This is a genomic window from Gordonia phosphorivorans (genome assembly GCF_042432625.1).
GTDB lineage: Bacteria > Actinomycetota > Actinomycetes > Mycobacteriales > Mycobacteriaceae > Gordonia > Gordonia phosphorivorans.
Genome location: NZ_JBHLWV010000011.1, coordinates 1 through 220,576, shown reverse-complemented (window position 1 = coordinate 220,576; position 220,576 = coordinate 1). Strand labels below are relative to the sequence as shown.

Genomic DNA, 220,576 nt, shown 5'->3' with positions numbered 1-220,576 from the left:
CATGGACGCGCAAGCCCAAATCGCATAGCGTTCACAACGACTCGTTGATCAGAACGCGTGACTCTACGCCCGATCCGAAGTCCACCACCCCAAGGGGCACTATCGCGCCGCCCGGCCGTCGCCGTTGCTGGGAGTACCGTGAAGCTGTGACTGGGATCGCTGCCAAGGCGCTGCGGACACGATGGTTCGTGCGTGCGCCGATTCCGCTGTTTCGGGCCGGGCTGGGGTTCCTGTTCGGCGGCAGACTCCTGCTGCTCCAGCACACCGGCCGGACATCGGGGGAGCCGCGATACGTCGCGCTGGAGAAGGTCGACCGGCCGGCCAAGAATCGGATCATCATCGCTTCGGGCTTCGGAGAGAAGTCCCAGTGGTACCGAAATCTGCAGGCTGATCCGCGATGCCGGGTGTGGATCGGGTTCACCCGACATCGTCCCGCGACCGCGCGGACGCTCTCACCCGCGGAATCCACGGACGTGCTGGAGCGCTACCGGCGTGCGCACCCGAAGGCCTACGCCGAGCTTTCGGGTGTCATCGAGGACGCCACGCAACGGCGCATCGACGACATCCCGTACGTCGAATTGACTCTGGACCGCTGAGGGCGGCTGGAACTCGCCCGGGGTCTGCTGGTCGTAGGACGATCGCGCGCTATGTCGCGACGCGTGTTTCGTGTCGCCGGAGCTGCAGCACGGCGACACGAAGGATGGGTCGCGACACTGGAATGGGGACGATGGTGTGGGGTGAAGATGCAGAAAACCCGCTGCGCGGGCAGCGGGTTTTCGTTGCTCCCCCAATTGGACTCGAACCAATAACCTGCCGATTAACAGTCGGCTGCTCTGCCAATTGAGCTATGGGGGAATGCTCTGTCCGGGCCGAGGAGAACCTCTTTCCGAACCGAGAACAGACTTTATCCCATCGGCCGGGTAGTAACAAAGCGGCAGGTCAGGGGATCTTCTCGGTCCAGATGTCGGTGCCGTCCAGGTGCGCGATGAGTCGCGCGGCGCCGTCGGTGAACTGCATCTGGATCGCGGCTGCGGCGGCCTGCGGGTCGCGCGCCCGGTAGGCCTCGATCAGGCGGCGGTGGCTCTCCAGGGCTGCCGCGCCCCAATCGGGGTCGGCCGCATACATCTGATGCGGGGTGTACCGCGTGGCCGACCGCAGGAACCACGCCAGCTTGCTGCTGGCGCTGATCCGGTTGTGGGACCGGTGGAAATCGAACTCCGCGTCCGCGATGGCCGCCGCGTCACCGGCCTCGACGGCGTCGCGGAGGCGTTCGTTGGCGGCGACGAGGACCTGCAGGTCCTCGTCGCCGATCATGCCAGCGGTACGACGCGCGATCTTGCCCGCGGCCTCGCCCTGCAGCCAGAAGATGTCCTCGACGTCGGTGCGCGACAACTCGGCCACCACGTAGCCGCGATGCGGCGCGCTGTCGACCATGCCCTCGCCGCGCAGCATCAGCAGCGCCTCGCGCACCGGGGTGACGCTGACGCCGAGCTCCACCGCGGTCTCGTCCATCCGGATCGGCGCGCCGGGCAGCAGCTCGGCGGTCATGATCTTGTGTCGCAGGAGGGACGCGACCTCCTCGGACAGCTGCGGTCGGCGCCGCAGCCCGAGGGCGGGGGAGTTAGAGGCCATAGGTCTTTCCGATGATGTCGCGCTGGATCTCGTTGGTGCCGCCGAAGACGGTGGAGATGATCGCGCCGCGCATCAGTCGCTCGGCGTCGAACTCCTTGGCATAACCGTAGCCGCCCATCATCTGCATGCCGTCGATCGTCATGGCCTTAGAGACCTCGGTGGCCTTGAGCTTCACCATCGACGCCTCGCGCGGCATCATCTTGGCCGGGTCGGCGTCGGCGGCCTGGGCGACGGCGTAGACCAACTCCTTGGTGGCGGCGATCTCGGTGGCGTGGTCGGCCATGCGATGGCGCAGCGCCTGGAAGCTGCCGATGGGGCGGCCGAACTGCTTGCGCTCCTTGATGAAGGTGAGCGTGTCGTCGAAGGACCGTTCGGCCAGGCCGAGCTGCATCGCGGCCAGGATCAGGCGTTCGGTGTTGAGGCCGGCCATCAACTGCGTCCAGCCGTTGCCCACCTGCCCGACGACGGCCTCGTCGGGCACGAAGCAATCGGTGAAGTACAGGTCGTTCACCTCGCGGCCGCCGAGGGTGTCGATCTGGTTGATCTTCAGTCCTTCGGTGCCCGCCGGCACATGGAACTGGGTGAGGCCCTCGTGCTTGCCCCCGGAGCTGTCGGTGCGCGCGATCAGCAGGATCGACTTGGCGAAGTGCGCATTGGAGCACCAGGTCTTCTGGCCGTTGATCTTCCAGCCGCCGTCCACCTTCTCGGCCCGGCAGGTGAGGGCGCCGACGTCGGAGCCGGCCTCCGGCTCGGACATGGAGATCGACAGCGAATCGCCGGCGACGACCCCCGCCAGCACCTCGCGCTTGAGGGCATCGTCGGCGAACTTCTCGTACGCGGCGGCGGTGATCAGCGTGGGGCCGATGCCGCCGATGGGGGCCTGTCCGCGCACGGCCTCCTCCAAGAAGATGCACAGCTCCACGTTGCCTGCGCCGGCGCCGCCGAACTCCTCGGCGACGTTGATCCCGGCCCAGCCGAGGTCGGCCATCTTGCGGTACAGCTCCTGCGAGTGGTTCTCGTCGCCGTTGTTGGTCCACCGGTTGCGCTGCTCGCGAGTGCCGGTCTCGCGCTTGCAGAAGTCGGCGACCGACTTGGCGAAGTCGGACTGTTCCGGGGTGAAGACGACCATGAGGGCTCCTGAGTGAGTCGGTGATGTCCTACAACATATATTTGATATTCAAACGTGCCGCAAGGGTTTCCCCGATCCGGGCCCGGCGGCCGCTAGATTGGTCGCCATGCCCTCGAGTTCCGACGAAGCCGACGCCGCCGCTCCCGACGAGACGGCCGCGGGGCCGGACGACGCGTCGCGCTCATCGGGCGCGTTGACCGCGGAAGAGCGTGAAGATCTCCTCGCCGAGAACCGGCGCGCACGCGAGGCGTTGGCCGCCGATGCCGCCCGCACGCCGGGCAAGGTGGTCGAGAAGCCAGCGCGGTCCGGCGGGCCGTCCCTGGTGGTGGCCCTCGTCGGAATGATCACGGTGCTGCTCGTGGCGGTGGGGGTGCTCAGCTACTTCGTCGCGACCGACGACGAGGCCAGCCTCGGGCCCGACGCGGGGATCGGAGCGCAGGCGCTCGCCGACGCGCGGACGTATGCGGCCCTGGTGGTGACGTACGCACCGGGCGACTTCGCCGACCTGGATCGACGGATCCGTGAGATCTCCACGCCGGGGTTCGCCGACGACTACATCAAGTCCTCGCAGGAGGCGCGCCGCGGCACCGACGAGGCCAAGGCCACCTCCGTGGGCACCGCGGTGGCTTCGGGCCTGGAGTCGATCAACGACGCCGAGGCCGTGGTGCTGGTGGCGCTGGATCAGAAGATCACCTCGCCCGATCTGCCGAGCGCCGGCGACGAAGGTCTGGCCTATCAGACGCGGGTGCGGGTGACCCTGTTGCGTGACGGCGATCGATGGCGGCTGGCGGGCCTGGTCACCCTCTGACCGGCCGCTCGCGGACCACGCCCTCGAGCGAGGTCTCGCGCAGCACCGCCAGGGCGATCGCGGTGGCGGTCGCGGCGTCGGTCGGATGGTCGTGGCAGGTCAGGTCGGTGATCGCATCGAGCGCGGCATGCACCAGGAAGCGCGCCGCATTCGGCGGGACCTCCGGCCGGGCGTCGAGCAGCCAGGTGGACCATTCGTCGACGTTGGTGCGCTGCTGACGTCGTAGCTGCGCGCGTTGCTCTTCGTCGAGGGTGCCGATACAGCGCCGGTAAGCGGTGACGATGGCAGGCTCGGCCACGCACAGGCGCGTGTACTGCTCGGCCAACCGCACCAGTGCCTCGTCCCGTCCGCCGCTCTGGGCGAGCCCGGCGCTGATCGCGGACGTGGTGCGCTCGGACGCACGGTGCAACGCCGCGGTGAGGATCGCCTGCTTGGAGGGGAAGTGGCGATAGACGCCCGACGGCGGCAACCCCACCGCGGCGGCGATGTCCTCGACGGTGACGTCGTGGAAGCCGCGATCGGCGAACAGGACGACCGATTCGGTGAGGATCGTTTCGCGGCGTCCGTTCGGCGTCAGGCCGGGGACGGAGTCCGACGCCGAAGGGTTCGCCGGCAACTCGGCGTGCACCGCGGCCAGCGCGGCATTGCGCAGCAGCGGCCCGATGATCTTGCGCGGCAGCGTGACTCGGTGATTGCCCGGGCTCGACGCGATGGCGAAGACGGCGTCGGTCAGGGCGTCGCACTGGGCGCGACTGAGGTCCGGGCGGAGCCCGGCGATGAGGCCGCGCGTCCGACGGTGCGCCTCGCGGCGCAGTCCGCGCGCGAACTCGCGGTCCGGCTCGGCCAGGCTCTGCCACTCCCAGCGGTAGATGTCGCTGTGGTGCCGATGCGCCAGCACGTTGGCCACGTAGGCGTCGAGGAGAGCGGTCAACTCGGCCTCGGGCGCTCCCGGTTGCGGCGGAACCGCGGCCAGCGCCGCTTGGACGCGGGCGCTCATGTCGCGGACGACGGCGCCGAGCAGGTCGGACTTGTTGGCGAAATGGCGATAGAGCGCGGGTGCGGAGATGCCCGCGGAATCGGCGATCTCGGAGAGTTTGGTGCCGTGAAAACCGTGCTCGCTGAAGCCGATCGTCGCGGCGGCGACGATGTGGGCGCGGCGATCCGGCGGGCGCACCCGGCCTGCGGGTACGCCTGCCCGGGGTGGCTTCGGGGGCATGTCGAATCATGCTAGTCGAACATCGGCGACCAGATATAATTTCACCAAACATCGCTGAAGGCGCAGGCCAGCCGTATCTGGGTGCAACATAAGTTAACCAGGATTCTCATGATGTGAGTCACAGGGGGTGCTACTGTGTGCGACAACGACCGGCCCTGCGAAAAAGGAAACGATGGCGCAACTCGAGTACGCGGATGGAATCTGGAGTGGGATCGACGAGGCGGGCGTGGCGCGCCTGGAGATCGATCGGCCCGAGGTGCTCAATGCGCTCGACGGCGCCGCCTCCGCGCGGATCATCGACCTGTGCGGGGCCTGGGCGCGTGAGCGTGGGGTCCGCGTCGTCGTGATCTCCGGGCGCGGCGGCGCCTTCTGTGCCGGGGCCGATGTGGCCGGTATGGCCACGGACGCGGCCGCCAAGGGCGGTTTCGACGAATCCGACTCGCGGGCCATCATCGAGAACGGCTCCCGGCTGGTCGGTGCGGTCCGGGCGCTGCCGATGCCAGTCATCGCCGCGATCGACGGGCCCGCGGTGGGCATCGGTGCCTCGCTGGCGGTGGCCGCCGACCTCCTCTACGCGAGTGCTCGCAGCTACTTCCTGCTGACCTTCGTCCGGATCGGCCTGATGCCCGACGGTGCGGCGACGGCCACCTTCGCCGCCTCGCTTGGCCGTGCCCGCGCCAACTCGATGGCCTTGCTGGGTGAAAAGCTCTGCGCCACAGAGGCTTTCGAAGTGGGGCTGATCAACGGGGTCATCGAGGAGCCGGAGGGTCTCGACGCCGTGGTGGCGCGCGCCGCCGCCAAGCTCTGCGCCTCGTCGCCGGAAGCGCTGGCGCTGACCAAGGCGGCGCTCGACGCCGCGACCCTCACCCAGTACGAGGCCGCGATCGACCGAGAGATCGCCGGCCAGACCCGACTGCTGCAGACACCCGAGTTTCAGGCGGCCATCGCTGCATTCTCCGCGGGGTCCCGCTGACCCGAACCGGGCGCCCCGCGCTCGAACCATCACCCGATCCGCCCGTCACCCGATCCAACCGACCATGAACCGCACATCCGACCAAGGAGACCTCGTGACCAACGCACTCGGCATCGACCTGAACACCGAACCGACTCGCTCCCGCCGCAATCACTGGAACAACCAGTGCCGGCGCCACGCGCAGATGATTCCGGACCGGCCCGCACTGAAGTTCATGGGCAAGACCACCACATGGGCGGAGCTGGACGCGCGCACCCACCGGCTCGCGGCGGCGCTGCGTCGGCGCGGGTTGGGATTCGGTGATCGCATCATGGTCCTGATGCTCAACCGCTCCGAGTACGTGGAAGTGGTCTTCGCCGCCAACCTGATCGGTGCGATCCCGGTGCCGGTGAACATCCGGATGGCGCCGCCGGAGATCGGGTTCATCGTTCAGGACTCCGGCTCGTCGATGATCGTGACCGAGTCGCTCCTGGCTCCGTTGGCCGACGCGGTGGCCGGGATTACGGGCATCGAAAACGTCATCGTCGTCGGGGACACCGACAACGCCGGGCACCTCAAGTACGAGGAACTGGTGGCCGAGGACGGCTCCGACCTCCCCGAGCTGGACATCCCGGAGGACACCGTCGCCCTGATCATGTACACCTCGGGCACCACCGGTAAGCCCAAGGGGGCGATGCTGACCCATCAGAATCTGCAGGCGCAGGCCGCGACGCTGCTGCAAGCCCTGCACACCAGGTCCGACGATATCGGTTCGGCGGTGGCTCCGCTGTTCCACATCGCCGGACTGGGGGCGATGACCGCACTGATCTACATGGGTGCGATGAGTCTGATCCACCCGCTCGGGGCCTTCGACCCCAACGACATGCTCGACACCCTCGAAGCGGAGGGGACCACCACCATCTTCCTGGTGCCGGCGCAGTGGCAGGCGGTGTGCGCCGCCCAGCAGGCCAAGCCGCGCGACCTGAAGCTGCGGGTGATCTCGTGGGGCGCGGCCCCGGCGTCGGACTCGGTGCTCAACGCGATGAATGAGACCTTCCCGGAGGCGATGAACGTGGCCGTCTTCGGGCAGACGGAGATGTCGCCGGTGACCTGCGTGCTCGAGGGCAAGGACGCGCTGCGCAAGATCGGCTCCATCGGCAAGGTGGTGCCCGCGGTGACCGCACGGATCGTCGATCCGCTCGGCGAGGACGTCGCGCCCGGTGAGGTGGGCGAGATCGTCTACCGCGGACCGACGATGATGATCGGCTACTGGCAGAACCCCGAGGGCACCGCCGAGGCCTTCCGCGACGGCTGGTTCCACTCCGGTGACCTGGTGCGCGCCGACGAGGAAGGCTTCCTCTACGTGGTCGACCGCGCCAAGGACATGATCATCTCCGGCGGCGAGAACATCTACTGCTCGGAGGTGGAGAACGCACTGTTCAGCCACCCGAAGATCCTGGAGGCGGCGATCATCGGTCGTCCGCACGAGAAGTGGGGCGAGGTGCCGGTGGCCGTGGTGGTGCTGGCCGACGGCGTCGACGAACTGACCCTGGTCGAACTCGAGCCGTACCTCAACGAGAATCTGGCCCGTTTCAAGCATCCGAAGGACCTCGTGGTGGTCGACGAACTGCCGCGCAACGCGGGCGGCAAGGTGGTCAAGCCGACGCTGCGCGCAGCCTACGGCGGCAAGGACGCCGGGCTGGTCCACTGACGGCCGAGCGCCCCGGACGGCACGCTCCGGGGTGCGGTGACCCGGCAGGTAACTGGAACGTGTTTCAATTTTGGAGTCAGGTGACTACTGTCACCTCTGGGAGCGCGGGTCGTCGCGCGACATGTCTGGACCGCCGGAGCCGGCGGTGTGCAACTCGAGTGAGGTTGGGAAATTGAAGACTAAGGGTGCAATCCTCCGGGAGCTCAACACGCCGTGGAAGATCGAAGAGATCGAGATCGGTGATCCGAAGGCCCATGAAATCAAGATCCGGATGGAAGCGGCGGGCATGTGCCACTCCGACCATCACCTGATGACCGGCGGCATCCCGATGGCCGGCTTCCCGATCCTGGGCGGGCACGAAGGTGCCGGCGTGGTGGAGGAAGTGGGCGAGGGCGTCACCGACTTCGAGGTCGGCGATCACGTGGTGCTGAGCTTCATTCCGTCGTGCGGCAAGTGCAAATCGTGCAAGGCCGGCGTCGCGAACCTGTGCGACTTCGGCGCCATGCTGCTGCAGGGTGAGGCCGTCTCCGACCACACCTTCCGCATCCACACCGCCGACGGCGAGCCGGTCTACCCGATGACCCTGCTGGGCACCTTCGCGCCGTACATGGTGGTGCACGAGGCGTCGGCGGTGAAGATCGACAAGGACATCCCCTTCGAGGTCGCCGCGCTGTGCGGCTGCGGCATCCCGACCGGTTACGGCAGCTCCACCCGCAGCGGCGACGTCCGCCCGGGTGAGGACGTGGCCATCATCGGTGTCGGCGGCGTCGGCACCGCGGCCCTGCAGGGCGCCAAGATCGCCGGTGCGCGCAACATCTTCGCCATCGACCCGGTGGAGTGGAAGCGCGAGCAGGCCCTCAAGTTCGGTGCCACTCACGTCTTCGCGTCGGTGGAAGAGGCGATGAACGAGATCGGCAACGCCACCGAATGGGGCATGTGCCAGAAGGTCATCGTCACCGTCGGCGAGGTCTTCGGCAAGGACGTCGACACCTGGCTGAGCATCACCGCCAAGAACGGCACCTGCGTGCTGACCGGCATGGGCAACATGATGGACAACGAGGTGACGCTGAACCTGGCGATGCTGACCCTGCTGCAGAAGAACCTGCAGGGCTCCATCTTCGGCGGCGCCAACCCGAAGCTGGACATCCCGAACCTGCTGTCGATGTACAAGATCGGCAAGCTGAACATCAAGGACATGATCACCCGCGAGTACCGCCTCGACCAGATCAACGAGGGCTACACCGACATGCTCGAGGGCCGCAACATCCGCGGCGTGATCCGGTACACCGACGCCGATCACTGATCGCCCCGCGCTCGGCGCGGTAGCGAACGATGGAGATGTCGTGGGAGTGGAGAAGTCTCCGCTCCCACGACATTTCCGTCTGCAGACGTGATTTTCTCGTGCGGTGGCGGGCACTGCGCGACAACCGATTACAGTGATCGCGATTGCCCGATCTGGAGGAACGAATGGCCGAGAGCAGCAAGCCCAGCAGTAGTAAGTCCGCGAAGTCCCGCGCCGAGCGCGGCGCCGATGTGGCGACGCAGCGCACCACCAAGGGTGGCTCGTTTCAAGCGTCCCCGGAGGCGAAGTCGACGGCGCTCAAGCTGCGCATCGTCGCGATGGTCCTGTGGGTGGCGGCGATCGGCCTGGAGATCTTCACCATCGTGTGGGCGCTGCTGCCGGACAAGCCGGTCAACACCTGGCTGATCATCGGGCTCATCGTCGGTATCGCGGTGCTGACGCTGATCGGGTCGCTGCTGTGGAAGAAGGCCAATCGGTACGACCCGGCCTCGGAGAAGGACAAGGTCCGGTTCTTCGTGCAGAACCAGCTGGGCGTCATCATGACGATCCTGGCCTTCCTGCCGCTGATCGTGCTGATCTTCCTGGACAAAAACATGGACGGGAAGCAGAAGGGCATTCTGGGCACCGTCGCCATCGCTGTTGCCGCACTGGTGGTCGTCTTCTCTATCGACAAGGACGCCCCGTCGGTGGAGCAGTACAGCGTCGAGACCAACGTGGTCAAGGAGCTCACCGGCGCCGACCAGGTCTACTGGACCAAGAACGGTTCTGCCTTCCACGTGTGCGCCGAGGTCCCGGACCTGAGCCGCTCCAAGGACATCCAGAGCGGCAGCGTGACCGCCGCCCACGAGGCCGGCATTCCGCGGCTGACCAAGAAGTGGGTCTCGGAGGCGACCAAGAACTGCGGCTACACCACCGCCGACGTGGACCGCGTGCTGGGCAACGTCGACGATGTGAACCGCACCCTCGACGAGGACCAGGTGGTGGAGCAGTCCGGCGAGCTCGAGGTGGCTCCGGAGGTTGCCGACGAGGAGCCTGCCGACGAGGAGCCCACCACCGCGCCCACGACGCGGACCCCGGCGACCTCCACGCGCTAGCACCGCTCGCACAGGAGACTCGGCACCCGCTCCGGGGTGGAAAACCGCCCCGGAGCAGGTTTAATGAGGGCACCCTGGCCGAATTGGTGTAGCGGCGGTCAGCTAAAATAAGGGTGTCGGTGGAAGAGCGCCGAACAGGGTGCGACCACCGTCTCGACGCCAACCGAACGCGCGTCGAAACTTCTAACCAGGAGCATCCCTTGGCCCGATATGAGTTCCCGACCACCGCCGAACTGCTCGAGATGGGCACCCCCAAGGAGAACGCGGTCACGGTGTACCTGCCGGCCACCGCTGCCGAGTACGACGTGGCCCGCACCACCGTGAAGAGCTCGATGGACTCGGCGATCCGCACCCTGCGCGAGCGCGGTGCCGACCACGCGATCGAGGAGTCCTTCCACGCGATCACCACGGCGATTCTCGACGACGACTGCTGGGACGTGCTGTCGCGGTCGCTGGCGATCTTCGCCACCGCCGACGGCGCCGAGGTCTTCGTGCTGCCGAACAACCTGGAGCACCAGATTCAGGTGGGCAAGTACTGGGACCTGGGGCAGATCGTCCGGTCGGTGGCCAATCCGCAGCGCGCCTTCGCGGTGACCCTGTCGGCCAGCGAATGGCACGTCTGGTCCGCATCGGGCACCACCGAAGCGCACGAGCTGAAGGTGAACGAGCACATCGACGATCCGCGCGCACACGGCGACGATCGCAGCCAGGCCCTGGAGGCGTATGCCAAGCGGGTGGCCGCCAAGGTGGAGTCGATGCTGACCAACGCCGACCCCAGCGGTGAGCGTCCGTTGTTCCTGTTCGCCACCGACCCGCTGGAGGGGCTGTTCCGCGAGAACTTCCGCGGACGTCGCGACGTGGTGCTGGTGCCGGGCAGCCCGGACGATCTGCGCGCCGATCAGATCGACACGGCCATCCGCACCGGGCTGGCCGAGATCAACGCGCGCCGCAGCACCGAGATGGTCGACACCATCGCCGACGGCATGAGCAAGGGCCTGGTGGCGGTGGACCTGGGCGACATCGCCCGGGCCGCGGTCGCCGGTGCCGTCGACACCCTGGTGTACGACTTCACGGTGGACACCCTCGGACGCCTGGACGGCCAGACCGGGGAGATCACCTACTCCGACGACGGCTACGACGTCATGTCGCGGATCGCCGTTCTGGTGCTGCAGAACAGCGGCCGGGTGGTGCCCGTGCGCGCCGCCGAGGTGACCTCGGAGATCTGGAACGACGTGGCCGTCGCGCGGCTGCGGTACCCGCTGGCACGCTAGCGGAGACGACGAAACCCTGTCGCGGACTCTCACGTCCGCGGCAGGGTTTCTGCCTGCGCGGCGGGCGCCGACGAGGCTAGTAGGGTGCGGGGCGTGGAAGCACTGCAGCGGTTGGCCGACTGGCCGGTGGACAACGTCTCGGCGGCGATCCTGGCGCCCGGCCTGCCGCTGGCGACCTACGGCGATGTGGATCGGGTGTATCCGCTGGCGTCGGTGACCAAACTCCTTGTGGCCCAGGCAGTTCTGGTCGCGGTGGAGGAGGGGGCACTCGAGCTCGAGGACCTCGCCGGGCCACCCGGAGCCACGGTGACGCACCTGCTGGCGCACGCCTCGGGCCTGGCCTTCGACAGCCGTGACGTCGCCGCCGCCCCGGGCATGCAACGCATCTATTCCTCCGCCGGTTACGAGGTGCTGGCCGAGACGGTCGAACGAGAAACGGGGATCGTCTTCGCCGAGTACCTCGCCCAAGCGGTGGCCGAACCGCTCGGGATGTCGCGGACCGCGCTGGTGGGCCCCGCCGGACACGGGGCGTCGTCGAGCGTCGCCGATCTCGCCCGATTCGCCGCGGATCTGCTGGCGCCGCAACTGCTTTCCGCTCAGACCGCGCAGGCGGCGCGGTCCGTCCAGTTCCCCGGCCTGGACGGTTTCGTCCCGGGCTACGGCAAGTTTCGGCCCAACGACTGGGGCCTGGGCCCGGAGATCAAGGGGCACAAGGCCACCCACTGGACGGCACCGGATCATTCGCCGACCACGTTCGGTCACTTCGGCCAGGCCGGCACCTTTCTGTGGGTGGATCCGGAGCGTCGTGCCGCCGCGGTGGTGCTCACCGATCGGCCGTTCGGCGCATGGGCCAAATCGCTGTGGAGCGGCTTCAATCAGGAAGTACTGGCCGAGTTGTCCTCGCCGTAGGCCAGGGCTTGCGCCTGGATCTGCTCGAAGCGAGCGCCCATCTCGCGGGCGAGGGCCTCGGCGGCGCGCAGCGGGCGCACCATCACCATGAAGTCGACGATCTTGCCGTCCTCGTCGTAGGTCAGAAAGTCGCATCCGGTGATCGCCAGGCCGTCGACTTCGGCCTCGAAGACCAGGGCGTGGTCGCCCCCTGGATCGGCGATCTCCCGGACATAGACGAAGTTCTCGAAGACCTCGGTCACGGCCCGCAGAATCGCCGAGGTGATCGCCTTGCCGGGGTAGGGGGAGAAGGCGACTGGGCTGCGGAAGACGGCGTCGTCGGCCAGCAGGGCGTCGACGGCGTCCATATCGCGCGCTTCGATGGCTTCGCGGAAGGTCGGCATGGGGATCTCCTGGAACGGTCGGGGTGGGCCACAGCCGACTCTAGGCGCTCGGGCGGCCGGCGCGTGGGTTATGGTCGCGCTGGATTAGTGCCCGCGCGGAAGGGGAGATGCGATGCGGGATTTGACCGCGGACGACCTGGGTTTGCTGCTGTCGTTGTTCGCCGTGCTCCTGTTGGCCTTCTCGGCCAACTTTCACTTCTCACGCAAGTCGGTGCGCAGGCACCGGCGCGCCGCCGTCGCCTTCGTGGTGATCAACTTCCTCGGCGAGCTGTCCACGGTGATCGCGCTGTGCCTGACCTGGGTCGCGCTGTGGAGCCCGACGGCGTGGGAACAGATCGACGACCTGCTGGTCTTCATCCCGGGCAGCGTCGCGGTGGGCTGCGCGGTGGTGCTCACCATCGAATCGGTGTACGCGCGGGCGGCACACATCGTGCGCGACGAACGCGCGGCCGCCACGAACGGCGACGTCCGGGCCGGGTGATCGCCCGGCCGACCCGATCGGGCCGGCCGCACGTTCCTATCCGACGCGCTGGCGCAGCCAGGTGACCTCGGCGCCGACGCCGCCCATCCGGTACGGCTCCAGGGCTTCGTCCCAGGCGGTGCCCAGGGCGGACTCCAGCTCGCCGGCGAGGCCGAAGCTGTCCGGCTGGGCGTCGAGCATGGAGCGCAACTGCATCTCGCCGAGGATCACGTCGCCGTTGGCGCTGGTCGACCCGCGCCACAGGCCGAGGCCGGGCGCGTAGGCGAACCGTTCGCCGTCGACGCCCTCGCTCGGGTTCTCGGTGACCTCGAACAGCAGACCGGACCACTCCCGCAGGGCGTTGGCCAGGCGCGCGCCGGTGCCGACGGGGCCGACCCAGTCGACGGTCGCACGCATGCGACCGTCTTCGGCGGCCTGGGCGGACCACTTGAGGTCCGCGCGGGCGTTCAGCGTCGACGACAGTGCCCACTCCACATGCGGGCACAGCGCGACGGGAGCGGCGTGGATGTACACCACACCGCTGGTCAGATCCGCAAACTGGTTCAGATTGCGCACGTTGTTTCACCTCCGGTTCGACGAGGAACGTCTTCCCCAACGCCTAGTCGGCCCGGATAGCACACTGTTGATACGAATTATGCCCTGAGTGGTACGTGTTGCGCCAGTGGTTGGGTGAGATTACCGGCGTGTCGTGCGACGGGAGTGTCGCCGGCAGTGGTATCGAAGTGGCTGCTGTTGCATATGTGGCAGGTGGGACTTGCTGTCGGACTGCTCGATCAGAGCGGAATGTTCCGGTGGCGTCCGCGCCGAATGGGCGTCGCGGCGATCACCTCGGCCACCCGGCTGCGGGTGGAGGCCGGATCGATGATCTCGTCGACCACGCCGATCTCCTGGGCGCGCGCTACCCCGCCGGCGATCTGCTCGTGTTCGACGGCGAGACGATCGTGCAGCGCCTCCCGCTCGTGATCGGCCGCGGCGGCGAGGGTCTTCTTGTGCAGGATGCCGACGGCGGCCTTGGCGCCCATCACCGCGACCTCCGAGCCCGGCCAGGCGAAGACGGCGGTGGCGCCCAGCGCCCGCGCATTCATGGCGATGTACGCGCCGCCGTAGATCTTGCGCGTCACCAGGGTCACGCGGGGGACCGAACAGTCGGCGAAGGCGTGCAGCAGCTTGGCCCCCCGGCGAACCACCCCGCCCCACTCCTGGTCGACGCCGGGCAGGTACCCGGGAACGTCGGTGATCACGATCAGGGGAATGCCGAAGGCGTCGCAGAGTCGGACGAACCGAGAGGCCTTCTCGGCGGCCTCGGAGTTGAGGCAGCCGCCCATGCGGATGGGATTGTTGGCGACGAGGCCGACGCTGTGGCCGGCCAGTCGGCCGAAGCCGACCGAGATGTTGGGCGCCCACTTGGCCTGCAGCTCTTCGTAGGTGCTGATCCGTGCGGTGCCGGACGCATCGAGCTGGGTGTCGAGCAGGCCCTCGATCACCGGGCGCACGTCGTAGGCGCGCCGATTCGAGGCGGGCAACAGGGCCTGCAGGTCGGTGTCGCCGGCCTCGGCATGAGCACGGTCGATGATGCCGGGCCGAACGAAGGTGGTCACCAGCCGTCGGGCGCGCCAGTAGGCGTCGGCCTCGGAGGCGGCGGTGATGTGGCTGACGCCGGACTTCTTGCCGTGGGTGTGCGGGCCGCCGAGCGACTCCATGTCGACGTCCTCGCCGGTGACGCTGCGCACCACGTCCGGTCCGGTGACGAAGACTCGGCCCTCGGGGGCCATGATCACCACGTCGGTGAGCGCGGGCCCGTAGGCGGCGCCACCGGCGGCGAAACCGACGACGACGGAGATCTGGGGGACGACGCCGGAGGCGCGGACCATGGCCTCGAAGACGCAACCGACCGCGTGGAGGGCTTCGACGCCCTCGGCCAGTCGTGCGCCGCCGGAATGCCAGATGCCCACCACGGGCGCCTGGTCGGCGATCGCGGTATCGATCGCCGCGACGATGTGCGCGCAGCCCGCCACGCCCATGGCGCCGCCCATCACGGTGCCGTCGGTGCAGTAGGCGACGGTGTGCACGCCGTCGACCAAGCCGGTCGCCGCCTGCACCCCCGAGCGATCTCGGGGGTGCAGGAGCGCGACGGTGCCCTCGTCGAAGAACTGGGTCAGACGTAGCAGCGGATCTCGGGGATCGGTTGCTTCCTCGTGGCCGGGGATGGGAGCCAGAGCGGTCATCGCGTTCTCCTTGCGAGGGGCTGGAAGGTCAGTAGCGTCCGAACGCGAGCGCTACGTTGTGACCGCCGAATCCGAAGGAGTTGCTCAGGGCGTAATCGATCTGCCCCTTGCGCGGTTCGCCGTGCACGACGTCGATGTCGCCGCATTCGGGATCCAGGGTCTCCAGATTCAGTGTCGGCGGGATGATTCCCTCTTCCACCGACTTGATGGTCAGGACCGCTTCCAGGGCGCCGACGGCGCCGATCGAGTGGCCCAGCGCCGACTTCGGCGCATAGATGGCGGCGTGGTTGCCCACGGCCGCCTGAATACCCAGCGCTTCCGCAGTGTCGCCGATCGGAGTCGACGTCGCATGCGCGTTCACGTGGGTGATGTCCGACTTGGACAGTCCGGCGGTCTGCATCGCGCGAGCCATGGCCCGCGTGTTGCCCTGTCCGCTGGGGTCGGGGGCGACCAAGTGGAAACCGTCGGACGTGATGCCTGCGCCCATGACGCGAGCGTGGATGTGCGCACCGCGAGCCCGGGCATGATCCTCACGCTCGATGATGAGCATGGCGGCGGCTTCACCGAAGACGAAGCCGTCGCGCGAGGAGTCGAACGGACGCGAGGCGGCCGCCGGATCGTCGTTGCGGGTACTCATCGCACGCATCATCGAGAACGCTGCGATCGGCACCGCGTCGATGTGTCCTTCCACGCCACCGGTCAACACCATGTCGGCGTCGCCCATCACGATGTGCCGCCACGCATGCGCGATGGCTTCGGCACCGGAAGAACAGGCCGACACGGGGGTGATCACACCGGCGCGGGCGCCGATGTTGAGGCCCGCCACGGCCGCGGGGCCGTTCGGCATGGCCATCGACACCGCCAGCGGCGAGACCTTGCGGTAGTTGCCCGACGACTCGATCGCCTTGACCGCGTCGATCATGGCGTCGCCGCCACCCTGGCCGGTGCCGATCACGACGGCGAGCCGCTCGGGATCGACCTCGGGGGTGCCGGCCTGCGCCCAGAGGCGCTTGCTCATCACGTGCGAGATGCGCTCGACGTACGCCATCCGGCGCGCCTCGACGCGGGTTACTTCGTTCGCCGGATCCTCGAGGAGGCGTCCGCCGATGCGGCAGGGAAGCTCACCGTACTTGGTGACGAAGTCGTCGGTCAGCTCCCGGATACCGGACTGGCCGGCCAAGAGCCCCTGCCAAGTGGAGTCGAGGTCGACACCCAGGGAGGTGGTGGCGACCATCGAGGTCACGACCACACTGGGGAACTCTCCACCTCGGGTGGAAAAGTCACGCAGTTCGGTCATCAGTTGTCCTTGTCGGCCTCGATCTGGGCGGCGATCGCGGCAGCGGCCTCGGGGTTCTCGGCCTCGAGCTTCTGGATGTAACCGACCGCGTCGCCGACGGTGCGCAGGTTGGCCAGATCCTCATCGGGGATCTTCACGCCGTACTTGTCCTCGGTCTGCACGGCGATCTCCACCATCGACAGCGAGTCGATGTCCAGGTCGTCGACGAAGGACTTCTCCATGGTCACTTCCGACGGCTCGATGCCGGTGACCTCTTCGATGATCTCGGCGATGCCGGAGATGAGTTGTTCCTGAGTTGCAGCCATGGGGCTCTCCTTCGTGTGGGTTGCGTCGTTATTCGTAATCCGGAGTGCGACGAGACGCCGCATTGGACGAGCCGCGAGTGCGGCTCTCCGGGGTGGGTCGGGGTTGCCGACCGCTATCCAAGTCCTGGGAGGTCCTCCAGATCTGCGGGGACCTTGACGGCGCGCGAGGGCACGCCCTTGAGTTCGCGCTTGGCGATTCCGACCAGCGTGCCGCCCGGGAGCAGCTCGACGATGGCGTCGGTGCCGGCCTCGCGCATGGCCGCCGTGCACAAGTCCCACCGCACCGGACTGGTGACCTGGGTGACGAGCTTGCTCAGCGCGTCGGCGCCGGAGGCGACCGGCGCGCCGTCGGCGTTGGACAGCAGGGTCAGCGACGGGTCGCGCGGGGTGATGGTCGCCGCGGCGGCGGCCACGGCCTCCTGCGCGGGGGCCATGAACGCGGTGTGGAAGGCGCCGGCGACCGCGAGCTTGCGGATGCGGGCCTTCTCCGGGGCGTCCTCGATCAGTTTGTCGATGTTCTCCACGGCGCCGGCGGCCACGATCTGGCCGGTGGCGTTGCGATTGGCGGGGATCAGCTCGTACTGCTCGAGCTTGGCGAGCACCTGGGCTTCGTCGCCGCCGAGCACCGCGGCCATGGTGGTGGGCACCAGCGCGCAGGCCTCGGCCATCTCGGCGCCGCGGATCGCGGCGAGGCGGACCGCTTCGTCGTCGGTGATGACCCCGGCGATGGCGGCCGCGGCGAGCTCGCCGACCGAATGGCCGGCCACGACGGTGTCGGCGGGCAGGTCGCCGTACTTCTCGCGGAGCAGTCCGTAGGACAGCAGTGCGGAGGCCACGACGAGTGGCTGCGTGATCGCGGTGTCGGTGATCTCCTCGGCGGTGGCCGAGGTGCCGAGGCGGACCAGGTCCAGGCCGATGGCGTCGGACCACGCGGTGACGCGGTCGGTGGTTCCGGGCACGCTCAACCATTCGGTGAACATGCCGGGAGTCTGAGAACCCTGTCCGGGCGCAAGCAACGAGAGCACGTGACCAGAGAACACCTTTTGGGTGCCTCTCCGTGGGGTTGAGCGGTCCCAACCTTTGGGCGTGTTTTTGTAGGTTTCCTACAAAGGGGTGACGAGCGACCCCCGGGCCTTGGCCCCATCGTTGTCGTGTCGAGATCCGTTACACAAAAGTTGCAAGATTGCTTCTGCCTGCACGTATGGGGCCGTCACTCGGGGCCGGTGTTACTCAAGTGGCCTGAGGTTCCGATTCGTCGCCGAATCGTGTCAATCGACCGACGGTGGCCGCGACACGCAGGACGTAGGCATCGCGCGGGTGACTTGGGTCACGACCGGTGGCGTCGGCGATCTTTTTCAGACGGTACCGAACGGTATTTGGATGAACGTACAACGTGCGGGCCGCCGATTCGATGGAGCCGCCGGCGTCCAGAAAGGCCGCGAGAGTGGTCGCCAAGGTCCCCGCCGGATCGGCGAGGGGCAGCACCAGGGTGTCGGTCATCGTCCGCACGGCGCTGCGGTCGCCGTTGAGGGCGCGTTCGGGAAGCAGATCGGAGCTGTAGGTGGGACGCGGCGCACTCGGCCAGCCGACGATGGCCTCGATTCCGGCGATCGCCTCGGTGGCGCTGGCCGGTGACGTCGCGAGGTTGGGCATCGTCGGGCCGATCACCACCGGGGCGTCGGCGAAGTGCTCCAGCAGGTCGCTAAGGAAGCGCTCGGTGGGGTTGATGGTGCCGCTGACGATGGTGACCAGTCGTCGTCCCTGCACCACCGACAGCGCCGCGCGGTCGTACTGCTTGGCGGTGTTGTGGATCGCCAGCGGTACCGAGACGTTCTGTTCCGGCGGCGGCGAGCCGACGATCACCGTCGCCGGCGCCGCCGAATCCCAGTTGAGCGCGGCGGCGCGCGACATCAACTGTGGCCCGGTGTCGCCGCGGACCACGCCGTCGACCACGAGCGCCTCCAATCGCGAATCCCAGGCGCCCCGGGACTCGGCGGCGGTGGCGTAGATGGCGGCCGCGGCGAAGCCGATCTCGCGGCCGTATCGCAGCACCGCCTCGGTCAGTGCGCGCAGCTGCGCGTCGTCGCGGGCCAGCAGCGGGAGCCACTTCTCGAAGAACTCCATCGCGACGCGCACCATCTCCACCGTCTGCAACAGTGTGATGCGACGCGCCAGGTCCTGCGGGACCACCTGGAAGGCCTGCACGGTGAACTTGATGTTGCCTTCGGGATCCTGGATCCAGTCGACGAAGTTCACCACCGCCGTCTGGACCACCAGCTGGACACTGGCGCGCTGGGATGCGTCGAGATCACCGAAATAGGGGAGTTGATCGGACATCGAGGCGACCGCCTCGTTGGAGAGGCGGCCGCTGTACTGCTTCACTCGTCGCAGCAGCGTGTCGGGGAGCGCGTCGTGGACCGACGGTCGAGTCGGCACGTGCGTCTGAAACACGCTCACGATGTTCTCCGGGTGCTCCGGACTTCCGGGGCGTTCCGGTTCGGCGACGTCAGGCACCCCTCCAATCTATGCCAGGCCGGGGTCGGCGGTGCTCTTCGGCGCGGCACTGACCTCGGTGATCTGATACTTGGCGGCGGCAGCGGCGGCGACGGACCGGTCGATCTTGCCGTCCCGCGCCAAACCGACGAGCACCGCCACCGCGATCGAGGCGGCATCGACGTTGAACACGCGCCGGGCCGCCGAGCGGGTGTCGGAGAAGCCGAAGCCGTCGGTGCCCAGCGTCAGGTAGGTGCCGGGGACGTAGGCGCGAATCTGCTCGGGGACGCCGCGCATGTAGTCCGAGGCCGCGACGAACGGTCCCGAGCTCTGCGCGAGCAGGCCGGTGACGAAGGGCTGGCGGATGGTGCTCTCGCGCAGCTCTTCCCGGTCGCACTCGATGCCGTCGCGGGCCAGCTCGGTCCACGAGGTCACCGAGTAGACGTCGGCGGCCACGTTCCAGTCGGCGGCCAGCAGGTCCTGCGCGGCCAGCCCGTCGCCCATCGTGACGCCGGAGACCAGGATGGCCGCCCGATGCTGCTTGGGTTCCGGGGCCGGGCGGTAGAGGTAGCCGCCCTTGATCAGCGAGGCCACCTCCACGTGCGCGGGCTGAGCGGGCTGATGAATCGGTTCGTTGTACACGGTGACGTAGAAGAACACGTTCTCCGGATCCGGGCCGTACATCCGCCGGAGCCCGGAGTCGACGATGTGCGCCAACTCGTAGGCGAACGCCGGATCGTAGGACACGACGCCGGGGTTGGTGGCGGCCAGCAGGTGCGAATGCCCGTCGGCGTGCTGCAGTCCCTCACCGGTGAGGGTGGTGCGGCCCGCGGTGGCGCCGATGACGAAACCGTGCGTCATCTGGTCGGCGGCCGCCCAGAAGCTGTCGCCGGTGCGCTGGAAGCCGAACATCGAATAGAAGATGTACAGCGGGATCATCGGCTCGCCGTGCGTGGCGTACGACGTCCCGACCGCGGTGAAGCTGGCCGCCGAACCGGCCTCGCTGATGCCCTCGTGCAGGATCCGTCCCGAGCTGTCCTCCTTGTAGGCCAGCATGAGTTCGGCGTCGACCGAGGTGTACATCTGCCCGGACGGGTTGTAGATCTTCAGCGTCGGGAACCACGAGTCCATGCCGAAGGTACGGGCCTCGTCGGGGATGATCGGCACGATGCGCTTGCCGATCTCCTTGTCGCGCAACAATTCACGGAACACGCGCACCAGCGCCATCGTGGTCGCGATCTGTTGCTTGCCGGATCCCGCCGAGACCGCCTTGATCGCGGCGGAGGTGTCCGGCGCCAGCGGCTTGGGCGTGAAGTGCCGTCGTGGCAGGAAACCGCCGAGGTCGTTGCGTCGGCTCAGCATGTATTCGACCTCCGGGGAGGCCATGCCGGGGTGGTAGTACGGCGGCATCGCCGGATCCGCCTCCAGCTGTGCGTCGGTGATCGGCACGTGCGTGGTGTCGCGGAAGGCCTTGAGGTCGTCGAGCGTCATCTTCTTCATCTGGTGGGTCGCGTTGCGGCCCTCGAAGTGCTCACCGAGCGTGTAGCCCTTGATGGTGTGGGCGAGGATGACCGTCGGCTGGCCCTTGTGCGCGAGCGCCGCCTGATAGGCCGCGTAGATCTTGCGGTAGTCGTGGCCGCCGCGCTTGAGGTTCCAGATGTCCTGGTCGGTCATGTCGGCGACCAGTTCCTTGGTGCGCGGGTCGCGGCCGAAGAAGTGTTCGCGGATGAAGCCGCCGTCGTTGGCGCGGTAGGTCTGGTAGTCGCCGTCGGGCGTCTTGTTCATCAGGTTCACCAGGGCGCCGTCCTGGTCGGCGTGCAGCAGCTCATCCCACTCGCGGCCCCACACCACCTTGATGACGTTCCAGCCGGCGCCGCGGAAGAACGACTCCAGCTCCTGAATGATCTTGCCGTTGCCGCGCACCGGCCCGTCCAGTCGCTGCAGGTTGCAGTTCACCACGAACGTCAGATTGTCCAGATGGTTGATGGTGGCGATCTGCGCGAGGCCCCGCGATTCGGGCTCGTCCATCTCGCCGTCGCCCAGGAACGCCCACACGTGCTGCTGCGAGGTGTCCTTGATGCCGTTGTCGTGCAGGTACTTGTTGAACCGTGCCTGGTAGATCGCGTTCATCGGGCCCAGGCCCATGGAGACGGTGGGGAACTGCCAGAACTCCGGCATCAGCCGCGGATGCGGGTACGACGGCAGGCCGCCGCCGAGGCCGGCGTGGCTGTGCTCCTGACGGAAGCCGTCCATGCGGTTCTCGTCGATCCGGCCCTCGAGGAAGGCGCGGGCGTAGATGCCGGGGGAGGCGTGACCCTGAATGAAGATCTGGTCGCCGCCGCCGGGGTGGTCGAGGCCCCGGAAGAAGTGGTTGAAGCCGACCTCGTACAGCGAAGCCGAGGACGCGTAGGTGGAGATGTGGCCGCCGACGCCGATTCCGGGTCGCTGGGCGCGGTGCACCATGATCGCGGCGTTCCACCGGATGTACGAGCGGAAGCGGCGTTCCATGTCCTCGTCGCCGGGGAACTGCGGCTCCAGGTCGGTGGGGATGGTGTTGACGTAGTCGGTGGAGGTGAGCGACGGCAACTGCACGCGCTTGTCATCGGCGCGCTCGAGCATGCGCAGCATCAGGTAGCGCGCTCGCTCAGGGCCGGCCGCGTCGAGCATGGCGTCGAACGACTCCAGCCACTCGTCGGTCTCGCCCGGGTCGGAATCGGCCAGATAGGACGCGACTCCGTCGCGAATCACCTGAACTCGATTGGAACTCGTCGGAGGCCCTGCGTTGACGTCGGCCTGATCAGTCACGTGTCACCTGTCTCTCATCGCGCGGCCTCGCGGGGGTCGGCGAGGCCGGTGGTGGTGCGGCCGCGAAGGGGTGGTGCGGCCGGCGCGGCGTACCCGTTCGTGAAGCACGCCGCACTCTCCATCGTGCACCATGTCACAGGCGACGGCAGCGGATGTGTCCAGTCACTCATGCGCGGATGTCCGGACAGTCCCGGTGGTCCGGAGTAGCGTTCGGCGGGGAGCAAGCCGTCGTCGTGCGGTATGTGCGACGGGGGTCGCGGCTTGGGGAGGAGTGGGCACGTGCGTGCTCGGATGCTCGGCGGGGCGCTGCTGGCGTTGCTGACCGTGACAGCGGTGGCCGCCTGCGGCGGTGAGCGGGCCGCGCCGGACGGTCCGTCGGTGAGCGTCACGACGGTGACCACCGAATCGCGCACGGAGATCGATGCGGCCGTCGGCGTGTGCCGGCAGTCGATCACCTCGGCGGCGGTGATGGTGCGCGACTACAACGCTTTCGTCGCCCGGTTGAACCAGACGCACGACTACCGGCGGATCGACACCGAGGACCGATACGCCCGCGACACGCTCGACACCGGCGCCGATCTGATCCGCCAGGCGTTGACCCCGGACGTGCCGGACGACCTCGCCGCCAGGGCGCACGATTTCCTGACCGCGACCGAGCAACTGTCCGAGCAGATCGGGCAAAGGCACAAGCTGGCGCTGAACAAAGCGATGGACGATTGGGGCGCGCGGCGCACCGAATTGCTCGATGCCTGCGGTGAATTCCTGCCCACCGGCGTCAACTGAATCGTCGTCCGCAGGTCGGTGAAGTGACCGATTGCGGGTAAGGCCTGTTCGTCGCGCCGATCGACCCTCTACGCTTAGCTTCGATAGTCGAACAACGATTTCGGGGGGTGCTCGTCGCGACGAGCCCGTCGAACTGGAACGAGGAGGTCACAACCGGTGGTAGCCACCACAGACGGCGGCAACGCCAGCAAGCTCGGATTCGTCAAGGGGATGGTGATCCAAGAGCTCGGCTGGGATGAGGACACCGACGACGAGCTGCGGATCGCGATCGAAGACGTGATCGACGACGAGATGCTCGACGAAGACGCTATCGATGTGATGGACGCAGTCCTCCTCTGGTGGCGCGACGGTGACGGCGATCTCGTCGACGCCCTGGTCGATGCGATCGGGCCGCTGGCCGAAGGCGGCTTCATCTGGGTGGTCTCGCCCAAGACCGGCCAGGACGGCTATGTCGACCCGACCGAGATCGCCGAGGCGGCGCCGACCGCAGGCCTCAGCCAGACCAAGGTGATCAACCTGGGTGAGTGGTCCGGTTCCCGGTTGGAATCGCGTCCGCGCGGCAAGCGCTGATGACCGCCCCGATCCCGGTCGGTGCCCTCGCGCCCGACTTCGTGCTGCGTGACCAGAACAACCAGGAAGTGGGCCTGGCCGCGTTGCGCGCCCAGGGCCCGGTGCTGCTGGTCTTCTTCCCGCTCGCCTTCACCGGCACCTGCGAAGGCGAACTGGGCTACCTGCGCGACAACCTGCCGCAGTTCGAGGCCGCCGGCCTGAGCATCGTCGGCCTCTCGGTGGGCCCGCCGCCCACGCACAAGGTGTGGTCGTCGGCGCAGGGCTTCCTGTTCCCGATCCTCGCGGACTTCTGGCCGCACGGCGGTGTGGCCGCCGAATACGGGGTGTTCGACGCCGAGCGCGGCATTCCGAACCGTGGCACCTTCGTCGTCGACGCCGACGGCACCGTCGTCTTCTCGGCGATGGTCGGCCCCGGCGAAGCACGCACCGAGGAGACTTGGGCGGCGGCCTTGGCCGCGCTCACGCCCGACTCCTGACGCGCTCCTACTTCTGCTCGCCGGCCGGCGGCTCCACGGCGTCCACCGACCGCAGGACGCAGCTCTGCGGCGCCAGGTCGTCGGCCGGATAGAGGGTGGCCAGCGCCGTCGCCAGCTTGTTCGCGCGGGCTGCATTGCCCTCCGGCGTGAAGTGCACGCCGTCGAGGAACCAGGAATCGTCCACCTCGCCGGACAGGTCGTACACGCGCAGATTGGGGTACCGCTTGCAAGCCCGGATCAGGGCGCGGTTGAAGCGCTGCATGGCTCGGTTGTTGTAGGCGGGGTTCTCGTTGAGACGGTTGGTCGAGATGGTGGGCCACAGCACGGGCTGATCCTTGAGCGGAGCCATGAGCCGGTCGATGCGCATGTCCACCGGACCGGGTCCGCCCACCTCGACGTTGGCGGTGTCGTTGATGCCCTTGGCCATCACCCAGCAGCCCTTCCAACCGCGCGCCAAGTCGGATTCGATGGACTCCACGGCATTCGGTTCCCCGTCGAGTCGTTCCAGGCTGGACCGGCCTCCGGCGATGTCGGAGTGGTAGGTGGCGGCCCCGACGCGCTGGTACTGGGCGCCGATCCGCAGCGCCGGGTCGGGCTGCATGCCGGGATCCTCCATGCCGATGGACGTCGAGTCGCCGACGTGGATCACCTCGGTGCAGCGGGTGCGTCGCTGCGCGGCGGGCAGTGTGGGCCCGACCGGTTCGGTGGTGGGCGCGGCGGTGGGGTCGGCGGCCTCGTCGTCGATGGCCGACGTGGTGAACGCGCGCACCATCGCCATGTCGGGGTTCAGCAGGTTGGCGCCGACCAGCATGACCACGGCCAGCGACACGATGCCCGCGACCGCGCCGACCGAGCGCCAGCCGCGTCGGGTTCGCCGCCGGGCCCGGGTGTCGGGGATGAGGACGACGAGTCGCTCGTCGGGCGCCGGGTCGTCCCCGAGCTGATCCTCGCCTGTCTGTTCGCCGTCCGGCTGCTCGTCGTCCGGCTGCTCGTCGTGCGGCTGCTCGTCGTCCGGGTAGTTGAGCACCCACATCGCCAGCGAGGGGGAGGCGGCGGCCTTGTCGTCGGTGTCGGTGCGGCCCAGGACTGCCGACAGGTCGACCGGGTGCTCGACGATCGGCCGCGGCTCGAGCGGTGCGGCGGCGTCCCAGCCCGTCGCGGGGACTGACTCGGGCTCGGGGTCCGCGGCAACGGCGGCGGGCGGGGCCGGCTCGGGTGTGTCATGGCGACCGGTGAGGGCGTTGACGAAGCCGTATCGGCGGATCGGATCCTCCACGTAGCGCCACGACAGCGACGCCAGCAGGGTGGTGACGGCGATGACCAGCAGGGCGCTGAACCACGGCGAGTCGGTGCGCACCGCCAGCGGCAGGAACGCCACCACGGGCATGTGCCACAGGTAGAGCCCGTACGAGCGTTCGCCGATCCAGCGCAGCGGCGCGAGGCTGAGGATGCTGGCCACCAGCGTCTGCGGTGCGACGGCGGCGGCCAGGATCCCCATGGTCGCCAGCGTGAGGACGAGCAGTCCCCACGAGTACAGGCTCATCGAATTGTCGTTGGTGGTGACCACCAGGTAGACGATGGCGGCGACGCCGGCCAGGCCGGCCACGTCGAGCCAGCAGCGCTGCGTGTGGGTGACGCGGTGTTTGCGGGCCGGCCACCAGAAGGCCAGTGCGGCGCCCAGCAGGAGCCCGCCGGCCCGGGTGTCGGTGCCCTCGTAGGCGCGGGTGTTGTCGAAGGCCGGGGAGGCGAGGTCGTACAGCAGATAGAACGAGGCCAGTGCCATGCCGACGATGACCAGGGTGATGCCGAGGCGACGCTTGATCACCAGGTACAGCCCGGCCAGGATCAGCGGCCACAGCAGGTAGAACTGCTCCTCGATGGACAGCGACCACAGGTGGCCGAGGGGACTGGGACCGCCGAACCGGTCGAAATACGAGGTGCTCGAGGCGATCGTATACCAGTTGTTGACGTAGAACAGCGCGGTCAGCGACTCCCACAGGTAGCCGGTGAACTTGTCGGGGACGGCGATGGCGGCGGTGATCAGCGTGGCCGCCAAGACCAGAACCACCGCGGGGACGAGGCGACGGAATCGCCGGATCCAGAAGGTGCGCAGGCCCAGGCCGCCGGTCTTCTCATGCGAGGAGATCAGCAGCGACGTGATGAGAAAGCCCGACAGCGTGAAGAACATGCCCACGCCGAGTAGGCCGCCGCTGAAGCCGGGCACGTCGAGGTGATAGAGCACCACGAAGACGACGGCGAGCGCGCGGAGACCGTCCAGGGCGGGTAGGTAGCTCGCAGAATTGTGAATCGGGCGGGGCATGTGGCTGGTGCGCTCCTGGCGTCGTCGTCGACAAGGTTCACGCGGCCCAGTCAACCGAACAACGCGGGGTGATACCCGTGCCGCAGCCGTTCATAATACGGGTAATTCCGTACCGGTCCCGTCGGGCAAACGGATTAACCTACGCGTATCTCCGGCAATTGTCGGGTGATGGTGCTCACAGCGGCGTACGCTGCGCGTCGGTTGTCACCGGGCGACGGTGCGCGGTGTCCCGGTTAGGGCGGGGAAGGCGGTCGCCAGGGCGGTGGCGAACAGCCGGTTCCGCTGCGAGGTGCCGGTGGCGTTGTAGTGGATGCCGTCGTCGCTGAACCAGCCCGGCTGCGCCTCGGCCGCGAAGTCGTAGACGCGCAGGTTCGGGTACCGGGCAGCGGCACGGCGCAGCGCGGTGTTGAACGAATCCATGTTGGCTTCGTCGTAGCCGCGCACGGTGGCCCCGCGGGTGGCGACGGTCGGCCACAGCACCTGCTGGCCGTCGACAGCCGCCATCACCCGGTCGATGCGTTCGTCGGCGGCGACGGTGGAGCCGACGCCGATGTTGGCGGCGTCGTTGACACCCATCGCGATCACCCAGCAGCCGCGGCGGCCGCGTTCGCGTTCGGTGGCGATGGCGTCGATCGCGTTGGGCTGGCCGTCGACCCTCTCGACGATCGAGCGCCCGCCGGAGGCGTTGAGGACGGTGCTGTCGGCGCCGACCCGCTCGTACTGTGCGCTGAGTCGGTCGGCGGGGTCGGTGAACTTGCCGGCGTCGTCGATGCCGACGGAGGTGGAGTCGCCGATGTGGATCACCTGGCGGCACGAGGTGCGCCGTTGGTCGCTGGGCGTGGACTGTTCCGGGCCGCCCGGGATCAGCAGGGTGAACAGTGACGGCAGGTCGCTCGACAGATTCGACGTGCCCGGGAGCTCCCGCAGGATCTGGCCGGCCACCCCCATCAGGTCGCTCACCGGGTCGGCCTGGGCCGGTGTCGGAGCGAGCGCTGCGGCGGTGGCGGCGACGGTGACGCCGGCCAAGACGGCGGCCGCCCGGCGGGTGCGGTCGGGGCGGCGGAACATACGAATCCGTTTCGTCTCAGTAGTCACAGTGGTTCTATTGCACCCCACTGGTAACACTGCGGGCAACCGGGAACGGCCACGGATCGGTCACAATGCGGCTCGGTCGGGTCGAGCCGGTTCGATCAGATCAGATAGTGCAGGTTCGCGACGATCCGCTCGCCCAGGTCGGTGTCCCCGTCGATCCGCACGGTCGACGGGTCGGCCGTGGTCCGGCCGCCGATGAGTCGGGCGTACTCGACCAGATCCACCTGCAGGGTCACGTCGGCGGGGCCGTCGAGCTCGGGCACCACCGTGGCGCGCTCGGACACGACGACGTGCACCGGTCGCGGGGCGACACCGGTGAAGTCGATGGTGACCGCCGAGCCGGCGGGTGCCGCAGCCTTCTTCCCGATCAGGAACGGCAGCGTTGCGACCATCTCCTTGCGGGCCGAAGTGGCAGGCAGGATGTCGGTGGGTGTGCCGAGGCCGAGCGAATCGCGGATGTCGACCTCGTGAATCCAGCTGTCGAACACGCGAATGCGCATGAACCGGCCGTAGGAGTCCGGGCCGGCGGGGGTGAAGCCCTCGGCGTCCCATTGCTGTTCGGGCATGCCCGCCAGCATGTTCAGTCGCTGGTCGGTGACGCTGCGGAAGTCGTCCATGAGTTCATCGCGGGTCCGGAGGCGGTAGTAGTCGAGCCAGCGCTCGTTGAGCTCGCCGATCGGATTGCGAACGTGGGCCAGCGCGCTCACATCTCGGCTGGCCTCCACCTCGCGGCCGGTGAGCGACCATTCGGTGCCGGTGATGTGCGCGATGATGTCGGCGACGCTCCAGCCGGGCAGGATCGACGGAGCTGCCCATTCGTCGTCGTCGAAACCGGACACCAGCGCGTCGAGAGTGGCCCATTCATCGCGCAACGCATCGATAACGGGCTTGCGGGGAACGAAAGTGACCATGGGAGGCCTCCTCTGCGTACTCGGGACTCAACGCTAACCCTCCGCCGCTCGGAACGAGGGGATTATCGCCCGGCGTGCCAAGGCATCCGCGGGCCGGTTTGGGCGCCCGCCTCGTCGGCCGGTATCTTCACCTCTGTCGCCGGTGTGATCGACGACGACGCGCGCGTATAGCTCAGCGGTAGAGCACTGGTTTTACACACCAGCGGTCGTAGGTTCGATCCCTACTGCGCGCACCTGAAGTGTGAGTGCGGCCCACTTAGAACGGTGGCTCGTCGTAGTCGAATTCTTCGCTGAAGAGTTCTTCGCTGAAGAGTTCTTCGCTGAAGAGTTCTTCGCTGACGGGTTCCGGTTCTGGGATCGGCTCAGGCTGCTCGGTCAATCGGCGCGCGCGGTTCGCCTTGCGTTCCGCGCGCCGTCGGGCGTGCTTGGCCGCGGTGCGGGTGCGGGTTCGTTGCGGGCCGTCTTCGACGGTGCCGCTGGCGGTCCCGGTCGCATGTTGGCCGGCGAGTTGGTGGGTGCAGCGCAGGTCGGCCAGTCGCGGGATCAGCCACTGGTTGGGTGCGAGCACCTCCACTGTCTGTCCCATCGGGGTGGTGACGCTGGAGTGATAGCGACCATTCGAGTCGATCCACAAGTCGTCGACGAAGCCCTCCAGATTTGTTTTCACCAGGTGGTGATAACGGCACTTGGGAAGCAGATTGCAAACGCAAGTGGGGCCGCCGAGGTCCGGACGGACGTTGTCGTACTCGGCCACATGGTCGAGATCGCAGGCGAAGGCTGCTCGTTCGCAGCCCGGTATGGAGCAGGTGCCCCACAGGAACCGCGCGATGAGGTCGGTCAGCAGATTCGGGCGATACGGATCGCTCGGCAACGACGTTTTCGCGATCACCGCGGCGGGTTCGTCGCCGGTTCCGACCTCGGGCCGTGGGCCATCGCCCCGGCGCTCGTCCGGGGTTTCGGAGCGGGGCGCTCGTCGATGCAGCGCAGCCTCATCGGGACGCTCCTGCGCGCCGGAGGCACTCGCGGGGTTGGGTTCGAGCAGGTCGTCGAGGCGGTGCTGGTGAATCACGGCATCACCGCGGGCGGCGATCTCCCGAACGTGCTCAGCGGAGATCGGGCCGTGGCCGTCGAGATAGCCGCACTTGTCGCCGCCTTCCAGCGTCGTGGCATCGCACAGGACGTGCACCACGATGCGGGCCGCGCGGGCGTCGAGTTCGACGTCGCTGATCGCCGCGGTGCAGCCGTCGCTGTCGCATTCGCAGGTGAACGGTTTGCGCTGCAGCAGCGCGATCGCTGCATCGGAGCGGGCTTGAGTTTTGGTGCGGGGGTCGTCGGGGCAGCGGCCGGCGATGACCGCGTCGAGCATCTGTCGTGCGAGGCGGACGTCTTCGGCGGTGGCGGTGAGGAACAGTTGTGCCATGCCGGCTTCGAGGTTCTGGTGGCCGAGGCTGCGGCCGTCCTTGGCGCCCTCGCGTTCGCGGCGCACGGCATCGGGATCCTGTTCGGCGACATGGCGGCGGGCCATTGCACCGGTCTTGGTGACCGAGATGCAGGTGTAGCCGTGTTGGGCGCCCACGATTTCCGCGGCGATCAGGGCGTCGATCTTTCTCATGATGGCTTCGTCGAAGACGATGCGGGTTTCATGGGCGATGCGGTGGAAGCGGTCGCGGTCGATCAGGCCCAGGCGCATGGTCGCGTACACGCGCGGGAGCCGATCTCGGGCGTCGAGGGCGTCGAGGAGTAGGACGCGAGCGGCGTACTCGGTGCTTTCCAGGCTCATCTGTAGCTCGAGCGTGGTCTGGGCTTCCAGATCCAGGATCGACTTCTGGGTCGCCGCCACATTGGTGCTGGAGGCGCGGACGCGGGAATGCATCGACAGCGCGAACTGAAAGAGCTGCCAGTCGAGGAAGCAGTGCCCGTTCTTGGTCGCGGCGATCGCGCCGACCACACGCGAAGTCGGCAGGCTCGCGAGGTCGGTGCCGGGGGTGGGGAGGCCGCAACTGGTCAGGTCGGCGTCGGGCCACCTCGAAGCGGTTCTCTGCGCCATGGCTACTCACCTCCCCAAGCGAGTCAGCACACCTTTGACTAGTTCTGGTGTTCTACTCCCATGGTATGCCCGACCCCCGACAAGAACGGGACGTGTGCGCCGCTCGATTCACGAACGATCGGGGTTCTCGGTGGCCTGACGGTTGGGCGGTTGAATATCGCGGTATCGGTAGGAGGCGAGTCGGATGTCTTCATCGGCGGTCCGCGGGTCGTAGCCGGCCGGTTTGATCACGAAGATGCGGGCGTCGGCGCTGCCCTCGGCGACGAGGTCGATGCGGGTGTCGTCATCGAGCTCGACGCCGGTGGTGACCGCGTAGTCCATGTAGCGGAGCCAGGAGGCGAGTTCGGCGAGAGCCTCGCGCTCGGATCTGCCCAGCAGCGGCAGGCGGTCGATTCCGCGCGCTCCGCCGCCAGGCAGCATGCGCATGCCGATGGCGAGCCAGTGGTAGTCCAGCGCTACCGGGTCTCCGTCGAGGAGGGAGAAGTACGGCGGTCGGTCTATTCGTGCTTCGTCGGCGTCGGGCATGGGTTGAATGGTAATTCCGCATTCCTGCTGTCAGCAGCAGGTCGCGAGCACCCCGCGCAGGGCCTCCAGGTTGGTCGGCTCGGCGCGATAGAAGTTGTTCACCCCGCGCTTGGCGGAGGTGGCGAGTCCGGCGGCACGCAACTGGTTCAGGTGGTGCGACGCAGTGCCCGCCGAAACGCCGACGGCGCGCGCCAGGTCGCTGGCCGCCATCTCGCCGGTGTCGGCACCCATGAGCAGCGCCATCATCTGGAGGCGCACCGGGTCGGCGAGGGCTTTCAGGCGCAATGCCAGTTCGACGGCATCGTCGGGGTCCATCGGTCCGGAGGCCAGGGGGGCGCAGCAGATGGGTGCGCTGATGTCGAGGACGGGCAGCGGCTTGGGCATGAGCGCCATTCTAGCGAATGCTTTGACATACATCAAAGGTTGGCGTAGAACGGAACCCGCAATACTTCGACATCCGTCAAACTTCCTGGAGGCTGCCATGTCCCGCGTTCAACTCGCTCTCAACGTCGACGACCTGCAGGCGTCGATCGACTTCTACAGCAAGCTCCTGAACACCGCACCCGCCAAGGTGAAGCCCGGCTATGCGAACTTCGCCGTCGCCGAACCGCCGCTGAAGCTCGTGCTGCTGGAGAACCCGGGGCAGGGCGGCACCCTCAATCATCTCGGTGTGGAGGTGGAGAGCAGCGACACCGTGCACGGCGAGATCGCCCGCCTGAGTGCGGAGGGGCTGTTCACACAGGAGCAGATCAACACCACCTGCTGTTTCGCGACGCAGGACAAGGTGTGGGTCGGGGCGCCCGACGGAGAGCAGTGGGAGGTCTACACCGTGCTCGCCGACGCCGACTCCTTCGGCGAGGCCCCCGCGCTCCTCGCGGAGCCGACCGTTGCCGAGGGCGAAGCGGGTTCGGCGTGCTGCACGCCGCAGTGAAGTGCGCGGCAGTGAGGTGTGTGGCGGCCCCGATCTCGCGACCGGAATAGACGTCTGTCAATATCGACACATGTCTAATCCGAGAGACTTGGAAATATCGCCCGCGACCGCGGAGCGGTGTTCACCGCTGGTTCGCGATCCGCTCACGGTGGACCAGGCCGATCAGGTGGCGTCGGTATTCAAGGCGCTCGCCGACCCGGTGCGGCTGCGCTTGTTCAGCCTGATCGCGTCCCATTCGGGTGGGGAGGCGTGTGTCTGCGACATCGCACCCGCGGTCGACGTCTCCCAGCCGACGATCTCCCACCACCTCAAGGTCCTCAAGACCGCCGGCCTGCTCGAATCCGAGCGCCGCGGCTCCTGGGTGCACTACCGCGTGGTGCCGGATTCCTTGGCTGCCCTCAGCGAGATCCTGGCCCCCGCGTCGTTCGCGCCGCTGCCGACCACCGTGGGTGCGCGGTGACCGCGCCCGGCGAGCCGGAGGTCGGCGGGAGACTCTCCACCCTGGACCGCTTCCTCGCGGTCTGGATCGGCGCGGCCATGGTCGCGGGTCTGCTGCTGGGACGCCTGGTGCCGGGCCTGGACACCGCCATCGAGTCGGTCCAGATCGACGGGGTCTCGCTGCCGATCGCCCTCGGCCTGCTGATCATGATGTACCCGGTGCTGGCGAAGGTCCGCTACGACCGACTCGACACGGTCACCGGCGACCGTAAGCTCCTCGTCGGATCGCTGCTGCTGAACTGGGTCCTGGGACCGGCGCTGATGTTCGCGCTCGCGTGGCTGATGCTGCCCGACCTGCCCGAGTACCGCACCGGCCTGATCATCGTCGGCCTCGCCCGGTGCATCGCGATGGTCATCATCTGGAACGACCTCGCGTGCGGAGACCGCGACGCGGCCGCGGTCCTGGTGGCGATCAACTCGGTGTTCCAGGTGTTCATGTTCGCCGTCCTCGGCTGGTTCTACCTGTCGGTCCTGCCCGGCTGGCTAGGCCTGGAGCAGGCGACGATCGACGCCTCACCGTGGCAGATCGCCAAGTCGGTGCTCATCTTCCTCGGCCTTCCACTGGTGGCCGGCTATCTGTCCCGGCGACTGGGCGAACGCGCCAAGGGCCGCGCCTGGTACGAACAGTCGTTCCTGCCCAAGATCGGCCCCTGGGCGCTGTACGGACTGCTATTCACCGTCGTCATCCTCTTCGCGCTGCAGGGCGAGCAGATCACCTCCAAGCCGTGGGACGTCGCGCGCATCGCACTGCCGCTGCTGGCCTACTTCGCCCTCATGTGGGGCGGTGGATTCCTGCTCGGCGCGGCGATGAAGCTCGGCTACGCGCGGACCGTGACCCTGGCCTTCACCGCCGCGGGCAACAACTTCGAACTCGCGATCGCCGTGGCGATCGGCACCTACGGCGCCGCCTCCGGGCAAGCGCTCGCCGGCGTCGTCGGCCCCCTCATCGAGGTGCCCATCCTGGTGGCTCTGGTCTACGTCTCCCTCGCCTTGCGCAGGCGTTTCCCGGCCGCCTTCGACGCGCCCGGACCCGGCACCACCGAATCCGGCACCACCGAATCCGGACCGGCCGAACCCGGAGCGCAGCACCGATGACCGCACCGGCACCGCGACGCCCCGCCGTCCTGTTCGTCTGCGTCAAGAACGGCGGCAAATCGCAGATGGCCGCCGCGCTCGCCGCACACCTCGCCGGAGACGCACTCGAGGTGCACTCGGCGGGCACCCGACCGGGCCCGGCCGTGAACTCGCTGTCGGCCGAGTCCCTCCGCGAGATCGGTCTGGACATCAGCGGCGAGGTTCCGAAGGGGATCGACCCGGCGCTGTGTGAACGCGTGGACATCGTCATCACCCTGGGGCGCGAGGCCGTCGTCGAGGCGCCCGGTGTCCGAGTGATCAACTGGGACACCGAGGAGCCCTCCGAACGGGGGATCGAGGGTATCGAGCGGATGCGAATGGTGCGCGACGACATCGCGGGCAGGGTGCGTGCTCTCGTCGACGAGCTGGTCGACGGTCGGGGGTCCGCGGAGACGGCAGGCTAGGCTGATGGGCGAGGTCAGCGGGTCGCTGGTGAGTTAAGAGGAGCTTTCGGGTTGGCCAGGCAACGCGTGTGGAGTCGTGTCAGCAACATCGTCGTCGGTTTGGCGGCGGGAGTGGTCGTCGCCGTCATCATCTGGTTCGACGTGACGTCGGCCATCTGGCAGGAGGTGGTCATCCTCTCCGGCCTCGCCGCAGGCTTCGTCACCTTCCTGCTGACGGTGTTCGTCCTGGACAAGGTACTGGCGCGGTCCACCGCCCGGCGTTGGGCGCCGGTGAACCGATTGGCCTTCACCGAGTTCCTCCACGCCCTCGCCGATGAGGACCGCAGCGAGATCACGCGCGGGCAGGTCACTCCGCGGACCATCGACGAGCCCCGGTTCCACGCCGATCGTCGCCGCTACGACGACGAGTTGGAGCGGCTCCGCGAAGCGGTGGTCACCGAGCGGCGCAGACTCGCCGACCTGCTCGGACGCTGGGCGCCGTTCCTGGCCTCCAGCGGCGCCAACGAAGTGGTCCTGCTGCACGTGGCCGACATCGCCCTGGCACTGGACCGGATTCGGGACATCTCCCTGGAAGCGGAGTCGGCGCACACCGAGGAGTCGCACCGCGAGCTGTGCGCCGAGGTGGCCGGCTGCAACGCGCGGATGGGCATGCTGACCGACGAACTGCAGACGCGGCTGGCTCCGCAGCGGTTCCTCATCGAGCTGGAAGGGCCGTCGGACACACCTGAGCGGTCGGCGCCGCCGGTATCTGGCGAAGCGGCCGCATCGCACGAACCGGCCGGATTCGGGCGGTCCGCCCGATCGGGCAGCGGGGCCGGACGCAGCGCGCCATAATCGGGCCCATGGCTTCTGGGTGGCGGGTCCCGGTCCGACGTCGCGCTGCGGTCGTGGTCGCCGCTGCGACCGTGGCGCTCGGCATGGTCACGGCCGGCGCCGGACTCGCCGCTGCGGCACCGCGCTACCCGGTCGTCACCGACGCCGGGATCGCGTCGGTCACCGGCGACATGCAGCCGGCGCACGTCTCGCCGCCGGGCTCCAACGTGCCGGGCTGCCGCAGCGACGCGCCGCCGGTGGTGCTGTTGCACGGTACGGCCCAGAATCAGATGTCCGCATGGCAATATCTCGCGCCGATGCTCGCCAACCGCGGACGCTGCGTCTACAGCCTCACCTACGGCCAGACCAGCTGGAGTGCGCAGATCGGCGGCCTGGGACGCCGTGAGACCTCGGCGGTCCAGGTGGCCGCCTTCGTCGACGGGGTGCTGCGCAGGACGGGGGCGCGGCAGATCGACCTGATCGGGTTCTCCCAAGGCAACGCTGTCGCCCAGCTGTTCACCCAGCTCCCGGGTCGCGCGACCCAGGTCCGGCACCTGATCGGCCTGGGGCCCTCGAACAAGGGCGTCTCTCGGCTCGGCGCGATCACCGATCGGCTGCCGGCTCGGGCGCCGGGCGAGAACGACTGGGGCCCGCTGCACCCGAACATCCGCTACCTGATGGTGATGACTCGCCGAGACGAGGTGAGCCCGCCCTACACCAACGGCTACCTGCCGGCGGGACCGAACGTGCGCAACGTGGTGGTGCAGGCGCACTGTCCGGCCGACACCGTCGGACACGTCGGTCTGCCGTACGACAGCTGGGTGGGCGGTCTGATCGACGCGACGCTCGCCGGTCGCGCCAACGCCGCGCGCTGCACCGTCGGCTACCCGCTCTGAATCGCTCCCCGTGCCATGTCGACACGCATGCTGAACTGCGAATACTGTGATCGCACATCGCGTGGTCGAATAGGGTCGGGGCATCCGCAACGAAGCGATCCGGACCGATCGGTCCGGCTTTGCGTGGGGGCGGAGGCCGCGGGGGAGGAATCCTCCCACCGGGGCTCCGCCGGGAGGCCGTGAACTGGTGAATCTCTGGGGGTATGTGCAGGGCCGCGGCGGCACGCTGGCGTTCCTGACCTATCAGCACGCTTCGCTGTCGCTGCAGACCGTGCTGGTGGGGACGTTGATCGCGCTCGCCGTCGCGATGGCCGTCTATCGGCTTCCCGTCCTGTCGGCGCTCACGCTGACGTCGAGTCGGGTGGCGCTGACCATTCCGTCGCTGGCCCTACTCGCACTGCTGATCGTGCCGCTCGGCCTGGGCGTGCCGCCGTCGTTCACCATGCTGGCGTTCTTCGCCGCGATGCCGGTGATCGGCAACGCGGTGGTGGGTCTGCGGTCGGTGCCGCCGAGCCTGGTCGAAGCGGCGCGCGGGATCGGATTGCCGCGTTGGCGCATCCTGCTCAGCGTGGAACTGCCGATGGCGTGGCCGGTGATCCTGACCGGCATCCGGGTGTCGACGCAGATGATCGTCGGTGTCGCGGCCATCGTCGCCTACGTCCTCGGACCGGGACTCGGTTCGCTGATCTTCAACGGCCTCTCGCGGCTCGGCGGCGCCAACGCCCTGGAGATGGCGTTCACCGGAACCGTCCTCATCGTCGCCATCGCGCTCGTCTTCGACGCGCTGCTGGTCCTGCTCGGACGGCTGACCATCCCGAAAGGTTTGAGATGACCACCACCGATACGCCCGGTCCCGGCACCGCCCCGGAGATCACCGGCGCCTCGATCCGGCTCGACGGCGTCACCAAGCGGTATCGCGGCCAGACCGAACCGGCCGTGGCCGCCCTCGACCTGACGATCGAGGCCGGCGAGATCGTCACCTTCGTCGGACCGTCCGGGTGTGGCAAGACCACCACCCTGAAGATGATCAACAGGCTCATCGAACCGAGTGCCGGACGTATCTTCATCGACGACCGTGACATCACTCGCGAGAATCCGGACAAGCTCCGGCAGTCGATCGGCTACGTCATTCAGTCCGGCGGCCTGTTCCCGCACTGGAGCGTGGAACGCAATGTCGGCGCGGTGCCGCGCATGCTGGGCTGGGACCGCGCGCGGATCGCCGAGCGCACCGAATACCTCCTCGATCTGGTCGGGTTGGATCCGGAGGAGTACGCCAAGAGGTTGCCGCGGGACATGTCCGGTGGCCAGCAGCAGCGGGTCGGTGTCGCCCGCGCGCTCGCCGCCGACCCGCCGGTGCTGCTGATGGACGAGCCGTTCGGCGCCGTCGACCCGATGACGCGGGTTCGGTTGCAGGACAGCCTGCTTGAGATCCACCAGGAGCTGCGCAAGACGATCGTGATCGTCACCCACGACTTCGAGGAGGCGACCAAACTCGGCGACCGGGTGCTGATCCTGTCCAAGGGCGGACACGTCGAGCAGTTCGCCACCCCGGCGGAGATCCTGGCCAACCCGGCCACGGACTTCGTCGCCGACTTCATCGGTTCGGGCGCCCGGTTGGCGCAGCTGACGTTCACCCGGGTGCGCGACGTCCAGATCGACCCGGTGGTGACCGCCCGGGTAGGGGAGTCGTCGGCGGAAGTGACCGCGCGCGCCCGCGCGGCCCGGACCCGCTGGGTCACGGTGCTGGACCGGCACGGCAGGCCCATCGCCTGGCCGAACCTGGACGAGATCGCCGCGGCGCCCGAGATCGCGCCCTTCGTGGAGCCGCGACTGCCGGTGGTGGCGCCGTCGTCGACGCTGCACGACGCGCTCGACGAAATGCTCGCCGCCCGGCAGAACGGTGCACTCGTCACCACCGTCGGCGGCAAGCTCGTGGGATTCGTCGGTTTCCGCACCGTGGTCGAGACACTGCGCAACCAACTCGACGAGGCCTATCCGGACGAGCAGGCCTACGCCGACTTCGTCGAAGCCACCGACGAGGGGGCCGGATGATCGTCCAGGCGCCCTCCGCCGCCCCCGCTCGCCTCGGACTGTGGCGACGCCTGCGCGGTCTGCCCGTCGACGTTTGGTTCGAGCCCCTGCTGATCGTGGTGGTGGCCGCGGTGTTCTTCGCCTGGTACGGCCTGTCGGACTTCACCGAGACCGAGTCGGCGCAGCTGGAGTGGGCGGTGCTCGGCGAGACCATCGTCGATCACGTGATCCTGACCGTCACCGCGGCGCTGATCGTGCTGGCGGTCGCGATTCCCTTGGGCATCGCGCTGACCCGGCCCGGTCTGCAGCGGCTGTCGCCGCTCGCGGTGGGCATCGCGAACATCGGACAGGCCGCGCCCGCGGTCGGGCTGTTGGTGCTGTTCACCTTTGCTTTCGGCACCGGTTTCCGCACCGCCGTGGTGGGTCTGGTGGTGTACGCGGTCTTGCCGATCCTGCAGAACACCATCGTGGGCCTGCGACAGGTGGACCAGCGGGTGGTGGAAGCGGCCCGCGGTATCGGCTACTCCGCGGTGCGCACGCTGGTGCAGGTGGAACTGCCGCTCGCGGTGCCGGTGATCCTCAACGGGGTGCGTACCGCGCTGGTGATCCTGGTGGGCACCGCGACACTGAGCACCTTCATCGGCGCGACGAGTCTGGGCACGCTGATCACCACCGGCATCACGCTGTTCCTGCCGAAGCTGCTGATCGCCGGCGCGGTGCTCGTCGCGCTGCTGGCGCTGGTGGTGGACTGGTTGGGCCGCCTGGTGGAACTGTTCGCGACACCGCGGGGGCTGCGATGATCGCACGGGGAACGGGCCGCGGCCGAGTCGCGATTCGGGGACTGCTGGTACTGGTGGTGGCCGCGTTGCTGGCCGGGTGCGGCCTGGTCAGTTCGTCGGGTACCTACCGCCCGGCGCGCCTGCCCGACGGGGCACAGCCGCTGGACGGGGCCGACCTGACGGTGGTGTCCAAGAGCTTCACCGAGCATGTCATCCTCGGCAAGATCACCGCGACCTACCTCGCGGCGGCCGGCGCGACCGTGACGGATATGACCGGGGCGCCGGGTTCGGCCTCGGGACGGCAGCTGTTGCTCGACGGCACCGCCGACGTCAGCTGGGACTACACCGGAACCGCCTGGCAGGCGTACCACGCGCAGACCGAGGTGGTGACCGATCCGCAGGAGCTGTGGCAGCGGGTGGCCGACCTGGAACTGCAGCAGAACGACCTGGTGTGGCTGCCGCCGGCCGACTTCAACAACACGTACGCCTTCGCCACGTCCCGCAGCAACGCCGACCGACTGGGGGTGACCACCCTGTCGGAGGTGGCGGCGCTGCCCGTCGACGAGCGGACCTTCTGCATCGACGACGAGTTCTTCAGTCGCTCCGACGGTTTCCGACCGATGCTCGACGCCTACGGCATGCCGTACAACAAGCCGGACGGGGTACCGCAGAACAACGTGACCAGCATGGACACCGGCGTGGTGTACCAGGCGACGGCCGTCGGAAACGCCTGCAACTTCGGCATGGTGTACACCACCGACGGCCGGATCAAGAACCTCGACCTGCAGGTCCTCGAGGACGACCGCGGGTTCTTTCTGCCCTACAACGGCGCCGCGATCGTGGGCCGCGAGACGCTCGAACAGTATCCGCAGCTGCGTGACCTGCTCGGGACGATCACCGCGAAACTCACCGAGCCGATGCTGCAGCAGCTCAACGCCCGGGTGGACATCGACGGCGAGGACCCCGCGGACGTGGCCTACGACTGGCTGGTGGCCGAGCACCTCGTCGTTCCGGCCTGACGGCCGAGGGTGCGGATCTCGCCGGTCAGCCGGGCTGGTCGTGCAGGGCCGGTGCCCGCCGCGCGAACTCGACGGCGGCGTCCCCGGCGATCAGCCGGGACGGCTCGGGGTCGCTGCGCAGGATCCGCTGCAGCTGCGGCGAATCCGGCAGCGGGCCGTCGCCGGCGACGACGACGATGTTGCCGCTGCGCCGCCCGTTGAACATCGACGGGTCGGCGATCAGTTCGACCCGGGGGAACACCTCGGCGATGGTCGAGATCTCCCGGCGCACCGACTTCAGGTCGCGGCGGTCCCCGCAATTGGCCAGGTAGAGGCCGCCGGGCGCCAGCAGCCGCCGGACCGCAGCGGTGAACTCGACGGTCTTGAGATGATCGGGGGTGAGACTCTCGGCGAAGACGTCCCGGATCACGATGTCGCGGGTGTGCTCGGTGAGCGACTCGACCACCTCGCGCGCATCGCCGACGCGGATCCGCAGGCGCGGGGCGCGGGGCAGGTCGAACCATTCGCGGGCCAGGCGAGCCAGTTCGGCGTCGATCTCGACGGCGACGTGCCGCGATCGCGGATAGCGGTGGGCAAGGGCGGCGGGCAGGGCGCAAGCGGCCGCGCCGAGGTGCAGGACGCGCAGCGGGGTCTGCGGGTCGGGGTGTGCGTCGTCGATGACCGCGGTCATCTGCCGCATGTACTCGAACTCGAGCGTCGTCGGATCGAACGGGTCGATGTGGCTGCTCTGCGCGCCGTTGACGGTGAGCAGCCAGCCGCCGACGCCGTCGTGGGTCAGTTCGGCGGTGCCGGTGGAGATGTCGAAGCTGCCGGCCTCGGGTTTCGGTACGTGAGCCATCGGAGACGATGGTAGCTCTGCAGCCCCACCGGACGACCTCACCAGGGCCTAAAGTCCCTGAAACGCCGAAAGTCCCAGGTGAAAGATTGTGAGGATTGTTACCTCTTGGCGAACCGCACAGAAAGTGAGAACACGGGATGAAACGCACGATATCGCTGGTGGCAGCGGCGGGATTCGGGTTGACGGCGGCACTCGCGGGCGGCGCGCAGGCGGAGCCGTGGAATCCGGGACCGGTGGCGCCGGGCAAGCCGGAGGGACCGCCGAGCACCGGACGATGGTGTCCAACCGCGCACCGGTGACCGCGACGTACGTGCAGAACCTGAAGGAGCCGACGGGTTCCTGGAACCCGCCGCTGCCCAACCCCACGGCCGCCACCCACAAGGTGTCCTACCGGATGGTCCTCGGCCCGCCCGGAAACAACGGCCAGACGGCGTCCGGAATGCCCGAGTGGATCGGGAACCGCGAGTGGCGGCACATCACCGTCACCGGCTGCGGCGAACCCTCGCACGGTGGCTCGTTGGATTGGGGTTCGCTCGACTTCGGTCCGCTCGGACGCCCCTGAGCGGAGCTTGCGCCCCTAGGACGTCAGCGGCCGTAGCGGCGGGCGAGCTTGGCCTGGACGGCCTCGTCCGTCGCTGCGGTCGGACTCTCCTCGGCGTTCGGCACGTTCGGGCCGCTGGCCTCGCGTAGTTCGTCGCGAATCCGGCGCTTCTCGGCGCCACGGGTGGCCTCCGTCGACACCTCGACGGGGGCCGCACTGCCGTCGGAGTCCTTGCGCAGCGCACGACGGTGCTTGATTTCGGCCCACACGAAGTACGCCACGCCCAGCGGCACCATGATGCCGAAGGCCAGCCACTGGAGGCCGTAGCCGAGGTACGGGCCCGATTCCAGCTGGGGGAGTTCGATGGCGCCCAGGCCGCCGGGCTGATCGGGAACGAGCTGGACGTAGAACGGGTCGAGGGCCAGCCCCGAGTCGGCGCCGAGAGCTGCGGTGTCGGTGGTGTAGGCGGTGAGGACCTTCTCACCGGTGCCGTCGGGGGTCAGCGGCTCCATCCGCGGTTCCTTGCCGGGGCTGGTGCCTTCGGAGCGGCGCAGCCGGGCGTGCACGGTCACCTGCTCGCCGGGGGCGGAGGGCAGGATCACCGCGCCGTCGGCCTCGGGGCGAACCCAGCCGCGATCGATCAGGACCACGCGGTCGCTGCCGGCGATCCGGAACGGGGTGAGCACTTCGGCGGCGGGCCGCTGGGCCACCGACCGTAGCCGCAGCACGATCTGCTGATCGGTGAGGTAGTTCCCGGTCAGGGTCACTTCTCGCCACTGGTCGTCGTTGTCGAGGGTGCCGCCCGGCGGGACGAGTTCGTCGAGCGGGACGGCGTCGGTCTCGGTGGCACTGCGGATCAGGTTGTTGCGGTGTTCGGTGTCGGTGTTCTTGCCGAGCTGCCAGGGCGCCAGAATCACGAAGCAGAGGGCGACGAAGATCGCGGCCAGGACGGCCGACAGGATCCACCCCGGGCGCAGGAAGACTCGCAGCAGTTGCACATCTTCCAGGGTACCGAGCGCGCCGGAGTCAGCCCCGTTCGGCCAGCGCGGTCCGGGCCCAGGTCACAATGCCCGGCGCCGCGGCCTCGATCTGTGCTCGCACCGCGGCGAAGTCTTCGGGTCCGCCGTAGAACGGATCGGGGACGTCGTCGGTGTCGGCGCTCGGGTCGAAGCTCCGCAGCAGGCGAACCCGGTCGCCGAGGCGCTTGCGGGCCAGTTCGCGGACGTGTCCGGAATCCATCGCCACCAGCAGGTCCGCCGCCAGATGCCGGGAGTCGAGCTGCGCGGCGACGTGCGCGTCGCTGTAGCCGTGGGCCAGCAGCTCGGTGCGGGCGCGATTGTCCGCGGGCTCACCGATGTGCCAGCCGCCGGTGCCGGCGCTGCTCACCGTGACGCGATCGGCCAGGCCAGCCTCGCCGATCGCCGATGCGATGATCGATTCGGCCATCGGCGACCGGCAGATGTTGCCGGTGCACACAAAACAGATGTGGAGTTCTTCGGGGTTTTCAGACACCCAGTACCTCGCGCAGTTTCGGGACCGTCGAGACGGTCCACATGGCTTCATCGACCTCCCCGGGTCGAGCGTATCCCCAGGCGACGGCAATGGTGCCGAGCCCGAAGGAGGCAGCGCCGACGACGTCGTGTGAGCGGTCGCCGATCATGACGATCGGGGTGGTACTCGGGTCCAAGTCTAGTGCGTTCAGCGCTCTGGCGATCACCTGCGCCTTACTTCGGCGTGTGCCGTCGGCGCTGGCACCCGCGATGAACGCGAAGTGATCGGTCAGACCGAAGTGATCGAGGATGAGTCGGGCCATCTCCTCGTTCTTGCTGGTCGCTATCGCCAGGGTGCGTCCGCGCGCGGCCAGGTCGGCCAAGAGTTCGGCCATTCCGGCGTAGACCGAGTTCTCCTTCCAGCCGATCATGTCGTAGCGCTCGCGGTAGGCGCGGACGGCGCGTTCGGCGTCGTCGTCGGAGAATCCGTACGCGCGCATCGAATCGAGCAGGGGCGGTCCGACCACATCGGCCAGAAACTCCTCCGACGGGGCCGCGGCGCCCATCGCGTCGATGGCGTGGCGGAAGGACGCGGTGATCCCAGGGAAGCTGTCGGTCACGGTGCCGTCGAGATCGATCAACAGCACGGTGTCCGGGTGCGACGGATCGGGGTGTGCGGGGGCGGGGGTGGGCTCAGCGGTCACGACCCCATGATGCCCGTACGCTCGGCTGCAGCGGCCGCCACGCCGGAATCGGGAGAACCCGGCGTCGGTGCGGTGCAGGATGTTCACAACGGGTGCGCCCGCCCGGCGGCGGGCGACGAGACGACAGGGAGAGTTCAGATGACTGCAGACCTGGGGCAGGTGGTCGACGCCCTCGACCGGGCCTATCCGCCGGGCCTCGCCGAATCGTGGGATGCGGTCGGGCTCGTCTGCGGCGATCGCGCGGACCCGGTGACCTCCGCGCTCGTCTGCGTCGACGTCACCGAAGACGTCGTCGAGCACACGCTCGCCCACGGGGTCGACCTGATCGTCGCACACCACCCGCTGTTGCTGCGCGGGGTGGAATCGGTGGCCGCGCACACGCCCAAGGGGCGGGTGCTGCACCGGCTGATCAAGGGCGGCTGCGCCCTGTATTCGGCCCACACCAACGCCGACAAGGTGGTCGGGGGCGTGTCCGACGCCCTGGCCGACGTCCTGGGACTGCAGCACACGCGACCGCTGCAGCCGGAACCGACCGCGCCGCTGGACAAGTGGGTGGTGATGGTGCCGGAGGGCAACGCCGATCAGGTGACCGAGGCGATGTTCGGCGCCGGCGCCGGTGCTCTCGGCGAATACCGGGACTGCATGTGGACCGTGGTGGGCACCGGCCAGTTCCTGCCGCTGGAGCGGGCGCGGCCGGCCCTGGGTGCCGTCGGCGCGCTGACCCGCGTCGACGAGGAGCGCGTCGAGATGGTGGCGCCGAAGCGGGTGCGCGGCGAGGTGCTCGCGGCGCTCCGGGGTGCCCATCCGTACGAGGAACCGGCGTTCGACGTGTTCGAGCAGGTCCGGTTCGACGGGGACGTGGGGCTGGGCCGCGTGGGCAGCCTGGCCGCGCCGATGTCGTTGCGCGAGTTCGTGGCACACGCGTCGGCCGTGCTGCCGCGGGCGGCGTGGCCGATCCGGGCGGCCGGCGATCCGGACGCCACGGTGTCGACGGTCGCGGTGTGCGGCGGGGCGGGGGACTCGTTGATCGGTGCGGCGACGGCCGCGGGCGCCGACGTGTACTTGACCGGTGACCTCCGGCATCATGTGGTGGACGAGGCGCTGCGCGCCGGGAGTCCGGCCCTGATCGATGCCGGTCACTGGGCCACGGAGTTCCCCTGGTGCGCCAGCGCCGCCCAACTGTTGACCGAAATCGGTTGTCCGGCAACGGTTTACCAGCCCTCCACCGACCCGTTCAACCTCGCCCCATCCTGATCTTCCCGTCCTGATTCGCCCAACGTGATCCGCACGTCCTAACGAGAGACCACACATGAAAGCCGCGCCCGCGCAGCAGCGCCGATTGCTCGACCTCGCCGATCTCGACGCCGAGGTGGCCCGCTCCCGTCATCAGCTGACTCGGCTGCCCGAAGCCGCGCGCGTGGCGGAGGTGACCGAGCAGCTGACGGTGGCGGAGGGGGACGTGGACCGCGCCGAGGCCGCGGTGGCCGAGATGCAGCAGCAGTACGACCAGACCGACCGCGAACTGACCGGCATGACCGACCACGTCAAACGCGATCAGGCGCAGCTGGATTCGGGCCTGCTCAGCCATAAGGCACTCGCGGAGTTGCAGCACGAGCTGGCCGGCCTGGAGAACCGCCGCGACCTGCTCGAATCGGACCTGCTGGCCATCATGGAACGGCAGGAAGCGCTGGGCATGGAGCTGGAGCGGGCACAGGGCACCGTCCTGCATCAGCGTGAGCTGCTCGCCGAGGCGGTCACCGCGCGCGATCACGCGACGGCCACCACCGAGAACACGATCACCGAGTTCCTCAGTCGGCGGGAGGCCATCGCCGCCGAGGTCGCCGCCGACCTGCTCGCGGTCTACGATCGGCTCCGCGAGCAGGGGCGCGTCGGCGCGGGCCTCCTGCGCCAGCGCCGCTGCGGCGCCTGCCGGATGGAAGTCGATCCGCGTACGTTGTCGTCGATCGCTGCGGCCGCCGACGACGAGGTGGTGCGGTGCGAGGAATGCGGCGCCGTCATGGTGCGCACCGAGCAGTCGGGTCTGCCGACCCCCGGGGCGGGGCAGTGACCGCACCCGACTGGCAGGGCCAGGTGGATCGGCCCACCCGCATCACACTGCTCCGGCACGGTCAGACGCCGCTGTCGGTGGATCGCCGATACTCCGGTCACGGGGATCCGGAACTGATCGAGCTCGGCCGGGCGCAGGCCGCGGCCGCGGCGCGGCGGCTGGGCAGCCGCGGTGAGATCGACGTGATCGTGTCCTCCCCGTTGGCCCGCGCGCGGGCCACGGCGCAGGCCGTGGCCGACGTGGTCGGGCTGCCGGTGCACGTGCACGACGGCCTGATCGAGACCGACTTCGGCGCCTGGGAGGGGCTGACCTTCCGCGAAGCGGCCGAGCGTGACCCACAGCTGCATCGGCAGTGGCTCGGCGACCTCGAGGTGGCGCCCCCGGGCGGGGAGAGCTTCGCGCAGGTCGGCGCCCGCCTGGCCGCCACCAAACTCGAGCTCCTCGAGCAGCATCGGGGCGCGCGGATCCTCGCGGTGAGCCACGTGACCCCGATCAAGACCCTCCTGCGCGATGCCCTCGGGGTGGGACCGGAACTGCTGTTCCGGCTGCATCTGGACCTGGCCTCGCTGTCGATCGCCGAGTACTACCCCGACGGCGGCGCCGTGGTGAAACTGGTCAACGACACCGGTCATCTGAGCTGAGCCGACCGCCGCGTCACCGCGCGTGGTCTTCTCGCGCGCTCGCAGCGGCTATCGTAGGGAGCGCGAACGAGTCGGTCGGACGGCCGCGGACTCGGAACCGCGCGGATCCCCGCGCAGGCCGAGCGTCGAGGAAAGTCCGGACTCCACAGAGCAGGGTGGTTGCTAACGGCAACCCGAGGTGACTCGCGGGACAGTGCCACAGAAAACAGACCGCCCGCTGCGTGCAGCGGGTAAGGGTGAAACGGTGCGGTAAGAGCGCACCAGCGCTGCGGGTGACCGCGGCGGCTAGGTAAACCCCACCCGGAGCAAGGCCGAAGTCCGCACCGTCCGCGGTGCGGATGCGCGAGTGATCGAGGACGGCTCGTCCGAGCTCGCGGGTTGGCTGCTTGAGGTACCCGGCGACGGTGTGCCCAGATGGATGGTCGTCGCCGACCTTCGGGTCGGCACAGGATCCGGCTTACAGACCGGCTCGTTCGCGCATATTCGTGGCCGCCGCGGAAGGTGAGGCAGACATGGTCGACCGCAGGGTGTTCGCACCGGGAATCGATTTCGGCAAGCTGCGCGCCGAACTGGGACTGGTCGCCGAGTTCGGTTCCGAGGTCGAAGCCGCGGCCGCGACCGCCGTCGACCGCTATGCCGACGCACGGATCGATCGCAGCGACCTGGAGCTGGTGACCGTCGATCCGCCCGGCTCGATGGACCTGGATCAGGCCCTGCGCGTGGTGGCCGACGACGACGGCTACCTCGTGCACTACGCCATCGCCGACGTGGCCGCGCTGGTGGAGCCCGGCGGCGTGGTCGACGAGGAGAGCCGCCGACGCGGCGCCACCATCTACTTCCCGGACGGGAATGTGCCGCTGCACCCGCGGGTCCTGTCCGAAGGGGCGGGCTCGCTGCTGCCCGAGGTGGACCGACCCGCCGTTCTGTGGACGGTGCGGGTGGCCGCCGACGGCGAGGTGGCGGACGTGGCCTGCGCACGCGCGACGGTGCGGTCGAGGGCCCGGCTGGACTACGCCGGCGTGACCGCCGACGCCGCGGCCGGGCGCCTGCACCCGGCATTGTCGGCGCTCCCGGACTTCGCCGCCGCGCGGCAGAGCTGGTCGCTGGCCCGTGGAGCGGTGATGCTGGACCTGCCGGACCAGGACGTGATCGCCAACGACAACCCCGAGCATCCGCGCGCGTGGACGCTGCGGCTGGCGCCGCACACCCCGGCGGACGGGTGGAACGCGCAGGTGTCCCTGCTGGTGGGCCTGTGCGCGGGCGCCCTCATGCGGCAGGCCGGCATCGGCTTCTTCCGCACGCTGCCGGCGGCCGAGCCCGCCGCCGTCGACGAACTGCGCCGGATCGCCGCCACGCTCGACGCACAGTGGCCGCACGGCGCCACACCCGGGCAGTTCCTGGCCACGCTGGCGCCCGACGCGCCGTCGACCCTGGCGCTGATGAGCGCCGGGGCGCGCCTGATGCGGGGCGCGGGCTATCGGGCGATCGGCGCCGAGGGGGCCGACAGCGCCGAGTCGGTGACCGACGCCGAACTGGTGCACGCGGGCGTCGGCGGCCTGTACGCGCACGTCACGGCACCGCTGCGCCGTTTCGCCGACCGATACGCCACCGAGATCTGCTTGGCGGTGACCGCCGGGCGTCCGGTCGACGAGTGGGTGCTGGCGGCACTGCCCGGTCTGGGCAAGGTGATGAGCGGCGCCGATGCGGTGGCCAACACCGCCGCCCGCAACAGCGTGAACCTCACCGAAGCGGTGGTGCTGGCCGATCAGGTCGGCGCGCGCTTCTCCGCGACCGTGCTGCGCGATGCCGCGGGCCGTCGCCCGGCGGAGATCTTCGTCGCCGAGCCGGCGGTGATCGCACCGTGCACGCCCGCTCCGGCCGCCGGTCAGCGTTGCGTCGTGGAGGTGACCGAGGCAGATCCGGTCGCGGGTGTCGTGGCCTTCGCGGCGGTCGGCGACGCGGCCGACGCCTGAGGCCGCAGACCGGGATTGGGCAGACCGGGCTCGGGCAGAGCGGGCGCTACCGCCCGGCGTAGACGGCGACGGGCAGGCCCTCGAGGGTGTGCACGTCGACGGTGGTCTCGAAGATGTCCGACAGCAGTTCGCTGCGCATGATCTCCGCGGGACTGCCGCTGGCGACGATGGTGCCCTTCTTCAGCGCGATGATCCGGTCGGCGTAGGCGGCCGCGAAGTTCAGGTCGTGGATCACCACGACGATGGTGCGTCCGAGCAGATCGGCGGCGCGGCGCAGCTGGCCCATCATGGACACCTGGTGGCGGATGTCGAGATTGTTCAGCGGCTCGTCGAGAAGGATCACCGGGGTGTCCTGGGCCAGCGTCATCGCGACGAAGGCGCGTTGGCGCTGGCCGCCGGAGAGCTCGTCGAGGAAGCGGTCGGCGAGGTCGTCGAGTTCGAGGAAGGCGATGGCCTCGGCGACCAGGCGTTCGTCCTCGGCGTCGAGGCGGCCGCGCGAGTGCGGGAACCGGCCGAAGGACACCAGGTCGCGCACGGTGAGCCGCGCATTGACGCCGTTCTCCTGACGCAGCACGGCCAGCTTCTTGGCGGCCTCACGCGGCTTGAGCGAGGCGATCGCCACCCCGTCGAGAGTCGCGGTGCCGCTGGTGGGCGTGAGCAGGCGACCGATGATGGTCAGCAGGGTGGATTTGCCCGCGCCGTTCGGTCCCACGAGAGCGGTCAGGCCGCCGTCGCCGAAGTCGCCCGACACCGGTCCGAGGACGACGTTCTCGGCGTACGACTTGGTGAGTTGGTGGAACTCGATCACAGCGATCCCTTTCGCAGCAGCAGCACCCCGAGGAAGACGACGCCGCCGCAGAACTCGATGACGACCGTCAGCATGACGTTGGTGCCGAAGAGGTTGGTGTTGACCAGTAGTTGGCCCGCCGCCAGCGTGACGATGCCGATGAGGATCGACATCGGGAGCAGTGCGCTGTGCCGCCAGTCGCCGGCCACCTGGTAGGCGAGCGTGGCGATGATGAAGCCGAAGAAGGTCAGCGGGCCCACGAGCGCGGTGCTCACCGCCATCAGCACGGCGATCATCACCAGGGCGAGGGTCAGTTCGCGGCGGTGATCCAGGCCGAGGCTGGTGGCAGGCTCCCGACCGAGCAGGAGAACGTCGTAGATGCGTCGGCGTCGCCAGACCACGACGGCGACCACCGCGACCAGGGCGCCGGCCACCGGCAGCAACTCGGCGTTGACGTCCGAGACTCGGCCGTACATGTTGAGGAAGAGCGCGTCGAAGTCGGTGGGCGAGAGCAGGCGTTGCAGGAACTCGGCGACGGACCGGAAGGCCAGACCGAGCACCACGCCGGTCAGTAGGAGCAGGAACAGGCTGCCGAACCGACGACCGGAGAACAGCCAGCCGTACAGCACGAGGGCGAACACCACCATCGCGCCGGTCTGCATCAGGAACTGCGGGATGCTGTCGGAGTTGGCGACGAAGCTCGCTCCGGCGACGCTGACGGCCACCGTCTGAATCAGCACGTACAGCGAATCGAAGCCGATGATGGCCGGCGTCAGAATCCGGTTGTGAGTGACGGTCTGGAACAGCACGGTCGCGATGCCCTGGCAGACGGCGGCGATCACGATCGCGAGGGCGGTGTTCACCCGTCGACCGAAGGACAGTCCGAAGATGGTTTCCACCTCCAGACCGTGAATCCCGTTGCGCAGCAAAAGGAATGCGGTCAGGGCGGCGGCGGCGAGGAGGGCGGCGATCACCAGCCGCCACGTCGACGACACGCGGGTGGCGCGGCCGCCGGTGATCGAGGGTGCGGCGGTGGCCAGATCAGAGGGCGACACGGTTCCTCCCGGACAGCAGGATCGCGAGGAAGGTGACCGACCCGAGCACGCCCATGGTCACCGACACCGGAATCTCCATGGGGCGCACCACCAGTCGGCTGATCAGATCGCATCCGACGATCATCACGATGGACAGCACGGCGATCCACGGCAGGTTGCGTCGCAGATCGTCGCCGCGCAGTGCGCTGATGAGATTGGGCACCACCAGGCCGAGGAACGGGATGAAGCCGACGACCACCGAGGTCACGCCGGTGGCCAGCGCCACCATGGTGACTCCGAGGGTCACCACCACGCCATAGCGCAGCCCGAGGCTCACGGCCACGTCGCGGCCGAGACCGGCGATGGTGAAGTAGTTGGCCAGCGCGAAGCAGGCGATCGCGATCAGCGCGACGGCCCACAGCGGTTCGTAGAAGCCGCGCACCACGCTGTTGAAGCCGCCGGACCGCCAGGCGGTCAGCGACTGCAGCAGTTGGTGTTTGTTGGCCAGGAAGGTGGCGAAGGCGCCGACCACGGCGCCCATCATGATGCCGACCAGCGGGACCACGGCCGAGCGACGAGCTCGGATTCCGGAAATGATGCCCAGGAAGACGAAGGTGCCGATCAGCGCGGTGGCGGTGGCGACCAGCATCTTCACCAGCGGCGACGAGGCGGGGATCAGCAGCCAGGACAGCAGCACCCCGAGTCCGGCCCACTCCGCGGTTCCGGCGGTGGTGGGTTCGACGAAGCGGTTCTGGGTCAGCCGCATCATGATGACGCCGGAGAAGCTCATGGCGATGCCGGCGAAGACCAGCGCGAGGGTGCGCGGCACCCGCGAGATGAAGAACATCTCCCACATGTCCGCGTCGCCGGTGATCAGGCCGCCCAGGGTGATGTGGTACTCGCCGACCATCAGCGAACCGGCCAGCAGCGCGACGGCGGCGATCACCATCGCGGGCATCGGCCAACCGCGACCCGTCGCCGGGGAGGCCGGGGGACGGGTCGCGGTGGTGGTGGCCTGCGCGGTCAAGGAACTACTTCGCGGCGCCGAGCGCGTCGGCGATCTGCTGGTAGCTCTGGCCGTAGGACTGGATGCCCTCGCGGAGGTAGAACTCCGGATCCAGGTAGATCACGTGGTTCTCGCGCATGAACTCGGTGTTGGCGAAGGCTTCCTGCGCGGCGAAGACGGCGGCCGCGGGCTGGGTCTGCTCGCCCTTCTCGGCGGTGGCGGCGTCACGATCCATGACGATCACCCACTGCGGGTTCGCCTGGGCGATGGCTTCGGGTGTCAGGCCCGAGTTCTGGTGGTGATCGCCGGCTTGGCCGCCGAAGACGTCCTTGAGGTCCAGCGGTGCGACGAGCGGCTGCATGCGCTTGGCGCCGTTGTCGATCTTGCCGCCGCTGACGATGGACAGGAACACGGTCTGACCGGTGCTCACGGCCTTGGCGGCGTCGAGGTGACCATTGAAGGTCGCTATGATGTCGTCGGCCTGCTGCTGCTTGCCGAAGATCTCACCCAGCGTGGTGGTCTGCCGGATCATGGCCTCGACCCGGCCGCCTGCCGCGTCGTCGGACGCCGCGATGTCGATGGTGGCGCCGCCGGTCTGATCGGTGATCGCGGTCAGGTCGGCGGTGTACTTGGCGAACCGGTAGCCCGCGATGATGAGGTCGGGATCGACGTCCTCGATCACTTCCATCTTCGGTTCGTTGTGGGTGCCGACATCGGCGATGTCGGGGTTGTCGATCCAGTCGCCGAACTTCGACGGGGCGAGCAGCCCCTTGGGCACGGCCACCGGGGTCACGCCCATCGCCTGCACGGTTTCGGCCGCGGTGTTGTCCAGCAGCACCACGCGCTGCGGATCGCGCGGAACTTCGACGGTGCCGTTGGTCGCCTCGACGGTGATGGTGTCGCCGGCGGTGGCGGTATCGGTGGAGGAGCAGGCGGTGAACACCAGGCTCACTGCTGCAAGGGCGGCCAGGACCGGTGCGGTCCGGGCAAGACGACGGGACATGGGGGAGCCTGCTTTCGCCGAGGGGAGGGAATGCTTCCAACTAAATACTTAGCGGAGGCTACCCTATGTAAACGGCGTGGGCGAACCCGTGTGAAGTGACTCTCAGACGCGGTCGAGATAGGCCTGCACGGCCGCTCGTCCGCGTGTCTGCTCGCGCGCATCCAGGCGGCCGAGGACGAAGACGGCCGCCGGAGAGAGGCCCGGCAGGGCCGCCACGCGGGCGATCTGTTCCCGGTTGACCACCGTGTCCTGGAAGTCGCCCAGGTGGCTCTGAATGACGGCGGCACGCTTGGCCGTCTTCTTCGCCGCCTTCAGCCGCAGTGGCTTCGCGGCGTCGGCGGTGTACCGAACGGCCTTGGCGCGCTTGCGGATGCGGTGCACCTGCTCCACCCACTCGTCGGACCAGGGGTCCAGCAGGTCCAGGCGCTTCTGCGCCTTCCGCAGGCGCTGGCCGGCGTGCTCCATGCCGGCCAGGGCCACGTCGACGGCGCCGCGGTCGGCATCGGGGCCGGGTCGCGGGTTGGCGATCGCGTCGTCGAGGTCGTCGAGCAGCTTCAGGTAGCGCGCCGACGAGAGGGCGAAGCGCAATGTTCGCAGCGACCGCTCCTGGCGGGCGATCTCGTCGTCGATCAATGCCTTCCGCAGGTCGTCGGGCACCCGGTCCTCGAGGGCCAGCAGGCCTCGATTGATCTCCAATTGGACCTCACGGTCGCGCGCCTGGCCGAGGACTTCACCGAGTTCGCGCAGCTCGTCGGCGAGGCCGGCGATGGCGGCCGGGTCCAGAATCTCCGGAAAGGACGTGAGAATCGAGCGCAGCTTGCGGGCGGTGACTCGCATCTGGTGTACGGCGTCGAAGGCGTTCTCCCGCACCAACGGATCCCAGGTGAGCAGCGCATCCCGGTGGGTGGCCAGCGAATGCACCATCAGGTCCAGTGCTGTCGGCTTCTTCGGCAGGCGGGCGGGCTTGTGGGCGCGCGGTTCGGCGCCGATCGCTCGGGCCAGTTTGGAGGCGCTGGATGCCTTGCGGGCCCCGGCCGCGCGGAGTCGCTTGCGGGCGACGGTCAGCAGTTCCGCATCGCCCTCGACCAGTTCGAACTCCCACTCGGCCCACTCCTGGGTGAGTTGGCTCTGGTGTGCGTGGGCGATCACGCGGTCCTGGCAGAACTCGGCGAGCACGGCGCCGTCGGCGGCGTGCACGAGCGTGACCGTGCGTTCGGTGGTGATCTCGGCGACCGGGATCAGGGGACGATCGCGCACGATGACGGTGATCGCCTCGCGAATGGCTTGTGGCACACCGCCGTCGGCGGGGGCGTCGGCGAAATCGATCGCGAGCTCGCGGCGGGCATCCGGGTGGTGGCTCGGCCGCTTCAGGTGCCAGCCCGCGTCGGTGCCGCCGGTGCGGCGTCGCAGGGTGATCCGGTGTGCGGCCAGATCATGTCCGGGCGTGTCCAGGTAGGTGGCGTTGAGCTCGTACACCGCCGGAGCGGCAGTGGTGGCGCCCGGGGCGATACCGGCGAGGTCGGGTGCGGGCTGGTCGGCGTCGACGTCGAGCTTCAGCTCCACTTCGATCGATTCGCGTGCGCTCAACGGTGGCCCCCTCGGGTTGCGTGGTCGGAAGTGGCGAAGGCGTCGGTGGCCGTGACCAGGGCCTCGGCGATACCCGGTTCCAGCGAGGCGTGACCGGCGTTGTCGACGATCACCAGTTCGGCCTCCGGCCAGGCTCGGTGCAGGTCCCAGGCGCTGCGCATCGGGCACACCACGTCGTAGCGGCCCTGCACGATGACCGCCGGAATGTCCCGGATGGCCCCGACGTCGGTCAGGAGCTGGCCCTCGTCGAGGAAACCGCGGTGGACGAAGTAGTGGTTCTCGATGGTGGCGAAGGCCAGCGCGAAGCGGTCGGTTTGATCCGAATCCTGCTGCGGCAGAAGGTGACTGGTCTTGTTCTCCCATGCCGTCCAGGCGCTGGCGGCGCGCTGGGCCGCCGCGGGATCGGGGCCGGTCAACAGTCGGTGGTACGCGGCGACCAGGTCGCCGGACCGTTCGGCTTCCGGGATGGGTGCCAGGTAGCGCTCCCAGACGTCGGGGAAGATGTGTGCCGCCCCGCCGTTGTAGTACCAGTCGATCTCGCTGCGTCGCAGCAGGAAGATACCGCGGAGCACCAACTCGGTGACCCGCTCGGGATGGCTTTGCGCATAAGCCAATCCGAGGGTCGACCCCCACGATCCGCCGAAGATCTGCCACCGCTCCACGTCCAGATGGACGCGCAGCTTCTCCATGTCGGCGATGAGAGCGGCGGTGTTGTTCACGCTCAGGTCGGCGCCGTCGGCGATGTGCGGGCGGGACTGACCGCAGCCGCGCTGGTCGAACAGGATGATCCGGTAGCGCTCCGGGTCGAAGAAGCGGCGCTGGGCGGGTGCGGTGCCGCCGCCGGGTCCGCCGTGCACGAACAACACCGGCTTGCCGGAGGGGTTGCCGGACGACTCCCAGTAGATCTCCTGACCGTCGCCGACGGCGAGGTGTCCCCGGGCGTGCGGCTCGATCGGTGGATACAGCGCTGCCATGGCGACCACCCTAGTGCTTGGTGGGCGGGGCAGCGGCGCGTACGTCGTGCTGCTCGCGGAGTCGCTGGTCGCTGTCACCGACTCGGTACATCGCCGGTTCGCCTCCTTCTCGGTTCGACGACGGCAACTCAGCGCTCCACGGCGTCATATCGCCGTCGTGGAGCGTCCCGCTGCCGTTGTTCTACCCCGGTGTCGTCGTTGTACCCCGGTGCGAGTCGGCGCCACGGCTCGTCCGACTCGTCCACGAGGACAACGGAAATGCGGTCGCACTATTGTGCGGTGTGATAGTGAGGCGTATCATAGAGGCGAGCGAGAGGGGATGACCGTCCCGGACTCGCGGAACAGGACCACGGAACATGAGTGGCCGGGTGACCGATCGTCACGCGGCTCGACCGGTTCCCTCGCTATCGGCTTCTCACGACCTGAGGAGTGCGTCATGGACGCAACAACTCTCACCGCCTTCGCTGATCTGTTGAGCGATGACCTCACTATCCCCGTTGGTACCGACACTGCTGGACCGGTGAAACTCGGGCAGTTCCTGGCTCGCGCGCGGGCGGTCGACGATGACCGCGAGCTCCTGGCCGCAGCCGCGGCTGTTCTGAGGCTGCGCAATGTGGCCGACTACTCCGTCGTTGCGGCGTGCGCCGCGATCGAACGAGTGGGCCTGCCCGCCCGGAAGCATGTGCGGTCCGCCGCGGCGATTCTCGCCGAGTTCGGGGCGGCACCGGCGGTGGCCTACCGCGCCAGCCGGCTCGGGCAGGCGATCTCCGACCAGAACCTCGTGCCGGTGACCCGCGGACTACGTGATGGTGCGGTGTCGGCGGAGCACGGTGATGCCGTGGCGACCGGTCTCGGCCACGTGGCAGGTCGGGTGGAACTGTCCGAGGCGGATCGCCTCAGGATCGTGCATTCGTTGATGGTGCAGACCTCGCCGGCGCGGGTGAAAGAGAAGGCCCGAGCCTGGGCGATCAAGCTGGCCCCGGAGGTTCCGGCGGACGGGGAGGTTCCGGTCGCCGAGCGTGACGATCTGAACGAGATGACGCTGAATCGGACCGATGACGGTCGGGCGGCGGTGACGATCGATTTCGACATCGTGGCGGCCGAGGAACTCAGTGCGGCGTTGGATCCGTTGACGCGGCCGGTGCCCGAGCCGGACGGTTCGTCCGATCGGCGGTCGGCCAAGCGGCGCCGAGCCGACGCGATGGCCCAGGTGATCCGCACGTATCTGTCCCATTCGGAGCGGCCTGAATCCGGTGGAGTCTTGCCGCACGTCACCTTGTCGGTGCCCGCAGCGGTGGTGATGAACGGGCAGGTGCTCGATTCCGGCGTGGGGCTTGGTGCGCGGCAGGCGATTTCGATTCCGATGTCGGAGGACGGCGCCGGCGAGGACGACACCGCCGTGCCGTGGCTCGGGTTCGGCGGCCCGATCTCGGCGCGGACCGCGGAGCTGATCATGTGCGAGGCGTCCCTCGCCTTGGCGCTGCTGGACGGCAATGGTGTGCCGCTGAGTGTGGGCCGGGAGAAGCGGCTGTTCACGCCCGGTATCCGTAAAGCACTGGTCTTGCGGGATCGTGGTTGCGCCTTTCCGGGTTGCGGTGTGCCGCCGTCGTGGTGCGACGGGCACCACGTCGAGCATTGGGAGCATGGCGGGGTGACGAGTTTGGACAACGGTGTCCTGCTTTGCCGTCGGCATCACACCGTGATTCATCACGGTGGGTGGGAGGTGTTCGTCGGCCGTGATCGGCAGCCGTGGTTCATTCCGCCGGCCGATCCCGACCATCCGAAACGTCGTCGTGAACCTGTTCGGTCGAATGCGCGACGAACCTTGACCTTGTCAGCCAGCGCCGCGTGAGGCGCGTGAAACGAGTGCCGGGAACGGTTCCCGACGCGATGTGTTGTTTGAAAATTTCATAGTGGGGGCCTGTCGCAGGGCTGGCCTGGGTGGTCACGGGGACCACCCAGGGCCTGCCGAATGATCGGCCGCGGCACCGGCACCGACCGGTGGCGAGTCCCGACGTTGGGTACGCCGGAATCTCGTGTCAGTAGGAGTGTTCCGGGCCGGGGAAGGTCGCCGAGGCGACTTCGGCGGCGTAGGTGCGTGCCGCGCGAGAGAGTTCCTCGCCGACGTTGCCGTAGCGCTTGACGAACTTGGCGGTCTTGCCGTGCGTGTAGCCGGCCATGTCCTGCCAGACCAGGACCTGTGCGTCGGTCTCGTTGCCCGCGCCGATACCGACCGTCGGGATGGTCAGCTTGCGGGTGATCTGGGCGGCGATCTCGGCCGGGACCATCTCCATGACGACGGCGAAGGCGCCGGCCTCCTGGACGGCGATCGCGTCGGCGATCAGCTGGTCGGCGCCGTCACCGCGGCCCTGAACGCGGTAGCCGCCGAGGGTGTTCACGCTCTGCGGAGTGAAGCCGACGTGACCCATCACCGGGATGCCGGCGGCGGTCAGTGCGGCGATCTGCGGGGCGATGCGCTCGCCGCCCTCGAGCTTGACGGCGTGCGCGCCGCCCTCCTTGAAGAAGCGGATGGAGCTCTCCAGGGCCTGCTGCGGACTGACCTCGTAGCTGCCGAACGGGAGATCGGCCACGACCAGGGCGTGCGGGGCGCCGCGAACGACGGCGCGGACCAGGGGGAGGAGCTCATCGACGCTGATCGGCACGGTGGTGTCGTAGCCGTACACCACGTTCGCGGCCGAATCGCCCACCAGCAGCACCGGGATCTCGGCGGCATCGAAGATGCGGGCGGTGGAGTAGTCGTAGGCGGTGAGCATCGGCCACTTGCGGCCTTCGGCCTTCCATTCGGCCAAGTGCTGCAGTCGGGTGACGCGGCGCGGTGCGGCCGGGGCGGCGTCGGTGGATCCGTAGATCGGTGCGTGGGACATCGCGGTCTCATTTCTGCCTCGAGTCCCGCTCTGCGGGTACCCGGGTCGGTGTGGACAATCCCGATTGTTCCACCGGCGGGCGCCGGGCGACACCGGCGGCGGCGGTGGTCTTGGTCACACGCGTGTCAGGCCGAATCTGGCCGGTCGTCGCAGGTGTAACACGGGCGTAACAGGGTGCGCATAGGGTCGGGCCATGGATCGCCAACAAGAGTTCGTGTTGCGCACGCTGGAGGAGCGAGACATTCGCTTCGTCCGTCTCTGGTTCACCGACATTCTGGGCTATCTCAAGTCGGTGGCGATCGCCCCGGCCGAACTCGAGGGCGCCTTCGCCGAGGGGATCGGCTTCGACGGCTCGGCCATCGAGGGTTTCTCCCGGGTGTTCGAGGCCGACATGGTGGCCAAGCCCGATCCGTCGACCTTCCAGGTCTTGCCCTGGGAGACCGACGGACGTAACTACTCGGCACGGATGTTCTGCGACATCGCCATGCCCGACGGCACGCTCGCCTGGGCCGATCCTCGGCACGTGCTGCGCAGGCAGCTGAGCAAGGCCGCCGACCAGGGGTTCACCTGCTACGTGCACCCGGAGATCGAGTTCTACCTGCTCAAAGACATGCCCATCGATGGCAGCGAGCCCACCCCGGCCGACAACGGCGGCTACTTCGATCAGGCGGTGCACGACGCGGCCCCCAACTTCCGGCGCCATGCCATTGAGGCGCTCGAGGCGATGGGCATCTCGGTGGAGTTCTCCCACCACGAAGGCGGCCCCGGCCAGCAGGAGATCGACCTGCGCTACGCCGATGCGCTGAGCATGGCCGACAACGTGATGACCTTCCGCTACCTGGTGAAAGAGGTGGCGATCAACGACGGGGTCCGGGCGTCGTTCATGCCCAAGCCGTTCGGTCGCCACCCGGGTTCGGCGATGCACACGCACCTGAGCCTGTTCGAGGGAGAGTCGAACGCCTTCCACGACCCGGACGATCCGATGCAGCTGTCGGACACCGGTAAGCAGTTCATCGCCGGAATCCTGACGCACGCCAACGAGATCAGCGCGGTGACCAACCAATGGGTCAACAGCTACCGGCGCCTGGTGCACGGCGGCGAAGCGCCGACCGCGGCGACCTGGGGCCGGGCCAACCGGTCGGCCATGGTGCGGCTGCCGCTGTACACCCCGAACAAGGCCTCGTCGCGTCGGATCGAGGTGCGCAGCCCGGACTCGGCGTGCAACCCGTACCTCGCGTTCTCGGTGCTGCTCGCCGCCGGTCTCAAGGGCATCGCCGAAGGCTACGAACTGCCCGAGGAAGCCGAGGACAATGTCTGGGCGCTGACCCCGGCGGAGCGGCGGGCCATGGGCTACCGTGAACTGCCCAACTCGCTGGCCGACGCGCTCGGCGAGATGGAGCGCTCGGAGCTGGTCGCCGAGGCACTCGGTGAGCACGTCTTCGACTACTTCCTGCGCAACAAGTGGTCCGAATGGTCCACCTACCGCGCCGAAGTGACGCCCTTCGAGCTGCAGAACTACTTGCCGCTGTAGGCCGTCGCCGCCCGGTAGCGAAACGATAGGCTCGACCACGTGACTGCGATTCGGGGACGCTCGGTGGTGCCCAGCCCGGGGCGGCTGGGCCTGATGGAGCCGACCGCACGCGAGGACCTCGACGTCCTCGGGTGGAACCGCGAAGATTCGGTGGACGTGCAGTGGGCGCTGTCGCGGGCCCCCGACGCCGACCTCGCGCTGCGTGCGCTGGTCCGCCTGCGGGCCGCGGTGAGCGACGCGGACTGGGTCGAGATCGACCGCCTGCTGCGCTCGAACCGCATGTTCCGCGGCCGCCTGCTGGCGGTCCTCGGAGCCTCCGATGCGCTGGGTGATCATCTCGTCGCCGAGACGGACGCCTGGCGCCTGCTGCTGATCGAAGAACTGCCGACCGCCGAGCAGGCGCGCGCGGAGATGCTGGCCTCGGTGCAGGCGGGCCCCGAGCCGGAAGCGGCCGGCGGTCTGACCTACCGCGCCGGGGTGAGCGGACCGGCCGCCGTCGGAGCACTGCGGGTCGCCTATCGCGACCTGGTGCTCCGCCTGGCCGCACAGGACCTGGCGCCGGTGGTCGAAGACGAACCGGTGCTGTTTCTGGCGGAGGTGGGCAGGCGGCTGTCCGACCTGGCCGACGCCGCGCTGACCGCCGCGCTCGCGGTGGCGGTGCGCGAGGTGCTCGGCGACGACCCGCTCACCGGGCGGCTCGCGGTGATCGCCATGGGTAAATGCGGCGCGCGCGAACTGAACTATGTCAGCGACGTGGACGTGGTGTTCGTCGCCGAGCCCGCCGACTCCACCTCGGCGCGGCTGGCCGGCGAGATGATGCGCATCGGGTCCCTCGCCTTCTTCGAGGTCGACGCGGCGCTGCGTCCGGAGGGCAAACGCGGTGCCATGACCCGCACGCTCGACTCGCACCTGGCCTACTACCAGCGGTGGGCCAAGACGTGGGAGTTCCAGGCGCTGCTCAAGGCACGCGCGATGACCGGCGATCTGGAGCTGGGCGCCGAGTACGTGGCCGCGACCTCGCCGCTGGTGTGGTCGGCCGCCGAACGCGAAGACTTCGTGGTCGATGTGCAGGCGATGCGCCGCCGGGTGGAGGCGCTGGTTCCCGAGAACGAGCGCGAACGCAACCTGAAACTGGGCCGCGGCGGGTTGCGCGACGTGGAGTTCGCGGTGCAGCTGATGCAGATGGTGCACGGCCGCGTCGACGAGACGCTGCGGGTGTCGTCGACCCTGGACGCGATCGACGCGCTCACCGACGGCGGCTACGTGGGCCGCACCGACGGGGCCAACTTCCACGCCTCCTACGAGTTCCTCCGCGGCCTGGAGCATCGGCTGCAGTTGCAGCGGCTCTCGCGGACCCACCTGCTGCCGGACCTGCAGGATGCGGCCGCGCTCCGCCCCTTGGCGCGGGCGGCCCACATCAGGCCGGAGGGCCGCAGCGACGCCACCGAGGTGCTGCTTCGGGAACTGCGCCGCCAGCGCACCCGCGTGCGCCAACTTCACGAGAAGCTGTTCTACCGGCCGCTGCTGGAGGCGGTGACCCGCTTCGACGCGGACTCGCTGTATCTGCAGAACCAGTCGGCGCAGCGTCAGCTCGCCGCTCTCGGGTACGCCAAACCGGAGCGGGCGCTGGCGCACATCAAGGCGCTCGGATCGGCGCGCGGGCGGCGCGGACAGATTCAGATGCTGATCCTGCCGGGACTGCTGCAGCACATCAGCGACACCCCGGACCCGGACGCGGGTCTGCTGAACTACCGGCGGCTGTGCGACGAACTGGTCGACGCCGACTGGTTCCTGCGGCTGCTGCGCGACGACGGGGTGGTGGCCGAGCAGCTGATGCACGTGCTCGGCACCTCCGAGTACATCGCCGACCTGCTCATGCGGTCGCCCGATGTGATCGCGCTGTACTCGTCCGGGGCTTCGGGGCCGAAGCTGTGCGAGGTGACCAGCGACGACGTGGTGAAGGGTCTGATCGCCTCGGTGCGCCGCCAGGCCGACCCCCGCAAGGCGATCGCGGTGGCGCGCTCACACCGGCGGGCGGAACTGGCCCGGATCGCCTCGGCCGACCTGCTCGGCCTGATGGATGTGCGGGAGGTCTGCCGGGCACTGTCGACGGTCTGGGCGGCGGTGATCAACGCGGCGCTGGAGAAGGTCATCGACGCGATGGCCACCGAGGCCGGGGCGAGCGCGCCGGCCCGGATAGCGGTGATCGGCATGGGTCGCCTCGGCGGCGGCGAACTCGGCTACGGTTCGGACGCCGACGTGCTGTTCGTGTGCGATCCGCTGGACGGGGAGGACGAGACCGCGGCGCTGCGGTGGGCGCAGAGCGTCGCCGACAATGTGCGCGCGCTGCTGGGCACCCCGAGCGCCGATCCGCCGCTCGAGGTGGACGTGGGGCTCCGGCCCGAGGGTAAGAACGGCCCGATCGTGCGGTCGTTGGCGTCGTACCGAGCCTATTACGAGCAGTGGGCGCAGGCGTGGGAGGTGCAGGCGCTGCTGCGTGCGCACGCCGTTGCCGGGGACCCGGAACTGGGCCTGGAATTCTTGCACATGGTCGATGCGATTCGTTACCCCGAGGGCGGGGTGTCGGCGGAGGCCGTGCGCGAGATCCGGCGCATCAAGGCCCGCGTCGACTCCGAGCGCCTACCGCGAGGCGCCGATCCGACGACGCACACCAAGCTCGGGCGCGGCGGTCTCGCCGACGTCGAATGGACGGTGCAGCTGTTGCAGTTGCGCTTCGCCCACCGCTACCCCCAGCTGCACCGCACGTCGACGCTGGAGGCGTTGGCGGCCATCGAGGAGGCCGAGCTGCTGCCGGCCGAGCAGGTCGCGATGCTCACCGAGGCATGGCTGACGGCGACGCGAGCGCGCAACGCGCTGGTTCTGGTGCGCGGCAAACCCGTCGATCAGCTGCCCGGACCGGGCCGGGAGCTGCGGGCCATCGCCTATGCGGCGGGCTGGCCGCAGGACGAGGCCGCCGAGTTCTTGGAGCACTATCTGCGCGTCACCCGACGTGCGAAGGGCGTGGTCACGGAGGTGTTCGGAGAGTAATGGTCGACGCGCGCCGGAGAATGCTCAGCCTTTACAGTCGGGCCCTGCGCACGCTGGATCGGGACATCGTGGGTCGGGCGCTGAGCGATGTGGTCACCGTTCCACTGGTGGTGGGCCAGAAGCTGGCGCAACCGGCCCTGGTCGTCGGGCACGCGCTGTTCCGGCGGGTGCCCTGGGAGACGCTCATCGCGCTGCGACCGGAGCACCAGCGCGCGCAGAGCCGGGTGGTGTACGACTTCTTCTCCGGTCTCGCGCCGGAGATCGCGCATCCGGGCGGCAGCCTGCCGGGCGCCAACCGCTGGGACGAGCCGCTGGATCCGGCGCATCCGGTGCCGGTGATCCTGGTTCACGGCACCGGCGGCGGAGCGCAGACCAACTGGGGTACGTATGTCCCGCTGCTCACCGAGGCCGGGTATTCGGTGTTCACCCTCACCTACGGTGCGGTGCGGCACGCCAACTGGCCGATCTCGGCGCTCGGCGGGATGCGCCGACTGGAGGTCAGCGCCGCCGAGGTCGGGGATTTCGTGGAGAAGGTGCTCGCGGCCACCGGCGCCGAGCAGGTGGACGTGGTGGGGCATTCGCAGGGCACGCTGATCCCGAACTATTGGGCGCGTTTCCTCGGCGGCGACGGCAAGATCCGCAAATACATCTCGCTGGCGCCGCTGTGGCAGGGATCGGCGGCACTGGACGGCACCAAGCACGCGATGGCCACCCTGCGCGATCGGCTGGGGGTGGATCCGTCGCTGGTGGTGCCGTGCGAATCGCTGCCGCAGATGATGGACGGCTCGGCGTTCATCGAGCAGATGAACAGCGGTGGTCACCCGTACCTGCCGGACATCGAGTACACGAACATCTCCACGCTGCACGACGAGTTGGTGCGGCCGTACACCTCCGGGCAGGTGCCGGGGCCGCCCGGCTATCGGGTGCACAACATCGTCGTGCAGCACGGCTGCACCAAGGACCTGTCCGATCACCTGGGAATCTGCGGATCGCGCCGGGCGGCGGCGTTCGTGTTGAACGCGCTCGACGACCAGCCGGACCGCGTGGTGCCGTGCGACCTGGTGGCCCCGTTCTTCGGGAGTTCGCTGGGCGGCCGCAACGGCGGCGCGCCCGAACTGATCAAGCCGTTCGTCGCTGCGCCGTGGCACAGCGACGACGACTCCTGACGATCAGTTGTTGAGGATCTTCAGCGCGAAGACGATGGTGTCGCCCGGCTTGATCGAGCCGTCCGGGGTGCCCTGCGGGTAGCCGTCGGCGGACGGGATCACCACCGCGACGGTGGAGCCCTTCTTCTGGCCGACCAGTGCCTGCGCGAAGCCGGGGATCACGCCGCCGGCACTGAAGTCCGCGGCCTCGCCGCGCTCGTACGCGCTGTCGAAGACCTCGCCGGTGGCGCCGTTGACGCCCTGGTAGCAGACGCTGATCTCCTCGGTGGCGGTGACGACCGCGCCGTCACCCTCCTGCAGCGTCTTGACCTCGGTCTTGTCGACGGTGAAGGGCTTGTCGTTGACGGTGATCAGCGGGGCGGAGGTGTCGGTCTGACCCACCACGTCGATGGACCCGGTGGGGCCGGTGACGGTCCACTCCGGTGCGGTACCGGCGGCCGGGGCGGCGGTCGGGCAGGACTTGTCGGTCGCGGCGGTCACGTCGCTCGCCTCGGAGCCGGCGGCGTCGGTCCCCTGGGTGACGACGGAGGTGTCCGAAGCGCTCGTCGAATCGTCGGAAGAGCAGCCGACCAACAGGACGGCGGACGCGGCGATCGGCAGCAGAAGCATGGGCTTGAGTCTCATGAGAAACCACCATACCGAACGATTTGCTAAGGTCAGGAGGCCTGTTGGTGCGGGAGTGTGGAGCGCTAGCGGTCAAAAATGGGGACAAACGCCCGGGAAGACCTCCTGTTTGTGCGGTCCCGTCGCTTGGCCTGACCACGGCCGCGGCCGCTATGTGTACCGCTTCTCGTCACCGAATTATTCGAGTTGATGCAGAACGCGAGGTTGATATGTCCCGGATTGCGATCATCGGTGCCGGTCCGAGTGGGTTGGCGATGCTCCGTGCCTTCGAAGCGGCACGCGAAGCGGGAGCCGAAGTCCCTGAGCTGGTGTGTTACGAGAAGCAGACCGACTGGGGTGGACAGTGGAACTACAGCTGGCGCACCGGTCTGGACGAGTACGGAGAGCCCGTGCCGTCGAGCATGTACCGCAATCTGTGGTCGAACGGGCCCAAGGAGGGCCTGGAGTTTGCCGACTATTCGTTCGACCAGCACTTCGGTCGACCCGTTTCGTCCTATCCGCCCCGCGAGGTGCTGTGGGACTACATCGCCGGCCGCGTGGAGGCCAGTGACGTCCGCAAGTACATCCGGTTCGAGACCGCCGTGCGGTGGGTGTCCTACGACGAGACCACCGAGCAGTTCACCGTCAGTAGTCAGACGCTGCCGACCGGAGCGGATTCGGTGGAGACGTTCGACCACGTGGTGGTCGCCAGCGGACACTTCACCTACCCGAACTTCCCGAGCTTCCCCGGTATCGAAACCTTCCCCGGCATGCTGACCCACGCCCACGACTTCCGCGGCGCCGAAGGGCTCAAGGACCAGGACGTGCTGGTCATCGGTGCCAGCTACTCCGCCGAGGACATCGGCAGCCAGGCCTACAAGATGGGCGCCAAATCGGTCACCGCGAGCTATCGCACCAAGCCGATGGGCTACGACTGGCCCGACGGCTTCTCCGAACGTCCCGGCATCGAGCGTTTCGACGGCTACACCGTGCACTTCATCGACGGCACCAGCAAGGACGTCGACGCGGTGATCGTGTGCACCGGTTACCTCCACAAGTACCCGTATCTCCCGGAGTCGCTGGGTCTGCGGTCGCCGAATAACGTCTATCCGGACGGCTTGTACCAGGGTGTGGTGTGGAACGCGAATCCGAAGCTCTTCTATGTGGGCGCCCAGGACCAGTGGTTCACCTTCAACATGTTCGACGCGCAGGCATGGTTCGTCCGGGATCTGATCCTGGGCCGCATTCCGATGCCCACGCAAAGTGAGCGGGACGCCTCGATCGCCGACTGGCGTGCACGCTTCGAGACCATCGCCGATGCCTCCGACGAGATCCGTTTCCAGGGCGACTACGTGCGGGACCTGATCGATCAGACCGACTACCCGAGCTTCGACGTCGACGGTGTGGTGGAGATCTTCCTGTCGTGGAAGGAAGACAAGGCCGCCGACATCATGGGCTACCGGGACTACACCTACAAGTCGGTGATGACCGGCACCCGAAGCGTCCGACATCACACGCGCTGGATGGACGAATTGGACGACAGCATGGAGCGGTACCTGCAGACTGCCAAGTAGACGCCGACGGCGACGGAGGGAGCGGTACGCAGATGGTGTGGGTCTTCCTCGGTGGGCTCCTCGGCGCCCCGGCCCGCTATCTGCTCGAAGCCGCCCTTCCGTCGACCGATTCCGGTTTCCCCGTGCCGACCTTCGTGGTCAATGTCCTCGGGGCGCTGGCGCTCGGGCTGCTCCTGGAGTCGTTGGTGCTGGCCGGAGGCTTCGACACCGGGGTGCGTCGACGCCTGCGGCTGTTCCTCGGTATCGGCTTCCTCGGTACCTTCACCACGTACAGCAGCTTCGCGGTGGAGATCGAGCTGCTGCTGCGCGGTGATCGGATGTCGCTCGCGGCCGGATACGCCGCGGCGAGTCTCGCGGCCGGGCTGGCGGCGGTGGCGCTCGGCATGTGGGCGGCGCAGCAGCTCCGACGACGACGCGGCGATGCCCGATGAATGCCTGGGTGCTCCTGGGCGTGGGCGTCTTCGGCGGCCTCGGCGCAGTGGCCCGCTACGCGCAGGACACTGTCGTGCGTGCGTGGGTCGGTTCCGCGCACCCGTGGGGCACGATGAGTATCAACGTGATCGGCAGCTTCGTGCTCGGTTTCCTCACGGGGCTGGCCGTCTTCAGCAGCGAACCGAACGCGTGGAAGATCGTTCTCAGCTCGGGGGCCTGCGCCGGCTACACCACGTTCAGCACGGCGATGTTCGAGGTCGCGACCTTGGCCCGAACCGGGCGCTGGGGCGCTGCCGCGGCAACGCTGTTCGGCACCCTCGTGGTCTCGGTCCTGGCCGCCGCCGCCGGCGTGTGGCTGGCCGGGGCCTTCTAGTCGGGCCCGCAGTTCTGGTGCCGAACACGACGACGCCCCGGCCGAAGCCGGGGCCTCGTCGTCACTGCGGGTGAGCGTTACCGCTGATCAGCAGTCGTAGTACAGGTTGAATTCATACGGGTGCGGGCGAACCTGCACGGGCATGATCTCGTTCTCGCGCTTGTAGGCGACCCAGGTCTCGATGAGGTCCTCGGTGAAGACCCCGCCGGCGGTCAGGTAGTCGTGATCGGCCTCGAGGCGATCGATCACGGCCGCCAGCGACGTCGGCGCCTGCGGAATGTTCTTGGCCTCCTCGGGCGGCAGCTCGTAGAGGTCCTTGTCGACCGGCTCGTGCGGCTCGATCTTGTTCTTGATGCCGTCGAGGCCGGCCATCATCATGGCGGCGAACGCCAGGTACGGGTTGCCGGAGCTGTCCGGGCAGCGGAACTCGATGCGCTTGGCCTTCGGGTTGTTGCCGGTGATCGGGATACGCACGCACGCGCTGCGGTTGCGCTGGCTGTAGACCAGGTTGATCGGCGCTTCGTAGCCGGGGACCAGTCGCTTGTACGAGTTGATCGTCGGGTTGGTGAAGGCCAGCAGGCTGGGGGCGTGGTGCAGGATGCCGCCGATGTAGTAGCGCGCCAGATCCGACAGGCCGCCGTAACCGGACTCGTCGTAGAACAGCGGCTTGCCGTCCATCCACAGCGACTGGTGGGCGTGCATGCCCGAGCCGTTGTCGCCGAACAGGGGCTTGGGCATGAAGGTGACCGACTTGCCGTGCTGCCAGGCGGTGTTCTTGATGATGTACTTGAACAGCTGGACGTCGTCGGCCGCGTGCAGCAGCGTGTTGAACTTGTAGTTGATCTCGGCCTGGCCGCCGGTGCCGACCTCGTGGTGGCCGCGCTCGAGGGTGAAGCCCGAGTTCTGCAGCGTCGTCGACATCTCGTCGCGCAGGTCGACGTAGTGGTCGTACGGGGCGACCGGGAAGTAGCCGCCCTTTTCGCGAACCTTGTAACCGAGGTTCGGGGTGCCGTCCGGGTTGGTCGCCTTGCTGGCGTTCCACCAGCCGGATTCGGACTCGACCTTGTAGAAGGTCTCGTTCATCTCCGAGCCGTAGGAGACGCCGTCGAAGATGTAGAACTCGGCTTCGGCGCCGAAGAAGCAGGTGTCGGCGATGCCGGTCGAGGTCAGGTAGTCCTGAGCCTTGCGGGCCACGTTGCGCGGGTCGCGACTGTAGGCCTCGCGGGTGAACGGGTCGTGCACGAAGAAGCTGACGTTCATCGTCTTGGCCTTGCGGAACGGATCGATCCGCGCGGTGGCCGGGTCGGGCAGCAGCATCATGTCCGACTCGTCGATCGACTGGAAGCCGCGGACGGACGAGCCGTCGAAGGCCAAGCCGTCTTCGAAGACGGACTCGTCGAACGCCGAGGCGGGGATCGAGAAGTGCTGCATGGTCCCGGGGAGGTCACAGAACCGAATGTCGACGTACTCGACGCCTTCGGCCTTGATGCCCTCGAGTAGTTCTTCGTTCGTGTTGTACACGGTCGTCGTACTCCTTACTGGGGTGGGCCAGAACCTCTCTGGCCCGCAATCCACCCTGCCATTGTCTCGCGTGGGAGGGGTGGATCGTTGGATTAGACGGTATGGAGGCGAGATTGCCCGCTCGTCAAGCCAATGTTTCCCCCGTGTTACACGACAGGGCCGCCGGGGTGGGCCAGGTCACGGCCTAGAATGGAGTAATGGCGTCGAAGAAGAGTTCACAGGGACCGTCTATGCGTGATGCGGCCGGTTCGTGGCTCACCGGGCCGTATCAAGCGAAGACCGACGTCGAGTACCGCGGTGAGGACCTCGGTCTGCCCGAGACCGGACCCGGAGCACTGGCTGGCGGCTGGCATCGCGTGCTCGCGCTGCTCCTGGACTGGCTCATCGCGGCCGGCGTGGCCTTCCTGATCGTCGGCGCGCAGCCCGCCCGCGAGGTCGGCGGGCAGGTGTACAGCGCGTTCGAGATGACCTCGCGCGAGATGGCCTGGCCGCAGTTCGCCATCTGGTTCGTCCTGGGCGTGGCGACGGTGGTGTTCTTCGGTTTCACGCCGGGGCAGTACCTGGCCGGGGTGCGGGTGGCGCGCGTGGACTTCGGCGCCGAGCGCGGCGCGGCCGAGGCCGCCGGTACCGAGCCGCGGGCCGCGGTCGGGCTGGTGCGGGCCTTCTTCCGACAGCTCATCATTCTGTTCGTGGTGCCCGCGTTGATCAACGATTACAACGGACGCGCCATGCACGACCGGGCCACCGGCACGGCAATCGTCCGAACCCGCTGACACAACTTACCGGGCGGTAAAGAATGCTCCCATGGGAGCGTTCCATCGAGGTCCGGGCCGCCTTCGCCTCGAAGACGCGGTAGTGCTCATCAGCGGCGGCGCCCGCGGCATCGGGGCGCAGACCTCGGTGCCGCAGTGGGTGTCACCGGCGTGCGGTGGGCCGACCTGCTGACTCCGGAGCCGCTGATGCGCCTGGCGCGCGGCGTGGCCGACGACGACCAGGCCCTGCGGATCAACGCGAACTCCAGCCGCCGGGCCTACCTCGACCGCCTCGCCGCGCAGACCCGGGCGCACGCCGACACCGAGTCGCAGACCGGCCGGTGAGCACCGCGACGGCCGCCACGGTCGCCCACGCCCTGCACCGGAGCTGAGAATCGGGGAGATTCGCCGGGTCGAGGGGCCTCCGACGGCAGTAAAATCGAGGTATGTGCCGAAACATTCGAACCCTGCACAATTTCGAGCCGCCGGCGACCACGGACGAGGTGCACGCGGCGGCGCTGCAATACGTCCGGAAGGTAGCGGGCACCAGCAGACCGTCGCAGGTGAACGCCGAGGCCTTCGACGCGGCGGTGGAGGCGGTGGCCGCGGCGACGCAGCAACTGCTGGACGCGCTGGTGACCACCGCGGCGCCCAAGGACCGCGAGGTGGAAGCCGCGAAGGCTAAGGCGCGCTCGGCGGCACGCTACGGCTAGCCCCGACTCGGGTCAGGCACGACTCGGGGTCAGGCGCCGCCACCGCTGCGGCGGCGGGCCGTGCGGGCCACGTTGCGCATCTTGGCGCCCTGCGGCATGGGGCCCTTCGGCATCGCCGGGCCGGAGGCGCCCTTGCTCTTGAGCGCGGCCAGACGGCCGTCGAGCGACTCCATGCGCTTGCGGTCGATGTTGCCCGGGAGCTTCTTCAGGTGCCGTTCGAGCTTGGCCAGCGGGATCTCGCCGTCGCCGTTGCCGACCACGATCTCGTAGATCGGGGTGTTGCCCACCACGCGGGCGGCCTTCTTCTTCTCTTGCGACATCAGCGGGCGCACGCGCGAGGCGGAGCCCTCGGCCACCAGGATGATGCCCGGCTTGCCGATCACGCGGTGCACGGCATCGAGCTGGCTGGTGCCGGCGACGGCCTGCTGCACGCGCCACTGGCCGCGCATGTTGCTCAACGCCCAGCCTGCCGCGCCCGGCTGGCCTTCGGCCTTCTTGAAGACGGTCGCCGACACGCGACGACCGAACAGAATGAACGCCAGGAGCACACCGACGGCGATGCCGAGCGGCAGCATCAGCCAGAGGCCGCCGAAGGCGTACTTGCCGATCAGGGCGAAGACGGTGGTCGACACGGCCACCACGCCGAGCATGAGCGGGATGAGCGCCTTGTCTTCCTTGCGCTGCATGTTGAAGGCCTGCCAGATCTGCTGGCGCTGCTCCTTCGAAGCCGCCTTGCGGGCGGTCTTCGCGGCCTTCTTGGCCTCTTTGCTCGCGGTGTCTTTCGCCTTTGCCATGCTGCCCAGTCTACGGTGCCATGCGCGCCAGGACCGACGAGGCCTCTTGCGCGGTGGTGCCCTCGTCGGCCAGGTGCGCCATGGCCGGGGCCAGTGCGCGGCCGTGGCGGGCCATGGCCTGTGCGTAGAGTCGTCCGGCCCGGTACGAGGAACGCACCAACGGCCCGGCCAGCACGCCGGCGAAGCCGAGTTCGGTGGCGAAGTCGGAGTGCTCGACGAACTCCTCCGGCTTCACCCAGCGCTCCACCGGATGGTGGCGGGGCGTGGGCCGCAGGTACTGGGTGATGGTGACGATGTCGCAGCCGGCCTCATGCAGGTCGCGCAGCGCGTCGCGCACCTCCTCGGGCGTCTCGCCCAGGCCCAGGATCAGGTTCGACTTGGTGACCAGCCCGAAGTCGCGGGCCTGAGTCAGCACGTCGAGCGAGCGCTCGTAGCGGAACGCCGGGCGGATCCGCTTGAAGATGCGCGGCACCGTCTCCAGGTTGTGCGCCAGCACCTCCGGACGGGACTCGAAGACCTCGGCGAGCAGGTCGGGCTTGGCGTGGAAGTCGGGGATCAGATTCTCGACGCCGGTGCCCGGGTTGTACTCGTGGATCTTGCGGACCGTCTCGGCGTACAGCCAGGCGCCTTCGTCGGGCAGGTCGTCGCGGGCGACACCGGTGATCGTCGAGTAGCGCAGACCCATGGCCCGCACCGATTCGGCGACGCGGCGCGGCTCGTCGCGGTCGAGCGCGCTCGGCTTGCCGGTGTCGATCTGGCAGAAGTCGCAGCGCCGGGTGCACTGCTCGCCGCCGATCAGGAAGGTGGCCTCGCGGTCTTCCCAGCACTCGTAGATGTTCGGGCAGCCGGCTTCCTCGCAGACGGTGTTCAAGCCTTCGCTGCGCACCAGGTTCTTGAGCTCGGAGTACTCCGGACCCATCGTCGCGCGGGTCTTGATCCACTTCGGCTTGCGTTCGATCGGCGTCTGCGAATTGCGCACCTCCAGGCGGAGGAGTTTGCGGGGAGCGGGCGATTCGGGCTGAGCGGTCACTGCACAGATCCTACGCTGTCCAGGCATCGCTGCACGTGAGAGGCGACGGCGTCGAGGGTTTCGGCGACGGCGAGGGGTCGACCGGTCTCGGCGACCACCGAGGTGACGCCCGCGTCGGGGATCCCGCACGGCACGATCGCGGAGAACACCGACAGATCGGGATCGACGTTGAGCGCGAAACCGTGCAGGGTGACCCCGCGCGCCACCCGAATGCCGATCTGGCCGAGTTTGCGTTCGCCGGCGTCGTCGCTCACCCAGACGCCCGAGCGGCCTTCCACCCGGCCGGTGGCCAGTCCCTGATCGGCGCAGTAGTCGATGAGGGCGGCCTCGATGCGGCGCACGTACTCCACCACGTCGAGCGGCTCGGACAGCTTGATGATCGGATAGCCGACCAGCTGGCCCGGGCCGTGCCAAGTGATCCGGCCGCCCCGGTCCACGTCGATGACGCGTGCGCCGTTGACCGGGCGGTCGCTGTCCTCGGTCCGCCGACCGGCGGTGTAGATCGACGGATGCTCGAGCAGCAGCAGCAGGTCGTGATCGAGTTCACCGGAGGCGCGCTCGGCCGCCAACCGATGCTGCAGCTCGTACGCCTCCTCGTAGTCGACGACGCCGAGCTTGCGGACCTCGAGCGGTGCAGTGCTGGCCCGCAGGGGACGAGCACGGCGGGGGCGATCAGGCACGGGTGTACTCCAGGGCGGCAGACAGGGTGGGATGGGCGAAGACGAAGCCGCGCCCGGTGAGCACCGTGGGCTCCACCCGCGAGGACGTCAGGATCAGTTCGTCGACGAGCTCGCCGCCGACCGCCCGAGCGAGCCGGGCGGGCACCGGGAGCATGTCCCGCCGCCCGACCAGACGCGCCAGGTGCGCACTGAAGTCGCCGTAGCGCACCGCCTGCGGCGCCGCCAGATTCACCGGTCCGGACACCGCGGCGTCGTCGAGCAGGTGGCCGATGGCACGGATCTCGTCGGCCAGGGTGATCCAGGAGAAGAACTGGCTGCCGTCCCCGATGCGGCCGCCCAGGCCGAGCCGGTAGATCGGCCGCAGCCGTCCGAGCAGTCCGCCGGAGCCGGACAGCACCGGTGCGGTGCGCAGGTGGACCACACGCGCGGATTCCGCGGGTGCGGTGGCCGCCTCCCAATCGGCGGTGAGGTCGGCGAGGAAGCCGCGGCCCACCGGGGAGTCCTCGGTGGCGGCGTCCTCGCCGGTGTCACCGTAGAACCCGGTGGCGCTGGCGCTGAGGAACACCGGGACGCCCGCCTGCTGCACGGCCTCGGCCAGCACCCCGGTCGGGGTGATCCGAGAGTCGCGCAGGCGCTGCTTGACCATCCCGCTCCAGCGGCGCGAGCCCAGGCCCACGCCGCCGAGACCGACCACGGCGTCGACGCCGTCGAGGGCGCCGGGCGGCACACCGAAGGTCTCCGGATCCCAACGGATCTGGCGGTCGCCGGTCACGGGTCCGCGCACCAGGCGCAGGACGTCGTGACCGGCGCCGACCAGCGACTCGGCCAGGGCCGAGCCGATCAGACCGTGGCTGCCGGCAACGGCGATGCGCAAACTACAGACCCAGGTCAGCGGCGAACTCGCCGGCCTCCAGGCGCTGACGCACCGTGGTGAGGAATCGGCCGGCGTCGGCGCCGTCGATCAGCCGGTGGTCGTAGGTCAGCGGCAGGTAGACCATCGAACGCGCGGCGATCGACTCGGTGCCGTCCTCGGCCGTGAGCACCACGGGGCGCTTCACGATCGCGCCGGTGCCGAGCATGGCGGCCTGCGGCGGCACCAGGATCGGGGTGTCGAACAGGGCGCCCTGGCTGCCGATGTTGGTGATGGTGAAGGTTCCGCCGGAGAGCTCGTCGGGCTTCAGGTTGCCCGAGCGAGCGCGCTCGGCGATGTCGGCGATGGCGCGGGCCAGTCCGGCCAGCGACAGATCGTCGGCGTTGTGGATCACCGGCGACAGCAGGCCCTGCGGGGTGTCCACGGCGATTCCCAGATTCACCTGACCGTGGTAGGTGATCTCCTTCTTGCCCTCGTCGATGGAGGCATTGATGTTCGGGTGCACCTTGAGCGCCTCGACCACCGCCTTGGCGAAGAAGGGCAGGAAGGTGAGGTTGACGCCCTCGGCGGCGCTGAAGCCGGCCTTGGCCTGTGCCCGGAGCGTGGCGATCCGGGTCATGTCGGCCTCGTGGACCTGCGTCAACTGGGCGCTGGAGGCCAGCGACTCGCGGGTCTTCGCGGCGGTGATCTGCCGGATCCGGGTGATCGGCTGGACGGTGCCGATCAGCGCCGACAGTGCGGAACCGACCGCTGCCGCGGCCGGGCGTGCGGTCTTCGCCGGAGCGGCCGCAGCCGCCGGGGCGGCAGCCGAAGCCTTGGCCGCCTCCGCTGCCGCGAGCACGTCCTGCTTGCGGATGCGGCCGCCGACGCCGGTGCCGGTGAGGGCACCCAGGTCGACGTTGTGCTCGGCTGCGAGCTTGCGCACCAGCGGCGTCACGTACGGGGTGGACTCCATGTCCTTGGGTGCGCTTTCGGTGGCCGGGGCCGGAGCAGGTGCGGCCGGAGCAGGAGCCGGGGGAGCCGGGGGTGCCGGTGTCGGAGCGGGAGCAGGCGTCGACGGGGCGGGTGCGGCGGGGGCGGGTGTCGCGGCGGCGGGGGCCTCGGCGGCGGGGGCCGCGGCACCGGCCTCTCCGATCACGGCGAGACGGCCGCCGACCTCGACCACGTCGTCTTCCTGCGCGAGGATCTCCAGCAGCACACCGGCGAACGGCGAGGGGATCTCGGTGTCCACCTTGTCGGTGGAGATCTCCAGCAGCGGTTCGTCCACCGCGACCTCGTCGCCGACCTGCTTGAGCCACTGGGTCACGGTGCCCTCGGTGACCGACTCGCCGAGCTCCGGCATCGTGACGTCGTTCCCGGAGGCCGGGGCGGAGGCGGCGGGGGCAGCAGCGGCGGGGGCTGCAGCAGGCTCGGGCTCGGGGGCGGCCTCGGGTTCCGGTGCCGCCTCGGGCTCGGCGGCGGGAGCGGCCGCAGCCTCGCCCGCGGACTCGCCGGCCTCGCCGATCAGCGCCAGCTGGCCGCCGACCTCCACCACGTCGTCCTCGTGGGCGAGGATCTTGACCAGGACTCCGGCGAACGGCGACGGGATCTCGGTGTCGACCTTGTCCGTGGAGATCTCCAGCAACGGTTCGTCCACCTCGACGGTGTCACCCTCGCTCTTCAGCCATTGGGTGACGGTCCCTTCGGTGACGCTTTCACCCAGTTCGGGCATCTCGACGGAGAAGGCCATTGCGTGTTGCTCCCTAAATCCAGTGATGAACTGTGCCGGTCGACGGTCCTGCCGGATAAACCCTACCCTTTCGGCTCACCGGCTTCGCGGCACTGACGAGTTACCTGCGGGTACGAATTATCCGGCGGTGGCGATGTCCTCGAGGACCGCGATCAGCGTGCGGACCGGCACCCCGGTTCCGCCCTTACCGGTGTACCCGAACGGGCCGCCGGCGTTGAACGCGGGACCGGCCACATCGATGTGCGCCCAGCCGATGTCGTCGGCCACGAACTCCTTCAGGAACATGGCGGCCGACAGCATTCCGCCCCACCGGTGGTTGGTGACGTTGGCCAGGTCGGCCACCCGGGAGTTCAGGTCGGCGCGCAGCTCCGCGGGCATCGGCATGGGCCAGCCGTGCTCGCCCACGCCCTGCGACAGGGCGGCGACGCGGTCGCGGAACTCGTCGGTGCCCAAGACACCCGGGGTGCGGGTGCCCAGGGCCACCATCTGGGCGCCGGTCAGGGTGGCGGTGTCGATGAGGTAGTCCGGCTCGTCCTCGCAGGCGCGCACGATCGCGTCGGCCAGGATCAGCCGCCCCTCGGCGTCGGTGTTGAGCACCTCGACGGTGGTGCCGCCGTACTGGGTGAGCACGTCGCCGGGGCGCTGCGCGGTGGACGACGGCATGTTCTCGGCCATCGGCACCGTCGCGGTGACGGCGACGTCGAGGCCGAGCTCGGCGGCGGCCACCACGGTGGCGATGACGGCGGCGGCACCGCCCATGTCCGAGGTCATCTGCTCCATGCCCGCGGCGGGCTTGATGGAGATGCCGCCGGTGTCGAAGGTGACGCCCTTGCCCACCAGCGCCACCGTCTTGGCGGCACCGGACGGGGCGTACGACAGGCGGACCAGGCGCGGCGGGCGGGAACTGCCCTGCCCGACGCCCAGGATGCCGCCGTAGCCGCCGTCGGCGAGGGCCTGCTCGTCGAGGATCTCCACGGTCAGACCGGCGGCGGCGCCGACTCGCTTGGCGCGCTCGGCGAACTCGCCGGGGAACAGGTGGCTCGGGGGAGTGTTCACGAAGTCGCGGGCCAGGGCGACGGCGTCGGCGACGACCAGCGCGTGCTGCAGGTCGGCCTTGGCCTGCTTGGTCTTCTGCGACACCAGCAGCGACACCTGGCTCGGCGGGCGACGATCGGACCGCGACTTCGCCGATCGGAACTCGTCGAAGCGGTAGGCGCCCAGGTAGAAGCCTTCGGCGGCGGCGCTCAGGTTCGCCGCGCCCAGGGTGGCGGCGACGGTGTCGACGCCGTCGAGGGCGCGGACGGCGTTGCCCGCGGCCTGCCGGACGTTCTCGGCGTCGTCGGCGTCGTCGGCGCTGCCCAGACCCACGGCCACCAGCAGGCGCACCGGCAGTCCGGCCGGCGCCGGCACGGTGACCACCTCGCCGGCCTTGCCGGTGGCGGCGACGGCGCGCAGCGCGTGCATCACCGCCTCGGCGGTCTCGTCGTCGAGGAGGTCGTCGGTGACGAGCAGAGTGGGCTCGGTCTCATCACCGTCGGAATCGGCGGTGATCAGTCCGATCACCAGGGCGTCGTCGGTCTTGGTCAGGGCCGTCGCCAGCTCGATGCGCGGGCCACGGTCACGGTCGAGGATGTCGTTGCTGCTCACGCCGATCCACTCTACGGTGGTCCGCATGACTGCACTGCTCGCCGGCCCGATCGCCGACCGTCACGCCGCCCTGGGCGCCTCCTTCGCCGAGTTCGGCGGGTGGGACATGCCCGTCTCGTATTCCGGCACCGGTGCCGAGCATCAGGCGGTGCGCGCCGCGGTGGGTCTGTTCGACGTGAGTCACCTGGGCAAGGCGCTCGTCACCGGTACGGGGGCCGCCGAACTGATCAACAGCACACTGACCAACGATCTGACCAAGATCACCCCCGGCAAGGCGCAGTACACCCTCTGCTGCAATGACGCGGGCGGCGTGATCGACGACCTGATCGCCTACCTGGTCGGCGACGACGAGGTGTTCCTGGTGCCCAACGCCGCCAACACCGCCGCCGTGGTCGCCGCGCTGACGGCGGCCGCTCCGGACGGAGTGACGGTGACCGATCAGCATCGCGACTACGCGGTCTTCGCGGTCCAGGGTCCGCAGGCGCCGGCGGTCCTCGACGCGCTGGGCCTGCCGTCGGACATGGAGTACATGGCGTTCGCCGACGGGGAACTGGTGCTCGGCGACGCGCGCTACCCGGTGCGTATCTGCCGCAGCGGTTACACCGGAGAGCGCGGCTACGAGGTGCTGCCGCGCTGGGACGACGCCGGGCCGGTCTGGGATGCGCTGCTGGCGGAGGTGACCGCGCGCGAGGGTCTGCCCGCCGGCCTCGGCGCCCGCGACACCCTGCGCACCGAGATGGGCTACGCCCTGCACGGACACGAACTGAGCGAGGACATCACGCCGCTCCAGGCCCGCAGCTCGTGGGCCGTCGGCTGGGACAAGCCCGCCTTCTTCGGACGCGAGGCCCTGCTCGCCGAGCGCGCTGCGGGCCCGGCCCGCCGCCTGGTCGCGCTCAAGGCCACCGGACGCGGCATCCTGCGCGGCGGCTGCACGGTGCACTTGGCGCCGGGCAGCGAGCAGATCGGCGTGTGCACGTCGGGCACCTTCTCGCCCACGCTCAAGGTGGGCATCGGGTTGGCGCTGGTGGACACCCTCGCCGGGCTCTCGGTGGGCGACGAGGTGACCGTGGACGTGCGCGGTCGCGGTGTGACGGCCACCGTGGTCAATCCGCCGTTCGTCGACAGTCACGTCTGAGGACTCCCGTCGGCGTCGGTAGGCCGTAAAGCGATTGCGGGCGATCGGTATTGTTGAACCCATGACCCTGGAGTTCGTCCGCACCGATCACCCCCATCCCGTCTCGGACGGCCGTCGTGCCGAGATCCTGGAATCGCCGGGCTTCGGTCGGCACTTCACCGATCACATGGTGTCGATCGACTTCGACCGCACCCGCGGGTGGCATCGGGCCCAGGTCACGCCGTACGGGCCGATCGCCCTGGATCCGTCGGCCATGGTGCTGCACTACGCGCAGGAGATCTTCGAGGGCCTCAAGGCCTACCGTCAGCCGGACGGCACCATCGCCGCGTTCCGTCCCGAGGCCAACGCCGAACGGTTCATCGCCTCGGCGCAGCGACTGGCCATGCCGCCCCTGCCCGTCGAAGACTTCGTCGGCTCCTTGCGGGAGCTCCTGGCGGTGGACCACCGCTGGGTGCCCGCGGCCGGCGGTGAAGAGGCGCTCTACCTGCGCCCGTTCATGTTCGCCACCGAGGCCAGCCTCGGCGTGCGCCCGGCCGACGAGTACCGCTTCGTGCTCATCGCCTCGCCCGCCGGCGCGTACTTCTCCGGCGGCGTCAAGCCGGTCAGCGTCTACCTGAGCACCGAGTACGTGCGTGCCTCGCCGGGCGGCACCGGCGCCGCCAAGTTCGGCGGCAACTACGCCGCCTCGCTGTTGGCGCAGGCGCAGGCCGCCGAGCAGGGCTGCGACCAGGTGGTCTGGCTCGACGCCGTGGAACGTCGCTACATCGAGGAGATGGGTGGCATGAACCTGTTCTTCGTGATCGGCAGCGGCTCCGACGCCGAGATCGTCACCCCGGAACTGTCCGGTTCGCTGCTGCCCGGCATCACGCGCGACTCGCTGCTCACGCTGGCTTCGGATGCCGGTTACCGGGTGACCCAGCGCAAGATCACCACCGACGAACTGCGCCGGGGTGCGGCCGACGGCACCATCACCGAGGTCTTCGCGTGCGGCACCGCCGCCGTCATCACCCCGGTCGGTCGGGTCAAGGGCGCGGCCGACGACTACCTGATCGGTGACGGCAGCACCGGCGAGGTGACGCAGGCCCTGCGCGACACCCTGACCGGGCTGCAGCGCGGCACCTTCGCCGACACCCACGGCTGGATGACCACCCTCCACGGGTAGGTCAGACGAGCACGACGATCAGCGCGAGCGTCGTCGACAGTTCGATCGTGGCGCCGAGGACGTCGCCGGACACCCCGCCCATCCGGCGCGCGCAGTGCCGGGTGAAGGTGTAGGCGAAGACGGCCACCGCGAACACGGCCGCCACTGCGCCGGCGACCGCCCCCGGAATCGGGTCGTCGAGTAGGCCGACGCCGACCGCGGCCGCGGCGGCGACCGCCAGCCAGACCGGAATCGACAGGCGCTGGCTGCCCGCGACCAGCGCACCGAAGCCGTCCGCGTTGGCGGCGGGCAGGCCTCGACGGCACGCGACGAGTACCGCCACTCGGCCCAGGAAGATCACCAAAGCGATGGTCCACCAACGACTCTCGTCGATGAGCGCGCCGAACCCCAGGCTCTGGACCAGAAGCACGAGGGCGAGGGTGGCCGCGCCGAACGGTCCCACGTCGCCGCTGCGCATCACCGCGCGCACCCGGTCGGGATCGCCGTAGCAACCCAGGCCGTCCGCGGTGTCGGCTACGCCGTCCAGGTGCATACCGCGGGTGGCGAGGGCCCCGAAGGCCACGCAGAGGGCGCCGATCAGGGCGTCCGGCAGGTCGGTGAGACTCAGGCCGAGCCCGATGGCGGCGGTGGCCGCGCCGAGCAGCAGGCCGACCACCGGCAGCGCCGCGATCACCGCGCCGCCGACCCGGGCATCGGGTGCCGTTCGGGGCTGTGGAGCCGGCAGCACCGTCATCCAGCTCAGTGCCACATGGAGTGCGCCCACCGGCGACTCACGCTTGGTCGACACCGGCTTCGCCGAAGGTGGCCATGTCGATCATGATGTCGACGGCGTCGACCACGATCGGCAGGGCGGTGGCCGCGCCGGAGCCCTCGCCCAGGCGCATGGACAGGTCCAGGATCGGTTCCAGGCCGAGTTCGGCCAGCGCGAAACCGTGGGCCGGTTCGGTGGACCGGTGGCCGGCGCACCACCAGGCGACGGCGCCGGGAGCGAGCACGTTGGCCACCAGGGCGGCCGAGGTGACCACCATGCCGTCCAGGATCGCGGGTGTCTTCCGCAGAGCGCTCTGTGCGAGGAAACCGGCCATCGCGGCCAGATCCGGGCCGGCCACGGCGGCCAGCAGCGACAGCGGGTCGTGCCGGTGCCGGCGACCGTGACGCAGGCCGTCGCGGATCGCCGCGGTCTTGCGGATCCAGCCTGCGTCGTCGATGCCGGTGCCGCGGCCCACCACGACCACCGGTTCCTTACCGGTGACGGTGCCGGTGAGCACCGCGGCCGGGGTGGTGTTGCCGATGCCCATGTCGCCGGCGATCAGCAGATCGGCGCCGGCATCGATCAGCTGATCGGCCACGGCGCGCCCCACGGCGACGGCCTTGCGGGCGTCGGCGAGCGACATGGCTTCGCCGCGGCGCAGGTCGCCGGTGCCGCGACGCACCTTGTAGCGGGCCACGTGCGGGTCGGCGTCGTCGACGTCGACGGAGAGATCGAGGACCTGCACGGTGGCCCCGGCCCGGCGCGCGAGCACGTTGATGGCCGCGCCGCCGGTGGCGATGTTGGCCACCATCTGCCTGGTGACCTCGGCCGGGAACGCGGACACGCCGTCGCGCGCGACGCCGTGATCACCGGCGAAGACCACCACCTGCGGATCGGTGATGGGCCGCGGCGGGCACACGCCCTGACAGGACGCGATCCACACCCCGAGGTCCTCGAGGCGACCGAGGGAGTTGGGGGGCTTGGTGAGGGTCAGCAGTCGAGCGCGGGCCGCCTCGGCGACGTCCTCGTCGGGCAGTTCGATGACGTCGAAGACCTCGGCGTCGGTGGGATCGGGCAGCGCGGTGCCGCTCGCGTCCGCCGGTGTCGGTGAGGCCGGTGTCGGCGCGGCCGGTGTCGGCACGGGAGCGGCCGGAGGGGGAGCGGGCGGGGTCGGCGCGGTGCGGGCGGCGACGGCGCCGGACGGCGTGAAGATGCGACCGGCCACCAGGAACTCGACGTGCTCGCAGACCTCGGCCACGGCGCGGTTGGCCTCGGCCTGGTCGTCGGTGTCGACGCTGACGATCACCAGGTCACCGCGGAAGGCTGCGATCGCCGCGGACACCGCCTCGACGTCGCCCGGCCAGTGGCCGAGGTGATCGATCAGGGTGGGGGTGTCCGGGTCGTCGAGCAGGGCGGCCGCCAAGGCAGGCGCCTGTGCCGGGGTGAGGCGTCGGACGTCGTCGTGGCCGGCCAGGAGTGCTTCGGCACGGGCGGATTTGCCCGATCGGGTCCCGCCCAGGACCAGCGTGCGCATTCGGCGCTAGACCTCGTCGCCGACGGAGACGCGGGGGCGCGGTGCCCGCATCATCCGCAGCTGCATGGCGCGGGTGAACGCGTAGAAGCCCAGCCGGATACCGCCGTCGGTGGAGTCGGGGTAGCGCTCGCTCACCCGGTTGTTCACCATGCGGCCCAGAATCACCGAGTCGATCAGCATGAACACGACGAACGCCAGCATCAGGAAATTGATGTAGAAGGCGAAGTCCGGGACCATCATCGCCACGATCAGCACGATGGCGAACGGCATGAAGAGGCCGGCGAAGTTGCGGCGCGAGTCGACGAGGTCGCGCGCGTAGGCGCGGACGGGACCGCGGTCGCGGGCGATCATGTACTTCTCGTCGCCGGACATCATCTTCTCGCGCTGCTCCGAACGCGCCTTGTTGCGCTCGGCGCGCAGTTCCTTGCGCTCTTCCTTGCTGAGGGTGGACTTCTCCGCTTTGCGGCGGGCCCGAGCCTCGGCGCGGTTGGTCGGCGGCGGGGCCACCGGGCCCTGCTTGCGGGCCTGGGCGTCGCGACGCTTCGGGGTCGGACGGCCCTTGCCCGGCGTGGTGGCGCCGGAACGGGCCGATACGCGTGCGGAATCGGTGGTCGCGGCGTCGTCGACGCTCGTCTCGGAGGATTCGTCAACCGGTTCGGCACCGGATTTCCAGGGCAACTTCACGCACTCGAGCTTAGGCCATCGGCAAAGCCCGGTTCGACGGCGATCGCGCTACTAAGGTCGGGGCATGAGTGGTGGGGTGCGGGTGGCGGTGATGCCGGATTCGTTCGGGGGGACCCTGGATGCGGTGGAGGCCGCCGCGGCGATCGGCGCGGGCTGGCACGCGGGGCGACCGGAGGACACGGTGGTGCTGGCGCCGCAGTCCGACGGCGGCCCGGGATTCATCGAGGTGCTGGCCACGGCGTTCGGCGGCGAGGTGCGCACCCAGACGGTCACCGGCCCGCTCGGCGAGCCGGTGCGGGCCTCCTGGTTGCTGCATTCGGGGGTGGGCTACATCGAAGTGGCCCAGGCCTGCGGTCTGCACCTGCTGGGCGGCGACCCCGATCCGGGCACGGCCGTCGCGGCCACCACCGCGGGTGTGGGCGACCTCATCTCGGCGGCCCTGTTGGCGCGCTGCCGGACCATCGTCGTGGGCCTCGGCGGGTCGTCGAGCACCGACGGGGGACGCGGCGCCTCCGAGCGGCTCGGCGGTTGCGGCGCGGCCCGTCGTCTGCTGGCCGACGTCGACCTGATCGTCGCCACCGACGTGGACAACCCGCTGCTCGGCGAGCACGGCGCGGCGCGCGTCTTCGGTCCGCAGAAGGGGGCCGATCCGGCGACGGTGGCGCGGCTGGAACAGCGGCTGGCCGACTGGGCCGAGCAGTTGGCCGTCGAGTGCGGCGTCGACGTGGCGGACACCCCCGGCGCGGGCGCGGCCGGCGGGCTGGGGGCGGCCCTGCTGGCCTGGGGCGGACGTCGCGTCTCCGGTGCGGCCCTCGTCGCCGAGCAGACCGGGCGTCTGGCGAAGATCGCCGACGCCGATCTGGTCATCACGGGGGAGGGGCGGTTGGATTCGCAGACCCTGCGCGGCAAGCTCGTCGCGGTGGTGGCCGCGGAGGCCCATCGGGCGGGCGTTCCGGTGATGGTCTTCGCCGGGCAGTCCACCCTGCCGGTGCGGGTGCTGCCCGACCTGGGCGAGGTGCATTCGCTCGTGCACCACGCGGGTTCGATCGAAGAGGCGCTGGGTCAGGCGGGACCGCGGTTGACCGAGCTCGCCGCGGAGGTGGCGGCCGCCTGGGCGGGTCCGGCGGCGCCGGGCGCCGCGGGGCAGCCGCTCGCGGAGAACGGCGCCGGGGAACCGGACGCCGGGGAACCGGACGCCGGGGACCGGGATGATGAGGAAACGGGCGCTGGGGAAAAGTACACAGTGGGGGAATAACCGGGTACGGAGTACCGTTGTAGCGAACGGTTGGAGAAGTATCGCCGTTCGCGCCACGACTAGAGGGAGCATCCATGACCGTCCAGAATGAGACCGCCCAGACGGGCGTGGTCCTGACCGATTCCGCCGCCGCCAAGGCCAAGGCACTTCTCGACCAGGAGGGCCGCAACGATATGGCCCTGCGCATCGAGGTGCAGCCGGGTGGTTGCGCGGGCCTGCGCTACCAGCTGTTCTTCGACGACCGCACCCTCGACGGCGACGTCGTGACCGAGTTCAGCGGCGTGAAGCTGGCCGTGGACCGCATGAGCGTGCCGTACATGCAGGGCGCCACCATCGACTTCGTCGACTCGATCGAGAAGCAGGGCTTCACCATCGACAACCCGAACGCGACCGGCAGCTGCGCCTGCGGCGACTCGTTCAACTGACCTGAATCGACACCGGCCGCCTTCCCCAAGCAGGGGGAGGCGGCCGGTGTCGTCTGTGTGCCGATTATCGTGGACGAATGTTCATTGCTGTCTGCGGGTCGCTGGCGACCGACCATCTGATGAAGTTCCCCGGAAAGTTCTCCGAACAGTTGCTCAGCGACCAGCTGGAGCACATCTCGCTGAGCTTCCTCACCGAGGATCTCCTGGTCCGGCGCGGTGGCGTCGGCGGCAACATCGCCTTCGCGATCGGCGCACTCGGCGGCAACCCGCTGCTGATCGGTGCGGCTGGCGAGGACTTCGGCGACTACCGCGAGTGGCTCACCGAGCACGGCGTCGACTGCCGCGGCGTTCGGATCTCCCGGACCCAGCACACCGCCCGCTTCACCTGCACCACCGACGAGACCATGGCGCAGCTGGCGTTCTTCTACCCGGGCGCCATGTCCGAGTCCCGTGAGATCGACGTCACCGAGGTCTTCGACGAGACCGGTCGCCCGGATCTGGTGCTGATCGCGCCCGACGACCCGGACGCGATGGTCCGGCACACCGAACTGTGCCGCGATCACAACATCCCGTTCGCCGCCGATCCGTCGCAGCAGCTGGCCCGGCTCGACGGCCCCACCATCCGCGGTCTCATCGAGGGCGCCCAGTACCTGTTCACCAATGAATACGAGTGGGGCCTGCTGCTGCAGAAGACGGGTCTGTCCGAGGCGGAGGTGGCCGAGCTGGTCGAGGTCCGGGTGACCACGAAGGGCGGCGGCGGCATCGAGATCGCGCCGAAGAACGAGGCGACCCTGCACGTGCCGGTGGTGCCGGTCAACGAGCAGAGCGACCCCACCGGGGTGGGCGACGGCTTCCGTGCGGGCTTCCTCACCGGTCTGTCCCGCGGGCTGCGCTACGAGCGCGCCGCCCAGCTGGGTGCGATGGTGGCCACCCTGGTGCTCGAATGCGAGTCGACGCAGGGCTGGGTGTGGGACCGCGATTCCGCGTTGGAGCGGGTCCGCGCCGCCTACGGTGACGCGGCCGCCGCCGACATCCGCGCGGTGCTCTANCGACACCCAGCGCGTTGAAGAGTGCTGAAAAGCGGGGGGTCCGCGGACATATTGCCCGCGGACCCCTCGATTTTCAGCAGTCTTCAGCGGGGGAGGGACCGGGGCGGTTCTAGAGGAGTACCGGGTAGTCCGGCTCGTCGATCTGCGGATCGATGGAGCCGTCGACGAAGATCCCGTACCAGATCATGAAGCACAGGACGGTCCAGATCCGTCGACTGTTGTCGACGGTGCCGGCCCGGTGCTCGTCGAGCATCTGCAGGGTGAACTGCTTGTCGAAGATGTGGTCGGTGTCCGAATCGACGATCACCTGGCGCGCCCAGTCGTACATCTCCGGGCCGGCCAGCCAGTGCCGCAGCGGCACCGGGAAGCCGAGCTTGCGTCGGTGCAGCACGTGCGCGGGCACGATCTGCTCGAGCGCCTTGCGCAGCGCGTACTTGGTGGTGCCGTTGGCGATCTTCTGGTCGAAGGGCAGGCCCTCGGCGACGTCGAAGACCTCCTTGTCCAGGAACGGCACGCGCAGCTCCAGCGAGTTGGCCATCGTGATCTTGTCGGCCTTGACCAAGATGTCCCCGCGCAGCCACGTGAACAGGTCGAGGTGCTGCATGCGGGCCACCGGATCCATGCCGACGCTCTCGGCGTAGACGGGGGCGGTCACATCGGTGTGCGTCCACTCCGGGCGGTAGTTGCGCAGCACTCGCCGCAGACGCGCGTCGTCGAAGCTGCGGGCGTTGCCGTAGTAGCGCTCCTCCAGCGTCAAGGAACCGCGGTGCAGCAGGCTCTTGCCGCGGGTGCCCTCCGGGATGCGATCGGACAGTCGGCCGGCGGCGCGCCGCAGACGCGGGCTCAACCGATCGAAGGCCTTCAGCGACAGCGGCTCCTTGTAGATGGTGTAGCCGCCGAACAGTTCGTCGGCGCCCTCACCGGAGAGCACCACCTTGACGTGCTTGCGGGCCTCGGCGGCCACGAAGTACAGCGGCACCAGGGCGGGGTCGGCCACCGGGTCGTCGAGATACCAGATGATCTTCGGGATCGCCGCGACGTATTCCTCGGGGCTGACCACCTTGACCACATGGCGGGCGCCGATGGCTTCCGCGGATTCGGCGGCCACGTCGATCTCGGAGTAATCGCTGCGCTCGAAGCCGGTGGTGAAGGTGATCAGGTCGGGGTTGTGCGTGATCGCCAGGGCGGCGATGGCGGTGGAGTCGATACCGCCGGACAGGAACGAGCCGACCGTCACGTCGGCGCGCATGTGCTTGGCCACCGAATCGCGCAGCACCTCGGCGATCTCGTCGTAGCGGGCCTGCTCGCCGTCGCGCAGGAACGGGCGGATGGTGAACTTCGGGGTGAAGTAGCGAGTCACCGCCGGCGCGCTGCCCGGGGTGAGCGTCGCATAGGTGCCCGACTCGAGGCGACGGATGTCCGCGTGCAGCGATTCGGGCTCCGGAACGTACTGCAGTGCGGTGTAGTGCTCGATGGCGCGCGGGTCGAGCGCATCCGAGAGCTGCAGCGCATCCAAAAGCTGCAGCAGGCTCTTCTTCTCGCTGCCGAACGCGGTGCCGCCGGGGCCGGTGGCCAGGTACAGCGGCTTGATGCCGAACGCGTCGCGCGCGATGAACAGGCTCTTGGTCACCGTGTCCCAGATCGCGAAGGCGAACATGCCGCGCAGCTTGCGCACCACGTCCGGGCCCCAGTGGTGGAAGCCGACCACGATGGGCTCGCCGTCGCCCTCGGTGGCGAACTGCGCACCGAACTCCTCCTGCAGTTGCTCGCGCAGCTCCAGGTAGTTGTAGATCTCACCGTTGAAGGCGAGCGCGTACCGCTGCGGCTGCTCGGGCGGACCCCAAAGCAGGGGCTGCGGGGAATGCTCGATGTCGATGATGGACAGGCGATTGAAGCCCAGCACCAGGTCGTCGTCGTTCCAGGTGAGCGCGTCGTCGGGACCCCGGTGTCGCATGCAGCGCGAGGCGCCGGAGATCAGTTCGACGAGCGACGACGCGGAGCCGTCACCGGTGAGCATTCCGAGTAGTCCACACACAGTGGCAGCGTCCCTTCGGTTCCAGAACAGGTAAACAGGTAGATGACGCAGGTCCTCGGCGCGACCGTGGACTGCCCGTCCACTATGCCGCAGACACCTCCGACCGGGCCAACTCCCGGGCTCGGCGGTCTCTGCCCGACACGAGCACCGACCCAATCGCGACCGATTCACCGGGTTGGTCTACGCTGCGTAGTACTAGGTGCGAGAATGTCTCCAGCGAGTGCTGCTCGCTGTGGAAGTTCGCACGAAATAGCTCCCTGTCAGCAGGAAGGCGTGAAATTGACTCACGGTGGACGTTCGTCGGCCCGGCGCAGCCCAAGTGCGTCGCGCACGGTGAAACGAGTGACGGCGCTCGGTGCGCTCGCACTCACTGCGCTGTTCGTTACCGGGTGTAGCCCAGAGGAGGCTGTGCGCTTCGGCTGGCCAGCCGGTGTCACCACGGAGAGTAAGAGCATGCTCACGCTCTGGCAGTGGGCGGTCATCGCCGCGCTCGCCATGGGCGTGCTGGTGTGGGGCCTGATCTTCTGGACCATCACCTTCCATCGCCGCAAGGGCAACAGCGACCAGGCGCCGCGTCCGGCCGACGAGGAATTCCCCCGTCAGACCGGTTACAACGTGCCGTTGGAGCTGGCCTACACGGCCATCCCCTTCGTGCTGATCGCGGTGCTCTTCTACTTCACCGTCGTCACGCAGACGAAGGTGGAGAAGGTCGAAGACAACCCGGCCGTGGTCGTCGACGTGACCGCCTTCCAGTGGAACTGGAAGTTCGGCTACAACTCGGTCCGCGCGGCCGACGGCGCCCAGCTGATCGACGCCGACCAGGCGAAGAAGGGTGCGCCCTTCGAGCTGAACGTGCCCGACTACTACGAGCACGAGGGCGAGCGCAAGGAGCTCGGCGGTCCGGCTGGCGGTCGCGACCAGAAGATCCGCGACTACCTGACCTTCAACAACGTTGAGGTTCTCGGCACGTCGTCGGAGATCCCGATCCTGCTGCTGCCCACCGGTACCCGCGTCGAGTTCGTGCTCGCCTCGGCCGACGTGGTCCACTCCTTCTGGGTTCCCGAGTTCCTGTTCAAGCGCGATACGTTCCCGTTCCCGGAGCAGAACCACCAGAACCCGAAGTTCCAGATCAGTGAGATCGAGCGCGAAGGCGCCTTCGTGGGTCGCTGTGCGGAAATGTGCGGCACCTACCACTCGATGATGAACTTCGAGGTTCGCGCCGTGAGCCCCGCCGTCTTCGACGCTTACATCCAGTGGCGCCAGGACAACCCCAAGGCCACCAACGCCGAGGCGCTGGCCGCCGTGTGCCAGGAACCGCAGTCTGTGGTCACCGCACCGTTCAACAGCCGCCGTGTCTCCTCCACCGACCTGCCCGACAACCTCGGTGACGCGAACAACACGTCCACCGTCGGTAAGGGCTGCAAGCCAGCAGAGGGTGTGAACCTGTCATGAAGATCGAAGCACGGATCTTTGAGGCCATCGCGGTCTTCTTCATCGTCGTCGGCATCATCTACACGGTGGCCACGCACTTCTACTACACCGGTGTGGAGTGGGCAGGCGCCTCGTGCCTGTTCTTCTCGGCCGCACTGTCGATCCTGGCCGGAACCTACTTCCGGTTCGTGGCTCGACGGGTCGAGATCCGCCCCGAGGACTACGACGACGCCGAGATCGAAGACGGCGCCGGCGAGCTGGGCTTCTTCAGCCCGCACAGCTACTGGCCGATCCTGATCGCGGTGGGCGCCTCGCTGTTCGCCCTGGGCTTCGCGACGTCGAACTTCTGGTTCGCCATCGCCGCCGCAGTCGTGATCATCTGCACGGTCACCGGCCTGGTGCTGGAGTACCACGTGGGACCGGAGAAGCACTGACGCTCTCCCGCACACGCTGAACCGGCCGTACCTGGATCCCCAGGTACGGCCGGTTTTTTGCCTGCTCCTTTCCGCCCCTCCCTCCGAGCGCCCCCCGCAGCCCCCCGCGCCGGCGTTCGCGTCGTACCGGCACGTTCGCGGCGCGCGCGTGCGACGCGAACGTACGCCGACGCCGCGAGTGTGGCTGGGCGACGCGGGCGGGGGGACTGTGGCCCGTCGCGCTGGCGCTGCTGTGCGGCCCGTCGACGGGGCTCCGGTTGCGCCACACCGGCGTTCGCGCCGTACCCGCACGTTCGCGTCGCACGCGTGCGACGCGAACGTGCGCCGACGCCGCGAGCGTGGCTGCGCGACGCGGACAGGGGGACTGTGGGTGGGCGCCTGCGCCCAGTGGACCGTCTCCTTGCCGCTGGTACGTGCGGCCCCTACGTTCGCGCCGTTCCGACACGTTCGCGTCGAGCGCGTGCGACGCGAACGTATGCCGATGCCGCGGATGTGGTTGGGCGAAGCGGACGGGGGGACTGTGGCCGTCGCGTTGGCGGTGCTGTGCGCCCGTCGTGCGGCCGTCGACGGGCTCCGGTTGTGCCACAGCGGCGTTCGCGCCGTACCGGCACGTTCGCGTCGAGCGCGTGCGACGCGAACGTGTGCCAGCGACGCGGGGCGGCGGGGGGCTAGGCCGGCGGGGTAGGGGAGTTGACGAACCAGAGGTTGTCTTCGCGGAGGGAGCGGCTGCGCCAGCCGTCCGGGGTGCGGACCATCTCGTGGTGGTAGTAGCCGCCGCAGAAGCTCAGGTCCGCGAAGCCGGGGAACTGCATGGGATTGAAGAACTGCGCGTGCACGGTGGCGCTGTCGCCGTCGAGCTCCACCTCGATGTTGGAGACGTAGTGCATGGACATGGGCACCACCGACAGTGACTGCTCGAGCCAGGCGGCTACCTCGTCGCGCGGGCCGGCGATCCCGAAGGGCGCCGAGCTGTAGTCGATCCGCGCATCCGGAGTGAACAGCGAACGGTACAGATCCCAATCCCGGGTGTCGACGGCGCGCGCGTAGGTGGCCAACATGGACTGGAGGGCGTGAACATCGTGCNTCGCGAGGCTCCCTTCGTCGTAGTGCGTTGCCGGTCGGCTACTCGTTCACATCGAACGGGTTGCCGCCCTTGGCCTGCAGATCCTGCAGGGCCTTCTTCTCGGCGGCGTGGCCCTCGTGCGCGGTGGCCACGTTGGCTGCCTGCTGGTCCTCGGGGTCGGCGACCAGGAGCGAACCGGTACCCGGCTCGCCGGCCGAACCCAGCTTGTTCATCCGCTTCGGCAGTGCCGCTCCCTGGTAGGGGAGGGGGATCGGATGACCATGGCTGTCCACCGGGCCCAGTGGCTGGTGGATCTCGATGTACTCGCCCACGGCCTCGCGACGGATGATGCCCGTCTCGATACCGTGCGCCAGCACCTCGCGGTCGCTGCGCTGCAGCGAGATCGCCCAGCGGTAGGCGATGAAGTACACCAGCGGCGGCAACAGGATCAGACCGATACGACCGATCCAGGTGGTCGCGTTCAACGAGATGTCGAACTTGAAGGCGATGATGTCGTTGAAACAAGCAACCGTGAGGATGATGTAGAACGTCAGCGCCATCGCACCGACCGCCGTGCGAACCGGGACGTCACGCGGACGCTGCAACAGGTTGTGCGGCGCCTTGTCCTTGGTCAGTGCGGACTCGATCCAGGGGTAGGAGAACAGCAATCCGAAGATCACACCGATCACCAGCACCACCCAGAAGACCGCGGGAATCGTGTAGTTGCCCAGGTAGAGCTCCCACGCCGGCATGAGTCGGGCGAAACCGTCCGTCCACATCATGTAGATGTCGGGCTGCGAACCGGCCGAGACCTGCGCCGCGTTGTACGGGCCGATGTTCCAGACCGCGTTGATCTGGAAGACGCCGGCCATCAACGCCAGGGCACCGAAGGTGATGGCGAAGAATGCGCCGCCCTTGGCCGCGAAGACCGGGAGGATTCGGACACCGACGACGTTGTTCTCGGTACGGCCGGGGCCGGGGAACTGCGTGTGCTTCTGGTACCAGACCAGTGCCAGGTGAGCGCCGATCAGGGCCAGGATGATGGCCGGGAAGATCAGCACGTGCAGCACGTACAGGCGGGTGATGATGATGTCGCCCGGGAAGTCGCCGTTGAAGAGGGCGAACTGCAGCCAGGTGCCGATCAGCGGAATACTCAGGACGATACCGCTCATGGCGGCGCGCATGCCGGTGCCGGAGAGCAGGTCGTCGGGCAGCGAGTAGCCGAAGAAGCCTTCGAACATCGCCAGCAGCAGCAGGAAGCAGCCGATCACCCAGTTGGCTTCACGCGGCTTGCGGAACGCGCCGGTGAAGAAGATGCGCATCATGTGGATGATGATCGACGCCGCGAACAGCAGGGCTGCCCAGTGGTGGATTTGTCGCACGAACAGGCCGCCGCGGACCTCGAAGGAGAGGTCCAGGGTGGTCTCGTAGGCGCGGCTCATGGTGACACCGTTGAGCGGCAGGTAGGCGCCGTTGTAGGTCACGTGTGCCATCGACGGATCGAAGAACATCGTGAGGTAGACGCCCGAGATCAGCAGGATCACGAAGCTGTACAGCGCCAGCTCACCGAGCAGGAAGGACCAATGGGTCGGGAAGACCTTGTTCACCTGCCGGCGGATGCCGGCCGCCGCGCGGTACCGGACGTCCATTTCTTGCGCTTGCGCGCCGAGGCGATCGCCCATCGTCATGACTTACGCTCCCAGAATGCCGGACCGACGGGTTCGATGAAGTCGCCTGCGGCGACCATGTACCCCTGATTGTTGACCGTGATCGGCAGCTGAGCCAGAGCGCGCGCGGCCGGACCGAAGACGGGCTTGGCGAACTCGAGGGCGTCGAACTGCGACTGGTGGCACGGGCAGAGAATGCGGTTGGTCTGCTGCTCGTACAAGGAGGTCGGGCAGCCGAGGTGGCTGCAGACCTTGGTGTAGGCGTAGAAGTCGCCGTAGTTGAAGCTCTCCTGGCCCTGCCGCTTGATGACCTTGGCGGCGTCGGCAGTGCGCAGACGGATCAGCATCACCGGGTTACGCACTGCGCGCAGACCCTTGAGGAGCTTGTGACGGGACTCTTCGCTGTCGCCGTAGCCGTCCGAGACGCGCCACGGGAAGACGGTCTCCATGGCGCCGGCGTCGAGGTCCTCCGGGCGGACCAGGGCGACCTGGTACGGGTTGCCGGTGTCGCGACGCAGGAAGACCGTCTCGTTCGGGTCCGAGGCCGGGTTGTGGATCGGCGACCAACCGGTCTGCCACAGGTCGTCCTTGGGGTCGGCCCACGGGTTCTTGATGAAGCCGCCGATGGCCGCGACGCCGCCGGCGAGGGCGAGCGAACCGAGACCGAATGCGGCCGAGCCCATGATCATCTTGCGACGGGGGAGGGTAGAGGTCTCCAGCGCGTCGGACATGCCGGCAGCGAAAGTCTTCTGATCGACGAGCTCCGAGGGGCCGTCGTGACGCTGCTGCACCGAGATCTCGGCGGGGATGAAGCGCTTGGTCAGCTGGATCACGCCGAAGCCGAAGAACAGGATGGACAGACCGAAGGAGACACCGAGCGCGGGGGTGTAGAACGTGTACGCCCAGTACCCGTCCTGCTCCGGCATGGTGAATTCCCACTGGTTCCAGATGAACAGCGCGAAGCCGGCGAGCGCGAGGAGACCGGACAACACGAACCAGATCGCCACGATGCGCTCGGAGCGCTTCTCGGCTTTGGTTCCCGGTACCGGGTTACGCGCTTCGCGGTAGATGATCTCGACGTCGTCGAGATTGCTACCGAGCTTCACCAGTTCGTCGCGGGACATCGCGTTCAGCTGGTCGTCCGAGGGGACGTCTTTAGGAGAGGTACTCAATTTCGGGATCCAATCCACATCGCACCGGCGACGACCGCGCTGATACCGACGACCCACATGACCACGCCTTCCGAGGCGGGGCCGAAGCCGCCGAGGCCGAAGCCACCGATCGGGTTCGAGGTGTCTGCGTAGCGGATGAAGCCGATGATGTCCTTCTTCTCTTCGACCGACAGCTGACGGTTGGAGAACTTGGGCATGTTCTGCGGGCCGGTGAGCATGGCCGTGTAGAGCTGCTGCTCGTTGACGCCCGACAGAGAGGGAGCGAACTTACCGCTCGAGAGGGCGCCGCCACGACCGGTGAAGTTGTGGCAGGAGGCGCAGTTCAGGCGGAACAGCTCGGAGCCGCGACCGAGGTCGTTGCCGCGCAGTTCGCCCATCGCCAAGACCGGCATGCCGTTCTCGTCGCGCTTGACGTCACCGTTCTCGGTGGTCGCGTACATCGTCCGGGGACCGCCGCCCATCGCCTGAATGTAGGCGCCGAGCTGGTCGATCTGGGACTGAGTGAACTTGACGGTCTTGCGCTTGACCTGTGCCTCGCCGCGGGCGGCGGGCATGCGGCCGGTGGAGACCTGGAAGTACACCGACGCGTCGCCGACACCCAGGAGGGTGGGACCGCGATCCGGCACGCCCTCGAGGTTGACGCCGTGGCAGGTGACGCAGGAGTTGTCGTACAGCTGCTTGCCGGCGGCCACCAGTTCGGCGGACGTGGGCTCGGCCGTGGCGACCTGGGGCTCGGGGGTGAGCAGGCCGGCGAGCAGGCCGGAGGCAACGAGGCCGAACAGCAGGAACGCGGTGGCGCTCGCACGACGACGCAATTTGCGCCGCGAGCGGGCACGCCGCGCGTCGGTCTTTGCGTTTCCGGCGGTCGCAACGCCCTCTGTGGAGGCGTCGTCGCCGTCGAGCGGCTGCGACGAACTCGGTGGAGATGATCTCATCGGTGTCTCTCTACTAAGCGATTGGACTGTTTCAGCGGCCGCCGTGGGCTACTGCACGAAGTAAATGACGACGAACAGGGCGATCCAGACCACGTCCACGAAGTGCCAGTAGTACGACACGACGATCGCGGCGGTGGCTTGGGCGGGAGTGAACTTGGAAAGTCGCGTTCGGATCAGCAGGATGACGAAGGCCAACAGACCGCCGATCACATGCAATCCGTGGAAGCCGGTCGCCATGTAGAAGACCGAGCCGTACGACGACGACGAGAGCGTCACGCCGCTGTCGACGAGAGTGAAGTACTCGTACGCCTGGCCGGCGACGAAGAAGGTGCCCATGACCAGAGTCAGGGTGTACCAGCGGCGAAGTCCGAAGACGTCGCCCTTCTCGGCGGCGAAGACGCCCATCTGGCAGGTGACGGAGCTGAGAATCAGCACCGATGTCACCGGGATGGCGAGCCAAAGATTGAGGTGAGCGGGCTGTTGAGGCCACTCGACGGAATTGGCTCGCGCGACGAAATACATCGCGAACAAGCCGGCAAAAAACATCAACTCGCTCGACAACCACACGATGGTGCCGACGCTGACCATGTTCGGTCGGTTCAGCGAATGCACGCGCGAGGTCATGGCGGTTCCTGGGGTACCCACGGCGCTAGTCACATGAGAAGTATGACGGTTCGTAGTAAGCGATGACCACTCGGGTCCCAAATTGGTCCGAACTTGTTGTGTCGATGCAGGTCAGGGGCGGCCGGTTGGGGCCCGGTCGGCGTGTCCTGCCGGAGTTTTCCGCTGGTTGTCGACGGTTCGGGCGGGCATGCTGATGATGTCCCACCCGGCTGAGACGAGCCTGAAGGCGACCTGGGTAATGAGCAGTGTTTAAGGAGTGACAGATGGTGTGGATGTGGCGAAAAAGGCGGGCGCGTATCCGTGATCCCCGTGAGGAGCTGCCGACCGCAAGGCTTCTGGTGGAGTGCCACGACGAAACCGCCGCGGCATCGACGGTGCTCGCCGGGGTCGCCGGGATCGGAGCCGACGAGTTGCTGCTGCGGCACGTCGTCATCGTCGACGCCGGGCGGGTGGCGGAGCTGGTCGAGCGGTGTGCGGTCGACGGCTATGTGCGGGCGCCGGCGCTGGGCTCGGATCCGGCGGCGCCCGAGGGGCGGGTCGCGGTGGCCCTGGCGCGGCTGCAGAAGGTGGATGCGCAGACGGTCGCGCAGGAGCGGGCACTGCTGAGCTCGATGACCACGCGACTGGGCGGCGCTTTCGGCAGTTGGGCGGTGTTGGCTCCCGCGGCGGTCGCTACTGTGGCGGAGTGAGTTCTACCGATGCCGCCTCTTCGTCCGTGCCGTCGTCTCCGGACGCCTTCACCTGGCCCGCAGTGCTGGGGAAGGTGACCGACGGGTTCGACCTGACCGCTGCCGAGGCGGGCTGGGCCATGCGGGAGATCATGTCCGACGCGGCCACCGGCGCGCAGATCGCGGCTTTCGGCGTGGGCGTGAAGATGAAGGGTGCGGCGGCCGAGGAACTGCGCGGCCTCGCCGAGACGATGTTGTCGATGGCCAACCGGGTGGAGACCGCCGGCGATGCCCTCGACATCGTGGGGACCGGCGGCGACCGCTCGCACACGGTCAACATCTCGACGATGACCTCGATCGTGGTGGCCGCGGCCGGGGTTCCGGTGGTCAAGCACGGCAACCGGGCCGCGTCGTCCAAGAGCGGTGGGGCCGATGTGCTGGAGGCGCTCGGGGTGGCGATCGCACTCGGCCCGGATGCGGTGGCGCGGTGCGTGCGCGAGGTGGGCATCGGTTTCTGCTTCGCCCCGGTGTTCCATCCGGCGTTCCGCTTCACCGGACCGCCGCGCAAGCAGATCGGCATTCCCACGGTCTTCAACGTGCTCGGGCCGCTGACCAATCCGGCGGCACCGCCCGCGGGTCTGATCGGGTGCGCCTTCGCCGACCTGGCGCCGACGCTGGCGCAGACCTTCGCCACCCGCGGCAATCGCGTGCTGGTGGTGCGCGGCGACGACGGGCTCGACGAGCTGACCACCACCACGACGTCGTCGGTGTGGCAGGTCCTCGGCGGGCAGGTGCGGGAGTTGACGGTCGATCCGACCGAGCTCGGGATCGACTTGGTGGAGCTGTCCGCGCTGCAGGGCGGTGACGCGGAAGTGAACGCACAGGTCGCGCGCGACCTGTTCGCCGGTGCGGTGGGGCCGGTTCGCGACTCGGTCACCCTGAACGCGGCCGCGGCGCTGGTGGCCTTCGAGCAGGACCGTCTCTACGACCAGTCCGAGTTCACCGACGCGCTGCGGGCCGCCGCGGTGCGGGTGGGCGAAGTGCTGGACTCGGGTGCCGCGGCAGCGCGGCTGGCCGACTGGGCGGCGCTCAGTTCGGCATTGGCCGACTGACCGCCCCCGTCCGCGGCGGCGCTACTCGTCGCCGATGGAGAAGCCGCCCTCGACCTCCGAGCTCGAATAGCTCCGGAAGGCGATGTGGGTGGCGCTGCGCTTGACGCCGGGCAGCCGGTTGATCTTGCCGGTCACCACGTCGGCGATCTGATCGTGGTCGCGGACGCGGACCTTGGCGATCAGGTCGACGTCGCCGGCGCACGAATACACCTCAGTGACGCCCGGGATGTCGGCGACGGCCTGGGCGGTCTCCGGGATCTGATGGATGTCGGCTCCGATGAGGACGATGGCGGTGATCATCCTCTGAGCCTAAACGAGGGGTCTGTGCCAGCGTGCGGGCCTCGCGGGCGGTGCGGGAGAAGTCGCGACGCCGTTCGGCCGACTGCAGCGGGGAGTGCAGATCACCCCGCACCGACACGAGCCTGGTGCCTGGAGCGCTGATCCACTCGGCGATCAGCGCGACCTCCTCCGGTGGTGCGCCGGCCAGCGGCCCGGCCTGATCGCCGGGTGCCGGAATGTGCTGCGCTCCGGCGAGGAGTGCCGCGACCACGGGCATCGGCGCGGCGTCTCGGGGTGCGCAGCCGGCGCCGGCCAGGCGGCCGTGCCGGACGACGGCGAACTCCCAGCCGCCGGCATCGGTGGGGCGGGCGAGGACCAGTTCGTCGAGCCGAGCGATCGCGGACAGGCGTTGGCAGCGGGCGAGCGCATCGATCGTCGACGCCAGGGTGTCGCGGGCCCGCGCCGCGGTCTCGAAGCGTCGACTCTGTGCCAACGCGGTCAGTCGTCGGGTCAACGCGTCCAGCGGTGCATCCGAGCGGCCGTCGATGAGTTCGCGCACCTCGGTGGTGCTCGTGGCCACCTCGGTGAGGGCGGCGGCGATCTCGGCGGCCACCGTGCGCCCGGACACGGGGCCGAAGCACACGGCGGACGGTGTCCGGCTGACCTTCAGGCGTGGGGGTTCGCTTCCGGTCAGCGTGATCCACCAGCCGCGGTGTGGGTTGGCCGAGCGCCGATTGAACGTCGGCTTGTGGACGGCGATCAAGGTCAGCTCGCGGACCCCGGCCTCGAGCGCATGCGCGCATTCGATGTGCTCGACCCGTTCGGCCAGCCCCACCATCTGGGCCATGCGGGCGCGGGTGTCACCGCCGGTGAAGTAGCTGCCCACTCGGCGACGCAGATCCACGGCGGTGCCTATATAGAGGACCTCGTCGCCGGGGCCGCGGAAGAGATAGACGCCGGGCGCATGTGGGAGGTCGTCGGCCAGCGAGCGCTTGGCGCGCAACGCTGGGGTGGCGCGCGGCAGGTACCGGGTGAGATCGCGGTAGGTGTGCACCTGCTGGTTGCCCACACGCTCGAGGAGGTGGTGGAAGACCTCGACGGTGGCGTGCGCATCGTCGAGGGCGCGGTGGGTGGGGCGCACCGTGACATCGAAGAGTTCGGCCAGCGCACTCAGCTTGACGGTGGGGGCCTCCTGCCTGGTCAGGATCCGGCGCGCCATCAGCACCGTGCACAGGGTCGCCGGAAACGTCCACGGCAGGTGCTGCCGCGCGGCGGCGCGTCGGAGGAATCCGACGTCGAAGCGCGCGTTGTGGGCCACCAGCACCGCGCCGCGCGCGAACTCGAGGAACGCCGGCAGTACCTGCTCGATGGGCGGTGCGTCGTGCACCATCGCCGAGGTGATGCCGGTGAGGGTGACGATCTGCGGTGGGATGGCGCGCCCGGGATCGACCAGGGTGCCGAACTCTCCGAGTACCTCGCCGCCGCGGATCTTGACCGCGCCGATCTCGGTGATCGCGTCGTTCTCGGGGCTGCCGCCAGTGGTCTCCAGGTCGACGACCACCAGGGTGAGGTCGGCGAGCGAGAGGGAAGCGAATGCTTCGTCACCCGGCAGGTCGGCGAAACTCAACTGGTCCATGACCGCACGTTAGTTCGAGCCTCCGACAACCGTGGTAGGCGAAACGGGCGCCGGGGCTGTCGGGGGGTCGGTTTACCCTCCGGTCGAGGTTGAGCCTTCCGGCCCGACCCGACGACCGATCCGGCGGCAAAACTGACAACGTGCACAGCCCGACGGGTGAATGAGAGGCAGATCACAATGAGAATCGACTGCGCGACGTGCCCGGGACGAAACCGCGCATGTGACGGGTGTCTGATGCAGGTCCTTTTTGACCCCCTGGCCAGGGACTATGGTCCCGAGGCCGACGAAATGCCGGAGGAGGCGGAGATCTCCTCGGCCGTCGATGTGCTGGTTGCCACAGCGCTGATCACCGAAAAGGCTGGTCGGGCGGCAAAAGCGCACATCGCCCCAGTTCACGGCGCTGCGTGTGGGGAGGGTCGACGGCATCTCCGGGCCGTCTGACGGTGCGGTTCGAAGCGGCGCGCGGCTCGACCGGTGGACATCGGGCGTTCAGGTTTCGTAATCTTTCTGAGACCTACCGAGTGGTCGCCCCCTAACCGGGGTCACCGATCGGAAGGACACCGCCTAATCGCCCTCCTGCTCACGTGGAAGGCGAACCGGGGACCCACTCTTTTTCCGGACCCGCGACCGACGAGGACGCGCCTGGAATCGGGGTGAATCGCGGGTCAGACCGCGTAGGGCCATCTCTTCCGGCCCGAACCCGACAGCTAACCCGGTCGGCGGTCAGGGAGAACCAACCAAGGAGAACCGTTTCCGTGGCGAAACACCGTATGGAACAGCCCAAGGGCGCCGTCAAGGCCGCCAAGACCGCAGTGATCGCCGGATCGATCGCCGTCGGCACCCTCGCGATTGCCGCCGGGCCCGCCGATGCCGCGCCGATCTCGATCCCGGGTGTGGGCGATTTCGAACTGCCTGGTGTCAACGACAAGCAGGTTCCGCCGCAGTTCAAGCAGGGCGGCACTCAGGGTGGCGGCCTCCTCAACAGCCAGCCGGCGCGCGCGCAGAAGGCGCTGCGTGCCGCTGAGTCCAAGATCGGTTCGCCGTACTCGTACGGTGCGGTCGGCCCCAACGCCTTCGACTGCTCGGGCCTGGTCTACTGGTCCTACAAGCAGGCCGGCAAGACCGTCCCCCGCGACAGCTACGGCCAGCTCGGCGGCGGCACCCCGGTGGCCTCGCTCGCCTCGGCGCGCCCCGGCGACGTCCTGATCTTCAACGGTGGCGGCCACGCCGGCATCTACGCGGGCAACGGCATGTTCGTGCACTCCTCGACCTACGGTGTGCCGGTCAAGCGCGACAAGGTCAAGGCCTGGTCGCTGACGGGCATCCGCCGCTACTGAGCGGAGCCGGAAGATTTCACTTTCGTCCAGAACGAGCCGTGAGCGAAAGCGCCCACGGCTCGTTCTGGCGGTAGCAGGAGAGTTTCTCTCGTGACTGAATCACGGCGCACCGCTTCGTTCGTCGCCGCACTCCTAGCGGCGACGACCTTGGCGACCATGCAACCCTCGGCGGCATTCGCCGAGCCGGCCGGCGGACCCCAGACGGTCCTGGCCCAATACAAGCAGCTCTCGATCCAGGCGGAGAAGTCCGCCGAGGCGATGAACAAGGCGCAGGTCGAATACGACAAGCAGCGCGGCGTCGTCGCCACCCAGCGGAAGGCTGCGGCGAGCGCCCAGCGGAGCCTGGACAAGGCCACCGCCAAGATGGACACCGCGCAGACCAAGCTCGACGCCCTCGCCCGCGCTAGCTTCCGTGGGGCCCGGGTCAATCGGCTCTCGGCCATGCTGGTGTCCGATTCGCCGCAGGACCTGTTGAACAACATGTCCGATCTGGAAGTGCTGTCCCGGCAGTCGGCCGCGGATCTGAAGTCGATCAAGAGCATCGCGCGGGACGCGACCAACGCCAAGAAGTCGGCCGAGCAGGCGGCCACGGCGGCCTCGACCGCGGTCAAGGATGCCGCGCGCAAGCGCGGTGATCTGCAGGCGAAGCAGGCCGACCTGCAGCTGGAAGCTGTCGCGGTGCGCGCGGTGTACCAGTCGATGACCGGCAAGGAACTGGCCGCGCTCCGCGGGCCCAAGTACACCTTCGATGCGAAGGCGGTGCCCAAGGGCACCTCGCCGGCCACCGTCGCGGTGCACGCCGCATTGAGCCGCATCGGCGACCCCTATGTGTGGGGTGCGACCGGACCCGACGAGTTCGACTGCTCGGGCCTGATGCTGTGGGCCTACAAGCAGGCAGGCAAGACTATTCCGCGCACCAGCGAGGCGCAGATGGCCGGCGGCAAGCCCGTCGACCGCAAGGATCTCAAGCCGGGCGACCTGATCATCTATTACCCCGACGCCCACCACGTCGGCCTCTACGTGGGCAACGGGTACGTGATTCACGCATCCACCTTCGGTGTACCCGTGGCCGTGGTGCCGGTGGACAAGGCCGGTTCGTACAACACGGCACGACGGTACTGACTTGATCGTTGCCCGCCGCCGCTCGGTCGCGGTCTCGGCGCTGCTGGCGGTCCTCGTCGGCGGCGTCGGTGCGTGCGGCAGCCCCGAGCCGACGGCCGCGCCGTCGTCGACCACCTCGCTGTACACCACCTCGCCGAGCGCCTACGAAGAGCAGCGCGATGCGGGCGTCATTCGTCTCCTGGATGCGCTGAGCGCGGCGCTGACCTCCGGTCGGCCCGAGCAGGTCGAGACGCTGATCGATCCGCTGGCGACGCCGGAGTTCCGGCGCTCGATGCGTGAGGCCGCCGCCGATCTCGCAGCGACCCCGCCGTCGGCCTCGTCGCCGGCGCCGAGTTCGTCGTCCGCGTCGGAGCGGCGACCGTCCACGGCCGCCGAGGCGCCCGACCGGGGTGACGCGCTGGTCCTGCGCGCGCTGCAATATCGACTGGCACCCAATACCGGCGCCGACCGCCTGATCGGCGGATCGCTGGGGATTCGCCTGTCCGAGGCCGGCAGCACCGACTCCTGGGTCTCGGCGGTCACCGTGAGCTATGCGCTCGGCGGTACCGCGGTGCCGGGCGTGGACGAACCCCTGGTGCAGGTCGATCAGCTACTGGCCTTCGCGCGCTACGGGGACGACTGGAAGCTCCTCGGCGACGGCGCGCAGATCGCCGCGCCGGACACCGATCCGGAGGCGCCCGCGCGCCCGCCGCAACTGGTGCCGTGGGCGTTCCCCGGGTTGCGGGCCGCCGACGTCCCGAGCGGGGGCGGCGTCTCGTCGGTGCTGTCGTATCCGGGCACCGACCGCACGGTGGCCAAGGTCCGGCGGCAGCTGGCGCCGGCGATCGAGCACGTGACCGACTTCTGGGGCCGCGACTGGACACGTCGCGCCGTGGTGACGGTCACCGGCACCGAACGGCAGTTCGCCGGCTTCACCCGCACCGAGGCCGGGCAGACCGCGGCGGCCGCCGCGGCCACGGTGTACGACACCATCGATCGGGCCGGTCGCACGGTGACCGGGCAGCGAGTGGTGCTGTCGCCGGCCGCCGGTCAGTTGACCGAGTCCGGGGTGGCGGTGATCCTGCGGCACGAGCTCTTCCACGTCGCCACCCGGATCGACACGGCCGTGGACGCGCCGATGTGGCTCACCGAGGGCGTGGCCGAGTACGTGGGGCGCCGGGGGAGCACCGGCACCCTCACCGATCTGGCCCCCGACCTGGCGGTGGAGGTGGCCGCCGGTCAGCTGCCCGACGCCCTGCCGCCGAACTCCGCCTTCGCCGTCGATACGCCCGCGGCCCGTGTGGCGTACCAGACGGCCTGGTCGTTCGCCGATTTCGTCGCCGACGAATACGGTGAGGACCGGCTGCGCGCGATGTACTCCGCGGTGGCTCGGGAGACCGACGAGGCGGCAGTGACCGCGGCGCTGGAGAAGACCCTGGGCACGAGCCAGGGGAAGATGATCGGCGAGTGGCAGTCGTGGCTGCGGAACGAGGTGCGGTGATGAAGCGGACGCTGTTGCTGACCAACGACTTTCCGCCCCGGCCCGGTGGGATCCAGTCCTACCTGGAGAACCTGCTGGCGCATCTGCCCGCCGACGAGGTGATCGTCTACGCACCCCGCTGGAAGGGCTGCGAGGAGTACGACGCCGCGGCGCCGTACCGCATCGTGCGACACCCGGGAACCCTCATGCTGCCCACCCGGGAGGTGGCCCGCCGCGCCGCGGAGTTGGTGCGCGAGAACGACATTCACACCGTGTGGTTCGGAGCGGCGGCTCCGCTGGCCGTGCTCGGACCGGTGCTCCGCAATGCGGGTGCGCAGCGGATCGTGGCCAGCACACACGGCCACGAGGTGGGCTGGTCGATGCTGCCCGGCGCGCGGCAGGTGCTGCGCGTCATCGGTGAGACCGCGGACGTGATCACCTTCGTCAGTCGCTACACCCGTGGCCGGTTCGCGTCCGCCTTCGGACCGCGCGGCGCGCTCGAGTATCTGCCGTGCGGCGTCGACGTCGACCGGTTCGCGCCGAATTCGGCTGCGCGAGAAGAACTTCGGGCTCGATACGGGCTCGGTGACGTCCCGGTGGTGCTGTGCCTGTCGCGACTGGTGCCCCGCAAGGGACAGGACGTGCTGATCAAGGCGCTGCCGACGGTGATCGCCGCGGTGCCCGACGTGCACCTGATGATCGTCGGCGGCGGCCCCTACGGTGACCGCTTGAAGGCCCTGGCGGACACGGTGGGTGTGGCCGACCGGGTCACCTTCACCGGTACCGTTCCGGCGGCCGAACTGCCCATGCACCACGCCATGGCGGATGTCTTCGCCATGCCCACCCGCACCCGCGGCGGCGGGCTGGATGTGGAGGGCCTGGGCATCGTCTTCCTGGAGGCCTCGGCCAGCGGTGTGCCCGTCGTCGCCGGCGATTCCGGCGGAGCGCCGGAGACCGTGCGAGACGGGGAGACCGGGATCGTGGTGCACGGTCGCCGGGTCGACGAGGTCGCCGACGCCGTCATCGCCCTGCTCACCGACCCCGAGCGCGCCGCGGCCATGGGGGCCGCCGGTCGCCGGTGGGCCGTTGACACCTGGCAGTGGCGTCAACAGGCCGCCCGGCTCCAGCAGCTCCTCTAGGACTCAGCCGCGGTAGAGCTTCTCGATCTGGTGGTCGTACTTGTCGGCGACCACCTTGCGCTTGACCTTCAGCGTCGGAGTCAGCTCGCCGGTCTCCTCGGTGAAGTCGTCGCGCAGGATGCGGAACTTCTTGATCGCCTCGGCGTGCGACACCGTCGCATTGGCCTCGTCGATCGCTGTCTGCACCTCGGCGTGCAGCTGGTGGTCCTTGACCAGCTCGCGCATGGTGGTGGCCGGATCCTTCCCGTTGCGCTCGAGCCAGGCGGGAACGGCTTCCGGATCGAGCGTGATCAGCGTCGCGATGAACGGACGCTGATCGCCGACGACCATCGCCTGCGAGATCAGCGGGTGGGCGCGCATGATGTCCTCCAGCGGCGCCGGGGACACGTTCTTACCGCCCGCGGTGACGATGATCTCCTTCTTGCGGCCGGTGATCTTCAGGTAGCCGTCGGCGTCGAGCGTGCCGATGTCACCGGTGTGGAACCAACCGTCGGTGAGCGACTCGGCGGTGGCGTCCGGGTTCTGCCAGTAGCCGCCGAAGACCACCGCGCCCTTGAGCAGGACCTCGCCGTCGTCGCCGATGCGCACGGTGTTGCCCGGGATCGGGCGGCCCACGGTGCCCATCCGTGCATGGCCGGGGGTGTTCACCGTGATCGCGGCGGTGGTCTCGGTGAGGCCGTAGCCCTCGAACACCGGGATGCCCACGCCGCGGAAGAAGTGGCCCAGGCGGGCGCCGAGCGGTGCGCCGCCGGAGATGGCCATCTCGCACTGGCCGCCCAGGGCGGCGCGCAGCTTGCTGTACACCAGCTGGTCGTACAGCTTGCGTCGCAGCTCCAGCACGGTGCCGACCGAGCCCGAGTCGCTGGCCGTGGAGTACGCGATGGCGGTGCTGGCGGCCCGATCGAAGATCTTGCCCTTGATGACGCTGGAGTCGTAGGCCTTGTGGCGCGCAGAGTTGTAGACCTTCTCGAACACGCGGGGCACCGAGAGGATCAGCGACGGGCGGAAGGTCTCGAACGTGGGCAGCAGGTTCTTGATGTCGGCGGTGTATCCGACGGCCACGCCGGCCTCGAGCGCCACCAGGTTGATCGCCCGCGCCAGCACGTGCGCCATCGGCAGGAACAGCAGCAGACGCTTGCCGTCGCCGAGCATCCCCGACATCGACGAGTCGAGGACGCCGCCGATCTCGCCGAGGAGGTTGGCGTGCGCCAGCATGACGCCCTTGGGGCGACCGGTGGTGCCGGAGGTGTAGATGAGGGTGGCGGGGGAGTCCGCGCGCAGCGACGTGCGTCGAGCCTCGACCTCGGCGTCGGTGACGTCCGCGCCGGCCGCGGTCAGCTGCTCCATCAGGCTCGGGCCCTGTGCGGGATCGATGGTGAACACCAGCGTGGCGGGGGTGACGTGGGCGACGTCGGCGAGGAGGGCGCGCTTGGCCTCGTTCTCGACGATGATGCCGGTGGCCGAGGAGTCCTCCAGGATCCAGTCGATCTGGGGTGCCGACGACGAGTCGTAGATCGGCACCGGGGTGGCCCCGGCGGTCCAGATCGCGAAGTCCAGGAGGGTCCACTCCAGGCGGGTCGCGGAGAGCAGCGCTACGCGGTCGCCCGGGTTGATGCCGGAGGCGATGAGCCCCTTGGCCAGGGCGCGCACCTGGCCGGCCGCCTCCGCGGCGGTGACCGGAAGCCACTGTCCGTCGACCTCGCGGAGAAAGACCGACTTATCCGGTCGTGCCGCGGCGATATCGAACAGAACGTCGGTCGCATTGCGCTCCGGCGGGGTGACGAACTGAGCGGGCTCGGTGTACTCGGCCATAGACTGGCAGCCTTTCGATTCATGCTCTGACGGCCCGCGACCGACGCCATCAGGACTTTTCTCACATCACGGTCACTTTCCGTCAGTCTATCGGCGAATCACTGCCGACCAAGCACATGGTCGGCTTTCGCTGCGCGCCCCCGGTGTGTGATGCTAGGAGTCGTGACGACCATCCAGGTGGCTGACGAGACCTTTGTGGCGGCTGCGCCGTCGACTGCCGGTGCGGTGGTCAATGATCGCGCGCGCTGGCGGCGATGGTTCGGCGACCTGCGCTTGGAGGTCGTGGAGGACCGCGGGAACGCCGGCGTGCGCTGGCGGGTGACCGGGCCGGTCGAGGGCACCATGGAGATCTGGTGTGAGGAAGTGCTCGATGGCTTCGTTCTGCACTTCTACATGCACGCCGAGCCCGTCGCGGCCCTGCCCAGCGAGCCCGCGGCGGCGCTGGTCGCGGCCGCCGCCCTCAACAAGCAGTACCGGGTCCGGGGCAAGGAGATGTCCTTCCAGGTCAAGGACCTGCTCGAAGGCGGCCGGGAGATCGGCGGTCCGGCCGTGAACGACGAGGAGGCGGCGACCTTTGGCTGATCACACGCAACAGTCGATCGTCGTCGGAGCCGACGTCGACGCCATCATGGCGGTCATCGCCGATTTCGATGCCTACCCCGAATGGGTCACCGCGGCCCGCGAGGTGACCGTGCTCGAGCGTGACACCGCCGGCCGCGCCCAGCGGGTGCGCTTCGAACTCGACGCCGGGGTGCTCACCGACACCTATGTGCTGGCCTACGACTGGGCGCCCGACGGGACCGCGGTCTCGTGGGTCCTGGAGTCCAGTGACCTGCAGCGCGGCCAGCGCGGCTCGTACCAACTCGACCAGCAGGTGCCCGGTTCCACCAAGGTGACCTACACGCTCACCGTCGATCTGCTGATCCCGATGATCAGTCAGCTCAAACGGCGCGCGGAGAAGGCGATCACCGACGCGGCGCTGCACGATCTCAAGAAGAGGGTCGAAGGCTGATCGATCTGGCTCCCCTCCACCTGGTGCTCGGACCCGGTGGCTCGGGCATCTCCGCGATCGCCGCGGCCGGAGCGCTCGGAGTGGCCGATGCGCAGCGTCCGGCCCGACGCGGGGGACCGCTGTCGCTGGTGGGTGACGACCGCACCCTGCTGATCACCGTCGACCCGCGGTCGACGCTGCCGGAGCGGTTGGGTGTCTTCCGCGTCGCCGGTGAACCGGTCGCGGCGACCGGCGAGCTGGACCTGCTGCACCTGGATCCGCTCGGCCTGCTCGAACGGGCCTGGACCGACTTCACCGCCGCCCTCCACGCGGTCGGTATCGGACGACACCTGTTGCCGGTGGTGGGCACCATCGCCGACATCGATGCGGGGGAGCTGACCGGTCTGCCGGGGGCGCAGGAGTTTCTGCTGCTGCGCGCCATCCGCGACGCGGCGACCTCCGGGCGCTGGCGCGCGGTGGTGGTGGACCTGTCCGGCCTCGGCGACCCGTATGCGGTGCTGCGGTCGCCGACCGTGCTGACGGCCGCCCTGGACCGGCTCTGGCCGCGCCATGCGCGTCTGGCGCAGGCCTCCGAGAAGCCGGCCCTGGCCTCGGTGGTCGCGGCGGTGGAGAGCATCGATCGCGACTGCCACGACCTGCGGGAACTGCTGGGCGATCCGACGGGCACGGCCGTGCACCTGGTGGTACCGGGCGGGGAGCGGGGACGCACGACGGTGACCGATCACGTGGCGCTCACCGAGGTGATGGGCCTGCCGCTGCGTTCGGTGCTGGTCAACGAGGGCCCCGGCGGCCTCGACACCGCACCGGCGACGACGGCGGCGCGGACCCTGCTCGGGGCCGACGCGGACACCGCCGTGCACCTGGCCGCGGTGCACGCCCTCGATACCGAACCGGCCAAGCTGTCGCAGCTGCGCCGGTTGAGCGTGCAGTTGGCGTCGCCGAACGGGCATGCGCGCGGCGCGGCGGACCCGGTGCTGGAACATCTCGACGGCGACGGGCTGCAGGCCCGGTACCGCCTCAGTTGGCGGCAGACGCTGCCGCGGCCGGAGGAACTGGCCCTCGGCCGCTCCGGCGACGATCTGCTGGTCACCGTGGGCGGCTTCCGGCAGCCGGTGACCCTGCCGTCGGTGCTGCGCCGCTGCCGGGTGACCGACGCGGATTGGGACGGCGAGCGCCTGATCGTGCAGTTCCGGCCCGATCCGGCCGTCTGGCCGCAGCGCTGAGCGCGAAGGCCCGGAGTGTAATCTGAGAAGTCCGCCCGATCCGCCAGCGAAAGAGAATGCCCACCGATGACCGACGATGCGCCAGGTGCCGATACCGGCCATGCCGCGGACGACCCGGTCAACGCACTCCTCCTCGGCCTGGCCGGGCAGCTGGACCAGTGGGCGGCCCTCATCGGCGGCGGTTCCGCACCGGATCTGGCCGCCGTCGTGGGCTCCTCGCGGCTGAGTGAACTGGTCGGCGAGCTCGGGACCCTGGTGGGTGAACTCGGTGACCTCCTGGCCCGCCTGCTGACGACCGCCATCGCGGTCCTGGAGGCGATCGCCGAGATGCTGCGGTCGTCGCCGGGCGCGGACACGGCGTCGCCGGGCAGCACCTTCGAGTCGATTCCGGTGCGCATCGGCACCGGCTCGGCTCATCCGTGACAGGCTGAACCCGATGAGCCCATTCTCCACCGAGCTGACCATCGGTATCGACATCGGCGGCACCAGCGTGCGGGCTGCCGTCGTCGACGCCGACGGAGGCATGCTCGACACCCTGCGGGCCGCGACGCCACCGACGGCGACGGCCCTGGAACACTGCCTGGATCGGCTGGTGTCCGAGCTGCGTGATCGCTGGGCGGTGCGCGCCGTGGGCCTGGCCATCGCCGGTTTCCTCTCGCCGGACCGGCAGACGGTGCGGTTCGCCCCGCACCTGGCCTGGCGGGAAGCCGCGGTCCCGGCGGAGATGTCGCAGCGCCTCGGGCTGCCGGTCTTCGCCGAGCACGATGCGAACTCGGCGGCACTGGCCGAACTGCATTTCGGTGCGGCCGCGCGCGGTCACAACACCCTGGTGCTGGCCCTGGGAACCGGGATCGGCGCGGGCATGCTGATGGGCGGGCAGCTCTATCGGGGCAGCTTCGGGGTGGCACCGGAGTTGGGGCACCTGGTGGTGGTGCCCGACGGCCGACCGTGCAGCTGCGGCAAACGCGGGTGCCTCGAAAGGTATTGCAGCGGAACCGGTCTGGTCGACACGGTGATCGAGCTGTTGGCCCAGACCGAGCCGGGTCCGTCCGCGTTGGCGGCCGAATCGCAGGCCGACCCGGGGTCGCTGACCGGTCGGCGGGTGGCGGCCGCCGCCGCCGAGGGCGACCCCATCGCGCTGGCCGCCTTCGCTTCTCTCGCACACTGGCTGGGTCAGGGCATGGCGATGATCGCCGACGTCTTCGACCCCGACCTCGTCGTCATCGCCGGCGGTCTCGGATCCGCCTCGGGCCTCTACCTGGACGAGGCGCGCGAGCACTACACGGCGATGGTCACCGGTGCCGGTCACCGGCAGCTGGCCCGGATCCGCGCCACGCAGTTGGGGGAGAGCGCCGGGGTGATCGGAGCGGCCAAGGTGGCCAAGCTGGGCCTTGCCGCGCTTGCCGAGGCGACGGTGAACCCGGGCCGGGCGGGGCAGTAAGGTAGTCACCCGATACGCCGACACGCCTGAGCCGAGCGCGTGCGGTCGCTGCGGAGGAAGCAGGTCTGCAAGATGTGGTACTACCTCTTCAAGTACGTCCTCATGGGACCGCTGCTCTGGTTGATGGGCCGTCCCAAGGTGGAAGGTCTGGAGAATCTGCCGCCGGACGGCAAGGTCCTGCTGGCGAGCAACCACCTGGCCGTCGTCGACAGCTTCTATCTGCCGCTGATGGCCCCGCGCCGTATCTTCTTCCTGGCCAAGAGCGAGTACTTCACCGAGCCGGGCCTCAAGGGCCGGTTCAAGAAGTGGTTCTTCAGTGCCTCCGGCCAGATCCCCATCGATCGGTCCGGGGCGACGGCCGCCGCGGGCGCGTTGACCGCGGGCCGACGGATCCTGGACGCCGACGGGGTGTTGTGCCTGTACCCCGAGGGCACCCGATCGCCGGACGGCCGCCTCTACAAGGGCAAGACCGGCCTTGCGCGGATGGCGCTGGAGAGCGGCACCCAGGTGGTTCCCGTCGCGATGGTGAACACCGATCGCATCAACCCGCCGGGCACCATCCTGCCGCGACCGACCCGCATCACCATCAAGTTCGGAACTCCGCTGGACTTCTCGCGCTACGAGGGGATGGCGGGCAACCGTTTCATCGAGCGCGCGGTGACCGACGAGATCATGTACTCGCTGATGCGACTCAGCGGGCAGCAGTACGTCGACGTCTACGCCGCCTCGCTGAAGAACCAGCCCGCCCCGCCGAAGACCGACGGCACCGCCTGAGGTTCAGGCGGCGAGAGTCGCCGCATCCAGCGCCGGTGCCTCGTCGTCGCGTCGGAAGGGCAGCAGCCACAACAGCATCAGGAACGCGAGCGTCCACAGCAGGTACGCGTTACCGACCAGGTGCTCCCACCACGCCCAGGTGGTGACGTCCTTGGGCATCAACTGGAACGGACCGATCGCGAAGACCGGGATACCGACGATGCCCAGACCGCCGTAGAGGCGGGTGGCCCAGCGGCCGCTGGGCGCCGAGGCGATGACGAAGCAGGCCAGGACCGCCGGCAGCGCCCACGCCCAGTGGTGCGCCCAGGTGGTGGGTGCCACCAGCAGGCCCCAGAATCCCACCACGCACGCGGCGAGGAGAGCGTTGACGTCGTCGCGGTGGGTGGCGCCGGGGGCGAAGGCCGCGACCGGCCGGGTGCGGGCGAGCGCGAGGCCCGCGAGCACGGTGACGCCGAGCGCGGAGACCACCCACAGTGCCGGCGCCACCGGATTGTCCGCCCCCACCAGGCGCAGCCACGCGCCGTTCAAGTTCTGGTTGATGGGTCCCTCCGGCACGCCGATGCGACCGGTGTGGAAGAGCGTGTGGGTCCAGTAGGTGAACGAATCGGCCGGGAGCCAGGCCGCGGCGATCACGGCGGCGATCAGGAAGGTGGCGGCACCGACCAGGACCGCGCGCCATCTGCCCGCGGCGGCGAAGACGCCCAGGAAGACCAGCGGCGTCAGCTTGACGGCCGAAGCCAGCCCGATGAGAGCGCCGCGCAGGCGGGAGTCCGCGGCGTCGGCGCGATGACCGAGCACGAACAGGTCGGTCACGATGAGGACCAGCAGGATCAGATTGATCTGCCCGTAGCCCAGGGTCATCCCGAACGGGTTGCACCACACCGCGACGGCGGCGATCCACAGGGCCAGCAGCGGGCGGTTGCGGGCCGAGCCCACGTGCAGCATGCGCAGGAAGATCACCGTGACGTACACCAGGCAGAGGACGCTCACCACGGAGATCGCGATGCTGCCCACGGCCAGCGAAATGGCCCCCAGCGGGGTGAAGACGAGTGCGGCGAACGGCGGATAGGTGAACGGCAGCCAGATGCCGTCGGCGGTGAACGGCATGGAGCCCTCGGCGTACAGGCTGATGCCCTGGTGCCAGAGCTGGCCGCCGAGGCGATAGACGTCCAGGTCGAACCGGGTGCGGGTGCCGAAGCTCGACGTTCCGGGCACACCCACGATCTGCAGCGTCGACGAGGCCACGAACACCAGCGCGGCCAGCGCCCAGGCCGGCGTCCCGGGGCGCCAGCGGCGCAACCGGGTCGCCGTCGTTCGCGCCTGCGGGGACATGACCCCTAAGTTACTCGGCGCGCCCCGGCGATCCACGCACCGCATGGGCGCGCCGAGCCGTGGGGGATAATCGATTCTCGTGCGCTACTTCTACGACTGCGAGTTCATCGAGGACGGCAAGACGATCGAGTTGGTCTCGATCGGCGTCGCCGCCGAGGACGGCCGCGAGTTCTACGCGGTCTCGACCGAATTCGATCCGGGTCGTGCGGGCCCGTGGGTGCGTGCCAACGTGCTCGACAAACTGCCGTCACCGGCGGACAAGGCGTGGCGCAGCAACCGGCAGATCCGCGAGGACTTCCTCGACTTCGTGACCGCGAGCCCCGGCGACGTGGAGCTGTGGGCGTGGATCGGGGCCTACGACCACGTGGTGCTGTGCCAGCTGTGGGGCTCGATGCCCGAGCTGCCGCGGGCACTGCCGCGCTTCACCCGCGAGCTGCGCCAGCACTGGGAGGCCGCGGGCAGTCCGCCGCTGCCTGCCGCGGGCAAGGACGCGCACAGCGCGCTGGCCGACGCGCGGCACAACCTGCTCCGCTGGCAGGCCATCGAGGCGATCGCCGGCCGCTGACGCCGGTCGACGCGATCGCACGCCTGGAGCGCCGCGCGTCGGCGTCCTCGGATACTCTGGTTCCCGTGGTGAACTGGACCGTAGACGTGCCCATCGACGACCTGCCCGAGCTGCCCCCGCTGCCGGGCACCCTGCAGGCGCAGTTCGAGGATGTGCTTTCCCGCCCCGCACTGCAGCAGCCGAGCTGGCCGGCCGACGAGGCCCGCAAGATGCGGACCGTGCTCGAGAGCGTGCCGCCGATCTGCATGCCGTCGGAGGTGGAGAGCCTGCACGACCAGCTCGCCGAGGTGGCCCTCGGGCGGGCGTTCCTGCTGCAGGGCGGCGACTGCGCCGAGACCTTCGCGGCCAACACCGAACCGCACATCAAGGCCAACATCCGCACCCTGCTGCAGATGGCCGTCGTCCTGACCTACGGCGCGAGCCTGCCGGTGGTCAAGGTGGCGCGGATCGCCGGGCAGTACGCCAAGCCGCGCTCGTCGGACACCGACTCGCTGGGGCTGCTGAGCTACCGCGGCGACATGGTCAACGGGCTCGACCCGCAGGCCGAGTCCCGCGTGCACGACCCCTCCCGTCTGGTGCGGGCCTACGCCAACGCCGCCGCCGCGATGAACCTGGTGCGGGCCCTCACCGGTTCGGAAGCCCGACTGGCCCGCGTGCACGACTGGAACCGCGAGTTCGTCGCGGCGTCCCCGGCCGGTGCCCGCTACGAGGCGCTCGCCGCCGAGATCGACCGCGGCCTGCGTTTCATGGACGCCTGCGGGGTGACCGACTCCAGCCTGGACTCGGCGTCCATCTTCGCCTCGCACGAGGCACTCGTCATGGACTACGAGCGCGCCATGCTGCGGCTGGCCGACGATCCGCAGGGCGGCGACGAACCGGTCCTCTACGACCTGTCGGCGCATTTCCTGTGGATCGGTGAGCGCACCCGCCAGCTCGACGGTGCGCACATCGCGCTCGCCAAGCTGATCGCCAACCCGATCGGGATCAAGATCGGGCCGACGACGACGCCCGAGCAGGCCGTCGAATACGTGCAGCTGCTCGACCCGGACAAGCGCCCGGGCCGGCTGACCCTGGTCTCCCGGATGAGCAACGACAAGGTCCGCGACGTGCTGCCGGCGATCGTCGCGGCGGTGGAGGCCACCGGGCACAAGGTGATCTGGCAGTGCGATCCGATGCACGGCAATACCCACAGCACGTCGAACGGCTTCAAGACCCGTCACTTCGACCGGGTGATCGATGAGGTGCAGGGCTTCTTCGAGGTGCACCGCGCCCTCGGTTCCCACCCCGGTGGCATTCACATCGAGCTGACCGGCGAAGACGTCACCGAATGCCTCGGTGGCGCGCAGGACATCTCCGACCTGGATCTGGATCGCCGTTACGAGACCGCCTGCGATCCGCGCCTGAACACCCAGCAGTCGCTGGAACTGGCCTTCCTGGTCGCGGAGATGCTGCGCGGCTGACGCGAGCAGTGCGGGCGGCCGCTCAGGCCGCCCAGGTGCTGCCCAGCGCCCATCCGGCGAGGGCCAGGCCGGTGGCCACCAGCACCACCAGCACCAGCCAGATCAGCGCCCCGAGGGTGCTTCCGGTCTGCGGTGCCCGGGTGGCGGCAGGCACGACCCGGTCCTCGTACCGATCACGGGGGCGGGCCGGGTAGCCGTCGTCGTGGGAGGGCTCCTTGCCCCAATCATCGGCATCCCAGTCGTCGGCATCCCAGTTCTCGGCATCCCAGTCTCGGCCGTCCCGGTCCGGGAAGGGCTCCCCGCCCGGGTCGTCGTCCCACGCGTACGGGTCGGGGGAGTCGGCGGCCGCCGCCCGGGTCGGCGGCAGCGGAGCCGGTGCGGGCCGGGCCGGGGTCGCCGGGCGGGCGATGGCCGAGGTCACGCGTGCCGAGGCCTGCCGGGGCGCGGGGACGGTGAACGGCGGGAGTCCCAGGTCGTCGACGGCGTCGAGGAGCGCGTGCTGCATCGCGAAGCCGTCGGGGAAGCGCAGCGCGGGATCGCGTTCGGTGGCGCGCAGCACGATGTCGTCGATCTGCGGCGGAATGCCCTCGATCACGTCGCCGGGCGCGGGCACGTCGTAGGTCAGGCGCTGATAGGCCAGCGCCAGCGGCGTCGCGCCGCGGAACGGTTGCTGGCCCGTGAGCAGTTCGAAGAACAGCACGCCGGTGGAGTAGACGTCGCTGCGGGCGTCGATCTCGGTGGAGCTGACCTGTTCGGGGGACAGGTAGGCGGCGGTACCGAGGATCACGCTGGCCGAGGTGACACCGGCCTCGGCCACCGCGCGCACCAGACCGAAGTCGGCCACCTTCACGTCGCCGGTGTCCGAGATCAGGATGTTCTCGGGTTTCACGTCGCGGTGCACGAGTCCGGCGCGGTGCGCGGTGCCCAGACCGCCGAGCGTGGGGATACCGATGGCGGCCACCGCGTGCGGCGGCATGGGGCCCCGCTCGCGCAGCAGTTCGCGCAGGCTCCCGCCGCGGACCAGCTCCATGACCAGGTAGGCGATCTCGCCGTCGATGCTCTGGTCGTAGACCGCCACCAGGCCCGGATGGCTCAGCCCGGCCACCGCGCGGGCCTCGAACTCGAAGCGCCGCAGGAACTGGGGGTCGCCCACATAGCGCGCATCCATCACCTTGATGGCGACTCGACGACCCAGACGCAGATCGGTGCCGACGTACACCGCCGACATGCCGCCGCGGGCCAGGGTGGCATCGATCCGGTACCGGCGTTCGAGGACGCGCCCCAGCAGGGCATCGGCGGAAGGGCTCACGGAAGGTGAATCTACCGTGCTCGCGCCGCCGGATCGTCGAGCCGCGGTGGCGCTCGGGTGTCGCCGGTCTCGGGTAATGTCACCTCCCGTGAGTTCTCTTCCGCTGTCCATCGGCATCCTTCCCGACGACGCCGAGGTGCTCAGCCTCGACGAAGCCGCGGACCGTCTGGGTCTGTCACCCAATCGCGTGCGCACCCTGATCCGCGATCACAACTTGCTGGCGGCCTCGCGCGACGGTGTCCCGGTGATTCCCGCGCTGTTCTTCGGCGACGACGGCGGGCTCGCGAAACACTACGAAGGCCTGGTCACCATGCTGCTCGACAGCGGCTTCAACCGCGACGAGGCGCTGAACTGGTTGTTCACCGTGCAGGAGGATCTCGGCATGCATCCGGCGCAGGCGCTGCACACCCATTCCGCGCGCGAAGTGATCCGCCGCGGGCAGGCGCTGGCACTCTGACCCAGCGCTCGCCCCCGGTCGGCGCGGCCGGTTCAGCGCGGCCAGAGCAGGGCGCGACCCGCGTGGCCCAGCCGTCGGCCGGTCGGCACCACCGCGCGCCGGGACAGCACGTCGTATCCGGAGCGTTCGATCTCGGTGAGGATGTCGCCGTAGGAACGCGCCGCCGCGGCGATGGCCGGGCGCGTGCGCGGCGGGAGAGCCGCGACGGCCGGTGCGGCGCGCCGGTACTGGTCGCGATTGATCGCGATCAGGTGCGCCAGCGCGCGGCGCACCGGGCCGTCCGGGCGGCCGCGCCGGCGCGCCGCCCGCAGCGACTGTTCGTCCACGCCGAACGCCGCGAGGTGGTCGGCGGGCAGATAGATCCGGTCGCGGTCGAGGTCCTCGGCCACGTCGCGCAGGAAATTGGTCAGCTGAAAGGCCTCGCCGAGCAACGCCGCGCCCGCCGCGAGATCGTCGTAGTCGTCCCGGTCCCGGTCGACGCCCAGGATCGGCAGCATCTGCAGCCCGATCACGGCCGCCGACCCGTAGGTGTATTCCCGCAGCTGCGCCATGGTGGCGTAGCGGTGGCGGAACTCGGGGGCGCCCGGCAGGTCCATGCGCATGGAATGCAGGAAGGCGTCGAAGGTGGCCGGGTCGATGGCGAAACCGGTGACGGTGTCGGCGAGGGCGGCCAGCAGTGGATCGGCGGCCTCCCCGCGCAGTGCGGCGGCCAGGTCGGCGGACAGGGCGTCCAGGGCGGCCGTCGCGGTGTCCGGATCGGCGCCGTCGTCGACGATGTCGTCGGCGGTGCGGGCGAAACCGTACAGGGCGAACACCCCGCGCCGCTGTCGACGCGGCAGCAGCGCCGAGGCCAGATAGTAGGTGCGGCCGGCGCGGGCGGTGATCGCGCGCGCCCGGGCGTAGCCGGTCTCAATCACGGCGATCCGGGGTGGCCAGCGCCCACCGGCGGGCCCGCCGCAGGCGCAGCGGGTCGGGTCGGGACAAGGAGACGGCTGCCAGCACGGCGAGCGCCGCGGCCAGCAGGGACTCGACCGGTTTGTAGAACAGGATCGAATCGTCGGGCTGGAAGACGATGAGGAAGTACACGCTGACCCCGACGACGATGCGGCGGACCCAGAGCGGCAGGGTGAACGCCACCGCGAACACCAGGGTCCACACGTAGTACCAGGGCAGGGTCGACGGCTCCAGCAGCAGCAGGGCCAGCATCGCCCACGCGGCACCGGCCATCGCGCTGCGCGCGTCGGCGCGGAAACGCCACCACAACCAGACCAGCAGGACCACGAGCACCACCTGGCCGAGCGCGCGCGTCACCGGCAGGACCTCCTGCAGGTTCCACACCTGCCAGGGCGCGGCCGCATAGGTGACCACATGACCCACCAGGGTGGGGACGGTGAACGGGTTGATGATGCGCGAGGCCCAGGACAGGCCGTTGATCCAGCCGACGCCGAGCCCCAGGATCAGGGTGAAGGCACCGAAGACCGCGACCGGCAGCAGCGCGGTGGCGGCGAAGATGCCGACGCGATCGCGACCGGTCACGGCGCCGCGGCGGCGACGCTGATCCAGCCAGATCCAGAAGACGAACGGAATCGCGATGGCCGCGGTGATCTTGATCGAGGCCGCGAGCCCGAGCAGCAGCAGGCCCGGCACCGGCCGCCCGGCCGTCGCCACCGCGACACCCGCGGCCAGGACACCCATCATCAGCAGTTCCAGGTGCGGTCCGCCCACCAGGTGGGCCAGCAGCATCGGGTTGAGCAGGACCAGCCACAGCGCCATCGGACCGCCGGCGCCGAAGCGCTCGGCGATCTTCGGCAGCGCCCACAGGCTCAGCGCCAGACCGAGGAGCAGCACCAGGCGCATCACGAAGACGCCGAGCCAGACGTTGTCGCCGGAGATCCCGACGACGCCGCGCGCCAGCAGCAGGAACGCCGGGCTGTACGGCGAGGTGGTCGGCGCCCAGATCTGCGCCATCGAGTCGACGATCGGACCGGGATGGTGCGCGGGACCGTCGAAATACGGATCGAAACCCTCGGCGAGCACGCGGGCCTGTCCGAGGTAGGCGTAGACGTCGCGGCTGAACACCGGGATGGCGAAGAGCATCGGCGCGGCCCACGCGCACACGGTGCGTCGTGCGGTGGCCAGATCCCACCTGCCGTCGCCGCCGGCCATGGCGCGTCCGATCCGCACCCAGGCGATCACCATGAGCGCGACGCCGCCCCAGAACACCAGCCACGACAGGGATTTGCCGTGGCCGTAGCTCATCGGGGCCAGGCCGAGGTCGGCCAGCGTGGAGTCGTTGCGCGGGATGTCGGCGAGACCGTATGTGCCGATGCTGAGCAGCAGCGCGCCGAGGAACCCGAGCGCGGCGTCGGGGTGCACGCGGGTCAGGCGGCCGGCGACGGTCACCGCACCGACCCCGCCGGGGCGGGGGAGAAGGCGTCCGCCAGCCGGTCGGTGACACGGTCGGCGGCCAGCCCGCCGGAGATCAGCACCGGGGGGATGCCGACGCCCGGGACCGTGGCGCTGCCGGCCACGAACAGGTTGTCCAGTCCGGGCCACGTGTTGCGGGTGCGCAGGGGACCGGTCTGCGCGACGGTGTGCGCGGCGGAGAACGGCGTGCCGGCGGGCAGGCCCGCGCGCAGCCACGTCGTCGGATGATCCACGCGCAACACCTGGAGCGAGTCGAGGCCGCGGTAGCCGCGGCCGGCGAGCGTCGCGAGGGTCTCGGTCACGTAGGGGTCGGCGATCGCGTCCCAGTTCAGGGGTGCGTTGTCGAGGTTGGGCGTCGGCGCCAGCACCGAGACCGACTCCAGCCGCCGACCGTCGGCGGCGGCCGCGGTGAACGTGTCGCGGTCGCTGACGGCGGGGCGGGTGAGTAGGAAGGAGCCGTCGGTCATCGGTGCGCCGCGCCGCCCGGTGATCTCGGCGAAGGTCCGGCTCCACGCCGCACCGAAATCGAGGGTGTGGTGTCCGGCCGACCAGGTCTCGGTGACCTCGACCGGCAGCAGTCCGTGGACCACGACGGCGCTGGGCGAGTAGCGCAGTCGGCGCCGCGGCCGACGGCCCACCAGGTCGGCGATGCGGTCGCGCTCGGCGGTGGCGATCACCGCGTCGGCGGGCAGGGTCTCGCCGTCGACCACCACGCCGCTGACCCGTCCGCCGGAATGGACCACCCGCTGGGCGTGCACCCCGTAGACGATCCGCACACCGGCGTCGGTGAGGGCCTCGGCCATCACGCGGCCCACCCGACCCATGCCGCCGGCCGGCGCCCACACCCCGCGCCCGATGTCCATGTCGGCGATGATCGCGTAGATGGCGCGCGCCCGGTGGGGCGGCACCCCGGCGTACAGCGCCTGGAAGGTGAAGGCGCGCTGGACCCGTTCGTCGCTCACGAAGCGGGCCACCGCGCCGGTCAGCCCGCCGAGCGTGCCGAGCTTGACCAGTTCGGTGGCCGCCCGTCGGGTGTCGGCGCCGGTCAGATCGCCGAGGCCGCCGTAGTTGCGGTCGATGAACACGTCGAACTCGGCGTCGTAGACGCGGCGGAGCCACTGCAGCAGTTCGGCGGTGCCCCGGGCGGGACCGGGTCCGAAGGCCTCCGCGACGGCCTCCGGGATGCGGTCCGCCCGGTGCGGGAGGGCCAGGGTGGTGCCGTCGGCGTAGTTCATCACGTACCCGGGATCCACCGGGGCCAGCGCGAGCCGGTCCAGTACCTCGCCCCGCGGCACGCCCAGCTCGGTGAGCGGGGCGACGATCAGCTCGGGCATGGTGAGGATCGTGGCGCCGGTGTCGAAGTTGTGGCCGTCGATGGTCTCGGTGCGGACCAGGCCGCCCGGGGTGGCGGCGGATTCGACCACGGTCACCGCGAACCCGCGGGCGCGCAGTCGTGCCGCGGCCGCCAAGCCGGACAGTCCGGCCCCGATGACGACGACGTGGGGTGCGGAACCCATCAGTGCAGCCTCACTTCTTCGGTCCCTATTTCTGCCGGTGCGCGATGCGGTGGGCGAGCGCGGTGAGGTCCGCGCGGGCGAGCGGGGACGTCTCGAGCGCATCGATCTCGGCTAGCGCACTCGACAGGTGGTCGTCGATCTGGCCCTCCACCGCCGCGAGGGCTCCCGAATCGATGAGAATGCCGCGGGCGGTGGCCAATTCCGTCGCCGACAGCGCGCGCCCGAGGAAGCCGCGGAGGGTGGCGGCGGTGGCCGCCGACGAATCGGCGAGCGCCTGCGCCACCAGCACGGTGCGCTTGCCGGTCACCAGATCGTCACCGGACGGTTTGCCGGTCTCCGCGGGGTCACCGAAGACGCCGAGCAGGTCGTCGCGCAGCTGGAAGGCCAGGCCCAGGTCGGTGCCGATGCGCCAGAGCGCCTCGGACAACTCGGCCGAGCCCTCGCCGAGGGCGGCCCCGATCTGCAGTGGACGGGCCACCGTGTACGCGGCGGTCTTGTACTTCATCACCCGGTAGGCGGCGTCGACGGTCTCGTCGGCGGAGGCCTCGTTGGTGATGTCCAGGAGCTGGCCGCCGAGCACCTCGGTGCGCATCCGGGCCCAGAGGGTGCCCGCGGCGGGCGGAAGCGGCACCGGCGCCGGGCCGTCGTCAAAGGTGGGGCGTAGGCCGTGCACGAGGTCGTCGGCCCAGGCCAGCGCCAGGTCGCCGAGCAGAATCGCCACGGAGCTGCCGTGGTGGGCGCTGTCGCCGGACCATCGGTGGTGCCGGTGCAGCGCCGAGAAGCGTTGGTGCACCGTCGGTTGGCCGCGGCGGGTGTCGCTGCGGTCGAGGATGTCGTCGTGCACCAGGGCGCACGCCTGGATCAGCTCGATGGCGCCGCCCACGCGCAGCGCGAGCGGTTCGGTGGCCGCGGCCGTCGACTCGGTGGCCGCGCACCGCCAGCCGGCGTGCACGAAAAGGGGGCGCAACCGCTTGCCTCCGGTGAGCACGAACTCCGCCAGGGCGGCGCCGGCCTCGGTGACAACCGGGGAGATCTCCTCGAGGGAGGGAGCCGTCGCGTCGAAGAAATCCCGCAGGATCTCCTCGACAGCGCCGGGAACCTGCTGCTGACTCAACACGCAGGCCAGCCTACCGGGGCGCCCGGACGGCTCCGGCCACCACCGTCAGGCTCCGGTTGCGCGGGACCGACGTCCTATATCCCAGTTCGCCTCCACGGTCAAGGGGGACGGCGGGGTTGGGCTTAACTCCGTCGCAGAATCGGTCCTCACCTGGGTCGTCCGTACTATCGGCGGGGTGAGTGTGCTTCCCGTCGAGCCCCTTGGGCAGTCGTCTGTCATCGAACGGCTTGCCGCGCCGCACAGCGGCCCGGTGCCGTTCTCCGTCGAGTTCTTCCCGCCGCGTTCGGCGGAGGAGGAGTCCCGGCTCTGGCACGCCGTGCGAGTCTTCGAGCGCATGGGCCCGGCCTTCGTCTCGCTCACCTACGGGGCGGGCGGGTCCACCCGGGACCGCACCGTGCGCATCGCCGGGGAACTGGCCACGTCGACGACCCTGACCACGGTGGCGCACCTGACCGCCGTCAATCACAGCGTCGACGAGCTGCGCGGTCTGGTCGGCGCCTACGCCGACAAGGGCATCACCAATCTGCTCGCGCTGCGCGGGGATCCGCCGGGCGACCCGCTCGGCGAGTGGGTGCCGCATCCCGAGGGGGTGCAGTACGCCACCGAACTGGTGGAGCTGATCGGCACGCTCGGTGATTTCCACACCGGCGTCGCGTCGTTCCCCGAGGGGCATCACCGGGCGCCCGACCTGGCGTCGGACACCGCGAACCTGGTCCGCAAGCTGCGGGCCGGTGCCGAGTACTCGATCTCCCAGATCTTCTTCGACACCGACGACTTCCTGCGGTTGCGCGATCGCGTGGTGGCCGCCGACGCCGAGCAGGGCGCCAAGCCCCTGATCCCCGGCATCATGCCGATCACCTCGCTGCAGAGCGTCCGTCGGATGGTGGAGCTGTCCGGCAGCGTCCTGCCCGAGCGGGTGGCCGATCGGCTCGCCGCCGCCGCCGGGGACGGGCCCGAGGAGGATCGGGCCGCGGTCCGCGCCGTCGGCATCGACCTGTGCACCGAGATGTCGGAGCGTTTGATCGCCGAGGGCGTGCCCTGTCTGCACTTCTGCAGCCTGAACTTCGCGCGCGCCACCAGCGAGGTGCTGGAACGGATCGGTGTGGACACCCGCGGGGCGCTCGCCCCGGCCTAGTCTTTCCGCCCGCGGCCCGCTCACTCGGCGGGCGCGGGTTCCTCGGTGTCGGTGGTCGCCGTCGTCTCGGCCGGATCCGTTGCGGCGCGGTCCGTCGTGTGCCGGCGTTTCGCACCCCGGGTCGACGCGGTGCGGGGCGCCGCATAACGGGCAGTCCGATCGCGGAAGCGGTACGCGAGAGCGGCCACGGTCACGACGATGGCCAGGCAGACCAGCACCAGGAACCACGCCCAGCTCGGCAGCGCGGCGGTCGCCGGGTCGGCGTACTCGACGTCGGCGTTGAATTCGGCGGTCTGACCGGGCTGCGGGGTCCACGTCACCGACGCCTCCCCGGCCCGCGTGCCGTTGGTGGCCACCACCGGGCCGGCGAAGTCGACGGTGATCGCGACGTAGTACATCGTCGGCGCCAGGTCGGTGAGGGTCGCCGCGCCGCGCATGCGCACGATGTCCCCGCTGCGGGTCGCGCTCAGGTCGATCGTCGCACCGGCGTCCAGGGCGCTGGAGATGATGTCGCCGAGCTGCGAGAACTGTCCCGCGGTGAGGTCGGTGTAGGTGAGCCGGGAGCCCACCTTGCCGAGCGGTGACGCCTGCTGATCGTCGGGCGCCTGCTGCTTCTGGTCCGAGGAGTCGAATTCGTTCGGGAAGGGCGTCACGCGGATCGCCCCGGCCAGGGACGCCGGGACGTCGAAGGCGGGTGCGGCCGGACCGGTCTCCGGGCTGGCCGCGACGATGACGAAGCCGGAGAACTGGTCGCCGACGGTCTCCGACCGGGTCATGCAGCCGCTGAGCAGACCGGTCAGCGCGAGCAGGACGACGCCGAACAGCGCCGGGTACCGGCGGGCGGCGCGGGGGCGGGGGAGAGAAGGCACGGTGTCATCGTGCCAGAGGTCGGCGTCGATACCGGGCAGGCGGTGCGGCGTTGTCAGCGCGGGATCGGTGCCGCCGACAGCGGCAACGGGCGGCCGAGGAAGGCGAACGGGCGCGGATCCCCGGCGAAGGTGAAGCCGCGCAGGACGTCGTGAAAGCCCATGCGGCGGTAGAGCGACCAGGCGCGGTTGTGTTCGTCGGGCACCTCGGGGGTGGACAGCAGCACCTGCGCCTCCGGACGGCCGGTGAGCAGGCCGGTCAGCAGGGCCGCACCGACCCCGCGACCCTGGACGGAGGGGTGCACGTGCAGTTCGGTCAGTTCGAAGTAGTCGGCGGTCAGCGCCTGCGCCTGCGCCGCGGTCATCCCGTGCCGGGTCAACCCGGACCGGAGCTGGCGATTCCACCACTGGTCCGGTGCTCCGGTGTAGCCGTAGGTCACGCCGACGAGGACCTCCCGGCCGCTGGTCCACGGCGCGTCGATGCGTCGGCGGGCATTGGCCGGTCGGCGCAGGTCCATCGGGGAGAGCTCGGCCAGAGCGCCGATCGCGGTCCAGCCCGGGCGGGCGAGGTGTTCACGCCACAGTCCGATCCGCCCCTGTTCGGTGCCGCGGGGGTAGCGCATCGCCGTCACATAGGTGTGCACGGCCGGGTCCAGCCAGGCCTGCGCGTCGTGCGCGGGCAGCGCGACCAGTCGGATCGACATCCGCGTCCCACTTTCTGCTGAGCGAGCTCGTCGGACGACATTATCTCGACTTGCCGGACCGCTCACGCAGGGGTTAGGGTGATCGGTATCGAACTCACGTTCGATGAAGTGCGGTGGTTCGGCGGGGAAGACGCCGAACCACCGCTTTTTCGTCGGCCGACGGAGCCCGCTGCCGGTGCGAGCGGCGCGGAATTGTCGGTGGTACGTGAGACGTTCTCCTCGACGAAGGAGGCGACCCCATGGCACCGAACATCCCCGACCCCCGTGTGGTCCATCGCAGCCGCGATCTGCTCGATCGGGCCGAAGCGCTGTTCGACGGCGCTGCCGCCGTGCACGACGACGGCGCCGAACGGTTTCGGCAGTTCTATCTGGCGGCCATCCGCGCGGCCGGTGCGGTGTTGGCCGTGTACGAGCCGCCGGGCCCGGTTCGTCGACGGCGCAATGCGCGAGATGCGTGGAGCCGGATCAAGGTCGCCACACCGCAGTACGCCGATCTGGCCGAGTACTTCGGCGGTCTTTCGACGATGCGGGCGCGGGTGGAGGCGGGGCTGGTGACCCAGATCGACGACACGCTCTGCGCCCGGGTGGAGCGCCGAGCGGCCGAATTCCTCGACGCGGCCGACGCCAGCCTGCTGGCCTACGAGCAGGGCCGACTGTCCGGGACGGCCTCGGCGGTGCGGAAGTTGGGGGCCTAGTGGATGCTTCGTGGTGGCAATAGTGGTCGATTACCGTTTCTGCTCCTATCATGGAAGAAAAGCAGGCGTCGACGCCCCGTCGTTTGCGTTGCTCGGACAGTGAGGGAGGAGAGCGGTGCCGCTTTCGGAACATGAGCAGCGGATGCTCGACGAGATTGAGAGCGCGCTGTACGCCGAGGACCCGAAGTTTGTCTCGAGTGTCAGCAGGCAGCGTGTGGGGCGACCCAACGCGCGGCGTCAATGGCAGGCCGCTTTGTTGCTCGTCCTCGGACTGGCGATGCTGGTCGGTGGCCTGATGATCGACGTGCAGATCGGTGAGTTGAAGATCATCAGCCTCCTCGGATTCTTTGTGATGTTCGCCGGTGGCCTGCTGCTGTTGCTCGGTCCGCGCGGTGGCGCCACGGCCGGCGGCTCCGGTGGACGCGCCGGTGCCAAGAAGCCTGCGGCCAAGGGCTCGCTGAGCTCGCGGATGGAGGATCGTTTCAACAAGCGCTTCGATCAGCGCGACCACGAGTAGTACCCCTCGCGGCCCGAGTGGCCGCTGACCTCGACAAACGGGGGTCGCAACCGTTCACGGTTGCCACCCCCGTTTTCGCATCGTCGGGCCCCTCGGCCGGGCCCCCCACTCTCACCCCCCGCGCACTCGCCCCCGCCCGCGCGCCCTCGTCGACTCCCGTGTCGCGACCCGTACTTCACGTCGCCGAGCTGCAGTGCCGGCGACACGAGTCGCGGGTCGCGACAGGGCGCCCCCGGTCACCCACTTCTCCCCACCCTGATCACCCACTTCCCCCCACCATTGGGGGATCTATCGTCCCACCAGCCACTTTAATGGTGATTCGACACAGTCGGCGGGGCCTCGACGCGCCGGAAGCGGAAGGGATTGAAATGGATCGGCGGACATTGATACCGCGTTGACCTGCACGAACAGCCAGATGTGGTGGAGAAGTGGGGCGCCGGGGGTGGATTGTGGTGGAAAGTGGGGTAATGTGGTGGACATCGACGAGAGAGCGTCAGTTCTCCCGCTGATATCGGGGTAGGAGGTGTCGACGTGGCTGGTTTCGTCGGGACCTACACCCCGAAGCTGGACGACAAGGGGCGGCTCACGTTGCCGGCCAAGTTTCGGAACGCACTGTCAGGAGGGGTTGTGGTCACTCAGGGTCTCGATCACAGCCTGTCGGTGTATCCGGCGGAGGAGTTCGACGTCACCGCCGCGAAAGCGAACGAGGCGTCGCGCAACGATCCGGAGGCGCGCGCCTACGTCCGACTGCTGTTGGCCGGTGCCGACGAGCAGGCGCTCGACGGCCAGGGCCGGGTCAACCTGTCCGCGGGGCTGCGCCAGTGGGCGCGGTTGCAGAAGGACTGCGTGGTCACCGGCCAGTACGACCACCTGGAGATCTGGGATGCCGCTCGATGGGCGGAGTACCAGGCGATGCACGAGGAGGCCTTCGCGGCCGGCGGATCGGCCGCCTTGGACGCGATCGTCTAGAAGACAAGTGAAGAACTGGGCTGCTGCGGTGAGGCGAGGCCTCGGCCCGGCCGACCCTGACGTACTTCCCCAACGTCAGGTGCGACTCGGGCGGGGACCCCGCCTCACCGCAGCTCCGTTTCTTCGACAGGACCGCGCGGGCGAGTCAGCAGCAGCAAACAGGGGAGGGGTGATCGAAGTGTCCGAATCGACGCAGTCGGAGCACGGCCACGTGCCCGTATTGGCCGACCGGATGTTCGAACTCCTGCGCCCCGCGCTGACGCGTCACGGCGCCGACGGCTCCGGCGCGGTGATGATCGACGGCACCCTGGGCGCCGGCGGACACACCGAACTCTTTCTGACCCGGCTGCCCGGGCTCGCCGTGCACGGCATCGACCGCGACGAACACGCCCTCGAGATCGCCCGCGAGCGACTGGCGCCCTTCGCCGGACGGATGCACTTCCATCACGCGCGGTACGACCAGATCGCCGAGGTGGCCGAGACGGCAGGACTGACCGCCGTCGACGGCATCCTGCTGGACCTGGGCGTGTCGTCGATGCAGCTCGATCAGGCCGAACGAGGCTTCGCCTACGCGGTCGACGCGCCGTTGGACATGCGGATGAACGACGATGACGAGCTCACCGCCGCCGACGTTCTGAACACCTACGACCACGGCGCCCTGGCCCGTGTGCTCAGCGAGTACGGCGAGGAGCGTTTCGCCGGAAAGATCGCCTCGGCGGTCCTGCGGGCCCGGGAGCAGGAGCCGTTCACCACCAGCGGACGCCTGGTGGAACTGCTGTACTCGGCCATTCCGGCCGCCACCAGGCGGACCGGCGGGCACCCGGCCAAACGCACCTTCCAGGCGCTGCGCATCGAGGTCAATCGCGAACTGGATTCACTGCGCGCGGTGGTACCGGCCTCGCTGGACCTGCTCGCGGTGGGCGGACGGCTGGCCGTCATGAGCTACCAGTCCCTGGAGGACCGCATCGTCAAGCGGGACTTCGCGCAGGCCGTGCGCAACACCACCCCGGCCGGGCTCCCGGTGGACCTGCCGGGTACCGCCGCGAAGTTCGCGCTCGTGACGCGGGGCGCCGAGCAGGCGAACGAGGACGAGCGGCGGGAGAACCCCCGCAGCGCCCCGGTCCGCGTGCGGGCCATCGAGCGCGTGGGCGGCAAGGACACCGAAACATCAGGCAAGACGGTCGGCGAAAGGAAGCAGCGGTGACCCTCCTCGACGAGCGCCGGTCCACTCGCAGTGCTTCCCGTGCGCGCGGATCGGCGTCGATCCGGTCGTCGAGCGGGGCGGACTCCGCGTCGACGACGTCGTCGACCGTGCGTCGCCGTCCGCCGCGCCGCGGCGAGATCGTGCCGCCGCCGAAGGCCTCGGGCGTGTTCACCGGGCTGTCGGACATGCCCTTCATCGTGCCGATCGTGGTGCTGGTGATCGGGGCGCTGAGCCTGACCCTGTACCTGTCGACCAAGGCCGCCCAGGACTCGTACGCGCTGGAAGCGGCGCGGCAGGAGCACCAGGCGCTCATCGACAAGCGCGACAACCTCAAGCGCACCGCCGACTCCGGCGATTCCGCGCCGGAACTGGCCGACAAGGCCGCGAAGCTGGGCATGGTGCCCGGCATCGGTGCGCACCTGGTGGTGGGTCCGGACGGCAAGGCCCGGCTCCGCGGCGAGCTCAAGCCCGCCGAGGGCGGCCGACCGGGATCGTTGAACCCGACGCCGGACCCGGTCAAGCAGATCGACGCCAGCAAGGTCGACGACTCCGGTGGCCTGGGCGGCAACCCGGCTCCGACCGAGTCCGCGCCGAACGCGCAGGCCCCCGGCGATCAGGGGCAGGCTCCGGCCCCGGCGGCGAGCCCGACCCCGCCGGCGGCGACGACACCGCCGACGCCGGCACCGAATGTGGCGCCGAACGTCTTGCCGGACAGTGCCGCCACGCCGAACCGCAATACCGCCGCTGACCGATGACCCGGGAGAGGATGCAGAAATCATGACCAGTCCTCGAAATCCAGGTGACGCCCCGCGGCCCGTCGGGCGCTTCCTGGTCCGCACCCGCGTGCTGACCGCGTTGGCACTGGTCCTGGCGCTCGCCGTGGCCGGTCGGCTGGTGTGGATCAATGTCATCGATGCCGGCGACCTGGCGGCCCAGGCGGCGCAGCAGCGCGAGGACGTCGTGACGCTGTACGCCAAGCGCGGCGCCATCCTCGACCGGAACGGCCGCCCGCTGGCGTACACCGGCGAGGCCCGGGCGCTGACCTTCCTGCCGCGCGCGGTGCGCAAGGCGATCGACGCCGAGCACGAGAAGAACGATCAGCTGCCCGACAGCGCCACCCGGCTCAAGGAGATCGCCGACGGCGTCTCCGCGCAGCTGGGCGGGTCGATCTCGAGCGAGGATCTGCACGCCAAGCTGACCTCCGACGACGACTTCGTCTACCTGGCGCGCTCGGTGAGCCCGGAGACCGCCAACCGCATCACCGCCGACTTCCCCGAGGTCGGCGCCGATCCCCAGTCGGTGCGCGTCTATCCGGGCGGCTCCCTGGCGGCCAACGTGATCGGCGACGTCAACTTCGACGGCAACGGACACATCGGCCTGGAGTCGTCGCTGGATCCGATCCTGGCCGGCATGAACGGCACCGAGACCGTCGATCGCGGCGCCGACGGCGCCATCATCCCCGGCAGCAAGCGCAACGTGCACCCGGCGATCGACGGGCAGACCGTCACGCTGACCCTGGACTCGGATGTGCAGTGGTTCGTCCAGGCCCAGGTCAACGAGGCCAAGAAGAAGTCGGGGGCGCAGAACGCCTCGGCGGTGGTGCTCGACGCCCAGACCGGCGAGGTCCTGGCCATGGCCAACGACAACACCTTCAACCCGTCGCTGCCGGTGGACGCCCAGCGCGACGCCGACCTGGGCAACCGGTCGGTCACCTCGCCCTTCGAACCGGGTTCGGTGAACAAGCTGGTGGTGGCCTCGGCCGCCATCGAGTACGGGCTGACCACCCCGGACACCGTCTACCGGGTCCCCGGTTCCATCGACATGGCCGGGATCACGGTGAAGGACGCCTGGGAGCACGGCGTGGTGCCGTACACCACCACCGGAATCTTCGGTAAGTCGTCGAACGTCGGCACCCTGATGCTGGCGCAGAAGGTGGGGGAGAAGCGTTTCGCGGACATGCTGACCTCGTTCGGTCTGGGCGAGCGCACCGACGTGGGGCTGCCGGCCGAGAGCGGCGGCGAAGTGCCCGCGCTGAGCCAGTGGTCCGGCGGTTCGTTCGCGAACCTGCCGATCGGGCAGGGTCTGTCGATGACCCTGCTGCAGATGACCTCGATGTATCAGGCCATCGCCAACGACGGGGTGCGGGTGCCGCCGCGCATTCTGGCGCCGATCGACGGCGAGCGCAGCGCGGGCTTCACCGAGCCCGAGCCGGTGCGCGTGGTGAGCCCGGAGACGGCGCGCACCGTGCGTGAGATGTTCCGTTCGGTGATGCAGGACGATCCGCGCGGCATCCAGTCGGGCACCGGTGCCAAGGGTGCGATCGAGGGCTACCAGACCTCCGGGAAGACCGGCACGGCGCAGCAGGTGGACCCGGCCTGCAACTGCTACTCCAAGTCGAGCTACAACATCACCTTCGCCGGGATCACGCCCGCCGACGATCCCCGCTTCGTGATCGGCATCATGCTGGACAATCCGGTGCGCAGCACCGACGGCAGCGGTGGTCAGTCGGCGGCGCCGTTGTTCTCGGCCATCGGAACCTGGCTGCTGCAGCACGAGAAGGTGCCGTTCTCAGCCACCGAGACGCCGCGGTTGAAGCTGGAAGCATAGGCTCGACCGCATCGGTTCGATGGCACGCCGGACCGAGCGGGCAGAGAGGTACGAAAGCAGTGGCGGAGATGAAGCAATACCTACCGGTGCGACCGGAGCACCCCGTCGGGGCCGATTTGACGGCGCTGGCCGAACTCTCCGGGGCGACGGTCATCGGCGGCGATCGCACCGTGATCGGTGCCACCCTGCGGGCGCAGCACGCCGGGGCCGGTGACCTGTTCGCGGCTCTGCCGGGCGCCCGGGTGCATGGCGCGCGGTACGCGGTCGAGGCGGTCGCGGCCGGGGCGGTCGCGGTGCTCACCGACGACGAGGGCCTGGCGATCCTGCGTGCGGATCCGGCGACCGCGGACGTCTCGGTGCTGCTGCATCCGCAGCCGCGGTCGGTGCTGGGGGTGGTGTCCGCTCGCATCTACGGCGACCCGTCGCAGCGGCTGACGCTGCTCGGCATCACCGGCACCTCCGGCAAGACCACCACCGCCTACCTGACCGAGGCCGCCCTGCGCGCCGGCGGTCGGGTGGTCGGTTTGATCGGGACCGTCGAGATCCGGATCGACGGCACCCCGGTGCCGAGTTCGCTGACCACCCCCGAGGCCCCCGACCTGCAACGCATGTTCGCGGTGATGCGCGAACGCGGCGTCGACACCGTGGTGATGGAGGTCTCCAGCCACGCGCTGGCGCTGGGTCGGGTGGACGGGACGCGGTTCGCCGTCGGCGGTTTCACCAATCTGTCGCAGGATCACCTGGATTTCCATCACACGATGGACGAGTACTTCCGCGCCAAGGCCGACCTGTTCGACGGTGCCGCGCCCAATCACGCCGCTGCCGCGGTGATCTGCGTGGACGACGAATGGGGCGAGCAGATGGCGCAGATCGCCCGCGGCAGCGCGGAGCGACTGGCCACGGTCTCGGTGACCGGGGCGGCGGACTGGTCGACCGTCGGGGAGGTGGCTGCCGACGCGGGGCTGCAGACGGTGGCCGTCCGCGGGCCGGACGGCGCCGAGCACGTGCTGGCGGTGCCGCTGCCGGGGGCCTACAACGTGGCCAACGCGCTGCTCGCCGTCGGACTGGCGACGGCGGCCGGCGTGCCGACGGGGACCGCCATCGGCGGTCTGGCGCAGGTGCGCGTGCCCGGTCGGGTGGAGCAGGTCGATCGCGGCCAGGACTTCCTCGCCGTGGTGGATTACGCGCACAAGCCGGCCGCGGTCGAAGCCGTGCTGGCGACGCTGGCCGCGCAGACCAGCGGTTCGATCGCGGTGGTCCTCGGCGCCGGCGGTGACCGTGACACCGAGAAGCGCCCGCTGATGGGCGCCGCGGCGGCCCGGGCGGCCGACCTGGTGATCATCACCGACGACAACCCGCGCAGCGAGGATTCGGCGAGCATTCGGGCCGCCGTCCGGGCCGGCGCCGAAGCGGTCCCGGCCGCCGGACGTCGCGCCGCCGAGATCCGAGAAACCGGCGATCGCGCCGCCGCCATCGCCGAGGCGGTGGCGTGGGCGGGTCCCGGCGATGTGGTGCTGGTGGCGGGCAAGGGCCACGAGACCGGGCAGGAGATCGCTGGACAGGTGTATCCCTTCGACGATCGCGAGGTCCTCGCCGCGGCCCTGACCGAACGCGCGGCGGCCCCCGAGCCGCTGATCGTGTACCTGGCGCCCCCGGAGGCCACCGTGGACCAGGCGACCCGACTGCTGCGCGAGATGGTGACCGACGCCGTCGATGCCGGTGTGGGCAGTGCGCACCGGACCGACGCCGATGCGAGCCAGGGTCGGCGGACGTGGGCGTTCTTCGGCGATCTCGCCGACGGCGGCGTCGACGAGAACGCGCGCTGCGTGACCCACGACCTGGTCGGGCGGCGCGCCGTGCGACTGGCCGTGGATCAGACCGTCGCGGTGGGCGACACGCGGGCCGTGCGCGCCCTGTACCAAGGCGCGATCCAGGAGGGGTCGTGGGGCGACGAGGCGGGCTTCTTCCTCACCGTCGACGAACTCCTCGCCCAGCAGCGCGCCGATGCGGGCACCGCGGCCGCGCCGCGGGCCGGTGACATGGTGCTCATCGCCGGCGGCGGGGAGCTGGCGCACGCGCTGGTGGACATCTGGCAGCGCACGGCCGACCTCACGGTGCAGGTGCACAATCGATGACCGGTAGGGTCTTCAGACGGTCGACTCACTCGGCGGCCGTAGACGACGAAGGATTCATCCAGTGACTCAGATCCTGATCGCGGGGGCGATCGCACTCGCGGTGGCGATTCTGCTGACGCCGGTGCTGATCCGGGAGTTCTCCCGGCGTCGGTGGGGCCAGGAGATTCGGCAGGACGGCCCGGCGAGCCACCAGGCCAAGGCGGGCACCCCGTCGATGGGCGGCGTCGCGATTCTCATCGCGATCTGGGCGGGTTACCTCGGCTCCTACATCTTCAGTTGGGTGCGCGGCGACGGCGGTCCGACCGCCTCGGGGCTGCTGGTCCTGGGCCTGGCCACCGGTCTGGGCCTGGTCGGTTTCCTCGACGACTTCATCAAGCTCGCCAAGAAGCGCAACCTGGGTCTGAACAAGACGCAGAAGTCGGTGGCGCAGCTGATCGTGGCGGTGGTCTTCGGCATTCTGCTGCTGCAGTTCCGCAACGATCAGGGGCGCACACCCGCCAACGACCACCTGTCCTACGTGCGGGACATCGAGGCCATCACGTTCACCGGCGTCGGCTTCGTGATCTTCTGCTGGCTGGTGGTGTCGGCGTGGTCGAACGCGGTGAACTTCACCGACGGGCTCGACGGCCTGGCCGCCGGCTCGACCGCGATGGTGATGGGCACCTACGTGCTGATCACCATGTGGCAGGACCAGCACTCGTGCGACAACGTGGTCGGCGACCTGAAGGCCGCCTCCTGCTATCAGGTGCGCGATCCGCACGACCTGGCGATCGTGGCGATGGTGGCCGCGGCCGCCTGTCTGGGCTTCCTGTGGTGGAATGCGGCACCGGCCAAGATCTTCATGGGCGACACCGGTTCACTGGCGCTCGGCGGCATCGTCGCGGGTCTGTCGATGACCACCCACACCGAGCTGCTGATGATCGTGATCGGCGCCCTCTTCGTGGCCGAGATCGTCACCGTGATGATCCAGATCGCGGCGTTCCGGACCACCGGCAAGCGGCCGTTCCGGATGGCTCCGTTCCATCATCACTTCGAGTTGGGCGGTTGGGACCAGACGACGGTGATCATCCGCTTCTGGCTGCTCTCGGCCATCTCGTGCGCCCTGGGGCTGGGACTGTTCTACGGCGAGTGGGTCGCCGGCTGACCCTGCCGGCGCTCACCGTGGGCGAGATCGCAGACCGGATTCGGCGACACGCCCCATAAGTCCCAAGAGTCACAGCCTTCACAGGGGACGATGGTTCGGTGACTGTTCCTCCTCGCGCTGCGCGGCGCTCTACGCGCGAGTCGTCCGAGTCGCCGGGCAGCCCGGCGGTGGAGACTCCCGCTGCGGACACCTCGGCTGCGGACGCTCCGGCTACGGGCACTCCGGCTGCGAGCACCCCGGCGTCGTCGAAGAACCCGCTGTCGCTGACACTGTCGCGGCCGAACCTCGATCTGCGCGCGTGGTGGACCACCGCGCGCGAGGGGGTGCGCACCCTGATGGCGCGGCCCCTGACGTCGTTCCACCTGGTGGTCTCGCTGTCGCTGGTGCTGACCGTGTGCGGTCTGATCATGGTGCAGTCGGCGTCCTCGGTGGAGGGCTATGCGGAGAACCAGTCCTCCTACGGCGCGTTCGCCACGCAGGCGGTCTTCGCCGTCCTCGGCTGGGTGTCCTTCTACCTGGTGCTGCACCTGCCGTTCCGGTTCTTCCGCCGGTTCGCCACGCTGGGCGTGTTCGTGAGCGTGGTGCTGCTGATCCTGGTGCTGGTGCCCAGCCTCGGCGTGAAGGTCGACGGTGCGCGCCGCTGGTTCGACGTGGGCGGCGTCTCGATTCAGCCGTCGGAGCTGGCCAAGCTGGCCCTGTGCATCTGGGGTGCGCACGTGCTGGCCTCGCGACGCACCGCCGGCGCCGGGACCAAGGAACTGCTCGTCCCCTTGCTGCCGGTCGCGATCCTGATGTGCGGGCTCATCATCGCCGAGCCGAACCTGTCGACCACCGTGATTATTCTGGTGATCACCGGCGCGTTGCTCTGGTTCGCCGGCCTGTCCGGCACCGTGTTCGCAGGCTTCATCGGTGCCTTCGCGCTGGCCGGCGTGGTCGCGGCCCTGAGCGCGGACTACCGCGCCGCGCGCGTGTTCAGCTTCCTCGGTTCCAACGACGACCCGCTCGGCGGCGGCTACCAGGCGCTGCAGGCGACCTACGCGCTCGCCAACGGCGGCATCTTCGGCGTCGGCCTGGGGCAGAGCACCGCGAAGTGGAGCTATCTGCCCAACGCCCACAACGACTTCATCTTCGCGATCCTGGTGGAGGAGACCGGGCTCGTCGGCGGCATGATCGTCGTCGGCCTGTTCCTGCTGCTGGGATTCGTCGGCATGCGGATCGCCCGTCGGTCGGCCGATCCGTTCCTGCGGCTGCTGACCGCCACCATCACGGTGCTGATCACCACGCAGATGTTCATCAACGTCGGCTACGTGGTGGGTCTGCTGCCGGTGACCGGGATCCAGTTGCCGCTGATGTCGCAGGGCGGCACCTCGATGCTGACGATGCTGACCATGCTCGGCCTGCTCGCCAGTGCGGCGCGGCACGAACCGGATGCGGTGGTGGCCCTGTCCGGCAGCAAGTCGCGCGGCCTGTCGCGGCTGCTGCACCTGCCGCCGCCGGCACCGTATCGACCGCGACTGGTGGATCAGGTGCAGGACCGGTTGGGGCGACGACGCGACACCGGGCGTCCGCCCGAGCCGCGCGGCAGCCGCCGTCCGGTCCCGCGCGAGCGGATGAATCCCGCCCCGCGCGAGCGGATGCGTCAGGTCCCGCGGGAGCGGATGTACCCGACACGGTCGGGCGCGCAGCACTCGGACGAGATCCACTATCCTGCAAGGCAGGCGAGCAACCGGGTTCGAACCGATCCGCGCCGGTACGCCTCGCGCTACCCGGCGGCCGACTCGCCGCGTCGAACGGAGTACAGGCAGCGGTGAGCAGTCAATCTCAGTCGGTCCGACCGGGGCTTTCGGTGGTCGTCGCGGGCGGTGGAACCGCCGGTCACATCGAGCCCGCACTGGCCGTCGCCGACGCCGTGCGCCGTCTCGATCCCGGCGCGCGGATCACCGCGCTCGGCACGCCCAAGGGCCTGGAGACCGAGTTGGTGCCCAAGCGCGGGTACGACCTCGAACTGATTCCGCCCGCGCCGCTGCCGCGCAAGCCCGGCAAGGATCTGCTGGCCACGCCGTACCGGCTCACCCGCGCCGTCGCGGCGACCCGCAAGGTGCTGCGCCGGGTCGAGGCCGACGTGGTGGTCGGATTCGGCGGCTACGTGGCGCTGCCGGCCTACTTCGCCGCCGGGCGTCGGCTGCCGGTGCTGATCCACGAGGCCAACGCCAGCGCGGGCATCGCCAACAAGGTGGGTGCGCGGTGGGCCGAGCGCGTGCTGGCCGCGGTGCCCGACTGCGGACTGCCCGGTGCCGAGGTCGTCGGGATGCCCGTACGTGCGGCCATCGCCGATCTCGACCGCGCGGGGACCCGGGCCGCCGCGCGCGAGTTCTTCGGACTCGATCCGCAGGCGCCCACGCTGCTGGTCTTCGGCGGCTCGCAAGGGGCCCAGCAGATCAACGAGGCCGTCGCCGGAGCCGCCGGCGCCCTCGGCGCCGCCGGGATCGGCGTGCTGCACGCGCACGGAGCCAAGAACACCATCGCGCCCGTCTCGCCCGCGGGGGCGCCGCCGTACGTGGCGGTGCCCTACCTCGACCGCATGGACCTCGCCTACGCCGCGGCCGATCTGGTGATCTGCCGGTCCGGTGCGATGACCGTCGCCGAGGTGACCGCGGCCGCCCTGCCGGCGATCTACGTCCCCCTGCCGCACGGAAACGGCGAACAGCGCCTCAACGCCCTGCCGGTGGTGCAGGCCGGGGCGGCGCTGCTCACCGACAACGCCGACCTGACCGTCGAGTACGTGTCGCGCGAAGTGCCCGCCCTGCTCAACGATGCCGGACGACTGGCCGCGATGGCCGAGGCCGGTGCGCACACCGGCCACCGCGATGCGGCCGAGACGGTGGCCGCCGCGGCGCTGGCCCTGGCCGCCCGGTTCCGGGCCGAACAGGGAGGACGGCGATGAGCGGTCTGGACTGCGACCTGCCACCGAACCTGCACCGCGTGCACATGGTCGGTATCGGCGGCGCCGGGATGTCCGGCCTCGCCCGTATCCTGCTGGCACGGGGCGGCGCGGTCTCCGGATCCGATGCCCGTGAGAGCCGAGGCGTGATCGCACTGCGGGCCCGCGGCGCGCAGGTCGGTATCGGACACCACGGCTCGGCGCTCGACATGCTCGACGGCGGCCCGACGGTGGTGGTCACCACGCACGCCGCGATTCCGCACGACAACCCCGAGCTGGTGGAGGCGCGCCGCCGGGGGATCCCGGTGCTGTACCGGCCCCAGGTGCTGGCCCAGCTCATGGACGGGCACCGCACCCTGCTCATCACCGGTACCCACGGCAAGACCTCGACCACGTCGATGGCGGTGGTGGCGCTGCAGCACTGCGGCGCCGACCCGTCGTTCGCGATCGGCGGCGAGCTGAACGAATCGGGGACCAACGCCCACCACGGCAGCGGAGCCGTTTTCGTCGCCGAGGCCGACGAGAGCGACGGCTCGCTCCTGGAGTACCGACCCGACGTGGTGGTGGTGACCAACATCGAGGCCGATCACCTGGACTTCTTCGGTTCCGAAGCCGCGTACGTCCAGGTCTTCGACGATTTCCTCGCGCTGATCCGGCCGGGCGGCACGCTGGTGGTGTGCCTCGACGATCCGGGCGCCGCGGCCCTGGCCGGTCGCTGTGCGGCCGCACTGGCGGCGGCCGACGTCGACGTGATCGGGTACGGCGTCGGTGTCCATCGCGCGCTGGCGCCGTCGGTTCCGCTCGCGGGCCGGCTGGTGGAGCGTTCGGCTCGCGGCACCGGCAGCAGCGTGCGACTGGAACTGACTCCGCCGATCGTTCCCGAACCCGCCGAACGCGGGATGGCGGTGACGCTGCCCGGCGAGCACATGGCGCTCAACGCGCTGGGCGCCCTGCTGGGGGCCCTGGCGGTGGCACCGTCGATCGGTCCGAACGCGCTGATCGAGGGCATCGACAGCTTCGGCGGTGTGCATCGGCGGTTCGAGAACCGGGGCACCGCGGCCGGGGTACGCGTGTACGACGACTACGCCCACCATCCGACGGAGGTGCGGGCGGTGCTGACCGCGGCCCGCGGCGTGGTCACCGAGACCGGCGGGCGCGTGCTCGCGGTGTTCCAGCCGCACCTGTACTCGCGCACCGAGGAGTTCGCCGAGCAGTTCGCGCAGGCGCTGAGCCTGGCCGACGAGGTGATCGTCGCCGAGGTCTACGGTGCGCGGGAAGAGCCGCGCCCCGGCGTGACGGGACGGCTGATCTCCGATGCGGTCACCGTGCCCGCGGTCTTCGTCGACGCCGTCACCGACCTGCCCGGTGCGGTGGCCGCACGCGCCCGCAGGGGCGACCTGGTGCTGACCATCGGGGCCGGAGACATCACCATGCAGGCGCCGTTCATCCTGGCCGCGTTGGATTCGTGAGCACGTCCGAGCGGGCGGGGAAGCGGTCGCGCACCAGGGCGGCCGCCCAGACCCAGCGGGAGCAGCGGGAGCAGCAGCAGGAGACCCGTCGGGTCGGGCGTCGTCGACTGTGGCGTGCGGTCGGGGCGTTCGTCGCGGTCGCGGTCCTGGTCGGTGCGGTGGCGGCGGCCTATTTCTCGCCGCTGATGTCGGTCCGCGAGGTCACGGTGACCGGTACCGGCTCGGGGACGGTCTCGACCGACGAGGTGCTCGCGGTGGCCGAGGTGCCGCAGGGCGAACCGCTGTTGCAGGTGGACACCGGAGTGATCGCCCAGCGGGTGGCGCGGATTCCCGGCGTCCAGTCCGCGCGGGTGGATCGGAACTATCCGTCGACCATTCTCATCGACGTGGTCGAGCGCCGTCCGCTGGTGCTGATCGACGCGGCGGACGGGACCGTCGGAGTGATGGATCACCTGGGGGTGGTCTATCTGGAGTTCGATTCCCGCGAGGCGATGGGCGCCGCGGCCGCCGGGCCGGTCGTGTACCGGGACCTGCCGGTCCTCGAGGTGTCCCGACCGGGACCGCAGGACCCCACCACCAAGGCGGCGGTGGAGATGGTCGCGGGGCTTCCGGATTGGCTGCGCCGCGACGTGCAGTCGGTCTCGGCGTCGTCGCCGGCCGACCTGACCCTGCATCTGACCAAGTCGCGGACCGTGGTGTGGGGAGACTCCGAACGCGGCGAGGACAAGGCCGAGGCGCTCAAGCACGTTCTGAAGCTGAATGCCAAATCGTTCAACGTGTCGAGCCCGGATTACCCGGCCGTGCGCTGACGCGGTGTGTGCGGCCGCGGCGCGGCGCGACTTCGACGGCGTGTCGCGGAGAAAAACTCGCGACACGCGGCGCGCCTCCTGGCACCGGACCGACTGGGTCAATACCGTCGTCTTCAACACCCGTACTTGACATAACAATAACCCTCTGGTTGAGCTTTAGGGTCTGACTCGGAGCAGGAAGGCATCATGACGCCCCCTCATAACTACCTCGCCGTCATCAAGGTCGTCGGCATCGGCGGTGGCGGCGTGAATGCTGTCAACCGCATGATCGAACAGGGCCTCAAGGGCGTCGAGTTCATCGCGATCAACACCGACGCGCAGGCATTGCTGATCAGCGATGCCGACGTGAAGCTCGATATCGGCCGGGAGTCCACCCGCGGGTTGGGTGCCGGCGCCAATCCCGAGGTCGGTCGCAAGGCCGCCGAGGACGCGCGGGACGAGATCGAGGACCTGCTGCAGGGCGCCGACATGGTCTTCGTGACCGCGGGCGAGGGCGGCGGAACCGGCACCGGCGGCGCGCCGGTGGTGGCCGCGATCGCTCGCAAGCTCGGTGCGCTGACCGTGGGCGTGGTGACCCGTCCGTTCTCGTTCGAGGGCAAGCGACGCGGCAACCAGGCCGACGAGGGCATCGCCGCGCTCCGCGAATCCTGCGACACCCTGATCGTGATCCCGAACGACCGGCTGCTGCAGCTGGGCGACTCGCAGGTCAGCCTCATGGATGCCTTCCGCAGCGCCGACGAGGTGCTCCTCAACGGCGTCCAGGGCATCACCGATCTGATCACCACCCCGGGCCTGATCAACGTCGACTTCGCCGACGTCAAGGGCGTCATGAGCGACGCCGGCAGCGCGCTGATGGGTATCGGTGCCGCACGCGGTGAGGATCGGGCCCGTAAGGCCGCCGAGATCGCGATCAACTCCCCGCTGCTGGAAGCGTCGATGGAGGGCGCCCGAGGCGTGCTGCTGTCCATCGCCGGTGGCAGCGACCTGGGTCTGTTCGAGATCAACAACGCCGCCACGCAGGTCCAGGAGGCCGCGCACGAGGATGCCAACATCATCTTCGGCACCGTGATCGACGACAACCTCGGCGACGAGGTGCGGGTCACCGTCATCGCCGCGGGCTTCGACGGCGGTGCGCCGCGCAAGCGCGTGGACAACCCGGCCGCGGCGACGTCGGCGGCGAAGGCCCCCGGCACCGTCGAATCGGCGCATTCCGGCCAGGTGTCCACCCCGCCGGCCAACGATCCGCTGTTCGGCACCAAGCCGGCGCCTGCGGGCGACCCGTTCGCCCAGACGCAGCCGCCGCGCCGCAACGCCGTGCGCCTCGACGACGACGAGGTCGACGTCCCCGACTTCATGAAGTGATGGGCGCGACGGTGCCCGCACCTCGGGTGCGGCGCGTGGTCACCACGCGCGCCGGGGGCGTTTCCCGACCCCCCTACGACTCGTTCAATCTCGGCGACCACGTCGGTGACGATCCGGCCGCGGTCGCGGCCAACCGTGAGCGCCTGGCGCGCGAGATCGGCGTCGCTCCCGGGCATGTGGTCTGGATGGAGCAGGTGCACGGACGGACCGTGACCGTGGTCGACGGACCGGTGGCCGAGCCGGTGCCGGTGACCGATGCGCTGGTCACGACGACGCCGGGGCTGGCCCTGGCGGTACTGACCGCCGATTGCGTGCCGTTGCTGCTCAGTGACGACGAGGCCGGTGTGATCGCGGCCGTGCACGCCGGGCGCGTGGGTGCCCGGATCGGGATCGTGCCGAAGGTGCTCGAGGCCATGGTCGGACTCGGCGCGGAGCCCTCGCGCATCGGCGTCCTCCTGGGGCCGGCCGCCTCCGGCGCCCGCTACGAGGTGCCGCCGGAGATGGCGCGCGATGTGGAGCAACACCTGCCGGGCAGCGCCTGCCGGACGGCCAAGGGCACCACCGGCCTGGATCTGCGGGCCGGCATCGATCGGCAGCTCCGCGCCGCCGGGGTCACCTCCATCGCACTGGACTCGCGCTGCACCATCGGCGACCCGGCCCTCTTCAGTCATCGCCGCGGGGCGCCTACCGGCCGCATCGCCTCGGTGATCTGGATGGATCCGGCGGGTGAGACCGCGCCGTGAGCGAGGATCTACGGCGCGCCGAACTGGCGGCGGCGCTGGCGCGTGCGCGCGAGCGGGTGGCAGCGGCCGAGGCCGCCGCCGGACGTGTCGCGGGCAGTGCCCGCCTGCTGGTGGTCACCAAGTTCTTCCCCGCCGAGGACATGGCGCGGCTGATCGACCTCGGTGCCGCCGAATTCGGTGAGTCGCGGGAGCCGGAGGCCGGCCGGAAGGTGGCGCAGGTGCGCGAGCAGCTGCCGCAGGCGCACTTCGACGTCGACATGATCGGCTCGGTGCAGCGCAAGAAGGCCAAGACCGTCGCTCGCTGGGCCCGCCGGGTGCAGTCGGTGGACTCGCCCGAGCTGCTGCAGGCGTTGGCGATGGCCGCCGGAAGGTCCCTGGAGGCCGGCGAGCGGCCGGGGCCGCTCGGCGTGCTGTTGCAGGTGAGCCTCGACGGCGACCCCGCGCGCGGGGGAGTGCCCGAGTCGGGACTGGCGGCGTTGGCCGAGCAGGTCGTCGCCCACGACGGCACCCTGACCCTGGACGGACTCATGGTGATCGCCCCGCTCCACGGGCAGGTGCACGATCACCTCGCGCACGCGCAGGAGATCGCCGAGCGCTTCCGTGTCGAGTTCCCGGACGCCCGGGAGCTGTCGTCGGGGATGTCCGGTGATCTGGAGGCGGCGATCGCGCACGGATCGACGTGTGTGCGTGTCGGAACCGCGATCATGGGCCCGCGCCCGATAACCTCTCCCTAGTCACATTGGTCACAACAGAACCATCAAGATCATTAATTCAGCAGTGGAAGGCAAGTCGATGACGACGATGCAGAAGTTCAAGGCATATTTCGGCATGGTGCCCCCGAGCGAGTACGAGGACGACTACCTCGCCGACCCTGCCGCTGATCGGGTGGAGTCGATGAACGGCTACGGCGATCGCGCACCGGCGCGTCGCGAAGAGCCCGGCATGAGCGCGCGTGAGCGCCTCTACCTGGAGCGCTACCGCACCGCCGAGGGCCATCCGGAGCCCTACTACGAGGACGATCCCTACGCCGTGGAGTACGCCGAGGTCCAGTACGGGCAGCGCGGCGACGAGCGCGTCTACGCCGAGCGTGCGGTGCACGTGGAGGTCGACCGTGGGCCGGCACCTGTTCGTGGACGCCTGGAGCCGCTGTCGCGGAACACCGGTGCGCCTGCGCGCAGCGTCGCCCCGGTCCGCGGGGCCAACGCCCTGGCCCCGGAGGTACGCGGCGATGTCGTCGCCGAGACTGCGAGCCGTATCACCACGCTGCGTCCGGCCGACTACTCCGAGGCACGCACCATCGGTGAGCGTTTCCGCGGTGGCAGCCCGGTCATCATGGACCTGGTGGACATGAACAACGAGGACGCCAAGCGCATGGTGGACTTCGCCGCCGGCCTGGTCTTCGCGTTGCGCGGCTCGTTCGACAAGGTGGCCACCAAGGTCTTCCTGCTCTCGCCCGCAGGTGTCGAGGTGACGCCGGAGGATCGTCGTCGCCTGGCCGAAACCGGCTTCCACAGCCAGAGCTGAGAGGGAGCACACGAGGAGGCGCCGGATCACTCCGGCGCCTTTCGTGGCACTGTAGACACGTGGGTATTTTCCTCTGGATCCTCTACCTGATCCTCTTCCTGTACTGGGTGCTGCTGCTGGGTCGGCTGGTGGCCGAGTTCGTCCAGTCCCTGGCCCGTCGCTGGCGTCCGCACGGCTTCGCGGTGATCGTCATGGAAGTGATCTACACGCTCACCGATCCGCCGCTGAAGGCGCTCCGCCGGGTCCTCAAGCCGATCGATCTGGGGGCCGTGCGACTGGATTTGTCGCTGTTCCTGGTGTTGATCGTGGTGACTATCGGGATGCGGATCTCGCAGGCGTACGCCCTGCACCTGGCCCCGCTGTGATCTAGCTTTGATTGCGAAAGGGTGGCATCTGAACACCCGAACTTGGTCCGGGTGTGACAAGATGGCACGCTAGTTACACAGTGCTACTGGTATTAATAGAACTGCGACCCGGCTGTCGTCGGTGACCGACATATGAACCAGAGTGCTTCTACGGACACGCTCGAAGACCAAAGGGGATACCGAAATGCGGCTGACTCCAGCTGATGTGCACAATGTCGCTTTCAGCAAACCGCCGATCGGTAAGCGCGGTTACAACGAAGACGAGGTGGACCAGTTCCTCGACTTCGTCGAAGCAGAGCTTGCTCGGCTGATCGACGAGAACGAGGCGCTGACCCAGCGCAACGCCGATCTCGAGGCGGACCTGGCGGCGGCGCGTGCCGGTGGCCCGGCCGGCGGTGAGCACACCCAGGTCTTCGCGGCGGCCACCGAGGTCGTCGAAGTTCCGGCGCCCGCTCCCGTGGCACCGGCCCCGGTTCCGCAGGCCGGTCTCGACGAAGACGCCAGCATGCGTGCGGCCCGAGTGCTCGCGCTCGCGCAGGACACCGCCGATCGCGTGACCGGCAGCGCCCGCGGCGAAGCCGAGTCGCTGCTCGCCGACGCCCGCGCACGCAGCGAGGGCATGGTCGGCGAGGCGCAGGCCACCGCCGAGGCCACCCTGAACGATTCCCGTCAGCGCGCCGAGGCGCTGCTGGCCGACGCGCAGACCCGCGCCGAGACCCAGGTGCGCCAGGCACAGGAGCGCGCCGACTTCCTGCAGCGCGATGCCGAGCAGAAGCACTCCGAGATCATGTCCACCATCAACCAGCAGCGCACGGTGCTGGAGGGACGGATCGAGCAGCTCAAGACGTTCGAGCGCGAGTACCGCACCCGACTGAAGACCTACCTGGAGTCGCAGCTCGAGGAGCTGCAGCAGCGCGGCAGTGCGGCGCCGGTGGAGCAGGGTTACGGACCGGAGAACGGTTAGCCCTCGGCTGCTGTCAGGCATGGGCGACGTGGGTCATTTCGATGAGATGAGGGGCCGGCAATGCTGACCTTGGCACTGGCGGCGACCCTGGTCGGCTTCGGCCTCCTGGTGGTCGCGCTGATCACGGCTAACTTCTGGCTGGCGGTGGCCTGCATCGTCGTCTGCGTGATCGGTCTTGTCGTCCTGCTGGTCGACATCCTGCGCGCCGGTCGCGGTGGCGGCGGTGTCGGCGACGAGCCGCTGTTCACCATCCGCGACCGCAGCGATGAGCGGACGGCGCCGCTGCTCGACGCCGCCGACGAGCCTGTCGACGAGCCGGCCGGTCCGAACTCGGAGCCGATCGACACGTCGCTCAGCGGTCTGGGATCGATCGTGGCGGCCGAACCGGTTCCGCACGTCGACGCCGAGTCGGACGAGCCCGCCGAGACCGGCGCGGCCGAGCCGGACGGGCCTGCGCTGGGGGACACCAGCGACTACATCCGATCGGTCACCGGTTCGTTCCCGTCGCCGACGGGGCCGAGCGGCGCCTGGCCGGTGTCCGCCGAGCCGGTGCCCGCAGAGGTCGAACCCGAACCCGCCTCCGGCCCGGTGCCCACCTTCGACGCGGGTCCGGCCACCGGGCCCATCCTGTCGGCTTCGCCGTACGTGGGTCGGCGTCGGCGCGGCATGGAGTCCCCCGACGAATCCACCCCCGCGGAGTCCACCGGCGAGCAGCCGGCCCAGAGCGCTTCCGAGCCCGCCGCCGGGTTCGACCAGCCGGTGCCGGACGAGCAGGAGGCGGTCGCCGCCGCATCCGCCGCCCCGTCCGAGGCAGCGCCGTCGCCCGTCGAGGCGGCCGAGCCGCCCGTCGACGAGACCGCGGAGAAGCCGGCCGCGGAGCGGACCTTCGTGGTGCACGACAACACCGGTCCGCTGCCCAAGATCACCTTCGTCGGCGACGACGAGTAGACTGCTCGAGAAGAATCAGCGTTGATCCGGCCATCACCGGGGAGCTCCCGGAAGAACCGGCTCTGACACCGTTCGCGGTGGCCGAGCACCAGTAGACCCGGGCGGGTGCGGCCCGTCATCGCCGCACGTGTGTCCCGCGCCAGCGGAGGCATGCGATGAGCGGCACCGCGTGAGGCGGTGCAAGCGGGGTGGTACCGCGTGGAAGTCGAACACGACGACCGCGTCCCCGTGCCCGAGGTAGTCCGGCGGCGACGCCGGCTTGCAGGCACGAGGAGACCGCCCGCGATGACTGACACTCCGCACGACGACACCCACGAGGACGGTCGCGTCTACCCGCTCGTCGATCTCACCGGAGGCAACGGGCCGGGAGCGCCGTCGTTCCCCTCGGTGGAGGAACGCGTCCTGGAGTACTGGGACGAGGACGAGACCTTCGCAGCGTCGATCCAGAACCGCGCGCAGGCGCCGGAGTTCGTGTTCTACGACGGGCCGCCGTTCGCCAACGGTCTGCCGCACTACGGTCACCTGCTGACCGGCTACGTCAAGGACATCGTGCCGCGCTACCAGACGATGCGCGGCAAGAAGGTGGAGCGTCGGTTCGGCTGGGACACGCACGGGCTGCCCGCCGAACTCGAGGCCGAGCGCCAGCTGGGGATCACCGACAAGTCGGAGATCGAAGTGATGGGCGTGGACAAGTTCAACGCCTACTGCCGCGACTCGGTGCTGCGTTACACGGGCGAATGGCGCACCTACGTGACCCGCCAGGCGCGCTGGGTGGACTTCGACAACGACTACAAGACCCTGGACCTGGACTTCATGGAGTCGGTCATGTGGGCGTTCAAGCGGCTCAACGACAAGGGCCTGATCTACCAGGGCTACCGCGTGCTGCCGTACTCCTGGTACGAGCAGACGCCGCTGAGCAATCAGGAGGCCAAGCTCGACGACGCCTACCGGATGCGTCAGGACCCGGCGCTCACGGTCACCATGCCGCTGCGGGTGGACGCCGATGCGCCGCTCGCCGCGCTCGACGGCGTCAACGCGCTGATCTGGACGACCACGCCCTGGACCCTGCCGTCGAACCTCGCGATCGCGGTGCACCCGGACACCGAGTACGCGCACGTGCGGACCGCGGAGGGCGCCGAGTACCTGCTGGCCGCGGCCCTGGTGGGCGCGTATGCGCGGGAGCTGGGCGAGGTGGAGACGGTCGCGACCCATCGCGGCGCCGAGCTGGTCGGCCTGTCGTACCAGCCGCCGTTCGACTTCTTCGCGGGGCACCCGAACGCGCACCGCATCCTGGCCGCCGACTACGTCACCACCGAGAGCGGCACCGGCGTGGTGCACCTGGCCCCGGCCTTCGGTGAGGAGGACATGGACGTCTGCGCGGCCAACGATATCGAGGTGGTGCAGCCGCTGGATCCCGGCGGCCGCTTCACCGAGCTGGTGCCCGACTACCAGGGCCAGATGGTCTTCGACGCCAACCCCAACATCATCAAGGACCTGAAGACGGCCGGTCGCGTGCTGCGGCACGAGACCATCGAGCACTCCTACCCGCATTCGTGGCGGTCCGGGCAGCCGCTGATCTACATGGCCGTGCCGTCGTGGTTCGTGGCGGTCCAGAAGATCAAGGACCGCATGCTGGAACTGAACCAGGAGATCACCTGGTCGCCGTCGCACATCCGCGACGGCCAGTTCGGCAAGTGGCTGGCCGGCGCCAAGGACTGGAACATCAGCCGCAACCGGTACTGGGGTGCGCCCATCCCGGTGTGGGTGTCCGACGATCCGAACTACCCGCGGACCGACGTCTACGGCAGCCTCGACGAGCTCGAGCGCGACTTCGGGGTGCGGCCGACCGATCTGCACCGCCCGGTGATCGACGAGCTGACCCGACCCAACCCGGACGATCCGACCGGTCTCTCGACGATGCGGCGAGTACCCGAGGTGCTCGACTGCTGGTTCGAGTCCGGCTCGATGCCCTTCGCCCAGGTGCACTACCCGTTTGAGAACGTCGACTGGTTCGACGGCGGGAACGGCGAGATGGCGCACAATCCGGGCGACTTCATCGTCGAGTACAACGGGCAGACCCGCGGCTGGTTCTACAACCTGCACGTGCTGGCGACCGCACTGTTCGACCGCCCGGCGTTCAAGACGGTCGCCGCGCACGGCATCGTGCTCGGTGACGACGGCGCCAAGATGAGCAAGTCCAAGCGCAACTACCCGGACGTGAACGAGGTGTTCGACCGCGACGGCTCCGACGCGATGCGGTGGTTCCTGATGGCCAGCCCGATCCTGCGCGGCGGCAACCTGGTGGTCACCGAGCGCGGCATCCGCGAAGGCGTGCGGCAGGCCCTGCTGCCGATGTGGAACGCGTACAGCTTCCTGCAGCTGTACGCCGAGCGCCCGGCCACCTGGCGGACGGACTCGTCGAACATGCTCGACCGGTACATCCTGGCGAAGCTGGCGGTGACCCGCGACGAGATCACGCACGCCCTGGACGTCTACGACATCGCCGGTGCCTGCGACTCGTTCCGCGGCTTCTGCGATTCGCTGACGAACTGGTACGTGCGGCGGTCCCGGTCGCGGTTCTGGGCCGGACAGGACGCCGAGCCGGAGGCCTTCGACACCCTGTACACGGTGCTCGAGGTGGCCGGTCGCCTGGCGGCGCCGCTGCTGCCGCTGGCCACCGAGGCCATGTGGCGCGGTCTGACCGGTGAGCGGTCGGTGCACCTGACCGACTGGCCGAGCGCCGACGAGCTCCCGGCCGACCCGGAGCTGGTGGCCGCCATGGACACCGTGCAGTCGGTCTGTTCGGTGGCCTCCAGCGTCCGCAAGGCCAACAACCTGCGGGTGCGTCTGCCGCTGCCGAGCCTGACGATCGCGGCGCCTGCGGCGCTGGACCTGGCCCCGTACACGGGCCTGATCGCCGATGAGATGAACGTCAAGAACGTCGATCTGAGCAGTGACGTGGATGCGCACGGCCGCGTGGAAGTGGCCGTGAACGCACGGGCCGCCGGGCCGCGCATCGGCAAGGACGTGCAGCGCGTGATCAAGGCCGTGAAGGCCGGCGACTGGGAGCTGCGCACCGACGCCGACACCGGCGAGGACGTGGTGGTGGCCGACGGTATCGAGCTGCGCGGGGAGGAGTTCACCCGCAAGCTCGTGGCGGTCGCGCCGGATTCCACCGGTGAGCTGCCCGGCGGCGGGGGCCTGGTGGTCCTGGACATCGCTGTGACGCCGGAACTGGAGGCCGAGGGCTGGGCCAAGGACCGCGTGCGCGAACTGCAGGATGCGCGACGCAACCTGGGTCTGGACATCTCCGATCGGATCAGCGTCCGTTTCGTGGTGCCCGCGGACCAGGCGGACACCGCTCGCACGCACGCCGACCTGATCGCCGGGGAGATCTTGGCGACGTCGTTCGTGGTCGACACGGGTGCGCCCGGGGCGATCGAGCTGAACGACGGCGTGAGCGTCGACATCGAGAAGGTGTGAGCACACGCCGGGCGGGTCTGCGGTGGGCCCTGCTGGCCCTCGGCTCGCTCGGCGTGCTCATCGGCGTCTACCTGGCGGCGGTGCGCACTTACACCGGCCAGCGGCTGGAGAACGCCGCGCTGCGCGGTGCGCTGGAGGTGAACTCCGAGGAAGTGACCGTCGCCGACGACGTGCTCGCCACCTTCACCCTCACCTCGCTGGGGGTGGCGGTGGCGTGCCTGGCCGTCATCGGCTGGGTGCGCGGCGGCCTGCGGCTGGCCGCGGTGGCGGTGGCGGTAGTCGGGGCGGCGACGGTGTCCACCGAACTGCTCAAGCGGGTGATCCTGACCCGGCCGGTGCTCGTGGACGCCCCGGAGTACCTGCAGCACAACAGCTTTCCGAGCGGGCACACCACGGTGGCGATGAGCGTGGCGTGCGCGGCGCTCCTGGTGGTGTCGTGGCGCTGGCGCGCACCGGCCATGGTGCTGGTGCTGGCCTGGACGGTGGGCGTGGGCGCCTACACGGTGGTGGCGCGCTGGCACCGGCTCTCGGACACCCTGGGCGCCGATGCGATCGCCGTGCTGATGGCGTCGCTGGGCGCGCTGGTGCTGCTGCGGAGCGGTCTGGTGCGGGCGGTGCCCGACCGGGAACGGGCGCCGGTGCGGACGGTCATCGTGGTGTTCGCGGTGGTGTACGCGGTGGTGATGGGCGCGGCCGGGCTGCTGCTCGGGATCGTCGGGGCCCGGCAGGATCCGGGCTCGACCGCCGACTACAACCTCTACCTGGCGGCTCAGTCGCTGGCGTCGGTGGGTTCGGTGGCGGCCATCCTGCTGCTGTGGTCCAGTTGGCGTCGACTCGAAACCGCCGCCACGGGCACCGGTTCCGGGTAGCGCGCGGACAGACTGTCGCCGGAGGAGACGCCGCGGAGGCGGCGACCGAGCCACGGCGCGAGGAAGCGGCGGGCCCAGTCCAGGTCGGCGCTGCGGGCCTGCGCGGTGGTGACGTCGGGCAGCGTCGGCAGCGGCACGGGCGACAGGTCGTGCTCGACGCCCAGCGCCTCGAGCACGGCGATCGCCATGCGCTGATGACCGGCCGCGGACATGTGCATGCGGTCGAAATCCCACAGGCGTGGGTCGTCGAAATCACGGATCCGCCAGTAGTCCACCAGGACCGCGCCCCGGGTGTCGGCGATCTGACGCATGCCCTCGGCGAGGATCGCGAACCGGCCGCGCAGTGCGCCGAAGACGGGGGCGCTACCCGGGTCGTGCGGGGTGAAGATGGCCACCGTCGCGCCGGTCGCGGTCAGCGCCGCGATCGCCTCGTCGTAGTAGGCCAGCAGATCATCCAGGTCGACGGTGGGACGCAGGATGTCGTTGCCGCCCGCGTGCACGGTGACCAGGTCCGGCGACATGGCGAGCGCCGGAGCGAGCTGTTCGTCGACGACCGCCTTCAGCTTGCGTCCGCGGATGGCCAGGTTCGCGTACTCCAGGCCGGGTTCGCCGGCCGCCCGGGCCGCGTCGTCGAGGGCCTGCGCCACCCGGTCGGCCCAACCGCGCACACCGCCCGGTAGCTCGGGCGCGTGATCGCCGACGCCCTCGGTGAACGAATCGCCCAGTGCCACATAGCGGGTAAAAGTCACAGGTACAGCCTACTTTCCGGCGGCGCCGCGGATTCTTCGGCACCGGTCGTAGGGTGGAGGCATGTCCGACGACCTGGAACGGCTGCAGCGCTGGATCGACTCCGGCGGGCTGTTCCGGGTGCTGCGGCGGCGCGGCGGGGAGTACACGGTGGCGCTGTGCACCTGCGACGGGGGCGCGCAGATGGATCGGGTGGTCACCGACGATCCGGGGCTGCCGGCCTGGCGCGCGGCGCACGTCGATTCAGAGCTCGAACCCGCTTAGCGCCGCTCGCAGTTGCGCGGCGAACAGCAGGCTCGGCGCGGCGAAGGTGTCCGGTCCGTAGCCGCCGAAGACCTCCTGGCTCACGGCGCCGATGAGCCAGGTCCACAGGTTCAGGGCGGCGAGGATCCCCGCCTCGTCCAGGTGGGGCGCCCATTCGGCGGCGATCGCGCGCAACTCCGGGGCCAGGGCCCCGTCCATCTCCGCCCCGTCTTCCGCCGTGTCGACGGCTCCCGTGGACGCCGGCAACAGGCCCAGCAGCAGGGCGATCACCCGGGTGCCCGGGGCGGTGGTCTCGCCGGCCGGGGCCTGATAGCCGGGGACGGGGCTGCCGTAGAGGAGGGCGAACTCGGCCGGATGGTCGACGCCCCAGGCCCGGAACGCGGTCAGCGCCACCGGGAGACGCTCGCTCGGGGCGGCGTCGGCGACGGCGGTCTCGACGTGATCGGCGAGGTCGTTGTAGGAGGCCACCACCAGGCGGGTGAGCAGTTCGTCGCGACTGGCCACGTATCGGTACATCGCCGACGAGGCCATGCCGAGGTCGCGGGCGATCGCGCGCACCGACAGTGCCGCCGCCCCGACCTGCGCCAACTGTGCGCGCCCGAGGGTGATGATCTGCTCGTCGACCTCGCGGCGGCGACGATCCCGGATTCCCGTCATGCCTCGATCTTCGCAGAAGCATCCCCAAGAGAGTGAGCACTGCTCTTGTAAGAGCGCGTCAGGTGCGGCAGACTGGGCATTAGAGAGCACTGCTCACAAAAGGAGAGATGATGACCGAGAGCACCCGAATCCGACTGACGCGCGGAGAACGAGGAGTCAACGGCGCGGTGCGCTGGCTCGCCGATCGGGGGATCGGGGTGGCCGGCGCGCAGACCCTCACCGTCCGGGGTCGGCGGACCGGTGAGCCGCACCGCGTGCCGGTGAACCCGCTGACCCTCGACTCTCGGACCTACCTGGTCGCGCCGCGCGGGCACACCGACTGGGTGCGTAACGTTCGCCGCGATCCGTGCGCGCGGTTGCGGCGTGGTCGGCGCGATGTGGCGGTGCGGCTGATCGAACTCGCTGACGCCGAACCGAAGGTGCGGGTGCTCGCCGCCTACCTGTCGACCTGGGGGTGGGAGGTGGGTCGGCTGCTGCCCGCGGGGCTGAGTGCGACCGCCGACCATGACACCCTGCGTCGGCACGCGTCGCTGCTGCCGGTCTTCGAGGTGGTGCCGATCGTGACTGACTGAGGTGGTGCTTTCTCCTGGTGTCCAGGAGAGCGTCGGGGGGTGTCCGGGTGGGCGACGATGATCCGGTTGCTCTCGTGGACGGGTCGGCCGAGTCCGAAGGGGCGGCGTGCGTCGACACCGACGGACACCGGGGTACAACGACGGCACTGTGACGCTCCACGACGGGGATATGACGCCGTAGATCGCTGAGCCGCCGTCGTCGAACCGACAATGAGGCGAACCGGCGATATGCCGACCCGGCGATGCGAGCTGTCGAGGCCTGCGAGACGGCCGGCCGGACGAATCGGGCGGGGAATGCTCGCGGCTAGCATGGGGCCGTGACCACCGGGGGTGAGGAGACCAGTGCGCGGTGGGTACTGCACATCGACATGGATGCGTTCTTCGCCTCCGTGGAGGAGCTGACCAGACCCACCTTGGCTGGGCGTCCGGTGCTGGTGGGCGGTGCGGGCGGGCGCGGCGTGGTGGCCGGGGCGTCGTATGCGGCGCGGGCGTACGGGGCGGGATCGGCCATGCCGATGCATCAGGCCCGGCGGCTGGTGGGATCGAGCGCGGTGATCGTGCCGCCGCGCGGATCGGTGTACCGGGTGGTCAGCGGCCGCGTCTTCGAGATCATTCGGCGGTTCGCGCCGGTCATCGAGACCTTGTCGTTCGACGAAGCCTTCGCCGAGCCCGCGGAACTGGCCGGCGGCACCGTCGACCAGGCGCACGAGTTCGCGGCGCGGCTGCGCGCAGCCATCCGCGACGAAGTGGGCCTGCCGGCCTCGGTCGGGTTCGGTTCGGGCAAACAGATCGCCAAGATCGCCTCCGGTCAGGCCAAGCCCGACGGCATCGCCGTCATCGCGCCCAGCCGGGAACTGGGCTTTCTGCAGTCGTTGCCGGTCCGCAAGCTGTGGGGCATCGGGCCGGTCTCCGGCGACCGACTGGCCCGCATCGGAGTGGAGACCATCGGTGACCTCGCGGCGCTCTCGAGTACCGAGGTCACTTCGGTGCTGGGGGGCACCGTCGGGCCCGCGCTGCACCGCCTGGCGCAGGGCATCGACAATCGGCCGGTGGCCGAGCGGGCCGTCGCCAAACAGATCAGCGCCGAATCGACCTTCGCCACCGACATCATCGACCTGGCCGGGCTGCGGGTGGCGGTCAGCGGCGCCGCCGCCGATGCGCACCGTCGGTTGCTCGAGGACGGTCGGCGGGCCCGCACGGTGGTGGTGAAGCTGCGGCGCGCGGACATGTCGATCCTCACGCGCTCGCTCACCATGCCCGCGGCCAGCGCCGACCTCGACGTGCTGACCGCCGCCGCCCAGCGGGTGGTGCTCGACCCGCGCGAGATCGGCCCCATCCGACTGGTCGGCGTCGGCTACGCGGGCCTGACCGACGCCGAGCAGTACTCGCTGTTTCCGGATCTGGACGAGTACAACCTCGGTGATGAGGCGGATCCGTCGCCGCCGACCGTCGACGACGGCGATGCGGTGGCGCCCGACGAGTCGGACCCGGCCTCGGACCGGCAGTGGCACACCGGGGCCGACGTCCACCACGCCGAGTTCGGGCACGGCTGGGTGCAGGGCGGCGGCCACGGTTTCGTCACCGTTCGGTTCGAGACGCGGGCGACCGGCCCGGGCCGGGCCCGCACCTTCCGGCTGCCCGAGCCCGCGCTGGTGCGCGCGGATCCGCTGGACAGCCTCGGCTGGGACGACCTGTGACGACGTCGAGCGCCCGTCAGGACGGACCGGAGGCGGCGAAGAACTCGGCGATCTCCGATTTGGAGGCGCCGCTGGTCAGCAGGGCGATCAGCGCCATGCGCACCTGCGGGGCGCGCAGCCACGGCGAGATGATCGCACCGGCGCGCGCCAGATCCACGCCGCCGCCTCCGCCGCCGTAGGTGGCCTCCACCTCGCCGTAGGGCACCCGGGTGGACACCACCACCGGCACATTGCGGCGGGTGGCCAGGGCCACCTCCGCGGTGATGTCCGGGTGGGTGTTGCCCGAGCCGGTCGCCGACAGCACGATGCCCGCGGCGCGCTGGGCGACGGCGGCGGCGATCAGGCCGGGGGACACACCCGGGTACAGGGCCAGCAGGTCCACGCGCGCCGGGACGGCGGTGGGGATCTCGGTGGACACCCGCGGACGCGGCAGGTCGTCGTGCACGGTGTCGAAAGCCTCCGCCGCGGTGGTGGACACCTTGAAGACGCCGCGCGCGGGCAGGACGCGGCCGCCGAGGGCCACCTGGACGCCGTTGCCCCGGTTGGCCGGGTCCGCGGCCAGCGCCACCGCGGCGGCGATGTTGGCGGGGCCGTCCGAGAGCGGATGATCGGCCGGGTACTGGGCGCCGGTGAAGACCACCGGGCGCGGATCGTCCTTGAACACGTCCACCAGGAAAGCGGTCTCCTCCAGGGTGTCGGTGCCGTGAGTCACCACCACGCCGTCGACGTCTTCCTCGTCGAGCGCATCGGAGATGGCGACGGCGACGGCCACCTGGTGGCGCACCAGCATGGCCGACGAGTCCAGGGTCATCAGATCGACCGCCCGCACCGCGATCTCGCCGAGCTCGGCGGGAATCAGGTCCGCGCCGGTCAACACGGGCACGGCGCCGTCGTCGGTGGTACGCGAGGCGGCGGTGCCGCCGGTGGTGATCATCACAACTCGACGTGGTGTCATGGCTCGATTCTCGCACTTCCCGCGCGGACATGCGCGCTGGTCATCGCACCGGCGTGTGTCTGGAGTTGCCGCAAGTGCCCGGTGGGAACCTGTGAGTGGACACAGGTTTGTTTGGCATAGTGGGTCGGAGCTCGGAATCCATCCGAACAGCCGAGCAGATATTCCTACTGGAGGTTTGATTCGGTGAAGTACCGCAAGTTCCTGGTCATCGGCTCGGTGGCCGCCATGCTGAGCGTGACCGCTGCCTGCGGCAGTGACGACAACGCGCTGCCGCCCGTGCCGCCGGCACCCTCGTCGACCTCCGCCGCGGCCGGCGGCGAGGACTCCGATCTGGTGGCCCAGCTGTCCAACGCCAAGAAGCGTCCCACCGTCGACGCGCTGAACGAGATGCTGACGATGGCGCTCGATCCCGACGTGCCCGCCGCCGACAAGGTGGACCTGGTCGAGGGCGCCGAGGCCGATCCGAAGCTGTTCGATCAGCTGGTCAAGGTGGCCAAGGAGAACCCGGACGTCAGCTACGAGATCAAGAAGCCGGTCGTCGGCAACGGCCCCAAGCGGGCCAGCGTCAAGGTCGAGGTGAAGCTGCCGGATAACCCGCCCACCATGATCGACGCCGCCATCGTCTACGACGACGGTCGCTGGAAGCTCGCCAAGAGCACCGTCTGCCCGCTGCTGGAGGCCGGTGACGTGAAGAGCCCGCTGTGCGCCGATCAGGGCGCGACCAAGTCCAAGAGCGCCAAGAGCACGAGCAAGTCGGCCAACTGAGGTCGGCTCGCTGGCTCCGAAGCCGAAGAATGCGCGCCTCGCTGATTCAGCGAGGCGCGCATTCGTGTCTGTGAGCCAAGGCGCCGAGCGGGTTCCGGACCCTGTCGGGATCTAGTCGCCCGAGCCCCAGCGCAGGGTGAAGGACGTCTGCTGGATGATCGGCCGGTTCGTATCGGCGCCGACCAGTTCGCGTGCGCCCTTCATCTCCAGCTGCGCCGATGTCGGCAACAGCCGGGTCAGGTCCACGGTGACCGAGCCGGTGCCGGTGTTGGCGTAGCGGGTCATGTCCAGCGTCGAGGCCGATCCGGGGATCCGGAAGACGGTGGACGTCGGCGTCTCGTCCACGGCCAGATCGATGGTGAGGACGTCGCCGTCCCAGGCCCGGAGCGTCGCCACGATCTCCTGCGTCACGGTGGTGGCCGCGGTGACGGTGCGTTCCACCCGCCACCGCGCGCCCACGCCGACCGGCACCGTCGGCAACGGCAGGGAATAGGTGAACGCGCTGACCAGCGACTGTTCGATCGCGCGGTTGGCGGGCTGATCGGCGTTCGCCGGCGGGAACAGGCGCAGCGCCGTCGCGCTGAGGCCGTCGGCGTAGGTGAGGCCGCCGGTGGCGCCGTCGAAGGTCGCCAGGGCGGGGCCGAGGGCTTCGTCGGGCGAGGTGATCGCGCCCAGGGTGAATTCGAGGTTCCGCGGATCGGTGCAGCCTGCGCGTGCGGTCAGCGGCAGCGCGAGGTCCTCGCGCGTCGTCGTCGGCGCCTCACCCTGGTTGCCGATCACGCTGGTCTCGCCCGAGTCGGTGCTCAGGGTCACGCGCTGGGGCGTCTCGGTGTTCGGGGTGGAGGTGGGAACGCGCAGGTCGCCCGTCCCGGGCTCCAGGACGGTCACGTGCGCCGGCGGCAGCTCGATCGGCCGCACGTCGGCGGACTGCACGCTGGAGGTCGGCTCGCAGCCGCGGTTGGGATCGGCGGCGGGCTCCTCGCTGGTGGAGCAGCCGGTCAGGGCCACGGCGGCGACGACGGACAACGGAAGCAGGCCGGCCGCGGCGCGGGCGAGGCGAGGAGCTGACACGTCGTCCACCCTAGGGCAGTCGTGCCCGGCGGCCGCGCCCCGGTTCGGTGCCCGCCGCGCCCATGTGGACAATTGGGGGCATGGACGACGCTGCGCCCGGCCCCGACACCGCGAGTGGGGCCGACTCGGACCGGCCGACCTCGCGCAAGCTCCTGCTGTACCTGGCGGTGATCGCGGTGGCCGCCTATCTGGCCGACCTGCTCACCAAGACCTTGGCGGTGCGCTACCTCGACCCCGCTGATCCGGTGGAGATCGTCGGCGACTTCGTCACCCTGCACCTGCTGCGCAACAGCGGCGCGGCCTTCTCGATGGCCACCGGCTACACCTGGGTGCTCACCATCGTGGCGGTGATCGTGGTGGGGGTGATCATCCGGTTCAGCAGCCGCCTCGGCTCGCTGGGCTGGGCGATCGGGCTGGGACTGGTACTCGGCGGGGCGCTGGGCAATCTCACCGACCGGATGTTCCGCGCGCCGGGACCGTTGCGCGGTCACGTCGTCGACTTCTTCTCCGTCGGTGCGTGGCCGGTGTTCAACGTGGCCGACTCGGCGGTGGTCTGCGGTGCGATCCTGCTGGTGGTGCTGACCCTGCTGGGCTACGACTATGACGGAACACGGACGGGCTGGGCGGCCCGCAAGGAAGGCGAGCGAGATGCGTGAATCCCGAGCCATGCCGGTGCCCGACGGGCTCGACGGTCTGCGCGTGGACGCGGGCGTCGCGCGCGTCCTCGGGCTGTCCCGGACGGTCGCCGCCGGTCTGGCCGATGCCGGCGACATCACCGTCGACGGCGTGGCGGTCCCCAAATCGCACAAGCTGGCCGCAGGCACCTGGTTGGACGTGACCCTGCCGGCCGCCGCCGAGCCGCTGCGCGTGGAACCCACACCGGTGGAAGACCTCGACGTGCTCTACCACGATTCGGACATCATCGTCGTCGACAAGCCGCCGGGGGTGGCCGCGCATCCGTCGCAGGGCTGGACCGGACCCACCGTGGTCGGCGCCCTGGCAGCGGCGGGCTTCCGCATCTCCACCTCGGGTGCGCCCGAACGACAGGGCGTGGTCTCCCGCCTGGACGTCGGCACCTCCGGCGTGATGGTGGTGGCGGCCTCCGAGCACGGGTACACCATGCTCAAGCGGGCGTTCAAGCAGCGCACCGTGGAGAAGGTGTACCACGCGGTGGTGCAGGGGCGCCTCGATCCGCCGGAGGGCACCATCGACGCACCGATCGGACGGCACCCGGGCTCGGATTGGCGGTTCGCGGTGACCTCGCGGGGCAAGGAGTCGGTGACCCACTACGAGACGCTCGAGATGTTCGCGGCGGCCAGCCTGCTCGACATCGATCTGGAGACCGGGCGCACGCACCAGATCCGCGTGCACTTCTCGGCGCTGCACCACCCGTGTGTGGGTGATCCCACCTACGGCGCCGACCCCAAGCTGGCCGCCCGCCTCGGCCTGGATCGGCAGTGGCTGCATGCGCGGACGCTGGCCTTCGCGCATCCGGCCGACGGTCGGCGCGTGGAGTTCACCGCGCCCTATCCCGCGGATCTGAGCCATGCGCTGGAGGTTCTGCGGGACGCGTGAGGCGGCGGCCGTCGCCGCGGAATATCGGCGACGGCGGTGAGGTCGTACCTCATGCGTCACACCCGGGCGAGCCGACGGATTCCTGTCGGTACCGCCGCCTAGAGTGGAGGCGTTCCACAGGTCGTTGAGGCCGTCGCAAGAGCAAGGGGTCCAAGTCGTGTCCGGTTCGTTTGTTCATCTGCACAATCACACCGAGTACTCGATGCTCGACGGTGCGGCGAAGGTCTCGCCCCTGTTCGCGGAGGCGCAGCGACTCGGGATGACCGCCATCGGCATGACCGACCACGGCAACATGTTCGGCGCCAGCGAGTTCTACAACACCGCGCGCAAGCACGACATCAAGCCGATCATTGGTATCGAGGCGTACGTCGCGCCCGAGTCGCGGTTCAACACCAAGCGCGTGCTGTGGGGCAGCCGGGAGCAGAAGAGCGACGACGTCTCCGGTTCGGGCGCCTACACCCACATGACGATGGTCGCCGAGAACGCCGAGGGGCTGCGGAATCTGTTCCGTCTCTCCTCTCGGGCGTCGATCGAGGGACAGCTCGGCAAGTGGTCCCGCATGGATGCCGAGATCATCGCCGAGCACTCTGCCGGCATCATCGCCACCACCGGCTGCCCGTCCGGGGAGGTGCAGACCCGACTGCGGCTCGGCCAGGACGCCGAGGCGTTGGAGGCGGCCGCCAAGTGGCAGGACATCTTCGGCAAGGAGAACTTCTACCTCGAACTCATGGAGCACGGCCTGGAGATCGAGCGGCGGGTGCGCGACGGCCTGCTCGAGATCGGCCGCAAGCTCGGTATCCCGCCGCTGGTGACCAACGACTGCCACTACGTCACCCGCGATCACGCCGCCGCACACGAGGCGCTGCTGTGCGTGCAGACCGGCAAGACCCTGTCGGACCCGACCCGCTTCAAGTTCGACGGCGACGGCTACTACCTCAAGTCAGCCGAGGAGATGCGTGCGCTCTGGGACGACGTGGTGCCCGGCGCTTGCGACAACAGCGTCGAGATCGGCGAACGGGTGCAGTCGTATGCCGACGTGTTCACCCACCGCGACCGGATGCCGATCTTTCCGGTGCCCGAGGGCCACACGCAGGAGTCGTGGCTCGAGCGCGAGGTCAACGAGGGCCTGAACCGCCGCTTCGAGGGCGGGCCGGTGCCCACCGAGTACGTCGAGCGGGCCGCGTACGAGCTCCAGGTGATCAATCAGATGGGGTTCCCGGCCTACTTCCTGGTGGTCGGTGACCTGATCGCGCACGCCCTGGAGGTCGGCATCCGTGTGGGCCCGGGCCGCGGCTCGGCCGCCGGTTCGCTGGTGGCCTGGGCGTTGGGCATCACCAACATCGACCCGATTCCGTACGGCCTGCTGTTCGAGCGATTCCTGAACCCCGAACGCGTGTCGATGCCCGATATCGATATCGACTTCGACGACCGCCGACGCGGCGAGATGGTCCGCTACGCCTCGGACAAGTGGGGCGTGGACAAGGTGGCGCAGGTGATCACCTTCGGCACCATTAAGACCAAGGCCGCGCTCAAGGACTCCGCGCGCGTGCTGTTCGGCCAGCCAGGTTTCGCCATCGCCGACCGCATCGCCAAGGCGCTGCCGCCACCCGTCGCCGCCAAGGACATCACCGTCGCGGGCATCACCGATCCGTCCAATGAGCGGTACGCCGAGGCGGCCGAGGTGCGCACGCTCATCGAGACCGATCCGGACGTCAAGAAGATCTACGACACCGCTCTCGGTCTGGAAGGGCTGATCCGCAACGCCGGCGTGCACGCTTGCGCGGTGATCATGTCGTCCGAGCCGCTCACCGACGCGATCCCGGTGTGGAAACGCGCCCAGGACGGCGCGATCATCACCGGCTGGGATTACCCGTCGTGTGAGGACATCGGCCTGCTGAAGATGGACTTCCTCGGGTTGCGCAACCTGACGGTCATCGGCGACGCCCTGGACAACATCAAGAACAACCGCGGCATCGACGTCGACCTGGACAAGCTGCCGATGGACGACCCGGCCACCTACGAACTGCTGGCGCGCGGGGACACGCTCGGCGTGTTCCAGCTCGACGGCGGCGGCATGCGTGAACTGCTGAAGATGATGCAGCCCACCGGCTTCGAGGACATCGTCGCCGTGCTGGCCCTGTATCGCCCGGGCCCGATGGACGTCGGCGCGCACCACTCGTATGCGCGCCGCAAGAACGGCCTGGAAGACATCAAGCCGATCCACCCGGAGCTGGAAGAACCGCTCAAGGAGATCCTCTCGGAGACCTTCGGCCTGATCGTGTATCAGGAGCAGATCATGGCGATCGCGCGGAAGGTGGCTGGCTACAGCCTCGGTGAAGCCGACCTGCTCCGCCGCGCCATGGGTAAGAAGAAGAAGGAGATCCTCGACGAGGCCTACGGCGGGTTCGCCGAGGGCATGAAGGCCAACGGCTTCTCGCAGCCGGCGATCACGGCCCTGTGGGACACCGTCCTGCCGTTCGCCGGCTACGCCTTCAACAAGTCGCACGCGGCCGGCTACGGCCTGGTCTCGTTCTGGACCGCCTACCTCAAGGCCAACTACCCGGCCGAGTACATGGCGGGCCTGCTGACCTCGGTGGGCGACGACAAGGACAAGTCGGCGATCTACCTGGCCGACTGCCGGCAGATGGGCATCACCGTCCTCCCGCCGGACGTCAACGCCTCGCGGGCCGACTTCGCCGCCGTCGACAAGGACATCCGGTTCGGGCTGGCCGCGATCCGCAATGTCGGCGCCGGGGTGGTGGCCTCGATCATCGCCTCGCGCGAAGAGAAGGGCGCCTTCACCAGTTTCTCGGACTATCTCGGCAAGATCGACGTGACGGCCTGCAATAAGAAGGTCACCGAGTCGCTGATCAAGGCCGGCGGCTTCGATTCGCTCGACCATCCCCGCAAGGGGCTCTTCCTGGTGCACGCCGATGCCGTCGACTCGGTGGTGGGCACCAAGAAGGCCGAGGCCATCGGGCAGTTCGACCTGTTCGGCGACATGGGCGGCGGCGACGAATCGCTCGCCGAGGTGTTCGCGGTGAAGGTGCCCGACGACGAATGGGAGTCCAAGCACAAGCTGGCCCTCGAGCGGGACATGCTGGGCCTGTACGTCTCCGGTCACCCGCTGTCCGGGGTGGAGCATGCGCTCGCCGCGCAGACCGACACGTCGATCGCCTCGCTGCTGGAAGACCAGGTCTCCGACGGCGCGCAGATCACCATCGGCGGCATCATCTCCTCGGTGAACCGCCGCGTGAACAAGAAGGGCGAGCCATGGGCGGTGGTGACCGTGGAGGACATGGTCGGCGGCGTCGAGGTGATGTTCTTCCCGCGGGCGTACCTCGCCTTCGGCATGGACCTGGTGGTCGACAACATCGTCTTGGTCAAGGCCCGCGCCAACAAGCGCGACGACTCCCTGATGATCAGTGCCAACGACCTGGCGGTGCCGGATCTGTCGGCGGTGGGCACCACCAAGCCGCTGAGTCTGACCCTGACCGCGCGGGCCTGCACGCCCGCGCGGGTCTCGGCGCTCAAGCAGGTGCTCAGCCGTCATCCGGGAACCTCGGATGTGCACGTGACGCTGGTGAGCGAGCGTAAGCAGACCCAGCTCAAGCTCACCGAGGCGCTGCGGGTGACCCAGTCGTCGGCGTTGATGGGTGACCTCAAGGCGCTGCTGGGGCCGAGCTGCCTGAGCTGACACCGCGGTGCTGATCCTGGACCCGGCCTCGGGGCCGGTCGTCGACGAGACGGTCATCAAGAAGTCGCGGTTCATCGCCACGGCGATCGGGATCCGGTCGACCGAGGAGTTCGCCGAGTTCCTGGCGGGCGTCACCGCGGCCGAACCGGGTGCCCGGCACGTCTGCTGGGCGTACACCGTCGGTTCGGGGTCGTCGCTGGTGGCGCGTTCGTCCGACGACGGCGAGCCGGGCGGCACCGCCGGGCCGCCGATCCTCGCGGCCCTGCAGTCGCGGGAGGTGGCGAATGCGGCCATCACGGTGGTCCGGTACTTCGGCGGCGTCAAACTCGGCGCCGGCGGCCTGATTCGGGCCTACGGCGGCAGCGCCAACGCGGTCCTGGACCAGGCGCCGCTGCGGGCCGCCGTCGCGACCGCCGTGCTGACCGTCGACGCGCCGATCGACGCGGCCGGCCGCCTGGAGGGCGTGCTCCACGCCCTCGGCACTGTGCTGTCCGTGGAGTACACCGCGGCCGCGGTGCGGCTGGTGGTCGAGGTGCCGGCCCGCGACGACGTGCTCGTGGGCGACCGGATCCTCTCGCTGACCTCGGGGGCTGCGGCGGTGGTCGACATCGCGCATCGGTTGGCCTAGGCCAGAGGTTTCGGTGGGCCGAAATATTTGTTCCGAGGTGCGCTATCATCGAATGCATGACGACCGTTGAACAGCTGACTGCGCCCGGCGGCGAGACACGGCGACCGGCCTCCGGCACGGTGACGGTGTTCGGTGTGGACTGGCCGGCCTACAAGGCCCACGCGGTGCTGGTCGGCGTGGTCGCGGTCGCGCTGGTGCTCGCTTTCGGCGGCACCGGATCCCTGGCCGGATGGGTCGCGGCCACCGCCGTGGTGCTCGTCTGGTGGGGCGAACGTCTGGCGCTGGGTCTGCGGTGGGACGATAGAGAGCGTGACCACCACGCACGACGCTGACCGCACTGCCATCGCCGGACTCGATCGGGCGAGCATTGACGCCGCCGCCGCGCGGTTGGACGGTGTCGTTTCGCGAACACCGCTGGAAGCGTGCCCGCGGCTCTCCGAGGCGACCGGCGCACAGATCAGTCTGAAGCGCGAGGACCTGCAGGCGGTGCGCTCGTACAAGATCCGCGGCGCCTACAACGTGATGGCGCAGCTGACCCCGGCCGAGTTGTCGGCCGGCGTGGTCGCGGCGAGCGCGGGCAATCACGCGCAGGGGGTCGCCTTCGCGTGCGCCACCATGGGCGTCAACGGGCGGATCTACGTCCCCACCACCACGCCGAAGCAGAAGCGGGACCGCATCTCGTGGCACGGCAAGGAGTTCGTGGAGTTGATCGCCGTCGGCGACACCTACGACGCGGCCGCCGCCGCGGCCCAGTCCGACGTGCTGCGCACCGGGTCCACGTGGATTCACGCCTTCGACGATCCGCGGACGGCGTCCGGCCAGGGCACCATCGCCAAGGAGATCGTCGAGCAGTTGGGGGAGGCCCCCGACGTGGTGATCCTGCCCGTCGGCGGCGGTGGCTGCCTGGCCGGCATCGTCACCTATCTGCGGGCGACCTGCCCGGATGTCGCCATCGTCGGTGTCGAGCCGTCGGGCGCGGTGTCGTTGGCGGCGGCGCTGGTGACCGGGGCGCCGCACACGCTGGACCACATCGATCCGTTCGTCGACGGCGCGGCGGTCAAGCGCATCGGTGCGCTCGGACACCGGGTGTTGGCCGACGCGGGCGCGCGGGTGGTGGACCACCCCGTGTTCGCCGAGCTCGGCGACAGCAGTGCGGTGCCGGTGATCGCCGCCGAGGCCGTCGACCTGGCGCCGGGCAGTGTCACCATCACGCACGTCGACGAGGGCGCCATCTGCTCGACGATGCTCGAGCTCTATCAGAACGAAGGCATCATCGCCGAGCCCGCGGGCGCCCTGGCGGCGACCGCACTGGCCGAGCTCGACCTCCCGGCCGATGCGAAGGTCGTCGCGCTGGTCTCCGGCGGCAACAACGACGTCTCCCGCTACGGCGAGATCATCGAGCGCTCCCTGGTGCATCGCGGACTCAAGCACTACTTCCTGGTCAACTTCCCGCAGGAGCCGGGCGCGCTGCGCCGGTTCCTCGACGAGGTGCTCGGCCCGGACGACGACATCACGCTGTTCGAGTACCTCAAGCGCAACAACCGCGAGACCGGCACCGCGCTGGTCGGCGTCGAACTCGGTGATCGCGCCGGCTTCGACGGGCTGCTCGACCGGATGGCCCGCTCCCGACTCGACGTCGAACGACTGGAGCCGGGCACCGCGGCCTACGCCTACCTCACCTGAGGCCTCGAGAGTTCCTCGGGGCGGTGTGCGGAGGACCCGCGCTTGTCGTAGGGCGGGTCTACCATGGGTATAGAACACCAGAACTAGTTAAAGGTGTGCTGACTCGCTTGGGGAGGTGAGTAGCCATGGCGCAGAGAACCGCATCCACGTGGCCCGACGCCGACCTGACCAGCTGCGGTCTACTCGCTCCCGGCACCGACCTCGCCGGTCTATCAACGTCGCGTGTGGTCGGCGCGATCGCTGCGACCAAGAACGGGCACTGCTTCCTGGACTGGCAGCTCTTCCAGTTCGCGCTGTTGATGCATTCCCGCGTCCGCGCTTCCAGCTCCAATGTGGTGGCGACCCAGAAGTCGATCCTGGATCTGGAAGCCCAGACCACGCTCGAGCTGCAGATGAGTCTGGAGAGCACCGAGTACGCCGCACGCGTCCTGCTCCTGGACGCGTTCGACGCTCGTGATCGGTTGCCCCGTGTGTACGCGACGATGAGGCTGGGCCTGATCGATCGCGATCGCTTCCATCGCATCGCCCACGAGACCCGCCTCGTCTTCGACGAAGCCATCATGGCCAAGATCGATGCCCTGATGGCCGCGGAGATCCTGGGTGCCCAGCACGGATACACCTGCATCTCGGTCACTAAGACCGGTGCAATGGCCCGCCGCCATGTCGCCGAGAACGATCCCGATGCCGTGCGCCGCGAACGCGAGGGCGCCAAGGACGGCCGCAGCCTCGGCCATCAGAGCCTCGAAGCGGGCATGGCGCAACTGTTCCTGACCGCCACCGCCGAGGATGTCCGCCTCGCGCGGCAGATGCTCGACGCCGTCATCGCCGGACGCTGCCCCGACGACCCCCGCACCAAAACCCAAGCCCGCTCCGACGCCGCGATCGCGCTGCTGCAGCGCAAACCGTTCACGTGCGCCTGCGACAGCGACGGCTGCACCGCGCAGATCAGCGAGGTCGAACTGGACGCACGCGCGGCCCGCATCGTCGTGCACGTCCTCTGCGATGCGACCACGCTGGAAGGTGGCGACAAGTGCGGTTACCTCGACGGCCACGGCCCGATCTCGGCTGACCATGTGCGCGAGATCGCCGGCCGCAGTGATGCCGTGATCCACCAGCATCGCCTCGATGACCTGCTCGAACCCAGTTCCACCGCCGGGCACGACTCTGCTGAGCGTCCCGACGAGGCTGCGCTGCATCGACGAGCGCCCCGCTCCGACACCCCGGACGAGCGCCGGGGCGATGACCCACGGCCTCCCGCAGAGATCGGTGGAGAACCCGCTGCGGTCATCGCGAAAACGTCGTTGCCGAGCGATCCCTACCGACCGAATCTGCTCACCGACCTGATCGCCCGCTTCCTGTGGGGCACCTGCTCCATCCCCGGCTGCGAGCGCGCCGCTTTCGCGTGCGATCTGGACCATGTGGCCGAGTACGACAACGTGCGCCCCGACCTCGGCGGGCCGACTTGCGTTTGCAATCTGCTCCCGAAGTGCCGCTATCACCACCTGGTGAAGACGAATCTGGAAGGTTTCGTCGACGACCTCTGGATCGACTCGAACGGCCGCTATCACTCGAGCGTCACCACCCCGATGGGACAGACCGTAGAGGTGCTCGCCCCGAATCAGTGGCTGATCCCGCGCCTGGCCGACCTGCGCTGCACGCACCAACTAGCGGGCCAGCACGCGACCGGCACCGCTGGCGGCACCGTCGCAGACGGCCCGCAACGAGCCCGCACGCGCACCGCGGCCAAGCACGCCCGGCGTCGTGCCGAGCGCAAGGCCAACCGCGAACGTCGACTTGCCGAGCAGCCTCAGCAGGCTCCGGAATTCGCCGACACCGTCGAAACCGATGACGACGACTTCGACTGCGACGAGCCGCCGTTCTGAGGGTGCCACCCTTCGTCGTCGCGCAGCCCCGGTGTCGGGGCCGATTGTCGGACCCGCATGGGAGGGTCGTGGTCCGACGAGGCGGGGAGGGGTGGCGTGGTGAGCGAGGATCGACGCGCGGAGGGCGATGATGGGCGGGTGCCGCTGCCCGAGGGCGTGATCGCCACCGGATTCGCCGAGATCGACGAGGTGCTCGGCGGCGGCCTGCGCCGGGGATCGCTGACGGTGATCGGCGGCCATGCCGGGGCCGGCGCTGCGGTCCTGGCCCGCCAGGTCGCCTGCCGGGCCGCCGCAGAACAACGAGTTCGCGTGGCCTACCTCGCGGTCGGCGCGCAGGTCGCGGACGTGGAACGGGCCGCGATCGCGGGGCATACCGGCGTGCGCGTGAGCGAGATCGGGCACGCTACGGCCGCCGACCGGGCGGCCGCGGTGGCGCGGATCTTCGACGGTCGCCTGGAGATCGATCGGTTGGCCGACCGCGCCCGGGAGGGGGTGCTGAGCTGGGCGGTCGGCCGTGCCTCGATCGGTGACACCGACGTCCTGGTGATCGACTGCCTCAACCTGCTGGGCGTCGTCGACGCCGACTGGACCTTTCCGACGAGCCCGCCACTGGACTCGCCGATGATGGCCGACGTGCTCCGTCACCTGCGTGTGCTCGCCCTGGACCGGGATCTGCTGGTCGTGGTGGCGGCCGATCTTCCGAGCGTGGCGGCCACCGAGCGCGGCACCACGTCCGATCACTTGATCGCGCACCGCGCGGCGCTCGGACCGGCCGCGCAGATCGCCGATTCGCTCCTGCTGCTGTACCGGCCCGACATGTGGGACAGGAACGACCCGCGGTGCGGGGAGGCCGACGTCGTGGTGGCGAAAGCACCGTACTGCCACGTGCCGACGGCAGTGACTCTCGCCCATCAGCTGCACCTCGGTCGCTTCGTTTCCATGCGCCAGTAGCCGCATTCCGCGTGTCGCCGATCCTGCGCGTGTCGTGCGGTCGGCGCTCCGGGAAACCGACCTAATGGCCCGTGACGTGCAGATATAGGTGCCAGAGCAGCGGGTATGCGCCGAATGAGCGCTTAGTAATGTGCCTCGCATGAGCGGACCGGGGGCCGCTTAGGTCATAGAGGATGTGAAACGTGATCGTGCCCACACTACGTCCGCCGGAACATGTACATTGCTACTCACCGGTCAGTTCGGGGTTGCTGCCCCGCGGACCATGACGACTACGGGTGAAGGCGGGGGAGTGGCCACGGACACGGTCGACACCGGCGGCGTGCCTGCGCGTTCGAGGCGAGGGTGGTCCGACACCGGCTTCGGCAAGTGGTGGCGCGAGCACATCACCAAATCGTTCGAGACCTTCGGCCGCCAGCTGGCGATGTTCGTCGAGGTCTTCAAGGTGCTGATCACCGACCTGGCCAAGGGGCGGTTCCCGTTCGCCGAGTTCGTCCGACAGTGCGGGTTCATGGCGTCGACGTCGGTCTTCCCGACGCTCCTGGTGGCCATCCCGATCGGTGTGATCGTTTCCATCCAGGTCTCCAACATCGCCGGACAGATCGGTGCCACCTCGTTCGCGGGTGCCGCCACCGGTCTCGGCGTGATCCGCCAGGGTGCGCCCCTGGTGACCGCCCTGATCATGGCCGGCGCGATCGGCTCGGCCATCGCCGCCGATCTCGGCTCCCGGACGATCCGCGACGAGATCGACGCGATGAAGGTGATGGGCGTCAACCCGATCGAGCGGCTCATCTCGCCGCGACTGCTGGCCACGATGGTGGTCAGCTTCCTGCTGTGCGGCTTCGTGTGCTTCGTCGGCTTCATCACCGGCTACCTGTTCAACGTGTACTTCCAGGGCGGCACACCGGGCAGCTATACCGGCACCTTCGCCTCCTTCGCCGGTCCGGCGGACCTGATATTCGCCCTGGTCAAAGCCGTGATCTTCGGAGCCATCGTGGCGGTGGTGGCCTGCGACCGCGGCCTCACCACCAGCGGCGGCCCGGCTGGCGTGGCGAACTCGGTGAACGCCGCGGTGGTCAACTCGGTGATCTTGCTGTTCACCGTCAACGTGGTGCTGACCCAGCTGTTCGCGCTCGTGATCCCGGCGAAGGTGGTGTGAGGTGACCGCATCGCGGTATACGCCGCCGGCCCTGCGACCGCTGGCCGCGCTCAAGAAGTTGTGGACCGTGCCGCGCGACGGCCTGGTCTCGATGGGCCACCTGATCACGTTCCTGGTCAAGTCGATCGGTCTGGCGCCGATCACCTTCCGGCACTACCAGAAGGAAGTCTGGCGGCTGCTGTCCGATGTGGCGTGGGGCAACGGCGCCATCGTGGTGGGCGGCGGCACCGTCGGAGTCATGGTGATCCTGGGCATCATGGGCGGCGCGACCGTCGGGATCGAGGGCTACACCGCGCTCAACCTGCTCGGCATGGAGCCGCTCACCGGTGCGCTCTCGGCGTTCGCCACCACCCGCGAGATCGCCCCGCTGCTGGCCGCGACCGCGTTCACCGCCCAGTCCGGCTGTCGCTTCACCGCGCAGCTGGGCTCGATGCGGATCAGCGAGGAGATCGATGCGCTCGAAGCGATCGCGATCCGCCCGCTGCCGTACCTGGTGACCACCCGCATGGTCGCCGCCGTGCTCTCGATCGTCCCGCTGTACGCGGTCGCCCTGGCCGCCAACTACGTGGCCGCACAGGTGATGTTCCAGGTGCAGAGCGGTCAGGGGGCCGGCACCTACCTGCACTACTTCCAGCAGTTCATGCTCTCCTCGGACGTGCTGTTCTCGTTCCTGAAGGTGATCGTCTTCGTGCTGCTGACCACGTTCATCCAGTGCTACTACGGATACTTCGCGTCGGGCGGACCGGAAGGCGTCGGCGTGGCGGCCGGCCACGCCATCCGCCTGGCGATCATCACGATCGTCTTCGCCAACCTGATCATGACGCTGGTGTTCTGGGGCACCACGTCCGGAATCAAGATTTCGGGGTAACTGAGCATGGTTCGAGTGGACACCGGAGGCCGCGACCCGTCGGTCGCGCAGTACCTGTGGCGGGGCGTCGCCTTCCTCGCGGTCTGCCTCGTGGTCTTGGCCCTGCTGGTGATGCGCTACCAGGGCACGTTCGACAGCCGCACCGAGGTGGTCGCCGAGATGACCGACGTGGGCGACGGCCTGGTTCCGGGCGCCGACGTGCGGTACAACGGCTTCATCGTGGGTGCGGTGGCCAGCGTCGAGGCGGCCGGGGCGGTCGAGTCCGGCCCGCTCAAGCGCGTCAACATCGAGCTGATTCCCGACCAGGCCGACGGCATTCCGGCCAACACCACCGCGCGCACGGTGCCGGCCAATCTGTTCGGCGTGAACTCGGTGGAGCTGATCCAGCCGGCTGATCCCTCCAGCGATCACCTGACCTCGGGTGCGACGATCCGGGCCGACCGCAGCGCCGACACCATCCGCCTGCAGGACGCACAGAACGATCTGCGGGACCTGTTGAAGGCGGTGCCGCCGGAGGATCTGGGCATGGTGCTGGGCAACATCGCGGACGCGCTGCGCGGCGGCGGTGCCACTTTCAAGACCTTCCTGCCCGTGCTCGACGGCTATTTCACCGAGCTCAACGCACAGTTCCCGGCTGGGGCGCCCTCGGGGTTCGCGAACTACAACAACGCGCTCAGCGGGCTCGCCGAGTCGACACCGGAACTGCTCGACGCCCTCGGGCGCAGCGTGGTCCCGGCGATGACCATCGCCGACAATCAGCGCAACCTGACCGCATTGCTCTCGGCGGGGCAGGGGCTGCTGGATCAGACGCAGACGATGTTCGCGAAGAACGGCGACGCCGGCATCCGCTTCGTCGGCGACATGAACACCATGGTCGGCGCCCTCATGCTGGCGCCCGACGCCATGCCGCAGGCGGTCCGCGAACTGTATGTGCTGGCCGGTCGCGTCCTCGGCGTCTTCACCGGTATCAACGGCAAGGTGCAGTTGAACCTGGGCATCAGCTTCAGCCCGTTCGAGCGCTACGGCCGCCAGAACTGCCCGGTGTACGACGGCGGGCCGTACGGCCAGCTGCGCGGTCCCGGCTGCGTCGGCCCGGGCACCGGCACCGGCCCCACCATGTCCGGTCCGTTGATGATCTACCCGGAAGAAGGCCTCCAGCGTCGCACGGTCTCCGGGCGGGTGACCACCCGGCGCGATGACAAGACCATCGAGCAGGCGCTGGGCCGCAAGCCCACCGCCGCCGAATCGCTCATGCTCGGACCGCTGGTGTCCGGTGTCACGCCGGTCCCGACACCTCAGGGAGGAGACAAGTGAGCCAGCCGGCCGCCAGTATCCGCAAACCGCTCATCGGTTTCACCGCATTCGCTCTCGCGGCACTGTTCATGACCTATCTGATCTGGTCCACCCTGGAACGGACCCTCGACGGTCCCACCGGCGACTATTCGACCGTCTTCGGCGACGCCTCGGGATTGGCTGTCGGCGACGACGTGCGCATGGCCGGGGTGCGGGTGGGCCGCGTGGAATCGATCGATCTCGAGGACGGTCGGGCGCGGGTGGGCTTCGACGTCCTCACCGACCAGAAGGTCTACGACAACACCCAGGCCGCGATCCGCTACCAGAACCTCATCGGGCAGCGATACCTGGCGCTCAGCCTGATCGGCGACGCCCCGGGTGCGCCGCTGGGCAAGGGCAGCAGCCTCAAGAGCGACGGCGTGGACTCGTTCGACGTGACCCGACTGCTCGGCGGCTTCCAGCCGGTGTTCGACACGCTCACGCCCGAACAGGTCAACGGTCTCACCATGAGCCTGATCAACACCTTCCAGGAGGGCGACCAGATCTCGCTGAGCAACACGCTCGCGCAGATCGGGCAGGTGGCCGATGACATGGCCGACCGGGACGAGGTGCTCGGCGCGATCATCTCGAATCTGTCGGTGGTGATGCGCGAGCTCGCCTCGCAGGGCGATCAGGTGCAGCAACTGGTCGACAACACCGCCGAACTGGTGCGGGGACTGAACGAGAACTCGGCGGCCTTCGGCAAGTCGGTGCAGCTGATCGGGCGCACCGCCGACGGCCTGGGCACGGTGATCGGCGAGAGCCAGGACGCCTTGGCGACGGCCGGCACCGCCGCACGCAACGCCACCAGCAAGCTGATCGCGATCGGGCCGACCCTGGACCGCGGCGCCAAGGTGCTGCCCGAGTTCCTGGTCCACTTCCCGATGGTGATGAGTCAGGGAGCCTATTTGAACATCTACGCGTGTGAACTGGACATCTCGATCGGCAACGTCTTCCTTCCGCCGGGCCTGCTCCGGCAGATCGGTGGCAACCAGCATTCGGTGGTGTGCCGCTGATGAAGAAGCGACTGCGGCACTCGTGGGGCGAACGCCGCCTCCTCTGGTACGGACTGATCGGTTCGGTGACCATCATCGCGGTGCTGGTGGCCATCGTCGGGTTCAGTGAACTCGGCATCGGCAAGACCACCTACACCGCCAACTTCACCAACGCCGGCGGTATCCGGCCGGGCGACAAGGTCCGGGTCGCCGGCATCGACAAGGGCGAGGTGACCGGCACCGAGTTGGCCGGGGACCGGGTGAAGGTGACCGTCAGCGTCGACGACGACGTGCACGTGACCGACAACGGCGTCGCCACCATCAAGCTGTCGACCCTCCTGGGTCAGCGATTCGTCGAGATCGAGATGGGCGACGGCGACGCGCCGGCACGCGACGGCGTGATCCCCAACACCGAGGTGCCCTACGACCTGCAGAAGACGCTGGAGGCGGGTGTGCCGATCATCGAGGGCATCGACGATGCGCAGCTGGCCGCCAGCCTGCGCGGGCTCAACAAGCAGCTCGACGGGGTGCCGGCCATCGCCGAGCCGACGCTGGACGCGCTGACCCGCATGTCCGGGGTGATCAACAATCGCACCGATCAGATCAACCAGCTGATCAAGGACACCCGGGCGGTCACCGATCAGGTCTCCGCCAGCCAGGACGAACTCTCGATCATCGTCGGGCAGGGGGCGCAGCTGGCCGGCAAGATCACCGCGCGGGAGGCACTGGTGACGCGTCTGCTCGACGGTCTGGCCGAACTGACCGCGCAAGCCGAGGTGCTTGCCGACGCCAACAAGGACCAGTTCGCGCCGCTGATGGCCAACCTGACCACGATCTCGCAGGGCTTGGAGAAGAACCGGGACAACCTGCGCAACATGCTCGACATCCTGCCGGTCACCGCGCGGTCGATCACCAACCTCACCGGCGACGGGCCCTACGCGAACGGGTACCTGCCGTGGGGCATCTTCCCAGACAACTGGCTCTGCAAGGCGAGGGTGGTGGACGGATGCTGACCGGAACCAGGCGTTGGCGGACCGCCACGGCGGGCGCCGCTGTGGCCGCGGCGGCCACGCTCACGCTGAGCAGTTGCTCCTTGATCCCGACCGGGGTGCAGACCGCGGTGGGCGCCGCTCAGACGTACACCGCGTACTTCGACAGCGCCGCGGGCCTGTACGAGGGCAACGACGTCGCCGTCCTCGGCATGCCGGTGGGGCGCGTGGTGTCCCTGCATCCGGAGGGCACCCGGGTGAAGGTGGAGTTGGCGGTCAACAGCGACATCTCGATCCCCGCGGACGCGACCGCCGCCATCGTCAACACCTCGATCGTCACCACTCGTCACATCGAGCTGACCCCGGTGTACACCGGCGGGGACAAGCTGGCGGTCGGCGGCACGCTGGCGCACACGGCGTCGCCGGTGGAAATCGGCACCCTGTTCGACTCGATCGACGCCCTGGTGGACAACCTGAAGGGGGAGCCCGGCGGTGAACAGCCGATCGCCGACTTGGTGGACATCGCCGCCGGGGTGGCCGACGGCAACGGCGACCGCCTGCGCGAGGCATTGACCGCGCTGGAGAAGGCGGGCAAGGTGGGCGCCGACAACGCCGACGGCCTCGGTCAGATCCTGCGCACCATCAGCGAACTGACCAGCGCGCTGACCGCGAACTACCCCAAGATGCTGGCCCTGTCGAACTCGGTGACGCAGGTGTCGGAGATGCTCGGCGACCAGAGCGTCGGCCTGCAGGCCACCCTGGACAACGTGAACTCGGCCCTGCAGAACACGGCCGAGTTCCTGGAGGGCAATGCGGGCAACGTGTCGTCGTCGATGACCGGGCTGGCGGCGTTGGCCTCGAACCTCTCGGACTACTCGCGGCAACTGGTGGACACCATCGACATGGGGCCGCTGCTGTTCCAGAACCTGGCCAACTCCATCTCCGCCGAACAGGGCGCCTGGCGCGCCCAGGTGTTGCTGGACAAGTCGCTGGTGGACAACGAACTGCTGTCGCGGTTCTGCGAGGCGATCAACCTGCAGAAGAACGGCTGTCGGACCGGCCAGCTCAACGACTTCGGACCGGACCTGGGCATCTACTCGGCGCTGTTGGAGTTGAGCAAGAAATGACACCGATGAAGAAGCTCGCGATGAGCGCCGTCTCGCTGGCCACGGTGGTCAGCCTCACCGCCTGCGGAGCGATCCCCGGCCTCACCGTCGAGCAGATCCCATTGCCGGCCCCCGGTTCCCTGGGCGAGACCATGGAGATCAAGGCCGTCTTCGACAACGCCCTCAACCTGCCGGCGCAGGCGAAGGTGCGGTTGGGCGGCACCGACGTGGGGGTGGTCTCCGACATCGTCGCCAAGGACTACCGCGCCGTGGTGACCATGAACGTGTCCACCAGCACCAAGATCCCGGTCGGCACCGGTGCCGAACTGCGTCAGGCCACGCCGCTGGGCGACGTCTTCGTGGCGTTGAATCCGCCGCTGGGCACCACCGAGGGGGTAATGGCCGGCGGTGACACCCTCAGCGGTGCGACCTCGGCCGCGGCGACGGTGGAGGATCTGCTCATCAGCATGACCGCGCAGGTGGATTCGGGGTCGATCGGCGCCCTGCAGCAGATCTTCACCGAGCTGTCCACGGCCCTGTCCGGTGAGGACAAGTACCTCGAACTGCAGGGGGCGATCAACGGTTTCACCACGGCCATCAGTCGGTTCAACGCCAATTCCGCCGAGGTGGACAAGGCCATGGCGACCACCCGAACGCTGACCGCCGACCTGGCGGCCGGCCGCAACCAGATCGCGGCCGCGGTGAACAAACTGCCCCCGGCGATCTCGGTGATCAACGGCGAACTCGGCCTGATCCTGGACACGCTGAACAAGTCCAACGTGGTGACCGGCGCGACGACGGACTTCCTCAACCAGCGGCAGAACGATCTGATCAGCCTGTTCACCCACCTCAGCACGGCCGCCGTCGCTCTCGAGAAGACGGCCCCGCAACTGGGGCCGCTGATGCAGCGTCTGTTCGAGCTGAACCCGAAGTGGCAGAACTCGACGCCGGGCAGCGCCGCCACGGTGGCGACCAAGCTGTACTGGCTCACCCCGGGCGTCGGCTTCGACGCGGCGTCGCGGTTCCCCGAGCTCCAGGATCTGCAGGGCGGTCTGGAAAGTCTGCAGCAGACGCTGGCCGTCGTGCTGGCGCGGCTCAACGGAACGAACGGGGCGCCGAACTGATGATGGCCTTCCTGCGGAAACACTCCATGCTGCTGGGCAACCTCGCCCTCGCCCTGGTGATGGTGCTGGCGCTGGCCTACCTGGCCTTCGTCTCGCTGAGCTGGCGGCCCTGGCAGGGCCGCTACGAGGTGACGGTGAAGTTCCCGATCTCCGGCGGCCTGCAGAACACCTCGAAGGTGACGCTGCGCGGCGTCGAGATCGGCGACGTCGAAGACATTCAGGTGACGCCCCGCACGGTGAACGTACGACTCAGCCTGAACGACGACTACCGGATCAATCGGAACGCCACGTTCTCGGCGTTGGGCCTGTCGGCCGCCGGCGAGCAGTACGTCGACATCGTCCCGACCACCGACGACGGACCGTTCCTGAGCGAGGGTGCCGTCATCGAGACCGCCCAGACCGACGTGACCGCACCCTTCTCCGGCGTGCTCGAATCGAGCCTGGACCTGATCGCGCAGATCGACACCGACAAGCTGTCGTCGGCGCTCGGCGAACTCACCATCGCGCTGAACGACGACCAGCCGAACCAGCTGCGTTCGATCTTCTCCTCCGGCGGCGTGATCTTCGCGCAGCTGTACAAGGTGATGCCGCAGACCACGGCGTTGATTCAGAACGTCGGCACCATCATGGAGACCACCGCCGACGTGCAGCCGGACTTCGGCCGCCTGGTCGACGGGCTCGGCTCGGTGATCGACGCTGCGGTCGAGGCCGATGCCGAACTGCGCACGCTGATGGGCACCGGATCGAGCCGACTGGTCAGTCTGACCGGATCCCTGGACACCATCACCGACCCGATCACCGACGTGCTGGCGCAGTTCATCGACGTCGCCCAGCAGGGCGCGCTGCGGGCGCCGACGCTCGCGGTGCTGTTCCCATCGATCCGGGACGGCTCGGTGCAGTCGCAGAAGATGTTCCACCACGGCGCATGGTGGACCTTGGCGTCGCTCTACCCGCGTCCGTACTGCGACTACCAAGTGACGCCCACCCGCCCGACCAAGATCATGGAGGCGTCGGTGCCGACCAACCTGTACTGCGTCACCGATGATCCGAACCAGCAGCGACGTGGATCGATCAACGCCCCGCGGCCCAAGGGAGACGACACCGCCAATCCGCCGCCGGGCTACGATCCGAACAGCCGCACGGTGCCGTTGAACTGATGGTGACGACCGACGAAATGATGAAGGACGTATGAGCTCGGATTCCCCCGCACACGACCCCGCTGTCGACGATGTCGCTGTTGACGACCTCGCTGTTGACGACCTCGCCGGCGCCGCCGACGACGCCATCGCCGAGACGGCCCCCGTGAGGAAGCCTGCCGACACGAAGCAGGCCGAAGCCGGCGGAGTCGCTGCCAAGGCCGCGCGCCGCGCCGAGGCCGCCGCGGCGTCGAGCGCTCCCGGTGGACGCGAGTTCACCGTCACCTCGCAGAGCCTGCTGCGCGTGGGACTGGCGCTGGTGGCGGTGGCCGCCGTGGTCGCCATCGCGGTGTTGGCCTGGCAGTTGACCGCCAAGTCGAGCGACGTCGCGGCCAAGTCGCAGACCCTCAGTGCGTTCGACGAGGCGAAGTCGGCGTCGTCGGCGTTCGTGACGACCTACTTCGGCGCGATGATGGCGCCGGGCACCACCCCGGAGAAGATCCAGGCGACCGTGGTGCCGCTGACCACCGGTGAGGCCCGCGAGCGGGTGGAGGCCGAGGCGCAGAGCACGGCGCAGTTCTTCGACGAGGGCAAGTTCTCCAACATGAAGGTGGAGGTCAACTCGGCCACGGTGGAGTCGTTCAACGACTCGTCGGCCACCACGGTGGTGGCGGCGACGCTGACCGGCACCAGCGCGGCGGTGCCCGCCGGAGGTCAGCAGGTGGTGCTGCTTCAACTGGATCTGACCAAGCAGGACGGAAAGTGGCTGGTCGGACGCATGATCGCGCAACCAGGGGTCAGTGCCGCACCCGAGCAGCCGGCCCCGGCGCCCGCTCCGTAGAACGGTCCGCCGACCGACTCAGGGCTCGACGTCCCCGGGGACGCGTTCGAGGATGACCACCGGACGCTCCTGGAGGAGGCGGTCGGCGCGGACCGAGCCCGCATGCTCGGCGGCGCTGCGCACATCGCGCCAGCACCCCTCGGGCAGATCGACGACGGCCGCGGCCCGGTCCGGGCCCGACGTGAAGGTCTGGGTCATGCGGGCGGCCACGACCACCACCGACGGCGGCGCCTCGCCGACGGCGCGCGCGAAGGCCAGCACGTGGCGGGCCCGGCGGCCGCGGGCGATCACCTCGCGGTAGGTGCCGTCGATCCCGAAGGCCGCCAGATGGCGTCGACGGACGGTGAGCGCGTCGATGATCAGCTGCGCCTTGGGATGGTCCAGGCTGCGGGAGTGATCCACCGGGCGACGGTTGTCCGGGTCGGTGAGCGAATCGTCCCACCACTGGGTGCCCTGGTAGATGTCGCCGACACCCGGCCCGAGCAGGGCGATCGCCTTCCGGGCTAGTGACTCCTCGCGGCCGGCCCGGGCGATCAACGCGACGAAATCGCTGATCAGCTCGGCGGCGTCGCCCTCGAGCAGCCCGGACAGCCAGTCCTGCGTCTGCTGTTCGGCCTCCAGGTTGCGGTCGGTCCACGAGGTGATCACCGCCGCTTCCCGCATCGCCTTGGCCGTGTACGCGGCCAGGCGCGCGTGCAGCTGTTCGTCGGGCCGTCCGTCCTCGGGCCAGACGCCGATCACGTTCTGCAGCAGCAGGTAGGCGGTCCGCGGGTGCGGCGGCGGATAGTCGGCCCAGATCCGTCGGACCAGCATGTGCCAGCGCTGCGGCACCTGCGCGATCACCGCGATGCGCGCCCGCACGTCGCCGCTGCGTTTGGTGTCGTGGGTGCTGGTGGCGGTCAGCGCCCGCGGCCACTCGCGGGCCCGCCGCTCATTGCGTTCGTGAAAGGCGGGCCGGCTGATCGTGGGGTGCCGCGGATTGCAGCCCAGTTCCTGGGTCGACACCAGGCGCGCGGTGCGATGGAAACCGACGTCCTCGATCGCTTTGGCGGAGACCACGGCGCAGAGTTCACTGACCCGGAAGAGCGCGTCGGGGTATTCGCCGGGGGCGGTGAACACCTGGGTCAGGGCGTCGAAGCCGGCGTCGGCCGAGGGCAGCGCGGCGCGGGCGGCCTCGATGGTGGCCAGGACGCGGGGCAGCAGGTGCGGATAGTCCGGGCGGCCGACGGTCACCGCGATGACGAAGGCGGCGACCGCCTGCTCCACCACGTGCGGGGGCACCGACGGCGCGGCGACCGAGACCGCGCTGCCGGCCAGCCGCAGCCGCGTGGGGAAACGGCTGCGCAGGGTCTCCTCGCGGAGCTGGCGACCCAGCACGGCCAGATGGTCGCCGTCGCCGTGCAACCCGGTGACCCAGCGGTAGATCTCGTCGAGTTCGATGGTGCCGGGCGGCGCGGTGAACACGGCCTCGATCAGCTGCAGCTGGTCGTAACCGGTGGTGCCGTCCACCGGCAGATCGGGAGCGAGGTCCTCGTCGATCGACAAGCCCTTCTCCACGTAGAGGAGGCGGTCGGGGCCGAGGATCTCCCGGAGTCGGTCGAGATATCCGCGGGGATCGCGCAGGCCGTCGAGATGGTCCACGCGCAGACCGTCGAGCAGGTCCTCGGTCACCAGGTAGCGGAGCCAGCCGTGGGTGGCTTCGAAGACTTCCGGGACCTCCGGGCGCAGGGCCGCCAGCTCGCCGATGTCGAGGAACCGCCGATAGCTGAGCAGGCTGTAGGTGGACGGGACCAGGCGGTAGTGCTGGCGCTCCAGGACCTCGAGGGGATCGTCGCCGGGCTCGGCCGATCCGGGCGTGGTCGGGAGCACCCATTCGTGCAGACAGAGGTTGCCGTCGTCGTCCACGCGGAGCGCGGACAGGTCGCCCTCGGTGTTGAGGTACGGCAGCAGGATCACGTCGTCCCGGCCGTCGTGGGCGGCCGGCACGATGTCGAAATAGCCGAAGAAGGGCGACGCGACGCCGTGGCGCAGCACGTCGGCCCACCACGCGTTCTGCGCGGGCACCGCGATCCCGACGTGGTTGGGCACGATGTCGACCAGGACGCCGATGCCGACGGCGCGGGCGTGTGCGCGCAGGAGGCGGAACCCGTCGAGGCCGCCGAGCTCGGGGGAGACCTGGGTGGGCGGGGTCCAGTCGTAGCCGTGGGTCGATCCGGGCATCGCGTGCAGGATCGGGGACAGATACAGGTGGGAGATACCCAGTTCGACCAGGTGGTCGAGGATGCCGACCACCTCGGCGAACGCGAAGTCCGGGGTGAGCTGCACCCGATAGGCGGCGACCGGTTCGATCCGGCCGTCGGGTCGGGTCGGGGTGCTCACCGGGAGGCCGATTCGGCGGCGGTGAGGCAGGCGGCGCGGGCGCCCGCGAGGATCACGTCGAGGGCCTGGTGGAACTCGTCGCCGAAGTCGCGGCCGGAGGGGCCGGTCGCGCCGAGGCGTTCCATCTGGGCGCGCGTCTGTTCCTCGATGGTGAGGCCGACCGTCAGCTGGCACAGTGCGGTCGCCACACCGCGCGCCGCGGTCTCGCTGAGACCGCCGCCCGCGGCCCGCGCCGCCAGTCGACCCGCGAGATCGTCGGTGGCCAGCCCGGAGGCCCACGCCGAGGAGACCACCTCGGCGCTGTCCGGGACGGCCAGCAGCACCGTGCGCAGGTTCTCGGCCATCGTGGACAGGGCGGCGTCCCAGTCGAGGGCGCTGTCGTCGTGCACGCCCGCGAGCAGGTCGTCGGCCAGGGCGGCCAGCATCGTCTGTTTGTCGGCGAAATGCCAGTAGAGCGCGTTGGGGCGGACACCCACCTCGGTGGCCAGCCTGCGCATGGTCAGGTCGGCCAGGCTGTGTTCGGACAGGATGCCGCGCGCGGCATGCAGGATGTCGCCTCGCGTGGTGCTCACGCCGCTCACCTTAGCGTTCCCCGCGCCGCGTACACCGCGGGTGCCTGTCCTGTACGCCGTTCAACACTCTCCTGTACAGCGTTCAAGTGTGTCCTGTACGGTGTCCAGTAATTCGGCGACCGCCGGAGGATCGACACCGCACCGGAGGAGACCCGAGAGTGCAGCCCGAGGAGATCATCGCCGCCGACGCCGCGCACGTGTGGCATCCGTACGGCGGATTCCCGGCGTCCACCGCGCCGCGGGTGGTGGCGTCGTGCTCCGGAGTCCGACTGCGGCTGGCCGACGGCGTCGAACTGATCGACGGCATGAGTTCGTGGTGGGCCGCCGTGCACGGCTACGCGCACCCGGTGCTGGATGAGGCGGCGCGTCGGCAGCTCGGCGCGATGTCGCACGTGATGTTCGGCGGGCTCACGCACGAGCCGGCCGCGGCGCTGGCGACCAAGCTGACCGAACTCACCCCGGCGCCGCTGACCAAGGTCTTCTTCGCCGACTCCGGGTCGGTGGCGGTCGAGGTCGCCGTCAAGATGGCCATCCAGTATCAGCGCAGCCGCGGGCTGCCGGGCAAGCGACGGCTGCTCACCTGGCGCGGCGGCTACCACGGCGACACCTTCGCGCCGATGAGCGTCTGCGACCCGGACGGCGGCATGCATGCGATGTGGCGCGGCGTGCTGGCCGAGCAGGTCTTCGTCGACGCCCCGCCGAGCGACGACGACCCCGCCTACGTGGCGGAGCTGGAGCGGGTGCTGGCCGCGCGGGCCGGCGAACTCGCCGCCGTCATCGTCGAACCGGTGGTGCAGGGCGCCGGCGGCATGCGCTTTCATCCGCCGCGGTTGATCGCCGAGCTGCGGCGACTCTGCGACATCTACGACGTGCTGCTGATCTGCGACGAGATCGCGACCGGCTTCGGCCGCACCGGCGAGCTCTTCGCCGTCGACCACGCCGGCATCAGCCCGGACATCCTGTGCCTCGGCAAGGCGCTCACCGGCGGATACCTCACGCTGGCCGCCACCCTCACCACCGACGAGATCGCCGAGACGATCAGCGCGGGCGAGGCCGGCGGCCTGGCCCACGGCCCCACCTTCATGGCCAACCCGCTGGCGTGCGCGGTGGCCTGCGCGTCGCTGGGACTGCTCGACGACGGGGCGTGGCGCACGCAGGTGGCGATGATCGGCGCACGCCTGGCCGCAGGCCTCGCGGAGCTGGCGGGCGCGCCGGGCGTCGTACAGGTCCGGACGCTCGGCGCGATCGGCGTGATCGAGCTGACCGACGAGGTCGACATGGTCGCCGCCACCGATGCCGCAGTGGCACAAGGCATTTGGCTGCGCCCGTTCCGGAACCTGATCTACGCGATGCCGCCCTACATCTGCACCGAGGCGGAGGTGGACGCCATCGCCGCGGGCATGGTCGCCGCCGCACGGGCGAGCATGGCGGCGCGCCGGGACGCGATGGCGGTGAGCGCATGACCACCGTGCACACCGACCCGCTGAGCTGGCTCGACGACGAGGCCGCGGCGATCGCCGCCGCCGGACTGCACCGCACCCCGCTGGTGCGCTCTGCGTCGAGCACCGCGATCAACCTGGCCTCCAACGACTACCTGGGGCTGTCGCGGCACCCCGCGGTGATCGCGGCCGCGCAGGCCGCGGTCGGCGCCTGGGGCGCCGGTTCCACCTCGTCGCGTCTGGTGGTCGGCACCACGGCGGCCCACATCGACTTCGAGGACGACCTCGCCGACTTCCTCGGCACCGAGGCGGCACTGGTGTTCTCCTCGGGCTACCTGGCGAACGTCGGCGCGGTCACGGCGCTGGCCGGCCGCGGCGACCTGATCGTCAGCGACACCGGGGCGCACGCCTCCCTGATCGACGGCTGCCGACTGTCGCGGGCCCGCGTGGTGGTGACCGAACGCGGTGACGTGGACGCGATCCGTCGTGCGCTGGCCGGGCGCGACGAGCGTCGGGCCCTGGTGGTCACCGACTCCATCTACAGCATCGACGGCGAGGTGGCGCCGATCGCCGAACTGTACGGCGCGGCCCACGATCTCGGCGCGACCCTGCTGGTGGACGAGGCGCACGCGGTCGGCGTGCGCGGTCCGGGCGGCCGCGGCGTGGTGGCCGAGTGCGGCCTGTCCGGTGCGCCCGGGCTGGTGATCACCGGGGTGGCCTCCAAATCGCTGGGGGCGCAGGGCGGTTTCGTCGCCGGTTCGGCGGCGCTGCGCGGACACCTGATCGACCGTGCGCGCAGCTTCATCTTCGACACCGGCCTCAACCCCGCCGCCGTCGGCGCAGCACACGCGGCCCTCGGCGTGCTGCGGGCCGACCCGGAGCTGCCGAACACCCTGCGCTCCTCGGTGCGGGCGTTCGCCGAGGCCGTCGGCGCCCACACGCCGCAATCCGCGGTGGTCTCGCTGATCGTCGGCGACCCGGTCGCCGCGGTGGCGGCGGCGGCGTACTGCCGCGACCGGGATCTGCTGGTGGGCTGCTTCCGGCCGCCGTCGGTGCCCGCTGGGACGTCCCGGCTGCGGGTGACCGTGCGTGCCGACCTGGAGCCGACCACGCTCGTCTCGGTGGCCGCGGTGGTGGACGAGGCGCTGCGGGCGGTGGGGGCCCGATGACTCAGATCCTGGTGGTGACCGGCACGTCCACCGACGTCGGCAAGACGATCGCCGTGGCCGCGCTGGCCGCGGCCGCCCGGGCCGACGGCCTGCGCGTGGCCGTGTGCAAACCGGTGCAGACGGGAGTCGGGCCGCAGGAGCCGGGCGACCTGGCCGTCGTGACCGCGTTGGCGGGCCCGATCCCGGTCGCCGAGGTGGCCCGCTACCCCGAGCCGCTCGCCCCGGAGACGGCGGCGCGGCGGGCACGGGCGCCCTACGTGCGGCTCGACGAGATCTGCGCGACGGTGCACCGACTCGCACTCGACGCCGACCTGGTGCTGGTCGAGGGCGCCGGCGGGGTGCTGGTGCGCCTGGCCCCGGAGCTGACGGTGCTCGACGTCGCCGCGGCACTGCGGGCGCGCACCGTGGTGGTGACCGATCCCGGTCTGGGCGCCCTGAATCACACCGAACTGACCGTCGACGCCCTGCGCGCGGCCGGTGTGGACGTGGCGGGCCTGATCCTCGGTGCGTGGCCCGCGGCCCCGGACCTGGCGATGACCTGCAACCGCGACGATCTGCCGCGACTGACCGGCGTGCCGGTGGTCGCCGCCGTCCCGGCGGGCGCGGGCAGCGCGGAACCGAGTGCCTTCCAGAAGGCGGCGCCGGCGTGGTTCACCGGACAACGACTGTGGGCGGCTCCGACCGCACGACTCTCGGCGGCCGCGGCCGCCCGGCCGGCCGGCCGATGAAACCTCACGAAGGAGAATCATGACCATCACCACCTCGACCCCCGCTTCTGTCGACCCGGTATCGGCTGACGAGGACATCCTCGCGCTCGCGCGCCGGCAGGTGCTCGACGACGGCGTCGGGCTCGGCTACGAGCAGCTGCTGCAGGTGCTGCGGCTGGACGAGGAGCGTCTGCCCGAGCTGCTGCAGCTGGCCCACGACGTCCGCCTGCGTCACTGCGGTCCGGAGGTGGAAGTGGAGGGCATCATCTCCCTCAAGACCGGCGGCTGCCCGGAGGACTGCCACTTCTGCAGCCAGTCCGGCCTGTTCACCTCGCCGGTGCGCAGCGCCTGGATCGACATTCCGTCGCTGGTGGAAGCGGCCAAGCAGACGGCCAAGACCGGGGCCACGGAGTTCTGCATCGTGGCCGCCGTCCGCGGCCCGGACAAGCGCCTGATGACCCAGGTGGCGGCCGGTATCGAGGCGATCCGCAACGAGGTCGACATCCAGATCGCCTGCAGCCTGGGCATGCTCACGCAGGAGCAGGTCGAGGAGCTCGCCGCGATGGGCGTGCACCGGTACAACCACAACCTGGAGACGGCCCGCAGCCACTTCCCGAACGTGGTGACCACGCACACCTACGACGAGCGGTGGGACACCCTGCGCATGGTGCGCGAGGCCGGCATGGAGGTGTGCTGCGGCGGCATCCTCGGCATGGGGGAGACGGTGGAGCAGCGCGCGGAGTTCGCCGCCGAGCTGGCCGTGCTCGATCCCGACGAGGTGCCGTTGAACTTCCTCAACCCGCGGCCGGGTACGCCGTTCGGCGACCTGGACGTGCTGCCCGCGGCGGAGGCGCTCAAGGCCGTGGCCGCCTTCCGGCTCGCGCTGCCGCGCACCATTCTGCGTTTCGCCGGCGGTCGTGAGATCACCCTCGGCGACCTGGGCGCCAAGCAGGGCATTCTCGGCGGCATCAACGCGGTGATCGTCGGCAACTACCTGACCACGCTGGGCCGTCCCGCCGAAGCCGATCTGGATCTGCTCGACGATCTGAGCATGCCGATCAAGGCCCTCAACGACACTCTCTGAGCGCGGCCCCCTGTAGCGTCGAAGCCGCGAACGAAGGAGAACCGATGATGACGGTGCCCGGACCGTTGGCGCAGCCCCTGCGTTACGGCGTCTACACCGGACTGGAGCTGGAGCTGCAGTCCCCGGACGCGGTGCCGCCGGCCGCCCGCATGGGTTTGGAGCCGCCCCGCTACTGCGGGCAGTGCGGTCGTCGGATGGTGGTGCAGGTGGTGCCGGACGGTTGGGTGGCGCGCTGCTCCCGGCACGGGACGCTGGATTCGGCGCAGCTGGAACAGCGATGAGCGCTCTCGCCTCCGCGCGCGTGCGCCCGCTGCTGGTGGCGGTGGCCTTCCTGATCCTGGGCGTACTGCTCGGGGTGTTGTGGGCCTTCGTCATCCCGTACGCCGAGGTCACGGTGACCGAGCGTGGGCTCGCTTTCCCGGCCCCGCAGTCGGCGCTGCTGTTCAGCGGTCCGGCGGTCTTCGCCCTCCTCGCGTTCGGTTTCGGTGCCGTGTGCGCCCTGGCGGTGTGGATTCTTCTGCGGTCGGCGCGCGGGGTCACCGGGCTGCTGTTCGCCGTGGCCCTGGCGCTGGTGGCGTCCGGGCTGGCCATGGAAGTGGGCAGCGCCGTCGCCGACGCCCGGGCCGGTGGCGTCGATCCGCACACGCCGGGGACCTATCAGCTGGTGGACGACCTGTGGCTGACCGGTGCGGGCTGGAACTTCCTGGCCGCCCCGTGGCTGCTGCTGATCTGTGCGCCCGGGACCGCCGCGCTGGTGTACTTCGTCTGTGCCGCCGGCTCCGGGGACGGCGCCTGGCACCCGCGCGGGCAGATCCCGCCGGAGGAGCCGTCCGTAGGCGCGGTGCCGCCGCCGCCCGCCGACTGGAACTACCCGGGCGCCCCCGCCGCCGACGGCCTGCGGGCCTGACTTCTCACTCCCGTCTGACGAATCGACGCTGATCGGCGGTTGATGGCTCCGGATGTGGCAGCGCAGTAATCGTTCGACGGTCGATCGCACGGGGTCGAGGCGGGTCGTGGCCGGCGGATCCGCCACGAAGTGCGGCCGGATCAGCGATTCCGGGTTGTGCAGTGGATTGACCCGCCAGGGTCCGGCGGAACCGGCCGGTCGCCAGGCGACCCGGCCCGCGTCCGGGCCATCGACCAGGATCGTCGATTCCCACTGGCCCGCGGCCCGGCCCTCGCGACGGTTGTGCGGTCCGCAGGCTGCGCCGAGATGGTCGATGTCGGTGGGGCCGCCGCGCGACCAGGCCGGCATGTGATGCGCTTCGGTCTGCGCGAATGGTCGACGGCATCCGGCCATGGTGCAGCCTCGGTCGCGGCCGAACAGCGCCAGGCGTTGGGCCAAGGTCGCCAGACGTTTGCCACGGCCCAGGTAGAGAATGGCTGCGGAATGGTCGGCGAACACCTCCAGCCACGGATTCGCATCGGCGGCGAGGTCGACCAGGTCGGCGACGGGTACGCGCGTGCCGGTGGCGGTGATCGCCGTGCCCGCTCGCGCGGCGAGTTCGGATTCGGTGGTGGTGATCACCAGCTGCGACGGTATTCGGTCCGGGCGGCCGAGTGCTCCGTGGCCGAGGAGGTAGTCGCACATGGCGACGAGTGCGTCGTGGTTGCGTTGGGCCGGTAACCGCTCGTCACGGGTTGCCGCGGCCTCGAGTGCTTCCGGATCGAGGTAGGGTCGGTCGGCTGCGCCGTGCGGAGAGTCGGGATCGGCGGGATTGTTCATTCCGGGTGCTGCCCAAACGGTGAGGATCACTTCGAGTTTGGCGCGCAGTTCCGGGGTGAGGAGCGCCCGCACCTTGCTCATCAGCTGGCGATCCTGGGGACGAACGGTGAATCCGCGTTGTCGCCGACGGTCCGTGTCGTCGGTGAGATGTCCGTCGGGGTCGAGGTGGGCCAGAATGCGGTGGCCGAGCATCGGCAGGTCGTCGGGTGAGACGTGTCGGGCTGCGTCGGACAACACCTTTTCGGCCCGATCGCGATCGGTCTGGGGTACCGCGGCGGGGATCTTGGCCATGATGTGGGCGATGACGTCGACGTGCTTGGCGCCGATGGCGCCTTCGGCGACGGCTGCCGCGCACAGCGGCAGGCGCGGCGGTAGTCGCTGGCCCTGCAGATTGCCGAATACCCCGATCTCGCGGGCCACGGTGCGACGGCGAGCGGCTTCGGCGCGGCCCACGCGCAACCCGGTGGCCAGGAATTGCGACACGGTCACGTATCCGGCGAGAGACTCGAGGTTGCGGTCGCCGGCCTCGATGAGCAGGCGCACGGAGATGTTGTCGGCCTTGCGTCGACTGATCTCCCAACGGGAGATCACGTCGAGCATGTCGCGGTCGGTTTCGTGCAGGAACCCGACGGCGGCGAGACGATCGGTGGCCGCGTCGATGAGCGCCGTGAGTTCAGTGGCCGTGTCGGGCAGTTCCGCTGACGGTGTCACTCGCATTTCGCCACCCCCTCGTGCGAACGTGTGTTCGATTCCTGATGACTACGATACTCCCACCGCGGTGTGAGGGCAACGGTCTTTCTGGAACTTTTCGCGTGCTCAGGGCGGCGGTCGGAGGGTGGCGAATTCGTCGGTCACCACCAGTGAATCGTCGGCGAAGGAGTACAGGGCGGGCGGGCGGCCGCCGCTGGGGCCGGTGCGTCCCACCGTGCCGGTGGCGATCACCACGCCGCGTCGGGACAGCACTCGCAGCAGGTTGGTGGCGTCCACGTGATAGCCGAGCGCGGCGCCGTAGATCTCGGAGAGTTCGGACATGGCGAATCGGCCGGGGGCCAGCGCGAAGGCCAGATTGGTGTACGACAGCTTGGCCGCGATCCGGCTGCGCGCCAGCTCGACCACGCGAGCGTGGTCGTAGGCCAGGTCGGGCAGCTCCTCGACGTCGATCCAGCGCGCGGTGCCCGGCGCGTCGGTGTCGACGGCCGCGGGTTCGACGGGCACGTCGCGGGGGACCAGGCCGAGGTAGGTGGCGGCGATGGTCCGTACCTGGGGAATCCGGTCGGGATCGGAGAACACGGACAGTTGCTCCAGGTGGGCCACCCGCGTCAGGCCGCACTGCCCGCCGAGGTGGCGGCGCGCCGCCGCGGCGAGCGTCTCCCGCGACCCGACGTCGCCGCCGGGCAGCGACCACGGGGCCTCGCCGGAGCTGCGATGCAGTAGGACGTGCAGGGTCGGTCGGCCCTGTGTCGGTTCGCGGACCTGAAAGACCGCAGTGAGCACCTCGACGGGTGTCGGAGTCGCCATGGCGCTGAGTGTAACGAGCGTCGTCGACGCCGGTAGCCGCGGGAACAAACCCCACCGGCGCCGGTGTTACCATGACGCCGATTAGTTTTCGATCACCGGTCGAAAACCCGGTACCGGCCAGCCCGCCGGGCCGGATGCTGCGAAGGGAGCAGTCGCCATGACCTCAACGATCATCACCCGCACCGAAACCGATCTGGGCATGCCCGACCCGGGCGTCTCCATTCCGGCCGCCTACGGCGGCGTGGAGGCCACTCCGGAGTGGGCCGCCGAGATCAAGCGGTTGGCCAAGGCCCGCAACGCGGTGATCCTGGCGCACAACTACCAGCTGCCGGCCATCCAGGACATCGCCGACTACGTGGGCGACTCGCTGGGTCTGTCGCGCGTGGCCGCCGAGGTGGAGGCCGACGAGATCATCTTCTGCGGCGTGCACTTCATGGCCGAGTCCGCCAAGATCCTCAGCCCGGACAAGCGGGTGCTGATCCCGGACGAGCGGGCCGGTTGCTCGCTCGCCGATTCGATCACCGCCGAGCAGCTCCGCGAATGGAAGGCCGACTATCCCGACGCGGTGGTCGTCTCCTACGTCAACACCACCGCCGAGGTGAAGGCGCTCACCGACATCTGCTGCACGTCGTCGAACGCCGTCGAGGTGGTGGCCTCGATCGACCCGGACCGGGACGTCCTCTTCCTCCCGGACCAGTTCCTGGGTGCGCACGTCAAGCGGGAGACCGGGCGCGACAACATTCACATCTGGGCCGGCGAGTGCCACGTGCACGCCGGGATCAACGGCGACGAACTCACCGAGCAGGCCGACAGCCACCCGGACGCCGAGCTGTACATCCATCCCGAGTGCGGTTGCGCCACGTCGGCGCTGTACCTGGCAGGCGAGGGGGCGGTGCCCGAGGACAAGGTGAAGATCCTCTCCACCGGCGGCATGATCGACGCGGCCCGCGAGTCCACGGCCAAGCAGGTGCTGGTGGCCACCGAGGTCGGCATGCTGCACCAGCTGCGCAAGGCGGCCCCGGACGTGGACTTCCAGCCGGTGAACCCGCGGGCGGCCTGCCCGTACATGAAGATGATCACGCCCGCGGCGCTGCTGCGGTGCCTCACCGAGGGGCGCGACGAGGTGCACGTGGATCCGGAGATCGCCGCCAAGGCGCGCCTGAGCGTGCAGCGGATGATCGAGATCGGCAACCCCGGCGGCGGGGAGTAGGCGCGTGGGCGAGGCGTTCATCGGCCAGGCCGGACCGGGGGAGGCGTTGACCTTCGAGGTCACCGAGGAACTGTTGGCGTTGATCGCCACCGCGCTCGACGAGGACCTGCGCTACGGTCCGGACATCACCACGCTGGCCACCGTCCCGGCCGAGACGGTGGCCGACACCCGGATCGTCAGCAGGCAGCACGGCGTGATCGCCGGTCTGCCGGTGGTCCGCGCGGTCTTCGACCTGGTGATCGGTGCCGACAACTACGTGGTGACCACCGAACTGGCCGACGGCAGCGCCGTCGAACCCGGTCAGACGGTGCTCGCGTTGCGCGCCCCCGCGTCGTCGCTGCTGACGGCGGAGCGGACCGCGCTGAACCTGCTGTGCCATCTGTCCGGGATCGCGACCGCGACGGCGCAGTGGGTGGCCGCCGTCGAAGGGACGTCCGCGCAGATCCGGGATTCCCGCAAGACCCTGCCCGGGATGCGATTCCTCCAGAAGTACGCCGTCCGCGCCGGTGGCGGCGTCAACCACCGCCTGGGCCTGGGCGATGCCGCCCTGATCAAGGACAACCACGTGGTGGCGGCCGGGGGCGTGGCCGCCGCTTTGGAGGCGGTGCGGGCCGTCGCCCCGGACCTGCCCGTGGAAGTGGAAGTCGATTCCCTCGCCCAGTTCGACGAGGTCCTGGCGCTGAGCCCGCAGCTGGTGCTGCTGGACAATTTCGAGCCGTGGGAAACCCAGATGGCCGTCCAGCGCCGGGACCAGCGGTCGCCACAGACCCGACTGGAGTCGTCCGGCGGGCTCACCCTGGACGTCGCGATGGACTACGCCCGCACCGGCGTCGACTACCTCGCCGTGGGCGCGTTGACGCATTCGGTCACCGTTCTCGACCTCGGTCTGGACTGGTAACCGGCACCCGCGAGCCGCCGCGCTCCGCGTGTCGCGGAACCGGCGGGGCCCGCTCCGGCGTCTAACCGGCGTGGGGGATGTGGGCAGCGTCGCGGCCGAACTGGCCGCGCACGACGGGGTGATCACGGCCGGACGGGCGATGGCCTGCGGCCTGACCCGCGCGCAGATCAGAACGCGCACCGAGTCGGGCGAGTGGCGACGGGTGGCGCGCGGCGTCTTCCGGTCGGCCGCGCACCCCTACACCGAGGCGGCGCTGGTGCGCGGCGCGGCCGCCGCACACGGCGGACTGGTCGATCGCAGCACCGCAGCGTGGTGGCACGGGCTTGTCGACGATCTCGCGATGCCGTTGACGCTGGCGGTCCCGGCCGCCGCGCAGCCGCGGGGGTGGTCGGAATGCCGGGTCCAGGCCGTGCGCCGGCGCTACGACGCGGCCGACGTCACCCGGGTGCGCGGACTGCCGGTGACCCGCCTGCCGATGACGATCTTGACCGCGTGCCTGGAGGTGCCCGACGGCGCCCGACTCCTGGATGGGGCGCTGCAGACGCAGCCGGTGACGCTGTCGGACTTGACGACGTGTCTGGAGCGCAATGCGGGTCGGCGAGGCTTCGCCGTCGTGCGGCGGCTGCTGAGTATCGTGGGCGGGGACACCGAATCGGCGGCCGAGCGGTTGTTCGTCGGGGCGGTCCGTGCCGAACGGCTGACCGGATGGGAACTGCAGTATCGCTTCGGGCGGTGGCGGGTGGATGTGGCGTGGCCGGTGGAGAAGGTGGCTGTGGAGATCGACGGGTGGGCGTTCCATCACGGGGTCCGCCAGTTCGAGCGGGATCGGACCAAGCGCAATGCGTTGGCTGCCGCCGGGTGGGTGGTGTTGGCGTTCACCTGGCATCAGCTGACGTACGAGTTGGAGTCGTGTCTGCGGCAGTTGATCGTGGTGTTGGCCGGTCGTCGGGCCGAGTTGGGGTGAGTCGGCGTGGAGTGTCGAGTTGTGGTGGTGTGGGGACCACAACTCGACACTCTGGCGGCGTGGTGTCGGTTCAGCGGTAGTCGATGACCATCCGGCCCTCGATCTCGCCGGCCTCCATGCGGTCGAGGATCTCGTTGATGTCGCCGAGGGCGCCCGTCGCGACCGTGGGCTTGATCAGTCCGCGCGCGTAGAAGTCGATCGCCTCCACCATGTCCTGCCGGGTGCCGACGATCGAGCCGCGGATGGTGAGGCCCTTGAGGACCACGTCGAAGATCGGGGCGGGGAAGTCGCCGGGCGGCAGACCGACGAAGACGATGGTGCCGCCGCGCCGGGCCATACCGATCGCCTGACCGAAGGCCTGCGGGTGCACCGCGGTCACCAGGACGCCGTGGGCGCCGCCGGTCTGCTCGACGATGGCGGCCACCGGATCCTCGACGGCCGCGTTCACGGTTACCTCGGCGCCGTGTTCGCGGGCCAGGGCGAGTTTGTCGTCGGCGATGTCGACCGCGGCCACCCGCATGCCCATCGCGCGGGCGTACTGCACCGCGACGTGGCCGAGACCGCCGATCCCGGAGATCACCATCCACTGGCCGGGTCGCACGTCAGAGACCTTCAGGCCCTTGTAGACCGTCACACCGGCGCACAGGATCGGGGCCACCTCCACCGGGTCCAGACCCTCCGGGACGCGGGCCGCGAAGCGCGCGTCCACCAGCATGTACTCGCCGAACGAACCGTCCACCGAGTAGCCGCCGTTGTGCTGGCTCTCGCACAGCGTCTCCCAGCCGGTGCGGCAGTACTCGCACACCCCGCACGCCGACCACAGCCAGGCGTTGCCCACCAGATCGCCCACGGCGAGCTCGGTGACACCGTCACCGACGGCCACCACTCGACCGACTCCCTCGTGGCCGGGCACGAACGGCGGCGACGGCTGGACCGGCCAGTCGCCGTTACGCGCGTGCAGGTCGGTGTGGCAGACCCCGGAGGTCTCCAACTTCACCAGGGCCTGGCCGGGCCCCGGCACGGGCATGTCGATGTCGGTGATTTCCAGGGCCGCACCGAGCTCGGTGACGACGGCGGCGGTGATCTTATCGGTCATCGTCGGTCTCCTCAGGGAGTAGACGCTGCGGCAGGTCCCGGGCAGCGCGACCGGGGATGACCCCCAGCCTGCCCGCCGAACCCGCCGCGGGGAGCCGATCGACGGCACCACCGACCAAAGACCTCACCTCACGGCCGGTGATTGAGCTCCCAGGACCGGGTGATCAGTTCCGCCAGCACGTCGTGATCGACGGCGTCGAACCGTTTGACGTAGAGGCAGCCCTTGCCGGTGGTGTGCGGCCCGAGTCGGGCGAGCAGGTCGGCGTTGGAGTCGTCGTAGGTGAGGCCGTAGAGGGTCAACGCGGCCTTGCGGGGTGCGAACCCGATCGCGAACCACTCGTGACTCTTACCGTCGGCGGTGGTGTAGGGCTGCCGCCCGAAGCCCACCATCGACGCGCCCCACATGCGGGGCTCGGTGCCGGTGAGCTCGCGCAGCAGCGCGCACACCGCCTGGCTGTCGGTACGGCGACGGTCGTCGGTCACCGTGGCGAGGAAGTCGTCGACGGAGACGTTCGTCGGCTTGGTCGTCGGCATGGCGCGATCCTACGGCCGCGGTGCGCATGATGGAACGATGCGCATCACCGTGCACCGCGCCGCCGTCGCCGACCTCGACCCGACCGTCCTGTACCGCATCCTGCGCTTGCGTGTCGACGTCTTCGTCGTGGAGCAGCGGTGCGCCTATCCCGAACTCGACGGCCGCGACCTGGAACCCGACGCGATCCTGTTCTGGTGCGTCGACGGCGACGGGGAGATCCTCGCGACCGCGCGCCTGTTGCGCGACGACCGGCCCGACGGCGACTGGGAGTACCGCGTGGGCCGGGTCTGCACGGCGCCGACGGCGCGCGGCACCGGCCTCGCCGGACGACTGCTCGATCGGATTCTGGCCGAGATCGGCGACCGGCCCAGCGTCCTGGACGCCCAGTCGCATCTGACCGGCCTGTACGCCGGGCGGGGCTACGTCGCCGACGGGCCGGAGTTCCTCGAGGACGACATCCCGCACACCCCGATGCGCCGCGCGGTGCGGGGGTGAACGGCGGCGCCCCGCGGCGGGGCAGTGCCGAAAGAAAAGCACTAGCCGCGACGGCATATCCTGGAGGGGAAACTTTTCTCGTTAAGGAGGAGCCAGCCTCTCATGCTCGCCCGAACTGATCTGCGCGGAGCCGACGTCACGCTGAGCCAGCTGCGTCGCGCCCTGCCGCGCGGAGGCACCGACATCAACTCCGTCCTCCCGGTGGTCACGCCGGTGGTGGAGGCGGTGGCCGAGCATGGCGCCGACGCGGCACTGGACTACACCGAGAAGTTCGACAAGATCCGGCCCGCCTCGGTGCGGGTGCCGCTCACGGTGATCGAGCAGGCCCGCGCCGGACTGGACCCGCAGGTGGTGGCCGCCTTGGAGGAGGCCATCCGACGCGCCCGGAAGGTGCACGCCGATCAGCGCCGCCAGACCACCGTGACGCAGGTGACCCCCGGCGGCACCGTCGCCGAGAAGTGGATCCCGGTGCGACGCGTCGGCCTGTACGTGCCCGGCGGCAACGCCGTGTACCCGTCCAGCGTGGTGATGAACGTGGTTCCGGCCCAGGAGGCCGGGGTCGGTTCGCTGGTGGTCGCCTCCCCGGCGCAGGCCGACTTCGGCGGCTGGCCGCACCCGACGATCCTCGCGGCCTGCTCGCTGCTGGGCGTGGACGAGGTGTGGTCGGTGGGCGGCGCCCAGGGCGTCGCGCTGCTGGCCTACGGCGGCACCGACACCGACGGCGCGGACCTGAACCCCGTCGATCTGATCACCGGGCCGGGCAACATCTACGTGACCGCTGCCAAGCGCCTGGTCCGCAGCGTCGTGGGCATCGACTCGGAGGCCGGACCCACCGAGATCGCCATCCTGGCCGACGACTCCGCCGATCCCGCGGTCATCGCCGCCGACCTCATCAGCCAGGCCGAGCACGACGTGCTCGCCGCCTCGGTCCTGGTGACCGACAGCGTCGAGCTGGCCGACGCCGTCGACGTCGCGGTCGCCGCCCAGGCGGCCACCACCAAGCACACCGAACGGGTGCGCACCGCGCTCGGCGGCCCGCAGTCGGGCATCGTCCTGGTGGACGATGTCGAGTCCGGGCTGCGCGTGGTGGACGCCTACGCCGCCGAACACCTGGAGATCCAGACCCGCGACGCGGCCGCGATCGCCGAACGGGTGACCAGCGCCGGTGCGATCTTCGTCGGCACCTATTCGCCGGTCAGCCTCGGCGACTACTGCGCGGGCTCCAACCACGTCCTGCCGACCTCCGGTTCGGCGCGCTACTCGTCGGGTCTGTCGGTGCAGACCTTCCTGCGCGGCGTGCACATCATCGACTACGACCGCACCGCCCTGGCCGAGGTCGCCGGCCACGTGGTGACCCTCGCCAACGCCGAGGACCTGCCCGCACACGGCGACGCGGTGACCGTGCGGTTCGGGGACGTTTCGTGACCGCGCGGCCCGCGGCCGCCGGGGCGCGGGTGAGGCTCGAGGACCTGCCGCTGCGGGAGAACCTGCGGGGCAAGAGCCCCTACGGCGCACCGCAACTGGCCGTGTCGGTGGTGCTCAACACCAACGAGAACCCGCACCCGCCGAGCGCGGCGCTGGTCGAGGACATCGCCGAGGCGGTCGCGGACTGCGCGACGGCGCTGCACCGCTACCCCGATCGCGACGCGGTGGCGCTGCGCACCGACCTCGCCGACTACCTGACCGACGCGACCGGCGTGCCGCTCACGTACGAGAACCTGTGGGCGGCCAACGGATCCAACGAGATCCTGCAGCAGATCCTGCAGGCCTTCGGCGGACCGGGCCGCAGCGCGCTGGGGTTCACCCCGTCGTACTCGATGCACCCGATCATCTCCGACGGGACCGAGACCACCTGGCTCGACGGCAAGCGCGCCGCCGACTTCTCCCTGGACGTGGACTACGCGGTCGGGGAGATCGCCGCGCGCACCCCGGACATCGTCTTCGTGACCTCGCCGAACAACCCCACCGGCGGCTCGGTCCCGACCGCCGACCTGCGCCGCATCCTGGATGCGGCGCCGGGCATCGTGATCGTCGACGAGGCCTACGGCGAGTTCTCCGACCAGCCCAGCGCCGTCGCCCTCATCGATGAGTACCCGGCCACGCTGATCGTCTCGCGCACCATGAGCAAGGCGTTCGCCTTCGCCGGCGGTCGCCTCGGCTACCTGGCCGCGGCCCCCGCGATGATCGACGCGCTGCTGCTGGTGCGCCTGCCGTACCACCTGTCGGTCCTCACCCAGGCCGCGGCGCGGGTCGCGCTGCGGCACAGCGCCGAGACGCTGGCCGGGGTGGCGGCGATCGTCGCCGAACGCAAACGGGTCACGGCCGCGCTCACCGCGATGGGCTACGACGTGATCGACTCCGACGCCAACTTCGTCCTGTTCGGCGAGTTCGCCGACGCCCCCGCGAGCTGGCAGCACTACTTGGACCACGGCGTGCTGATCCGCGACGTCGGTATCCCGTCGCGCCTGCGTGCGACGATTGGGTTGCCCGCCGAGAACGACGTCTTCCTCGACGTCAGCCGCGCCCTCGCCTCCACCGACCGAAAGGCCCTCCCATGAGCCGGATCGCCCGCATCGAGCGCACCACCCGCGAGTCGTCCATCGTCGTCGAGATCAACCTCGACGGCACCGGTGTCACCGACATCTCCACGCGCGTGCCGTTCTTCGATCACATGCTGACCGCCTTCGGCGCGCACGGCGGTTTCGACCTGACCGTGCAGGCCGTCGGCGACATCGAGATCGAGGCGCACCACACGGTCGAGGACACCATGATCGTGCTCGGGCAGGCCATCGCCGAGGCCCTCGGCGACAAGCGCGGCATCCGCCGCTTCGGCGACGCCTGGATTCCGATGGACGAGACCCTCGCGCAGGCGATCGTCGACGTCTCCGGCCGCCCGTACTGCGTGTTCACCGGCGAACCCGACCAGATGCTCACCACCGTGATCGGCGGCTATTCCGGCGGTGACGCCGGGCCGGTCACGTCGTACGCCACCGTCATCAACCAGCACGTGTGGGAGTCGCTGGCGCTGAACGCGCGGATCGCGCTGCACGTGCGCGTGCTGTACGGCCGCGACCCGCACCACATCACCGAGGCCGAGTTCAAGGCGGTGGCGCGGGCGCTCCGGGCCGCCGTCGAACCCGACCCGCGCGTCACCGGCATCCCGTCCACCAAGGGCACTCTGTGAGCGCACGGGTGCCGACGGTGGTGCTGCTCGACTACGGCTCGGGCAACATCCGGTCCGGGCAGCGCGCGCTCGAGCGCGCCGGTGCCCGGGTGGAGGTGACCACCGACTTCGCCGCCGCCGTGGAGGCCGACGGTCTGCTCGTGCCGGGCGTGGGCGCCTACGAGGCGTGCATGGCCGGCCTGCGCGCGGTCCGCGGCGACCGCATCATCGGGCGACGCCTCGCCGGCGGCCGACCGGTCCTGGGCATCTGCGTCGGCATGCAGGTCCTGTTCGAGCAGGGCGTGGAGTTCGGCGTCGAGACCGAGGGCTGCGGCGAGTGGCCCGGCACCGTGACCCGGCTGCCGGCGCCGGTGCTGCCGCACATGGGCTGGAACACCGTCGACCGTCCGGCCGATTCGACGATGTTCGCCGGCATCGACCCGCAGGCCCGGTTCTACTTCGTCCACTCTTACGCGGCGCAGACCTGGGAGCTGGACAACATGGGTTCACCGCTGACGGCGCCGAAGCTGGCGTGGACCGACTACGGTGCACCGTTCCTGGCCGCCGTGGAGAACGGCCCGCTGTGGGCCACGCAGTTCCACCCGGAGAAGTCCGGCGACGTGGGTGCGGCCCTCCTGCGGAACTGGGTGGCCACGCTGTGACACCTCGCGAACCCACCGCGGCCGACAGCTTCTCGTTCGGCAGAATGGTGGCGCGCTCGCTCGGTGCCGCGGCGCTCGTCCTGGTGATCGCGGTGCCGCTGGTGTGGTGGCTGGCGCGCACCGTCGAGATGGTGGCGTTGATCGTCGCCATCGCGGCCGTCGTGGTGATGGTGATCGTGATGGCGGTGGTGGTGCGGCGCGAGCTGCGGCACGTCCAGCACGAGATCGACCATCTCAAGAAGCAGCACAGCGACACCTGACCGACCCGCCGGTGACGGCGAAAGCACTTCAGCTCCAATCACTTTCGAGAAAAGACTTCAATCCGATGGCTCAGATCCTGGAACTCCTGCCCGCAGTCGACATCGTCGACGGACAAGCCGTCCGCCTGGTGCAGGGCGCCGCGGGTTCGGAAACCCCGTACGGTTCGCCGCGCGACGCGGCCCTGGCCTGGGAGCGCGACGGCGCCGAGTGGATCCACATGGTGGACCTGGATGCGGCCTTCGGGCGCGGCGACAACCGCGCGCTGATCAGCGAGGTGGCCGCGGAACTGAACCTGAAGCTGGAGCTGTCCGGCGGCATCCGCGACGACGCGTCGCTGGCCGCCGCGCTGGCCACCGGCTGCACGCGCGTCAACCTGGGGACCGCGGCCATCGAGAACCCCGAGTGGTGCGCCAAGGCCATCGCCGAGCACGGCGACCGGATCGCCGTGGGCCTGGACGTGCTGCGCGACGAGGACGGCGTCTACAGGGTGCGCGGCCGCGGCTGGGTCACCGAGGGCGGCGAGATCTGGGAGGTCCTCGACCGCCTCGATCGGGACGGCTGCGCACGCTACGTGGTGACCGACGTGAGCAAGGACGGCACCCTCACCGGCCCCAACCTGGAGCTGCTCGAGCAGGTGGCCCGCCGCACCGACGCACCCGTCGTCGCCTCCGGCGGCATCTCGGCGCTGGAAGACCTGGTCGCGATCGCCGAGCTGGCCCCACTCGGGATCGAGGGCGCGATCATCGGCAAGGCGCTCTACGCCGGCCGGTTCACGCTGCCGCAGGCGCTGGAGGCGGTCGCGGCCGTGGCGCGATGACCTCGATGTCCGTCGGCTCCGTGGGCGAGATGGATCTGCCCGCGCTGCAGGCGGAGGCCTCGTCGATCCTCGACGAGGCCGTCGGCGACTTCCTCGCCGGGCTGGGGGCGCCCAGCGCGGTGACCAAGGGCGGCACCGACTTCGCCACCGAGATGGATCTGGCACTGGAACGCCGATTCGTCCGCCAACTGCGCGAACGCACCGGCATCGCCGTGCACGGCGAAGAGTTCGGCGGACCCGACCCGAGCACCGGGGCGGTGTGGCTGGTCGACCCGATCGACGGCACCTTCAACTATTCGACGGGCCTGCCGACGGCCGCCATGCTGGTGGCGCTGGTGGTCGACGCCGAACCGGTCATCGGCCTCACCTGGATTCCGGCGCTCGGACACCGCTTCGCCGCCCACCGCGGCGGCCCGCTGCTGGTGGACGGGCGCCCCGCCGCCCCGCTCGCCGACTCCGGCGGGATGCGCGGCAGTGCGATCGGCTACGTCTCCTACTACGTCGATCAGCAGGGGCTGTTCCCCGGCGCCCAGCGGGCCCGCGTGCAGGGGGAGATCACCCGTCGGCACGCGCGGATCCGCGTGCAGGGCTCCACCGGGGCCGACATGGCCTTCGTGGCCGGCGGGCAGCTGGCCGGGGCGGTGTCCTACGGGCGGCATCCGTGGGACCACGCCGCGGGGGTGGCCCTGGTGCGCGCGGCCGGCGGCGTGGCCACCGACATCCACGGACGACCGTGGACCACCACCACACCGTCGTTGGTGGCGGCGGCCCCGGGCGTGCACGCCGAACTCCTCGATATCCTGGCGGACGGCGAGTGGCCGGCACCGCACACCCTGACGTACTAGCGATGTGCGACGAACTAGTAGAGAAGAGAGCATCCAGATGAGCGTGGCAGCCGAGAGCAACGGCCTGGCGGTGCGGGTGATTCCGTGCCTGGACGTCGACGGCGGCCGGGTGGTCAAGGGCGTCAACTTCGAGAACCTGCGGGACGCGGGAGATCCGGTCGAGCTGGCCGCCCGCTACGACGCCGAAGGCGCCGACGAACTGACCTTCCTCGACGTGACCGCCTCCAGCTCCGGGCGCGCCACCATGATCGACGTGGTGCGCGCCGCGGCCGACCAGATCTTCATTCCGCTGACCGTCGGCGGCGGCATCCGCACCGTCGACGACGTCGACGTGCTGCTGCGCGCCGGTGCGGACAAAGTCAGCGTGAACACCGCCGCCATCGCCCGCCCCGAGGTGCTCGAGGAGATGAGCCGCCGCTTCGGCTCCCAGTGCATCGTGCTGTCGGTGGACGCGCGGACCGTGCCCGAGGGTGCCGCGCCGACCCCGTCCGGCTGGGAGGTCACCACGCACGGCGGCCGCAAGAGCACCGGGATCGACGCCGTCGAGTGGGCGCGCCGCGGCGAAGAACTCGGGGTGGGGGAGATCCTGCTGAACTCGATGGACGCCGACGGCACCAAGGAGGGCTTCGACCTGCGGATGATCGAGGCCGTGCGCGCCGCGGTCTCCGTGCCGGTCATCGCCAGCGGCGGTGCGGGCAAGGCCGCCGACTTCCCGCCGGCCGTCGCCGCCGGCGCCGACGCCGTGCTGGCCGCCTCGGTGTTCCACTTCGGTGAACTGACCATCGGTCAGGTGAAGGCGGCCATGGCCCAGGAGGGCATCACCGTCCGCACCGACCGCGACCGACAGGACCGCTGATGGCACTGCCCGCCGAACTCGCCGCCCGTCTCAAGCGCACCGACGACGGCCTGGTCGCCGCCATCGCCCAGGAACGCAGCACCGGTCAGGTGCTCATGATGGCCTGGATGGACGACGAAGCGCTCGAACGCACCCTGGCCACCCGCCGCGCCACCTACTACTCCCGCTCCCGGCAGCAGTACTGGGTCAAGGGGGAGACCAGCGGGCACGTTCAGTACGTGCACGAGATCACGCTCGACTGCGACGGCGATACGCTGCTGTTGACCGTCGATCAGACGGGCGCGGCCTGCCACACCGGCAACCACAGCTGCTTCGACACCGAACCGCTGACGTTCGGAGTGCCGGTCGATCCCGACGCCCACCACCCCGACGCTTAGGAAGGACGCCATGCCGCTCATCCAGATCTCCCAGACCCCCGGTCTGTCCGATCGGGTCAAGAACGAGACCATCGCCGCGGTCACCGAGGCCTACGCCCGGGCGACCGGGAAGAACCCCGATTCGGTGTGGGTCACCATCAACGAGATCCCGCGCACCCAGTGGGGCGTCGGCGGGGTACCGCTGGGATGACGAGCAACGCGTCCCCGCACACCACATCGCTGGAGACCTTCCTGGATCTGGCGGCCGACCATCGCGTCGTGCCGGTCACCCGGAAACTGCTCGCCGACTCGGAGACGCCGCTGTCGGCGTATCGCAAACTCGCCGGCGACCGGGAAGGCACCTTCCTGCTCGAATCCGCGCAGAACGGGCAGTCCTGGTCGCGCTGGTCGTTCATCGGTTCCGGGTCGCCTTCGGCGCTGACCGTGGCCGACGGCCAGGCGCACTGGTGGGGCACCGTCCCGGCCGGCGCACCGACCGGCGGCGATCCGCTGGAGTCGTTGGCGGCGTCGCTGCGTCTGCTGCGGACCGACCGACTGCCCGACCTGCCGCCGCTGACCGGTGGGTTCGTCGGCTTCATGGCCTACGACTTCGTGCGGCGCCTGGAACGCCTGCCGTCGACCACCGTCGACGACCTCGGGCTGCCCGACATGTGCTGGCTGCTGGTGGCCGACCTGGCCGCCTTCGATCACCACGAGGGCACCATCACGCTGATCGCCAACGCCATCAACTTCGACGGCAGCGCCGATCGGGCCGAGCAGGCCTATCACGACGCCGTGGCCCGCCTGGACACCATGACCGCGGCCCTCGCCGCGCCCGCACCGTCGACCGTCTCGACCTTCACCCGCCCGACGCCGGAGTACACCGGCCAGCGCACGCTGGCCGACTACCGCGGCATCGTCGAGGGGCTGGTCGCCGACATCGAGGCCGGGGAGGCCTTCCAGGTGGTGCCCTCGCAGCGCTTCGAGATCGCCACCGACGCCGACCCGGTGGACGTCTACCGCGTGCTGCGCGCCTCCAACCCGAGCCCGTACATGTACCTGCTGCGTCTGCCCGGTGTGGGCGACGCCGGGGTGGGTGCGCGGCCGTTCAGCATCGTCGGATCCTCGCCGGAAGCCCTGGTGACCGTGGCCGAGGGCACGGCGACCACGCACCCGATCGCCGGTACCCGCTGGCGCGGGGCCACCGAGGAGGAGGATCAGCTGCTGGCCAAGGGGCTCCTGGAGGACGAGAAGGAGAACTCCGAACACCTCATGCTGGTGGACCTGGGACGCAACGATCTCGGCCGCGTCTGCGAGCCGGGCACCGTGCGGGTCACCGACTACCGACGGGTGGAGCGCTACAGCCACGTGATGCATCTGGTCTCGACGGTGTCGGGTCGGCTGCGCGAGGACGCGCAGGCGTTGGACGCGGTCACCGCGTGCTTCCCGGCGGGCACCCTGACCGGTGCGCCGAAGGTGCGGGCCATGCAGCTGATCGAGGAGAACGAGCTCACCCGGCGCGGTCTGTACGGCGGCATCGTCGGCTACCTGGATTTCGCCGGCGACGCCGACACCGCGATCGCGATCCGCACCGCGCTGATGACCGAGGGTCGCGCCTATGTGCAGGCCGGCGGCGGCGTGGTGGCCGACAGCGACGCCGAGTACGAATTCAACGAGGCCCGGAACAAGGCGACGGCCGTCCTCAACGCGGTGGCCGCGGCCGCCACGATGACTCCGGTGACCGGAAAGAGCGAACAATGACCGAACCGACCGACGCCGCCCCCGGCGCCAGCGCCGATCCCCGCGCCAGCCGGCGGCCCCAAGCGATCGCCGCGGTCTTCCTGCTGGCGGCCGCGATTCTGCTCTGGGTGGCCTCCCGGATGACGTGGTCGGAGGTCTACGCCGAGGACGGACTCGGCGAGGCCCGGATCTTCGCCGTCTCCGGCAGCGACTGGAGTCCGTGGCTGGTCGCGATGGCCCTGCTGTTCCTGGCGGCCGTCGCGGTCCAGTTCGCCCTGCACGGACTGGCCCTGCGCCTGGTCGCGGTGCTGGTGGCGGCCTGCGCGGTGCTGGTGGCCGTCCCGGCCATCACGCTGCTCACCAACGGCGAGGGCGGCGGCTACGCCGTCGAGCGCGCCGACATCGGTGCCCGGTACGAGGTGGTCGCGGTGACGGCGTTCAACGGCGCCGGGATCGCGGTGCTGATCGGCGCGGTCTGCGCGGTCGTCGGAGCGGTCGCCATGGCGATGTCCGCGTCCGGCGCCAAGAAGATGTCCTCGCGCTACTCCTCGCCGGCCGCACGCCGCGAGGAACTGGAGCGTCGGGTCTTCGCCGAGCATTCGCGCGCACAGACCGCCGACGAGCCGGCACCCACCGAGCGTGAGTTCTGGGACGCCCTCGACGAGGGCATGGATCCCACCGACCTGCCCGGCGGGACCGACCCCGAGCGGCCCGATGCGCCGGGCCGGGACCGAACCGACGGGTAACCCCACCCGGAAGCGGCCGGTCGGGCGACTGACTCTAGGCTGGATCCATTATCGGGAGTTCAGACACGTGAAAGGGGCCCCACCGTGACTGGCGGCACAGTGCTCGACTCGATCATCGAGGGTGTCAAGGCCGACGTCGCCGCGCGCGAAGCGGTGCTCGATCTGGAGGCCGTGAAGGCGGCGGCGCTGCGGGCTCCGGAGCCCCGGGACGCCACCGCAGCCCTCCGGCAGCCGGGGATCGGCGTCATCGCCGAGGTGAAGCGGGCCAGCCCCTCCAAGGGCGCCCTCGCCAACATCCCGGACCCGGCCGATCTGGCCCGCGCCTACGAGGCCGGCGGTGCCCGGGTGATCAGCGTGCTGACCGAGGAGCGTCGTTTCCAGGGCAGCCTGGCCGATCTGGACGCGGTCCGCGCCGCGGTCGACGTCCCGCTGCTGCGCAAGGACTTCATCGTCGGGCCGTACCAGATCCACGAGGCCCGCGCGCACGGCGCGGACGTGATCCTGCTGATCGTGGCCGCCCTGGATCAGCAGGCGCTGGCCTCGCTGCTCGATCGCACCGAGTCGCTGGGGATGACCGCCCTGGTGGAGGTGCACACCGAGGAGGAAGCCGACCGCGCCCTGGAAGCCGGGGCGACCGTGATCGGCGTGAACGCGCGCAACCTCAAGACGCTCGACGTGGACCGTGACAGCTTCGCTCGGATCGCGCCCGGCCTGCCGTCGAACATCATCAAGATCGCCGAATCCGGTGTCCGCGGCCCCGCCGATCTGCTGGCCTACGCCGGCGCCGGCGCCGACGCGGTGCTCGTCGGCGAGGGAGTGGTCACCAGCGGCGATCCGCGACAGGCGGTCTCCGATCTGGTGACCGCGGGCGCGCACCCGTCGTGCCCCAAACCGTCGCACTGACCCCAGCCCGTGCGCGGCCGACCGGTCGGCGTCCAACCCGGTTCGCCCCGACGCCGAACCGATGAGGATACTGAATAACCGTGACCGAGAATCCCGACGTGCAGACTGAACGTTTTCCGCTCGCCAGCGACGGCATCGCCGACCGCTCGCCGATCGGACCGGACGAGTTGGGCCACTGGGGCGTGTTCGGCGGCCGGCACGTCCCCGAGGCGCTGATGGCGGTGATCGAGGAGACCACGGCCACCTATGAGAAGGTGCGCACCGACAACGACTTCTTCGCCGAACTGAACGCCCTGGCCCGCGACTACACCGGCCGTCCGTCGCCGCTGTACGAGGCCAAGCGCCTGTCCGAGGAAGCGGGCGGCGCACGGATCTTCCTCAAGCGCGAGGACCTCAACCACACCGGCTCGCACAAGATCAACAACGTCCTCGGCCAGGCCCTGCTCGCGCAGCGCATGGGCAAGACGCGCGTCATCGCCGAGACCGGCGCCGGTCAGCACGGCGTCGCCACCGCTACGGCGTGCGCGCTCCTGGGACTGGAGTGCCTGATCTACATGGGCCGGGTGGACACCGAGCGCCAGGCGCTGAACGTGGCGCGCATGCGGCTGCTGGGCGCCGAGGTGGTCGCCGTGGAGACCGGTTCGGCCACGCTGAAGGACGCCATCAACGAGGCCCTTCGCGACTGGGTGACCAACGCGCACAACACCTACTACTGCTTCGGCACCGCCGCCGGTCCGCATCCGTTCCCGATGATGGTGCGTGACCTGCAGCGCATCATCGGACTGGAAGCGCGGGCGCAGATCCTCGACCAGGCCGGGCGTCTCCCGGATGCCGCGGTGGCCTGCGTCGGTGGCGGTTCCAACGCGATCGGCCTGTTCCATCCGTTCATCGACGACGAGGGTGTCCGGCTGGTCGGCTGCGAGGCCGGCGGCGACGGGGTGGAGACCGGTCGGCACGCGGCCACCTTCACCGGCGGCACGCCCGGGGCCTTCCAGGGCGCGTACTCGTACCTGATGCAGGATGAGGACGGACAGACGATCGAGTCGCACTCGATCTCGGCGGGCCTGGACTATCCGGGTGTGGGCCCCGAACACGCTTACCTGCGCGATCTCGGGCGCGCGGAGTACCGTCCGGTCACCGACACCGAGGCCATGGACGCGCTGGCGCTGCTGTCGCGCCGCGAAGGCATCATTCCGGCCATCGAATCGGCGCACGCCGTCGCCGGGGCCGTGCAGCTGGGTCGGGAACTGGGCGCGGGCGCGATCATCGTGGTCAGCCTCTCCGGACGCGGCGACAAGGACGTCGACACCGCCGCCAAATGGTTCGGCCTGTTCGACAAGCCGCAGTCGGAGTTCGAGTACGCGGCCAGCCTCGCCGCTGAGAAGGAGACCGGCCGATGAGCCGCCACAGCACCGCACCGTCCCGACTGAGCGCACTGTTCGCGCAGTGCCGCGCGCAGGACCGCGCCGCGCTGATGGGCTACCTGCCCGTCGGTTTCCCGACGTTGGACGAGTCCCTGACCACCATGCGCACCATGGTCGACAACGGCTGCGACGTGGTCGAGATCGGTGTGCCGTACTCCGATCCGGTGATGGACGGCCCCACCGTCGCCCGGGCCGCGCAGGAAGCGCTGAACAACGGGGTCCGGGTGCGCGATGTCTTCGTGGCCGCCGAGACCGTGGCCGCCGCGGGTGCGCAGCCGGTGGTGATGACCTACTGGAACCTGGTGCTCAAGTACGGCGTCGACGCCTTCGCGCGGGATCTGGCCGCCGCGGGCGGAGTCGGCATCATCACGCCCGACCTGATCCCCGAGGAAGCCGCCGCCTGGCAGGCCGCCTCCGACGCCCACGGGCTGGACCGCATCTACCTGGTGGCGCCGTCGTCGACCCCGGAGCGGCTGGCGATGACCGTCGACAGCTGCCGCGGCTTCGTGTACGCGGCATCCACGATGGGGGTCACCGGCGCCCGGGACTCGGTGTCGTCGATGGCGCCGGAACTGTGCGCGCGGGTGCGTGCGCACTCGGACATTCCGATCGGTGTGGGGCTGGGTGTGCGCAACGGCGCGCAGGCCGCCGAGATCGCCGGCTACGCGGACGGCGTGATCGTCGGTTCGGCGATCATCTCCGCCTACCGCAACGGCGGGCAGGCTGGGGTCGCCGAACTGGTGACCGAACTCGCCGAAGGCGTGCGCGGTACCGTGCGCTGACCCGTCCGTTAGGGTGGCACGCGTGAGTGACACGACGCTTCTGGCGTACATCCCCAGCCCGTCGCAGGGCGTGTGGGAGGTCGGCCCGTTCCCGCTCCGCGCCTACGCGCTGTGCATCATCGTCGGCATCCTGGTCGCCGTCTGGTGGGGCGATCGACGGTGGCGGGCGCGCGGCGGTCAGCCCGGCGACGTGCTCGACGTGGCGCTGTGGGCGGTGCCCTTCGGCTTGATCGGCGGTCGGCTCTACCACGTCGCCACCGACTGGCACATCTACTTCGGTGAGCGGGGCAGCGGTCTGAGCGGCGCCGTCGCCATCTGGGACGGCGGCCTCGGCATCTGGGGTGCGGTGGCCTTCGGTGCGGTGGGCGCCTGGGTCGGCTGCCGCTGGAAGGGCATCAAGCTGCCCTCCTTCGGTGATGCCCTCGCGCCGGCGATCCTGTTGGCGCAGGCCATCGGGCGTCTCGGCAACTACTTCAACCAGGAGCTCACCGGCGGCCCGACCACTCTGCCGTGGGGCCTGGAGCTGTTCGTGCGCCAGGACGGCAACGTGACCGGTATCGCGCTGCCCAACGGCGTGTCCACCGGTGTCCTGCACAGCGTGGTGCACCCGACGTTCCTGTACGAGATGCTGTGGAACATCCTGGTGGTGATCGCGCTGGTGCTGCTCGATCGTCGCTTCCGGATCGGCCACGGCCGCCTGTTCGCGCTCTACGTGGCCGGCTACTGCGTCGGTCGCTTCGGGATCGAACTGCTCCGCACCGACACGGCCACCGAGATCCTCGGGGTGCGGATCAACGTCTTCACCTCGGCGATCGTCTTCCTGTGCGCGGCCCTGTACTTCGTGATGGCCCCGCGCGGTCGCGAGCTGGGGCTGTCGATGTACTGGCCGCGGCGCGCCGAGGAACTGGCCGCGGAGGGCGAGCTGGGCTACGTGCCGCCCGCCCTGGACGACGACGTACCGGCGGCCCCGCCGATCGTCGACGCCGCCGACCTCGTGACCCCGAACCCCGCGGAGGACGCCGCGGTCGGGGACCCTGCCGACGAGGACCCTGCCGACCATGACTCTGCCGACGGGGTCCCTGCCGACGAGGACGACTCCGACGACGAGGACGACGCGGCGCAGGCCGCGGAGGCGGCGACGGTCTACACCTTCGAATCCGATCCCACCGGGCAGGTCGGCGGCATCGAGATCCGCGAGGTGATCTCCTCCGCGGAGGACGCGTCGATGGTGGTGATCGCGGCGCCCGCCGCGGAAACCGTGGAGCCCGACGCCGAGGCCGCAGAGCCCGCCGACGCCGACGACACCGCCGATTCGGACGTTTCCGACGCGCCGGAGACGGCAACGCCCGACGTCGATACCTCCGATCAGGACGGTTCCCAGTCGAAGGACTAGCCTTGGTGACGTGACTCGTCGAACCAAGATCGTCTGCACCCTCGGACCCGCCACCAATACCCCCGAACGCATCACCGAGCTCGTCGAAGCCGGGATGAACGTCGCCCGGATGAACTTCAGCCACGGCACCCACGAAGATCATCAGAGCGTGTACGAGGCGGTCCGCCAGGCCTCCGCGGCTACGGGCCAGCCGGTCGGTGTTCTCGCCGACCTGCAGGGGCCCAAGATCCGTCTCGGCTGGTTCGAGGACAACGGGCGACCCAACGGCGCGGTCGACTGGAAGACCGGCGAGCAGATCCGCATCACCGTCGACGAGATCGTCGGTGACCACGACCGGGTGTCCACCACCTACAAGCAGCTCGCCGAGGATGCGAAGCCGGGCGATCGGTTGTTGGTCGACGACGGCAAGGTGGGCCTGGTGGTCGAGGGCGTCGAGGGCAACGACGTGCTGTGCCGGGTCACCGAGGGCGGCACGGTCAGCAACCACAAGGGTCTGTCCATGCCGGGCATGAAGATCTCGGTGCCGCCGCTGAGCGAGAAGGACATCGCCGACCTCGAGTTCGCGCTCGGGCTGGGCGTGGACATCGTCGCGCTGTCCTTCGTGCGCAGCCCCGGTGACATCGAGCTGGTGCACGAGGTGATGGATCGGGTCGGTCGACGCGTGATGGTGGTCGCGAAGCTGGAGAAGCCGGAGGCCATCGAGAACCTGGAAGCCATCGTGCTCGCGTTCGACGCGATCATGGTGGCGCGCGGCGACCTGGGCGTGGAGATGCCGCTCGAGCAGGTCCCGCTGGTGCAGAAGCGGGCCATCCAGATCGCGCGCGAGAACGCCAAGCCGGTCATCGTCGCGACCCAGATGCTCGATTCGATGATCGAGAACTCGCGGCCCACGCGCGCCGAGGCCTCCGACGTGGCCAACGCGGTGCTCGACGGCGCGGACGCGGTGATGCTCTCCGGCGAGACCTCGGTGGGCGCATTCCCGTTCGACACCGTGCGCACGATGAGCTCCATCGTGGTGGCCGTGGAGGAGAGCCGCCGCGAGGTGCCGCCGCTCAAGCACGCGCCGCGCACCCAGCGAGGTGTGCTGACCTACGCCGCGCGGGACATCGGCGAACGACTGAACGTCTCGGCGATCACCGTCTTCACCGAGACCGGTGACACCGCCCGACGGATCGCGCGCCTGCATTCGCGGCTGAAGCTGATGGCGTTCACCACGCGTGAACTCACCCGCAACCAGCTGACGCTGTCGTGGGGCGTCGAGCCGTTCCTGGTGCCCAAGTCGCCGTCGACGGACGCGATGATCGACCAGTTGGATGCGTTCTGCGAGTCCAACGGGATGGTCAAGCGCGGCTCGGTGGTGGTCGTGGTGGCCGGCGCGCCGCCGCAGGTGCCCGGCTCCACCAATCTGCTGCATCTGCATCGCATCGGCGAACAGGATCACTGAGGCCGCGTCGCGCCGGGTGGGTGGGCCGCAACGGCTCTCGCATAGGGTTGTGGGATGACTCGCAACCTGAACGACCCGAACCATCGGATCGGAGTGGAGTCCGAGCACGGTGACCTCCACAAGCTCCTCGAACTGCTCGATCTGGAGCAGGTCGAGGACGACCTGTTCATCGGTCAGCACCCCGAGCAGAAGACCGCCCGCACCTTCGGCGGTCAGCTGCTGGGGCAGGGCCTGGTGGCCGCGGGTCGGACCCTGACCCGCGGCAACCCGCCGGTGCACGCGCTGCACGCCCACTTCATCCGCGGCGGCGACGTGAACAAGCCGATGGAGTATCACGTGCAGCGTTTCCGCGACGGCAAGGCCTTCGCGAACCGCCAGGTGACCGCGATGCAGGACGGCGCCGAGGTGTTCACCATGCTGGTGGCCTTCCAAGACAACAACGCCGGTCTCGAGCACGCCGTCGAGATCCCGCTGGTGCCCTATCCGGAGGAACTGCCGCCGCTCGGCGAGCACTTCAAGGGCTACGAGGAGCAGGTCGCGTTGTTCGTCAACGCGCTGCACCCGATCGACATCCGGTTCGCCAACGACCCCACCTGGAAGATGAAGGATGCGGGGGAGACGCTCACCCACAACCGCGTGTGGATGAAGACCGACGGCGACCTGCCGGACGATCCGCTGCTGCACGTCGCGGCGATGGCCTACGCCTCCGACACCACGGTGCTCGACTCGATCATCACCACCCACGGCCTCTCGTGGGGCATGGACCGGTTGTTCGCGGCGACGGTCAACCATTCGATGTGGTTCCACCGCGAGTTCCGCTTCGACGACTGGCTGCTGTACGCGACCGAGTCGCCGGTGGCGGCCGGCTCGCGCGGGATCGGCTCGGGCAGGTTCTTCATGCGTGACGGCACCCTGGCCACCTCGGTGGTGCAGGAGGCGCTCATCAAGTACTTCCCGCCGCGTTCCTGACCCCGGTCCGTCGCGATGAACGAGCAACCGGGCCCGTCGATCGAGTACTTCCAGCCGTCCGGCCCCTACCTGCCGCGCAACCGGTGGCGACGCCGCTCCGACCGGTGGGTCTGGGTGGTGAGCACCGTCGCGGCGGTGGTGCTGGCCGCGGCGGCGATCACCGCGGTGACCGTCGGCTCCCTGCGCACCGACACCTTCACCGCGACCGGGCGGGTGGCGGCCGACTGCACCACCCGCACGGCCGTGGAGGCGCCCTCCACCGACGAGCGGTCACCGGTGCGCATCCTCGCCGCCGCCACGGGCACGCTGCTCGCGCAGACCCGCCTCGACCGGTTCAGCCGGGAGAGGCGCGGGACCGAGCAGGTGTGCTTCCTGGGCTTTCAGGTGCAGCGCCTGGAGGTGGTCGACGGCGGCTATCTCGTGCAGATCGGCACGCTGCCCGACCGCATCGTCACCCGGACCGCACTGCGGGACGGGATCTGACGCGACCGGGCGCGGGGCCGGGCTACCGCGGTGGCCTCACCGCAGTGGGCGGTCCACCGGGACGTTCACCCAGCTCGGATTCTTCGGGTCGATCTCGATGAACTGCGGACCGAACTTCGAACTCCACATTGCCGGCCCCAACGGTAGGGCCTTCGGGGCGTTGAGCGAGTAGATGTCGATGCGCAGCCGGTCGCCGGGGCGCAGCGCCGCCTGCGTCGGCGTCATCGGGATGTCGATGGCCAGGACCTGACCCGGACGCACCGGCCGGTACTTGTCCAGGGACAGGTACAGGAACGGATCGATCACGTCGCCGTTGGCGGCGAACTGGCTGCGCGAGCGGTCCACGGCCCGCAACGACACCATCAGCTGACCCATCGAGACCACCTGCGATCGGCCGTCCGGGGACACGATGTTGACCGTGGCGTGCCAGTAGCCGTCGGTGGCCTGCAACCGCTGGTTGAGATGGATGGCAGGCCAGCCCGACAGTCGGGTGGTCTTGCCGACCGGTGCGGTGGTGAAGGTCTGCGCGGACAGCTCGGCGACCCGGTTGTCGCGGCCGCAGAAGTCCAGCAGTGCGGTCACCCCGGCCGCGCCCTGCGCGCCGTCCTTGCCGCAGACGTTGCTCAGGCCGGGGGTCACCACGCGGGTGGCCCGGGTGGTCGGCGCCTTCGACGACAGCGAGCCGTCGCCGGCCACCGGGGTGTTGATCGAGCGGGACGGCGCACCGGTCAGATACTGCCGCTGGTGGGTGTAACCGGGCAGCGGGAACGTGGGTCCCTGCAGGAAGTCATCGCGCGGCATCGAGGCCAGCGTCGCCGGCGAGTACCGGTCGATGCCGTTGTCGATGCCCTTGAGCCAGCGGTCGTACCAGGCGCGCGCCAACACGTTCATCTTCGGCGGATTGCCCGGCGTGCCCAGCTGCGCGCCGGTGGTGACGTGATAGCCGTCATCCATGATCAGCTTCTTCTTGCTGTCGGGCAGTCGGGTGAGCCCCGACAGTGTGCGGGCCTCGCTGTTGGTGAACAGGTCGTTCCATCCGCCGATGGTGAACGTCGGCGTGGTGATCTTCCCCAGGTCGGTGTACAGGGAGGCGCGACGATTCGAGTCGCCGCTGAGCAGGTCGCGCGTCTCGCCGGTGACCTGACCGGGGTGCTGCACGGTCAGCGCCTGCAGCATGACGTCGAAGTAGGTCAGCGGATCCTTGGCCCGATCGCCCAGCCACTTCCAGTCGAAGGTGCCGTTGAGGATGGAGGCCACGTTCGGGATCATCTTGCTGGTGTTCACCAGGGCCAGCCACATGGAGAGGAAGCCTGCGCCGACGCCGCCGCCGGGGGCCACCACGTCGCGCACGATGTCGGCGCCGGGCACCACCGGGAAGATGGCGCCGAGCGCGCCGGGACGGTCCGAGGCGGCCTGCAACTGGTTGATGGCCGAATACGACGCGCCGGCCATGCCGATCTTGTCGGTGGACCAGCGCTGCTTGCCCACCCAGTCGATCACCTCCAGCGTGTCCTTGCGTTCGCGCTCGCCGAAGACCTGCCAGGTGCCCTGTGAGAAACCGGTGCCGCGCACGTCCACCACCAGCATGTTGTAGCCGGAGCGGATCAGCTTGGTGTCGTAGGAGAAGCTGGTGGCGAAGCCGCTGCGCAGCGAGCCGACCAGTTCGTTGTAGCCAGAGAGCACCGTGCCCTGCAGGTTCACTGCGTTGAGCAGTTCGATCAGCTGCGGGACCAGCACCGGGTGGTTCACCACTTCGGCGGCCAGCGCGCTCACCATCTTGGTGTACGGCGTCATGTTCACGATGGTGGGCAGCGTCTTGTCGATCGGCTTGCCCGCCCGGTCTGCCGGGCGGATCAGGTTGCCGCGCAGCACCGTGCCGTCGCTCATCGTGATCGACACGTCGGGGGTCACCGCGTGCCCCGGGTACTTCTGCGGACCCTCCGCGGTGCGCGTCCACTTGGCGCCCAGCGCGCCGAAGACGGCGCCGTCGGCGGTGCCCGTCGCCGTCGGCAGCAGCCCGGCGCCCGCGGCGATGAGCAGCGGAATCAGTAAGAGCGCGAAGGATCGGAAGAACCGTCTTCTGGCGGTCTGAACCATGTGATGAACAACTCCCCAAAGTCGTTTTGTGAAGTAACCTGTGAAGTTACTGGGACGTAACTTAGCGGACCGTGAAACAAAAGTCGATCCTTTGCGTCATGGGTGTGCGGTGGAGGCCGATTTCCGGCGTGCCGACGGCGGGTCGTACACTTGCTCTCGGTCGCACGCTCGATCACGCTTCACCACCCGCCCCGGTGGCGAAATTGGCAGACGCGCCGCACTCAAAATGCGGTCTCGAAAGGGGTGCCGGTTCGAGTCCGGCCCGGGGCACACATTTTCGGCGTGGTCGACGGCCGCGCTCACCACCGCCGAACCGGGAGATGTCAGGGCGATGAGCCAAGCCGGGTCCGTACCGGACCAGCCGCACGCACATCGAGTGGTTGTCGCCGAAGACGACTCCCTGATTCGCATGGATCTGTGCGAGATGCTGCGCGACGAGGGATACGACGTGGTCGGGGAGGCCCCCAACGGTCAGGTGGCCGTGGACCTCACCGAGTCGCTCCGTCCGGATCTGGTGATCATGGACATCAAGATGCCCGTGCGCGACGGCATCGACGCGGCCAGCGAGATCGCCCGCCGCCGGCTCGCTCCCGTGGTGATGCTCACCGCCTTCTCGCAGCGCGACTTCGTCGAACGCGCCCGCGACGCCGGCGCGATGGCCTACCTGGTCAAGCCGTTCAACCAGTCGGATCTGGTGCCCGCCATCGAGGTCGCCCTCAGTCGGTTCCGGGAACTGCGGGCGCTGGAGGCCGAGGTGGCCGGCATCAACGAGCGGTTCGAGACGCGCAAGCTCATCGAACGGGCCAAGGGGCTGCTCATGGAGAAGCAGGCGCTGACCGAGCCGGAGGCCTTCCGGTGGATTCAGACCAATGCGATGGATCGTCGCGTCACCATGAAGGCCGTGGCCCAGGTCGTGGTCGAGACCCTCGGCGCCGACGCCCCGCCCGCCTGAACTGTCGGAGGGTCTCACTACACTCGGATGGCGTGAGCCCTGCGCAGACGTCCTCCAAGAAGCCCTCATCCGGTGCCCGTGGCAAGTCGGAGAAGCGGCCGACGCTGATGCTGCTCGACGGCCACTCGCTGGCCTACCGTGCGTTCTTCGCCCTGCCGGCGGAGAATTTCAAGACCAACACGGGGCAGACGACCAATGCGGTCTACGGCTTCACCTCGATGCTGATCAACCTGCTGCGCGATGAGGACCCGAGTCACATCGCGGCGGCGTTCGACGTCTCGCGCCAGACCTTCCGCTCGGAGATGTTCCCCGACTACAAGGCGCAGCGCTCGTCGTCGCCCGACGAGTTCCGCGGCCAGGTGGACCTGACCAAGGACGTGCTCGCGGCCATGGGCATTCCGGTGATGGCGATCGAGGGCTACGAGGCCGACGATGTGATCGCCACGCTCGCCACGCAGGCCGATGCGCAGGGCTACCGGGTCCTGGTGGTGACCGGCGACCGCGACGCGCTGCAGCTGGTCAACGACAACATCACGGTGCTCTACCCCAAACGCGGGGTGTCCGAACTGACCCGGTTCACACCGGAGGAAGTGGAGCGCAAGTACGGGCTGACCCCGGCCCAGTACCCCGACTACGCCGCGCTGCGCGGCGACCCCAGCGACAACCTGCCCGGCATTCCGGGCGTGGGGGAGAAGACCGCGGCCAAGTGGATCCGCGAGTACGGCTCGTTCGCCGCGCTGGTCGATCACGCCGACGAGGTGCGCGGCAAGGTCGGCGACTCGCTGCGCGAGAACCTGGCCGCCGTCATGATGAACCGTCGACTCACCGAACTGGTCCGCGACATGGACCTGCCGCAGCAGCCCGACGAGTTGGCGCTGCACGGCTGGGACCGCGACCGCATCCACCGCCTGTTCGACGACCTCGAGTTCAAGGTGCTGCGCGACCGCCTGTTCTCCACCCTCACCTCGTCCGAACCCGAGGCCGAGGCCGGTTTCGAGGTGTCCGGCACCCGACTGGCCGCCGGCGACGTGTCGGCGTGGCTGGCCGAGCACGCGCAGACCGGCCGCAGCGGCCTGGCGGTGAGCGGTGCCGCACGGGTGGTGGGTTCGGAGGCGACCGCCGTGGCGATCGCCGCGGCCGACGGCGAGGCGGCCTATCTCGATCCGGTCGCGCTGACCCCGGAGGACGATCAGGCGCTCGGCGCCTGGCTGGCCGACCCGGAGCGGCTCAAGGCCGTGCACGAGGTCAAGTGGGCGATCCACGCCCTGCGCGGACGCGGCTGGACCCTCGCCGGGGTCACCTCGGACACCGCGCTGGCGGCGTACCTGGTGCGTCCCGGGCAGCGGACCTTCAACCTCGACGACCTGGCCCTGCGCTACCTGCGCCGGGAACTGAAGGCCGATACGGCCGCCGACGACGGTCAGCTGTCCCTGCTCGACGGTGACGAGGACGACCTGGCGGCATCGAATCAGCTCATGCTGTCGGCACAGGCCGTCGCCGAGCTCGCCGACACCCTCGACACCGAACTCGAACGCATCGAGTCGGTGCCGCTGCTGCGGGACATGGAGCTGCCGTTGGCCTTCGTGCTCGCCGAACTGGAGGGCACCGGCATCGCCGTGGACTCCGCGCGCCTGGAGGAGCTCGAACGCGGCTTCGCTCAGCGCGTGCGCGATGCCGCCGAGTCGGCGTACGAGGTCATCGGCGAACAGGTCAATCTCGGCTCGCCCAAGCAGCTGCAGGTGGTGCTCTTCGACAAGCTCGACATGCCGAAGACGAAGAAGACCAAGACCGGGTACACCACCGACGCCGACGCGCTCGCCTCGCTGTACGAGAAGACCGAGCACCCCTTCCTCAAGTATCTGCTGGAGCATCGCGATGCCACGCGGCTCAAGGTCACCGTCGACGGCCTGCTCAAGACCGTCGCCGACGACGGCCGGATCCACACCACCTTCAACCAGACCGTCGCGGCCACCGGACGCCTGAGTTCGACAGAGCCGAACCTGCAGAACATCCCGGTGCGCACCGATGCCGGGCGGCAGATCCGCGGTGGATTCGTGGTCGGCGACGGTTACGAGTGCCTGATGACGGCGGACTACTCGCAGATCGAGATGCGGATCATGGCGCATCTGTCCGGCGACGAAGGGCTGATCGAAGCCTTCAACACCGGCGAGGACCTGCACAACTTCGTCGGCTCGCGGGCCTTCGGCGTACCGATCGACCAGGTGGACGCCCAGATGCGACACCGGGTCAAGGCCATGTCGTACGGGCTGGCCTACGGACTGTCGGCCTTCGGACTCGCCGCGCAGCTCGGCATCAGTCGGGACGAGGCGCGCGACCAGATGGACCAGTACTTCGCCCGGTTCGGCGGGGTGCGCGACTACCTGCACGAGGTGGTGGTCCAGGCGCGCACCAAGGAGTACACCGAGACCCTCTTCGGGCGTCGCCGGTACCTCCCGGATCTGAACTCGGACAACTTCCAGCGTCGTCAGGCCGCCGAACGGATGGCCCTCAACGCGCCCATTCAGGGCAGCGCCGCCGACATCATCAAGGTGGCGATGATCAACGTGGCGCGCCGCCTGACCGACGAGGGCCTCGCCTCGCGCATGCTGCTGCAGGTGCACGACGAACTCGTCGTCGAGGTGGCCGTCGGGGAGCGGGACACCGTGGAGCGTCTGGTCCGGGAGGAGATGGGCGGCGCCATCGAGCTGTCGGTGCCGCTGGACGTCTCGGTCGGCTTCGGTCGGTCCTGGGACGACGCGGCCCACTGACACCGGGCCGGGCGAGGAGGGACGGCACATGCCGGGAGAACGGGTCGGTACGCGGTTCGGTCCCTACCGTCTGGACGCGCTGCTCGGCGCCGGTGGCATGGGGGAGGTGTACCGCGCCTACGACACCGCCAAGGATCGGGTGGTCGCGCTCAAACTGCTCAATCCGGCGCTGGCCCGCGACCCGGTCTACCGGGAACGCTTCCGGCGCGAGTCGCAGACCGCGGCCCGGCTCGGCGAACCGCACATCATCCCCATCCACGACTGGGGCGAGGTGGACGGCGTGCTGTTCATCGACATGCGCCTGGTGCAGGGCGGTGACCTGCGGGGGCTGCTTCGATATGCGCGGCGCCTGCCGCCGCCGCGGGCCGTCGCGCTGCTCGAACAGATCGCGGCCGCCCTCGACGCCGCCCACGCCCAGCGCCTGATCCATCGCGATGTGAAACCGGAGAACATTCTGGTCACCGACCGCGACTTCGCGTACCTCGTCGATTTCGGGATCGCCGACAGCGCCGGGGACACCCGGCTCACCGAGGTCGGCGGCGCCATCGGGTCGGTCGCCTACATGGCGCCGGAACTGTTCGACGGTCATCCCGCCGGGCCCGCCAGCGACGTGTACGCGTTGGCCTGCGTCCTGTGCGAGTGCCTCACCGGGCAGGTGCCGTTCCCGGCCGCCACGGTCGGCGCCGCCATCAAGGCGGCCGTCACGACGCCGCCGCCGCTGGTGAGCACGCTGGTGCCGGAGCTGTCGCCCGCGTGGGACCCGGTGATCGTGCGGGGCCTGAGCCCCGACCCGCGGCGACGCTTCGGCTCGGCCGGGGAACTGATGACGGCGGCCGCGCAGGCCGCCCGCGCGACCGGAGCGCCGTACGGCACTGTGCCCACCCCTTTTGCGCCCACCCCGCTGGCACCCACCCCGCTGGCACCCACCGCGCTGGTGCCCGCGCCGCCGACCAAGAAGTTCTGGGGCCTGCCGGTGCTGATCGGCATCGTGGCGCTGGTGCTGGCGCTCGCGGTCGGGGCGCTGATCGCGGTGACCGCGTTCGACGCCGACGGCTCCGGCGAGGGCGCGCAGGCGCCGCTCACCGCCTCCACCGCGGTGTCCGAGACGCCGGGCCGGACCTCGGCGTCCCTCGCGCCGTCGAGCAGCCCGCCGACGAGCAGCCCGTCGTCGAACACGGTCCGCACCTATCCGGCGCCGACGCCGGACGTCGTGGTCAGCGCCGATCCGTCGGCGCCGGGCTATGTGCCGCCACCGCCGCCGATCGACGAGGCGCAGTACTTCGCCCAGTTCGGCGCGTTCAACTACCTGGACACGGCGCGGCAGACCGCGAGCGAGCATTACGGGTCGGTGATCGTCGACGGCTCCCTGGTGGGTCTGCGCACCCGGTACGCGGTGGTCCGGCCCACGCGGTCGTGGGCGGAGGCGGAACGGGTGTGCGCCAAGTTCGGTGCCGGGCAGTGCTATCCGCAACGCCGCGTCGGCTAGCCTCGGCGAGAGTGGTGACTTCTGCGGACATGACCCTGCCCATCGCGGTCCTGGAGGGCGACGGCATCGGCGCCGAGGTGGTGCCGGTGGCGGTGGCCGCGGCCGAGCGGGCCCTCGCCGCGCAGGGCGTGCGGGCGCAATGGACGCCGCTGCCGTACGGTGCCGCCGCCATCGACAGCCACGGCTCGCCGCTGCCGCCGGAGACCCTGACGGAGCTGGCCGGGTTCGACGTCATGGTCGTCGGACCGCACGACAGCGTGTCCTATCCGCTGCCGCACCGGGACGCGCCGCCGCCCGGAGCGGTGCTGCGCAAACACTTCGGGCTGTACGCGAATCTGCGCCCGGCACAGGCGATCGCGGGATTGCCGGCCACGGCGCCGGACATCGACCTGCTGATCGTCCGGGAGAACAGCGAAGGCCTGTACGCCGACCGGAACATGGCGGTCGGCAGCGGCGAGTTCATGCCGACCCCCGATGTGGCGCTGGCCGTGGGCCTGGTGACCCGGGCGGCCACCGAACGGATCGCCGAGCAGGCGTTCGCCGCGGCGCGCACCCGGCGCGGGCACGTCACGGTGGTGCACAAGGCCAACGTGCTGCGCCTGACCACCGGCCTGTTCCGCGACGTGTGCTTCGAGGTGGCCCAGCGCTATCCGGACGTGCGGGTGGACCAGCAGCACGTGGATGCGATGGCCGCCCTCCTGGTCCGTCGACCCGCCGACTTCGACGTCCTGGTCACCGAGAACCTGTTCGGCGACATCCTGTCCGATCTGGCCGCCGAACTGTCCGGCTCGCTGGGCCTGGCCTCGTCGATCAACTGCTCGGACACGCGGGTGATGGCGCAGGCGGTGCACGGGGCGGCGCCGGACATCGCCGGGCGCGGGCTGGCGGATCCGATCGCGATGGTCGGGTCGGTGGCCTCGGCCCTGGACTTCCACGCCGCCCGGCACCGGGATCGGCGGGTGGCGGCCGCGGCGGAGGCGTTGCGGGCCGCGATCGCGGCCACCGTGGCCGCCGGGATCCGCACCCCGGATCTGGGTGGATCGTCGTCGACGGCGGAATTCGGCGATCACCTCGTCGCCGTCCTGTAGGTTCAACTTTCGAACTCACCGGCGCCTGGGGCCGGTGGCCGAGCAAGGGGGTACTGGGTGCTGCGCGGACCTCTCCGACGTCTCGGCACGTTGCTCACGATGCTGGCGCTGCTGCTCGCGGTGGCCTGCACCAACGACGAATCGGCGCTGGACGTGCAGCCGATCACCGTCTCGGTGGACGAGCAGCCTGCCATCGCCGCACTGGTGCCGCCGAAGATCGCGGCCTCCGGTGTGCTGCGGGTGGGCACCAACCCGCCGTATCAACCCAACGAATTCAAGAACCCGCAGGGCCAGATCGTCGGTTTCGACGTCGACCTGATGGAGGCGGTGGCGGCGGTCCTCGGTCTGCGGGCGAAGTTCTTCGAATCGGACTTCGACAAGATCATCCCCGCCATTCAGTCCGGCACCTTCGACATCGGGATCTCCTCGTTCACCGACACCCTCGAACGGGAGAAGCAGGTCGACTTCGTGACCTACTACCGCGCCGGGGTGCAGTGGGTGCAGCGGGCCGGGGACCACGTGGACCCGGACAATGCCTGCGGCCTGCGGGTGGGGGTGCAGGCCACCACCGTCGAGGACACCGACGAGGTCCCGGCCAAGAGCGCGGCCTGCGTGGCCGCAGGCAAGGCGCCCATCGTCAAGGAGAAGTTCGACGCCCAGGATCAGGCGGTCACCGCGCTGCTGCTGGGCAAGATCGACGCCTTCTCCGCCGACTCGCCGGTCAGCGCCTACGCGGTGACCAAGGTTGCCAAGATCGGTGAGGAACTGGAACTGGTGGGCCCGATCTACGACGCGGCGCCCTACGGGATTCCGCTGCCGAAGGGCTCGTCCCTCGGTCCGGCCGTGCAGCAGGCCATGCAGTACCTGATCGACAACGGCTACTACCAGCAGATCGCCGAGCACTGGGGAGTGGAAGCCGGAATGATCGAGACCTCGCAGATCAATGGAGCGCAATCATGACCGCCGGATCACCGCAGTCACCTCGGCCCGACCGGCCCGCCGACGCCGAGACGAACCCGGATCCGATCCGGGCGATACCGCTGCGGCACCCGGGGCAATGGATCTCCGCCGTCGTCATCTTGATCCTGGCCGGGTTGTTCGTCTACGGCGCGGCGACCAACGAGGCCTACCGCTGGTCCACCTACTTCGATTACCTCTTCGACACGCGGATCATCGAGGCGGCCGGGTGGACCCTCGCGCTCACCGTGCTCGCGATGATCCTGGGCGTGGTGCTCGGCGTGCTCTTCGCGGTGATGCGCCTGTCGTCGAACATGGTGCTGCGCTCGGTGGCCTGGCTGTACCTGTGGGTCTTCCGCGGCACGCCGGTGTACGTGCAGTTGGTGCTGTGGGGCCTGTTCGGCTCCATCTACAAGCAGATCGATCTCGGGATCCCGTTCGGACCGCAGTTCTTCCACATCGACGTGCAGTCGATCAATGCGGCCTTCCTGTTCGCCGTGATCGGCCTGGGCCTGAACGAGGCGGCCTACATGGCCGAGATCGTGCGCGCCGGGATCTCCTCGGTCAATGAGGGACAGTCCGAGGCGTCGGTGGCGTTGGGCATGACGTGGACGCAGACCATGCGCCGCGTCGTGCTGCCGCAGGCGATGCGGGTGATCATCCCGCCGACCGGCAACGAACTGATCAGCATGCTGAAGACCACGTCCCTGGTCACCGCCATACCGTTCTCGCTGGAGCTCTACGGCAGGCAACGCGACATCTCCAGCCTCAACTTCCAGCCGATCCCGATGCTGCTGGTGGCCTCCACCTGGTACCTGGCCGTCACCAGCATCCTGATGATCGGCCAGCACTATCTGGAGAAGCACTACTCCAAGGGAGCCAGCCGCATGCTCAGCGACGACCAACTCGCGGAATTGGCCCGCGCGGAGACCATCGAGGGCGGCCGATGAGCAACCCGGCGAACGGCGCCGCCGCGGTGCCGATGGTGCAGGCCGAGAGTGTCTGCAAGAACTTCGGTGCGCTGCAGGTGCTGCGCGGCATCTCGCTGGAGGTTCAGCACGGGGAGGTCGCGTGCCTGATCGGCCCGTCCGGATCGGGCAAGTCCACCTTCCTGCGGTGCGTGAACCACCTGGAGAAGGTCAATGCCGGCCGACTGCGCGTGGACGGCGAACTGATCGGCTACCGCGAGCGCGCGGGCAAGCTCTACGAACTGAGCCCGCGGGATGCGGCCCGCCAGCGCCGCGACATCGGCATGGTCTTCCAGCACTTCAACCTGTTCCCGCACCGCACGGTGCTGGCGAACGTGATCGAGGCCCCGGTGCTGGTCAAGGGCAAGTCCCGCGACGAAGCCACGGTGCACGCCCTGGATCTGCTCGACAAGGTGGGCCTGGCCGCCAAGGCCGACGCCTATCCCGCGCAACTGTCCGGCGGCCAGCAGCAGCGCGTCGCCATCGCGCGGGCGCTGGCGATGGAACCGAAGCTGATGCTCTTCGACGAGCCCACCTCGGCGCTGGATCCGGAACTCGTCGGCGACGTCCTGGCCGTGATGCGCGACCTCGCCCAGGCCGGCATGACGATGCTGGTGGTGACCCACGAGATGGGCTTCGCCCGCGAGGTGGCCGACCAACTGGTCTTCATGGCCGACGGCGTGGTGGTCGAACGCGGGAATCCGCGCGCGATGCTGGAGGACCCGCAGCACGAGCGCACCAAGACGTTCCTGTCCAAACTGCTCTGAGCAACCACCGCGGGCTGTGCATGAAGGCGTTGGGATAGTCCCAATCCCGCAGTACAATCGGATCATGGATGCCACCACCAGGGAGATCGGCCAGCGGATTCGGGATGCCATGGCGGTCGGCATGACCCAGCGGGCGCTGGCCGACAAGGCCGGGATGACACCGGACGCGATGTCCCGCGCGCTGAACGGGCATCGGGGATTCGCGACCGTCGAGCTGATCGGTATCGCGGACCTGCTGGGCGTCGACCTCCAGTGGCTGGCGACCGGACGTCCGGATGTGCGGCAGACCGATCTGGTCGCCCGGCACGACTGGGACGAGGCGTCCGGCCGGCGCGTCAACGGCGGGCGACGCGCGGACACCGAGGCGTTGGCGCCGATCGTCGAGCTCTACCGGGAGGCCTACCCGGCGGGGGTGCCGTCGAGTGGGGCCCTGCCCGAGGATCCGGCGGACCTGCGGGTCGCGTTGGGGACCGACTTCGTCGGGCGGTTCGCCGAGCGGGTGGAGACGGCCTTCGACGTGGACGTCGTCAAGATGCCCGAGCTGACGACGTCGTACTCGACGAAGTTGGAGGGCGTGCGCGGTCTCATCGTGTTGGTCGCCGACGCCTTCTGGTATCGCAACAACTGGTCGCTCGCCCACGAACTGGGCCACCTCGCCCTGGGGCACGCCGAAGGCGAGGTCTCCGACGCGGAGCGACAACGGCAGGAGGCCGCCGCCGACACGTTCGCGGCCGACCTGCTGCTCCCGCGGTCGGTGATGAGCGGCGTGGACTGGACGGAGGTGAGCGTGCCGGAGGTGGCGGCGTTCCTCTGGCGGCACGGAGTCTCGACGTGGGCGCTCCGACGTCGACTCGCCTACCTCAAGCTGGTGGCCGGGGCGGACGTCCTGGCCGCGCTGGAGTCGTCGACGCCGCGGCTCTTGCGCGCGCACCTCCGAGAGGTCTCGGTCGATCCCCACGCCGTGGTGCGACGTGAACAGGAGTCGGCGGCGCGGAGATTTCCGCTGGGTCTGCTCGAGGTGGCCACGCGACGCGTCGACGAAGGCCGCATGGGGCCCGAACATCTTGCGTGGGCGCTCGGCGTACCGGTGGACAGCGTGACGCCGGACGAGGAGCGGGTGGCCGAACAGTACTTCCGTGACATGGGTCGGCAGTCGCCCGGGGGCGCCTCGCCGGTACCGCCGGGTCCGTCTGGCTCATGACGATCCAGTGGTCCCTCCTGACGACGAAGAAGGAGGCGCGCTGCTTACAGAACTTCACCTGCATGGCGCCGGCCAGGCGTGCGGATCGTCCCTGGGAACACCGGGCGCAGGCTGCGCTGCGCCACTGCGGTCAGCACCTTCCGGCCGCTTCGTTCCTTCTCCTGGGACGGGAGGACGGACGCTGGCGGTCCGCGGCAAGATCCACCGCGAGAATCTGGCCAGCCAACTCCTGGCGAAGCGATTCGCGCTGGAACCGCAACCGGATTACGACGACGAGTATCAGATCTGGGGACGGACGGTACCGGTCGACGCGTCGACGCAGTGAGCGGATCCGGTGGGCGCGGACCCGTCCCGCCCGCGGGTCAGTCGGCGGCGCGGCCGTGCGGCTTGTGGCAGGCGAAGATCGCGGTACCCGGGAACAGTGCGCCGCGCAGCGGGGACCACTGGCCCCATTGCGCTTGCAGATCCTCCGGCCACTCGGGTTCGACGATGTCGTCGAGGACCAGCCCGGCCGCCACGATCTCGCGGACGCGATCGCCCATGGTGCGGTGGTGTTCGACGTAGGTGATGTTCCCCGCGGCGTCGGCCTCGGAGTACGGCGTCCGATCGAAGTACGACAGCGTCACCGTGAGGCCTTCCGGGCCCGGATCGTCGAGGAACATCCAGCGCATGGGGTGGTTGGTGGCGAACACCCAGCGACCCCCGGGGCGCAGCACGCGGGCCACCTCGCGCATCACGCGGGCCGAGTCGGAGACGAAGGGGATCGCGCCGAACGCCGAGGTCGCGAGGTCGAAACTGGCGTCGGCGAAGGGGAGCCGTTCGGCCCCGGCCAGGACCAGCGGCACCGGCGCCGGGTCGTCGGCCATCGCGGCCACCGCGTGCCCGAGCATGCCGATGGACACGTCCAGGCCCACGACGCGAGCGCCGCGCGCGGCCAGCCACCGCGCGCACGGGGCCGCGCCGCAGCCGATCTCCAGCACGTCGAGCCCGTCCACGTCGCCGAGCAGGCCGATGTCCTCCTCGCGGAGCCGTTCCGGGCCCCACACGAAGTCCCCGCCGGGGATGTCGTTGCCGAGGAAGATCCCGTGCTCGGCCTGATAGCCGTCGGCCTCGTCGTCCCACCACGAGCGGCTGGCTGCTTCGCTGGTCGCCGAATCGAGTTCACCGAGCACGCGCGGTGGCCGCGAGGGAGTGGTCATGGCCCCGAGTCTAGGTCGGCGGCCTCCGGTGGCCGGGCTCTCACCACGACCTCCGCGGCGGCATCGCCGTCCCAGCGCCGCACCGCCGTGAACGCGATCTCCTGTTCCGGCCAGTCGATGAGGCGCAGCGCCTCACCGACCTGCTCGGCGGTGAGACGGCGGGCGAGGGTCAGGTGCGCCGTCCAGCGACCGGGCCGGGTGTGCGCGAAGACGCGCTCGGCGAACGCGTCGACCGCCGCCGAGGCCTGCGCGTGCAAGGCGAGCAGGGCGGCATCGGGCACGACGGAGGCGGCCAGGGTGTAGCGCCCGTGGCCGGCCAGGATCACCGGCGGGCCGATGCGCGCGGCCAGCGGCAGACCGGGTGCGAGCGCGTCGAGCAGAGCGTCGGCGGCGGGGGAGATGTGCGGTGCGGCGATGAGCGTGCAGTGCGGGCGGTCGGTGGGCGAGGCGGGGCGTCGACGCGAGCGCAGACCGGCGTCGGCGAGGCGGGCCCACGCTGCGCGCAGCACCCGATCGGTCTGCTCGTCGGGCAGCAATTCGAGGGAGTGCGCCACGATGGAACCTTTCGCCCGGTGGTGCGCGGTGCGCGTGTTCGACTTGCGTTTGTGCAGGACAAAGGTGGTGGAGTAGCCTGGCCAGTGCGTGTGTTCGATGCGCGCACCCGACTCCGTCAAGCGTAGCCGTTCCGGTCACGATTTGCGGGGCCGGAACATTCATCGGTGAAACGGTCGCTACCTGCAGGAACGCGGTCGTGGAGCCGCCAAAACTACTTACCTGTCCGGAGCAACTCACCACATGTCGTCCCCCACGATCACCTCGCCGCAAGTAGCCGTCAACGATATCGGCTCGGCTGAGGACTTCCTCGCTGCCATCGACTCCACGATCAAGTACTTCAACGATGGCGACATCGTCGAGGGCACCATCGTCAAGGTCGATCGCGACGAGGTGCTGCTTGACATCGGCTACAAGACCGAGGGTGTCATCCCCTCGCGCGAGCTGTCGATCAAGCACGACGTCGACCCGAGCGAAGTCGTCACCGTCGGTGACGAGGTCGAAGCCCTCGTCCTCACCAAGGAGGACAAGGAAGGCCGCCTGATCCTGTCCAAGAAGCGCGCACAGTACGAGCGCGCCTGGGGCACCATCGAGGAGCTCAAGGAGAAGGACGAGGCCGTCAAGGGCACCGTCATCGAGGTCGTCAAGGGCGGCCTGATCCTCGACATCGGCCTGCGCGGCTTCCTCCCGGCTTCGCTGGTGGAAATGCGTCGTGTCCGCGACCTGCAGCCGTACATCGGCAAGGAGGTCGAGGCCAAGATCATCGAGCTCGACAAGAACCGCAACAACGTGGTCCTGTCGCGTCGCGCATGGCTCGAGCAGACCCAGTCCGAGGTCCGCAGCGAGTTCCTGAACAAGCTGGCCAAGGGGCAGGTCCGCAAGGGCGTCGTCTCCTCGATCGTCAACTTCGGCGCCTTCGTCGATCTCGGCGGCGTCGACGGCCTGGTGCACGTCTCCGAGCTGTCCTGGAAGCACATCGACCACCCGTCCGAGGTCGTGGCCGTGGGCGACGAGGTCACCGTGGAGGTCCTCGACGTCGACATGGATCGCGAGCGCGTGTCCCTGTCGCTCAAGGCGACGCAGGAAGACCCGTGGCGTCAGTTCGCCCGCACCCACGCGATCGGTCAGATCGTGCCGGGCAAGGTCACCAAGCTGGTGCCGTTCGGTGCGTTCGTCCGAGTCGAAGAGGGCATCGAGGGCCTGGTGCACATCTCGGAGCTGGCCGAGCGCCACGTCGAGGTCCCGGACCAGGTCGTCTCCGTCGGCGACGACGCGATGGTCAAGGTCATCGACATCGATCTCGATCGTCGTCGTATCTCGCTGTCGCTGAAGCAGGCCAACGAGGACTACACCGAAGAGTTCGACCCCTCGAAGTACGGCATGGCCGACAGCTACGACGAGCAGGGCAACTACATCTTCCCCGAGGGCTTCGACGCCGAGACCAACGAATGGCTCGAGGGCTTCGACGCTCAGCGCGAGGAGTGGGAAGGCCGCTACGCCGAGGCGGAGCGTCGCCACAAGATGCACACCACCCAGATGGAGAACTTCGCCGCCGCGGCCGCCGAGGCCGAGAACGCCGGCGAGTACTCCAGCTCCAGCGGTTCGTCCGCGTCGACCTCTGCGTCGACCTCGTCCAGCAGCGGTTCGGCTCCGGCCGGCGGCTCGCTGGCCAGCGACGAGCAGCTCGCCGCACTGCGCGAGAAGCTGACCGGCAACGCCTGATCCAGGCGCTACCCGCTAGCAAAGAACCCCCGGTCCGCTTCGGCGGATCGGGGGTTCTGCGCATCCGGTGACCCGCGTGTCGCGACCCACCCTTCGTGTCGCCGAGCTGCACGGAACTTGTCAAGCTGTCTGAGACAGCTGGTTGGTTTGGTTAACAGTTTTGGTGTTGATTCCGGTCGGTCCAGGCAGGGGCGGTGCCTGCGGAGGCCGCCGGAACCTGCCGGGGTTCGCCGCGTACGCCCGATCG

The 220,576-nt window shown here is 69.5% G+C and carries 207 protein-coding genes, 3 tRNA genes, 1 other RNA gene, 2 pseudogenes and 1 riboswitch; of the genes and pseudogenes, 143 read left to right on the top strand and 70 right to left on the bottom strand.

Translation table 11 applies throughout. From position 1 onward, the window contains the following. Positions 1–146 precede the first annotated feature (146 nt). Complete coding sequence (locus ACFFJD_RS03525) at positions 147–596, top strand: nitroreductase family deazaflavin-dependent oxidoreductase (protein WP_382360987.1); 450 nt, start codon at positions 147–149, stop codon at positions 594–596. Positions 597–782: 186 nt separating this feature from the next. Here the strand turns inward: ACFFJD_RS03525 and ACFFJD_RS03520 are convergent. From ACFFJD_RS03520 to ACFFJD_RS03510, 3 genes are all read right to left on the bottom strand, one after another. Beyond that, positions 783–855 (bottom strand) — tRNA-Asn (locus tag ACFFJD_RS03520). Between the two features lie 84 nt (positions 856–939). Beyond that, a complete protein-coding gene (locus ACFFJD_RS03515) occupies positions 940–1,632 on the bottom strand; it encodes a GntR family transcriptional regulator (RefSeq protein ID WP_382360984.1) in 693 nt (230 codons plus the stop codon). Continuing rightward, complete coding sequence (locus ACFFJD_RS03510) at positions 1,622–2,761, bottom strand: acyl-CoA dehydrogenase family protein (RefSeq protein ID WP_382360981.1); 1,140 nt, start codon at positions 2,759–2,761, stop codon at positions 1,622–1,624. The genes ACFFJD_RS03515 and ACFFJD_RS03510 overlap by 11 nt, the downstream gene beginning before the upstream one ends. 106 nt (positions 2,762–2,867) lie before the next feature. Here ACFFJD_RS03510 and ACFFJD_RS03505 point away from each other — a divergent pair, with 106 nt between their 5' ends. After that, positions 2,868–3,569 (top strand): Rv1363c family protein, encoded by a 702-nt coding sequence (locus ACFFJD_RS03505; protein WP_382360978.1) that lies wholly within the window; start codon positions 2,868–2,870, stop codon positions 3,567–3,569. Here the strand turns inward: ACFFJD_RS03505 and ACFFJD_RS03500 are convergent. Then, positions 3,559–4,785: a TetR/AcrR family transcriptional regulator gene (locus ACFFJD_RS03500; RefSeq protein ID WP_382360975.1), complete on the bottom strand. Its 1,227-nt coding sequence runs from the start codon at positions 4,783–4,785 to the stop codon at positions 3,559–3,561. The two genes, ACFFJD_RS03505 and ACFFJD_RS03500, sit on opposite strands and share 11 nt — an antisense overlap. Before the next feature lie 172 nt (positions 4,786–4,957). Here ACFFJD_RS03500 and ACFFJD_RS03495 point away from each other — a divergent pair, with 172 nt between their 5' ends. The 6 genes from ACFFJD_RS03495 (at position 4,958) to ACFFJD_RS03470 (ending at position 12,025) form a co-directional block, all read left to right on the top strand. Next, on the top strand, positions 4,958–5,758 hold the full coding sequence (locus tag ACFFJD_RS03495; RefSeq protein ID WP_382360972.1) for an enoyl-CoA hydratase-related protein: 801 nt from the start codon (positions 4,958–4,960) through the stop codon (positions 5,756–5,758). Positions 5,759–5,852: 94 nt separating this feature from the next. Continuing rightward, complete coding sequence (fadD5, locus tag ACFFJD_RS03490; RefSeq protein ID WP_382360969.1) at positions 5,853–7,448, top strand: fatty-acid--CoA ligase FadD5; 1,596 nt, start codon at positions 5,853–5,855, stop codon at positions 7,446–7,448. A 172-nt stretch (positions 7,449–7,620) separates the two neighbouring features. Further along, entirely contained in the window at positions 7,621–8,751 is a 1,131-nt protein-coding gene (locus tag ACFFJD_RS03485; RefSeq protein WP_382360966.1) for an NDMA-dependent alcohol dehydrogenase, read from the top strand. Between the two features lie 164 nt (positions 8,752–8,915). After that, positions 8,916–9,845, top strand: coding sequence for a hypothetical protein (locus ACFFJD_RS03480; RefSeq protein ID WP_382360963.1), 930 nt, complete (start codon positions 8,916–8,918; stop codon positions 9,843–9,845). Between the two features lie 200 nt (positions 9,846–10,045). Further along, a complete protein-coding gene (locus ACFFJD_RS03475) occupies positions 10,046–11,116 on the top strand; it encodes a baeRF3 domain-containing protein (protein WP_382360960.1) in 1,071 nt (356 codons plus the stop codon). Positions 11,117–11,209: 93 nt separating this feature from the next. Beyond that, a complete protein-coding gene (locus tag ACFFJD_RS03470; protein ID WP_382360958.1) occupies positions 11,210–12,025 on the top strand; it encodes a serine hydrolase domain-containing protein in 816 nt (271 codons plus the stop codon). Here ACFFJD_RS03470 and ACFFJD_RS03465 read toward each other — a convergent pair. Further along, positions 11,992–12,408 (bottom strand): nuclear transport factor 2 family protein, encoded by a 417-nt coding sequence (locus ACFFJD_RS03465; RefSeq protein WP_382360955.1) that lies wholly within the window; start codon positions 12,406–12,408, stop codon positions 11,992–11,994. The two genes, ACFFJD_RS03470 and ACFFJD_RS03465, sit on opposite strands and share 34 nt — an antisense overlap. Before the next feature lie 112 nt (positions 12,409–12,520). Between ACFFJD_RS03465 and ACFFJD_RS03460 the strand changes: the two genes are divergently transcribed. Beyond that, entirely contained in the window at positions 12,521–12,889 is a 369-nt protein-coding gene (locus tag ACFFJD_RS03460; RefSeq protein ID WP_382360952.1) for a hypothetical protein, read from the top strand. 36 nt (positions 12,890–12,925) lie between these two features. On the opposite strand, the gene ACFFJD_RS03455 is transcribed toward ACFFJD_RS03460, so the two are convergent. The 7 genes from ACFFJD_RS03455 to aceE form a co-directional block, all read right to left on the bottom strand. Beyond that, positions 12,926–13,444 carry a DUF3145 domain-containing protein gene (locus ACFFJD_RS03455; protein WP_382360949.1) on the bottom strand — a complete coding sequence of 173 codons (519 nt, stop codon included), beginning with the start codon at positions 13,442–13,444 and terminating at the stop codon, positions 12,926–12,928. A 218-nt stretch (positions 13,445–13,662) separates the two neighbouring features. Then, complete coding sequence (locus tag ACFFJD_RS03450; protein WP_382360946.1) at positions 13,663–15,114, bottom strand: acyl-CoA carboxylase subunit beta; 1,452 nt, start codon at positions 15,112–15,114, stop codon at positions 13,663–13,665. 28 nt (positions 15,115–15,142) lie between these two features. Next, positions 15,143–16,411, bottom strand: a complete 1,269-nt coding sequence (locus ACFFJD_RS03445) for a KasA/KasB family beta-ketoacyl-ACP synthase (protein ID WP_345313929.1) — start codon at positions 16,409–16,411, stop codon at positions 15,143–15,145. Then, positions 16,411–16,716 carry a meromycolate extension acyl carrier protein AcpM gene (acpM, locus tag ACFFJD_RS03440; protein WP_345313928.1) on the bottom strand — a complete coding sequence of 102 codons (306 nt, stop codon included), beginning with the start codon at positions 16,714–16,716 and terminating at the stop codon, positions 16,411–16,413. Before acpM ends, ACFFJD_RS03445 begins: the two co-directional genes overlap by 1 nt. A gap of 113 nt (positions 16,717–16,829) precedes the next feature. Next, positions 16,830–17,741 carry an ACP S-malonyltransferase gene (locus ACFFJD_RS03435; protein WP_382360942.1) on the bottom strand — a complete coding sequence of 304 codons (912 nt, stop codon included), beginning with the start codon at positions 17,739–17,741 and terminating at the stop codon, positions 16,830–16,832. A gap of 205 nt (positions 17,742–17,946) precedes the next feature. After that, a complete protein-coding gene (locus ACFFJD_RS03430; RefSeq protein ID WP_345313980.1) occupies positions 17,947–19,176 on the bottom strand; it encodes a PucR family transcriptional regulator in 1,230 nt (409 codons plus the stop codon). A 63-nt stretch (positions 19,177–19,239) separates the two neighbouring features. Further along, positions 19,240–22,014, bottom strand: coding sequence for a pyruvate dehydrogenase (acetyl-transferring), homodimeric type (aceE, locus tag ACFFJD_RS03425; protein ID WP_382360939.1), 2,775 nt, complete (start codon positions 22,012–22,014; stop codon positions 19,240–19,242). Positions 22,015–22,293: 279 nt separating this feature from the next. Between aceE and ACFFJD_RS03420 the strand changes: the two genes are divergently transcribed. The 3 genes from ACFFJD_RS03420 (at position 22,294) to ACFFJD_RS03410 (ending at position 23,843) form a co-directional block, all read left to right on the top strand. After that, the gene (locus ACFFJD_RS03420; RefSeq protein ID WP_382360936.1) at positions 22,294–22,797 is read left to right on the top strand and encodes an Rv2240c family protein; all 504 of its coding nucleotides are present in this window, start codon (positions 22,294–22,296) and stop codon (positions 22,795–22,797) included. A gap of 156 nt (positions 22,798–22,953) precedes the next feature. Beyond that, on the top strand, positions 22,954–23,367 hold the full coding sequence (locus ACFFJD_RS03415) for a DUF3052 domain-containing protein (protein WP_382360933.1): 414 nt from the start codon (positions 22,954–22,956) through the stop codon (positions 23,365–23,367). Next, positions 23,367–23,843, top strand: coding sequence for a peroxiredoxin (locus ACFFJD_RS03410; RefSeq protein ID WP_382360930.1), 477 nt, complete (start codon positions 23,367–23,369; stop codon positions 23,841–23,843). The genes ACFFJD_RS03415 and ACFFJD_RS03410 overlap by 1 nt, the downstream gene beginning before the upstream one ends. A 7-nt stretch (positions 23,844–23,850) precedes the next feature. Here ACFFJD_RS03410 and ACFFJD_RS03405 read toward each other — a convergent pair whose 3' ends face one another. From ACFFJD_RS03405 to ACFFJD_RS03395, 3 genes are all read right to left on the bottom strand, one after another. After that, entirely contained in the window at positions 23,851–26,163 is a 2,313-nt protein-coding gene (locus ACFFJD_RS03405) for an acyltransferase family protein (RefSeq protein ID WP_382360927.1), read from the bottom strand. A gap of 204 nt (positions 26,164–26,367) precedes the next feature. Further along, positions 26,368–27,258, bottom strand: coding sequence for an SGNH/GDSL hydrolase family protein (locus ACFFJD_RS03400; protein ID WP_382360924.1), 891 nt, complete (start codon positions 27,256–27,258; stop codon positions 26,368–26,370). A gap of 95 nt (positions 27,259–27,353) precedes the next feature. Then, positions 27,354–28,166, bottom strand: coding sequence for a maleylpyruvate isomerase family mycothiol-dependent enzyme (locus tag ACFFJD_RS03395; protein WP_382360921.1), 813 nt, complete (start codon positions 28,164–28,166; stop codon positions 27,354–27,356). 161 nt (positions 28,167–28,327) lie between these two features. Between ACFFJD_RS03395 and ACFFJD_RS03390 the strand changes: the two genes are divergently transcribed. Then, positions 28,328–28,399, top strand: a tRNA-Val gene (locus ACFFJD_RS03390). Positions 28,400–28,422: 23 nt separating this feature from the next. On the opposite strand, the gene ACFFJD_RS03385 is transcribed toward ACFFJD_RS03390, so the two are convergent. From ACFFJD_RS03385 to ACFFJD_RS03375, 3 genes are all read right to left on the bottom strand, one after another. Then, a complete protein-coding gene (locus ACFFJD_RS03385) occupies positions 28,423–30,213 on the bottom strand; it encodes an HNH endonuclease signature motif containing protein (RefSeq protein WP_382360918.1) in 1,791 nt (596 codons plus the stop codon). A 108-nt stretch (positions 30,214–30,321) separates the two neighbouring features. Next, the gene (locus tag ACFFJD_RS03380; protein ID WP_382360915.1) at positions 30,322–30,738 is read right to left on the bottom strand and encodes a hypothetical protein; all 417 of its coding nucleotides are present in this window, start codon (positions 30,736–30,738) and stop codon (positions 30,322–30,324) included. 30 nt (positions 30,739–30,768) lie between these two features. Further along, the gene (locus tag ACFFJD_RS03375; protein ID WP_382360912.1) at positions 30,769–31,122 is read right to left on the bottom strand and encodes an Rv2640c family ArsR-like transcriptional regulator; all 354 of its coding nucleotides are present in this window, start codon (positions 31,120–31,122) and stop codon (positions 30,769–30,771) included. Positions 31,123–31,219: 97 nt separating this feature from the next. Between ACFFJD_RS03375 and ACFFJD_RS03370 the strand changes: the two genes are divergently transcribed. The 10 genes from ACFFJD_RS03370 (at position 31,220) to ACFFJD_RS03325 (ending at position 39,243) form a co-directional block, all read left to right on the top strand. Next, complete coding sequence (locus tag ACFFJD_RS03370) at positions 31,220–31,669, top strand: ArsI/CadI family heavy metal resistance metalloenzyme (RefSeq protein ID WP_382360909.1); 450 nt, start codon at positions 31,220–31,222, stop codon at positions 31,667–31,669. Between the two features lie 70 nt (positions 31,670–31,739). After that, entirely contained in the window at positions 31,740–32,129 is a 390-nt protein-coding gene (locus ACFFJD_RS03365) for an ArsR/SmtB family transcription factor (RefSeq protein ID WP_382360906.1), read from the top strand. Next, positions 32,126–33,262, top strand: coding sequence for an ACR3 family arsenite efflux transporter (gene arsB / locus ACFFJD_RS03360; protein WP_382360903.1), 1,137 nt, complete (start codon positions 32,126–32,128; stop codon positions 33,260–33,262). The genes ACFFJD_RS03365 and arsB overlap by 4 nt, the downstream gene beginning before the upstream one ends. Further along, the gene (locus ACFFJD_RS03355; RefSeq protein WP_382360900.1) at positions 33,259–33,705 is read left to right on the top strand and encodes an arsenate-mycothiol transferase ArsC; all 447 of its coding nucleotides are present in this window, start codon (positions 33,259–33,261) and stop codon (positions 33,703–33,705) included. The genes arsB and ACFFJD_RS03355 overlap by 4 nt, the downstream gene beginning before the upstream one ends. 51 nt (positions 33,706–33,756) lie before the next feature. Continuing rightward, positions 33,757–34,539, top strand: coding sequence for a hypothetical protein (locus tag ACFFJD_RS03350; protein WP_382360897.1), 783 nt, complete (start codon positions 33,757–33,759; stop codon positions 34,537–34,539). An 8-nt stretch (positions 34,540–34,547) separates the two neighbouring features. Continuing rightward, the gene (locus ACFFJD_RS03345) at positions 34,548–35,414 is read left to right on the top strand and encodes an esterase/lipase family protein (RefSeq protein WP_382360894.1); all 867 of its coding nucleotides are present in this window, start codon (positions 34,548–34,550) and stop codon (positions 35,412–35,414) included. 187 nt (positions 35,415–35,601) lie between these two features. Then, positions 35,602–36,246: an ABC transporter permease gene (locus ACFFJD_RS03340; RefSeq protein WP_382360891.1), complete on the top strand. Its 645-nt coding sequence runs from the start codon at positions 35,602–35,604 to the stop codon at positions 36,244–36,246. Continuing rightward, on the top strand, positions 36,243–37,466 hold the full coding sequence (locus tag ACFFJD_RS03335) for an ATP-binding cassette domain-containing protein (protein ID WP_382360888.1): 1,224 nt from the start codon (positions 36,243–36,245) through the stop codon (positions 37,464–37,466). The genes ACFFJD_RS03340 and ACFFJD_RS03335 overlap by 4 nt, the downstream gene beginning before the upstream one ends. Next, complete coding sequence (locus tag ACFFJD_RS03330) at positions 37,463–38,245, top strand: ABC transporter permease (protein WP_382360885.1); 783 nt, start codon at positions 37,463–37,465, stop codon at positions 38,243–38,245. The genes ACFFJD_RS03335 and ACFFJD_RS03330 overlap by 4 nt, the downstream gene beginning before the upstream one ends. Continuing rightward, a complete protein-coding gene (locus ACFFJD_RS03325; protein WP_382360882.1) occupies positions 38,242–39,243 on the top strand; it encodes a glycine betaine ABC transporter substrate-binding protein in 1,002 nt (333 codons plus the stop codon). The genes ACFFJD_RS03330 and ACFFJD_RS03325 overlap by 4 nt, the downstream gene beginning before the upstream one ends. Before the next feature lie 25 nt (positions 39,244–39,268). Here ACFFJD_RS03325 and ACFFJD_RS03320 read toward each other — a convergent pair whose 3' ends face one another. After that, positions 39,269–40,081, bottom strand: coding sequence for a spermidine synthase (locus tag ACFFJD_RS03320; RefSeq protein ID WP_382360879.1), 813 nt, complete (start codon positions 40,079–40,081; stop codon positions 39,269–39,271). A 217-nt stretch (positions 40,082–40,298) separates the two neighbouring features. Here ACFFJD_RS03320 and ACFFJD_RS03315 point away from each other — a divergent pair, with 217 nt between their 5' ends. Next, the gene (locus ACFFJD_RS03315; RefSeq protein ID WP_382360876.1) at positions 40,299–40,643 is read left to right on the top strand and encodes a hypothetical protein; all 345 of its coding nucleotides are present in this window, start codon (positions 40,299–40,301) and stop codon (positions 40,641–40,643) included. 23 nt (positions 40,644–40,666) lie between these two features. On the opposite strand, the gene ACFFJD_RS03310 is transcribed toward ACFFJD_RS03315, so the two are convergent. From ACFFJD_RS03310 to ACFFJD_RS03300, 3 genes are read right to left on the bottom strand one after another with little or no spacing between them, the layout of a single operon-like run. Further along, on the bottom strand, positions 40,667–41,620 hold the full coding sequence (locus ACFFJD_RS03310; RefSeq protein ID WP_382360873.1) for an SURF1 family cytochrome oxidase biogenesis protein: 954 nt from the start codon (positions 41,618–41,620) through the stop codon (positions 40,667–40,669). 28 nt (positions 41,621–41,648) lie between these two features. Continuing rightward, positions 41,649–42,134, bottom strand: a complete 486-nt coding sequence (locus tag ACFFJD_RS03305) for a low molecular weight protein-tyrosine-phosphatase (RefSeq protein WP_382360870.1) — start codon at positions 42,132–42,134, stop codon at positions 41,649–41,651. Continuing rightward, on the bottom strand, positions 42,127–42,816 hold the full coding sequence (locus ACFFJD_RS03300) for an HAD-IA family hydrolase (protein ID WP_382360867.1): 690 nt from the start codon (positions 42,814–42,816) through the stop codon (positions 42,127–42,129). The genes ACFFJD_RS03305 and ACFFJD_RS03300 overlap by 8 nt, the downstream gene beginning before the upstream one ends. A gap of 138 nt (positions 42,817–42,954) precedes the next feature. Here ACFFJD_RS03300 and ACFFJD_RS03295 point away from each other — a divergent pair, with 138 nt between their 5' ends. The 5 genes from ACFFJD_RS03295 (at position 42,955) to ACFFJD_RS03275 (ending at position 47,498) form a co-directional block, all read left to right on the top strand. Then, complete coding sequence (locus ACFFJD_RS03295; protein WP_382360864.1) at positions 42,955–44,070, top strand: Nif3-like dinuclear metal center hexameric protein; 1,116 nt, start codon at positions 42,955–42,957, stop codon at positions 44,068–44,070. A 55-nt stretch (positions 44,071–44,125) separates the two neighbouring features. Further along, complete coding sequence (locus ACFFJD_RS03290) at positions 44,126–44,884, top strand: zinc ribbon domain-containing protein (RefSeq protein WP_382360861.1); 759 nt, start codon at positions 44,126–44,128, stop codon at positions 44,882–44,884. After that, positions 44,881–45,525, top strand: a complete 645-nt coding sequence (locus tag ACFFJD_RS03285) for a histidine phosphatase family protein (protein WP_382360859.1) — start codon at positions 44,881–44,883, stop codon at positions 45,523–45,525. The genes ACFFJD_RS03290 and ACFFJD_RS03285 overlap by 4 nt, the downstream gene beginning before the upstream one ends. A gap of 67 nt (positions 45,526–45,592) precedes the next feature. Further along, an RNA gene (rnpB, locus tag ACFFJD_RS03280) (RNase P RNA component class A) lies at positions 45,593–46,001 on the top strand. Positions 46,002–46,037: 36 nt separating this feature from the next. Further along, entirely contained in the window at positions 46,038–47,498 is a 1,461-nt protein-coding gene (locus ACFFJD_RS03275) for an RNB domain-containing ribonuclease (RefSeq protein ID WP_382360856.1), read from the top strand. 46 nt (positions 47,499–47,544) lie between these two features. Here the strand turns inward: ACFFJD_RS03275 and ACFFJD_RS03270 are convergent, their stop codons facing one another. The 6 genes from ACFFJD_RS03270 to pip all read right to left on the bottom strand — a co-directional run bounded on the left by ACFFJD_RS03270 (position 47,545) and on the right by pip (position 53,889). Continuing rightward, positions 47,545–48,306 carry an iron ABC transporter ATP-binding protein gene (locus ACFFJD_RS03270; protein ID WP_382360853.1) on the bottom strand — a complete coding sequence of 254 codons (762 nt, stop codon included), beginning with the start codon at positions 48,304–48,306 and terminating at the stop codon, positions 47,545–47,547. Continuing rightward, entirely contained in the window at positions 48,303–49,340 is a 1,038-nt protein-coding gene (locus ACFFJD_RS03265) for an iron chelate uptake ABC transporter family permease subunit (RefSeq protein ID WP_382360850.1), read from the bottom strand. Before ACFFJD_RS03265 ends, ACFFJD_RS03270 begins: the two co-directional genes overlap by 4 nt. Continuing rightward, complete coding sequence (locus tag ACFFJD_RS03260; RefSeq protein WP_382360847.1) at positions 49,327–50,346, bottom strand: ABC transporter permease; 1,020 nt, start codon at positions 50,344–50,346, stop codon at positions 49,327–49,329. The genes ACFFJD_RS03265 and ACFFJD_RS03260 overlap by 14 nt, the downstream gene beginning before the upstream one ends. Positions 50,347–50,350: 4 nt before the next feature. Beyond that, positions 50,351–51,328, bottom strand: coding sequence for an ABC transporter substrate-binding protein (locus tag ACFFJD_RS03255; RefSeq protein WP_382360844.1), 978 nt, complete (start codon positions 51,326–51,328; stop codon positions 50,351–50,353). A gap of 102 nt (positions 51,329–51,430) precedes the next feature. Further along, positions 51,431–52,915, bottom strand: a complete 1,485-nt coding sequence (locus tag ACFFJD_RS03250) for a CYTH and CHAD domain-containing protein (protein ID WP_382360841.1) — start codon at positions 52,913–52,915, stop codon at positions 51,431–51,433. Then, entirely contained in the window at positions 52,912–53,889 is a 978-nt protein-coding gene (gene pip / locus ACFFJD_RS03245) for a prolyl aminopeptidase (protein WP_382360838.1), read from the bottom strand. Before pip ends, ACFFJD_RS03250 begins: the two co-directional genes overlap by 4 nt. Before the next feature lie 436 nt (positions 53,890–54,325). On the opposite strand from pip, the gene ACFFJD_RS03240 reads away from it, so the two are divergent. Beyond that, positions 54,326–55,741 (top strand): HNH endonuclease signature motif containing protein, encoded by a 1,416-nt coding sequence (locus ACFFJD_RS03240; protein WP_382360835.1) that lies wholly within the window; start codon positions 54,326–54,328, stop codon positions 55,739–55,741. 187 nt (positions 55,742–55,928) lie between these two features. Here ACFFJD_RS03240 and panB read toward each other — a convergent pair whose 3' ends face one another. After that, entirely contained in the window at positions 55,929–56,774 is an 846-nt protein-coding gene (gene panB, locus ACFFJD_RS03235; RefSeq protein WP_382360832.1) for a 3-methyl-2-oxobutanoate hydroxymethyltransferase, read from the bottom strand. A gap of 193 nt (positions 56,775–56,967) precedes the next feature. Between panB and glnA (ACFFJD_RS03230) the strand changes: the two genes are divergently transcribed. Genes glnA (ACFFJD_RS03230) through ACFFJD_RS03220 form a run of 3 tightly spaced genes read left to right on the top strand, consistent with a single transcriptional unit; the run spans position 56,968 to position 62,519 of the window. Next, positions 56,968–58,305 (top strand): type I glutamate--ammonia ligase, encoded by a 1,338-nt coding sequence (glnA, locus tag ACFFJD_RS03230; protein ID WP_382360829.1) that lies wholly within the window; start codon positions 56,968–56,970, stop codon positions 58,303–58,305. A gap of 39 nt (positions 58,306–58,344) precedes the next feature. Next, positions 58,345–61,353, top strand: a complete 3,009-nt coding sequence (locus tag ACFFJD_RS03225) for a bifunctional [glutamine synthetase] adenylyltransferase/[glutamine synthetase]-adenylyl-L-tyrosine phosphorylase (RefSeq protein ID WP_382360826.1) — start codon at positions 58,345–58,347, stop codon at positions 61,351–61,353. 20 nt (positions 61,354–61,373) lie between these two features. After that, complete coding sequence (locus ACFFJD_RS03220; RefSeq protein WP_382360823.1) at positions 61,374–62,519, top strand: esterase/lipase family protein; 1,146 nt, start codon at positions 61,374–61,376, stop codon at positions 62,517–62,519. A gap of 3 nt (positions 62,520–62,522) precedes the next feature. On the opposite strand, the gene ACFFJD_RS03215 is transcribed toward ACFFJD_RS03220, so the two are convergent. Continuing rightward, positions 62,523–63,143 (bottom strand): FKBP-type peptidyl-prolyl cis-trans isomerase, encoded by a 621-nt coding sequence (locus tag ACFFJD_RS03215; RefSeq protein ID WP_382360820.1) that lies wholly within the window; start codon positions 63,141–63,143, stop codon positions 62,523–62,525. 209 nt (positions 63,144–63,352) lie between these two features. On the opposite strand from ACFFJD_RS03215, the gene ACFFJD_RS03210 reads away from it, so the two are divergent. From ACFFJD_RS03210 to ACFFJD_RS03200, 3 genes are read left to right on the top strand one after another with little or no spacing between them, the layout of a single operon-like run. Next, entirely contained in the window at positions 63,353–64,696 is a 1,344-nt protein-coding gene (locus tag ACFFJD_RS03210) for a trimethylamine monooxygenase (protein ID WP_382360817.1), read from the top strand. Between the two features lie 32 nt (positions 64,697–64,728). Next, complete coding sequence (locus ACFFJD_RS03205; RefSeq protein ID WP_382360814.1) at positions 64,729–65,127, top strand: fluoride efflux transporter FluC; 399 nt, start codon at positions 64,729–64,731, stop codon at positions 65,125–65,127. Continuing rightward, positions 65,124–65,501, top strand: coding sequence for a fluoride efflux transporter FluC (locus ACFFJD_RS03200; protein WP_382360811.1), 378 nt, complete (start codon positions 65,124–65,126; stop codon positions 65,499–65,501). The genes ACFFJD_RS03205 and ACFFJD_RS03200 overlap by 4 nt, the downstream gene beginning before the upstream one ends. Positions 65,502–65,588: 87 nt before the next feature. On the opposite strand, the gene glnA (ACFFJD_RS03195) is transcribed toward ACFFJD_RS03200, so the two are convergent. Next, complete coding sequence (gene glnA / locus ACFFJD_RS03195; protein ID WP_382360808.1) at positions 65,589–67,022, bottom strand: type I glutamate--ammonia ligase; 1,434 nt, start codon at positions 67,020–67,022, stop codon at positions 65,589–65,591. 230 nt (positions 67,023–67,252) lie between these two features. Between glnA (ACFFJD_RS03195) and ACFFJD_RS03190 the strand changes: the two genes are divergently transcribed. From ACFFJD_RS03190 to ACFFJD_RS03180, 3 genes are all read left to right on the top strand, one after another. Continuing rightward, a complete protein-coding gene (locus ACFFJD_RS03190) occupies positions 67,253–67,795 on the top strand; it encodes an RDD family protein (RefSeq protein WP_382361023.1) in 543 nt (180 codons plus the stop codon). Between the two features lie 135 nt (positions 67,796–67,930). After that, a complete protein-coding gene (locus tag ACFFJD_RS03185) occupies positions 67,931–68,119 on the top strand; it encodes a hypothetical protein (protein ID WP_382360805.1) in 189 nt (62 codons plus the stop codon). Between the two features lie 101 nt (positions 68,120–68,220). Beyond that, positions 68,221–68,487, top strand: a complete 267-nt coding sequence (locus tag ACFFJD_RS03180; RefSeq protein WP_382360802.1) for a DUF2277 domain-containing protein — start codon at positions 68,221–68,223, stop codon at positions 68,485–68,487. 29 nt (positions 68,488–68,516) lie between these two features. On the opposite strand, the gene ACFFJD_RS03175 is transcribed toward ACFFJD_RS03180, so the two are convergent. The 6 genes from ACFFJD_RS03175 to ACFFJD_RS03150 all read right to left on the bottom strand — a co-directional run bounded on the left by ACFFJD_RS03175 (position 68,517) and on the right by ACFFJD_RS03150 (position 75,238). Then, positions 68,517–69,281: a DUF4191 domain-containing protein gene (locus tag ACFFJD_RS03175; RefSeq protein ID WP_382360799.1), complete on the bottom strand. Its 765-nt coding sequence runs from the start codon at positions 69,279–69,281 to the stop codon at positions 68,517–68,519. A gap of 10 nt (positions 69,282–69,291) precedes the next feature. Next, on the bottom strand, positions 69,292–70,338 hold the full coding sequence (gene lipA, locus ACFFJD_RS03170; protein WP_382360796.1) for a lipoyl synthase: 1,047 nt from the start codon (positions 70,336–70,338) through the stop codon (positions 69,292–69,294). Next, the gene (gene lipB, locus ACFFJD_RS03165) at positions 70,308–70,991 is read right to left on the bottom strand and encodes a lipoyl(octanoyl) transferase LipB (protein ID WP_382360793.1); all 684 of its coding nucleotides are present in this window, start codon (positions 70,989–70,991) and stop codon (positions 70,308–70,310) included. Before lipB ends, lipA begins: the two co-directional genes overlap by 31 nt. Continuing rightward, entirely contained in the window at positions 70,984–71,865 is an 882-nt protein-coding gene (locus ACFFJD_RS03160) for a TIGR01777 family oxidoreductase (protein WP_382360790.1), read from the bottom strand. The genes lipB and ACFFJD_RS03160 overlap by 8 nt, the downstream gene beginning before the upstream one ends. A 1-nt stretch (position 71,866) precedes the next feature. Continuing rightward, the gene (sucB, locus tag ACFFJD_RS03155; protein ID WP_382360787.1) at positions 71,867–73,591 is read right to left on the bottom strand and encodes a 2-oxoglutarate dehydrogenase, E2 component, dihydrolipoamide succinyltransferase; all 1,725 of its coding nucleotides are present in this window, start codon (positions 73,589–73,591) and stop codon (positions 71,867–71,869) included. Positions 73,592–73,708: 117 nt separating this feature from the next. After that, positions 73,709–75,238: a leucyl aminopeptidase gene (locus tag ACFFJD_RS03150; protein WP_382360784.1), complete on the bottom strand. Its 1,530-nt coding sequence runs from the start codon at positions 75,236–75,238 to the stop codon at positions 73,709–73,711. Between the two features lie 25 nt (positions 75,239–75,263). Between ACFFJD_RS03150 and gcvT the strand changes: the two genes are divergently transcribed. After that, the gene (gene gcvT / locus ACFFJD_RS03145) at positions 75,264–76,373 is read left to right on the top strand and encodes a glycine cleavage system aminomethyltransferase GcvT (protein WP_382360781.1); all 1,110 of its coding nucleotides are present in this window, start codon (positions 75,264–75,266) and stop codon (positions 76,371–76,373) included. Positions 76,374–76,434: 61 nt separating this feature from the next. Beyond that, entirely contained in the window at positions 76,435–77,535 is a 1,101-nt protein-coding gene (locus tag ACFFJD_RS03140) for a branched-chain amino acid aminotransferase (protein ID WP_382360778.1), read from the top strand. A 1-nt stretch (position 77,536) separates the two neighbouring features. Here the strand turns inward: ACFFJD_RS03140 and ACFFJD_RS03135 are convergent, their stop codons facing one another. From ACFFJD_RS03135 to ACFFJD_RS03125, 3 genes are read right to left on the bottom strand one after another with little or no spacing between them, the layout of a single operon-like run. Next, positions 77,537–78,322 carry an adenosylcobinamide-GDP ribazoletransferase gene (locus tag ACFFJD_RS03135; protein ID WP_512700349.1) on the bottom strand — a complete coding sequence of 262 codons (786 nt, stop codon included), beginning with the start codon at positions 78,320–78,322 and terminating at the stop codon, positions 77,537–77,539. Then, complete coding sequence (cobT, locus tag ACFFJD_RS03130; RefSeq protein WP_382360775.1) at positions 78,306–79,820, bottom strand: nicotinate-nucleotide--dimethylbenzimidazole phosphoribosyltransferase; 1,515 nt, start codon at positions 79,818–79,820, stop codon at positions 78,306–78,308. Before cobT ends, ACFFJD_RS03135 begins: the two co-directional genes overlap by 17 nt. A gap of 6 nt (positions 79,821–79,826) precedes the next feature. Continuing rightward, entirely contained in the window at positions 79,827–80,504 is a 678-nt protein-coding gene (locus tag ACFFJD_RS03125; protein WP_382360772.1) for a DUF3043 domain-containing protein, read from the bottom strand. Positions 80,505–80,568: 64 nt separating this feature from the next. Between ACFFJD_RS03125 and ACFFJD_RS03120 the strand changes: the two genes are divergently transcribed. The 3 genes from ACFFJD_RS03120 to ACFFJD_RS03110 all read left to right on the top strand — a co-directional run bounded on the left by ACFFJD_RS03120 (position 80,569) and on the right by ACFFJD_RS03110 (position 83,251). Further along, a complete protein-coding gene (locus ACFFJD_RS03120) occupies positions 80,569–81,759 on the top strand; it encodes a glycerate kinase family protein (RefSeq protein WP_382360769.1) in 1,191 nt (396 codons plus the stop codon). Positions 81,760–81,833: 74 nt separating this feature from the next. After that, on the top strand, positions 81,834–82,184 hold the full coding sequence (locus ACFFJD_RS03115) for a HesB/IscA family protein (protein WP_382360766.1): 351 nt from the start codon (positions 81,834–81,836) through the stop codon (positions 82,182–82,184). A gap of 77 nt (positions 82,185–82,261) precedes the next feature. Next, positions 82,262–83,251 (top strand): carbohydrate kinase family protein, encoded by a 990-nt coding sequence (locus ACFFJD_RS03110; RefSeq protein ID WP_382360763.1) that lies wholly within the window; start codon positions 82,262–82,264, stop codon positions 83,249–83,251. 91 nt (positions 83,252–83,342) lie between these two features. Here the strand turns inward: ACFFJD_RS03110 and asnB are convergent, their stop codons facing one another. Further along, positions 83,343–85,268, bottom strand: coding sequence for an asparagine synthase (glutamine-hydrolyzing) (gene asnB, locus ACFFJD_RS03105; RefSeq protein WP_382360760.1), 1,926 nt, complete (start codon positions 85,266–85,268; stop codon positions 83,343–83,345). Between the two features lie 273 nt (positions 85,269–85,541). Here asnB and ctaC point away from each other — a divergent pair, with 273 nt between their 5' ends. After that, positions 85,542–86,720, top strand: a complete 1,179-nt coding sequence (ctaC, locus tag ACFFJD_RS03100; protein WP_382360757.1) for an aa3-type cytochrome oxidase subunit II — start codon at positions 85,542–85,544, stop codon at positions 86,718–86,720. Next, positions 86,717–87,133: a cytochrome c oxidase subunit 4 gene (locus tag ACFFJD_RS03095; protein ID WP_382360755.1), complete on the top strand. Its 417-nt coding sequence runs from the start codon at positions 86,717–86,719 to the stop codon at positions 87,131–87,133. The genes ctaC and ACFFJD_RS03095 overlap by 4 nt, the downstream gene beginning before the upstream one ends. Before the next feature lie 668 nt (positions 87,134–87,801). On the opposite strand, the pseudogene ACFFJD_RS03090 reads toward ACFFJD_RS03095, so the two are convergent. The 5 genes and pseudogenes from ACFFJD_RS03090 to ctaE all read right to left on the bottom strand — a co-directional run. Further along, positions 87,802–88,212: pseudogene (locus ACFFJD_RS03090) on the bottom strand (nuclear transport factor 2 family protein); the annotation flags it as partial. Positions 88,213–88,255: 43 nt separating this feature from the next. Next, positions 88,256–89,884 (bottom strand): cytochrome bc1 complex cytochrome b subunit, encoded by a 1,629-nt coding sequence (qcrB, locus tag ACFFJD_RS03085; RefSeq protein ID WP_382360752.1) that lies wholly within the window; start codon positions 89,882–89,884, stop codon positions 88,256–88,258. Continuing rightward, complete coding sequence (qcrA, locus tag ACFFJD_RS03080; RefSeq protein WP_382360749.1) at positions 89,881–91,035, bottom strand: cytochrome bc1 complex Rieske iron-sulfur subunit; 1,155 nt, start codon at positions 91,033–91,035, stop codon at positions 89,881–89,883. Before qcrA ends, qcrB begins: the two co-directional genes overlap by 4 nt. Further along, on the bottom strand, positions 91,032–91,970 hold the full coding sequence (qcrC, locus tag ACFFJD_RS03075; protein WP_382360746.1) for a cytochrome bc1 complex diheme cytochrome c subunit: 939 nt from the start codon (positions 91,968–91,970) through the stop codon (positions 91,032–91,034). The genes qcrA and qcrC overlap by 4 nt, the downstream gene beginning before the upstream one ends. Before the next feature lie 48 nt (positions 91,971–92,018). Then, on the bottom strand, positions 92,019–92,627 hold the full coding sequence (gene ctaE, locus ACFFJD_RS03070; protein WP_382360743.1) for an aa3-type cytochrome oxidase subunit III: 609 nt from the start codon (positions 92,625–92,627) through the stop codon (positions 92,019–92,021). Between the two features lie 230 nt (positions 92,628–92,857). Between ctaE and ACFFJD_RS03065 the strand changes: the two genes are divergently transcribed. Both ACFFJD_RS03065 and trpD read left to right on the top strand, forming a co-directional pair. Then, positions 92,858–93,283, top strand: a complete 426-nt coding sequence (locus ACFFJD_RS03065) for a hypothetical protein (RefSeq protein ID WP_382360740.1) — start codon at positions 92,858–92,860, stop codon at positions 93,281–93,283. Then, on the top strand, positions 93,280–94,374 hold the full coding sequence (trpD, locus tag ACFFJD_RS03060) for an anthranilate phosphoribosyltransferase (protein WP_382360737.1): 1,095 nt from the start codon (positions 93,280–93,282) through the stop codon (positions 94,372–94,374). The genes ACFFJD_RS03065 and trpD overlap by 4 nt, the downstream gene beginning before the upstream one ends. 21 nt (positions 94,375–94,395) lie before the next feature. Here trpD and ACFFJD_RS03055 read toward each other — a convergent pair whose 3' ends face one another. Further along, positions 94,396–94,674, bottom strand: coding sequence for an Lrp/AsnC family transcriptional regulator (locus tag ACFFJD_RS03055; protein ID WP_382360734.1), 279 nt, complete (start codon positions 94,672–94,674; stop codon positions 94,396–94,398). Beyond that, positions 94,586–96,289, bottom strand: a complete 1,704-nt coding sequence (locus ACFFJD_RS03050) for a DEDD exonuclease domain-containing protein (protein ID WP_382360731.1) — start codon at positions 96,287–96,289, stop codon at positions 94,586–94,588. The genes ACFFJD_RS03055 and ACFFJD_RS03050 overlap by 89 nt, the downstream gene beginning before the upstream one ends. Before the next feature lie 551 nt (positions 96,290–96,840). Next, positions 96,841–97,025, top strand: a riboswitch (cyclic di-AMP (ydaO/yuaA leader). Between the two features lie 19 nt (positions 97,026–97,044). Between ACFFJD_RS03050 and ACFFJD_RS03045 the strand changes: the two genes are divergently transcribed. The 4 genes from ACFFJD_RS03045 (at position 97,045) to ACFFJD_RS03030 (ending at position 101,346) form a co-directional block, all read left to right on the top strand. Then, positions 97,045–97,626: a C40 family peptidase gene (locus ACFFJD_RS03045; RefSeq protein ID WP_382360728.1), complete on the top strand. Its 582-nt coding sequence runs from the start codon at positions 97,045–97,047 to the stop codon at positions 97,624–97,626. 156 nt (positions 97,627–97,782) lie between these two features. Beyond that, entirely contained in the window at positions 97,783–98,748 is a 966-nt protein-coding gene (locus ACFFJD_RS03040; RefSeq protein WP_382361017.1) for a C40 family peptidase, read from the top strand. A gap of 1 nt (position 98,749) precedes the next feature. Further along, positions 98,750–100,228 carry a hypothetical protein gene (locus ACFFJD_RS03035; RefSeq protein WP_382360725.1) on the top strand — a complete coding sequence of 493 codons (1,479 nt, stop codon included), beginning with the start codon at positions 98,750–98,752 and terminating at the stop codon, positions 100,226–100,228. Next, positions 100,228–101,346: a glycosyltransferase family 4 protein gene (locus tag ACFFJD_RS03030; protein WP_382361014.1), complete on the top strand. Its 1,119-nt coding sequence runs from the start codon at positions 100,228–100,230 to the stop codon at positions 101,344–101,346. Before ACFFJD_RS03035 ends, ACFFJD_RS03030 begins: the two co-directional genes overlap by 1 nt. 3 nt (positions 101,347–101,349) lie before the next feature. On the opposite strand, the gene ACFFJD_RS03025 is transcribed toward ACFFJD_RS03030, so the two are convergent. Further along, a complete protein-coding gene (locus ACFFJD_RS03025) occupies positions 101,350–103,158 on the bottom strand; it encodes an AMP-dependent synthetase/ligase (protein WP_382360722.1) in 1,809 nt (602 codons plus the stop codon). Between the two features lie 162 nt (positions 103,159–103,320). Between ACFFJD_RS03025 and ACFFJD_RS03020 the strand changes: the two genes are divergently transcribed. The 6 genes from ACFFJD_RS03020 (at position 103,321) to ACFFJD_RS02995 (ending at position 107,608) form a co-directional block, all read left to right on the top strand. Continuing rightward, entirely contained in the window at positions 103,321–103,740 is a 420-nt protein-coding gene (locus ACFFJD_RS03020) for a hypothetical protein (RefSeq protein ID WP_382360719.1), read from the top strand. After that, positions 103,733–104,170, top strand: a complete 438-nt coding sequence (locus ACFFJD_RS03015; protein ID WP_382360716.1) for an SRPBCC family protein — start codon at positions 103,733–103,735, stop codon at positions 104,168–104,170. The genes ACFFJD_RS03020 and ACFFJD_RS03015 overlap by 8 nt, the downstream gene beginning before the upstream one ends. Positions 104,171–104,190: 20 nt before the next feature. Continuing rightward, positions 104,191–105,393 carry an ArsA family ATPase gene (locus ACFFJD_RS03010; RefSeq protein WP_382361011.1) on the top strand — a complete coding sequence of 401 codons (1,203 nt, stop codon included), beginning with the start codon at positions 104,191–104,193 and terminating at the stop codon, positions 105,391–105,393. A 66-nt stretch (positions 105,394–105,459) separates the two neighbouring features. Then, on the top strand, positions 105,460–105,816 hold the full coding sequence (locus ACFFJD_RS03005; RefSeq protein ID WP_382360713.1) for a hypothetical protein: 357 nt from the start codon (positions 105,460–105,462) through the stop codon (positions 105,814–105,816). Between the two features lie 13 nt (positions 105,817–105,829). Further along, positions 105,830–106,834: an ROK family protein gene (locus tag ACFFJD_RS03000; protein WP_382360710.1), complete on the top strand. Its 1,005-nt coding sequence runs from the start codon at positions 105,830–105,832 to the stop codon at positions 106,832–106,834. Between the two features lie 72 nt (positions 106,835–106,906). Next, positions 106,907–107,608 carry a lysophospholipid acyltransferase family protein gene (locus ACFFJD_RS02995; protein ID WP_382360707.1) on the top strand — a complete coding sequence of 234 codons (702 nt, stop codon included), beginning with the start codon at positions 106,907–106,909 and terminating at the stop codon, positions 107,606–107,608. Positions 107,609–107,611: 3 nt separating this feature from the next. Here the strand turns inward: ACFFJD_RS02995 and ACFFJD_RS02990 are convergent, their stop codons facing one another. After that, positions 107,612–108,940, bottom strand: a complete 1,329-nt coding sequence (locus ACFFJD_RS02990; RefSeq protein ID WP_382360704.1) for a glycosyltransferase 87 family protein — start codon at positions 108,938–108,940, stop codon at positions 107,612–107,614. 79 nt (positions 108,941–109,019) lie between these two features. Between ACFFJD_RS02990 and ACFFJD_RS02985 the strand changes: the two genes are divergently transcribed. Beyond that, a complete protein-coding gene (locus tag ACFFJD_RS02985; RefSeq protein WP_382360701.1) occupies positions 109,020–109,505 on the top strand; it encodes a polyadenylate-specific 3'-exoribonuclease AS in 486 nt (161 codons plus the stop codon). A 65-nt stretch (positions 109,506–109,570) separates the two neighbouring features. Next, a complete protein-coding gene (locus tag ACFFJD_RS02980) occupies positions 109,571–110,965 on the top strand; it encodes a class II 3-deoxy-7-phosphoheptulonate synthase (RefSeq protein WP_382360698.1) in 1,395 nt (464 codons plus the stop codon). 22 nt (positions 110,966–110,987) lie between these two features. Here ACFFJD_RS02980 and ACFFJD_RS02975 read toward each other — a convergent pair whose 3' ends face one another. Beyond that, complete coding sequence (locus ACFFJD_RS02975) at positions 110,988–112,274, bottom strand: protein kinase domain-containing protein (protein WP_382360695.1); 1,287 nt, start codon at positions 112,272–112,274, stop codon at positions 110,988–110,990. A gap of 88 nt (positions 112,275–112,362) precedes the next feature. Here ACFFJD_RS02975 and ACFFJD_RS02970 point away from each other — a divergent pair, with 88 nt between their 5' ends. Then, a complete protein-coding gene (locus ACFFJD_RS02970; protein ID WP_382360692.1) occupies positions 112,363–112,731 on the top strand; it encodes an Rv2175c family DNA-binding protein in 369 nt (122 codons plus the stop codon). Between the two features lie 32 nt (positions 112,732–112,763). Here the strand turns inward: ACFFJD_RS02970 and ACFFJD_RS02965 are convergent, their stop codons facing one another. The 4 genes from ACFFJD_RS02965 to ACFFJD_RS02950 are packed head-to-tail and all read right to left on the bottom strand — an operon-like array spanning position 112,764 to position 117,792. After that, a complete protein-coding gene (locus tag ACFFJD_RS02965) occupies positions 112,764–113,654 on the bottom strand; it encodes a phytoene/squalene synthase family protein (protein ID WP_382361008.1) in 891 nt (296 codons plus the stop codon). Beyond that, a complete protein-coding gene (mptB, locus tag ACFFJD_RS02960; protein ID WP_382360689.1) occupies positions 113,641–115,134 on the bottom strand; it encodes a polyprenol phosphomannose-dependent alpha 1,6 mannosyltransferase MptB in 1,494 nt (497 codons plus the stop codon). Before mptB ends, ACFFJD_RS02965 begins: the two co-directional genes overlap by 14 nt. After that, a complete protein-coding gene (gene crtI / locus ACFFJD_RS02955; RefSeq protein ID WP_382360686.1) occupies positions 115,131–116,675 on the bottom strand; it encodes a phytoene desaturase family protein in 1,545 nt (514 codons plus the stop codon). Before crtI ends, mptB begins: the two co-directional genes overlap by 4 nt. A 25-nt stretch (positions 116,676–116,700) precedes the next feature. Beyond that, entirely contained in the window at positions 116,701–117,792 is a 1,092-nt protein-coding gene (locus ACFFJD_RS02950; protein WP_382360683.1) for a polyprenyl synthetase family protein, read from the bottom strand. Positions 117,793–117,967: 175 nt separating this feature from the next. Here ACFFJD_RS02950 and ACFFJD_RS02945 point away from each other — a divergent pair, with 175 nt between their 5' ends. Further along, positions 117,968–118,927 carry a methylenetetrahydrofolate reductase gene (locus ACFFJD_RS02945; protein ID WP_382360680.1) on the top strand — a complete coding sequence of 320 codons (960 nt, stop codon included), beginning with the start codon at positions 117,968–117,970 and terminating at the stop codon, positions 118,925–118,927. A 20-nt stretch (positions 118,928–118,947) separates the two neighbouring features. Here the strand turns inward: ACFFJD_RS02945 and ACFFJD_RS02940 are convergent, their stop codons facing one another. Both ACFFJD_RS02940 and ACFFJD_RS02935 read right to left on the bottom strand, forming a co-directional pair. Continuing rightward, a complete protein-coding gene (locus tag ACFFJD_RS02940) occupies positions 118,948–119,796 on the bottom strand; it encodes an LppM family (lipo)protein (RefSeq protein ID WP_382360677.1) in 849 nt (282 codons plus the stop codon). Positions 119,797–119,849: 53 nt separating this feature from the next. Continuing rightward, positions 119,850–120,497 carry a GNAT family N-acetyltransferase gene (locus ACFFJD_RS02935; RefSeq protein WP_382360674.1) on the bottom strand — a complete coding sequence of 216 codons (648 nt, stop codon included), beginning with the start codon at positions 120,495–120,497 and terminating at the stop codon, positions 119,850–119,852. 239 nt (positions 120,498–120,736) lie between these two features. On the opposite strand from ACFFJD_RS02935, the gene ACFFJD_RS02930 reads away from it, so the two are divergent. From ACFFJD_RS02930 to ACFFJD_RS02830, 21 genes are all read left to right on the top strand, one after another. Next, complete coding sequence (locus ACFFJD_RS02930) at positions 120,737–121,192, top strand: SAV_6107 family HEPN domain-containing protein (protein WP_382360671.1); 456 nt, start codon at positions 120,737–120,739, stop codon at positions 121,190–121,192. A 115-nt stretch (positions 121,193–121,307) separates the two neighbouring features. Next, positions 121,308–121,709 carry an SCO2097 family morphological protein gene (locus ACFFJD_RS02925; protein WP_382360668.1) on the top strand — a complete coding sequence of 134 codons (402 nt, stop codon included), beginning with the start codon at positions 121,308–121,310 and terminating at the stop codon, positions 121,707–121,709. A 531-nt stretch (positions 121,710–122,240) separates the two neighbouring features. Next, positions 122,241–122,678 (top strand): division/cell wall cluster transcriptional repressor MraZ, encoded by a 438-nt coding sequence (gene mraZ, locus ACFFJD_RS02920; protein WP_382360665.1) that lies wholly within the window; start codon positions 122,241–122,243, stop codon positions 122,676–122,678. Positions 122,679–122,910: 232 nt separating this feature from the next. Next, on the top strand, positions 122,911–123,882 hold the full coding sequence (gene rsmH, locus ACFFJD_RS02915; protein WP_382361005.1) for a 16S rRNA (cytosine(1402)-N(4))-methyltransferase RsmH: 972 nt from the start codon (positions 122,911–122,913) through the stop codon (positions 123,880–123,882). Beyond that, on the top strand, positions 123,879–124,637 hold the full coding sequence (gene ftsL / locus ACFFJD_RS02910; protein ID WP_382360662.1) for a cell division protein FtsL: 759 nt from the start codon (positions 123,879–123,881) through the stop codon (positions 124,635–124,637). Before rsmH ends, ftsL begins: the two co-directional genes overlap by 4 nt. 22 nt (positions 124,638–124,659) lie before the next feature. Then, entirely contained in the window at positions 124,660–126,489 is a 1,830-nt protein-coding gene (locus ACFFJD_RS02905; protein ID WP_382360658.1) for a peptidoglycan D,D-transpeptidase FtsI family protein, read from the top strand. Between the two features lie 68 nt (positions 126,490–126,557). Further along, a complete protein-coding gene (locus ACFFJD_RS02900; RefSeq protein ID WP_382360655.1) occupies positions 126,558–128,624 on the top strand; it encodes a UDP-N-acetylmuramoyl-L-alanyl-D-glutamate--2,6-diaminopimelate ligase in 2,067 nt (688 codons plus the stop codon). 61 nt (positions 128,625–128,685) lie between these two features. Further along, the gene (mraY, locus tag ACFFJD_RS02895) at positions 128,686–129,768 is read left to right on the top strand and encodes a phospho-N-acetylmuramoyl-pentapeptide-transferase (RefSeq protein WP_382360652.1); all 1,083 of its coding nucleotides are present in this window, start codon (positions 128,686–128,688) and stop codon (positions 129,766–129,768) included. Between the two features lie 98 nt (positions 129,769–129,866). Further along, entirely contained in the window at positions 129,867–131,579 is a 1,713-nt protein-coding gene (ftsW, locus tag ACFFJD_RS02890; protein WP_382360649.1) for a putative lipid II flippase FtsW, read from the top strand. Next, entirely contained in the window at positions 131,576–132,712 is a 1,137-nt protein-coding gene (gene murG, locus ACFFJD_RS02885; protein ID WP_382360646.1) for an undecaprenyldiphospho-muramoylpentapeptide beta-N-acetylglucosaminyltransferase, read from the top strand. The genes ftsW and murG overlap by 4 nt, the downstream gene beginning before the upstream one ends. After that, positions 132,709–134,178 carry a UDP-N-acetylmuramate--L-alanine ligase gene (gene murC / locus ACFFJD_RS02880; protein ID WP_382360643.1) on the top strand — a complete coding sequence of 490 codons (1,470 nt, stop codon included), beginning with the start codon at positions 132,709–132,711 and terminating at the stop codon, positions 134,176–134,178. The genes murG and murC overlap by 4 nt, the downstream gene beginning before the upstream one ends. Further along, complete coding sequence (locus tag ACFFJD_RS02875) at positions 134,175–134,987, top strand: cell division protein FtsQ/DivIB (protein WP_382360640.1); 813 nt, start codon at positions 134,175–134,177, stop codon at positions 134,985–134,987. Before murC ends, ACFFJD_RS02875 begins: the two co-directional genes overlap by 4 nt. Before the next feature lie 186 nt (positions 134,988–135,173). After that, the gene (ftsZ, locus tag ACFFJD_RS02870; RefSeq protein ID WP_382360637.1) at positions 135,174–136,349 is read left to right on the top strand and encodes a cell division protein FtsZ; all 1,176 of its coding nucleotides are present in this window, start codon (positions 135,174–135,176) and stop codon (positions 136,347–136,349) included. Further along, positions 136,349–137,092, top strand: coding sequence for a peptidoglycan editing factor PgeF (gene pgeF / locus ACFFJD_RS02865; protein WP_382360634.1), 744 nt, complete (start codon positions 136,349–136,351; stop codon positions 137,090–137,092). The genes ftsZ and pgeF overlap by 1 nt, the downstream gene beginning before the upstream one ends. Beyond that, positions 137,089–137,826, top strand: coding sequence for a YggS family pyridoxal phosphate enzyme (locus ACFFJD_RS02860; protein WP_382360631.1), 738 nt, complete (start codon positions 137,089–137,091; stop codon positions 137,824–137,826). The genes pgeF and ACFFJD_RS02860 overlap by 4 nt, the downstream gene beginning before the upstream one ends. Before the next feature lie 58 nt (positions 137,827–137,884). Then, positions 137,885–138,616: a cell division protein SepF gene (locus tag ACFFJD_RS02855; protein ID WP_382360628.1), complete on the top strand. Its 732-nt coding sequence runs from the start codon at positions 137,885–137,887 to the stop codon at positions 138,614–138,616. A 59-nt stretch (positions 138,617–138,675) separates the two neighbouring features. After that, positions 138,676–138,981 (top strand): YggT family protein, encoded by a 306-nt coding sequence (locus ACFFJD_RS02850; protein WP_382360625.1) that lies wholly within the window; start codon positions 138,676–138,678, stop codon positions 138,979–138,981. A gap of 184 nt (positions 138,982–139,165) precedes the next feature. Beyond that, on the top strand, positions 139,166–139,945 hold the full coding sequence (gene wag31 / locus ACFFJD_RS02845; RefSeq protein ID WP_382360622.1) for a DivIVA-like cell division protein Wag31: 780 nt from the start codon (positions 139,166–139,168) through the stop codon (positions 139,943–139,945). A gap of 60 nt (positions 139,946–140,005) precedes the next feature. Beyond that, a complete protein-coding gene (locus ACFFJD_RS02840; RefSeq protein ID WP_382360619.1) occupies positions 140,006–140,893 on the top strand; it encodes a hypothetical protein in 888 nt (295 codons plus the stop codon). 285 nt (positions 140,894–141,178) lie between these two features. Then, positions 141,179–144,376, top strand: a complete 3,198-nt coding sequence (gene ileS, locus ACFFJD_RS02835) for an isoleucine--tRNA ligase (protein ID WP_382360616.1) — start codon at positions 141,179–141,181, stop codon at positions 144,374–144,376. Beyond that, entirely contained in the window at positions 144,373–145,245 is an 873-nt protein-coding gene (locus tag ACFFJD_RS02830; protein ID WP_382360613.1) for a phosphatase PAP2 family protein, read from the top strand. Before ileS ends, ACFFJD_RS02830 begins: the two co-directional genes overlap by 4 nt. Here the strand turns inward: ACFFJD_RS02830 and ACFFJD_RS02825 are convergent. Continuing rightward, positions 145,146–145,994: an SGNH/GDSL hydrolase family protein gene (locus tag ACFFJD_RS02825; RefSeq protein WP_382360610.1), complete on the bottom strand. Its 849-nt coding sequence runs from the start codon at positions 145,992–145,994 to the stop codon at positions 145,146–145,148. The genes ACFFJD_RS02830 and ACFFJD_RS02825 overlap by 100 nt on opposite strands. 61 nt (positions 145,995–146,055) lie before the next feature. Here ACFFJD_RS02825 and ACFFJD_RS02820 point away from each other — a divergent pair, with 61 nt between their 5' ends. Continuing rightward, positions 146,056–146,256 (top strand): hypothetical protein, encoded by a 201-nt coding sequence (locus ACFFJD_RS02820; RefSeq protein WP_382360607.1) that lies wholly within the window; start codon positions 146,056–146,058, stop codon positions 146,254–146,256. Here ACFFJD_RS02820 and ACFFJD_RS02815 read toward each other — a convergent pair. Then, positions 146,236–146,913, bottom strand: coding sequence for a TetR/AcrR family transcriptional regulator (locus tag ACFFJD_RS02815; RefSeq protein ID WP_382360605.1), 678 nt, complete (start codon positions 146,911–146,913; stop codon positions 146,236–146,238). The two genes, ACFFJD_RS02820 and ACFFJD_RS02815, sit on opposite strands and share 21 nt — an antisense overlap. 110 nt (positions 146,914–147,023) lie before the next feature. Here ACFFJD_RS02815 and ACFFJD_RS02810 point away from each other — a divergent pair, with 110 nt between their 5' ends. Then, positions 147,024–147,485, top strand: a complete 462-nt coding sequence (locus tag ACFFJD_RS02810) for a nitroreductase/quinone reductase family protein (RefSeq protein ID WP_382360602.1) — start codon at positions 147,024–147,026, stop codon at positions 147,483–147,485. Between the two features lie 368 nt (positions 147,486–147,853). After that, a complete protein-coding gene (locus tag ACFFJD_RS02805) occupies positions 147,854–149,182 on the top strand; it encodes a DNA polymerase IV (RefSeq protein WP_382361002.1) in 1,329 nt (442 codons plus the stop codon). Between the two features lie 16 nt (positions 149,183–149,198). Here the strand turns inward: ACFFJD_RS02805 and ACFFJD_RS02800 are convergent, their stop codons facing one another. Then, the gene (locus tag ACFFJD_RS02800) at positions 149,199–150,137 is read right to left on the bottom strand and encodes an asparaginase (RefSeq protein ID WP_382360599.1); all 939 of its coding nucleotides are present in this window, start codon (positions 150,135–150,137) and stop codon (positions 149,199–149,201) included. A gap of 183 nt (positions 150,138–150,320) precedes the next feature. Between ACFFJD_RS02800 and ACFFJD_RS02795 the strand changes: the two genes are divergently transcribed. After that, on the top strand, positions 150,321–150,902 hold the full coding sequence (locus ACFFJD_RS02795) for a WKL family lipoprotein (protein ID WP_382360596.1): 582 nt from the start codon (positions 150,321–150,323) through the stop codon (positions 150,900–150,902). Positions 150,903–151,013: 111 nt separating this feature from the next. Here the strand turns inward: ACFFJD_RS02795 and ACFFJD_RS02790 are convergent, their stop codons facing one another. Next, positions 151,014–151,973, bottom strand: coding sequence for a hypothetical protein (locus tag ACFFJD_RS02790; protein ID WP_382360593.1), 960 nt, complete (start codon positions 151,971–151,973; stop codon positions 151,014–151,016). 80 nt (positions 151,974–152,053) lie between these two features. Between ACFFJD_RS02790 and lspA the strand changes: the two genes are divergently transcribed. The 17 genes from lspA (at position 152,054) to ACFFJD_RS02705 (ending at position 171,937) form a co-directional block, all read left to right on the top strand. Further along, positions 152,054–152,629 (top strand): signal peptidase II, encoded by a 576-nt coding sequence (gene lspA / locus ACFFJD_RS02785; RefSeq protein WP_382360590.1) that lies wholly within the window; start codon positions 152,054–152,056, stop codon positions 152,627–152,629. Continuing rightward, on the top strand, positions 152,622–153,548 hold the full coding sequence (locus ACFFJD_RS02780) for an RluA family pseudouridine synthase (RefSeq protein WP_382360587.1): 927 nt from the start codon (positions 152,622–152,624) through the stop codon (positions 153,546–153,548). The genes lspA and ACFFJD_RS02780 overlap by 8 nt, the downstream gene beginning before the upstream one ends. A gap of 157 nt (positions 153,549–153,705) precedes the next feature. Then, positions 153,706–157,245 (top strand): DNA polymerase III subunit alpha, encoded by a 3,540-nt coding sequence (gene dnaE, locus ACFFJD_RS02775; protein ID WP_382360585.1) that lies wholly within the window; start codon positions 153,706–153,708, stop codon positions 157,243–157,245. Between the two features lie 7 nt (positions 157,246–157,252). Next, positions 157,253–157,873, top strand: a complete 621-nt coding sequence (locus ACFFJD_RS02770) for an IMPACT family protein (RefSeq protein WP_382360582.1) — start codon at positions 157,253–157,255, stop codon at positions 157,871–157,873. A gap of 56 nt (positions 157,874–157,929) precedes the next feature. Beyond that, positions 157,930–158,205, top strand: a complete 276-nt coding sequence (locus tag ACFFJD_RS02765) for a hypothetical protein (RefSeq protein ID WP_382360579.1) — start codon at positions 157,930–157,932, stop codon at positions 158,203–158,205. Next, on the top strand, positions 158,183–159,556 hold the full coding sequence (gene ilvA / locus ACFFJD_RS02760; RefSeq protein ID WP_382360576.1) for a threonine ammonia-lyase IlvA: 1,374 nt from the start codon (positions 158,183–158,185) through the stop codon (positions 159,554–159,556). Before ACFFJD_RS02765 ends, ilvA begins: the two co-directional genes overlap by 23 nt. 125 nt (positions 159,557–159,681) lie before the next feature. Next, positions 159,682–161,439 (top strand): HNH endonuclease signature motif containing protein, encoded by a 1,758-nt coding sequence (locus ACFFJD_RS02755; protein WP_382360573.1) that lies wholly within the window; start codon positions 159,682–159,684, stop codon positions 161,437–161,439. Positions 161,440–161,538: 99 nt separating this feature from the next. Continuing rightward, the gene (locus tag ACFFJD_RS02750; protein ID WP_382360570.1) at positions 161,539–162,390 is read left to right on the top strand and encodes a DnaB-like helicase C-terminal domain-containing protein; all 852 of its coding nucleotides are present in this window, start codon (positions 161,539–161,541) and stop codon (positions 162,388–162,390) included. Between the two features lie 262 nt (positions 162,391–162,652). Beyond that, on the top strand, positions 162,653–163,546 hold the full coding sequence (locus ACFFJD_RS02745; protein WP_382360567.1) for an MlaE family ABC transporter permease: 894 nt from the start codon (positions 162,653–162,655) through the stop codon (positions 163,544–163,546). A gap of 1 nt (position 163,547) precedes the next feature. Further along, positions 163,548–164,414, top strand: a complete 867-nt coding sequence (locus tag ACFFJD_RS02740; RefSeq protein WP_382360564.1) for an ABC transporter permease — start codon at positions 163,548–163,550, stop codon at positions 164,412–164,414. A gap of 6 nt (positions 164,415–164,420) precedes the next feature. Continuing rightward, positions 164,421–165,728: an MCE family protein gene (locus ACFFJD_RS02735; RefSeq protein WP_382360561.1), complete on the top strand. Its 1,308-nt coding sequence runs from the start codon at positions 164,421–164,423 to the stop codon at positions 165,726–165,728. Beyond that, positions 165,725–166,762, top strand: a complete 1,038-nt coding sequence (locus ACFFJD_RS02730; RefSeq protein ID WP_382360558.1) for an MCE family protein — start codon at positions 165,725–165,727, stop codon at positions 166,760–166,762. The genes ACFFJD_RS02735 and ACFFJD_RS02730 overlap by 4 nt, the downstream gene beginning before the upstream one ends. Further along, entirely contained in the window at positions 166,762–167,754 is a 993-nt protein-coding gene (locus ACFFJD_RS02725) for an MCE family protein (protein ID WP_382360555.1), read from the top strand. The genes ACFFJD_RS02730 and ACFFJD_RS02725 overlap by 1 nt, the downstream gene beginning before the upstream one ends. Further along, complete coding sequence (locus tag ACFFJD_RS02720; RefSeq protein WP_382360552.1) at positions 167,748–168,857, top strand: MCE family protein; 1,110 nt, start codon at positions 167,748–167,750, stop codon at positions 168,855–168,857. Before ACFFJD_RS02725 ends, ACFFJD_RS02720 begins: the two co-directional genes overlap by 7 nt. After that, positions 168,854–169,960 (top strand): MlaD family protein, encoded by a 1,107-nt coding sequence (locus tag ACFFJD_RS02715; protein ID WP_382360549.1) that lies wholly within the window; start codon positions 168,854–168,856, stop codon positions 169,958–169,960. Before ACFFJD_RS02720 ends, ACFFJD_RS02715 begins: the two co-directional genes overlap by 4 nt. Next, entirely contained in the window at positions 169,960–171,117 is a 1,158-nt protein-coding gene (locus ACFFJD_RS02710; protein ID WP_345313130.1) for an MlaD family protein, read from the top strand. The genes ACFFJD_RS02715 and ACFFJD_RS02710 overlap by 1 nt, the downstream gene beginning before the upstream one ends. A 31-nt stretch (positions 171,118–171,148) precedes the next feature. Next, positions 171,149–171,937: a hypothetical protein gene (locus tag ACFFJD_RS02705; protein ID WP_382360544.1), complete on the top strand. Its 789-nt coding sequence runs from the start codon at positions 171,149–171,151 to the stop codon at positions 171,935–171,937. Between the two features lie 18 nt (positions 171,938–171,955). Here the strand turns inward: ACFFJD_RS02705 and treY are convergent, their stop codons facing one another. Together treY and ACFFJD_RS02695 are read right to left on the bottom strand one after the other, a co-directional pair. Further along, on the bottom strand, positions 171,956–174,316 hold the full coding sequence (gene treY, locus ACFFJD_RS02700; protein ID WP_382360541.1) for a malto-oligosyltrehalose synthase: 2,361 nt from the start codon (positions 174,314–174,316) through the stop codon (positions 171,956–171,958). Then, positions 174,313–174,888: a TetR/AcrR family transcriptional regulator gene (locus ACFFJD_RS02695; protein WP_382360538.1), complete on the bottom strand. Its 576-nt coding sequence runs from the start codon at positions 174,886–174,888 to the stop codon at positions 174,313–174,315. Before ACFFJD_RS02695 ends, treY begins: the two co-directional genes overlap by 4 nt. Positions 174,889–175,046: 158 nt before the next feature. On the opposite strand from ACFFJD_RS02695, the gene ACFFJD_RS02690 reads away from it, so the two are divergent. Genes ACFFJD_RS02690 through ACFFJD_RS02665 form a run of 6 tightly spaced genes read left to right on the top strand, consistent with a single transcriptional unit; the run spans position 175,047 to position 180,194 of the window. Next, positions 175,047–176,351, top strand: coding sequence for an adenosylmethionine--8-amino-7-oxononanoate transaminase (locus ACFFJD_RS02690; RefSeq protein ID WP_382360535.1), 1,305 nt, complete (start codon positions 175,047–175,049; stop codon positions 176,349–176,351). After that, positions 176,348–177,496 carry an 8-amino-7-oxononanoate synthase gene (locus ACFFJD_RS02685; protein WP_382360532.1) on the top strand — a complete coding sequence of 383 codons (1,149 nt, stop codon included), beginning with the start codon at positions 176,348–176,350 and terminating at the stop codon, positions 177,494–177,496. The genes ACFFJD_RS02690 and ACFFJD_RS02685 overlap by 4 nt, the downstream gene beginning before the upstream one ends. Then, positions 177,493–178,224 carry a dethiobiotin synthase gene (gene bioD, locus ACFFJD_RS02680; protein WP_382360529.1) on the top strand — a complete coding sequence of 244 codons (732 nt, stop codon included), beginning with the start codon at positions 177,493–177,495 and terminating at the stop codon, positions 178,222–178,224. Before ACFFJD_RS02685 ends, bioD begins: the two co-directional genes overlap by 4 nt. A 19-nt stretch (positions 178,225–178,243) precedes the next feature. Beyond that, the gene (gene bioB / locus ACFFJD_RS02675; protein WP_382360526.1) at positions 178,244–179,287 is read left to right on the top strand and encodes a biotin synthase BioB; all 1,044 of its coding nucleotides are present in this window, start codon (positions 178,244–178,246) and stop codon (positions 179,285–179,287) included. A 44-nt stretch (positions 179,288–179,331) separates the two neighbouring features. Further along, positions 179,332–179,568, top strand: a complete 237-nt coding sequence (gene bsaP, locus ACFFJD_RS02670) for a biotin synthase auxiliary protein BsaP (protein WP_382360523.1) — start codon at positions 179,332–179,334, stop codon at positions 179,566–179,568. After that, positions 179,565–180,194 (top strand): DUF2567 domain-containing protein, encoded by a 630-nt coding sequence (locus ACFFJD_RS02665; protein ID WP_382360520.1) that lies wholly within the window; start codon positions 179,565–179,567, stop codon positions 180,192–180,194. Before bsaP ends, ACFFJD_RS02665 begins: the two co-directional genes overlap by 4 nt. A gap of 465 nt (positions 180,195–180,659) precedes the next feature. Here the strand turns inward: ACFFJD_RS02665 and ACFFJD_RS02660 are convergent. Together ACFFJD_RS02660 and ACFFJD_RS02655 are read right to left on the bottom strand one after the other, a co-directional pair. Next, positions 180,660–181,613: pseudogene (locus ACFFJD_RS02660) on the bottom strand (DUF222 domain-containing protein); the annotation flags it as partial. 216 nt (positions 181,614–181,829) lie between these two features. Beyond that, a complete protein-coding gene (locus ACFFJD_RS02655) occupies positions 181,830–182,531 on the bottom strand; it encodes an NUDIX hydrolase (RefSeq protein WP_382360517.1) in 702 nt (233 codons plus the stop codon). A gap of 199 nt (positions 182,532–182,730) precedes the next feature. On the opposite strand from ACFFJD_RS02655, the gene nadA reads away from it, so the two are divergent. The 3 genes from nadA to ACFFJD_RS02640 all read left to right on the top strand — a co-directional run bounded on the left by nadA (position 182,731) and on the right by ACFFJD_RS02640 (position 185,603). Next, the gene (nadA, locus tag ACFFJD_RS02650) at positions 182,731–183,741 is read left to right on the top strand and encodes a quinolinate synthase NadA (RefSeq protein WP_382360999.1); all 1,011 of its coding nucleotides are present in this window, start codon (positions 182,731–182,733) and stop codon (positions 183,739–183,741) included. Positions 183,742–183,745: 4 nt separating this feature from the next. Next, positions 183,746–184,639, top strand: a complete 894-nt coding sequence (gene nadC, locus ACFFJD_RS02645; RefSeq protein WP_382360514.1) for a carboxylating nicotinate-nucleotide diphosphorylase — start codon at positions 183,746–183,748, stop codon at positions 184,637–184,639. A gap of 70 nt (positions 184,640–184,709) precedes the next feature. Continuing rightward, positions 184,710–185,603: a DUF559 domain-containing protein gene (locus ACFFJD_RS02640; protein ID WP_382360511.1), complete on the top strand. Its 894-nt coding sequence runs from the start codon at positions 184,710–184,712 to the stop codon at positions 185,601–185,603. A 70-nt stretch (positions 185,604–185,673) separates the two neighbouring features. Here the strand turns inward: ACFFJD_RS02640 and adhP are convergent, their stop codons facing one another. After that, the gene (adhP, locus tag ACFFJD_RS02635; RefSeq protein WP_382360508.1) at positions 185,674–186,699 is read right to left on the bottom strand and encodes an alcohol dehydrogenase AdhP; all 1,026 of its coding nucleotides are present in this window, start codon (positions 186,697–186,699) and stop codon (positions 185,674–185,676) included. A 128-nt stretch (positions 186,700–186,827) separates the two neighbouring features. Then, positions 186,828–187,232: a DUF1801 domain-containing protein gene (locus ACFFJD_RS02630; protein WP_382360505.1), complete on the bottom strand. Its 405-nt coding sequence runs from the start codon at positions 187,230–187,232 to the stop codon at positions 186,828–186,830. 37 nt (positions 187,233–187,269) lie between these two features. Between ACFFJD_RS02630 and ACFFJD_RS02625 the strand changes: the two genes are divergently transcribed. The 20 genes from ACFFJD_RS02625 (at position 187,270) to ACFFJD_RS02530 (ending at position 204,572) form a co-directional block, all read left to right on the top strand. After that, positions 187,270–187,728 carry a GNAT family N-acetyltransferase gene (locus tag ACFFJD_RS02625; protein ID WP_382360502.1) on the top strand — a complete coding sequence of 153 codons (459 nt, stop codon included), beginning with the start codon at positions 187,270–187,272 and terminating at the stop codon, positions 187,726–187,728. Between the two features lie 102 nt (positions 187,729–187,830). Then, positions 187,831–189,153 carry a histidinol dehydrogenase gene (gene hisD, locus ACFFJD_RS02620; protein ID WP_382360499.1) on the top strand — a complete coding sequence of 441 codons (1,323 nt, stop codon included), beginning with the start codon at positions 187,831–187,833 and terminating at the stop codon, positions 189,151–189,153. Beyond that, entirely contained in the window at positions 189,150–190,286 is a 1,137-nt protein-coding gene (locus ACFFJD_RS02615) for a histidinol-phosphate transaminase (RefSeq protein ID WP_382360496.1), read from the top strand. The genes hisD and ACFFJD_RS02615 overlap by 4 nt, the downstream gene beginning before the upstream one ends. After that, complete coding sequence (gene hisB, locus ACFFJD_RS02610) at positions 190,283–190,912, top strand: imidazoleglycerol-phosphate dehydratase HisB (protein WP_382360493.1); 630 nt, start codon at positions 190,283–190,285, stop codon at positions 190,910–190,912. Before ACFFJD_RS02615 ends, hisB begins: the two co-directional genes overlap by 4 nt. Then, positions 190,909–191,553: an imidazole glycerol phosphate synthase subunit HisH gene (hisH, locus tag ACFFJD_RS02605; RefSeq protein WP_382360490.1), complete on the top strand. Its 645-nt coding sequence runs from the start codon at positions 190,909–190,911 to the stop codon at positions 191,551–191,553. Before hisB ends, hisH begins: the two co-directional genes overlap by 4 nt. Next, positions 191,550–191,813, top strand: a complete 264-nt coding sequence (locus tag ACFFJD_RS02600) for a hypothetical protein (protein ID WP_382360487.1) — start codon at positions 191,550–191,552, stop codon at positions 191,811–191,813. The genes hisH and ACFFJD_RS02600 overlap by 4 nt, the downstream gene beginning before the upstream one ends. A 65-nt stretch (positions 191,814–191,878) precedes the next feature. Next, entirely contained in the window at positions 191,879–192,631 is a 753-nt protein-coding gene (gene priA / locus ACFFJD_RS02595; RefSeq protein ID WP_382360484.1) for a bifunctional 1-(5-phosphoribosyl)-5-((5-phosphoribosylamino)methylideneamino)imidazole-4-carboxamide isomerase/phosphoribosylanthranilate isomerase PriA, read from the top strand. Further along, positions 192,628–193,476 (top strand): inositol monophosphatase family protein, encoded by an 849-nt coding sequence (locus ACFFJD_RS02590; protein ID WP_382360481.1) that lies wholly within the window; start codon positions 192,628–192,630, stop codon positions 193,474–193,476. The genes priA and ACFFJD_RS02590 overlap by 4 nt, the downstream gene beginning before the upstream one ends. Positions 193,477–193,513: 37 nt before the next feature. Next, entirely contained in the window at positions 193,514–194,332 is an 819-nt protein-coding gene (hisF, locus tag ACFFJD_RS02585; protein ID WP_382360478.1) for an imidazole glycerol phosphate synthase subunit HisF, read from the top strand. Continuing rightward, positions 194,332–194,709, top strand: coding sequence for a phosphoribosyl-AMP cyclohydrolase (gene hisI, locus ACFFJD_RS02580; RefSeq protein WP_382360475.1), 378 nt, complete (start codon positions 194,332–194,334; stop codon positions 194,707–194,709). Before hisF ends, hisI begins: the two co-directional genes overlap by 1 nt. Positions 194,710–194,719: 10 nt before the next feature. After that, positions 194,720–194,899: a tautomerase family protein gene (locus ACFFJD_RS02575; RefSeq protein WP_382360472.1), complete on the top strand. Its 180-nt coding sequence runs from the start codon at positions 194,720–194,722 to the stop codon at positions 194,897–194,899. Beyond that, entirely contained in the window at positions 194,896–196,449 is a 1,554-nt protein-coding gene (locus ACFFJD_RS02570; RefSeq protein ID WP_382360469.1) for an anthranilate synthase component I, read from the top strand. Before ACFFJD_RS02575 ends, ACFFJD_RS02570 begins: the two co-directional genes overlap by 4 nt. Next, positions 196,446–197,174: a TIGR02234 family membrane protein gene (locus ACFFJD_RS02565; RefSeq protein WP_382360466.1), complete on the top strand. Its 729-nt coding sequence runs from the start codon at positions 196,446–196,448 to the stop codon at positions 197,172–197,174. The genes ACFFJD_RS02570 and ACFFJD_RS02565 overlap by 4 nt, the downstream gene beginning before the upstream one ends. 84 nt (positions 197,175–197,258) lie before the next feature. After that, entirely contained in the window at positions 197,259–198,077 is an 819-nt protein-coding gene (trpC, locus tag ACFFJD_RS02560; protein ID WP_382360463.1) for an indole-3-glycerol phosphate synthase TrpC, read from the top strand. 80 nt (positions 198,078–198,157) lie between these two features. Then, positions 198,158–199,477: a tryptophan synthase subunit beta gene (gene trpB / locus ACFFJD_RS02555; RefSeq protein ID WP_382360460.1), complete on the top strand. Its 1,320-nt coding sequence runs from the start codon at positions 198,158–198,160 to the stop codon at positions 199,475–199,477. Continuing rightward, entirely contained in the window at positions 199,474–200,283 is an 810-nt protein-coding gene (gene trpA, locus ACFFJD_RS02550; RefSeq protein WP_382360457.1) for a tryptophan synthase subunit alpha, read from the top strand. Before trpB ends, trpA begins: the two co-directional genes overlap by 4 nt. Before the next feature lie 22 nt (positions 200,284–200,305). Next, on the top strand, positions 200,306–201,676 hold the full coding sequence (gene lgt, locus ACFFJD_RS02545; RefSeq protein WP_382360454.1) for a prolipoprotein diacylglyceryl transferase: 1,371 nt from the start codon (positions 200,306–200,308) through the stop codon (positions 201,674–201,676). Positions 201,677–201,686: 10 nt separating this feature from the next. After that, the gene (pyk, locus tag ACFFJD_RS02540) at positions 201,687–203,120 is read left to right on the top strand and encodes a pyruvate kinase (protein ID WP_382360451.1); all 1,434 of its coding nucleotides are present in this window, start codon (positions 201,687–201,689) and stop codon (positions 203,118–203,120) included. Positions 203,121–203,174: 54 nt separating this feature from the next. Further along, positions 203,175–204,089 carry an acyl-CoA thioesterase gene (locus ACFFJD_RS02535; RefSeq protein WP_382360448.1) on the top strand — a complete coding sequence of 305 codons (915 nt, stop codon included), beginning with the start codon at positions 203,175–203,177 and terminating at the stop codon, positions 204,087–204,089. A 15-nt stretch (positions 204,090–204,104) separates the two neighbouring features. After that, the gene (locus ACFFJD_RS02530) at positions 204,105–204,572 is read left to right on the top strand and encodes a hypothetical protein (RefSeq protein ID WP_382360445.1); all 468 of its coding nucleotides are present in this window, start codon (positions 204,105–204,107) and stop codon (positions 204,570–204,572) included. A 36-nt stretch (positions 204,573–204,608) separates the two neighbouring features. On the opposite strand, the gene ACFFJD_RS02525 is transcribed toward ACFFJD_RS02530, so the two are convergent. Beyond that, a complete protein-coding gene (locus tag ACFFJD_RS02525; protein ID WP_382360442.1) occupies positions 204,609–206,669 on the bottom strand; it encodes a CocE/NonD family hydrolase in 2,061 nt (686 codons plus the stop codon). A 188-nt stretch (positions 206,670–206,857) separates the two neighbouring features. Here ACFFJD_RS02525 and ACFFJD_RS02520 point away from each other — a divergent pair. The 9 genes from ACFFJD_RS02520 to ACFFJD_RS02480 all read left to right on the top strand — a co-directional run bounded on the left by ACFFJD_RS02520 (position 206,858) and on the right by ACFFJD_RS02480 (position 216,856). Next, positions 206,858–206,939, top strand: a tRNA-Leu gene (locus ACFFJD_RS02520). A gap of 61 nt (positions 206,940–207,000) precedes the next feature. Next, positions 207,001–207,621, top strand: coding sequence for an ANTAR domain-containing response regulator (locus ACFFJD_RS02515; protein WP_382360439.1), 621 nt, complete (start codon positions 207,001–207,003; stop codon positions 207,619–207,621). 32 nt (positions 207,622–207,653) lie between these two features. Beyond that, the gene (gene polA, locus ACFFJD_RS02510; RefSeq protein WP_382360436.1) at positions 207,654–210,389 is read left to right on the top strand and encodes a DNA polymerase I; all 2,736 of its coding nucleotides are present in this window, start codon (positions 207,654–207,656) and stop codon (positions 210,387–210,389) included. 28 nt (positions 210,390–210,417) lie between these two features. Then, positions 210,418–211,875: a serine/threonine-protein kinase gene (locus ACFFJD_RS02505; RefSeq protein ID WP_382360433.1), complete on the top strand. Its 1,458-nt coding sequence runs from the start codon at positions 210,418–210,420 to the stop codon at positions 211,873–211,875. Positions 211,876–211,904: 29 nt separating this feature from the next. Beyond that, complete coding sequence (locus tag ACFFJD_RS02500; protein ID WP_382360996.1) at positions 211,905–212,963, top strand: isocitrate/isopropylmalate dehydrogenase family protein; 1,059 nt, start codon at positions 211,905–211,907, stop codon at positions 212,961–212,963. Positions 212,964–213,062: 99 nt separating this feature from the next. Then, positions 213,063–213,923 (top strand): ABC transporter substrate-binding protein, encoded by an 861-nt coding sequence (locus ACFFJD_RS02495; RefSeq protein WP_382360993.1) that lies wholly within the window; start codon positions 213,063–213,065, stop codon positions 213,921–213,923. Further along, on the top strand, positions 213,920–214,870 hold the full coding sequence (locus ACFFJD_RS02490) for an amino acid ABC transporter permease (RefSeq protein WP_382360430.1): 951 nt from the start codon (positions 213,920–213,922) through the stop codon (positions 214,868–214,870). Before ACFFJD_RS02495 ends, ACFFJD_RS02490 begins: the two co-directional genes overlap by 4 nt. A gap of 32 nt (positions 214,871–214,902) precedes the next feature. After that, positions 214,903–215,655: an amino acid ABC transporter ATP-binding protein gene (locus ACFFJD_RS02485; protein ID WP_382360990.1), complete on the top strand. Its 753-nt coding sequence runs from the start codon at positions 214,903–214,905 to the stop codon at positions 215,653–215,655. Between the two features lie 64 nt (positions 215,656–215,719). Beyond that, positions 215,720–216,856: a helix-turn-helix domain-containing protein gene (locus ACFFJD_RS02480; RefSeq protein WP_382360427.1), complete on the top strand. Its 1,137-nt coding sequence runs from the start codon at positions 215,720–215,722 to the stop codon at positions 216,854–216,856. Positions 216,857–217,218: 362 nt separating this feature from the next. Here the strand turns inward: ACFFJD_RS02480 and ACFFJD_RS02475 are convergent, their stop codons facing one another. Beyond that, positions 217,219–218,055, bottom strand: coding sequence for a class I SAM-dependent methyltransferase (locus tag ACFFJD_RS02475; protein WP_382360424.1), 837 nt, complete (start codon positions 218,053–218,055; stop codon positions 217,219–217,221). Then, positions 218,052–218,609, bottom strand: a complete 558-nt coding sequence (locus ACFFJD_RS02470; RefSeq protein WP_382360421.1) for a 2'-5' RNA ligase family protein — start codon at positions 218,607–218,609, stop codon at positions 218,052–218,054. The genes ACFFJD_RS02475 and ACFFJD_RS02470 overlap by 4 nt, the downstream gene beginning before the upstream one ends. A gap of 241 nt (positions 218,610–218,850) precedes the next feature. Here ACFFJD_RS02470 and rpsA point away from each other — a divergent pair, with 241 nt between their 5' ends. Beyond that, positions 218,851–220,329 carry a 30S ribosomal protein S1 gene (gene rpsA / locus ACFFJD_RS02465; protein WP_382360418.1) on the top strand — a complete coding sequence of 493 codons (1,479 nt, stop codon included), beginning with the start codon at positions 218,851–218,853 and terminating at the stop codon, positions 220,327–220,329. The last annotated feature ends 247 nt before the right edge of the window (positions 220,330–220,576 follow it).

Excerpts from the sequence above, each read along its gene's own strand:
- hisF (WP_382360478.1), top strand. The coding sequence starts at position 193,514 with ATGAGCGTGGCAGCCGAGAGCAACGGCCTGGCGGTGCGGGTGATTCCG.
- ACFFJD_RS02780 (WP_382360587.1), top strand. The coding sequence starts at position 152,622 with ATGCGTGAATCCCGAGCCATGCCGGTGCCCGACGGGCTCGACGGTCTG.
- ACFFJD_RS03175 (WP_382360799.1), bottom strand. The coding sequence starts at position 69,281 with ATGGCAAAGGCGAAAGACACCGCGAGCAAAGAGGCCAAGAAGGCCGCG.
- ACFFJD_RS02815 (WP_382360605.1), bottom strand. The coding sequence starts at position 146,913 with ATGACGGGAATCCGGGATCGTCGCCGCCGCGAGGTCGACGAGCAGATC.
- ACFFJD_RS02525 (WP_382360442.1), bottom strand. The coding sequence starts at position 206,669 with ATGGTTCAGACCGCCAGAAGACGGTTCTTCCGATCCTTCGCGCTCTTA.
- ACFFJD_RS03040 (WP_382361017.1), top strand. The coding sequence starts at position 97,783 with ATGCAACCCTCGGCGGCATTCGCCGAGCCGGCCGGCGGACCCCAGACG.
- ACFFJD_RS03385 (WP_382360918.1), bottom strand. The coding sequence starts at position 30,213 with ATGGCGCAGAGAACCGCTTCGAGGTGGCCCGACGCCGACCTGACCAGT.
- hisB (WP_382360493.1), top strand. The coding sequence starts at position 190,283 with ATGAGCCGGATCGCCCGCATCGAGCGCACCACCCGCGAGTCGTCCATC.
- acpM (WP_345313928.1), bottom strand. The coding sequence starts at position 16,716 with ATGGCTGCAACTCAGGAACAACTCATCTCCGGCATCGCCGAGATCATC.
- gcvT (WP_382360781.1), top strand. The coding sequence starts at position 75,264 with ATGACTGCACTGCTCGCCGGCCCGATCGCCGACCGTCACGCCGCCCTG.
- bsaP (WP_382360523.1), top strand. The coding sequence starts at position 179,332 with ATGATGACGGTGCCCGGACCGTTGGCGCAGCCCCTGCGTTACGGCGTC.
- ACFFJD_RS02505 (WP_382360433.1), top strand. The coding sequence starts at position 210,418 with ATGCCGGGAGAACGGGTCGGTACGCGGTTCGGTCCCTACCGTCTGGAC.
- ACFFJD_RS03480 (WP_382360963.1), top strand. The coding sequence starts at position 8,916 with ATGGCCGAGAGCAGCAAGCCCAGCAGTAGTAAGTCCGCGAAGTCCCGC.
- ACFFJD_RS02500 (WP_382360996.1), top strand. The coding sequence starts at position 211,905 with ATGACCCTGCCCATCGCGGTCCTGGAGGGCGACGGCATCGGCGCCGAG.
- ACFFJD_RS02900 (WP_382360655.1), top strand. The coding sequence starts at position 126,558 with ATGAAGCAATACCTACCGGTGCGACCGGAGCACCCCGTCGGGGCCGAT.
- wag31 (WP_382360622.1), top strand. The coding sequence starts at position 139,166 with ATGCGGCTGACTCCAGCTGATGTGCACAATGTCGCTTTCAGCAAACCG.
- ACFFJD_RS03500 (WP_382360975.1), bottom strand. The coding sequence starts at position 4,785 with ATGCCCCCGAAGCCACCCCGGGCAGGCGTACCCGCAGGCCGGGTGCGC.
- ACFFJD_RS02575 (WP_382360472.1), top strand. The coding sequence starts at position 194,720 with ATGCCGCTCATCCAGATCTCCCAGACCCCCGGTCTGTCCGATCGGGTC.
- ACFFJD_RS02655 (WP_382360517.1), bottom strand. The coding sequence starts at position 182,531 with ATGGCGACTCCGACACCCGTCGAGGTGCTCACTGCGGTCTTTCAGGTC.
- crtI (WP_382360686.1), bottom strand. The coding sequence starts at position 116,675 with ATGGGTTCCGCACCCCACGTCGTCGTCATCGGGGCCGGACTGTCCGGC.
- ACFFJD_RS03325 (WP_382360882.1), top strand. The coding sequence starts at position 38,242 with ATGATCGCACGGGGAACGGGCCGCGGCCGAGTCGCGATTCGGGGACTG.
- ACFFJD_RS02570 (WP_382360469.1), top strand. The coding sequence starts at position 194,896 with ATGACGAGCAACGCGTCCCCGCACACCACATCGCTGGAGACCTTCCTG.
- ACFFJD_RS03395 (WP_382360921.1), bottom strand. The coding sequence starts at position 28,166 with ATGGTCACTTTCGTTCCCCGCAAGCCCGTTATCGATGCGTTGCGCGAT.
- pgeF (WP_382360634.1), top strand. The coding sequence starts at position 136,349 with ATGGGCGCGACGGTGCCCGCACCTCGGGTGCGGCGCGTGGTCACCACG.
- ACFFJD_RS02720 (WP_382360552.1), top strand. The coding sequence starts at position 167,748 with ATGCTGACCGGAACCAGGCGTTGGCGGACCGCCACGGCGGGCGCCGCT.
- priA (WP_382360484.1), top strand. The coding sequence starts at position 191,879 with ATGGCTCAGATCCTGGAACTCCTGCCCGCAGTCGACATCGTCGACGGA.
- ACFFJD_RS03215 (WP_382360820.1), bottom strand. The coding sequence starts at position 63,143 with ATGAGACTCAAGCCCATGCTTCTGCTGCCGATCGCCGCGTCCGCCGTC.
- hisI (WP_382360475.1), top strand. The coding sequence starts at position 194,332 with ATGGCACTGCCCGCCGAACTCGCCGCCCGTCTCAAGCGCACCGACGAC.
- ACFFJD_RS02820 (WP_382360607.1), top strand. The coding sequence starts at position 146,056 with ATGTCCGACGACCTGGAACGGCTGCAGCGCTGGATCGACTCCGGCGGG.
- ACFFJD_RS03000 (WP_382360710.1), top strand. The coding sequence starts at position 105,830 with ATGAGCCCATTCTCCACCGAGCTGACCATCGGTATCGACATCGGCGGC.
- ACFFJD_RS02630 (WP_382360505.1), bottom strand. The coding sequence starts at position 187,232 with ATGCCGACGACCAAGCCGACGAACGTCTCCGTCGACGACTTCCTCGCC.
- ACFFJD_RS03210 (WP_382360817.1), top strand. The coding sequence starts at position 63,353 with ATGTCCCGGATTGCGATCATCGGTGCCGGTCCGAGTGGGTTGGCGATG.
- ACFFJD_RS03055 (WP_382360734.1), bottom strand. The coding sequence starts at position 94,674 with ATGATCACCGCCATCGTCCTCATCGGAGCCGACATCCATCAGATCCCG.
- ACFFJD_RS03510 (WP_382360981.1), bottom strand. The coding sequence starts at position 2,761 with ATGGTCGTCTTCACCCCGGAACAGTCCGACTTCGCCAAGTCGGTCGCC.
- ACFFJD_RS02530 (WP_382360445.1), top strand. The coding sequence starts at position 204,105 with ATGAACGAGCAACCGGGCCCGTCGATCGAGTACTTCCAGCCGTCCGGC.
- ACFFJD_RS03200 (WP_382360811.1), top strand. The coding sequence starts at position 65,124 with ATGAATGCCTGGGTGCTCCTGGGCGTGGGCGTCTTCGGCGGCCTCGGC.
- ACFFJD_RS02535 (WP_382360448.1), top strand. The coding sequence starts at position 203,175 with ATGACTCGCAACCTGAACGACCCGAACCATCGGATCGGAGTGGAGTCC.
- ACFFJD_RS03465 (WP_382360955.1), bottom strand. The coding sequence starts at position 12,408 with ATGCCGACCTTCCGCGAAGCCATCGAAGCGCGCGATATGGACGCCGTC.
- ACFFJD_RS03405 (WP_382360927.1), bottom strand. The coding sequence starts at position 26,163 with ATGCCCCGCCCGATTCACAATTCTGCGAGCTACCTACCCGCCCTGGAC.
- ACFFJD_RS02480 (WP_382360427.1), top strand. The coding sequence starts at position 215,720 with ATGGATGCCACCACCAGGGAGATCGGCCAGCGGATTCGGGATGCCATG.
- ACFFJD_RS03375 (WP_382360912.1), bottom strand. The coding sequence starts at position 31,122 with ATGCCCAAGCCGCTGCCCGTCCTCGACATCAGCGCACCCATCTGCTGC.
- ACFFJD_RS02935 (WP_382360674.1), bottom strand. The coding sequence starts at position 120,497 with ATGTCGATCCGACTGGTCGCGCTGCCCGCGCACGACGCGCAGGCCTGG.
- adhP (WP_382360508.1), bottom strand. The coding sequence starts at position 186,699 with ATGACCGATAAGATCACCGCCGCCGTCGTCACCGAGCTCGGTGCGGCC.
- glnA (WP_382360829.1), top strand. The coding sequence starts at position 56,968 with ATGGATCGCCAACAAGAGTTCGTGTTGCGCACGCTGGAGGAGCGAGAC.
- ACFFJD_RS03370 (WP_382360909.1), top strand. The coding sequence starts at position 31,220 with ATGTCCCGCGTTCAACTCGCTCTCAACGTCGACGACCTGCAGGCGTCG.
- ACFFJD_RS02565 (WP_382360466.1), top strand. The coding sequence starts at position 196,446 with ATGACCGAACCGACCGACGCCGCCCCCGGCGCCAGCGCCGATCCCCGC.
- ACFFJD_RS02855 (WP_382360628.1), top strand. The coding sequence starts at position 137,885 with ATGACGACGATGCAGAAGTTCAAGGCATATTTCGGCATGGTGCCCCCG.
- ACFFJD_RS02755 (WP_382360573.1), top strand. The coding sequence starts at position 159,682 with ATGGCGCAGAGAACCGCATCCACGTGGCCCGACGCCGACCTGACCAGC.
- ACFFJD_RS02995 (WP_382360707.1), top strand. The coding sequence starts at position 106,907 with ATGTGGTACTACCTCTTCAAGTACGTCCTCATGGGACCGCTGCTCTGG.
- ACFFJD_RS03005 (WP_382360713.1), top strand. The coding sequence starts at position 105,460 with ATGACCGACGATGCGCCAGGTGCCGATACCGGCCATGCCGCGGACGAC.
- ACFFJD_RS02490 (WP_382360430.1), top strand. The coding sequence starts at position 213,920 with ATGACCGCCGGATCACCGCAGTCACCTCGGCCCGACCGGCCCGCCGAC.
- ACFFJD_RS02805 (WP_382361002.1), top strand. The coding sequence starts at position 147,854 with ATGGATGCGTTCTTCGCCTCCGTGGAGGAGCTGACCAGACCCACCTTG.
- ACFFJD_RS02840 (WP_382360619.1), top strand. The coding sequence starts at position 140,006 with ATGCTGACCTTGGCACTGGCGGCGACCCTGGTCGGCTTCGGCCTCCTG.
- ACFFJD_RS03330 (WP_382360885.1), top strand. The coding sequence starts at position 37,463 with ATGATCGTCCAGGCGCCCTCCGCCGCCCCCGCTCGCCTCGGACTGTGG.
- ACFFJD_RS03065 (WP_382360740.1), top strand. The coding sequence starts at position 92,858 with ATGGTGTGGATGTGGCGAAAAAGGCGGGCGCGTATCCGTGATCCCCGT.
- ACFFJD_RS02685 (WP_382360532.1), top strand. The coding sequence starts at position 176,348 with ATGACCACCGTGCACACCGACCCGCTGAGCTGGCTCGACGACGAGGCC.
- ACFFJD_RS02710 (WP_345313130.1), top strand. The coding sequence starts at position 169,960 with ATGATGGCCTTCCTGCGGAAACACTCCATGCTGCTGGGCAACCTCGCC.
- ACFFJD_RS02745 (WP_382360567.1), top strand. The coding sequence starts at position 162,653 with ATGACGACTACGGGTGAAGGCGGGGGAGTGGCCACGGACACGGTCGAC.
- ACFFJD_RS03115 (WP_382360766.1), top strand. The coding sequence starts at position 81,834 with ATGACCGTCCAGAATGAGACCGCCCAGACGGGCGTGGTCCTGACCGAT.
- lipA (WP_382360796.1), bottom strand. The coding sequence starts at position 70,338 with ATGCCTGGACAGCGTAGGATCTGTGCAGTGACCGCTCAGCCCGAATCG.
- nadA (WP_382360999.1), top strand. The coding sequence starts at position 182,731 with ATGCCCGACCCGGGCGTCTCCATTCCGGCCGCCTACGGCGGCGTGGAG.
- ACFFJD_RS03290 (WP_382360861.1), top strand. The coding sequence starts at position 44,126 with ATGAAAGCCGCGCCCGCGCAGCAGCGCCGATTGCTCGACCTCGCCGAT.
- bioB (WP_382360526.1), top strand. The coding sequence starts at position 178,244 with ATGACCATCACCACCTCGACCCCCGCTTCTGTCGACCCGGTATCGGCT.
- ACFFJD_RS02590 (WP_382360481.1), top strand. The coding sequence starts at position 192,628 with ATGACCTCGATGTCCGTCGGCTCCGTGGGCGAGATGGATCTGCCCGCG.
- ACFFJD_RS02765 (WP_382360579.1), top strand. The coding sequence starts at position 157,930 with ATGACGACCGTTGAACAGCTGACTGCGCCCGGCGGCGAGACACGGCGA.
- panB (WP_382360832.1), bottom strand. The coding sequence starts at position 56,774 with ATGTCCCACGCACCGATCTACGGATCCACCGACGCCGCCCCGGCCGCA.
- ACFFJD_RS03460 (WP_382360952.1), top strand. The coding sequence starts at position 12,521 with ATGCGGGATTTGACCGCGGACGACCTGGGTTTGCTGCTGTCGTTGTTC.
- lspA (WP_382360590.1), top strand. The coding sequence starts at position 152,054 with ATGGACGACGCTGCGCCCGGCCCCGACACCGCGAGTGGGGCCGACTCG.
- ACFFJD_RS03255 (WP_382360844.1), bottom strand. The coding sequence starts at position 51,328 with ATGTCCCGTCGTCTTGCCCGGACCGCACCGGTCCTGGCCGCCCTTGCA.
- rsmH (WP_382361005.1), top strand. The coding sequence starts at position 122,911 with ATGTTCGAACTCCTGCGCCCCGCGCTGACGCGTCACGGCGCCGACGGC.
- ACFFJD_RS02515 (WP_382360439.1), top strand. The coding sequence starts at position 207,001 with ATGAGCCAAGCCGGGTCCGTACCGGACCAGCCGCACGCACATCGAGTG.
- ACFFJD_RS02665 (WP_382360520.1), top strand. The coding sequence starts at position 179,565 with ATGAGCGCTCTCGCCTCCGCGCGCGTGCGCCCGCTGCTGGTGGCGGTG.
- trpA (WP_382360457.1), top strand. The coding sequence starts at position 199,474 with ATGAGCCGCCACAGCACCGCACCGTCCCGACTGAGCGCACTGTTCGCG.
- ACFFJD_RS03505 (WP_382360978.1), top strand. The coding sequence starts at position 2,868 with ATGCCCTCGAGTTCCGACGAAGCCGACGCCGCCGCTCCCGACGAGACG.
- ACFFJD_RS03220 (WP_382360823.1), top strand. The coding sequence starts at position 61,374 with ATGCTCAGCCTTTACAGTCGGGCCCTGCGCACGCTGGATCGGGACATC.
- ACFFJD_RS03190 (WP_382361023.1), top strand. The coding sequence starts at position 67,253 with ATGCGTGATGCGGCCGGTTCGTGGCTCACCGGGCCGTATCAAGCGAAG.
- ACFFJD_RS02725 (WP_382360555.1), top strand. The coding sequence starts at position 166,762 with ATGAAGAAGCGACTGCGGCACTCGTGGGGCGAACGCCGCCTCCTCTGG.
- ACFFJD_RS02495 (WP_382360993.1), top strand. The coding sequence starts at position 213,063 with ATGCTGGCGCTGCTGCTCGCGGTGGCCTGCACCAACGACGAATCGGCG.
- ACFFJD_RS03205 (WP_382360814.1), top strand. The coding sequence starts at position 64,729 with ATGGTGTGGGTCTTCCTCGGTGGGCTCCTCGGCGCCCCGGCCCGCTAT.
- ACFFJD_RS03410 (WP_382360930.1), top strand. The coding sequence starts at position 23,367 with ATGACCGCCCCGATCCCGGTCGGTGCCCTCGCGCCCGACTTCGTGCTG.
- ileS (WP_382360616.1), top strand. The coding sequence starts at position 141,179 with ATGACTGACACTCCGCACGACGACACCCACGAGGACGGTCGCGTCTAC.
- ACFFJD_RS03030 (WP_382361014.1), top strand. The coding sequence starts at position 100,228 with ATGAAGCGGACGCTGTTGCTGACCAACGACTTTCCGCCCCGGCCCGGT.
- ACFFJD_RS02625 (WP_382360502.1), top strand. The coding sequence starts at position 187,270 with ATGCGCATCACCGTGCACCGCGCCGCCGTCGCCGACCTCGACCCGACC.
- ACFFJD_RS02485 (WP_382360990.1), top strand. The coding sequence starts at position 214,903 with ATGGTGCAGGCCGAGAGTGTCTGCAAGAACTTCGGTGCGCTGCAGGTG.
- sucB (WP_382360787.1), bottom strand. The coding sequence starts at position 73,591 with ATGGCCTTCTCCGTCGAGATGCCCGAACTGGGTGAAAGCGTCACCGAA.
- qcrC (WP_382360746.1), bottom strand. The coding sequence starts at position 91,970 with ATGAGATCATCTCCACCGAGTTCGTCGCAGCCGCTCGACGGCGACGAC.
- ACFFJD_RS03450 (WP_382360946.1), bottom strand. The coding sequence starts at position 15,114 with ATGACCGCTCTGGCTCCCATCCCCGGCCACGAGGAAGCAACCGATCCC.
- ACFFJD_RS03495 (WP_382360972.1), top strand. The coding sequence starts at position 4,958 with ATGGCGCAACTCGAGTACGCGGATGGAATCTGGAGTGGGATCGACGAG.
- ACFFJD_RS03275 (WP_382360856.1), top strand. The coding sequence starts at position 46,038 with ATGGTCGACCGCAGGGTGTTCGCACCGGGAATCGATTTCGGCAAGCTG.
- ACFFJD_RS03445 (WP_345313929.1), bottom strand. The coding sequence starts at position 16,411 with ATGACCGAACTGCGTGACTTTTCCACCCGAGGTGGAGAGTTCCCCAGT.
- ACFFJD_RS02800 (WP_382360599.1), bottom strand. The coding sequence starts at position 150,137 with ATGACACCACGTCGAGTTGTGATGATCACCACCGGCGGCACCGCCGCC.
- ACFFJD_RS02930 (WP_382360671.1), top strand. The coding sequence starts at position 120,737 with ATGGCACCGAACATCCCCGACCCCCGTGTGGTCCATCGCAGCCGCGAT.
- ACFFJD_RS02715 (WP_382360549.1), top strand. The coding sequence starts at position 168,854 with ATGACACCGATGAAGAAGCTCGCGATGAGCGCCGTCTCGCTGGCCACG.
- ACFFJD_RS03515 (WP_382360984.1), bottom strand. The coding sequence starts at position 1,632 with ATGGCCTCTAACTCCCCCGCCCTCGGGCTGCGGCGCCGACCGCAGCTG.
- ACFFJD_RS03025 (WP_382360722.1), bottom strand. The coding sequence starts at position 103,158 with ATGGCCGAGTACACCGAGCCCGCTCAGTTCGTCACCCCGCCGGAGCGC.
- ACFFJD_RS03120 (WP_382360769.1), top strand. The coding sequence starts at position 80,569 with ATGAGTGGTGGGGTGCGGGTGGCGGTGATGCCGGATTCGTTCGGGGGG.
- ftsZ (WP_382360637.1), top strand. The coding sequence starts at position 135,174 with ATGACGCCCCCTCATAACTACCTCGCCGTCATCAAGGTCGTCGGCATC.
- ACFFJD_RS02735 (WP_382360561.1), top strand. The coding sequence starts at position 164,421 with ATGGTTCGAGTGGACACCGGAGGCCGCGACCCGTCGGTCGCGCAGTAC.
- ACFFJD_RS03140 (WP_382360778.1), top strand. The coding sequence starts at position 76,435 with ATGACCCTGGAGTTCGTCCGCACCGATCACCCCCATCCCGTCTCGGAC.
- ACFFJD_RS02905 (WP_382360658.1), top strand. The coding sequence starts at position 124,660 with ATGACCAGTCCTCGAAATCCAGGTGACGCCCCGCGGCCCGTCGGGCGC.
- hisD (WP_382360499.1), top strand. The coding sequence starts at position 187,831 with ATGCTCGCCCGAACTGATCTGCGCGGAGCCGACGTCACGCTGAGCCAG.
- ACFFJD_RS02990 (WP_382360704.1), bottom strand. The coding sequence starts at position 108,940 with ATGTCCCCGCAGGCGCGAACGACGGCGACCCGGTTGCGCCGCTGGCGC.
- ACFFJD_RS03380 (WP_382360915.1), bottom strand. The coding sequence starts at position 30,738 with ATGCCCGACGCCGACGAAGCACGAATAGACCGACCGCCGTACTTCTCC.
- pip (WP_382360838.1), bottom strand. The coding sequence starts at position 53,889 with ATGGCAGCGCTGTATCCACCGATCGAGCCGCACGCCCGGGGACACCTC.
- ACFFJD_RS03355 (WP_382360900.1), top strand. The coding sequence starts at position 33,259 with ATGACCGCACCGGCACCGCGACGCCCCGCCGTCCTGTTCGTCTGCGTC.
- ACFFJD_RS03345 (WP_382360894.1), top strand. The coding sequence starts at position 34,548 with ATGGCTTCTGGGTGGCGGGTCCCGGTCCGACGTCGCGCTGCGGTCGTG.
- ACFFJD_RS03095 (WP_382360755.1), top strand. The coding sequence starts at position 86,717 with ATGAAGATCGAAGCACGGATCTTTGAGGCCATCGCGGTCTTCTTCATC.
- murC (WP_382360643.1), top strand. The coding sequence starts at position 132,709 with ATGAGCGGTCTGGACTGCGACCTGCCACCGAACCTGCACCGCGTGCAC.
- ACFFJD_RS03335 (WP_382360888.1), top strand. The coding sequence starts at position 36,243 with ATGACCACCACCGATACGCCCGGTCCCGGCACCGCCCCGGAGATCACC.
- qcrB (WP_382360752.1), bottom strand. The coding sequence starts at position 89,884 with ATGACGATGGGCGATCGCCTCGGCGCGCAAGCGCAAGAAATGGACGTC.
- ACFFJD_RS03320 (WP_382360879.1), bottom strand. The coding sequence starts at position 40,081 with ATGGCTCACGTACCGAAACCCGAGGCCGGCAGCTTCGACATCTCCACC.
- cobT (WP_382360775.1), bottom strand. The coding sequence starts at position 79,820 with ATGCGCACGCTGGTCCTGGGCGGGACCCGATCGGGCAAATCCGCCCGT.
- ACFFJD_RS03240 (WP_382360835.1), top strand. The coding sequence starts at position 54,326 with ATGGACGCAACAACTCTCACCGCCTTCGCTGATCTGTTGAGCGATGAC.
- ACFFJD_RS03180 (WP_382360802.1), top strand. The coding sequence starts at position 68,221 with ATGTGCCGAAACATTCGAACCCTGCACAATTTCGAGCCGCCGGCGACC.
- ACFFJD_RS02475 (WP_382360424.1), bottom strand. The coding sequence starts at position 218,055 with ATGACCACTCCCTCGCGGCCACCGCGCGTGCTCGGTGAACTCGATTCG.
- bioD (WP_382360529.1), top strand. The coding sequence starts at position 177,493 with ATGACTCAGATCCTGGTGGTGACCGGCACGTCCACCGACGTCGGCAAG.
- ACFFJD_RS03295 (WP_382360864.1), top strand. The coding sequence starts at position 42,955 with ATGACTGCAGACCTGGGGCAGGTGGTCGACGCCCTCGACCGGGCCTAT.
- rpsA (WP_382360418.1), top strand. The coding sequence starts at position 218,851 with ATGTCGTCCCCCACGATCACCTCGCCGCAAGTAGCCGTCAACGATATC.
- ACFFJD_RS03365 (WP_382360906.1), top strand. The coding sequence starts at position 31,740 with ATGTCTAATCCGAGAGACTTGGAAATATCGCCCGCGACCGCGGAGCGG.
- ACFFJD_RS03050 (WP_382360731.1), bottom strand. The coding sequence starts at position 96,289 with ATGGACCAGTTGAGTTTCGCCGACCTGCCGGGTGACGAAGCATTCGCT.
- ACFFJD_RS02705 (WP_382360544.1), top strand. The coding sequence starts at position 171,149 with ATGAGCTCGGATTCCCCCGCACACGACCCCGCTGTCGACGATGTCGCT.
- ACFFJD_RS02810 (WP_382360602.1), top strand. The coding sequence starts at position 147,024 with ATGACCGAGAGCACCCGAATCCGACTGACGCGCGGAGAACGAGGAGTC.